Genomic DNA, 230,686 nt, shown 5'->3' on the forward strand with positions numbered 1-230,686 from the left:
GAACCTCATCACCGGCGACTTTGCCCGCAGCAAGGGCGCCACCACCGCCGGCGTGCGGCCGGAGCATCTGCTGCTGTCGAAGGAAAGCGGGCTGTGGCAGGGCAAGGTCACCGTCGCCGAACATCTCGGATCGGATACCTTCCTGCATCTCGAGGTGTCAGGCATCGGCCCGATCACCGCCCGCACGGACGGCGAGTTCGAATGCAGGCATGGCGATACCGTCTTCATCACCCCGGACGAGACCAAGATACACAGGTTTGATGAGAAGGGTATCGCACTATGACGGGAAGACTGGAGGGCAAATCCGCGCTGATAACCGGCTCGGCACGCGGCATCGGCCGCGCCTTCGCTGAAGCCTATCTGCGCGAGGGTGCGACGGTTGCCATCGCCGATATCGATTTCGAGCGGGCGAGCAAGACCGCCCGCGAGATCGGCGAGAACGCCTATGCCGTCGAACTCGATGTGACCAAACAGCATTCCATCGACACCGCCATCCGCACCGTGGAAGGCCAGGCGGGCGGGCTCGATATCCTCATCAACAATGCCGCACTCTTTGACCTCGCACCGATTGTCGAGATCAAACGCGAGAGCTACGAGCGGCTGTTTTCGATTAACGTATCCGGCACGCTGTTCATGATGCAGGCCGCCGCAAAAACAATGATTGCTCGGGGAAAAGGCGGCAAGATCATCAACATGGCAAGCCAGGCGGGCCGGCGCGGTGAGGCCTTGGTGGCGGTTTATTGCGCCACCAAGGCCGCCGTCATCAGCCTCACGCAATCGGCCGGTCTCGACCTCATCAAACACGGCATCAACGTCAATGCCATCGCGCCCGGTGTGGTCGATGGCGAGCACTGGGACGGTGTGGATGCGCTGTTTGCGAAATATGAAAACCGCCCGGCCGGCGAAAAGAAGCGGCTGGTCGGCGAGGCTGTGCCCTTCGGCCGTATGGGCCGTGCCGAGGATCTAACCGGCATGGCGGTCTTCCTTGCCTCCGATGAGGCACAATACATCGTCGCCCAGACCTATAATGTTGATGGCGGCAACTGGATGAGCTGACCACCGGGGTTTCCCGGTGACCGGCACGAACAACGTTTCCCCTTTCGAGGATCGTGACATGACATGCAAACTCTCCCTCGCAACGCTTGACGAAGCCCAAAAAACGGCGGCGATTCCGGCCTATTCCCGTGCTGATCTCTCCGCCGGCATCGTGCATTTCGGCGTTGGTAATTTCCACCGCGCCCATCAGGCGGTCTATCTGGATGATCTGTTCAATACGGGCACGGACCATGACTTCGCCATCATCGGTGCGGGCGTGCTGCCTTCGGATGCGGTGATGCGCGAAAAGCTTGCGGCGCAGGATTTCCTGACCACCGTCGTGGAACAGGACAATAGTCGCACCGGTGCGCGCGTTACCGGGCCGATGATCGACATTCTGCAGGTCGGCGACACAAAGACGATTATCGATACCCTTGCCGATCCGAAGATCCGCATCGTCTCGATGACGATTACCGAGGGCGGTTATTTCATCGATGCCTCCGGTTCCTTTAACCCGCAGCATCCGGCCATTGCCGACGACGGGAAGAACCCGGCTTCGCCGAAAACCGTGTTCGGCTTCATCGTCGCCGGGCTGAAGGCGCGGCGGGACAAGGGGCTGCAACCCTTTACCGTCATGTCCTGCGATAACATTCCGCATAATGGCAAGGTCACGAAAAATGCCGTGGTTGGGCTCGCAGCCTTGTCGGATCCGGCCTTCGCCAACTGGATCGGCGAAAATGTCGCTTTCCCCAATTCCATGGTTGACCGCATCACGCCTGCCACCGGCGAGCGCGAACGCACTATCGCCCGCGACGATTTCGGCATCGACGACAACTGGCCGGTCTTCTGCGAAGAGTTCAAGCAATGGGTGATGGAGGATAATTTCCCTGCAGGTCGCCCGGCGCTGGAGAAGGCCGGCGTGCAGTTCGTTTCTGATGTTGCGCCCTATGAGCACATGAAAATCCGCATCCTCAATGGCGGCCATGCGGCAATCGCCTATCCGGCAGCACTGCTCGATATTCATTTTGTGCATGAGGCGATGGAGCACCCGCTGATCCGGGCGTTTCTGGCAAAGCTTGAAAATGAAGAGATCATACCGGTCATTCCACCGGTTCCCGATACAAATCTTGCCGACTATTTCGCACTCATCGAACGGCGTTTCCTCAATCCGAAAATCGGCGACACCATTCCGCGTCTGGCGCAGGACGGCTCCAATCGCCAGCCGAAATTCATTCTGCCATCCACCGCCGACCGGTTGGCTCGCGGCGAGGATATCGTCGGCCTTTCGCTGGTGTCTGCCCTGTGGTGCCGCTATTTTTACGGCACGTCCGACAGCGGCAAGGAAATCACCTTCAACGATGCGAGCGCCGAGCGTTTGCAGGCGTCCGCCATCAAGGCCAAGGATGACCCTGCGGCTTTCCTCGTCTTCGACGATATTTTCGGGGAGGTTGCCGAATCGGAACTTTTCCGTAAACGCTTTGCCCACGCATTGAAGACGCTGTGGCAAGAAGGCACGGCGAAGACCTTGCAGCTTTATCTGGATGACAAGCTGGCTGAAAAGTGACGTGAAATGGAAGACCGGACCGGGCCTCTGCTGATTTTCGATTGCGACGGCGTTCTCGTCGACAGCGAGCCGGTCTCGGTCTCGGTGCTCCTCGACATGCTCTCCCATCTCGGCGTGACGATGGAAGAGGAAGAGGCCTATGAGCGTTTTCTCGGCCGCAGCGTCGCCAGCATGACGGCGACGCTGTTTGAGGATTACGGCGTCGAAACCGACATTGATTTTCTCGATCATATGCGCGCGACGCTGTTCGAACGCTTTCGCACCGAGCTGCGGCCGATCGACGGCATTGCGCAAACGCTGGACCGGCTTGTGGCCCTCAGACGCTGCGTGGCCTCTTCCAGCCAGCCGGAGCGCATTCGTTATTCGCTGGGGCTGACCGGCCTGATCGACCGCTTCGAGCCACATGTTTTCAGCGCCACGATGGTGAAGAATGGCAAGCCGGCGCCCGATCTTTTCCTGCATGCGGCGCAGGCGATGGGCGCCGAGCCGCGTCACTGCATCGTGATTGAGGACAGCCCGGCCGGTATTGCGGCCGCAAAGGCTGCGGGCATGGGCGTTTTTGCCTTTACCGGCGGCTCGCATGCGCGCTTTCCCGCATTCCGCGAGAAGATCGCCGGGCTTGGTGCGGATGCCGTGTTTGACGCGATGCCGGATTTGGTCCAACTTGTCGGCAACTATGTGGGGAAGGGCGGTTTTGACGGCCAAGTGGAACGTGACGCAGGCTGAAGCGTATTTTGCCTGCCGTCGTCGGGTCGTTGCGCAAGGGATGGAATTACAGTCTTGATGCGTCAAAATCTCGTCGCTGTCGATGTCGGTACAGCCAGCGCGCGGGCTGGCATTTTCGATCCGACCGGCAGGCTTCTCGCCCGCTCCACCCACCCGATCCTGATGCAGCGGCCGCGTGAAAACCACGCCGAGCACGATTCCACCGATATATGGAATGCGGTCTGCATTGCCGTGAAAGCAGCCCTTGCCGATGCCGGCGTTCTGCCGCAAAGCATCGCCGCCATCGGTTTTGACGCCACCTGCTCGCTGGTCATTCGCGATGCGCGGGGAGAGCCGGTTTCAGTTTCGGTGACGGGTGAGGACAGGTTCGATACCATCGTCTGGCTCGACCACCGTGCGATCTCGGAGGCCGACCGGCTGACGGCCTCGGGCCATCGGGTGCTGGATTTTGCCGGCAACAGCGTGTCGCCGGAAATGCAGATGCCGAAGCTGATGTGGTTGAAGACGCATATGCCGGTAAGCTGGGGACGCATGTCCTTCGCCTTCGATCTGGCGGATTTTCTGACATGGAAAGCAACCGGTTCAACTAAGCGCTCAAATTGCACGCAGACGGCGAAGTGGAATTTTCTGGCGCAGGAAAATCCCGGCTGGCAGGCGGATTATCTGGGACTGGCGGGGCTTGCCGATCTGAAAGAGCGCGCCAGCCTTCCGGAAACCACGGTGATGCCAGGGGAGAGCATCGGCCCGCTTTCGCCCGAGGCGGCGGTGGAACTCGGTCTCGACACCGGCTGTCAGGTGGCGGCGGGCATGATCGATGCCTATGCCGGAGCGCTCGGTGCGCTGGGCGGTTGCCTTTCGGACGATGTCGGTCGGCATGTGGCGCTGATCGCCGGCACTTCCAGCTGCCTCGTTGCCATGTCCGAGCGGCAGATGCCCGGCCACAGCCTCTGGGGTCCCTATTGGCAGGCGATCCTTCCCGGTCACTGGCTGGTGGAGGGGGGGCAATCAGCCACCGGCGCGCTGCTTGATCATATCGTGCGCATGCATGCGGCGGGCGGTGAACCGGATACGGCGCTGCATGCCCGCATCGTTGCCCGTGTCACTGAATTGCGCGCGCTTGAGGGGGAGGCCTTTGCCGAGCGGCTGCATGTGCTGCCGGATTTCCACGGCAACCGCTCGCCGCTTGCCGATCCGCATGCGGTTGGCGTCATCAGCGGGCTGACACTGGATACCTCCTTCGACAGTCTTTGCCGCTTATACTGGCGAACCGCCGTGGCCATTGCGCTCGGTGCGCGCCATGTGCTCGATGCCATGGAGCGCTTCGGTTATTCGGTCGAAAGCCTGCACGTTACCGGCGGGCATGTGAAGAACCCGCTCTTGATGGAGCTTTACGCCGATGTGACGGGCAAGCGCATCGTGGTTCCCGCCACCGCCGATGCCGTATTGCTCGGCACGGCGATGACGGCGGCAGCGGCCGGTGGGGTGCATGCGAGTATTGTGGCGGCTGGCGCGGCCATGTATCCGGGCAATGCGGAAATTTCCGGAAATCCGGCGCTCACACCCCGTTATCAACGGGACTACCGCCGTTTTCTCGCCATGTATCGCCATCGTCAGGAACTGGAGAACCTCTGATTTTTGCCGGCAAATGGCGGGGGCAAAATCAGGAGTGGGTGAACACAGCTTGTTTCTTCTCCCCGCCGGGGAGAAGGTGGCCCGAAGGGTCGGATGATGGGCAACGCTGCCGAATATCTCTACCGTCGCCCCCTCATCCCGCTGCCGCGGACTTCTCCCCGGCGGGGAGAAGAAACAAGCGGGAAGCGCTCGCTCGCTCTAGGTCCCTGTTCAGAGCATGCTCCCAATCAGATGCCCAGCGAACGCTTCAGGCCTAAGAGGTTTTTCATCCGCGTTTTGCGCGTTTCATTGGCCTCCGCCATCAGGCTGCAGAGGGTAAATTCCATCAGGGAGACGAGCTGCAGCAGACCCTGGCCGCCATTATGAGCTTGAGGCAGCGCAAGACAGATATCGGCGCTTTCAGGACCCCATTCGTAAAACCGGGTGGTGATCAACAGGGTTCTGTAGCCGCCTTTGCGTGCGGTTGCTGACAGGTGCTGCAGGGGTGAGAGGCTGCCGCCGCAATCCATGATGACGAGAAGCGTCTGTGGCGGTTCGAAATCCCACAGGGCGACATAGGCGGCACTGTCGCTGCCGAGATAATGGACGTGGCCGCGACATTCCAGAAGCCGTCCGTGGAAGTGACGTGTGGCGCCAAGACCTTCCGGTGATGTCGCCAGAAAAACATCGGTTGCCGAGGTGATTTCGGTCATAGCCAGACGCCACATTGGCTGGGCGGTCATGTCGAATGCGGTCTGGATGGCCTGTATCTGCTGCGAGAGGAGTTGAGAAAACGGGTTGGACTGGCGCTCTCCGCTTTCGATCACCGTGGGCTGGTCCGGGCCAGCCGTCTGTTCCGCATGGCGCAGATCGGCGCGGATGTCGCTGAACTGCCGATATCCGAGCGAACGCAAGAAACGGCCGACCGTCATCGGGCTGAGGCCGAGCTTGGCAGCCAGCGTCTGCGCCGTTTCGAAAGGTAGCTCGTCCAGATGCTCGATCAGATATTTGGCGATCTTGCGCTCGGAAGGTGTGCCGGCCTTCATGGCACGGGTAAGATTCAACAGCAGCTTTTCCACCAACGCCTCATTTTTTATCATTATTGAACGATGATGCATCCGCGCGCGCGAAACGGGCGTGCGAACCACGATTTGACGGTGGGGGTAAGCTTTCCCGGCCTTGCCCTCCACCGGACAGGAATGCGAAATATTATAGATGGATTATTATATTTTAGAGATACCTTTTATTCAAGGGAAATTCCATCTCCGGTTTAATTTCAGACGTTTGGCGGCTTTCACCCTGTCTTGCAGAGCGCAGGCCCAGTTCTTATCTGTCGTTTGGTTAGAGAATTTCAACGCGAGAGGCCCCCGGGGAGTTCCGAATGATTCTTGATGCAGCGAGGCTGGCATTCCAAAATCTCTTTGCGACCGAGACCCGGTCGGTGTTCTGGAAGGTTTTGGGGCTCACGCTTCTCGTGCTGGCGGCACTGTGGTTCGCCATCCGCTCCATCTTTATCTATTTCGCCCTGCCATGGGTGGATACGCTTATTCCCGGCATACCCGACTGGGCGGGGTGGCTGACCTTCGTTTTCGCCATTTTTGCCGGCATAGGGCTGGCGCTGGCACTGGCATTGCTGATTTCGCCGGTCACCGCCGTCATTGCCGGCCTGTTTCTCGATGATGTCGCCGAAGTGGTGGAGAAAAAGACCTATCCCGATGATCCGCAGGGCAAGGCAATGCCCATCGGCGAGGCCGTGCTGTCGTCGATCAAGTTCTTCGGTGTCGTTATTGCCGGCAACCTCATTGCGCTTTTGCTGCTCCTGGTGCCGGGCGTCAACCTCATCGCGTTTTTCCTGGTGAACGGTTATCTGCTCGGCCGGGAATTCTTCGAATTTGCGGCAATGCGTTTTCGCTCGCCCGCCGAAGCACGGTTGTTCCGCTCCAAACACCGTACGACGGTTTTCATGGCCGGTCTGGTGATCGCCGCTTTCCTGGCCATCCCGTTCCTCAACCTTTTGACGCCGCTCTTCGCCGCCTCGATGATGGTCCATCTGCACAAGGCCGTCAGCCGGCGTGACCCCTCATTCGCCGCTGGCCGCACCGAACAGCTGCGCGGGTAGCTCCACCAGCGGGGCTGGAATGTCGAAGGTCTTTTCCGGCGACTTGCAGATATCGGCGATCACGCAGCGCTCGCATTCCGGCTTGCGCGCCTTGCAACAATAACGCCCGTGCAGGATCAGCCAGTGATGGGCATGGAACAGATATTGCTCGGGAATGATGCGGACGAGCCGGTCTTCCACTTCGTCCGGGGTTTTCCCCGGCGCAAGACAGAGCCGGTTGGCGATACGGAACACATGCGTGTCCACCGCAAGCGTGGGCACGCCGAAGGCCATCGACATCACCACATTGGCCGTCTTGCGGCCGACGCCGGGTAACATCACCAGCTCCTCGCGGGTCTTTGGCACTTCGCCGCCGAAGTTGTCGATCAGCATCTGCGACAAGGCGATGACGTTTTTCGCCTTGTTGCGGTAAAGGCCGATGGTCTTGATATGGTCAATCAGCTGCTCTTCGCCGAGCGCCAGCATCTTTTCTGGCCCGTCGGCCACCTTGAACAGTGCTCGTGTCGCCCGGTTCACGCCGACATCGGTCGCCTGCGCCGAAAGCGCCACCGCGACCAGGAGGGTGAAGGGATTGGTGTGTTCCAGCTCGCCTTTCGGCTCCGGCCGCTGAATGGAAAAACGCCGAAAGATCTCGGTCAGTTCGTCCTTCGAATAGGCCGTCTTCACCCGCGCTGGCTTACGCGCGGATGCCGGATTTGACTTTTTCAAGGTTTGGGTGCTGGATCGTTTTTTGGCGACTGTCATGGTCTATCTATAGCCAGCCCGCCCGAAGGAAAGCAACGTGGATACGCTTAACGACCAACCGATTTTCGCGGCGGAACTTGTTCCGCACCGTTCGCTTGGAAGAAGGGGATTCCGGCTGCTTCTTGCCCTGTCGGGGCTCGCCTGCCTGATCTATGGCGGCTTTTTCCTCGCCACCGGGGCATGGCCGGTCGGCCTGTTCTTCGGGCTGGATTTTCTGCTGCTCTACTTTGCTTTTCGCGCCAATTATCGCGCCGCAAAAGCACGGGAAGAGGTTCGCATCTCCCGCACCAGCCTGTCGATCCGCAAATTCTCTCCGGCCGGGCGCATGGTGGAACATCGCTTTAATCCCTTCTGGGCGCGCTTCAAGGTGCGGCGGCACGATGAGATCGGCATCGTTTCCATGCATGTGACGGGTGAGGGGCGGGCGACCGATGTCGGCTCGTTTCTCAATCCGGATGATCGGGAAAGTTTCGCCAAGGCATTCGGCGGCGCGCTCGCTACCGTGCGACGACGGACGTGACAGCGCGGCGCCTCTCATTCTCCGTTATGTCCGGGACAAGCACTGGGGTGGCGTTGCATAGGGGGGCGGGCGGGGAATCTACCCGCAAATGAAATCGGTGTTTCGCTCGCTCCGTGGTCGGCTCTTCAGCCTTTGCTGCCCGTAAGTTTCAAGCTGCCGTCGTCGTTGATGCTGACATCCAGTTCACCATAACCGCCAATGGAAAGATGCGCCGTTTCGATGGGATGGGAATGGGTGGCGTTGATGACCACCACTGTCGCGCCCATGCTTTCCCCGGCCTGAATACCAGCGGGCGCGTCTTCAAAGACAACACAGCGTTCCGGCGAGACGCCGAGCTTTTCCGCCGCCTTTTTATATCCTTCCGGGTCCGGCTTGCCGTTCACCACGTCTTCGGCGCAGATCATAATTGCGGGCGGTGTGAGGCCCGCCGCTGCCAGCCTGCGTTCGGCAAGCGCGCGAGCAGCCGAGGTGACGATGGCCCATTTGCCGGCCGGCAATTTTGCGAGAAACGCTGCCGCTTCGGGAATTTGAAGAATGCCGTCGACATCGTCCATTTCCTTCTGCAGCAGCATATCGGCCTCTGCCTGGACATCGAGACCCGGAACGGCCTCGCGGCGCACCACTTCCGAAGCGCGCATGCCGTGAATGCGCTGCAGGAAGGCGTTGGGCTCTATGCCATTATCCACGGCCCATTCGCGCCAGACCCGCTCCACCACAGCAATGGAATTGAGCAAAGTTCCATCCATGTCGAACAGGAAAGCGGCATAGTCTTGCGAAAATGTCTGGTTCTGCGGTGGGACTTTGCTGTGCATTTCATTCTTCCGTTGAAGGTGCCGGGCTTGCCCCCGTGTCTATAGCATCGGACGGCATAACGAAATCGCTTTTTCCCGCTTGAAGCCCATGACAGGCACTTGGCCGACGGCGGATAGTGTCCCGGAATCGGACGGTTCGCGTCTTACCGACTCGGGCAAGATGGGTTAGGGATGCTGGCGACGGATGCGGTCTCACGGAGCGTCAGGTTGCAGCAAGGCTCGACCGCTATCATGAGTTTTCGCAAGCGACGGAAATACGCAAAATCAAAAGCTAATGGATGTTTTTGAATGTTTTGCATGAGATTTTTCCTGACGAAAATTTCTTAACGAGACCGTCGCCTGGAGGGTGTCGTTAACCATTTGTTAACCATATTCGAGGTACCTAATTGTCAACGATTTGTTTACCAAGATGACCAAAGTGCTAACAGACCAGCGTTCGATCCGTATCAAAGGCCGCTCCTTCCTCGCGGTCGTCCTGTCCCCCGAATCTCCGGTCGATCAATGGCTGGAGCGGCTTGATGATCTCGCCGCCCGCTCGGCCGGCTTCTTCCTGTCGCGTCCGGTTGTTCTGGATGTGTCGGAACTGTCACTCGACAAGGCGGGACTGAAGTCGCTTCTCTCGGCGCTGACGGAGCGCAATGTCGGCATCATGGGCATTGAGGGCGTTCGCCCTTCGATGATCGAGCCGGGCATGCCGCCGTCGCTGAAGGGCGGGAAGCCCGCTTCCGATGTCGAGGTGGAGCCGGTTGCGGTTGCTGCCGAATTGCCGGAAGAAAAGCCGCGTGCTGCGGGCGAAATCCGTGCCGTGGTGCAGTCGCTGGTCATCAACGAGCCGGTTCGCTCCGGCCAGTCAATCATGTTTCCCGAAGGGGATGTGACCGTTATCGGTTCGGTCGCCTCGGGTGCGGAAATCATCGCCGGCGGTTCGGTGCATATCTACGGCGCCCTGCGTGGGCGTGCCATGGCCGGTTCGCTCGGCAACGTCTCGGCGCGCATCTTCTGCCGCAAGCTCGAGGCAGAGCTTCTGGCCATCGATGGCGTCTACAAGGTTGCCGAAGACATCGACGAAAAGCTGCGCGGCCAGCCGGTTCAGCTGTGGCTGGAAAACGATACGATCAGGGCCGAAAAACTTGGCTGATAAAACAGAGAAACAACTATTGGAACAGGAGAGCCATATGGGGAAGGTAGTCGTTGTTACTTCCGGCAAGGGCGGGGTTGGCAAGACCACCTCGACTGCAGCGCTTGGCGCCGCGCTGGCGCAGAACAAGCAGAAGGTCGTGGTCGTCGATTTTGATGTCGGCCTGCGTAACCTCGATCTCGTCATGGGTGCTGAACGCCGGGTGGTTTACGATCTCGTCAACGTCATTCAGGGCGATGCCAAGCTGACGCAGGCGCTGATCCGCGACAAGCGCCTCGAGACGCTGTTCCTGCTGCCTGCCTCGCAGACCCGCGACAAGGACAATCTGACGCCGGAAGGTGTCGAATGGGTCATCAACGAGTTGAAGAAACATTTCGACTGGGTGATCTGCGACAGCCCGGCCGGCATCGAACGCGGCGCAACGCTGGCCATGCGCCATGCGGATGTGGCCGTCGTCGTCACCAACCCGGAAGTCTCCTCGGTACGCGACAGCGACCGCATCATCGGCCTCCTGGATTCCAAGACGCTGAAGGCTGAACGCGGCGAGCGCATGGAAAAGCATCTGCTGCTGACGCGTTACGATTCCGCCCGCGCCGAACGCGGCGACATGCTGAAGGTGGATGACGTTCTGGAAATCCTCTCCATTCCGCTGCTCGGCATCATTCCGGAAAGCACGGATGTGCTGCGCGCCTCCAACGTTGGCGCTCCGGTAACGCTGGCGGATGCCCGCTGCGCCCCGGCCATGGCCTATTTCGACGCCGCTCGCCGCCTCTCCGGCGAGGACATTCCGGTCGTCATCCCCGGCGAGAAGCGTGGCATCTTCTCCAAGATCTTTGCAAGGAGGGCTGCATGAGCATCTTCAGTCTCTTCCGTAAACAGAAGTCGGCACCGCTTGCGCGTGAACGGCTGCAGGTGCTGCTGGCCCACGAACGGGCATCCTCGGGAACCGATCTCGTCGCTGTCCTGCGGGAAGAAATTCTTGCCGTGATTGCCAAGCATGTGCAGATCGACAGCGATAGGGTGCATGTGAAGATGGATCGCGACGAGCATGTCTCCATCTTGGAGATCGATGTCGAGATACCGTTGAGTGCGGACCTGCGCGCTGCATAAGATATTTTGCGAAAGACGCCGCCCTTCAACGGGCGGCGTTTTCATTTGTCTGCCGTCGTGTCGACGGGCCTTCGGAATATCTCGGCCAGATCGCCGGGCATTGGGCGTGTCAGGTTGATGCCGTTCGGCGGGATTGGCGCATTGAACCACTTTTCGTAGATTTTTTCGATTTCGCCACTCTTGTAGATTTGCCCCAACGCTTCATTGACAGCATCCCGGAAACCGGTATCCCCGTGGCGGAGCATCAGGCCGTAGGGCTGCGGCGGGGCGAGATATTCGTTCGATATGGAATAGTCGTCCGGCTTGCCTGTCTCGGCGACGAAGGACCGCAGAAGAATATCGTCCATGACAAAGGCGGAGGCACGGTTTTCCGTCACCATCTCGAAACCGCCTGCGGTGCTGTCATTCTGCAGAACGGCGATATTCAGCCCCAGCTTGCGGTTCAGCACATTCAACTGGCTGATGTTGATGGTTCCGGTCGTCACCACCACGGTGCGGCCGGCGAGATCGGCAACCGTGTTCAAGCGGCTGGATTTCAGCGCCACATAGCGCGTGCCGGTGATGAAATGGCTGTAGGAAAACCACACCGCCTTGCGCCTTTCCTCCGTGTTTGTACTCGCCACGCACTCAATGTCGATCGTGCCATCATTGAGAAGCGTAATGCGGTTGCTGGGGGTGCGTTTGACGAAGTCGATCTTCAGGTCCGGCAAGCCCAGTTTCGTCTTGATGGAATCCGCCACCCTCAGGCAAAGCTCGATGCTGTAGCCGATCGGTTCTGCGCCGGTGCCGAGATAGGAAAAGGGAATATTGTGATCGGCATAACCCAGCCTGATGGTGCCGGTCCTCGCAATGGTTTCGAGGGTCGGCGGTTGGCTGTCTTCACTTGCCGCCTGGGTGGATAAAAGGCTTAAAATTCCGAGTGCAAGCCCCAATGTCGATCTCTGCATCGCGCATCTCCAGCTAAAATGATCTGTCAAAACATGTCTTCATAATGCAGGCCGGAGGCAGCGCCCTCAGTCACGATATTCACTCGGATGTTCGTAAGCCTGTTTCAAACTCGCCGCCATCGGCAGGTTCAGGTTCATGCCGTTGGGCGGAATGGGCTTGGTGAACCATTTTTCATAGAGGTCGTGAATGGCAGGACCGTCGAAAATCTGCTTGAGGCTTTCATTGACTGCCGCCTTGAAGGCCGGGTCGTCGCGCCGGAAAACCAGCCCGTAGGGTTCCGGTGCGCTCAGCGTTTCCTGCGATAGCGCATAAAGGTTCGGATTTTCGGATGTCGCAGCCAGGGCTGCCAGCAGGATGCCATCCATGACGAAGGCGGAAGCCTTGCCGGAAACGACGAGCGCGAAGGCTTCCTCATTGGTTTTCGTCGGCATGACCGAGATATTGAGGTTCTTTTCCCGGTTTATGGCATTCAGCTGCTCGATATTGACGGTACCGGAAGCGGAGGTGACGGAACGGCCAGCCAGATCGGCAAGGTTTTTCAGATTGTCCTGTCTGCGCGATAGAAACTGCGTCGCGGTCATGAAGTTCGGATAGGAGAAATCGACGATTTTCCGGCGTTCGCTGTTGTTGGTCGTGGCGGCGCATTCGATATCGATCTGGCCGCTGCGGACGAGAATGAAGCGGGTGGCGGGCGTGGCCTTGACATATTCGAGCTCGAGCCTGTCGAGCTTCAGCTTCTTGCGGATATCCTCACTGATCGTCCGACAGAGATCGGTCGAGAAACCCGTCACCTCTCCATCCGGCAGCTGGTAAGAAAATGGCGGCTCGGCTTCGCGGTAGCCGATGCGGATTTTTGCGGTCCTGGCAATCTGCTGCAGCGTATCGCCTTCGCTGGCGGCCTGCAGCGGGGTGATGGGGGCAAAGCATGTGACGAAAAGGCAAAATACCGCAAGACGCATGTTATTTCCTTTTGGCCGGCGGCCGGTTTCTCAAATCGCTTTTTGTGGCGGGTTATAGGTTTCCTGTAGTGGACGCCCGGTGTCGCGCAGCGACTGGTCGCCTCCGCTGCCAAACCCGTCTTTCCCGGCCGGCGTGATGATGGCGCGATTTTTGAGGATATGCGCAAGTGGCGCCGGTTCGGCGAAATAATAACCCTGCGCCTCGTCGCAGCCGCAAAGTTTCAATGCGGCAACCTGTTCGCTGTTTTCCACGCCCTCGGCGGTCACCTTCAGGCCGATCTGATCAGCCATGTCGATGATGGTGTTGACGATCGCCGAGCACATGGGATTGGCGGGCAGGCCGGAGACGAATTCGCGATCGATCTTGATCTTGTCGAAGGCCACGTGGGTCAGCGTGCTCAAACCGGCATAGCCGGTGCCGAAATCGTCAAGGGCGAGACGGACGCCTCTTTCTTTCAACAGCTTCAGAGCTCTTGCGCTGCTGTCGCGTTCCAGCATTGCCGTTTCCGTCACTTCCAGCTCCAGCCGTTCCGCCAGGAAGCCGGAGGTTTCAAGGGCGCGATCGACAACGGGGACGATGTCGTCATTGCCGAGCTGGACAGCGGAGAGGTTGACGGCCAGCCTGATGTCCTTTGGCCAGGCCATGGCATCCATGCAGGCCTGCGCCAGAACCCATTCGCCGAGCGGCTTGATGAAGTTGTTTTCTTCGGCAATGGCGATGAAGCGGTCCGGCGTGATGAGGCCAAGCTTGCTGTGCCGCCAGCGGGCCAGCGCTTCATAGGCGACGATGCGGCCGCTCTGCAGGTTGACCACGGGCTGGTAATGCAGCTCGAATTCGTGGTTTTCGAGGGCGGATTTCATGTCTATTTCCAGCGCGTGCTTGTGCTGCGCGGCCATGTCCATGCCGGGCTCGTAAAATACGAAAAGGCCGCAGCCCATGGATTTCGCCCGGTAAAGTCCGAGATCGGCCTGCTGCAGAAGCTGGGTAGCGGAGGTGCCGTGGTCCGGTGCGCAGGCGATGCCGATGCTGGTATCGACGCTGATGTCGCTGCCTTCGAGATTAAAGCTGCGTGAGACCGCGTGCACCACCCGTTTTGCCAACAGGGCGGCATCTGTCCGGTAGTCGTTGCTTCCCGCCTGAATTATGGCGAATTCGTCGCCACCGAGCCGGCTCACCATGTCGTTTTCACCGAGCACGGCGGAAATCCGTGAAGCGACGGCCACCAGCAAAGCATCGCCGGCAGCGTGGCCCAGCGTATCGTTGACGGCCTTGAAGCGGTCGAGATCGAGCAGCATGACGTTGAATGGCTGACCGGATACGGCAAGATGTTCGAGACGGTTCTCCAGCGTCTTCATCAGCAATACGCGGTTGGGAAGACCGGTCAGCGCATCGTGATGCGCCATATGTTCCAGCTGCTCGGCCATATCCCGTATCTGCCTGAGGCGCCCGCGTTCCAGAACCGCTTCGCGCAGCGTTTCAATGGCGGTTGCCATGTCGCCGATCTCGTCTCTGCGTTCCTGAAACGGCGTTACAATATCGGTTTCCTCGCGGGCGATCCGTAGCGTCGCCTGCACCAGGGCTGGAACGGGCTTCAGGAAATGCCTCGCGATCACCGTAACAAGTACGCCCGTGACCGTCAGCACCACGATCAGGGCGGCGAGCGAATTGTAGATCAGCTTGCGCTGCGCGCCGTAAAGTGCATCCGAACCGCCGATACTGACAGCGACCGCACCGATCGGTTTTTTTGTTTCCGTGCTGATGATCGGCAGCAGGCCGATGTAATGGCTGGACTCTCCGATGGTGGCAAAGCCGGTGGCGAACCGCGCCGCGACACCATCCTTCGCGAAAATGGGGTCCGTCGCGAGCGGTTTTTCGGCGTCATCGGTGGCGTTGTCGAAGGCTGCCGCGATCTGCCTGAAGCCGGAATCGGTTTCGTCATAGCGGAAAAGCCAGACGGCATTTTTGGTCTGCGCGCCGATGAGGGCAAGAACATCGCTGGGATTAAAGCCGGTAACGAGAATGGATTCGTCGTCGCCGATCGGCTTGTCGGTCAATATGCCGTTGACCTGACCGCCCTCGTCGGCGGTAACGCTGACATAGGTATAGATGCCGCGCAGCGTCGCACTGGCGATCTGAGAATTGACGCGGGCCTGATTGAGCCATTGCTCGCTGGCGGCGGCAACGAACATGTACCAGCCGACGAGCGCACCGATGCTGTAGGAAAAGATCACACCGCCCAGAAATATCAGGGTTATCTTGCTGGCAAGCGAACGGCGGCGCGAAAACCGGGCATTTTCCGGCTGCGTCGTTGAGTCAAGCGTGTGGCCGGGTTCAGTCTGTCTATCTATCCCCCGATAGGCAGTCTCTTCCATTCGCGATATTCCCCCGCGATGTCGCGTTATGATTGTTTTATGGAATTTTATAGGGCATGCATTTCAATGCTGTCTGCTAAATAATTCAACAAAGTTTAGATGCGATTAAGAATTAATCCGTCTTTTTATAGTCGTCGCTTATATAAGGCGCTGCTCGCCTGCACCCTGAGTTGAAAAAACCGGGTGCTGGCGATTATATTCTGGAGCGGCATCACCAAGACTTTATGACACGCTTTACGTGTTCTTCAAGGTGGATTCCCGGCTGCAGGGGGACGAGAATTGACCTTGCCAAGCAGCGGAGAAACGGCATGTTGTCCGCAACATGCCGGTTTCAGGGAAGATATCATGGCTCACAGGGGCAAAAACATCGCGCAACTTTCCGTTCTCATCCAGAGCGGTCATCTCGACCCACGTAGTTTGGTGGAGGAGACGCTCGATGCGATTGGTCAGGACGACGACCAGGCGATTTTTATCCGCCTGACGACCGAGCGCGCCATGGCGGAGGCTGAAGCGGCATCGAAACGCATTCGCGACGGCCGTTCCTGTGGTGTACTTGATGGTATTCCGGTGGCCTGGAAGGACCTTTTCGATCTCGAGGGCATGGCGACCACGGCCGGATCGACAGTGCTTGCGGAGAGCACAACGGCGTCCCGCGATGCGGATGTGGTGACGGCGCTGAAACAGGCGGGCATGATCTCAATCGGCCGCACCAATATGAGCGAGTTTGCCTTTTCCGGTCTCGGCATCAATCCGCATTATGGCACGCCGCGTAACCCCGCCTCGCAGGATGGCCACCGTTTGCCCGGCGGTTCGTCCTCCGGCGCGGGTGCGGCTGTGGCCGCCGGTCTGGTGCCGGTGGCGATCGGTACGGATACCGGCGGATCCGTGCGCATTCCCGCCGCCTTCAACGGCGTGGTGGGCTACAAGGCAAGCCGCGGCCGTTATTCGATGCGCGGCGTCTATCCCCTGGCGAAAAGCCTTGATTCACTCGGGCCGCTCACCCGCACCGTGCAGGATGCCGTCTGGGTGGATGCGGCCATGCGCGGCAAGGCCGCGGCTGATGTGGCGCGCGCACCTCTTTCCGGCCTGTCGCTGGTGGTGCCGGAGACAGTGTTTTTCGATGGTATCGAGGATGGCGTTGCGGCCGCCTTCGAGCAGGCGGTGGAGCGGCTGGTGCGTGCCGGCGCTTCGGTGCGGCGTCAAGCATTCCCGATTTTCTCCGAACTATTCGATCTTATAAGGGAAAAAGGCGCGCTGGTAACGGCGGAAGCCTTTTCCCTGCATAAAGCCCGGCTGGAAGGTGCGGATGCCGCGCGTATGGACCCGCGCGTCGTTGCCCGAACGAAGCTTGGTGCGAATATCTCCATGCCTGACTATATCGCCATTCTCGAGGCGCGCGAACGCATGACGGTGGCGTTTTCCGGCATGGTCGGCCGGCACGAGCTTCTAGTCTCGCCAACATTGCCGCATGTCGCGGCAAAGGTCGCGCCGCTCATCGATGATGACGATGCCTTTTTCGCCATGAATGCGAAAACCCTGCGCAACACCCAGATCGGTAATTTCTTCGATCTCTGTGGTGTTTCGATCCCCTGCGGAACAGGCGAGGCAGAAATGCCGGTCGGCCTGCTGCTTTCCGGCTTGCATGGGACGGATGATCACCTGCTGGGTGTGGCGATGGCTGCGGAAGAGATTGTTCGGGGCTAAAAGAGGGCTGTGGCTCACCCTACCAGTTTGTGAGCCTCTCCTCCGTCATCCTCGGGCCTGTCCCGAGGATCTGCGCCGGTCCATTTTGCGATATGTGATTGGATCCTCGGGACAGGCCCGAGGATGACGCCGAATGGGTGGATGGTGCAGGATGCATTTCGGCGCTTTGTAAGGCCGCTGCCCGAAAACCTTACCGAGCCGCCCAGTTGGCACCGCGGCGGAACATGGTTTTCATCTGCGGCACGGAGAACTCCTTGGCCTGATGGCCGAGCGCCGAATAGAAAACCCGGCCCTTGCCGTATTTGCGTTTCCACACCACCGGCATTACCACTCCGTCGATCCACCAGGCATGGTCGCCGGTGAATTTCGTCGTCGCCAGCACCTCGTTGGAGGGGTCGACATGCATGTAATATTGCTCCGACGTGTAGGGGAAATCGGAAATTCCCTCCATCAGCGGGTCATCGGGGCGGGTGATGTTGACGTGATAGTCGATGATGTTGCCGGGATGGGCGACCCACTGGCCGCCGATCATGAACTGGTATTCGACGCATTCGCGGAAACTGTCGCCCGCGCCGCCATGGAAACCTGCAATGCCGACGCCGTTTTCGACGGCGGCCGTGAGGTTCTTGATCTCTTCCTTCTCGATCTTCGACATGGTGACGATGGGCACAACGAGGCTGAGATCATGTACCGAAGGATCGGCGAAGGCCTCGGTTGAATGCTCCACATAGACCTTGAAACCGTCCTCCTCCAGCATGTCCTTGACGATGGTGGCGCATTCCTGCGGCTCATGGCCGCTCCAGCCGCCCCAGACGATGAGTGCTTCGCGCATTTATTTTCTCCTCCGGATTATTTACCGAGCTGGCCGTCGACCAGCGATGTTTCAAGCGGAGCAGGGCGCTCTGCCTTGGTGGTGATGGAAATGGTCGTGCCGCTGTCCGATGCCGTCTGGAAGGCTTCCATGACCTCCAGTACGTGCAAGGCAAGATCGCCATTGGCGCGGTGCGGGCGGTTCTCGCGGATCGCATGGGCCATGTCGGCGACGCCGATGGAACGGTAATTGCCGTCGGCATAGGGTGACGACAGCGCCTGCGGCTCGAACTGGCCGCCCTTTTTCAGCAATTGCACTTCGCCGCCGAAATGGTTGGGATCGGGCACGATCAACGTGCCCTCGGTGCCGTAGAGTTCCAGCGGCACGTGTTTGTGGCCCGCCACATCGAAGCTCATGCCCACCTGCACCACGGCGCGATTCTGGAAGGCCAGCACGCCGGAAACATGGGTTGCGACATGGACCGGGATTTTTTCACCGTTTTTCGGCTCGCTGGTGATGAGGCGTTCATTACGCGGGGCGATGGCAAAGCCGGCCACTTTGGCCACCGGGCCGAACAGGTTGACGAGATCGGTGATGTAATAGGGGCCCATATCCAGCATCGGCCCGCCGCCGACCTCGTAATAAAAGGCGGGGTTGGGGTGCCAGCGCTCATGACCGGGGCACATGAAGGTGGCCGTGCCGCCAACCGGTTGGCCCAGCACACCCTCATCGATCAGCCGGCGTGCGGTCTGGTGCCCGCCGCCAAGGAATGTATCCGGAGCTGAGCCGATGCGCAGGCCCTTTGCCTTTGCCGCATCCGCAAGGCGTTTGCCCTCGGCGAAATTGATGCCGAGCGGCTTTTCGGAATAGGCGTGCTTGCCGGCGTCCAGCGCGCGCAGCCCCACCTCCACATGCGCCTTGGGGATTGTCAGGTTGACGATGATCTCTACGGAAGGATCGGCGAGAAGCGCGTCGATGCTGGTTGCCTGAAGGCCAAATTCATCGGCGCGGGCTTTCGCCGCCGCCTCGTTCATATCCGCAAGACCGCGAATGTCGAGAATGGGAAACGACGCCATGGCCTTGAGATAGGCGCTGGAGATGTTGCCGCAGCCGATGATGCCGATACCGACCCTGTTCATGTGATTTCCTCCCGTAAATCAGAAATTCTTAAAGCCTGCCGCTCTGCCCTTATGGCTAAAGCGCCGGCCCCGTCGTGTTCCATGGCGATTCGTAAAGCTCGTAGAGTGCTACGGCTGCAGCCCCCTGCGCCCACAACTCATCGCTCGCAACGTCGAAAACCAGCTCCGCGACGCCGGCCAGCGAAGGCGGCACAGCGGCGTTGTAGCTGTCGCGGATGCTGGTAATGAAGGGTTCGCCCAGTTCGAGGCTGGAGCCGGTGATGATGACCCGTGGCGGTGCAAACAGCGTGACGATATTGGCAAGTGTCAGGCCCAGCGCCGCGCCGGCGCGCAGGGCTGCGGCAATGAGATCGTGATCTTCAGCCGCAATCAGCGCATGGGCATGCTGCATGCCGCGACCGAGCCGGATCGCCTCGGCAAATCGCCCATCCACCGGGCGTGAGCCCAAAATGGCATTTTCGCCGGCCTGACTCGCCAGCCGCACTGTGCCTTCATTGGCAAGACCGATGACGAGGTCGCCGAGATTGTGGCTGAGGCCGCCGGCACCGCGAAACAGCTGGTTCTGGTGCAAAACGCCAAGCCCGAGCGTCTGTTCAAGCGAAATCAGCACCATGTCTTCCAGATCGCGCGCATGGCCGAACCAGTGGTGGGCAAGGGTAATGGCGTGAGCGTCGCTTTCGATGATGGTCGGCGAGCTAAGACGCGCCGTCATTTCCTCGGCGAAATTGACGTTCACTTCGCGCAAAATCGGGCTGCTGCGGATTTTCCCGGTGCGATGCTCGATGACGCCGGGAAGACCGAGACAGACCATATCGACATCTTCCAGGGACAGGCCGGCATCGACCACGCAGCGGCGAACCCCGTCCTCCACCAGATCGGCGATGACGCCAATCGGCTGGCGGTCGACACGGATCGGCAGGGCGAGGGTGGAAAGCACATTACCGCAGAAATCGGTGACAACGAAAACCATGCGGCTTGCGGCGATCTTGGCGCCCACCACGCGGGCGGCATCCGGGTTCAGCTCCAGCATCACCCGCGGCCTGCCGCGTGCGCCTTCGGTGCGGATATCACCGAGATGACGGGTCAGTATAAGCCCGTCATCAAGCAGCGAGGCGGTAATCGCCGAAACGGTGGTGGTGGAAAGCTGCGTTCTTTCGCTGATTTCCACCCGCGAGATCGGCCCGTGGCGGCGGATGCTATCCAGCACGCTTAGCCTGTTGATCGCGCGCATCAATTCTGGGTCTGCGGTCTTCATGGTGTCCTGCTGCGATCAATGCCGGTTCGAGAACCGATTTATGTCGGGTTACGGATTAAATAACGGTCTAGGGGAGGGGTGTGTCAAGCGGTTCGCGCAAAAAATCGGCGTGGCGCCTTGACATTGTGCGAGGGCTAATGTGAATTAATCCGCATTGGGGAATAAATGAGGAAATCCCCGAGGGAGGATCACCATCATGACGATTTGGCACGCAGGCGCAAGCCTGAGCGGCAGGCTGACAGGCTTTGCCACAACGACAAGCATTGCTCTCATGCTCGGCACCGCCAGCGCCTCGGCCGCGACAGTGGTTAAATGGATGCATGTGGAACTGGACCCGAAAGCCGTGGCCGTCTGGGAGGAGATTGCCAAGGATTTCGAGACCAAGCACCCTGATGTGGATGTGCAGCTGCAATTCCTGGAAAACGAAGCCTTCAAGGCGAAGTTGCCGACTTTGCTGCAATCCAATGACGTTCCGGATTTTTTCTATAGCTGGGGCGGCGGCGTTCTTGAGGAACAGTCCAAAACCGGCGCGCTGAAGGATCTGACCGAGGTTTTCGACGCCGATGGCGGCAAGCTGCGGCAGGCCTATAATGCTTCGGCGATCGACGGCCTGTCCTTTGATGGCAAGGTCTGGGCCGTGCCTTACAAGGTCAGCCTCGTCAGCTTCTTTTATAACAAGGAGTTGTTTGCCAAAGCCGGCGTGAAGGCGGAAGACATCAAGAGCTGGGATGATCTCGGCGCCACGGTCAAAAAGATCAAGGAAGCCGGCATCGTGCCGATTGCCGGTGGCGGCGGTGAAAAATGGCCGATCCATTTCTACTGGAGCTACCTCGTCATGCGCAATGGCGGGCAGGCCGTGTTCGACGCCGCCCGCAAGGGTGAGGGTGAAGGTTTCATGGATCCGGCCATCATCAAGGCCGGCGAGCAGCTGGCCGAATTTGGCAAGCTGGAACCCTTCCAGCCCGGTTATCTCGGCTCCACCTGGCCGCAGGCGCTGGGCGTCTTCGGTGACGGCAAGGCGGCGATGATCCTCGGTTTCGACAATACCGAAGCCAACCAGCGCAAGAATGCCGGTGATGGCAAAGGACTTGCCGCCGACAATATTGGCCGCTTCGCATTCCCTGCTGTCGAAGGCGGTGCCGGTAAGGCAACCGATACGCTGGGCGGCCTGAACGGCTGGGCAGTCACGAAAAACGCTTCCAAGGAAGCGATCGATTTTGCAACATTCCTGACCAGCAAGGAAAGTGAAGAGAAGATGGCGGCAGCCGGCATGATCCTGCCCGTTGCGACGGGTGCGGATGGTGCGGTCAAGAACCCGCTGTTGGCGGATTCGGCCAAGCAGCTTGCCGGCTCCACCTGGCACCAGAACTTCTTCGACCAGACGCTGGGTGCTGCCGTCGGCCGCGTCGTCAATGATGTCTCCGTCGAGATCGTCTCCGGCCAGATGAGCGCGGAAGAGGGCGCCAAGCAAATTCAGGACGCTTTCGAGCTTCGCTGATTGTCACCTGCATTGCGGCCGCCGCGCTAAAACGCGGCGCCGCGATATCTGCATAAAAGAAAGCGGATAGAGATGACGGATATTTCCATGACTTCTGCGTCCATACCGGCGCGCGGCGCGGCAAAGGCGAAGCGCAAGCAAAGTTCGGTTGCGCATGACCGGGCGCTGACCCTTCTGGTGTTTCTGCCGCCGGCATTGTTGCTCTTTACCCTGTTCGTCATCCTGCCCATGGGTGAGGCGGCGTGGTACAGCCTTTATCGCTGGAACGGCTATGGCACGCCGACGGATTTCGTGGGCTTAAGGAATTTTCAGGTCCTGTTCGGCAATGCCGCCTTCTCGCAGGCTCTGCTCAACAACGGCCTCATCATCCTGATTTCCATTCTGATCCAGATTCCACTGGCCATCTGGCTCGCCACGATGCTGGCGCACCGCATTCCGGGCGTCGTCGCCTTCCGGCTGGTGTTCTTTCTGCCCTATGTGCTGGCGGATGTGGCCGCGGGTCTGATCTGGCGTTTCGTTTATGATGGCGATTATGGCCTCTTCGCCGCCATTTCCAATTTCTTCGGCTTTGCCAACCCTTACGTGCTGGCCGACAAGGATGTGGCGATCTATGCCGTGCTTGGCGTCATCGTCTGGAAATATTTCGGTTTCCACATGATGCTGTTCATCGCCGGCCTTCAGTCCGTCGACAAGAACGTGCTGGAAGCCGCCGAAATCGATGGCGCTTCCGGCTGGCAGAAGTTCCGTTATGTAACCTTGCCGATGCTCGGCTCCACCGTTCGCCTGTCCGTCTTCTTTGCGGTTATCGGCTCACTGCAGCTGTTCGACATGATCATGCCGCTCACCGGCGGCGGTCCATCCAACTCCACGCAGACCATGGTCACGTTCCTCTACACTTACGGCGTCATGCGCATGCAGGTGGGGCTTGGCAGTGCGGTCGGCGTTGTTCTTTTCGTCATCTGCGTGACGCTCGCCTTCGGTTACAAAAGGATTTTCATGCGCCATGACTGACACATCCACCTCCGTGCGCATGCCGCTGCAAACCAAGCTTTATCTTTATATATCGCTGAGCCTGATCGCGGCCATCGTGCTCATCCCGTTGCTCACCACCGCACTTGGCGGCTTCAAGACGCTGGGAGACCTGCGCGTCAACCCGTTCGGCATTCCGGCGGAATGGCAATGGGCCAATTACGGCGATATTCTCTTCGGCAAACGTTACTGGCTGCAGATTTTCAATTCGCTGGTCATCGCGCTGTTGACGGTGTTCCTGACGCTCACCGTTTCGGCCATGGCGGCCTTCACCTTCGCGCATGTGAAGTTCTTCGGCTCGTCATTCCTGCTCAATTATTTCCTGCTGGGGCTGATGTTCCCGGCGGCCACCGCCATCCTGCCGCTGTTCATCCGCATCCGGGATCTCGGCCTGCTCGACACCTATTGGGGTGTGGTGCTGCCGCAGGTGGCCTTCGGGCTTGGCATGAGCATTCTCCTGTTCCGCAACTATTTCCGCAATCTGCCGGAGGAACTGTTTCAGGCTGCTTTCGTGGATGGCTGCGGTTATCTGCGGTTCTTCTGGCACATTTCCCTACCACTTTCGCGACCCATCGTCGCTACCGTCGGCATCGTTTCCTTCGTTGGCAGCTGGAACAGCTATATCCTGCCGCTGATCATGCTGAATTCGGAATCGAAATATCCCTGGCCGCTCGGCATCATGGTTTATCGTGGCGAATTCGGCACCGAATGGCAGCTGGTGCTCGCCTTTATCACGCTGACGATCCTGCCGACCGTCATCGTCTTCTTCCTCGCACAGAAACACATCATCGCGGGCCTGACGGCCGGTGCCGTCAAATCGTGACCTGAAAGGAGCAAAACATGGCTTCCGTCGAACTTAAGGATATCGCCAAGTCCTACGCCTCGCTCGATGTCATCCACGGCATCTCGCTTGATATAGCGGATGGTGAGTTCATCGCGCTGGTCGGCCCTTCCGGTTGCGGCAAGTCCACGCTTCTGCGCATGATCGCCGGGCTGGAGGAAATCACCGGCGGGGATATCCTCATCGGCGACAAGGTGGTCAACGGCATGACGCCGCGTGAGCGCAACATCGCCATGGTGTTCCAGTCCTATGCGCTTTATCCGCACATGACGGTGGCCGAAAATATGGGCTTCAATCTGAAGCTCGCCGGCCAGCCGAAAAACGTCATAGAGGAACGCGTGGCGGAAGCCGCCCGCATGCTCGATCTCGGCAAGCTTCTGGATCGTAAACCCTCGCAGCTTTCCGGTGGCCAGCGCCAGCGCGTCGCCATGGGCCGCGCCGTGGTGCGTAACCCGGCGGTCTTCCTGTTTGATGAGCCGCTCTCCAATCTGGACGCCAAGCTGCGCGTGCAGATGCGCAGCGAAATCAAGGCGCTGCATCAGAAAGTTGGCACGACGTCGATCTATGTCACCCATGACCAGATCGAGGCCATGACGCTGGCGGACCGGGTGGTGGTACTTAATCACGGTCGTATCGAACAGCAGGGCACGCCGCTGGAACTTTACAAGACGCCCGCTAATCTCTTCGTTGCCGCCTTCATCGGCTCACCGGCCATGAACCTCATTGAAGGTGTGGTCGATGGCGAGGGCGATCAGCCCGCCGCCCGGCTGAAGGACGGCACCGCGATCCGCATTGCCGCGACACGCAAGGTCAAGCGCGGCCAGCCGGTGACGATCGGGCTTCGCCCCGAACATATCGGCTCGACCATTGGCGGCGATATCTCGCTTTCCGGCCGCACCGTGCTGGTGGAACCAACCGGTGCACAGACCCATGTGGTCTTTGAACTGGCGGGTGATCAGGTGACGGCCGTGGTGGATGGCGAGCAGCTGGTGAAGGTCAACGCACCCTTTGCCGCCACCGTGCATCATGAACGCGTGCATGTGTTCGACAGGGCCAGCGGGCTGGCGCTTTAAACCTGTTTCGCTTTTTTAGTGAAATAGCGAAATTCTCTCGCCCCTCCGCTTTTGGGGCTTGTCTGAAAATTACGAGCGGTTAGCTTGGCGCTGGGGTCAAAGCGGTTTTACCGCTAAACTGTATCGATACAGGGAGGTTATTTTATGAGAACGATCAAGGGACCGGGTCTTTTTCTCGGCCAGTTTGCCGGTGATGCTGCCCCCTTCAACAGCTGGGATGGCATTACCAAATGGGCAGCGGAAAAGGGTTATGCCGGCGTGCAGGTGCCGACATGGGCCGGGCAGCTGATCGATCTCAAAAAAGCGGCGGAATCGAAGGATTATTGCGATGAGTTCGCCGGCGTGGCGCGCCAGAACGGTGTTGAGGTAACCGAACTTTCCACCCATCTGCAGGGCCAGCTGGTTGCCGTTCATCCCGCTTATGACGAGGCCTTTGATGGCTTTGCAGCGCCTGAAGTGCGCGGCAACCCCAAGGCCCGGCAACAATGGGCCGTCGAGCAGGTGAAGCTTGCGCTGAAAGCCTCGAAAAACCTCGGCATCAAGGCACATGCCACATTCTCCGGTGCGCTTGCCTGGCCGTTCGTTTATCCGTGGCCGCAGCGTCCGGCCGGGCTGGTGGAAGCTGCCTTTGACGAGCTGGCAAAACGCTGGACGCCTATCCTTGATTATGCCGATGAGCAGGGCGTGGATGTCTGCTACGAAATCCATCCGGGCGAAGACCTGCATGATGGCGTGACCTTCGAGATGTTCCTGGAACGCGTAAAGAACCACAGCCGCGCCAACATGCTCTACGACCCGTCGCATTACGTGCTGCAATGCCTCGATTATCTCGACAATATCGACATCTACAAAGACCGTATCAAGATGTTCCACGTCAAGGACGCGGAGTTCAACCCGACCGGCCGGCAGGGCGTTTACGGCGGTTATCAGGGCTGGGTGGAGCGCGCCGGTCGCTTCCGTTCGCTGGGCGACGGGCAGGTGGATTTCGGTGCGGTCTTCTCGAAAATGGCGGCCAATGATTTCGACGGCTGGGCCGTGGTCGAATGGGAATGCGCGCTGAAACACCCCGAAGACGGCGCCCGCGAAGGGGCGGAATTCGTCAAGGCGCATATCATCCGCGTCACGGACAAAGCCTTTGACGATTTCGCATCTGGTGGCACCGACGATGCGGCCAACCGCCGTATGCTTGGGCTTTGAAAACGTTTCAGGGGAGATATTATGGCTATTGAAGGAAAGACAACCGACAAGGCGAACAAGCGGATTCGTCTTGGCATGGTGGGTGGCGGTTCGGGCGCATTTATCGGCGGCGTCCATCGTATGGCGGCAAGGCTCGACAATCGTTTCGATCTTGTGGCGGGGGCCCTGTCCTCCACGCCGGAAAAATCCCTCGCATCCGGCCGCGAACTGGGGCTCGATCCCGAGCGTTGCTATGGCTCCTTCGAGGAAATGGCCGAGAAGGAAGCGCTGCGCGAGGATGGTATCGAGGCGGTGGCGATCGTCACGCCCAATCATGTGCATTATCCGGCTGCGAAAGCCTTTCTCGAGCGCGGTATCCATGTCATCTGCGACAAGCCGCTGACCTCCAATCTGGAAGACGCCAAAAAGCTGAAGGACGTGGCCGACAGGGCTGATGCGCTGTTCATCCTCACCCATAACTATACCGGTTATCCGATGGTGCGGCATGCCCGGGAACTGGTACAGGCCGGTGCACTCGGCACAATCCGTCTGGTGCAGATGGAATATCCCCAGGACTGGCTGACGGAAGCGGTGGAACAGACCGGCGCGAAACAGGCCGTCTGGCGCACCGATCCGGCCCAATCCGGCGTCGGTGGCTCCACCGGCGATATCGGCACCCATGCCTATAATCTCGGTTGCTTCATTTCCGGTCTGGAAGCCGATGAACTGGCAGCGGATGTACATACCTTCGTCGAAGGCCGTCGGCTGGACGACAATGCGCATGTAATGCTTAGGTTCAAGGCCAAGGACGGCAAGCAGGCCGCCAAGGGTTTGCTCTGGTGCAGCCAGGTTGCGGTTGGCCATGAAAATGGTCTGAAAATCCGTGTTTATGGTGATAAGGCGGGCATCGAGTGGACGCAGGCCGATCCGAACTATCTGTGGTTTACGAAGCTGGGCGAGCCGAAACAGCTGATTACCCGCGGTGGTGCTGGCGCCGGGGCAGCCGCCGCCCGTGTCACCCGCATTCCGTCAGGCCATCCGGAAGGATATCTGGAAGCCTTCGCCACCATCTATACCGAGGCAGCCCATGCCATCGAAGCCCGCCGCACCGGCACAGCGCTGGACAAGGCGGTGATCTATCCGACCGTTGATGATGGGGTAAAGGGTGTTGCCTTCGTTACCGCCTGCATCGAATCCGGCAAAAACAATGGCGGCTGGGTGAAGCTGTAAGACTGGACATGACGTTCCCGCGTCATCTTCTCTCCGCCCGGAGCAGAAGATGGCGCGGGGTCGATCAATAAACGGCCGTATCCGTCGCCGATGGTTTACCGTCCCAGATGCTGCTCGCCGCGCTTTTTCGCCAGCTCGATCTGCTGCTGTCGATCGCGGAAACGCTGGCGGTCCTCTTCCGTGCGGTCATCGAAACAGCTCGGGCAGGAAACGCCTTCCTCGAATTTGGGTGAAAGGCGTACTTCCGGCGTTATCGGGTTGCGGCAGGCATGGCAGAGCTGGTGGTTGCCTTCGGCAAGGCCGTGCACCACCGAAACGCGCTCGTCGAAGACGAAACAGGCGCCTTCCCAGAGGCTTTCTTCTTCCGGCACCTCTTCCAGATATTTCAGGATACCGCCCTTGAGGTGATAGACCTCATCGAAGCCCTGTTCCTTCATGAAGGCGGTGGCCTTCTCGCAGCGAATGCCGCCGGTGCAATACATGGCGATCTTCGGCTTGTTGTGCAGGCCGGGATTGTTCTTCACCCAGTCGGGAAACTCGCGAAAGGTCTTGGTCTGCGGATCGACCGCGCCCTTGAAGACGCCGATGGCGGTCTCGTAGTCATTGCGCGTATCGATGAGGATGGTGTCCGGATCGGAAATCAGCGCATTCCAGTCCTGTGGCTCGACATAGGTGCCGACGATGCGGTTCGGATCGATGTCAGGCACGCCCATGGTGACGATCTCTTTCTTGAGCTTCACCTTCAGCCGCACGAAAGGCATGTGCGAAGCGCGGCTTTCCTTGTGCTCCAGCGCGGCAAATTCCGGCTGGGCGCGCAGGAAGGCAAGCACCGTGTGAATGCCCGCATCCGGCCCCGCAATCGTGCCGTTGATACCTTCGGCGGCCAGCAGCAATGTGCCCTTGACGCCGTTTTTCTGGCAGAGCTCGAACAGCTGTTCGCGCAGGCTCTCGAACCGCGGCAGGCGGGCAAAATGGTAAAGTGCGGCCACAAGGAAATCACCAGAGACTTCCGGGCGGGGGAGAATGGTCGTGTCGGTCATGGGCGCTGAAATACAGCGACGGCGGCCGCAAAGCAATATTTATCCGCTGCGGCCAGCATTTTGAAAATCGTCAAATATCCAGGAGAAAGAGGCGAATGGCAGGCGGTTGGTGCCTCACATCCGGCATGGGCGAGAGGACGAGACCTCGCTTCCGTCATGCTTGGGCTTGTCCCAAGGATCTAAGCACGGAGCATAAACCGACAGGTTGCAGATCCTCGGGACAAGCCCGAGGATGACGCCGAATGTGGTGTGACACCCTTTCCCAACATCGCCGTTGTCGGCCTATTTCGCCGCCTGCCGCCACAAAAGGCCGACGATACGGCTTTCGGTGCGGGCGGACTCGGAAAAAACCTCGTCCGCCAGTTCAAGGCCTTCCGCGCGCAGCGCCTGCTGCCTTACGATGATCGCATCGAGAAGAAGTGCCAGACGTTCGCCATTGCCGAAACGGTCCGGTTCCCGGTCGGCAACGGCGGCGAGTACCGAGAGGTCATGCTCATGGCCGAGAATATCGACCAGCCGCTTGGTATCGGCACGCTTGGCGCGCATGGCGGAGGGCCAGAGGCGGCGCATGAGGCCCAGATGCATCCAGTGGGTCTGCCCCGCTTTTCGCAATTCGTGAAAATGCTCGACATCCGCCTGGTCGCGACAATCCGAGAGCGCTTTTCGTGCCTTCGCCCGTTGTTTTGCCCAGCTGCTTCTCACCAGCCTGACTGTCTTTTTCAGGTCATCCGGCAGGGAGAGAGCTTCAAGCCTTTCGTGTCCCGCCTCGCAGCCGGCGATCGCCGCCGCTATGGCGTCGTCAAGATCCACCTCGTGGTTGAGGGCATCGTCGCGACGTTCGCGCAGCATTGCCGTGATCGATCGCAACGCCTCACCCTGCGCGTCGGAGAGCGCAAAAGCCTCGAGATATTCCGCCGTTTCAACGAGTGCCGTCGCATCCCGCGCGAAGGCCAGTGAACGGGCGATATCGCGGAAACGGGCATTCTCCTCGCTGCTGAAATCGGGCGCCGCCTTGCGGATCAGGCGGTAGAGCGCCCGCAGCCGCTTGAAGCGTTTGCGCGCATCGTGAACCGCCTCATGTGATCCCGAGGGCTGGTCGCGCAGGATGGTGATCGCATCCTCGATCAGTTCCAGCCCGGCGCGGCGGATCTCGTCGCCGAAGGGCTTTTTCGGATCAATCCTGAAGGGCATCCGGCAAGTCTCCACTCGAACAGTCCATGGCAAGCGACTGGTTGGAAAAGCGACGGTCACCCGTCACTTCTTTCCCGAGCCAAGCGGGCAGGTCCGGGTTGGCGTTCTCATCGTTCATTTCGACTTCGGCGACGACCAGCCCCTGATACTGGCCTTCGAAAACATCGATTTCCCAGGTGAAACCGCCATGATCAACGGTGTGACGCGTCTTTTCTATCACCACACCCGGTGCGCTTGCCATCAGCTCTTCCGCGTCCTTGAGGGGAATGGAATATTCATATTCGTCCCGGACAAGTGCACTTGCGCCGATCTTGATGGTCAGTGTCGCATCACGCCCATTGACGATCCTGACCCGGACCGAGCGATTTTCCAGCGAAGCGACATATGCCTGCCGGAAAGCCATGCTATGCGTCACCTCATCGCGCCATTCACCGCCTGCAACAAGAAACTTCCGTTCAATTTCCTTGGCCATGCTGTCTCCGCAAACTGGTGCGCCAGATTATCGCAAGATGACGTCGCGAAGAAGCGAATTGATTGAAGTATCTGGATAAAAAATGGCCCTGCCATGCCTCGACATCATAGCCGGGGCAGGCTAATCGGTAAACGGGATTTCAATCGTTTCAATCGCGCAAGGGAGGCTCATCGTGGCCCAGGACTCCGAAAAACTTCTTTCCATCCTCAAACTTCAGCCGGTCGTGCCGGTGCTGATCGTGGATGATGCCGCTTCCGCCGTGCCGCTCGCGCGCGCTTTGGTCGCAGGCGGCCTGAAGGCAATCGAGATCACCATGCGGACACCGGCGGCACTGGATGCCATCCGCGCAGTTGCGGCGGAAGTGGAAGGTGCCAATGTCGGTGCCGGTACCATTCTCAACGCCCGGGATTTTGAAGCCGCTGCCGAAGCAGGCTCCACCTTCATCGTCAGCCCCGGCATCAATAAAAGCGTGCTGGAAGCGGCGCGCGGTTCCAACGTGCCGTTGCTTCCGGGCGCAGCCACCGCCAGCGAAGTCATGGCGCTGCGGGATGAGGGTTACAAGGTCCTGAAATTCTTCCCCGCCGAACAGGCTGGCGGTGCGCCTTACCTCAAGGCGCTGTCGTCGCCGCTCGCCGGCACGGTGTTCTGCCCGACCGGCAGCGTTTCGCTGAAGAATGCCAACGACTATCTGTCTCTGCCGAACGTCGTCTGCGTCGGCGGCTCCTGGGTTGCACCACGCGAACTGGTGGCGACCGGCGACTGGGCTGGCATCACCAAGCTCGCCGCTGAAGCAGCAGCACTGCGCGGCTGATTGACATTGCTTCAAACCCGTTCACGAAGGCGTGAGCGGGTTTGACATTTATATTCGCGCCGCGGCTTCCTATCTCACCTGTAGATTTTGACCTCTACAGGAGATTTTGATGTTCGACGCCAAGAAGCTTCTTGAACAATTCCTCGGCTCGCAGGTGCCGGGCCTTTCGGGAAGCGTCCGTGACAGAGCCGGGCAGGCCGCCGATATCGCCAAGAACAATCCCCTCAAGGCCGGTGCTCTCGCCGCCGCCATTCTGGGCACCAAGACCGGCCGCAAGCTCGCCGGCAATGTTGCCACCATCGGCGGCGTCGCCGCCATCGCCGGCCTCGGTTATCTCGCCTACAAGAATTACAAGTCCGGTCAGGCGCCCGAAGTCGCGCCGAAACCCGAGCCGGAGCTGCTTGCTCCCCCCGCCGATTCCGCCTTCCATCCGCAGTCGCCCGCTCTCTCCAATGATTTTGCCCTGAAACTCATCCAGGCGATGATCGCTGCCGCCAAGGCAGACGGTCATATCGATGAGAAGGAGCGCGCCAATATCATGGACAAGGTACAGGTCTCCGGCCTCGATACCGAGGCAGAGCGGTTCCTGGAAAAGGAACTGGCCGATCCGCTGGACATCGATGCACTGGTGGCTGCCGCTCGCACGGAAGAGCAGAAAGTGGAGCTTTATACCGCCTCGCGGCTTGCCATCGAGGCCGATACGCGTGCGGAGCGGGGTTATCTCGATCTTCTTGCCGGGCGGCTGGGGTTGCCGGATGCGCTCGTGGATCACATTGAGGCGACCGTGGTGGCGGCGAAGGTCTAGGTCGAAGTTGGGGCTCACCCCCTCTGCCCTGCCGGGCATCTCCCCCTCAAGGGGGGAGATCGACCCGAGGCGGCCTTTCGGCTATTTTCAACGTTGCGAGTGGGTGAGCGTTGCCTTCTGGCTGATCTCCCCCCTTGAGGGGGAGATGCCCGGCAGGGCAGAGGGGGGTGAACCACACCCACCAAAGCGGAAACGCGACCACTGCCGACATGTCCCACTTCCCGGTTGTCATCCCATCCCGCTTGCCCTAATCCTTGTCCCAGACAATGGGGAAGAGAATGCGCGATCTGAGTGATTTCAAAGGATGTCCGGCGCCAAAGCCGGTGGTGTTGAAGGGCCGTTACGTGACGGCGGAGCCGTTTGATCGTGGCAGCCATCTGACAAAGCTCTGGGCCGCACTTGGCGGTGAGGGCGTGAATGCACTTCTCAAATATTTTCCGCAAAACGCTTTTCCCGATGCCGACGCCTTTGGCGACTGGCTGATCGGCGCGGGGCAGAAACTCAACTGGGTCACGCTGGTCTTCGTGGAAAATGCCAGCGGTGATGTGGTGGGCATGGCGAGCTACATGCGGCCCGATCCTGCCAATGGCGTGGTCGAGGTCGGTTCCGTCGCTCATGGCGGCAAGATGAAGCGCTCGCCTTTGTCCACCGAGGTGCATTACCTGATGGCGAAACATGTTTTCGAAGATCTGGGTTACCGCCGCTATGAGTGGAAATGCCACAACGAAAACGAGCCCTCCAAGATCACCGCGAAACGTTATGGTTTCACCTTCGAGGGCGTTTTCCGTCAACATATGATCTCGAAAGGTGAGAACCGCGATACCGCGTGGTTTTCCATGATCGACGGCGAATGGCCGCTGATCGGCAAGGCCTTTGAAATCTGGCTTTCGCCGGAGAATTTTGCAGATGACGGAGCGCAGAAGCGCAAGCTCGAAGATATACGTGCGGAGCTTGCCAATGGCTGAGAAGAAGGATTGGTCGCCGGCTATAGCCGCCGCCCTCATCATCATCGGCTTTGGACTGGTGTTCTTCGTCATGCCGAAAATCATGCTGTGGCTGGGTGATTATTCGCCTTGGCTTGCGGCTGCATTCGGCACTGTAGCGGTGCTCTGTTTCTTCCTGCTGTTCTGGCTGCGTGCGCGTTACCAGCGCCGCCGCGACGGTTAGAGCACGCAGGTGCTCTAACTCTTTTGTTGTAAGGCATTTCCAGAACGTAAGCCGCGAAGCATTTTTACCGGAAATGCCCTAGAGTCGAAGCGAAGCGCCGAGCAATAACAGCCCCATGATCAAAACGAACAGCGCACCGGCGATTTCGATCGCGTGGCTGATGCCGGCTGCCTTGCGGCTGCCGGGGCCGGCAAAACGCACCGCAAGCCCTTTGGCCGATACCGCCATGATGGCGAGAGCGGACACCATGATGGCGGTGCCGAGCGACATGGCCAGCACGGACAGCACACCGCCGAGATAAAGCCCGTTCAGAAGCGCGAAGCTCATGACGATGATGGCACCCGAGCAGGGCCGCAGCCCGACCGCAATGATGGCCGACCAGGCCTCATGCAGGCTGAAATTCTTGCTTTTCAAAAGCATGGGATCGGGTGCGTGGGATTTGCCGCAGGCCGAGCAGAGGTCGCTCGTGCCATCATGATCGTGATCGGCAAAGACCGGCTTGCCCTGGAACCGCAGCCCCGTGCCCATGCCGCTCGTTCTGCCCGCCGATGTTTCGCCTGCCGTAGCGAAGACGGCGACGGGTTCACGCTTTATGCGCAGCGACCAGAGTTTGCGCACCAGAAGCCAGGCGCCGAACATCGCCACCATGGCGAAACTGGCGATCTCCATCGCCTGTGTCGCCTTGGTCATGGTGATCGAGGTGCCACGCAGCACGAGCCAGGCCGCGCCGACGAGGCCGATGGCGACTGCGCCCTGAATGAGTGCCGAGACGAAGGAAATCAGGATGCCGCGTCTCAGCTGTGTTTCATTGGCGATCATGTAGGACGAAATGACGGCCTTGCCATGGCCAGGCCCGGCGGCATGGAAAACGCCATAAGCAAAGGAAAGGCCTATCAGCGAGCCAAGCGCCCAGCCATCCTCGCGCATGGCTTTCAACGCGCCGGTCAGCGCCCGGTAGAACATCTGCTGATGTACATTGATCCATTGCATTAAAGGCGCAAATGGCCCGCCGACGGAAAATGACGGTTCGGCCGAACCGATGCCAAGTGGCGATTGCGCATGTGCCACGCCGGCAACGGCAAGCAGGCCGATGGCCGCAATGGCCAGGGGCCCGGCCAGACGGCCGCTGCGGCTCAGCATGTCACCTCCAGCCGGGTGGCGAAGAGCTTCGTCATGTCGGTACCGGTCGGATCATTGAAGAACGCATCGGTAAGCGAACTCTGGTTCTGCGAGATCACCTCGTCGGGATCAGGGCGAACGACATGGTGCTTGCAGGCATTCAGATCCTTGCCCTCGGTGGCAATATCGGCGTCCTTGGCAAAATCGATCGCCGTATACATGGTCGGATCCCAGGCGCCGAAACTCAGCTTGCCTTTCACCGCAAGCGGTTTGGCGGGTTTTACGGAAAAGAACATCAGGATCTGCTGATCCTTGTAATCCACGTGAATGGCGTCCGGTTTGGCAAATTCTACCGGTTTTCCGTTGGCGGTGATGAAGGTGTAATAGGAATATTCGGCAAGCGACTCCAGCACCGTGGTGCCGATTTCAGCCAGCTCGTCCTTGTCCAGCTTCAGATCGCTGTTCTTGTCGTAGTCCATCACCACGCTTGCCGAGAACATCTCGTCAAAACGCCAGATATTGCGCACTTCCTGAACGGTGCCGTTCGGCCCCTCGACAATTTCCATGCGCGCTTCGGCGAAGATATGTGGATGCGCCGATGCCGCGACGGGAATACAGGCAAGGCCAGCCGCGAGAAGCAAAAATCGTCTGTTCATTATCCGGTCTGTCCTGCCTTCGAATCTCGAAGGCCCGAGTCTAGCAGAAATTGGGACCGAATTTCGACCCGGGGCCGACCGACGGGATATTTCAGAAGGTGCCGGTGAAACGTGAGGTGACGCTGGAGCCGCTATAAGAGAAGTCGGTGTCGCGCTCGCCATGCAGAAGGCGGTTGAATTCCACTTCAAGCTTGCTGCTCTTGCCGGTATCGATTGACAATGTGGCCACAAGTCTGCGTTCGCTGGTGTCGTAGTTGTAGTAAATCCAGTCCTTGTGAACGCGCTGCAGTGCAAGGTTGAGCCCCACCTTGTCGGTGAGCTTGCTCTTCATGACCAACTGCCAGCGCCGATGGAATTCGGCAATCGGGTCATCCGGGTCGAAAAGCGCATAGTCCTGCGAAAAACCGGCGCCGAAGGCGATTCGGTCAGTTGCTTTTACCTCGGCCTCCGTTCGTAGATAGGGCCGGGTGCGTTTCACCTTGTCGCTGATCTCGTCACCGGAAATGGTTGTGAGGCCCGCCTCGGCCAGAACCGCGAAACGGTCGGAGAACCTGTAACCATAGCCAAGCGAACCGCGCAGCGTATTGGCCTCGAACCGCTCATATTTTTCCTGTTGGCTTTCCGGCACGACGATGCGGTCATAAGCGAGTGTCAGTCCGGCTTCGCCGCCGGCCAGCGGTCGTTCATGTTCAGCCTTGAGGGATAAAAGTGCCTCATTGGCCTCCAGCCGGGTGGGCAGGAAATAGGCTGGCCTGAAACGCGCCTTGCCTTTCATCAGGCTGGCGAGGCTTGCCGTCAGCGTGTTCTTGCCGCCCAAAGCGAGGATGCCGAGCTGGGAAGAGGCCTCCAGCTTGTGGTCCAGCCGCCGATAACCGATGTCTTCTTCTGGCAGGTGCACGAAGATATCACCGGCATCACTGCGCGTGCCACGCAACTCGATCGCCCATTCCAGCTTTTCGGAAAAACGCTTGGTCAACCCCAGCGAGGCAATGGTGTTGTGTTCATTGGCAAAACTATACCGGGGGAGACGGACCTCTTCATGCTCGAGCGCGTAACGCAGCTCCGCCCCTTCCAGCGCGATCTTGCCGTTGAGCCCGAAGCCGGCGCGCAGCGAAATCGCGCTCAGACGATTGGTATCGGCAAAATAATTTGTGTCATAGGCGACACCCGACTTATAGGTGACAGCGTGCTCATCCGCACTTTCACCCGCCCGTGCGCCGGAGCCACAGGCAAGCCCAAGAACAAGCGCGATACATCCCCCCAGTCGCATTCGCATCTCCGGTCTCTAATTAAGCAATATCTTATATTTAGATGGTTAATAAAGTTTCCGGGGTTTTTTTATTGTCGCAGCGGCAAATGATTACTCGCTGCAATCAGATTCATCTGGATGAGCGCCGCGCAAGATAGATAAAACTTTATTAAATTCACAAGTATTAGTGTTAATTGTTTATTGTAATATTAGCCTTTGCTTGAATTAGAATCCTCTAAATATACAGTTCAGTTACGCCAGATGGCGTGATCAAACATAAGAGGAGAGAGAAATGATTGCTAAATTTGCTTGCGTAGCCGCTATTCTTACTGTCGCTTCCGTTGGTCAGGCCAATGCCGGCGGTCTTCTGGGCGGTATCCTTTCCGGAAACAGCAACAAGGGTGGCGCGCTCGTTGTGGTGTCGCCAAGCATCGATCTGGGGCTCAACGGCATCCTGTCCAACAACGGGATCCTGAACGGCAACAAGACCGGTATCCTGAGCGGTATCCTGAACGGCAACAAGACCTCTGTCGACGTCATCGACAACAAGAATGACGGCGGCAAGAAGCGCCGGCACTAAAAGACTAGACCGAAGATCGACAGGGATTTTCGATGAGAACGATGCGCGCAGGACATAAGCCGGGAACGATCCGAGTTGCGTCTGTATGACGCATGGCGCTTCCGGCAACAACAAACGGCGCATCGCACAACTGAAAGGGGGCCTCGTGGCCCCCTTTTTTTTGTTCAGATTTTCTCGATCATACTTGCACAACATTGCGTTCTGAACGCTACTTATGATGGATTTTGTAGATTGGACCTGGCCGTTATCGCTTCATTATGATCGCCCGGATTTATGTGCTAGTTATCTAATTTATATATTGGCAAATCTCGAAATATTAACGGATTTATATCGTTCATACTTATCTTTTCTTAAATTTTCACACGATGTTAACCTTGTTGAGCTTCAATCATAAGGTGCGTTCACCTTGTTAATTACGTTGTGTTTCGTGGCGGATTTGTTCGCGCCCCGCAGCGTGGTGGGTGAAGTTGTTTTTCAAGGAGCTATCGCATGTTGAAACAATCATTTCTGGCACTCGTCACTCTCGGCGTGTTTTCGGGTGCTGCCGTTGCCGCCGATGCGGTCAATGACATTCCGGCTGCACCATATGTCAATGACGCCGCGCCTTCCTTTTCCTGGGACGGTTTTTACGCCGGTGCTTCGGCTGGTTATGGCTGGAACCGTGTGAAGTCGACCACTTTTGGCGTCACCACGAAGCATGAATTCGATGGCGCGCGTTTTTCCGGTTTTGCCGGTTATAATTTCGAGGTGGCACCATCCGTCGTTCTCGGCGTCGAGGGTGATCTTGGTTATGCCTGGGGCGACAAAACCATTGTTACCAGCAAGGTTTCCGCAGGTCTGAACGGCTCTGCACGTCTGCGTGCCGGTTATGCCATCGATCGTGCCCTGATCTACACCGCCGGCGGCTACACCGCGACCGACAGCGAAGTGGATGCACCGTTCGGCAAGGACAGTAAGGTGCTGCACGGCTGGACGGTTGGCGCCGGTATCGATTACGCTTTCACCAACAATTTGTTCGGCCGTGTCGAATATCGCTACAATGATTTTGGTAAGGCGACCTATAGAACGGGTGCGATCTCGTCTGTAGGCGATGTCAATGAACATGTCGTCAAGGTTGGTCTCGGCGTGAAGTTCTGATCAGGGGCGCTTCCGCTCTTCGGACAGAACGGGGGGGCGCTGATAGCGCCAACGCATGGGCAACCATGGGACCTTTATCGATCCATACCGGCCCGGCGGGAGATGTTCTGCCGGGCCGAGCTATGCTTGGCGAGCGAAAAGAAAATGCCGGCATGGTTCCGTTCGAAACCAAAAACGTGCGCTTCCTGACTTACGAGCTTGAACCGTGGTCGGGTTTGGTGAGATGGTGCGATCCTGTCCCGTCTCCCAGCATCCAGTCGATTCCCCATGCTACAGAAAAGCACTTCGCCGGGCGCTTTTGATCGTCAGGCCTATATGATCGCGCTGCTGGTCTTCGTTGCCGGCGGCACCAATGCGGCTGTTGTGCCGTTTATCGGATTTTACATTATTCAGGTGCTCGGCCACGCGCCTGCGACACTCGGCATCTACAGTGTTACGGCAATGGTCGCCTCGATTATAGCCAGTCGCATGTATGGCGAACGTGTCGATGCCGGTGTGCGGATACGGCCCCTGCTGCTTCTTTCCGTTGCCGGGGCTTTTGTTGCGGCGGCGGCGGCGACGTTCGGTCATCTGGCGCTGCTGGTGGCGGTCACGGCCACCGGCATGGGACTTTCCAACGCCGCCAGTACGCTCGTTTTCAGTTATGGTCGATATCACGGCCGGGTGCAGGTGCTCGATACGACCTCCTACAACGCTTTCCTGCGGATGATGGTATCGCTGGCATGGATGCTGCTTCCGGCCGCCGCCTATCTGATCGTTGATCTCGCCGGTGCAAAAGCCGTGTTCATGAACGCCATGCTGATGGCAGCCATCTGGGGTGGGCTGGCCTTGGCCATAGTGCCGCGTGGCCAGACTTGCCCTATGGAACGGCGACAGGACGGCGAGACCGATGAAGGGCGCAACCTGCCGCTGCTTATGGCGGCGGCGGCCAGTTTCTGCATGTCTTTCGCCCATTCCCTGTGCGCATCGGCCCTGCCGGTGTTTCTTGTGCGCGAGGTTGGGTTGCCGGATTACGCGCCGGGCCTGTCGCTCAGCATCAAATGCGCCATGGAGGTTCTGCTGATCCTGCTTGCGCCGAGGATCATGCGGCGGGTCAGCGCCCGCCTGTTGCTGAGCGGGGCGGCGGTAACGGCGATTATAGCCTTCAACATCATCGCCTCGGTCACGACATTGCCCGCCATGCTATTCGGCGCAGCCATGGAGGGAGCTTATTATGGCCTTTTCGCGGGCACGAGCCTGACCTTCATTCAGGGCTTTGCGCGCGGGCGCACGGCGCGGGCGACTGCGCTTTATATGAATTCCATCTTCCTTGCCGCACTGTTTGCCGTGCCCTTGATGGGGTTCGTGGCGCAATATTCCAGCTTTGGTGTGTCGATCCGGCTTGCCTCCGTGGGCGCCGGTGCTGCCCTGCTGTTATTGTTCCTGACGCGGCGTCAGGTGAGCGAATAGACGGATTTTCGGCTTCATTCCCGTGATAGGCGCAGGGATGAGGAGAATAGGGCCAGTACACTGTCTGGCCCGTCGCCGCCTTAGGCCGAAATATCGATAATGCCGCAGTCGCCGGCCTCTGAAGCGAAGGCGAGCAGTTTGCCGGTGGCGCTCCAGTCCATGCTGGTAATGGCGCCCTTGCCGGGGCGGCGCAGCAGGGCTTCCTTGCCGTCGGCAAGGCGCACGCCGAGGATCATGCCGTCGATGAAGCCGATGGCAAGCACGTCTTCCACCGGGTGGAAGGCGACATTGGTGACCATGATGTTGGCGCGGCTGCCGAGTTCTTCCGGTGCCTTGCCCATCGGGCCGTCCTTGCCGGCAAATGGCCAGACGATGGCGGCCGGCGCGCCGGAAGAGGCAAGCCATTTCCCCTTTGCCGACCAGGAAATGGATTTGACCTTGGCAGGATAGCCCGTCATGCGCATGTGGCGGGCTTCCATGCCGCCCTTGGTTGCTTCCATCTTCCAGCCGTGCAGGGCGTTTTCCTGCATGGTGGTGACGAGGAACTTGCCGTCAGGCGAGAAGGTGACGCCGGTATGCGCGCCCTTCCATTCCAGATCGATCGGATCACCCGCGCTCGCCACCCAATGCAGCGTCACGCCGTTATAACGCGCGGCTGCGATGCGCAGGCCCTTTGGCGCAAAGGCAATCGCCTCCACCGTGCGCTCTTCCTTGAATTCCTTGACCGTGCCGTCTGAAAGCCGCACGAAGCTGGATTTGCCGACACCGTAAGCGACCGCCTTCTGCGGCCCGCCGGCCACGACGCCCACCCATTTGCGCGGTACGTTGGCGATTTCGCTGATGCTGCCGTCATGGCCGATACGCAGCACACGCCCGTCTTCGCCACCAGAAAGCAGCGTGGCGCTGTAGGGATCGCGAATGCAGGTCAGAAGCCCCTCATGCGCCTCGGTTACCTTTTCTCCGCCATCCAGCCGGTGAATGGTGCCGGCGGCGGTGGCAAACAGGGGAATGTCGCCGAGAAAATGGGTCGAGACCACGTGGCCTTCGATATCAAGCGGGGCAACAGTCGGCATGGGGCATCGGTCTTTCGTCTATGTGTCTGATGGCGGGGCGTCATTCCCGCCGGCTGGCATGGTTCTAGAGCATTTTCGGCAAAAGCGGAACCGCTTTACATCCCTTCAACCTCATTCCTGTGCTTGTCACAGGAATCCAGCCGACGCGCGTCTGCGCGGCGAGAAAAGTTCCTTCAGCCCAAGGGCTTGGGCTGGCTGGATCTCTGTGACAAGCACAGAGATGAGGGAAGATAACGATCATACCCCGGCGCAAGGCCGGGGCACGGAGGGATAAGGATCAGGCCGTCGCGAGGCAGGCGTTGAAGCTCTTTTCCAGCTTTTCGCGGTCCAGTTCGCGGCCGATGAAGACGAGGCGGCTTTCGCGCTTTTCATCTTCCTTCCACGGGCGCTGGTGATCACCCTCGATGATCATGTGCACGCCCTGCACCACGTAACGCTCCGCATCGCCCTTGAAAGCGATGATGCCTTTCAAGCGCAGGATGTTCGGGCCGTCCGTCTGGGTAACCTTCTGGATCCACGGGAAGAACCGCTCGGGGTTCATCTCGCCGCCGCGCAGCGAGACCGACTGCACGGTCACATCATGGATCGGCGAAACCGCACCATGGTGGTGGTGATCGTGGCTATGGTCATGCCCATGGTCATGATCGTGGTGATGATGCCCGTGATCATGGTCATGGTCGTGATGATCATGATGATGATGCCCGTGATCGTGATTGTGGTCGCAATCAGGGCCGCAGACATGATCCTCATGGCCGTGTTCGAGGAAATGCGGATCGTTTTCGAGCGCGCGTTCCAGATTGAAGGCGCCCTGATCGAGAACCCGGGCAAGATCGACGCCTGAACGCGTCGTCTTGTAGATGCGCGCGGATGGATTGATAGCGCGTACGATATCCTCGATGCGGGCGACTTCCTCCGGCGAAACGAGATCGGTCTTGTTGACGACGACGACATCGGCAAAGGCGATCTGGTCTTCGGCCTCGCGGCTGTCCTTCAGGCGCAGCGGCAGGTGCTTGGCGTCAACCAGGGCAACGACGGCGTCAAGCTCGGTCTTGGCGCGCACGTCGTCATCCATGAAGAAGGTCTGGGCGACGGGAACCGGATCGGCAAGGCCTGTCGTCTCGACGATGATGCCGTCGAAACGGCCGGGCCGGCGCATCAGGCCTTCCACGACGCGGATCAGGTCGCCGCGCACCGTGCAGCACACGCAGCCATTGTTCATTTCGTAGATTTCTTCATCGGACTCGACGATCAGATCGTTGTCGATGCCGATCTCGCCGAATTCATTGACGATGACAGCGTATTTCTTGCCGTGGTTCTCGGAGAGAATGCGGTTGAGAAGCGTCGTCTTGCCGGCGCCGAGATATCCCGTCAGGACGGTGACTGGAATGGGCTTGGCTGGTGCTGTTTCGGTCATGGAAAACCCCGCGTGGAGACAAGGCCCGTAAAGGCCTCAAGGAAGAAGTGTCGACGTCCATATAGGCGCGACGTCCGGGCAGTTCAAAGAGATTTTGGCCTAAACCGGCCAAGTGGCTCAAATTTTGTTATGAAATAACGTTATGTCAAAAGCGTGGACATCTTCAAGCAGCTCGACAAGGCCTTTAACGGCGTGGGAGATGAGCCTCTCACCCTTTTCGGCCGCGGCCGCTGTGGCGTTTCCCGCAACACCATCGGGGTTGAGATCGCTCATCAGCCAGCCGAAGGCGTGCGGGCCATAGGCGCGCAGATGCCGGAAGCGGCTGGCGAAATCGCTCTGGCGTGAAGGGAAGTCGGCTGCCTTTTCCATTATCACCCGGTCCGGGCAGAGCGCCAGCATGACGGAGGTTTCGATATCGCCGCCATGAATGTCGATCGCCTTGTCTTCCGGCTTCACCACATCGGCGGGCACGCCGAAACGGGTCCAGCTGGTGGCAACCGCCAGCATGCCAAAACGGGCGCGGGCCTCGGTGGCGACGATGGTCATCAGCGGCGAATTGCCGCCATGGGCGTTCAGCATCACGAATCTACGCACGCCTTTTTCATATTCGGCTTCAGCAATGCCGAGCCAGCGCTCAACGGCCTCATCGTAACGCAGTGTCTTCGTGCCCGGCACATCCATGTGTTCGATGGAATATCCGACGGGCTCCACCGGCAGGAAAGAGACCGGCAGATGGGAGGGCAGGGCGGCAGCAAGACGGGCAACGATACCCTCGGCAATCAGCGTATCTGTCTCGAAGGGCAGGTGCGGACCGTGCTGTTCATGGGCGCCCAGCGGCAGCACGGAAATTGCACCTGTTGCGCGAAGATGAGGGTCTGTTACGTTTTCGTCGTGATAATGCGTGTATGAGTTTGGCATCTGGCAGTCCGCGCGTGCATTCGGTAAGGATTTCCAGCAACATATATCGGTTCCGCCACAGGGTAAAAGGCACTCGCATATGAGCAAGGACAAAACTGGGCATAAGGACAAGGGCGCCAAGAAAGAAAAGGGCGGCAAGAAAATAAAGGACGCCAAAAAAAGGGATGAGAATTTCAACCCTGAAGAACTGGCGCAATCCATCACCCAGGCCGCCCGTTCCATGCGCACGGCACTAAGCCACAGCCTTGCCGAAAGCGGGCTTTATGCCGGCCAGGACGGAGTTATTCTGGCGCTGGCGCAGGAAGGCAGCCTCACACCAGGGCAGATCGCCCAGAAGCTCGGCGTCAAGGCGCCGACCATGACGCGCACCATCGGCCGCATGGAAGCCCAGGGTTTCGTGGAGCGCAGCGGTGACGACGAGGATGGCCGCGTGACACTGGTGAAGCTGACAGAAGCGGGCCTGCAAAGCGTCGAGCACATCAACATCTCGATAGCCGATTGTGGCGCAAGGGCCATAGAGGGGCTTTCGGCCAAGGATGTTCGCACCGTGGTTAAACTTCTCAAGGCAATCGATACCAATCTTCAATAATTTATTGAAATTTTTAAAAATAAAACTCTGTTTTGTGGGCGCCTCTTAAACAGGTTGCGGATTTTGTTTAAATTGTTTAATTGCAATTTAAACAGGGACATCCGTCGCTGACATGCGTTTGGGAGGAATGCTGTGGCTCAAAAGGTCAAACTGTCCACGATTGCCGAAAGTCTTGGTCTTTCGACCGCCACCATTTCCCTTGCATTGCGTGACAGTCCGCTGGTTGCTTCCGATACGCGTGACAAGATCAAGGAGCAGGCGCGGGCGCTGGGTTATATCTATAACCGCCGCGCCGCCAGCCTGCGCACCTCGCGCTCCGGCATTGTTGGCGTGGTGTTCCACGATGTAATGAACCCGTTCTACGGCGAAATTCTCAAAGCCATCGAAAGCGAGCTGGATCGCAGCCGCCAGACCTTCATTCTTTCCAACCATTACGATTCGGTGGAAAAACAGCGCACCTTCATCGAAACGCTGCTGCAACTGGGTTCCGACGGCATCATCATGTCGCCGGCCATCGGCACGCCGATCGAGGATATGACGCTGGCCGAAGAAAACGGCATGCCCGCCATCCTCGTGGCCCGTTCCATGGATGGCGTCGACATGCCGACCTATCGTGGCGATGACAGCTACGGCATTTCGCTTGCCACCAATCACCTGATCAGCCTTGGCCACCGCACCATCGCCATGGTTGGTGGCACCGACCAGACCTCGACGGGGCGCGACCGTTATCAGGGTTACGTTAATGCGCTGCGCAAGGCCGGCATCGAGGTCGATCCCAATCTGCGCATTCCCGGCCCGCGCTCCAAGCAGGGCGGCTTCGAGGCCGCCGTGCATTTCCTCTCACTGCCGCAGAAGCCGACTGCCGCCGTCTGCTGGAACGATCTCGTCGCCATCGGTCTCATGAACGGCATTTCCCGTGCTGGCTTGGTGCCGGGTGTCGATATTTCCGTCACCGGCTACGACGATCTGGAGGAAGCGGCGATTGCTACCCCGGCTCTGACCACGGTTTCCAACGGTCAGGCGGAGGTGGGGCGCCTGGCGGCGCGTGCGCTGCTGGACAGGCTGGCGGGCAGCCATGAACCTGATGGCATTCACCTCATCAAGCCGGAAATGCGCATCCGGCAATCGACCGGGCCCGTGCGGCCACGGGTGTGAGTACACCGCCCGGGAGTATGGATGCGGCAGGCTGCATGTTTCTGGTTGTTCGCGATGTTTCCTTCTTCCGTCATTCCGGCCTTGAGCCGGAATCCAGCCATCGCGTGTCTACGCGGTGAAAAGACTGTCTCAGCCCAAGGACTCGGGCTGACTGGATGCCGGATCAAGTCCGGCATGACGGTGAGGGGCGCTTAAAAAAATCGACATGAAACTTCCGTCTGCCCCCATAGCATCCCCTTATTGCCCTTTTCACGGCCGTCTTTGTTTGAAAGGATCGCTGCCCAGAGGAGTGGTATGGCGAGCGGTTCGCCTGAAACCCGCTCCGGCTATTGGAATGTTATCAGGAGGAATATCCGCTCATGTCTGACAAAAAGGCCGTCGTTCTCGTTCCCGGCAAGATAAATCCGCGCGTTCTCGAACGCCTCGAAGGCAAGGTTGAGATCGTGGCCGTGCCTGCCGGTGCCGAGCCGGCCCTGCCTGATGGTGCGGCGGAGCGCGTTAATGCCATCGCCGTTTCCGGCGTTGTCAACGCCAAATGGATCGATGCGCTGCCGAAGCTCGAGATCATCGCCAATTTCGGCGTGGGTTATGACGGCGTTGACGCCAGACATGCCGCCACGCGCGGCATTGTGGTGACGAATACGCCTGATGTGCTAAATGACGAAGTGGCCGATACGACGATTGCGCTTTTGATCAACACCGTGCGCCGGCTTTATCAGGCAGAAACGTGGTTGCGCGATGGCAAATGGGTTGGCGAAGGCCCGTTCGCACTCTCGCCGTTTTCGCTGCGCGGCCGCAAGGTTGGTCTCTTCGGCATGGGCCGCATCGGCCAGGAAATCGCCAAGCGGCTCGAGCCCTTCAAGGTGGAAATCGGATACCACACCCGCAGCAAGCGGGATGGTCTCTCCTACACCTATTACGGCTCGCTGAAGGAGATGGCGGAAGCCGTCGATATACTGATCTGCATCGTGCCCGGCACGCCGGAAACGCACAAGGCGATCGATGCCGAAATCCTGACGGCGCTTGGGGCTCAGGGCGTGTTCATCAATGTCGGCCGCGGTTCCAGCGTCGATGAGGATGCGCTGCTTGAGACGCTCAAGAGCGGCGCCTTGGGTGCTGCCGGTCTCGATGTGTTCTATGCCGAGCCGAAGGTGCCGGAAGCCTTCCTGTCGCTGCCGAACGTCTCCCTGCTGCCGCATGTCGCCTCCGCCTCGGTTCCGACGCGTAACGCCATGGCCGATCTGGTGGCCGACAATATTCTCGGCTGGTTTAAGGACGGCAAGGTGCTGACACCGGTGCCGGAAACGCCGGTCAAGGGGTAGGGTTGGAAGATACTCTGCGGGGCGGCGTGAAGACAGCCTTTCGAGATATCTAAAAAGGCTCTGACCGCTCCTCCGTCATCCTCGGGCTTGACCCGAGGATCCACAAGCAGTTGCAGTCGATGGATCCTCGGGTCAAGCCCGAGGATGACGTCGAGTGCGAAGGCTCGGTTGTCATGCCCGAGAACGGAGAGACGGCTTAGCACCAGTTATGATGCTTTCGCGTTCAACCTTTTATTCCGCAATCTCCGAGCTTCCCACCCAGCGCCCTTCGGCAAATGACCGGGCCATGGCGTGGATGCTGCGCTCGATCTTCAGCCCTTCCTCGAAATCGATGATATGCGCCTTTTTCCCCTCGATCGCCGCGATCAGTTCCCGGCATTCGATGACCTTCAGATCGTTGAAGCCGAGGCCGTGGCCCGGGGCGGGGATGAAGCGGTCATAGGGCTTGTGATGCGGCGCCGTGAGGATGGTTCTGAAACCCTGCTCTTCCGGGCGTCCATCCGTGGTGTAAAGCTGGAACTCGTTCATCCGCTCCTGATCGAACAGGATCGAGCCCGTGGAGCCATAAATCTGGATGGCAATGCGGCCCTTGCGGCCCCAGGCGGAGCGGTTGGCGATGAGCACGGCGGAAATGCCGCCTTCGAGCTTCAGCAGCACGCTGGCAAGATCGTGCGTTTCAACGGCACGGTTGCCACCGCCAGCAAGCGGGCGGGTTTCGTAAGGTTTCACCATGTCGGTGATGGCGCTTTCGGCATGACCGAAAAGGGCATAGAGCAGCGACAGCGGATGCACGGCGAAATCATCCAGCGCGCCGTAACCGGAAGACGCCTCGCTCTTCCAGTAGAAGTGCTGAGTGGCATCGGCCATGAAGTCCTCGTCCATTTCGGCGCGAACGTGATAGACGTTGCCAATCGCGCCTTCGTCGATCAGGCGGCGGATGTGGCGGATGACGGGGTTCTGGATGTAATTGTAGCCCATCGCTGCCGCCTTGCCGGACCGGCGGGCGGCATCGCGCATCTTCACCGCGTCGGCAAAGGCGGGCGCCATCGGCTTTTCACACCAGACATGTTTGCCGGCCTCAAGGGCGGCAATCGCCATTTCCGGATGGAAAGCATTCGGTGTGGTGACCGAGATGACGTCTATCTCGGGATTGGAAAGCAGGTCGCGCCAGTTACCCGTCGAGCGGGCAAAACCGAACTCGGCGGCTTTTTTCGCGGCAAGCTCGGGGTTTACTTCCGCGAGCGTCACGAGGCGGGGGCGTTCCACATCGCCGAAGACGCTCGTGACGTTATTCCACGCCAGCGCGTGGCATTTGCCCATGTAACCGGTGCCGATAAGGCCCACGCCAAGAGCGGCCATGCTATTCTCCTCCCGAAATTATTTGAATCAATTCAATTCGTTAATTGCGTTTGTTGTGTGCCAAGACAGTCTCAAGACGTATCTTCGCGCGCTCCCCCATTCCTGTGCCTGTCACAGGAAACCAGCCGACGCGGCTCTCGCACGACGGAAAGACACCCTTTCAGCCCAAGGACTTGGGCTGGCTGAATCCCTGTGACGAGCACAGGGATGAGGCGGCGGCGTTGTTTGCCTGAACTGCTTACGGATTATCCCGCTTGAAAATCCAGTCATGATCCGGATGGTTCTTGAAGCGCCATTTGCGCATCGGCCCGGCCATCACGTTCAGATAATACATCTCATAACCATAGGGCGCGCCGCAGGGGTGGTGGCCCTTGGGCACCAGCACGACATCGCCGTCCGACACCGCCATGGTCTCATCCAGCGAACCGTCTTCGGTGAAGACGCGCTGGAAGCCGAAACCCTGCGCCGGGTTGAGCCGGTGATAATATGTCTCCTCCAGATAGGTCATGTCTGGGTAGTTATCCTCGTCATGTCGATGCGGCGGATAGGACGACCAGTTGCCCGACGGCGTGAAGACTTCCGTTACCAGCAGGCTGTCGGCCACATCGCGCTCTTCCATGGCGATGGGGAAGATGTAACGCGTATTAGCGCCCTTGCCGCGTTCGGTCAGCTGCACGCCGTTCGGGCCGATCTGCTGCGCCTCGCGGCTGCCTTTTTCGCCGGGTGCGGTGCAGACGCCGACGGTGCAATCGGTCGTGGCGGTCAGCGACCATTCGGAGCCTGCGGGTACGTAGACGCAATGCGGCGGCTTGCGTTCGAACACATTCATGCGGTCGCCGAGTTCACCGAAATCCTTACCCCCCGCGGAAACTGTCGCCTTGCCTTCCACCAGCACGAGGATGACTTCGGTATCGCCAGTGCTTTCCGCCGCCGTTTCGCCCGGCTTCAGGCGGTAGAGGCCGAAACCGACATAACCCCAATCCGCGCTTTGGGGCGTGATATCGTGCACCTTGCCGCTGGTCGCGACCGGCTTGCGCAGAAGTGAGGTCATGGTGGTGTTCCTTTTTGGTCAGTCGTTCAATTTATCGGGCGGCTATTCCCGCGTTTCCCTCATCCCTGTTCCCCGGGACAAGCCCGAGGACGTCACAGGGATCCAGCCAGCCCAAGTCCTTGGGCTGAGAGGAGTCTTGCCGCCGCGTAGACACGCGTCGGCTGGATTCCTGTGACAAGCACAGGAATGAGGGGGAGGAGTTGCACCGGAACATACGATTCTAGGACGTATAGACGAATGCCCCCCGCTCAGCTCAAGCAGCCTGAGCCTTATCCAGCCCCGCCTCACGCGCAAAAGCCTTCAGCGATTTCAGCCCCAGGCTCTGATATTCGAACGGGTTGCGCACGTCAGGGTCCTGTTCGGCCTCGATCACCAGCCAGCCGCTGTAACCATGCTCCGCCGCCACTTTCAGAACCGGCGGGAAATTGACGCCGCCTTCGCTGTCGCCCGGCACGGTGAACACGCCACGGCGAACGCCTTCGAGGAAGGAGAGCCGCTCACCCCGAACCTGATCGGCAATGACGGGGCGCACGTTCTTGGCATGGATATGGCCGACACGGCCCATGTATTTCTGCGCAACGCGCACGGGATCACCGCCGCCGAACAGGCAATGGCCGGTATCGAGCAGCAGATGCGTCTTCGGACCGGTGTGCTTCATCAGGAGATCGATTTCCTCTTCGCTTTCGACCACCGTACCCATATGGTGGTGATAAACGAGGGTGATGCCCTGTTCTGCGGCAAAAGCGGCCAACGCTTCGACACCCGCACCGAATTTCGCCCAGTCCTCGGCAGCAAGGCGCGGACGGTCAACCAGCGCCGTGTCGTCAGCACCATGGATGGCATTGGAGGTTTCGCAGACGATGATGACCTTCGAGCCCATGGCTTTCAGCAGGTCAAGCGCCGGCTGCATCGCCTTCTTTTCGGATTCGATGTCGTCGGTCAGAAGGTTCAGCGAATGCCAGCCGGAGACGAAAGAGAGGCCGCGCGGCGAAAGCACGCCCTTCAGGTCTTCCGGCTCCGTCGGGAACTTGTGGCCTTTTTCGATGCCGTCGAAACCGATCTTGGCGGTTTCATCGAGGCATTGTTCGAGGCTGATATGCGCGCCCAGCGTACGGTCGTCATCGTTGGACCAGGCAATCGGGTTGGTACCGTAACGGATCATTTTACTGTCTTTCCTTGAGATGGTTTTCATAACGAGCGCGCGCGCCGGCAATTTCGCCGCGCTCGGAAATTTCAGGCACCGCGACATCCCACCAGTGACCGCCGGCCTGCGGCGTCGGGTAAGGATCGGTATCGATGACGATGACGGTGGTGCGGCTGGAGGCACGAGCCGCCGCAAGCGCCTCTTCCAGCTCGCTTATGGTGGAAACCTTGCGTGCATCCGCACCCATCGAGCCCGCATGGGCCACGAAATCGATGGCAATCGGGTTGACGTTGGTGTGGGCGTAGAGGTTGTTGAACTCTGCGCCGCCGGTTTCCATCTGCAGGCGGTTGATGCAGCCGTAACCCCTGTTGTCGGTGATGACGAGCGTGATCTTCACGCCCATGGCAACCGATGTCGCAAGCTCCGAATTCATCATCATGTAGGAGCCGTCGCCGACCATGACGATCACGTCCCGGTCCGGTTCCGCCATCTTGATGCCGAGACCCCCGGCAACCTCGTAACCCATGCAGGAGAAGCCGTATTCCATGTGATAGGAGAGCGGCAGCTTGGATTTCCACAGCTGATGCAACTCACCCGGCATGGTGCCTGCGGCGCACATGACAACGGTATTGTCACGCGACTGGCGCTGCACCGCGCCGATGACCTGCATGTCTGTCGGCAGGCTGTTCACGTGCTCTTCGCCCGGTGCCGCCGTATCGGCATCGGCCTTTTCGAACCATGCCGCCTTGAGGCCGGCATCCGGCGCTGCAAAACGGTGGCTACCCAGGGCGGCGGAGAGCTTTTCAAGCCCGATCTTCGCATCCGCCGTCAGGCTGATCGCATCATGCTTGGCGCTGTCATAGGGCTGGACGTTGAGCGCCAGGATCTTGCGGTTCGGGTTCTTGAACAGCGCCCAGGAACCCGTGGTGAAATCCTGAAAACGGGTGCCAACGCCGAAGACGAGATCGGCCTTTTCGCTGACGATATTGGCGCTTTCAGCACCGGTGACACCGACGGGACCGAAATTCAGATCATGATCCCATGCGAGGGCCGATTTGCCGGCCTGCGTTTCGACGACGGGAATGGAGTGGGTTTCGGCAAAGCGCTTCAGTGTCTCGGTCGCGCCGGCAAAATGCACGCCGCCGCCGGCGACGATAACAGGGTTCTTCGCTGCCTTGAGCGCAGCGACCGCCTCTTCGAATTCTACCACGTCCGGCTCAGGACGACGCTGGCGCCAGACCCGCTTTTCGAAGAAACTCTCGGGGTAATCATAGGCTTCCGCCTGCACATCCTGGCAGAAGGCGAGCGTGACCGGGCCGCAATCGGCCGGGTCCGTCATGGTACGCATGGCGCGGGGGAGCGCTGTCAGCAATTGTTCCGGCCGCATGATGCGGTCGAAATAACGGCTGACCGGGCGGAAGCAATCATTCACCGTCATGGTGCCGTCGCCGAAATCTTCCAGCTGCTGCAGCACCGGGTCGGGGCCGCGATTGGCGAAGACATCGCCGGGGATCAGCAGGACCGGCAGGCGGTTGACATGCGCGAGCGCTGCCGCCGTCACCATGTTTGCCGCACCCGGGCCGATGGAGGAGGTGACCGCCATGGCGCGGCGGCGACGCAGCTGCTTCGAATAGGCAATGGCCGCATGGGCCATGGATTGCTCGTTCTGGCCGCGATAGGTCGGCAGTTCGTCGCGGATGCCATAAAGCGCCTCGCCGATGCCGGCGACATTGCCATGGCCGAAAATGGCCCACATGCCGGCGATATAGGTTTCGCCGTGTTCATTCATCTGCGCTGCCAGGTAACGAACCATGGCCTGCGCAGCCGTCATTCTGATTGTCTTCACGCTGCCTCTCCCTTTTTGGCGCGCGCCTCATCCCAAATGCGGCACAGGCTGGTATAACGCTGCGCCATATCCTTTACCGCTTCCTCATCGGTCATCCTGCCACCGAGCCAGTTGCGGGCGGCATCCGCGAAAATCGTGCGGCCAACGGCGAAACCTTTGACCAGATCGAAGCCGGCAGCAAGGCGGAAGCTTTCTTCCAACTCGCTTTGCGGCGCGTCGAGACCGAGAACGACGATGCCGCGCACATAAGGATCGTTGCGATGCACGGCGTCGCAGGCGTTCTTCCATGCGGCGCGGGTCTTCATCGGCTCCAGCTTCCACCAGTCGGGATAAACGCCGATCTCGTAGAAGCGCTCGATGATACGGGCGGCGGTAAGATCATCGGTCGGACCAACCTTGGAGGGAATGACCTCCAGCAACATTTCCAGTCGGTTGCGGCGTGCGGCTTCGAACAGCCGTATCACGGTCTCTTCCTGCGCGGCGCGCATGTCTTCCGTATCATCAGGATGATAGAAACACAGAACCTTGACGACATTCTCAAGCGGCCATTCAGAAAGTCCGCCGAAATCCTTGCCGAGTTCGGGTTCCAGCGTCAACGGGCGCGAGCCGGGCCATTCCACCGGACGGCCGATCCAGAGGCCGGAGCCGCTGGCAGCAAACAACGCATCGCGGCCAAGACGACCATCGCAGAGAATGCCATAACCCGCCTCACCACCGGCCACCTGCTGCGCGGCCTGAAGGCAGAGCTTCTTGAAAGCGCCGATCTGCTCGTGCTTGATGCCAAGCTCGTCGGTGATGGCCTCCAGCTGCATGCGATGGTCAAAGGCGAAGACGCGCATCGTGTCCCAGTCGCCCTTGCGGTTGGTGGACCAATGCACCTGTTCCAGCGCCTCGTCCTTGCGCAGCGCCCTGTTGCGAATGCCGGCCTTGAAGAAATATTGCAGCTCTTCCCAGCTCGGATAGGCCGGTGTGCAGCCATGGCGGGAGACGGCGAAAGCGCCGCAGGCATTGGCGTATTTCAGCGTCGTCGGCCAGTCTTCACCGCGCAGCCAGCCACGGAACAGCCCGGCCATGAAGCCATCGCCGGCACCCAGAACGTTGAAGACCTCGATCGGGAAACCTTCGCCCGTCTCGCCATCATCGAGGCTTGCAGGAATATCACCGGCGAAAACCGAAGCACCCATTGGCCCGCGCTTGCACACCAGCGTCGCGTTCGAAACCTTGCGCACGGCCTTCAACGCGGTCAGCGTATCGGTGGAGCCACCGGCAATGTGGAATTCCTCTTCCGTGCCGACGATCAGATCGAACAGATGCAGGGTGGATTGCAGCTTGGCGGTGACCTTCTGCGATTCGACAAAACGGCTCTCGCCATCGCCATGGCCGGCCACACCCCAGAGGTTGGGCCGGTAATCGATATCGAGCGCCGTCTTCGCGCCATTTTCGCGGGCGAGTTTCAGCGCTTTCAGCACCGCCGCTTCCGTCTTCGGATGCGACAGATGCGTGCCGGTGGCGCAGACGCAGCCGGCTTCGGCAATGAAAGCAGGATCGATGTCATCTTCGCTGAGCGCCATGTCGGCACAGTTTTCGCGATAGAAAATCAGCGGGAACTGGTTCTGGTCACGAATGCCGAGCAGCACCAGGGCGGTCAGTCGCTCCGGATCGGTTTTTACGCCACGCACGTCAACGCCTTCGCGAACCAGCTGCTCGCGGATGAAGCGGCCCATATGTTCATCGCCAACGCGGGTAATGACGGCGCTGTTGAGCCCGAGGCGCGCAGCCCCGGCGGCGATATTGGTGGGAGAGCCGCCGATATATTTGGCAAAGGAGGCCATGTCCTCCAGACGGCCGCCGACCTGCGAACCGTACAGATCGACAGACGAGCGCCCGATCGTGATGAGATCAAGTTTTTTCAAAAGCTTCCTCCTTAGCACCGCACCTCGGTACGGTCTGCCTCACATGTCTGGAGCGGCATTCAGGCGACGATCGCCCGCATCTTTCGCCATCCCGCTCCGATGAGCCTCCTCCGCTCATTTTCATTCGTCACGAGACGGACGATTATGGAATGCCCGTTTCATGGATTTGGATCATAAATTCTATTTTTTCCGTTTTCAATAAAAATATTCAGGCTGTTTTGCGAGTTCCCACAGCCACTGCGAGGGTAATAGCCAGACAGAGCGTGGCGGAAAGCGAGCGAAATGCGCCGAAATCGATCTCTGTGACAGTCAGCAGCGTCGCGCCGGATTTCCGGAGCGGATTGACGGCGGAATCGGAAAGCGCCACGACCGGAATACCGTTGGCGCGGGCGTTTTCCGCCAGCTCCAGCGTCTCAGTGGAATAGGGAGAAAAGGTGATAGCGATCAGCGCATCGTCACGGGAAATGGCGCTGATATTGCCGAGCCCGCCAACCGCGCTGTGCAGAACCGCCGGCACCTTCATCTTCTCGAAGGCGTAAGCGAGATAGCTGGCAATGGGGAAAGACCGCCGCAGACCGATGATATGCACGGTGCGCGCACCGGCCAGAGCCGAAACCGCCTCGTCAAGCTGGCGTGTATCGACCGATTTCAGCAGCATTTCCAGCGAGGACCGGCCGGCCTCCACGAATTCGGCAAGCAGGCCGGATGCGCTTTCATCGCCCTTCTCACGCAGATGGTCGAGCCGCGTGGCATAATCCGGCCAGCCGCCGACATAGGAATCACGGAACAGCCGCTGCATTTCCGAAAAGCCGGAAAAGCCCATGATCTGGCAAAAACGCATGAAGGCAGAAGGCTGTACGCCCGCCCCTTCCGCCATTTCGGCGACGGTGGAAACGGCGATGCGATCCTGATTGGAGGCGACATAATCGGCGCATTGCCGCAATCGTTTCGGCAAACCCTCCGCGACCTGGAGCAGCCGCTCCTCAAAAGCCTTTACGGATTCTGGCGCCTCGATTGCCGTCATTGTCGTTCCCTTATGCAGACTGAAATCGTGTGCACTTTAACTGCAGTGGAATTTTTATTCCATTGGGTTTTTTGAGGAAGGGCAAATGAGACGGCTGGGGCTTTGTGTGATCGGTCACCCTCCGTCATTGCGGCCTTTAGCCGGAATCCTGTAGGCGCGCGTCTGCGCGGCGCGAAGAGTCTTTTCACCCCAAGGACTTGGGGTGGCTGGATACCGGCTCAAGGCCGGTATGACGGAGATTATATATGAACGCGCAACGGCGATGCGTTGGCTCAGTGCAGCCCGCCAACGCCAAGATGCGTATCGATAATATCCGGGTTCTCCGCAAGATCGCTGGACGGCCCCTCCCAGACGATGCGGCCGCGTTCCATGATGATGGCGTGGTCGGCGAAGTCAATGGCCATCTGGATGCGCTGTTCGACGAGGAGAATGGTCATTTCGCCGGATTGGGCGAGTTTGGAGAAGGCCGCCATCAGCTCCTCGCAGATGACGGGGGCGAGGCCTTCGAGCGGCTCATCGAGCAGCAGCACGCGCGGCTGGCCGAGAATGGTGCGGGCGGTGGAAAGCATCTGCTGTTCGCCGCCGGAAAGTTGCGAGCCGAGATTGCGGCGGCGCTCTTTGAGGCGCGGAAACAGCGTGTAAGCCTCCTCGATGGCCGATTTCGGCCGGGTCTTGAGGCCGACGAACAGGTTTTCCTCGACGGTAAGCGTCGGGAACACATCCCGTGTCTGCGGCACGTAACCGAGGCCGGCTTTGGCGCGGGCGGCACTCGGCAAAGCGGCGATGTCCTGCCCGCCGATGCGGATATCGCCGGCAAAGCGTTTCGTCTGGCCGGCGAGCGTGGCGAAGAGGCTGGTCTTGCCGACGCCGTTGCGGCCGAGAACCGCGAAACGCGAACCCGACGGCACGGAAAGCGACAGGCCCTCGATGACGCGGGTGGGGCCATAACCGGCGGTGAGGTTGACGATTTCAAGCGGCGCTGCGGGCATCGGCGTAACTTCCCAGATAGGCTTGGCGGACTTCCGCATTGCTGGTGACGTCTTCAGGCGAACCGTCGAAGATGACCGCGCCTGCGGCGAGCACCACCACACGTTTGGCGAAACGGAAGACCAGATCCATGTCGTGCTCGATCATCAGGATCGCGAGGTCCGCCGGCAGCCGGTCGAGCGCCTGTTCGATGCGCGCGGTTTCCGTGGAAGGCACACCGGCGGCCGGTTCGTCGAGCAGCAGGATTTTCGGGCGAAGCGCCATGGCAAGCGCGATCTCGATCAGCCGCTGCTGGCCATAGGCGATTTCACGTACCCTTGTTTCGGCAAGAGCCAGAAGGCCGAGCGTGCCGAGAATATCGCGTGCTTCGCTCATCACCGATGGCATGGCGCGGTAACGGCCGAAAATCCGGCCGGTCTTTCCTTCCCGCTGGAGAATGGCGAGCGCCACATGTTCTTCGGGCGTCATGTCCTGAAACAGCCGTGTGACCTGAAACGAGCGGACGAGGCCGCGTTTCACCCGCTGGCTGGCGCTGAGGCCTGTCACATCCTCGCCGGCGATGCGCACCGTGCCGGCCGAAGGTTTGATGTTGCCGGTGACGAGATTGACGAAGGTCGTCTTGCCGGCGCCGTTGGGGCCGATCAGCACCGTGCGGTCGCCCGGCGATAGTGACAGCGAGACGTTATTGGTGACGACGAGGCCACCGAAATTCTTCTGCAGGCCGGATACTTCAAAAATGGGGCTCATTTGCGATCTCCCCGCAGGCGCGCAATGATCTGCTCACCCGCGCCGTAAAGCCCGCGTGGTGCAAAGAGCACGACGGCAATCAGCAGCAGGCCGACGATCGTCAGCCAATGAAACGGATTGGCGGCTGAAACGACATCTTCGAACCACATGAAGGTGACGGTGCCGATCAGCGCACCATAAAGCGAACCCGCGCCGCCCAGCACCAGCATGACCAGCGCTTCGGCCGAAAGCGTGAAGCTGAGGCTATCAAGGCCGACGACCTGGGTTGAAATGGCGTTGAGCGCACCGCCAATGCCGGCGACGACGCCTGATATGACGAACATCTTCAAAATCGTGCCGTTGACGGAGCCGCCCATGGCCTGAATGCGGATGCTGTCCTGCTTGACGCCGCGACACAGCATGCCGAAGGGTGAATGGACGATGATCCTGAGGGCGACGAAAACGAGGAGTAGCAGACAGACGCCATAGATATAAGCGGTGCGGCCGAAAAGATCGAATTCGAAGGTGCCGAACAGGGCATCGGGGGAGACACCGGCGAGCCCGTCGCTGCCGCCCGTCCAGTTCGACGCCTTGTTGGCCGCCTCGTGAAACAGATGGATGACGGCGATGGAAAGCACCAGCTGCGGCAGGCCGTGGGCACGCAGCAGAACCGTGCCGGAGAGCAGCCCTGCGACGCCGCCGGCTGCGGCGCCGATGGCGGTCATGAGCAGCGGATCGGTGATCTCGAAATGGGCGGCGGCAATGCCGGCGGCATAGGCGCCGGCACCGAAGAGCGCCGCATGGCCAAGCGTTGCGACGCCGCAATAACCCGTGACGAGATCGATCGACAGCACGAGCAGCGCAATGGCAATGATGCGGGTCAGAAGCGCCAGATTATCCGGAAACAGAAAGTAGCCGATGATGGCGGCGGCGATGATGATGAGCGGCCCGGCGACAGCGCGCAACGGCGAGCGTGTCTTCGGGATCTCTGCTGTTTCAGTTACATCGTTCATAAGCACCGCCATCTCATTTCGCCCTTCCGAGAAGGCCGCGCGGGAACAAGGTGATAATCACGATGACCGCCAGATAAAAGAAGAATTCGCCATATTCGGGAGCGAGATACCGCCCGGTCGTATCGATGGCGCCGAGCAGCAGGCAGGCGATCAGCGCGCCCGGAATGGAGCCCGCGCCACCGACCGAGACCACCACGAGGAAGGTGACCATGTAACGCAGCGCATAATAGGGTTCGACCGGCAGCAGTTCCGCGCCGATGACGCCACCCATGGCGGCAAGGCCGACGGCGATGGCAAAGCTGACGGCGTAGATAACCTCGGTGCGCACGCCGAGCGCCGCGGCCATCGCGGCATTGTCGACCGCCGCCCGCAGCTTGATACCGAAGGCGGTCTTCTCGAAGGTGAACCACAGCGCGCCGGCCACGGCAAGACCGCAGGCGATGGCGAAGATGCGATGGGTGGCGATGGTGCGGAAACCGAGATCGGTGGGGCCGGCCAGCTGTTGCGGCAAGGGAATGGTTTTGAGTGTCGGCCCGAACACAAAATTGGCGATGCCGATGATGCAAAACGTGATGCCGATGGTCATCAGCACCTGTGTCAGTTCAGGTGCGCCATAAATCCGCCGGTAAAGGAAACGTTCGAGCGGTATGGCAATAATGATGGTGCCGACTATGGCAACGAGGATCGCCGCCGCATAACCGAGACCGAGGCCGTGGGCGGCATAGGAAGCGAGGTAGCCGCCGATCATGGCGAAAGCGCCATGCGCCAGATTGACCACGCGCATCAGCCCCATTGTCACCGATAGACCGATGGAAATGATGAACAGGACCATGCCATAGGCAAGCGCATCGATGAGGATGCTGAAGACCGTCTGCATGTTGAAAAAACTCCTCCCGGTGCTGTAACGCCCGTCCGGGCCGGAACCGAACCGCCATAGGGGCGGTTCGACCGTTTCAAGAATGCCGCCATTGTCGCGGCGAGGCCTGTGTTGCCGGTTATTTCGCGGCGGCGAGACCCGGATCGCCCTGTTTTTCGAAAGTCTGGACTTCCTTGTTGTAATAGCTGCCGTCATCGGCCTTGGCGACTTCGCGCAGATAGATGTTCTGCGTGATGTGGCGGCTTTCCGGATCGATGCTGACAGGGCCGCGCGGGCTTGTCCAGGAAAGACCCTTCACCGCCTCGACTGCCTTTTCCGCATCCTGCTTGCCGCCGGTGGCCTCGATCATCTTGCTGATGACATACATGCCGTCAAACGCGCTGACGGCCGGGAAGGACAGTTCCTTCGGATTGCCGATCGCCTTGGTGGCGGCTTCCACGAATGTCTTATTCTCCGGTGAATCATGCGAGACGGCGTAATGGAAGGTCGTCTGCATGCCGAGCGCGGCCTCGCCCAGTGCCGGCAGGTCGGATTCCTGCGTCAGGTCGCCCGGTGCGAAGAGCTTCACGCCTGCGGATTTCAGGCCGTTATCGTTGAAGGCCTTGACGAAGCCGAGCGTGGTCGGGCCTGACGGCAGGAAGGCGAAAACGCCTTGAGCACCGGAGTCCTTCACGCGCTGCATGATCGGGCTGAAATCATTGGTGGAAAGCGGCATGCGGATGGTTTCCACCACCTCGCCGCCGGCGGCGGTAAATGCCGCCTTGAAGGCGTTTTCGGCATCGACGCCCGGGCCGTAATCGCTGACCAGCGAAATGACCTTCTTCACACCGCCATCAAATGCCACCTTGGCGATGGGGGTGGAGGTCTGCCAGGTGGTGAACGAGGTACGCACCACATAGGGGCTTTTCGTCACGATGGCTGAGGTGGCGGCATTCATGATGACCATCGGCACATTGCCCTGCTTCAGAAGCGGCGTGACGGCCATGGCATCAGGGGTGAAATAGAAGCCGGCGAGATATTGCACGCGTTCCTTCACCACCAGCTCCTGCGCCAGCGCCTTGGACTGCGCCGGATCGGCCTGCGGCACATCGCGATAAACGACCTCGATCGTGTCATCGCCGACCTTGTTGCCGTGCAGCGCAAACCAGGCATCGATGCCGGCCTTGAAGTTCTTGCCCTGCAACGCAAATGGGCCGGAGAACGGACCGACCACGCCGACCTTGATCGTCTCGGCATAAGCAGCAGAACTGAAGCAGATGGCCGCGATTGCGGCGGTGATCCGTAATTTCATTGATTTCCTCCCAATTGATCCGTGGCTCCCATCCACCGATCCAGGCTGCCAGATTGATGAGTGTGGTGACCAAAGTAAAATGAAATAAGGGGGGTAATAAATAACCTGACGGTTATCAATCCCGGCTTCATCTGCTTTCGTCTGCAATGGGGTCACACAATAGGCATCGCCGGGCGATTCTCAATATGAGCCCGCCGGCGACCATTCCGAGCGGCCTGTCTGCAAGCCTCCACGTCCGGATGTCCCGTTATCAAACCGGCTATGACCGGGTGACGGGAGAACATGAATTTCATGCGCGTAAAATGATATGCCTTAACCAGTTCTAAGGGGATTGTTCGTAGTCTCGCGAAGCATATTTTGAAATTTATTTGGTGTCTGATGGGCGAATATCAAAATAAGGCTGTTGAGCTGATGCGAAATCGCGTCGGAGAAAGTATACTTAACAACAAGATCGAGCGCCGCGAGGCGTTTCTGCGTAAGGCGCTGGCTCTGTATCACGTCATGGGTGGTACGGCGGAGGGGGTTCAGGCGGCAACGAAGGATGTTGCAACCTTGCCGGTGCCGCCTGTCGATGTGGCGGTCGGCGATGTCATGTACAAGCTCGCCGCAATCGGCCATGTCGCCGATATCGATATCATTCAGGCTGGTTATAACAAGCTCGACGCCGCGAACCTGCATATCCTCAGCAAAGGCAAGAAGCTGTTGCAGAAACAGCGGGAAAACAAGCTTGCCGCCACCACCACGCCGGCAAAATAAGCCGCCCATTCAGGGCGGCCCAGTGGGGGCGGCTATGATATCAGGCCACTTCCCCGACCAGAATCTCCTGCCAGGCATCATAGGCCGATAGAACCGTTTCCATCTGCGCGGTATGGCCGGTGATGAAATCATTGCCGTAGATGGTTTCATCGGGATATTCGGTGATCAGCGTCATCGGTACGGTGTGGCGGTCGTCGATGGACGACAGACAGGGGAAGCCGTTGATGATGCGGAAACCGGTTTCGCCAGCGTGGATTTCATAAAGCGCGATCTGGCGATTATTGTAGTCCAGAAGTCCCGGAATGGCGCCAAGATGGCGGGTCACCCGGTCGAGCAGGGCTTCGGCTTGGTTTTCCCAGTCCGCATGGTGGCGGATGATGAGGAAGAACCCTTTCGGCAGCGTCCACATGGCGAAATTGCGCGGCACATAACCGGATAGAGGCCGGGTCCACTCGTGAGAGGGATAACCGTGCAGGTTCACATGCAGGCTCGCGCCACTCATCTCCTGCGCCTTGAAACGGATTTCCTTCTCGTTGAGATGCGCGCCCGAATTTTCCGGGGTGCGATATTCGAGGTCATCACCAAGAGCGGTGTAGCGCGCGGCATGGTGCATGTGGCGCGGATTGTCGACGCGAAGCCGCTGGTGCAGGGCGTAGCCGTCGGGATTTTCCAGTGGCGAGATGGTGAAATGCGCGCCCTTACGCTCCGCGAGTTTACGGGCGGCGCGGATGGCGCCGACGATGCCTGTGGTCTCGTTGGGGTGCTGGCCGCCACTCACCATCACGGCGGCATCGCTGCCGGCCACGTAGCGGGCGGAGAGGACGCGGCCGGAGCGCGAGCGGGCCTCGAAGGTCTCGCCCCCGATATCCGCCAGCAGTGCCGCCAGCTGGCCTGCCGCAACCGGTTCCCGTGCCTCATCGATCGGCTGATTGTCGCCATCAAGGAAGGTGGTGCTGAGCTTGCGGGTCTCGATGCGCAGCGAGACTTCGCCTGCGCTCTTGACGATTTCCGGCACGATCTGGCCGGGTTTCAGGCCCCGGTCACCCAGCGGCCGGCCGGATTTCTTCTGGAAGAACTCCAGGAGCGAGAAATAGAAATCCTCGTGCAGCGCTTCACGCAGGCTGACGACCTCATCGCCGACGGAGAGGGTCAAATCTTCGGCCGGGTGCGCGACGCGGATGTTCAGTTCTTCGAAATAGGGCTCCTCATCGCCCCAGCCGTGGTTGGCGACGGCATGGATAGCCGCTTCGAAAAGCCGCTCGTAATCCGTCTCCAGCCGCTCGCCCGCAACATCGCCGGCAGGCCGGAACCAGCCGGTTGGCGAGACATTGGTTTCGCCGACCATATCGGTATGAACCCGGTTTGGGGCCAAAACCTTCAGGGTTTCCTGCTTGCCATTGCGACTCAGCGTAACGTCATAATGGAAGGCGTCGTCGTCGCGGGCGATGAAATCGATCTTCGCATCGCCCACCAGAGCCGCCAGCGGATAGGCCTCCAGCCGGAAACGGTTGGCGGGGGCGTTGGCGTGCACGGGGTAACGCACCTCGATGATGTCGACGCCATCCAGATTGATCTCTTCCAGAAAGGTGAAGAGAAGCGGTTTATAGGCGCTGCGAATGCGGGCGCTGACGCCCTTTTTCTTCAGCCTCTCTTCGGCCTCGCGGCGGCTTTTGGCGTCATCAAAGGTCCATGCCTCGAAGGACTGGCCGGGTGTCGCGCGGCTGACGAGGATATCCAGAGTGCGTTCGAAAGTCTGGTCGAAAATCTGGCTCATCTGGGTTACCTCGAGGTTCTGCCTGTTGGGTCGAGGCTGTCGCGCAGCCAGTCGCCGAGAAGGTTGAGGCCAAGCACTGTCAGCAAGATGGCAAGGCCGGGGAAAACGCTGACCCACCATGCGGTCTGCAGATAGGTGCGGCCATCCGCCAGCATGCCGCCCCAGCTCGGTATGGTCGGATCAACGCCGAGGCCGAGGAAGGTGAGGCTGCTTTCCAGCAGGATGTTGTTGGCGACATTCAACGTCATCAGCACGATGACCGGCCCGATGAGGTTCGGCAGCAGGTGCTGGAGAATGATGCGCCAGTCCTTCACGCCGATGGCGCGGGCGGAAAGGATGAATTCCCGCTCCCGAAGCGTCAGCACCGAGCCGCGCACGAGGCGGGCATATTGCACCCATTGCGATATGATCAGCAGGATGATGGTGTTGGTGAGGCTGCCGCCGACAATGGCGATGAAGGTGATGGCCAAGAGAATGAAGGGCATGGCGAGCTGGATATCGGCAAAGCGCATGACCAGCATGTCCCAGAAGCCGCGATAATAACCGGCGACCAGACCGACCGCGACGCCGAAGATGACCGCGCCGATAACAGAGGTGAAACCGACCAGCAGGGAGATCTTGCCGCCGGCGACGACACGGGCGAGCACGTCACGACCCAGCGGATCGGTGCCGAGTGGATGGGCGGCATTGGCGAAGGGCTTGGCAAGGCGGGCCATCAGGTCGATCTTGTCCGCACCGCCCGGAAACAGCACGTCGGAAAAGACGACGGCAAGGCAGATGACTGTCGTGAGGAACGCGCCGAGGACGAATTCGAGATTGGTGAAGCGCGCGAGACGCGAGGTTTTGGCAGCCATCGTCACTTACTCCGTGCGGATGCGCGGATCGACAAGCCCGTAGGCGATATCGACCAGAAGGTTGATGCCGACGATCATCAGCGACAGCACGGTGATGACGGCCTGAAGCACGGGATAATCACGCGCGCCGACCGCGTCGAAAGCCAGCGTGCCGAGGCCCGGCCAGTTGAAGACACGCTCGATAACGACGATGCCGCCGAGCAACCCGCCAAATTGCAGGCCGAAATAGGTGATGAGCGGAATGGCGCAGTTGCGCAGCGCGTGTTTGTAGAGAACCTTGCTTTCGCTGAGGCCCTTGGCGCGCGCCACCATGACATATTGCGAGCGCAGCGTATCGAGCATGGCGGTGCGCACGAGGCGCACATTGGTTGCCGTCAGGATCACACCCATCGTCACTGATGGCATGATGTAGCTGGCAAAACCGCCCATGCCGCTGGGCGGCAGCCAGCCGAGCGTGATGGAGAACAGCAGCACCAGCATCGTCGCCAGCCAGAAATTCGGGAAGGACAGGCCGATGAGCGAGAAGATGCGGATCACCTGATCGGCCGTCTTGCCGCGCGATGTCGCCGCCTTTATGCCGAGCGGGATGGAGAGCGCGATCGACACCGCCATGGAAATGAAGGCGAGCAGCAGCGTGGCGGGCAGGGCATCGGCGATGAGGCGCGAGACCGGCGTGCTGCCGGTGAAGCTGCGGCCGAAATCGAGTGTCACGAGGCCCTTGAGGAAACTGAAATATTGCACGAAGAACGGCCGGTCGGTGCCCAGCGCCGCGCGAATGCGCGCCAGATCGTCTTCCGTCATGCTGCCGCCGCCCTGGAACATGGTGACAGCCGGATCGCCGGTGAGGCGAATGGCGAAGGAAACGAGAAGGGTGATGGCGATGACGACAAAAATCGCCTGCAGCAATCGCTTGATGAGGAAACCGGCCACGTTTTTTACCTTGAAGAGAGACCCGGCCTTGCCCGCATTGCGGCGGGCAAGGTGTGTTGATCAGAAAACCAGCCTGATTATTCGACGGTGACGTCGGTCAGCTTAAGGCGGTTATCCGGCGGTGCAACGAAACCCTTGACCCGCTTGTTGATGCCGTAAATGGCGTTGGTGTTGTACAGCGGGATTTCCAGCGCGCGTTCGGCGGTATAGCTGCCGATTTCCTTGAGGATCTTTTCGCGCTCGGCACGGTCGGTCAGCGGACGCTGGGATTCAAGCAGCTTGTCCAGCTTTTCGTCCTTGTCGTAAGGGTTCCACTTTTCACCCGAGTGATACATGGAATAGGCCGTGTTGTCGTAATCGAAGGTCCAGCCGCCCCATTTCTGCTGGAACATCGCGCCGGTCTTGCCCTGCGGGATGATGTCGTTCAGCAGAACGTTGGTTTCGTAAGGCTTGATGGTGGCGGTGATGCCGACCATGGAGAGGTAGCTGGAAATAACCTGCGCCACCTCGTTCATCGTCGCGTCATTGCCGCGGATATCGATCTGCAGCGCCGCGCCTGCCTTGACACCGGCTTCCGCGAGCAGCTTTTTCGCGCCTTCCGGATCGTAAGGCAGCGGCTTCAGTTCCGGGTCGTAACCGAAGGACAGCGCGCTCTGGAAGCTTGCGATTTCCGATGCCTGACCGGCGAGGATAGACTTGACGATGGTGCCGCGATCGACGGCCATGATGATCGCCTTGCGCACCTTCGGATCGGCGGTAATGCCGTCACGGGTGTTGAAACGCAGCGCATCGACGGTCGGGCCGGGAACGCTGACGATCTCAAGCTTGGAATCGCCTTCGATGACCGGGATCATGCCGATCGGGATGGTGGGCGGAATGACGAGATCGACGCGGCCGGCCTGCAATTCGGCGACGGCGGTCGCCGGCTCGGCGATGAAGCGATATTCAAGCTCGGAAAGTTTTGGCGCGCCGCCCCAGTAATCGGGGTTGGCTTCCAGCTTGATATTGGTCTTCGGCGCGTAGGAAACGAATTTGAATGCACCGGTGCCGACTGGGTTGAGGTTGAAATTGTCCTCGCCCTTTTCCTTGATGTAGGCAGGCGGAACGATCATGCCGCCATAACCGGCAAGCTTGGTGAGCAGGACGGGATCCGGCGCCTTCAGCTTCATGTCGACGGTGTAATCGTCGATGACATCGACGCTTTCGATGGCAACATAGTTGGAGCGCTGCGGGCCCTTGGCACCCTGTTCGCCGAGAAGGCGCTCGAAGGTGAACTTGACGGCGGCGGCGTTGAAGGGTTCGCCATTGTGGAACTTGACGTTCTGGCGCAGCTTGAAGCGGATGCGCTTGCCCTCATCCAGCTCTTCCCAGGATTCGGCAAGGCCGGGCACAACCTTCAGGTCCGGGCCGCGATAGGTGAGGCCATCGAAGATGTTGGTGGCGACGGCAGCCCACTGTACGAGGAAGGTGTCGATCGGATCCCAGCTGCCCGGGTCCTGCGGGCTGGAAATGGTCATCTTGCCGGCGGCAAGAGCCGGTGCGGCGGTGAAGGCCGTGGCGGCCATGGCAAGCGCGACGAACGTTGTCGTCATCCCCTTCTTTATCATTGTCATCTACCTGTTCCTCTTCAGATGGTTGCGGTTCTGGTTGTTATTCAGGCGCTCTTCGCGATGAAGTGGCCCGGATTGATTTCCTCATGGGCGAGAATGGCCGGCTCATCGCCGACACGGCGCACGGGATTGGGTATTTCGCCCTCGATCATGGCGATGCGGCGCTCGATGGTCGGATCGGCAACCGGCACGGCCGACAGCAGGCGGCGGGTATAATCATGCGTCGGCGTTTCGAACACCTGTCGGCGGCTGCCCATTTCCATGATCTGGCCAAGATAAAGCACGGCAACGCGGTGGCTCATCTTTTCCACGACAGCCATGTCATGGCTGATGAAGAGATAAGCGAGGCCACGCTCGGCCTGCAAATCCATGAACAGATTGATGATCTGCGCCTGAATGGAGACATCGAGCGCCGAGAGCGCCTCATCGGCGATGATGAGCTTCGGATCGGAAGCCAACGCGCGGGCAATGCAGACGCGCTGGCGCTGACCGCCGGAAAACTCGTGCGGATAACGCGCGGCATGTTCGGAGCTGAGGCCCACACGCTCCAGCAATTCATCCACCCGCCGACGTACCGCCTTTTGATCATTGATCAAACTGTGGGTGTTGATCGGCTCGGCAATCGAAAAACCGACCGTCTTGCGCGGATCGAGCGAGGCGAAGGGATCCTGGAAGATATATTGCACTTCCTGGCGCATGCGGAAGCGCTCCCCAGCCGACATCTGCGAGTAGCTGCGGCCATTAAAGGCAATTTCACCTGACACGGCTGTCTGGAGCTGCTGGATGGTGCGGCCGATGGTGGATTTGCCCGACCCGGATTCGCCCACCAGCGCCAGCGTTTCGCCGGCGTGAATATCGAAGCTGACCTTCTGTACGGCGCTGCAACGGTGCGTCGCTTTGCCGAACAGGTTCTTGCGAATATCGAAACGCACGAACAGGTCCTTGACCGACAGAAGCGGCTTGGCGTCATATTTTGCGGTGTTTTGCACGCGCTCCTCGCCGATCACGACCGGCTGGCCATCCTGCAGCACGGTAAGCGGCAGGCGCTTCGGAAACTCTTCGCCGGTCATGCTTCCGAGGCGCGGTACGGCGGAAAGCAGGGCGCGCGTGTAAGGGTGCTGCGGGTTGGCGAAGATGTCTTTTACAGGACCTTCCTCGACCTTCTTGCCTTTCCACATGACAACGACGTCATCGGCCATTTCCGCCACCACGCCCATATCATGGGTGATGAAGACCATGCCCATGCCGAGCTTCTTCTGCAGATCGCGCATGATGTTGAGGATCTGCGCCTGAATGGTAACGTCAAGCGCCGTCGTCGGCTCGTCGGCGATCAAAAGCTTCGGCCGGCAGGCGAGCGCCATGGCGATCATCACCCGCTGGCGCATGCCGCCGGAAAGCTGGTGCGGGTAGCGTTTCAGAAGCTCGGCTGCATCGGGCAGTCGCACCATTTCAAGAAGTTCGCGGGCCTGCGCCATGGCAGCCGTCTTGCCCAGCTTTTCATGTAGCATCAGCACTTCGCAGATCTGGTCACCGATGGTGAAGACCGGATTGAGCGAGGTCATCGGCTCCTGGAAGATCATGGCGATCTCCTTGCCGCGGATCGATCGCATCTCTTTCTGCGAGGCCTTCAGCAGGTCCCGACCTTCAAACAGGATTTTGCCGGTGGGGTAGGTCGCGCCCATCATATCTGCAAGGCGCATGGTGGACAGCGAGGTGACCGATTTTCCCGATCCGGACTCGCCGACGATCGCCACGGTCCTGCCGGCTTCCACGGAAAAGGAGATGTCGTCCACGACGCGGCTGTCGCCGAACTCGACGCTCAGGCCTTCGACCGAGAGGAGGGCGTTGCGGTTTGCGGCAGTCATGTCAGCGTCTCCGGCTTGGCGTGCGCGGCAATTCTGGCGCGGCCATCTGAATTATGGAAGGGCAAAAGGGCGTCGGACAGGCGCGAGCATCAAGCGTGGCGCGAAAGAAGGCGAATGTCGCGGAAAAGCGCATGGTGGCTCACGCCGCCTCAAGGGCGCAATGCGCATCGGATGAGGCCGGCAGGCGCGGATATTGCGATCTTGCCCCGGTTCTGAAAGCCACCGCGTCGGTGCCGGCAAAATGCCCGGCATCGGCCCCGGAATCGATGTTGCGCATGAAACTGTATTCCCCACCCTTGTTTTACAAAAAAGCTAACAAAAGCCGACAATCATGTCCAGAGTGTTGAACAATTTTTGTGTAATGCTCTACAAATGCGCAGGTGCATTTATTTTGGGCGCGGGTGTCCCTGAAGGTGCGGGACGTCTACCACAGCTTGTTTTCGGGGAAGACTGTCGCCGGTCGGCGAGTGTCGGAGATCGGTGACAACTCCGATATGTTTGACCTCATCCTCGGGCTTGACCTGACGATCCATAACCCGTTGAAGTCGATGGCTGCTCGGGTCAAGCCCGAGGATGATGGAGGAAGCATAAGCGGGCAAATTTTATCGCGATGCCGCAGTGGTAGACGATTGTATCGTTGCTCGTGTCACAGGCGGATAAACAGTAATGCACAAGGATACCAACATGACGAATAGAACGGGCGCTGTCAGATTATCCGGTTTCCTGCGTTGCGCATCGGTGGAGGATATCCGGGTTGTGGAAATCCATCTTCCCGAACACCTTCGTCTGACCAGAGCGGAACCTGGCTGTATTTCCTTTGACGTCACTCAGACCGACAATCCTCTGGTCTGGCGGGTAGAGGAACTGTTTGCCGATCGCGCCGCTTTTGATTTCCATCAGCAGCGGACGCGGGCATCGGCGTGGTTCACCGCCACCTCCGCCATTCCACGGGATTATGAGATAGCGACACTGGCTTGAATGCGGGTTGGCCGCAGCGACATTCCTGTCGGCTGCGGCCTGATCGTATCGTGACGATGCCTATTCCCTCGGCATGCCGACCGGCGGGGCAAGGCGCCGTTGCGCGGCAATGCGGAAGGGTGCGTTCATGGCGCCATAGCCGGCATAGGCACCACGCCGCTCGATGATCTCGAAGAAGAAACCTTCACCGAAGGTGCGGCTGTAGATCTGGAAATATTCGCCGTTGTCGTCGCGGTCATAAAGAATGCTTGCTTCTCGCAGGGCATCGGAAAATTCCGGCTCCAGACCAAAGCGGGCTTCCAGATCGTCGTAATAATTGCGCGAGATCGGCAGGGCGTGGAAACCGCGCACCTGCATGGCCTTGGCTGTCGCGAAAATATCATCGGTGGCAAATGCGATGTGCTGGATGCTGGTGCCGAAACCCTCGGCCAGAAATTTGCCGGCGAAGGTCTTGCGGTTATCCGCACCGTTCATGGTCAGGCGGAAATGCGGTGCCGGCACGCTTTCGATCGCCTGACTGCGCACCAGCCCGCCGGGATCGACCACATCGACCATCGGTGTGCGGCGGGTGGAAAACAGCGAGGTGTAAAATAGAAGCCAGGTCAGCATTTCATCATAATGCGTTGTTTGCGCAAGGTGATCGATGCGCTTCAGGCCGGCATTGTCGGCTGCTTTCTGTCCCTGCGTCGGCACAAATTCATTGTCCCAGATGGAAGCGAGCGCCGGCGAAGCATCGAGAAAATAGATGACGCCGTTGCCCACGCCCTGAATGGCGGGAACAGCGACTTCACCCGTCTTGCGCGGTTCCGTGAAGGTCGGCGCGCCGAGCGCTTCGGCCCGGGCAAGGGCCGCCTGCGCATCATCCACCTTCAGGCCAAAGGCATAGGCATTGGTGCCGTGGATGGAATAGGACGCGCCAGCGAAACTGTCGCCTTCATCGCTGGTATTGATGACAATGCGGATATCGCCCTGCGTATAAAGATCGACATCGCGATTGCGGTGCCTGCCGGTTCTTTCGAAGCCTAGCGTGGCGAGCAATGCCTCCAGATGGGCCTTTTCCTCCGGTGCCGTGGTGAATTCGACGAATTCCACCCCTTGCGTTTGCGCCCGTTCCGGCATGGCCGGCACGTCGATGCGAATATCAGGCTCTAGACGGCGCACCTGATCCATGAGGTTGATGAGCGAACGATGACCGTCTTCGGCGAGCAGGCGGGCTGAGCCACCGCGAAACTGATCGTTGAAGATTTCCAGCGACAGCGGGCCGCTATAGCCGGTGGCGGCGACGGCGCGCATGAAATCCACGACAGGCAGATCGCCTTCGCCGGGCATGTTGCGGAAATGACGGCTCCAATAGAGCAGGTCCATGTCGATCAGCGGCGCATCGGCCAGCTGCACGAAGAAAATCTTGTCGCCGGGAATGGAGCGGATCGAATTGGGGTCGATCTTGCGCGACAAAGTGTGGAAACTGTCGAGAATGATGCCGACATTGGCGTGGTCGGCACGGCGAACCACCTCCCATGCATCGCGGTGGTCACTGATATGGCGGCCCCAGGCCAGCGCCTCATAACCGACACGCACGCCATGTTTGGCCGCAAGCTCGCCCAGTTGATGGAAATCGGCGGCGGCGCGGTCGATGCCGCCGAGCGACACGGGTGACACGTTGGAGCAGATCAGCATCAGATCGGTGCCGAGTTCGCCCATGATGTCAAATTTCCGCTGCGCGCGTTCAAAGGCGCGGGCGCGGTGCGGCTCCGGCATGCCCTCGAAATCGCGGAATGGCTGGAAAAGCGTGATATCCAGCCCATGATCGGCGGCCAGCGCCTTCACCTCGCGCGGGGAGGCGTCATAGGTCAGGAAATCGTTTTCGAAAATCTCCACGCCGCTGAAGCCCGCCTTGGCGATGGCCGCCAGTTTTTCGGGGAATTCGCCGCTGATCGATACGGTTGCAATGGATGTGCGCATTGGCATGCCGTGTCTGCCTGTGTCATAGCTCGCCATATTGCCTTCCTTTTCAGCCTTATGTACTGATTGGTTAATAATCAGGGCGTGACCGCAGGCCGCTGCCCCACCGATGGAATGGATGATGACCAAAAGCGTAATTTCGAACGGAACCCGAGACAGCCGGCAGGCGAAGCGCGATCCGGAAGGGGTTCGCCGCGACATTCTTTCGGTGGCAATGGAAGAGTTTTCGCAGAACGGTCTCTCCGGCGCCCGCATTGATGAAATTGCGGCCCGCACGCGCACGTCCAAGCGCATGATCTATTATTACTTCAGCGACAAGGAGAGCCTTTATCAGCGTGTGCTGGAAGAGGCCTATGCCAAGGTGCGCGGCGGTGAGAGCGATCTGGAGCTGGACGACCTGGAGCCGGCAGCGGCGCTCGACAAGCTCTGTCGGTTCACCTTTGATCACCACCGGCGCAATCCGGCCTTCATCCGCATGGTGATGATCGAGAACATCCATCACGGCCGCCACATGCAGTCCTCCGAAACGATCCGCCAGTTGAACCGCCCGGCCATCGATGCGCTGGAAAGCGTGCTGCTGCGCGGCCAGAAAGGCGGCATCTTCCGCGATGGCATCGATGCGCTGGAACTGCACTGGCAGATCAGCGCGCTGTCTTTCTTCAACGTTTCGAACGCCGAGACCTTTTCGTTCATCTTCGGCGATAGCCTGTTTACCGAAAAGGGTCAGGAGACATTGTCGCGGCATGTCAGCGACATGGTGCTGCGTTATGTGCTGACGCCCGGCCATATCACGACGATCGGGAAAAACGGTTGATGAGATGGCGTAATGCCACCTCGTAACCTTCGATGCCGAGACCGGCGACTACGCCTTCGGCGCGGGTCGAGACGTAGGAATGGTGGCGGAAAACCTCGCGTTTGTGGATGTTGGAAATATGAACCTCGATGACAGGTGCTTCGAAGGCATTCAGCGCATCGAGGATCGCCACTGACGTGTGGGTGAAGGCCCCAGGATTGATGACGATGCCTGATGACTTGCCCCGCGCTTCGTGAATCCAGTCAATCAGCTCATATTCGCGGTTGCTCTGGGCAAAGAACAGCTCATGGCCGGCAGCATCGGCCACCTTGCGGCAGTTGGCCTCCACATCGGCCATGGTCTCATGGCCGTAAATTTCCGGCTGGCGCTGGCCGAGCAGGTTGAGATTCGGTCCGTTCAAAACAGTAAAAAGGCTCATGCTACGCCTTCCGCCATGCAAAGCTCGGTGAAATGCGCCGTCATGCGCTCAGCATCCGGCTCGCGGCCGCAAAAGAGACGGAACGCGCCGACGGCCTGAAACACGGTCATGCCGCCGCCGGGCAGGGTGCGACAGCCTTTTTTCGCTGCCGTCGCCAGAAGTTCGGTGACGAGCGGCATATAGACGATATCGGCCACCCAGTGCCGCTGTTCGATGAGATCTGCCGCAACCGGCATGCCGGGATGCGCGGGCATGCCCATCGGCGTCGCATGGATGAGACCATCGGCGAAGGGCAGTGAGGAAGCCGGGTCTTTGACGGCAAAGGCGCGGCCCTCGCCGAAACGGGCGTTCAGCTCGTCGGCCAACCTTTCCGCCCGAGGGAAATCGCGGTCGAAAATATCGAGACGGGTGATGTCGAGCTTCAGTGCGGCATGGGCCACCGCCACACCCGCCCCGCCAGCGCCAACCAGCAGCGCCCGGCCACGTTTCGCATCCGGCAGGCCGCGCACGAAACTTTCATAAAAGCCGTACCAGTCGGTATTGTGGCCGATGCGGCGGCCATCCTTGAAGACAACGGTGTTGACCGCGCCAAGCATGCGGGCATCGTCAGAGAGTTCATCCAGATGCGGAATAACCGCCTGTTTGAACGGATGGGTGATGTTGGTACCGGCAAAACCGCGCGTTTCCAGCTCATCGAGCAGATCGGGAAGGGCGCTTGCCGGCAATTGGCGGGCGGTGACATCCACCAGCTCATAGGAGTAATCGAGGCCGTGGGCAGCCCCTTCGCGCATGTGCAGCGCGGGCGACTTGGAAAGCTGGATATCGGCGCCTATCAGGCCGACCTTGAAGGATTTTGTTTCTGTCATGATCGGGTCGTTCGTCGTTTCGGGGCAGGCTCCGCCTGCCTTCAGGTTGCTGGCGAGGTATTGAGACCTCTCCTTCGTCACCTCCCCGGGCTTGACCTGAGGATCCATAGCCCGTGGAAATCAGTGGTTCCTCGGGTCAAGCCCGAGGATGACGTTGCGTATGCCGGGAGGTCGCCACAAGTCTGAGGGCAGATGGACGAACCTCAGTGGTGGGCGAGAATTTCGCCGAGGAATGTGCGGGTGCGCTGGTGCTTGGGGTCGCGGAAGAACTCGTCCGGCGGGCCTTCCTCGATGATCTCGCCTTCCGACATGAAGATCACGCGGTCTGCCACCTGCCGGGCGAAACCCATTTCATGGGTGACGCAGATCATTGTCATGCCATCACGGGCAAGGCCGATCATGGTGTCGAGCACCTCTTTCACCATTTCCGGGTCGAGCGCCGAGGTCGGCTCGTCGAACAACATGGCTTTCGGCTCCATGCACAACGCCCGGGCAATCGCTGCGCGCTGCTGCTGGCCGCCGGAAAGCTGGGCCGGGTATTTATCGGCCTGATTGAGAATGCGCACGCGCTCCAGATATTTGCGCGCCGTCGCTTCCGCATCGGCTTTCGACAGGCCCTTCACCCGCATGGGGGCCAGCGTGCAGTTTTCCATGATGGTCTTGTGCGGGAAGAGATTGAAGCTCTGGAACACCATGCCCACCTCGCGGCGAACGGCATCGATGGCGCGGCTGGAATCCGAAAGCGTGGTTCCCTCGACCGTGATCTTGCCCTCCTGGATTTCCTCCAGATGGTTGATGCAGCGGATGAGGGTGGATTTTCCCGAACCGGACGGACCGCAAAGGACGATTTTTTCGCCCTTGCGAACCGTCATGTCGATATTCTTAAGCGCATGGAAGGCTCCATACCACTTTCCAACCCCTTGAAGGGCGATAAGCGGAACCTCGGCAGTGGCGGATTGCGGCATGGAAACCTCCTGCTTACTTCACGGTGAACGGGATGTCGGGCAGGCTGTCCGGGAAGGCCGGAACTTCGCGCTTCATCCACTTGTCGTAGATCTTGGCCAGCTGGCCATCGGACTTGATCTTGTCGAGGAAGGCGTTGACTGTTTCGTTCCAGTCCTTTTCACCCGGGCGGGTGCCGGCGCCGTTATAAAGCGTCGTCAGATCGAACTTCGGCTCGTATTTGCCTTCGGCCGCCTTGTTCAGCCGGTCACCATAAAACTGGTTGCCGCCGACAACCTCGACCTGGCCGGAGATCAGCGCCTGAATATTGGCGGCGTCATCGTCGAAACGCAGGATATTGGCCTTCGAGCCAGCGCCTGCCGTGATCGAAGTGTCCATCGCGCTCGACTTCGGCACACCGACGGAAACGCCGGTCAGGTCGTCATAACCGGCGATCTTCTTGTCTTTCGGGCCATAGACGGACAGCACGTTGCCGGCATAGGGCTTGGAATATTGAATGGTCTTGGCGCGTTCGGCGGTCATGCCCATGGTCGCGAACAACAGGTCGACCTTACCGGTCAGAAGTGCCGGAATACGGTTGGCCACGGCGAGCGGCACGAATTCGACCTTGACGCCGAGATAATCGGCAAAGGCCTTGCCGATATCGGCATCGAGGCCGTCCTGCACGCCGCTGGAATTGACGAAGCCCCATGGCGAATTGTCGCCCTGAATGCCGATGACGACCTTGCCCTTGGCTTTTGCCTCTTCCACCGTGCCGGCGAAAGCATCGACCGGTGCGACAAAGGGCAGGGCAACCGTTGCCGCGGCAAGCGCGAGCAGGGCGCGACGAGAGAATTTCATGCTGGTGGTTTTCATCTTTTGCTCCTCCTTACAAAGCTGATGAGATGGTTCTGGTTGTTAACGGGAATTGGCCTGCATCCGTCTCTCCACACCCGCACCCCATAGGGAAAGCGGCCAGCAGATCAGGAAATAGATGATGCCGACGATGGCAAACACGGTGAGCGGGCGGAACGTCTGGTTGGAGACAATCTGGCCGGCGCGCGACAGCTCGACGAAACCGACGATGGCGGCAAGCGAGGTGCCCTTGATGAGCTGCACGAGGAAACCGATGGTGGCCGGCAGCGAAATCTTGAAGGCCTGCGGCAGAACCACGTCCTTCATGCGGGAGATATAATGCAGGCCAAGCGCATTGGCGGCCTCCGTCTGGCCTTTTGGCACCGCCTGAATGCCGCCACGCCAGATTTCGCCGAGGAAGGCGCTGGCATGCAGGGTGAAGGCGATGGCGACAGCAATCCAGGCATCGACATTGAGGCCGGCAAGCGCCACGCCGTAATAAACCACGAAAAGCTGCATCAGGAGCGGCGTGCCCTGGAAGACGGCGATATAACCGGTGCTGGCGCGCTGGATCGCCGGGCTTTCGGCAACACGGGCAAGCGCCACGCAAAGGCCGAATATGCCACCGCCGATAAAGCCGATCACCGTCAGCGCCAGCGTCCATTTCAGGCCTTGCATCAGGAAGAAGAGTTCGTTGGGACCGATGGATTCCATTGTCTTTTCCTCACTTGACCGGATAGCTGAAGGATGCGCGGGAGATGAGCGAGAAGATGCCCATCATCAGCGAGGAAATGACCAGATAGAGCAGCGTGATCGAGAAATAGACCTCGAACGACCGGAAGGTGTCCGCCTCGATCTTCTGGGCTACGGATGTCAGTTCGTAAGCGGCGATCGAGGTGCAGACCGAGGTGGTCAGCGTCAGCATGATGAACTGGCTGGTGAGCGAGGGATAGACCGCGCGCAGCGCCGGCTTCAGAATGATGTGGCGGAATATCTGTGACCGGTGCAGGCCGAGCGCCAGCCCCGCCTCCACCTGTCCCTTGGGAATGGAATCCACGCCGCCGCGAATGATTTCAATGGCATAGGCACCGCCGTTGAGAGCCAGCGCAATGATGGCGGTAACGGTGGGGTTAAGCTTGATGCCAACCTGCGGCAGAGCGAAGAAAATGAAGAATATCTGCACCAGAAACGGCGTGTTGCGGATGGCTTCGACGAAGCCAATGACCAGACCGCGCAGCAGTTTGAACCGCGAACGACGGGCGACCACGCCGAGAACCCCGATGACGGTGGCAAGCGACATGCCGGCAATGGCAAGGCCGATCGTCGCCAGACAGGCCAAAAGCAGCTCGGGCAGGCGGTCCGCGACCACCGAAAAATCGAGACTGTAAGACATTCTTCCTCCCAACCCCTTCGGGCCCGGACAGGCTTTTCGCCTTGTCCTTATCGCTTTGGGAACCTTACGGCGCCAAAGCCCTCCATTCGTCTGGCCATGTCGAGAAGGGTCTTTTCCTCACCTGCGGCATAGCTTCAACAAGATTGTTTGTACCAGTTAGTTCATTTTTGTGTCAAGCGCTTCACCCGGTTAAAAAGCAGCGGAAAGCCGTTTTTTCTACATTCGATATTTTTAAGAAAATCGTGTGTTATCAATGTCTAATGCGCAAAGGCGCAAGCGTTTTCAACGCACGAAAACCCTGCCGCCGATGAGGTGGCGGGAGGGGCAGGAGAAGCTGATTTTAATCAAAAACCCGTGGGTCTTGCAGCTAGCTTTCTTCCGCGCCCAGTCTGTCTATCTGTCCTGCGAGGCGTTCGGCGATCAGCAGGGACGCCCCCGTTGCCGTCACCATTTGCGGCAGTGTCATCCATTCCAGCATCCAGCCCGCGCCTGACCTTTCCTGTTCATGGACAAGCGACTGGTGCAACGCGGAAATCTGCACGGCATTGAAGCGTGCCAGCGTCACCAGCGTTTCGGCATTGACCGGGTTCTGCTTGTGCGGCATGGCCGAGGAGCCGCCGCCGCCGGAGAAGCGGATTTCCGCACCGAGTTCAGCCATCAGCGCGATATCCTGGCCGAACTTGCCGAGCGCGCCGGTGATGAGGGACAGCAGATTGGCGAATTCGGCAATGCCGTCGCGCTGGCTCTGCCATTGCGGCCTGTCGGCAAGGCCAAGGCGTTTTGCAAGATCGGCGCGGACCGCGCCGGCATTGTCGCCAAGTTTTTCCAGCGTGCCGGCTGCGCCGCCGAACTGAAGGGCAAAGCCGTTCCGGGAAAAGGTTTCAAGCCGCAGCAGGTGGCGCTCCAGCGGCGCTATCCAGCTTGCCGCCCGGTCGGCGACGGTGATGCCGATGGCGGCCTGCATGCGGGTATAACCCGTCAGAGGGTTATGGCCGTCGCGCGAGGAGATGTCGCCAAGCGTATCGATGAGGTGGCCGAGGCGGGTCGTGATGATTTCCACCGCCATCTTCAGCCGCAGCATCAGGCTGGTATCGATGACATCCTGACTGGTCGCGCCGAAATGCACCTTGTCCGCCGCCTTGCCGGCGACTGCCGACCGCATCTGCCGCACCAGTTCCGGCACCACCACGCCATCCTTTGCGACGCCATGGCGAAGCGCCGTCATATCGGCCGCAAAGCTCGAAAGTCCCGAAACGATGGCTTCCGCCACCTCGTCCGTAATGATTCCGGCCTCCGCTTCCGCCTCAGCCAGCGCCATTTCGAAGCGGATCATTGCGTCGATATCCGCCTTTGCCGAAAACAGTTCGACGATCTCGCTGTCACCAAAAAGGCCTGACAGAAACGGATGTTCGAAGGGGGAAAGGCTCATTTCGCTCGTCCGTCTGGCTCAGATATCGAAAAACACGGTTTCGCCTTCGCCCTGAAGGCGGATATCGAAACGATAGATATTTCCCTCTTCCTTTTTGGCGACAAGCGTGGCGATGCGGCTTTTCTGTTCGACGCGGGCCAGAACCGGGTCGGCCGCATTGGCCTCCTGTTCTTCGGGGAAATACATGCGGGTCTGCAGGCCGATATTGATGCCGCGCGCCACGATCCAGAAGGTGATGTGCGGCGCCATCGGCCGACCGTCGCGGAACGGCACCGTGCCCGGCTTGATGGTTTCGAAGATAAACTCGCCGGTATCCATGTCGCCCGGCGAACGGCCCCAGCCGATGAAATTCGGATCGGCCTTGCCGCGTGTTTCGCTCGGGCTGTTGTAATAACCGTCCGTATCCGCCTGCCAGATTTCGATCAGGGCGTCCTTCAGCGGCATTCCTGCGCCGTCATAGACCGTGCCGCGCACGCTGATGCGCTCACCGCGCGCCTTGTCGTTATAAAGCAGACCGGAACCCAGGTCTTTTTCGAACACGCCTTCGATGCCGACGAAATTGGGCGTGCAGCCGATATGTACATAGGGTCCCGCCGTCTGCGAGGCGGTTTCCTTGAAATAATTGAGCGGCTGAACCATGGTCAGTTGCCCTCCATGCGGTTTTCGAAAAGGGTCGAGCGGCGACCGCGCAGCACTATGTCGAACTTATAGGCCAGCATGTCCATCGGCAGCGTCGCATTCATGTCCAGCGGCGCGATCAGCCGCCTGATGGCATCCTCATCCGGAATGGTCTTGACGATGGGACATTTCCAGATCAGCGGATCGCCCTCGAAATACATCTGGGTGATCAGCCGCTGGGCAAAGCCATGACCGAAGACCGAGAAATGGATATGGGCCGGCCGCCAGTCATTGACCCCGTTCGGCCAGGGGTAAGCACCCGGCTGGATGGTCTTGAACCAGTAATACCCGTTCTCATCGGTGATCGTGCGGCCAACGCCGCCGAAATTCGGATCGATGGCGGCGAGATAGCTTTCCTTCTTGTGGCGATAGCGTCCGCCGGCATTGGCCTGCCAGAATTCCACCAGCGCGCCATCCACACCGCGGCCGCGTTCGTCCAGCACCCGGCCGTGCACCAGAATGCGCGGGCCAACCGGCATTTCGCCGGGGCGGGCATAGTTGAGGATGAGGTCGTTATCCAGCGGGTTCAGCATGCCATGGCCGAAGACGGGGCCGGTGATCTCACTTTTCGTGCCTTCCAGCGAAATCAGCGCGCGTTGCGGCGAGCGCAGGATCGAGGTCTTGTAGCCGGGCGCATAGGCGAGCGGATGAATGTCGCGGTTGCGCGCAAAGAACGGCCCGGTTTCGGGTGGCTGGTTGCTCATTTCGTCTCCTCCCCATCGCCAGAATTATCAGTGTCAGAATTATCAGGGGAACTATCGGCCTTCATGCTGGCCAGGGCAAGCTTGGCGATCTTGAAAGCATGGTTGGCGGCGGGCACGCCGGCATAGATCGCCACATGCAGCAGCGCCTCGCGGATATCGGCTTCGGTGGCGCCGGTATTGGCGGTGGCGCGCACATGCATGGCCAGCTCTTCGTCCTGCCCCAGCGCGGCAAGCAGGGCAATAGTCACCATCGAGCGCTCGCGCTTCGTCCAGTGATTGCCGGACCACACCGTGCCCCAGGCGGCTTCGGTGATGAGCTGCTGGAAGGGCTGGTCGAAGCCGGACGTCATGGTCTGCGCCCGGTCGACATGGGCGTCGCCCAGTACCGAGCGGCGGGTCTTCATGCCCTGTTCGAAACGTTCATTCTTGTCGATATGGTCCGCCATCGGTCAATGCTCCGGCAAGGTATTGAGAAAAATGCACGCCGCCTGCGCATAGGTGAGCGGCTGTTCAAGGCAGGGAATATGGCCGCAGCCGGCAATGGTGACAAAGCGGCTTGCGGGAATGATGCCGGCCAGCGACTGCACCAGTTCCGGCGGTGTCGAGCCGTCCTGATCACCCGCGACGCAGAGTGTGGGCACGGCGATGCGGCCCGCTTCATCGGTAAAATCGGCATCGCGAATGGCGGCGCAGGTGCCGCTGTAACCGGCTTCCGGCTGCTGCGAAAGCATGTTGCGCGCACCGGCATAGGCAGCATTGTCAGGCTGGCGAAACGCTGGCGTGAACCAGCGCTCCATGACGGGATCGACCAGCGATACGAGGCCATCAGCGGCGATCTTGTCGATGCGGGCGTTCCACATCTCGGCCGTGCCGATCCTGTGGGCGGTGTTGCTGAGCACGAGTGCGCGCACCAGATCGGGACGGCGGGCATAAAGCCCCTGTGCAATCAGTCCACCGACCGACAGGCCCCAGATGATGGCGCTTTTGACGCCGAGATGATCAAGAAGTTCGATCAGGTCACCGGCATGATCGTCTATCGAATAGGGCGCGCGTCCGACATCGGAAAGCCCGTGGCCGCGCTTGTCGTGCAGCACATAGGCATAATCATCGCCAAGCGCTTCGGTGACCGCATCCCAGATGCGGAAATCGGTGCCAAGCGAATTGATGAAGGCGATGACCGGCTTGCCGCTGTCCAATCCCTTGACGCGATAATGGATCACGGTCTCGCCGCAGCGCAGAAAATGCATGATGTGCTCCTCCTGCCGGGGATATTGCAAGCCGGTTCCGGTTAAGTAAAATGACATTATCGATGAAAATCATAACCTATGGATTATACGAGCGATGGTCGACCAGCGTATCAAGTTCCGCCACCTGCAGACTTTCGTGGAGGTGGCGCGGCAGAAAAGCGTCATCCGCGCCGCCGAAATCCTGCATGTCAGCCAGCCGGCGGTGACGAAGACCATCCGTGAACTGGAAGAGATTCTTGGCGTGTCATTGTTCGACCGGGAGGGGCGCGGCATCCGCATCAGCCGATATGGCGAGGTGTTTCTGCGCCACGCCGGTGCGACGATGACGGCGCTGCGACAGGCGGTCGATTCGGTCTCGCAGGAGGCGGCGCGGGCCGGTCCGCCGGTGCGGGTCGGCGCTCTGCCCACGGTTTCGGTGCGGATCATGCCGCAGGCAATGGCCGGTTTTCTGGCGGAAAAGACCGGCAGCCCCGTGAAGATCGTGACGGGCGAAAACGCCGTGCTTCTGGAGCAGCTGCGTGTCGGCGATCTCGATCTTGTCGTTGGGCGTCTCGCCGCGCCGCAGAAAATGGCGGGCTTTTCCTTCGAACATCTCTATTCGGAGAAAGTACGTTTCGTGGTGCGCGCCGGCCACCCGCTGCTGTCACCCGGCCTTTCGGTGTTCGATCACCTGCATGAATATCCGGTACTGATGCCGACACGGCAATCGGTGATTGGCCCTGTCGTCGAGCAGTTCCTGATCGCCAACGGCGTGCCGGCCCTGCCGATCCGCATCGAAACCGTGTCCGACGCCTTCGGCCGCGCCTTCCTGCGCACCAGCGATGCGATCTGGATCATCTCTGAAGGTGTGGTGGCGGCGGATGTGACGGACGGCATTCTGGCGATCCTGCCGGTCGAAACCGGCGATACCAGCGGGCCGGTGGGGCTGACGGTCCGGGCCGATACGCAGCCCTCGCTGCCGTTGTCGCTGTTGATGCAGGCTATTCGCGAGGCGGCGGGTGAGTTGCTGGATGGGAGGGCGGAGGCGGGTTCTTGAGATGAGGATCGGGGTGCGTCGGAGCATTTCTCCTCCCGTCATTCCGGCCTTGAGCCGGAATCCAGCCACGGCGCGTCTGCGCCGCGAGAAGAGTCTTTTGCGATCAAAGACTTGATCGCGCTGGACCCCGGATCGGGTCCGCGGTGACGGACGTGAAACTGGTGCGGATGAACAGGCAGCTGGTGCCCCTAATATGGAAGCCCGACGTAATTCTCCGCAAGCGCTGTCGAGGCGGCCCGCGATTGCACGAGGTAATCCAGTTCCGCTTCCTGAATGCGCTGGCCGAAATCTCCCGTATCGGGAAAACGATGCATCATCGTCGTCATCCACCACGAGAAGCGGACGGCCTTCCAGACGCGGGAAAGCGCCTTCTGCGAATAGGCATCGATGCCGGCTTCAGATTTTTCGCGATAAAATTCGATCAGCGCCTCGCTCAGATAATGCACGTCGCTGGCGGCGAGGTTCAGGCCCTTGGCGCCGGTCGGCGGCACGATATGGGCGGCGTCGCCGGCCAGAAACAGCCGTCCGAACCGCATGGGTTCACTAACGAAGGACCGGAGCGGCGCGATGGATTTTTCGAAGGACGGGCCGGTCACCATTTCATCCGCATGGTTTTCCGGCAGGCGGCGGCGGATTTCATCCCAGAAGCGTTCGTCGCTCCAGTCCTCCGGCCGGTCCTCCAGCGAACATTGGATGTAATACCGGCTGCGCGTGTTTGAGCGCATGGAACAGAGGGCAAAACCGCGCGGGTGGTTGGCATAGATGAGTTCGTGGTTGACCGGCGGCACATCGGCGAGAATGCCGAGCCAGCCGAAGGGGTAGACCTTCTCGAATTCCTTGATCGCGCCTTGCGGCACGGATTTGCGGCTCACTCCGTGGAAACCGTCGCAGCCGGCGATGAAATCGCAATCGATCCGGTGGGTTACGCCGTCTTTCTGATAGGTGACATAGGGGCTTGCGCCATCGAAATCATGCGGCTCGACATTTCCGGCGTCGTAGATGGTGACGAGGTTTGCCGCTTCGCGCACATCCATCAGATCATGCGTCACTTCGGTCTGGCCATAGACCATGACGCGTTTGCCGCCCGTCAGATCGAACAGATCCATGCGGTGGTCTCGGCCGTCAAAGGTCAGCGAAAAACCGTCATGCGGCAGGCCCTCGCGGCGCAGGCGCTCATCCGCGCCGACCTTTTCCATCAGCTGCACGGTGCCTTCTTCCAGCACGCCGGCGCGAACACGGCCGAGGATGTAATCCTTGCTCACCCGATCGAGAATGACGGTCTCGACGCCGGCTCCCGCCAGAAGCTGGCCAAGCAGCAGCCCCGATGGGCCGGAGCCGATGATGACGACCTGTGTACGCATTGTTTCCTCCCGAACTTGTCTCCGGTCAAGAAATTGACCAAGGCGGGTCACAAGCTCAATGGACTTTCCGGTCTGTAAATTGCACAATCCGACCATCAGGCGCAGGAGTGGGGTGAGATGCGGGCGACTGCCAACGAAGGCCTTTATGGCGAAGAGGCCTTGCAAGGCACCGATTTTCGCTTCCATTGCGAGACGCTTTTTTCACGAAGCAGCCTGCACCGCTTTGAAATCGGCCTGCACCGTCATGCCGCCTTTCTGCAAATCTTGTACATTTTTGGCGGTGAAGGTGATGCGTTGCTGGATGGCCGCATCGAGCCTATCCGCCCGCCGGTCGCCATCATCGTGCCGCCGGGCTTCGAACATGGCTTCCGCTTCTCACGCGATATTGGCGGGGTGATTGTCACCATGCTGCCGGGGTCGCTGCCGGCATCGGTGCAGGCGTTGTTGTTGCGAAATTTCCAGCAGCCGGTGCTTTTGCCCTTGCGGGATTTTGCCGAGAAAGACTATCTGCGCAGCGGTTTTGAACGGATTTCCGCGGAATATGAGGCGCGCGAGATCGGTCGCAATGCGATGATCGAAGGCCAGCTCGCCACCGTGGTTGCGTTTCTTTCACGGGCGGCGCGACCGCTTCTGGAAAAAAGCGGCGAGGGCCTTGCCGAGCAGCGTTTCGAACGGTTGCTGTCGCTGATTGCCCGCCATATCCGCGAGCCGCAGAAAGCAGAGTTCTATGCCAAGAAGCTCGGTCTGTCCGAGACGCATCTTAACCGTCTGGTGCGCTCGGTTTCCGGCCTCAGTCTGCAGCGGCTGATCGCTCGGCGGCAGATCGAGATCGCACAGCAGGAACTGATCTTCACGGTTTCCAGCGTGCAGATGATCGCCGAAGGGCTTGGTTTTGCCGATCCCGCTTATTTCAACCGCTTCTTCAGGCGGGAGACCGGCATGACGCCGCGCGCCTGGCGGCTGGAGGAGCAGCGCAAAATGGGTGATATGGGCGCGCGGCTGACACCGCCTCAGTCTCAGACCAGCATTCGCGCCAGTTCCCGCTGAACGGAAAGAAGCGCCGGCAGATAACGCTCCACCAGATCCTCCATTGACGCAACCGAGGCGGCGAGCCCGACATTGAGCGCGGCAACCGTCTGGCCGCGTACGCTTTTCAGCGGCACGGCGATGGAGCGAAGACCAATCTCCACTTCCTGATCGATCAGCGCATAACCGCGATGGCCGGTCACCTCTATTTCGGTGAGCAGGGCCTGAATATCGATGATCGTCTTTTCCGTGCGGGCAACCAGCCGGGAAGCTCCGAGAATGTCGCGTTGTCGCTCGGGTGTTTGTGCGGAAAGCAGAACGCGACCCATTGACGTGCAATAGGCGGGCAGGCGCGAGCCCGGCATCAGCGCAATCGACATGACCCGCTGTTGCGCGGCGCGGGCGACATAAACGATTTCGGTCTCGTCCAGAATGGAAACCGAGGTGCTCTGGCCGATCTCCTCTGAGAGACGGTCGATGAGCGGCTGGACGATCTTCGGCAGCGGCATGGTGGCCAGACAGCCGGTGCCAAGCCGCAGCACTTTCGGCGTGACGGTGAAGAACTTGCCGTCATAGGCGGCATAACCAAGCTCCGAAAGGGTCAGCAGACAGCGGCGCGTGGTTGCCCGGTCCAGCCCGGCGATCTCGGCGGCGTCGGAGATGGACAGGCGCGGGCTCTCGGCGCTGAAAGCCTCGATGACCCGCAATCCCTTGGCGAGACCACCCATCATGTCTCTTTCGCTGACGGCCATGCCCAAGCTCCATTTGTGCGATATACGAACAAAAATCATATAACGCACAAAATCCTTGCCGTCGAGGCGATTTCGGCCTTACCTCATGGCCACGCAGCCTTGCCGGTTCCATCCGCTCGGCTGGATGGAGGTTTTAATGGACAAGACAATCAAGAGCGCCAGAGATGCGCTTTCCGGCATCGGCGACGGTGCGACGATCATGATCGGCGGTTTCGGCGGCTCCGGCGCGCCGATCGAGCTGATCCACGCGCTGATCGACAGGGGGCCGAAGAACCTGACCGTCATCAACAACAATGCCGGCAACGGCCGCATCGGCATCGCCGCGATGATCGATGCCGGCATGGTCAGGAAGATGATCTGCTCCTTCCCGCGCTCTTCCGATCCGCGCGCCTTTACAGACCGCTATCTGGCCGGTGAAATCGAGCTGGAACTGGTGCCGCAGGGCACGCTCGCCGAGCGCATCCGCGCTGGCGGCGCCGGCATTCCCGCCTTCTACACGCCGACTGGCTTCGGAACGGAACTGGCTGAAGGCAAGGTGATCGCGGAATTCGACGGCCGCTCTTACGTTCAGGAACGCTGGCTGAAGGCGGATTTCGCCATCGTGAAAGCCGAGCTTGGCGATACCTATGGCAACCTCACCTACAACAAGGCGGGCCGCAATTTTAACCCGCTGATGTGCATGGCCGCGAAGACCACCATCGCGCAGGTCTCGAAGATCGTCGCCGCCGGTGAAATCGACCCGGAGCATGTTGTGACGCCAGGCATTTTCGTGAACGGCGTCGTGGAAATCCCCGATCCGCAACAGGAAGAAGTCCTCATTCGCGCCGGAGTAGCCTACGCATGACCCAGACCATCGACACCCGCGAAGACATCAAGCTTTCCAACGCCCAGATCGCATGGCGCGCGGCGCAGGACATCGAAGACGGTGCTTACGTTAATCTCGGCATCGGCTTTCCCGAAATGGTGGCGCGTTACCAGCCGCCCGGTCGACAGGCGATTTTCCATACCGAAAACGGTATTCTCAATTTTGGTGAGGCGCCGCCGGAAGGTGAAGAGGACTGGAACCTCATCAATGCCGGCAAGAAGGCCGTGACGCTGAAACCCGGTGCGGCCTTTTTCCACCATGCCGACAGCTTCGCCATGGTGCGCGGCGGGCATCTGGATGTGGCGATCCTCGGGGCCTATCAGGTGGCGCAGAATGGCGATCTCGCCAATTGGCGCGTTGGCTCCAAGGGCGTGCCGGCCGTCGGCGGCGCCATGGATCTGGTGCATGGCGCCAAGCAGGTCTTCGTCATCACCGAACATGTGACCAAGAACGGCGAACCGAAGCTCGTTGAGAAATGCGCTTTCCCACTGACCGGCGTTGGCTGCATCACCCGCATCTATACCAGCCATGCTGTCATCGACGTGGTGGATGGCCGTTTCGTGCTGCGCGAGAAACTGCCGGCGATGACGTTCGATGAATTGCAGGCCATGACCGGTGCGCCTTTGATGGTCGATGGCGAGGTCACCGATCTCGTCGCCCCGGAACTTTAAGGAAAAAGCGATGACCGACGCATTCATCTGCGATTATATCCGCACCCCCATCGGCCGCTTCGGCGGCGCGCTCTCCTCGGTTCGCGCCGACGATCTCGGCGCGGTGCCACTGAAGGCGCTGATGGAACGCAATGCCTCCGTTGACTGGGAAGCCGTCGAGGATGTGATCTTCGGCTGCGCCAATCAGGCGGGTGAGGACAACCGCAATGTGGCGCGCATGTCGCTGCTGCTTGCCGGTCTGCCGGTTTCCGTAACCGGAACGACGATCAACCGGCTGTGCGGCTCCGGCATGGATGCCGTCATTGCAGCCGCCCGCGCCGTTAAATCGGGCGAGGCGGAACTGATGATCGCCGGCGGCGTGGAAAGCATGAGCCGCGCGCCCTTCGTTTTGCCGAAAGCCGAAAGCGCCTTTTCGCGCAATGCCGAAATCTATGACACCACTATCGGCTGGCGTTTCGTCAACCCGCTGATGAAGGCGCAATATGGTGTCGATTCCATGCCGGAAACGGGTGACAATGTCGCGGTCGATTATCAGGTCTCGCGGGAGGATCAGGATGCTTTCGCCGTGCGCAGCCAGCAGAAGGCGGCGGATGCGCAGGCCAATGGCCGTCTCGACAAGGAAATCGTCTCGGTGACGATCCCGCAGCGCAAGGGCGATCCGCTTGTTGTCTCCAGAGATGAACATCCGCGTGCGACCAGTCTTGAGGCGCTGGCGAAGCTGAAGCCGGTCAACAGGCGCGATGGCGCGACGGTGACGGCGGGCAATGCGTCTGGTGTCAACGATGGTGCCGCCGCGCTCATCATCGCTTCAGCGGAAGCGGCGAAGAAATACGGTCTGACGCCGATTGCCCGCATTCTCGGCGGTGCCGCCGCCGGCGTTCCGCCACGCGTCATGGGCGTCGGCCCGGCCCCGGCCTCGGCCAAGCTCTTGGCGCGGCTCGGGTTGAAGCAGGAGCAACTCGATGTGATCGAGCTGAACGAGGCCTTTGCCAGCCAGGGCCTTGCAACGATGCGCCAGCTCGGCATTGCCGATGACGATGCGCGGGTGAATGCCAATGGCGGCGCGATTGCGCTTGGTCATCCGCTCGGCATGTCGGGTGCGCGCATTGCCGGCACAGCGGCGCTTGAACTTTCGCTGACTGGCAAGCGGCTTGCGCTCGCCACCATGTGCATCGGCGTCGGGCAGGGTATTGCCGTGGCGCTGGAGCGGGTCTGAAGGGACAAGCGGCTTCCGTATCGGGATACAGGCGAGTGCTGTCGTGATAAGACGCAGCCTCAGCATTTTTCCCGTGACGCTCGCCGCCATATCCCTTCACCATGTTGGATTCCATCATCATCCGTGACATGTTTTGCGAGATATGACGGGAATCTTTCCGCCTGCGGGAGCCAACATGAAGCGTCCAATCATCACCGATGTCGCAAAAGCCGCCGGCGTCAGCGTCGCCACCGTCGACCGGGTGCTGAACGGCCGCCTGCCGGTGCGGGAGGAGACCGCGCGGCGGGTGTTTGAGGCGGCGGAGAAGATCGGTTTCCACGCCACCAACATCATTCGCCAGCGCATGCTGGCTGATATGCCGTCCTATAGTCTCGGCATCATACTGCGCAAGGAACGGCATGCCTTTTACCAGACCTTTGCCGACGAACTGGAGCTTGCGGCGCGCAACATCCGCGATCGCCACCTCAACCTGCGCATCGAATTCGCCCAGTCCGGCGAACCGGGAGAGCTTGCGGCGCTGCTGACCGGCATGAAGGGCCGCGTGCAGGCGGTTGCCGCCACGGGGCCGGACCATCACGATGTCACGGCCGCTGTCGAGGGGTTGAAAGCCAAAGGCATTCCCACTTTTTCGCTGTTGTCTGATTTTGCTCAAGGCGTGCGGGAGGCCTATCTCGGCGCCAACAACATGAAGGTGGGGCGCACGGCGGCCTGGATGATCTCGCAGCTGGCGCGCAGCAAGGGCAAGGTACTTCTGCTGCTGGGCGGGCACCGTTTCCACGGCCATTCGTTGCGCGAAACCGGCTTTCGCAGCTACATGCGGGAATATGCGCCGGAATTTGAGGTGATGGATGCCCTCATCACGCTGGAAACGCGTCGCCTGACCTATGAGCTTGTGATGGACACCATCGCCAAGCACCGCGATCTCGTCGGCATCTATTGCATCGGCGGTGGCATGGAAGGGGTGATCGAGGCGCTGCAGCAGGAAAGCCGGCAGGAAAACATCGTCTGCCTCGTGAATGAACTGACGCCCGAATCCCGTCAGGCGCTGTTGGAAAGGCGCATCAGCGGCGTTTTCCAGACACCATTACGCGAGCTGTGCGCCGACCTTCTGGCCACCATGGTTCACACCATTGAACACGGCATGGCGGAAACGCCGGGACAGCGTTTTGTGCCTGCGCATCTGTGGGTTCCTGAGAGCCTTTGATGGTTTGATGGATTCCATCATAAATCCGATGCTCGTTTCTATCAGGCTTGATGGTTTCAGCGGTCTCTGATGCGTTGACGCCGGGACCGGACTAGGAAATCTTGGCCGCCGGTGGAACGGGCAGGAGGCCGGACCTACACGACATTAGATTATTTCAAGGCTGTTTGACGCTGCGGGTTTTTCTTCGCGGCGAAGGCCAGCTTTTGCCGGAAGGCGGTGGCGGCGCGATGCGCTCAGGCCGGCTCGACCGGTTCTTTTCAAAGGGGTTTGGAGGAGAACGACATGAAAAGACATTTCGCAATTGCAGCTTTCGCCACGATGCTGGCAACGGGCGCTTCGGCGCAGACCGTCGGGGTTTCGATGGCCCTGTTCGACGATAATTTCCTGACCGTGCTGCGCAACGGCATGATTGATTATTCCAAGGGCATGAGCGGCGTTTCGCTGCAGGTCGAGGATGCGCAGAACGATGTCGGCAAGCAGCTGAGCCAGGTGCAGAACTTCGTCGCTGCCGGCGTCGATGCCATCATCGTCAATCCTGTCGATACGGACGCGACCGTAGCACTTTCGCAGGCCGCTGCCGCCGCCGGCATTCCGCTCGTTTACGTCAACCGCCAGCCGGTCAATCTCGACAGCCTGCCGGACAAACAGGCCTTTGTCGCCTCCGATGAAAAACAATCGGGCACCCTGCAGACGCAGGAAGTCTGCCGGCTTTTGAAGGAAGCGGGCAAGACGGAAGCCAAGGCGGTGGTGATGATGGGCGAGCTTTCCAACCAGGCCGCCCGCATGCGCACGCAGGATATCAAGGATGTCGTCGCCACGCCCGAATGCAGCTTCATCAAGCTTGTCGAGGAACAATCCGCCAACTGGTCGCGCACGCAGGGCTCGGACCTGATGACCAACTGGCTTTCAGCCGGCGTTGAATTCGATGCCGTCATTTCCAACAATGACGAGATGGCCATTGGCGCTATTCAGTCGCTGAAGGCGGCAGGCCGGTCGATGGACAGCGTCATCATCGCCGGCATCGACGCCACGCAGGACGCGCTTGCCGCCATGGAGGCGGGCGATCTGGATGTGAGCGTTTTCCAGAATGCAGCAGGGCAGGGCAAGGGTGCGCTGGATGCGGCGTTGAAACTCGCCAAGGGCGATGCGGTGGACAAGAAGGTCTTCGTACCCTTCGAACTCGTCACGCCTGACAACCTAAAGAACTATCAGGCCAAGAACTGAGTCATCCAAGAAATGAGCCATGGCCTTGCCCAGGCGGCTTCTCCGCTCCCGGGGAGTGCCGCCGGGTAGGCCGAACGCGCCGGAGCCGGCAGGATGGCCGGCTCCGGTGACACGACATGAAGCAACCAGCAGCGATTTCCGTGGGAGGAAACCTTGAAGAAACTATTGATGGCGACGGCACTCTGCATTTTCGCGACACCGGCCCTTGCCGAGAACCGTATCGCGGTGTCCATGACGTCTTTCGACAATCCGTTTCTGACGATCCTGCTCAACGGCATCAGGGCCGAGGCCGGGCGCGATAAAAACATCGAGCTTCTGGTTGAGGATGCCCAGCTTGATCCGTCGAAACAGCTTAATCAGGTGCAGAATTTCATCGCCAATGGTGTCGACGCTATCATCGTCAATGCCGTGGATGGCGACGCCACTGCCGCAATCACCAAGGCCGCATCAGCCGCCAAAATTCCGCTTGTCTATGTCAACCATCCGCCGGCCGAGTTGGAGACCGGCCTGCCTGACGGCACGGCCTTTGTCGGTTCCAACGAACTCGATTCCGGCACCATGGAAGCTGAAGCCGCCTGCAAGCTGATGGGCGGCAAGGGCAAGGCCGTCATCCTGATGGGACCATTGGAAAACCACGCGGCGCTGGTGCGCACCAAGGATGTCGAAACGGTGTTTTCCAAACCGGAATGCAAGATCGAAATCCTCGAAAAGCAGACAGCGAACTGGAGCCGCACGCAGGCGCAGGACCTTGTCTCCTCCTGGCTGACGGCGGGCATACAGTTCGATGCCGTGATTGCCAATAATGATGAAATGGCGATCGGCGCCGCGCAGGCGCTCAAGGCAGCGGGCGTTTCCATGAAGGATGTCGTCATTGCCGGCATCGACGCCACGCCGGACGGTCTTGCCGCCATGCAGGCCGGCGATCTCGATATCACCGTTTACCAGAATGCGACGAAGCAGGGCGAGGTCTCCGTCCAGACGGCGGTGAAGGCCGCTGCCGGGCAAGGTACCGAGAAGACGCTCTGGGTGCCGTTTGAACTCGTCACCCCGGAAAACATGTCCGCCTACGCGAAATAGACGGGGCTTCGGCCCCGGTCCATCTATCACTCCACTGGAAACAGCCATGAAACATACGCTCGATCCCCACATGTTCCGGCTTTTCTCCCTGGCCGAAACCTGCCGCAAGGTCGCAGACCTCGGTTATGATTACGTCGAACTTTCGCCGCGTCCGGATTTTCTCTCGTGGTGGACACGGCCCAAGGTCTATCCCGAACGGGTCGCCGAATTCAAAAAGGCGCTGAAGGACCATGGTGTCGGCCTCGCCACGCTGCAGCCCATGTATCGCTGGGCAAGCCCCTATCCGGACGAATGGGAGGTGGCGATCGACAACTGGAAACGCGCCATCGAGATTGCCGTCGAGATGGAATGCCCGATGTTCGTTTCGGAATTCGGCCGTGGCGGCTCGCCGGAGCGCAGCCTTAACGACCGTTCCGGCCTGCACCGCCCGGAAACCTGCGAGGCGCAGTTCTTCCGCGCCATGGATATTCTGGTGCCGATCCTCGAACGGGAAGGGCTGGTGCTGTCGCTGGAGGCGCATCCCGAAGACTGGCTCGAGGAGATCGCCCCGGCCATCGACATCATCAAGACCATCAATTCCAAGGCGGTAAAGGCATCCTTCATCGCGCCGCATACGTTCTTTTACGGGCCGGACATGGTGGCGAACCTGCGCGCGACCGAGGGCCATCTGGTGCATGTGCGCCTTGCCGATACCTATGACCACAACAAGTCGTCGCAGCTGCGTTACATCGTCAATCCGCCCGGCTCGAAGGTCAGGGTGCATCAGCATACCGATTTCGGCCAGGGCGAGATCGACTGGGAAACCTTCTTTGCGACGCTTGCCGACATGAAATTCGATGGCGTGCTGTCGAACTGCGTCTTTGCCTGGGAAGACCGCGTCGATGAAAGCGCGCGGTTCATGCTCAGCGAAACCCGGCGATACGTCGCCAAATACTGGAAATGAGGTTTTTCAGATGACTGTGAGAATTGGTGTCGTCGGCACCGGCGCAATCGGGCGTGATCACGCCCGCCGTATCAATCAAGTTCTGGGCGGCGCGAAGATCGTTGCGCTGAGCGACGTCAACCGCGCCTCGGCCGAGGCGGTTAAAAACGACATCGCCCCGGATGCCGTCGTGTTCGCCACCGGCGAAGAGCTGATCGCATCGCCGGACGTGGATGCCGTGCTCGTCACTTCATGGGGCGCAACCCATGAGCAATATGTGCTGGCGGCCATTGCCGCCGGCAAGCCGTGCTTCTGCGAAAAGCCGCTGGCGACAACGGCCGAAGGCGCAAGACGCATCGTCGACGCCGAAGTGGCGCATGGCAAACGGCTGGTTCAGGTGGGCTTCATGCGCCGTTATGATGCCGGTTACGTGGCGCTGAAACAGGCCGTGGATAACAGGATCGGCGCGCCGATCATGGTGCATGCCGCCCACCGCAACCCAACGGTTCCGGAGCAATATGTTACGCCCATGGCGATCCATGACACGATGATCCATGAGATCGACGTGCTGCGCTGGCTGCTTGACGATGACTATGTTTCGGCCCGCGTTCTCTTTCCCCGCTCCGCCGCCCGCAGCCATGCCAAGCTGAAGGACCCGCAGATCGTTATTCTGGAAACCGCCAAGGGCACGATCATCGACGTCGAAATCTTCGTCAATTGCCACTATGGCTACGATATCCAGTGCCAGGTGGTGGGCGAAGACGGCATTGCCAGCCTGCCGGAGCCGATGTCGGTGCAGACCCGCCTCGGCGCCAAGCTGCAGAACGATATCCTCACCGACTGGAAGGATCGCTTCATCGCCAGCTATGATGTCGAATTACAGGATTTCATCCACGCGGCGGCAAAGGGCACGGCCTCGGGACCGAACTCCTGGGACGGCTACGTGGCCGCCATCACCTCCGACGCCTGCGTGGCCGCGCAGGAGAAGGATGGGGCGGCCGTCGCAATCGAGCTTCCCACCCGTCCAGCCCTTTATCAGTGAGGTCTTTCATGCGTTTTGCCATCAACCACATCACCGCGCCGAAGCTTTCCCTTGAGGCGTTCTTCGCAACCGCCCGTGAACTCGGCCTCACCGAAGTCGAAATCCGCAACGACCTGCCAGACATCGTCGGCACGGTGGATCCGGCCGAGGTAAAAGCGGCGGCCGAAAAGGCGGGCGTGACGATCATCTCGATCAACGCGCTTTATCCCTTCAACGTCTGGTCGGGCGACCTGCCTGCGCGGGCCGTCGCGATGGCTGATTATGCCGCGGCGAGCGGTGCGAAGGCGCTGGTGATGTGCCCGCTCAATGACGGCACGGCGGTGTCTTTTGATAATCTCGTCACGGCACTGAAGGCTACGAAGCCGATCCTTGAGGAACGCGGCCTGATCGGTTTCGTAGAGCCGCTCGGCTTCCCGGTCTCCTCGCTGCGCACCAAGGCCGAAGCCATCAAGGCCATCGATGCGGCCGGTGGCGGCGATGTTTACAGGCTGGTGCACGACACCTTCCACCACCATCTCGCAGGCGAGACCGAGTTCTTCCCGGAGCGAACGGGACTGGTCCACATCTCCGGGGTGATCGATCCCGCCGTCTCCGTCGCCGACATGCTCGACGCCCACCGCGTTCTGGTGGATGGCGGCGACCGGCTGGAGAATATCGCCCAGATCAGGACACTTGACGCGGCCGGTTACAGGGGGCCTTACAGCTTCGAACCCTTCGCGACGGAAGTGCACGACCTTAAAGACCCTGTCGCTGCCGTAAAGGGCAGCATCGACCATATCTCCCAGGCGCTCTGACCGCCTTGCCGCCCGTGGTTCGCCGCGGGTGGTTTTTTCTTTATGTCAGTTTGAATTTGGCTCCAATAGCGACTGCTCGGAACGAAGAAGCTTTTCACTTTCGAACCTTGCACAAAAGATGACTAATTTCATGATTGTTTTGCTGTGATATTCGCTGCATGGAAGGCGACGTAGCCGATAATTCTGAGTATGTCTTCGGGTTTTTAGTTTTGTGGATTAAAAATTACAAATTAGAATATTGTATTATAAAATTTAATAATTCTAACTATTTAATATTTAATTTTTTTATTTATAGTTGACATTTGTGTGGAATTAATGTGTATTTTCTCCGGTAGGAAATTTATTATTATTTAAAATATGGTAGATTTACAGTATGTTTTTTATTTGTGATTAAAGATAGTAATGGCTATGATATATTATTATGTTACGGCGCCGCCAGCTTGGGTGGATTGGTCAGTTGCAGAAAAAGCGCATTTCGGGTGGTCATCTTCTGTCGGGTGCGTTTGTTGATGGCAAAGGAATGTCGCGGGTAGTGCTTCAAAGCGCGAGCGACTGAGACCGTGGCAGTGCGCTGGCGTGTTGACGCCCACCGCCAGTTACATCAAAGGTTCAGAGGCTAACATCTACATGGCGCTTCGGTGATTTCGTTGGGTCAAGCCAAATCAGACGAAGCCGATATTTTGCAAGATTTAATTTTGGAGTTGACAATGGACGACGCTACCCCGCCCTGTGTACCCCGCCGCACGCAGAGTGAGAGGAAATTCTACGTTTTCGGCCCGGATATCCGGGGAGGTGGTTCAGGCCATGGTCTCATTTTCGTCAACGAAGAAAAACTGTTGACTCCGCCTCGCATGATAGTGCGTCCCGAAGGGGGCGGCTTCCCAGAGCTGAAAGAAAAACCACATATTGCCTATGACAAAAAGCAGGGGAAGCCTCCTCGTGATCTTGAGGGGACATTGAGTGGATACTGGTTCGTGTCTGAGCGACTGAAACAGATTTTTGAAGTTGTTGATCCAGATGCGTTTGTCTTCGCAGAGTGCGATTACACATTGAATGATGGATCAAAGGGTCCGAAACACTTCCTGTGTGATGTTATTAGGTCAATTGATGCGCTGGACGAAGAAGCGTCAGATGTTCGCGTAAAATATTATCCGGATCATCAGACCGGCGAAGATATGAAACTTTACAGCGTGGCGGGCGGCGCAAGCCTACACTTCCATGAAGAAATTGTTGGTACTGCCCACGTTTTTGTGCAGCCGAGGCTTGCAGCAGATCCTATCTGTGACGATGTTCTTTATGTGGCCTGCAAATCTACAAAAGATATTAAAGGCCTCTGGTTTTTAGACGCATTAACTCTTTGAATATCTAAAATTTTTTTCAAATTTATTTCAGGCGGAGCTATTTCAGTGGCTGATATTCCTGCTTTTCAAGACCATCATATCATAGAGCAGCGAGCAGCCGGCAAAAGCGCTTTGTTGCAGAATCTGAGTAAACTGGGATTGTTTGGCGTAGACAATTCGGTGAATCGGCTAAACATGCCAGCCAAGCGCGAATTAGCATTCAAAATGGGGTTGTCTCCCCACCCCGGGGGGCCGCTTGCGGAGTATTCAAAGAGTCTTACGCTGCATCTAGCGGAATTGGAGAAATCTCCTGATGGCCAGCTCACGCTTCGGGGCGACAAAGCTGCGGCTGGGCGCGTGGCAGAGCAAGTCAACGCGTTGTGCAATACAATGCGGGCGGGATTGGTTAATGGCGATTTGTTCACCAACAAGCCAATCAACATGACCGAAGCCGAAACAAATGCCAAAATCAATAGCTTCTTCCGCAATCTGAAATCCTATGCGAAAAACCACGGTGAACAGATTGGTACTTTTGCTAAGGGACAAATCAACAGTTGGGATGCCGTCACGGTGTCTGAGACGAGGATTCAAACGACCCTTGACGCGATTGAGCAGGTTGGAAAGAAGGCTGCAAAGAACTCTGCTGAAGTTGCTAAACTGGGTCTCGGGCTTGCGATCGCGGAGGCGCGACAAACCGGTCGTCTTGTGGTTTCGGCAGCTTTAGCACAGAAGCTCGATACCGTCTGGGACACGAAGCTGCTAAACGATGTCCTGAGCGGAAAAGCCACTGCCTCAAGCTATTACATGCCAAAGCTTTTGACGGGGCTGAAAATCCTAGGCATCGCCGGTCTGGTCTACGACATTGGCACAGGTACTGCGGAAGCCGCGGATTCAGTCAGCAAGGGGGATCGTGCTGCGGCAGCTGACATCATGGCTCGCCTTGCTGCCAGGCTGTATCTTGGCATGGAAGGAGCTGCGGCTGGCGCGGCAATCGGCGGTGCAATAGGTGCCCCGGGCGGTCCTGTTTCCCTCGCAAGCTCCGTTGTCGGTGCTCTTGTCGGGGGAGCCACGGGCACATTATTGGGTGATACCGCTGTCGACGCGCTTTGGAAAGCTGCCGATGATGTTATTTCGCTTCTGCAGGCAGGCACCCCCGAAGCGGGTGTTGAGACGCCGTTGCTGCAACCGTCGGGCAAATATTATCGTGGGTTGATCGCCAGTGGCATGCCGAAGGAACTGGCGGACAAACTCATGCGTGAATTGAACGCAGAATATAAAGAACGCCGCCTCGAGCAGCCGGACGCGTCCGTGGAATCTTTGATAGAAGGCGTCATCAAAGATGTTCGGGCAAATCAGGCAATAGAACCGGCAGAAGAAGCTGGCGCCAACATTACCGTCATTCGCGGCGGACAATATTCCAACGTGATTGTTACGAGCGAAGAAGGCAGAGCCGAAACAATAAGCGACATCAAAACCGGCAAGCCTGTCTCTTCCACCTTCTTCGACAGTCAGGGTAAAAAAACGGGCGATATCCTCTTCAATTCAGACGGATCGAGCACGGAAAAGACCTACGACCCATCCACGGGCCGAGTTGCTGCAACTACAGTACTTCGGGTCGACGACAGCAGTTCGAAAGAATTTTTCAATGCTGATGGTAGCCGTACCGAAAAAACTTTCAATTCAAAGGGCGAGGCGGTGCGAGAGCAACGTTATGACGTCTCTGGAAAGTTGATATTCGATTCCGAAACAGAGCGGCGCGCATTAAAAGCCGCGGCGTTGCGGCAGCAATGGGCCAGTGCCGAAACGACTATAAAGACTGCGAAAGCCGAATATGCGAAAAACGAGGCCGTGAAGGTCGAGGCAGCAAAACAAGAAGCTGCCAAGGCTCAGGCGACAGCGAAAGCCGAGGCAGAAAAACAGGCCGCCGCCAAGGCACAGGCTCCTGCGAAGGCCGAGGCAGAAAAACAGGCTGCCGCCAAGGCACAGGCTGCTGCGAAGGCCGAGGCAGAAAAACAGGCCGCCGCCAAGGCGCAGGCCGCAGCGAAAGCCGAAGCAGAAAAACAGGCCGCCGCCAAGGCACAGGTTGCTGCAAAGGCCGAGGCAGAAAAGCAGGCCGCCGCCAAGGCGCAGGCTGCTGCGAAGACCGAGGCAGAAAAACAGGCTGCTGCAAAGGCCGAAGCTGAACGGCAAGCGGCTGCCAAGGCTGAAGCTGAACGGCAGGCTGCTGCAAAGGCCGAAGCTGAGCGGCAAGCGACTGCCAAGGCTGAGGCTGAACGTCAGGCAGTTGCGAGGGCTGAAGCCGAGCGGCAAGCTGCTGCAAAAGCTGAGGCAGATCGACGGGCGGCGGCGGAGAAAGCTGAGCGTGACAGGATCGCTATGGAGCAGATGCGGCGGGACCAGGAGTTACAGCTTCAACGCCATAATGAGCGCTTAAGACAAGAAGAACAAAGCCGGCGGGAGAGAGACGAGAGGCAGCGCCAGTGGAATTTGCAACAGCAGCTTGAAGCGGAGCGGCGTCGGCAGCAAGCGGCAGCAGATCAGGCAAGGAGAGATGCGGAGAGGGAAAGATTGCAGCGTGAGAGCGAAAAGGCTGCCTTCGAGAATATGAGAAAGCAGGGCACATTCTCAAACTTGCCGTCTAGTCCAACGATCTTCAAGCCACCGAGTAATGGCCTCATTTATGTCACCCGTGGTGGAGCAATGGCACATAACTCCAATGGTGTAAGAATTTGGCCTATCATTCTTGATCTTAACGATGACGGTGAGTTGGATATTCGGCAGCTTTCTCCCGCAGAAACGCATAGGCCAAAACTTGTTACGTCGGGTGTTGAACAAGACAACGTAGAAGAATCGCGTCGGTTCGACGCTAACGGAGACGGCATTCGAGACGAGGTTGCATGGATCGGCCCGAATGACGGCCTGCTCGTTATTGATCTTGGCAAAAACGAAGAAACCGGACCTGACGGTCAAATCAATCGGCCGGAAGAGGTCGCTTTCTCGCTCTGGAAATCGGAAGAGCAGCGCGTAGCTGAACTCAGGGAAAAGGGCATTGACGACAGCGGTCGTCCGGTGACTGATCTTGAGGGCCTTCGTTTCGCGTTCGACACCAATCAGGACAACATTCTCGATAGTCAGGATGCGCGATGGAGCGAGTTCCGTATCTGGCAGGACTTCAACCAGAATGGTGCCACGGATGAAGGCGAGCTTAGTACGATGGAGGCTGAGGGTATTACCTTCATTGATCTTCTTCCGTCTGAACAGGGCGTCAAATCATTTCCGGATGGTTCGATGATCACCGGGACAAGTTCTGCGAAAAGGATAGACGGGACATCCATTCTCGTCGGAGACGTTGCGCTCGCTTACAGGTCCTCTCAACCAGGACTTTAGGCGCTGGGAAATCGCGACTGGCTTATCACGCTTTGGAAGCGCGCGTCAGTCGCGGTCCTGACATGTTTTTCCCTGCGGCTTCGCGTCATTCTTTGGCGCTGCCATTCAAGCAAGTCCGATGAGACAAAATACAGCAAAGCCAGGCACCGACGATCTCCGAGACGCATTTATACCCGATCAGGGGCCTGTTTCCGAGACCAGCTATGATAGAGGCCTCGTTGCCCTGTGTGCTATCGCATCTCATTATCGCATAGCCGCAGATCCGAAAAAGCTGACGCATGAACTCGCTATTGGAGGGAGCGCGCAGTCCCGGGATATCCTGAGAGCGGCTAAAATTGTCGGTCTGAAAGCAAGATTGATACAGACAAAATCCGCAAAGCGCATTTCTTCTTTGCCTACTCCGGCGATCATCTGCTCTACCGAGGGCAATTACGGTTTATATCTCGGGGCGGCAAGCGATGGCATATATAGTGTCGCTGATCCAGTGAGCCTTTTGGTCCGCCATGTGGATATTTCAACCTTGTTGGAGACGAGTGAGGGCCGGTTCATTCTGGTTCAGCGACGGTTCACGGGGCCAGGTGTATCCAGGGAAGCCTTCGGTTTCCGTTGGTTCCTTCCTTCCTTGTTTCGGTATCGCAAAGCTTTCGGTCATGTATTGGTCGCGTCGCTTTTTGTCCAGATTTTTGCACTCATAACGCCTTTGTTCTTTCAGGTCGTGGTCGATAAGGTTCTTGCCCACAGGAGCTATTCGACTCTTATCGTTCTGGTTATAGGTCTCGTCGCGCTCGGCCTCTTTGATGTCATTTTGCAATATCTCAGAAGCTACACCTTATCGCATACCACCAATCGTATCGACGTTGAATTGGGTCAAAGACTGTTCCGTCATATGATGAACCTTCCTTTGAGTTATTTTGAAACACGGGCAGCCGGTCAGACTGTTGCGAGGATTCGCGAACTCGAAACGATCCGTGACTTTTTGACCGGGCAGGGCCTCTTCTCAGGTCTCGATCTCATCTTCACGGCAGTGTTCATATTTGTACTTTTTTGTTATTCGACGACCCTGGCCTGGATAGTCGTTGCTTCGATACCTTTTTATATAGTGATAGGTGTTCTTATCCGGCCTTTCCTGAAAGAACGGATTGACGAAAAATTTGACCGAGGCGCCTATAGCCAGCAATTGCTGGTGGAGACCGTTGTCGGCATTCAAACGCTGAAGGCATCAGCCGTGGAGCCGGTCGTTTCCGCTCAATGGGAAGAAAGGCTTGCTGCATATGTACGCTCGTCGTTCACCGCAACAATGCTCGCCGCCAAGGGGCAAAATGCAATCCAGTATATCAGCAAGGTCACAAGTGCCGCATTGCTGATGTTTGGGGCGCAATCTGTTATCAATGGCGAACTGACTGTTGGCGCTCTCGTTGCTTTCAACATGATTGCCAGCCAGGTTTCGCAACCGATCCTGCGTCTTTCGCAATTGTGGCAGGACTTTCAGCAAGTTCAGATATCGGTTTCTAGACTGGCGGATATTTTGAACGCTCCTACGGAACCGAGACCAAAAACTGCCGTCAATCTGCCGCCTCCGAAGGGCGCGTTGGAGTTCCGACGCGTTAATTTTCGTTATCGATCGGACACGCCGAATGTTCTGAACGATATCAACGTCTCTATCCGGCCCGGTGAGGTTGTGGGAATTGTTGGAGCCTCTGGCTCGGGCAAGTCTACCCTCACAAAACTTGTTCAACGGTTCTATATGCCGGATAGCGGTCAGGTGTTTCTGGATGGGCAGGATATTTCTCAAACCGACCCTATTTGGCTAAGAAGTCATATCGGCGTCGTGTTGCAGGAAAACATGCTGTTTAATCGGACGGTGCATGACAACATTGCTTTCAGCAATCCTGCAATGCCTCGCGACATCGTTGTGCGAATGGCGCGAATGTCAGGCGCAGACGAATTTATTACCAAACTTCCCCGCGGTTACGATACGATGATTGAGGAGCGCGGGGCAAATCTTTCGGGTGGTCAGCGGCAAAGAATTGCACTGGCTCGCGCGCTGGCAACCAATCCTCCCCTCCTTATTCTGGATGAGGCGACGAGTGCGTTGGACTATGAGAGCGAACGCATTATTCTGCAGAACATGCGTGATATCGTTCGCGGTCGGACCGTGATCATCATCGCACATAGACTGGCGACTGTTCGCTACTGCAATCGCATCATTGGTATGAAAGACGGTGCAATAACCGAGCAAGGGACACACGAAGAGTTGCTCGCCCGTCCCGATGGGACCTATGCACATCTCTGGAAACTGCAGAGTGGAAGTGTTTTCGCGTGAGCAACAAAGCGCGTCTCGCCCATCAGCAGAAGTCAGACAAAAAGAGAAATGAAGCGATTTATCGCAGCGATATGGAATTTCTTCCTGCGGCTCTCGAAATACTGGAGACGCCGGAATCGCCTGTCCGAATTGCGATTTTATGGTTTATCTGCATTCTCGCAACGTCACTTCTGGTTTGGGGATGGTTTGGTAAATTCGACATTGTCGCCACCGCGCAGGGCAAAATTCAACCGGTCGGTCGCGTAAAGATCATTGAATCTCTTGAACATGGGAAGACCCGCTCTGTCGCCGTAAGTAATGGTGATGTCGTGAAGGCCGGAGATGTCGTTGCCGAACTTGATGATACCGAAACAAGGGCTGATGAAGCGGCTAAATTGAGTAGCCTTAACACCCTTCAGGCGGAAGTTCTGCGGCGTGCAGTTTTGCGCGAGGTTCTGGCGGCATTAAAAACAAATCTGTGGCAACAGGACAGGCCTAGATATCCACTCGTGGCCTTTCCTGGAAATATTCCAGAACCGATCCGTGTTCGTGAGCAAACGGTATTTGAGGCTGATCTTCGAGGGTTACGGGCCAATATTCATAGTCTGGATGCGCAGCGACGGCAGAAAGAGGATCAAATCGTTGGGCTTACAGATGCGATCGCAGCCCAGCGCAAGCTTGTCCAAACACTGGAGCAGCGGGTTATGATGCGGTCGCAGTTATTGCAGTCCAAAGCGGGCTCGCAGGTCGAAGTCATTGACGCGACACAGGAATATCAGGAGGCACAGTCAGCACTAGCCGATAAGCTGGTACAATTAATGGGTGCAAAAGCGGAAGTGACTGTTGTTCTCGCAGAGGCCGAAAAGATTGTCGAAACTGCCTCTAGCGACAATTCAAACCGGTGGCTTGAGGCACAGCGCGCGGTGGACGAACTGAAACAAGAAGTCATAAAAGTACAGAGCCGAAGGCAGCGCCTTCAAATTCGATCACCTATCGACGGGGTCGTACAACTTTCATCCATTTCAGCCGTTGGTCAGGTTGTCGCGGCGAATACGGAAATAATGCGCATCGTTCCACGCGACGCTGACCTAGAAATAGAAGCATATCTTCCGAATAAGGACATAGGTTTCGTAGAGCCGCGACAGTCCGTCGTCATTAAGGTCGAAGCCTATCCTTATACCCGATTTGGGGTGTTGAAAGGGGAGGTAAAACGTATCTCCACGGATGCAATTCCTGAGCCGGATGCCCAAAGTCTAGAGTCAACGATAACGCAATCTGCTCAATCCATAGTCCCGACAGGAAATGCACAAAGAGTGCAAAATCTCGTGTTTCCGATCACTGTTGCACTTCAAGACGGTGCCATGCAAATCAACGGCGAACCCGTACCGATTACGCCCGGTATGAGTGTGAGTGTTGAAATTAAAACAGGGCAGCGTCGCATTTTGGAGTATTTGTTCTCTCCATTGGCGGATGTGGCCTCTGAAGCCATGAAAGAAAGATGAGTTCCAATTCGTCCGCCTATCAACCGAGCCTGGCGAAAACCCAAAGAAATCAATTCCGCATTTACGGATGATGCTGTAGTCTTCCGCAGATTAGAGAGCAGCAAACGGGCACGGGTATTCTTCAGATCGACTGCGTGAGGCAGGCTTTCTGCCCGCACCGTCCGAAGAAGAGTGGTTGAATTTCCCCTTTATGAAAATAGACAGGAAAACGACGCTTAAGGACGTGGCGCGCGAGGCGAATGTTTCGCTGAGTACTGCTTCGCATGCCCTCAATGGCACCGCACCCTTGACCGCACAGGTTCGCGAGCGGGTGCTGGAGGCGGCCCGCACGCTCGGTTACCTTGAAAACCGCCGGCAGAAGGCGACGATTGCCACCCTGCGTGTCGTGTTGCTCGCCATGACAAATGACGCCGCGCCGCAGAGCGACCTCAACATGGTCAGCTGGACGATGCTGAACGGCTTCCGGCGCGAATGCGAGAAGCGTGGCATTCGCATCGTTCCCTTTGTCAGCACAACGAGCCGGCTCGATCCTGTTGCTGTCGCGGAGGCTGCCGATGCCGACAATGTCGATGGCATTGTGGTTCTCAATGATGACAGGGCGCAACTGGTAGAGGCGCTGTCCGCGCTTGGCAGGCCGGTGGTGCTGATCAATGGCGAAGACCCGGCCATGATCGTTGATACGGTGACGGCCGAAAACCGTTTTGGCGCACGGCTTGGTATCGAGCATCTGCTGTCGCTCGGGCACCGCAATATCCTGCATGTCACCTGGAAGGGGCGCACGACGATCCGCCGCCGTTATGATGGTTATAGCGACGCTTTTCTGGCGGCTGGCCTGACAGTTCCGGCCGATATGGTCGTGGAGGTGGAAAGCTACGAGCCGGAATGGGGCGAGGCCGCAATCCGCCGCCTGCTGGCCGAGACGCGCCCACTTAGGAACGCAACGGCGATCTTCTGTGCCGCTGATAATCTGGCGCTCGGCTGCCTGAAGGCGCTGACGGAAGCCGGTATCCGGGTTCCTGATGACGTCTCGGTGCTGGGTTTTGACGATATCATGCCGGCTGCCTTCAGCGCGCCGCCGCTCAGCACCATTCAATTACCGGCCGACAGGCTGGGCGGTGCCGCCCTTTCGCTGCTGGAGCAGCGGCTTGTGGCGGCCGATCCGACCAGGCCGGCGCATCGGCTGGAACTTGGTTGTCGCCTCGTGCTGAGGGGCAGCATCGCGCCGCCACCCAAGTAGGGCGGTGGCGGCTCTTGCTGGTGGCCATATGCTTTGAGGCGGTCATCCGTCATTCCGGCCTTGAGCCGGAATCCAGCCAGCCCAAGTCCTTGGGCTGAAAAGACTCCTTTCGCCGCGCAGACGCGCGTCGGCTGGATACCGGCTCAAGGCCGGTATGACGGAGGGGATGGGCCTGCGTCATCCGAATTGCCAACGGGGCTGCGGTTTCACCGCAAGCCGTATTGCTCCCTTTACTTCATCCCCGTGCCGGCAATTCCCGTCGTGATGTAACGCTGCAGGAACAGGAACACGACGGTAACAGGTGCCAGGCTGAGGAAGGTCATGGCGAGAATATAGTGCCATTGCACCGAGAACTCGCCCTGGAAGGCGTTCAGACCCACCTGCAGCGTGAAGTTCTCACGGCTGCTGAGAACGATCAGCGGCCAGAGGAAGTCGTTCCAGCGCCACAGAACCGAGAAGATGGCGAGAACCGCGAGCGCCGGGGCCGTCAGCGGCAGGATGATGCGCCAGAAGATACGAAATTCGCTGGCGGCATCGACGCGGGCCGCCTCGATCAGCTCGTCGGGAATGGTCAGCATATATTGCCGCAGCAGGAACACGCCCGTCGGCGTCGCCACGGTGGGGATGATGACGCCCCAGAGATTATCGACGAGACCGACGCCGACGATGACGAGATAGGCCGGCACCATGACGACGGTGAGCGGGATCATCAGGGTGGAGATGATGAGCACGAAAATCGCCTTCTCGCCGCGGAAGCGGTATTTGGAGAGCGCAAAGGCTGCCATGGCATTGACGATCAGCGTCAGGATGGTCGCGACAAAGGTGACGAAGACCGAGTTCTTGAGGAAGGTCAGGAAGCTGAAGCGGGTCAGCGGATCGGTGAAGTTTTCCGTCGCGACGGTCAGCTTCTGGACGGGCGTTATTTCCCGTGTGTCAACGCTGACCGGCGGGCCGGGATTGGCGGGATCGACCATCTGGGCTTTGAGGCCGACGCGGCGGACCATGGCCATTTCCCGCGCCACGCCATCGATGGTGGCTTTCCACAGGCTGAGCTGTTTGTCGTAACCTGGCACCTCCACCTGTACGGCGGCGCGCGGCAGAAGGCTTGGCGGAAACCGGGTGATTTCTGCTTCCGGCTTCAGCGATGACATGGCGGCCCAGACGACCGGGATGAGGACGGCGAGCGTGCCGCCAATGAGCCATACCCAGGACAGGATATCGGTAAGGCCGATCCGGCCGGGGCGGCGGGTGCGCGTGAGGAACGCGACGGCGTTGGACATGGTCAGGACTCCATCTTTTTGCCGAGGCGCAGCTGCACGAGGGTGAGTGCGAGAAGCACAAGACCCATCAGAACCGATGCGGCAGACGCAAGGCCGAACAGCCGCAGATCGCTGCCGAAAGCCATCTGGTAGATATATTGCACCACGAATGTATTGGCCGTGCCCGGCCCGCCGCCATTGGTCAAAACCCACGCTTCATCAAAGATTTGCACCGAGCGGATCATCAACAGGATCAGCACGACGAGGAGGTTGGGAGCAAGAAGCGGCAAGGTGATGCGCAACAGCGTGCGCCGGGGCGAGGCGGCGTCGATGGCGGCGGCTTCATAAAGGTCTTTCGGGATTGCCTGCAGGCCGGCCAGCAGGATGAGCGTATAAAAGCCCATATGGAACCAGACCGAGACCACCACCACGAAGAAGCGTGACCAGCCGACATCCAGCAGGAAGATTTCCGGCGGCACACCGAGCATCTGCAGGAAGGCGTTCAGCAGGCCGTTGCGGTCCAGGAACCATTTCCAGATAAGGCCGATGACGACCGGCGACAGCAGGACCGGATAAAAGAACATGGCGCGGAAGAAGCCGCGTGCCGCAATCGCCCGGTTGAGGATCAGCGCGGTGACCAGCGCGACGAACAGCGTCGCGGTGACATTAAAACCGACGAACCACAGCGTGTTCCAGATCGCCGTCCAGAACAGCGATTCCCGGCAGCTTCCGGGGTCCATATAGCTCTGGCAATCCAGCAGCTTGCCGAAATTTTCGAGCCCCACGAAGGGGCGGTCGCTGATCAGGAGTTCGGTGCCGCCGGTGAAGGCGTAACCGACGGCAATCGCAATCGGCAGGAAGGTGAAGATGCCGAACAGGACGAGGTTCGGCATCAGGAAAATATACGGCATGCGCCTTTTGCCGATCAGCCGCTCGATGAAATTGAGCGGCACTTCAGCGATCGCCATCACGGCGTCGAGCGCACGGTCGGACAGTCTGGCAAGCTTCGGATTGGCCATGCTATCCTCTCCCCTGGCTGTTCAGACGCGGCAGTGCCAGTTCCGTTACGGGATCAAAGACATGCACCCTTTCACGCGCCGGCATGATCTTCAGCACCGAGCCGGAAGTCGGTGCGAAATGGCCCGCCTGATGCACGATGATCTGCTCTTTCTGGCCCTGAAGATTGCCGTAGAGATAGGTCTCGGTGCCGAGGCTTTCGTGGTACTGCACCTCGAAGGGCAGGCCGGCATTGTCGGTGATGGTGAAATGCGAAGGGCGGATGCCTGCCAGAACCGCCTGTCCGGGAGATACCTCTCCCGGTTCGACGAGGCAGGGCAGGGAGACGCCGTATCCGGGGTCGATGGCGATGTTGCCGTCGCTGTCCCTGGTAATTGTGCCCTTGAGAATGTTCATACGCGGCGAACCGAGGAAACCGGCAACGAAGAGGTTGCGCGGATTGTCGAACAGCTGAAGCGGGCTGCCCACCTGCTCGATGCGCCCGGCGCGCAGCACCACGATCTTGTCGGCCATGGTCATGGCTTCCACCTGATCATGGGTGACATAGATCATCGTCGTCTTGATATCGCGATGCAGGCGGGTGATTTCGGCGCGCGTCTGCACGCGCAGGGCCGCATCGAGGTTCGACAGCGGCTCGTCGAACAGGAAGATGTCGGGCTCACGCACGATGGCGCGGCCGATGGCGACGCGCTGACGCTGGCCGCCGGAAAGCTGTTTCGGCTTGCGGTCGAGATAGGGCTCGATGGCCAGCATGCGCGCCGCCTCGTTGATGCGGCTTTCGATTTCCGCCCGCTTGAAACGCAGGTTTTCCAGGCCGAAGGCAAGGTTCTTGCGCACACTCATATGCGGATAAAGCGCATAGGACTGGAACACCATGGCGATCTTACGCTCGGCCGGCGACAGGGCGCTGACATCGCGCCCGCCAATGCCGATGGTGCCTGACGTGACATCCTCAAGGCCGGCGATGATGCGCAGCAGCGTCGATTTTCCGCAGCCCGAGGGGCCGACGAAAACGACGAATTCGCCGTTTTCGATCTGAAGATCGATGTCATGCAGCACATGAACGGCACCGAAGGCCTTGTTGAGGTTTTCCAGTTTCAGACTTCCCATTACCTGCTCCCTTCGGACAAGTTCGTCGTCGCGACGATCTCTTGGCTGTTCCAGCCCTCGGGCAAGGGCATCGTTCTTTTAATGGCGACATCGCGTGCCGCAAATCCTTCCACGCCGGCAAGATAGACCGCCGGCATTCCACCGGGATAATCTTCCAGACCGACGATCCTGCCTTCGGCATCCCGCGTCCAGGCATTGGCGCGGCCTGCCGCATCGGGGCTTGGGGCGATATCCGCATTGGTGGGGCGCAGATCATATTGCAGACCGGTGCCCAGCTTGCCGGGCTGCTGCGACAGCGTGATGCGCTCCAGCCTGACATTGTGGATGCCGGCTTTCGACGTGGCGACGAGATTGATTGCGCCTTCCATGGAGCCGCTCAGATCTTCCACGACCAGATTGTCGACGCTGCCGGCCTGACGCTCGGGGCGGCGGTCGACGACGGTGACGGTCACAGCCTCGCCGGAGCCCCAGAAGCCGCCCGGCGTTTCGTGGCACTCGGCCTCGATCCGTGAAAAGCGGATATTGCGCATGGCACCGCCATCGCGGGAGAAAAGGCCGATGCCGCGATTGGACTCGACGATTTTGCAATCCTCGAACACCACATTGGTGAAATCGCCGAAGGATTCCGTGCCAAGCTTCAGGGCGCAGCTGACGCTGGAAACGATGCAGCGGCGAACCGTGATGTCATTGCAGGCACCGACCGCTTTGCCGTCCGGCCCGGCGCTGGTCTTCAGGCAGATGCCGTCATCGGCAGTCGAGATAAAGCAATCCTCGATCAGCGCGCGCCGGCAAGCATCCAGCACGATGCCATCCGTATTGGGCAGGCGGCGGTCGTTTTCGATGCGGAGATTGCGGAAATTGAGATAGTCGCAATCGACCATATGCAGCGTCCACATCGGCGAGCCGCTGACGAAGAGGTTTTCAAGGCGCACGTTGCGGCAGGCTTCCAGCACCATCACGCGCGGACGCCGTGCCGCCGGGATAAAGGTTCCCATCGCCTCGTCATCGCCGGTGATGAAGTGCTCGCCGCCGGCCTCGATGCGGCCGGGGCCGGTAACGGCGATGTCGCTTGCGCCCCAGGCAATGATCATGCCGCGATTGGATGCCTCGGCGATCACCGAAACCGTTGTATGGGCATAGGCCTCGTAATCGGAAACAGGGGCGAGCACCGCGTCTTCGGCAAGGTGCAGTTCCACGCCACTCTTGAGCTGCAGGCCGCCGCTGACATGGCGACCGGCCGAAAGCGACACGCGACCGCCGCCCGCTGCCGAGACCGTATCGATCGCCCGCTGGATGTCGGCCGTGGCATCACGGCCATCGGCCGTGATGGTGATGTCTGATTGCGCGCTCATGATACCTGCGGCCTTTTCAGGAACACGTCGATCAGCAGCAGCATCGTCAGCGCCTGCCCGTAGGGCGTCGGCAGATTGGGAATGCGGCGGTAGAAATCGAGATCATGGCCCATTGGCGTGCCGTCGGAGACGCCGTGAACAACGCCTTCGTCATCGATATTGCCGAGCACCGCCTTCAACGCCCGTTCCGCATGCGGCCGGTTCTCTTCTCCGAGAATGCCGGCTTCGATGCCACGCAGAATGCCATAGGCGATGCCGGCTGTCGCCGATGTCTCGACCGGCGAGGTCGGGTCGTCGAGCAGCGTGTGGAACATGCCGTCTTTGCGCTGATATTGACGCAGCGACCGCACCTGGCTTGCCAGCACATTGGCGAGGAAACGCCTGTCCTTTTCGTCAAGTGTCGGCGCCAGTTCGAAGAGTTCGGGAATGGCAACCGTTATCCAGGAATTGCCGCGCGCCCAGAAGGCATGAGCGAAATTGTGACGGCCGTTGAAGGTCCAGCCGTGATACCAGAGCCCGGTGACGGGGTCCGACAGATAACGCGTATGGACCATGAACTGGTAGACCGCCTCGTCGATCCAGTCCTGACGTTTGCAGACGACGCCGGCGCGGGCGAGGAACAGACATGCCATGAACAGCGTGTCGTCCCACAATTCGCCCTCGTTCAGCCGCTCCTTGACGACGTGCTGGAAGCCGCCATCTTCGGTTTTCGGCAATTTATGCACCAGCCATTCGGCCCAGTCTTCCACCAGCGCCCGGAAATCCGGCCGGTCGACATGTTCCGTCAGGATGACAAGCGGCAGCATCGGCGCGGAGCTGTTGATCTGGCGCGGCGGCAGGCCGCGCTCGATCTGCCAGCTATACCATGTCACGAGATCATCAAGCGCTTTGCGATCGTTGGCGGCGAGCGCCCGGCGCAGGAAACCGTAAAGGCCGACACCCACTTCCCAGTCCCATTCATCGAACTGGATCTTGCCCTCGGAACTGCTGCTCGCCAGACCTTCCTGAATGCCCTTGAGGCGGCTGAAGGCGGCGGCGACATTGTCGATCGTCGTCCTGAGAGTGTCTTTTTCCATGCTTGGCTGGTTCATCTGTCAATTCCGCTAGGAGCATTTCCAGTAAAAGCGGGGATCGCTTTTACGTCCGGACAATGCGTTAAAACAAAGAGCTAGAGCGTTTTCGCGTTTCGCAGAAAAGCGGAAAGGCTCTAGGAGTAGAATGGTTGCGCCGCGCCACCCGATGCGGGGTCGGCACTGTCGAAGGTGATTTCGGGTTGGGGCTGGTCATGATCGAAGGCCATTGCCTGCCCGCCGATGGTGAATGCGCCGTCCCAGGTGAGGGTGACATCGGGTCCGCCTGACGGCGCGACTGAGAGCAGCCGGCTTTCGGCATCGAAGGTGACCCGCGTGGCGAGGATTTTTTCCCGAAAACGGGCAAACTCCGCGACATCCCCGCAGCCGATGATGCCGACCCAGCCAGCGCGGCGGCCGGGTGATCTGATCTCGCGGTCGGCGGTGGCGCCTGCGGTGATGGGTTGAAGCCCGTTCGTTGCATGAAGCGCGGCAAAGCCGCGGCCCGAGCGGGTGATGAGCCAGTTGCCTTCCGTCAGCACCTCGTCCAGTCCGTCGCGGCCAAGATAGGCATGGGTCCAGTCATTGCGGTGATCGTGCGTATCAAAGATCAGCATCGCCAGATCGCGATGCTGCGCCACGCGCGGCAGGATGCCGCTTCCCGCCCAGTAGGAGGGACGCTGGGTGCCCCACGGATCGTCTTCGCCGGGGTGGTTGACCCAGAGCCGCGCCATTGGATGGCCGGCGAGTTTGATATCCATGACGTGTTGCTGATGGCCCTTGCGGCCGGTCTTGTGGTCGACCACGGTGGAAAGCTGCGCGGCCTCGTTCTTGAACAGCACGAGCTTGCCGGGCTCCAGCCCCTGCGCGTAACGCGCCTCTACCATGCGGCCGCCCTCAAGCTGGGAAAGGGCGGCAAGATGTGCCGGTGGCAGGTAATCGCCGCAGCAGAACATCGGCAGAGAGGCGACGCCGTTGTTGAGCCAGCCTTGGCCGAAGGCGACCTCGGCGAAGGGTGCCAGTTCCGTCAGCGGCCCGGCGCGCAGCTCCTTGTCATAGGCTCTGCCTTGCGAACCGGAGGGGACGCCGCCGAGCGTGTGCAGCGCGATCATTTCGAAGATGAGATCGAGCTGGTAGCGCGCGCGTGCTGCAAGCTCCGGTCCGGCCCAATGCTCGATGGCGAGAAGGCCGATGAAATCCACGGGATAATAGGCGGCCGAATTCCATTCGGCGAGGCCGTGCGCCTCGACGCTGTCGAACCAGCGCTCCAGTCGGTCGGCGGCCAGCGCCGCCTGCTCTTTGCCGGTGCGGCCGGAGGCGGTGAAGATGGCGTCGGGCAGATAGTGTCCGGCGAGCAGCTGGCTGGTGTGGAAGCAGAGAACATGGTTCTCGCTCCAGAACCACATGACGTCGTTACCCGGCTCGTCCACCCAGTAGCGATATCCAAGGATCGAAGCGTCGATCCGCGCCCGCATTTCAGTTGGCAGGCGGTCACTATGGGCGCGCACCAGCCAGAGCAGCGGGATCATGATGAAATCGGAGCAGTCCTCGCGCCGGTCGATGGAGCGCAGCGTCGCATCGACGATGCCGCCGATGGCCTTGAAGTCATCGCTGCCGGTGGCGACCATCGCCAGCGCCCGGCCGATGCGCCATGCGCCGAAACGCGCGCTGAAGGAGAGGGCCGCTTTCTTTCGCTCCCTAATATCGGCATTGGGCGCTTCCGGCGCGATATCATGCATGAAGGCTGCGTCGATGACGCGGGTGACCGTTCCCGCACCCGAGCCCATGGTGATCCTGACGCCGTGATATCCGTCCGAAATGCCTGTCGTCCCGGGGATTGCCAGCGTGGATTGCCCGGCCTTCAGCACGGTATCCACTTCCGCCAGTGCCGCGCGCTCGTGCCCATGGCTTTTCACCGCGATGTGTACGGGCAGGTCGCTTGCAGGGGCTGCTCCGAAAACCAGTTCGAGAGCGGTGCCGCAAAATACGTCGCGTGCCGGGCGAACATCCCGCACCAGCGCCGCAAGGCGCTTCGTTTCCTCGTGGTCGAGCGGCACGGGCAACACGACTGTCAGCGGCGTCGGATCGATAACCTCAAGCTCGAAGAACCAGATGATGTCGCGTTCCGCCAGATCCTCGCAGAGCAGCAGGATCTCGTTGTCGCCGGCCGCAAGGTCGAGCGTCACGTCGCTGTTGGTTTCGACATTGCGGATAAAAGGTTCGAAACGCACCTGTTCAGCGCCGTTCACCCAGATGCGGACGCCGCCGCAGGTGCGCAACCGGAAATGCGCCTTTCTGGCGGCATCGCTGCGGAACGTGCCCTTCAGCCAGCGCTGCACATGGGTGGGAACATGCCAGAAGCCGGTGAATTCCACGCGGCGGTTGGAACCCGGCAGGTTGAGGTGAGACACCGCAAAGCCACTCTCGGGCGCGATGTCGCGGCCGATCATCGTCTGCTGGAAAGCCTTGCGGCAGGGAAGGTCGCCGACATCGACGAAACCATTGATGAAACGGTAATTGACCCGGTCTTCCGCCGGTGCGGGTGCGCCCGGAAACGATGTCTCCACCGGATCCGAGACGATCCAGGCGGTCACCGTCTCGCCGTCGGCGACGGTATATGTGGGCTGCGACGCATCCGTCGCCAAAGGTCCATCCGTCATAATGGATCGCCTCCCTTCGATCTTTATGAAATTATTTTCACAATTCGATTTTCGCTTTTTCGCGTCGATTTGTGCGATTTATGTAAAACAAACAACTTGACGTTTATTCTGTCAAGCCGCAAAACAGGATAAATCGAATTAAGCAGAGGAGCTTTCATTCGATTTGTGAAAATATTTTCATTGGGAGGATGAGCATGATGAAATTGTTTTCGGGCGTCAGCGCCCTTGTAATTGCCTCCGTCGCCGGTCTTGCAGCCGCGCAGGCCGAGACCCGCACGATCACTTTCCTTTTTACGGATGACGACCAGGGTTACGTGCAGCGCATGGCCGACCTCAGCAAGGAGTTCGAAACGGCCAATCCGGGCGTGAAGATCAACTTCGTGTCTTCGGGTTACGACGCCGTTTCCAAGCAGCTGCCGGTGCAGCTGGCAGTCGGCGAAGGCCCTGACATTGCCAAGATCACCGACTGGCAACTCGCCCCCTATTATCTCGATATGCGGCCTTACATGAAAGATGCGGAGGCCTTCGCGAAGCTGCATGGTTCGAGCCTCAACCAGCTTCGCCTGCCCAACGTCAACGATCCGCAGTCGATCAACGGTTACATGGCGTCGCAGACGCTGAACCTGCCCTTCGTCAACAAGACGCTGTTCGAGCAGGCGGGTGAGCCCTTGCCCGGCCCGACCGCGAAATTCAGCGAGATCGTCGAGGCTTCCGCCCGTGTTGCCAAGGCGACCGGCGTGCAGATCCCCTTCACCATGGACCGTTCCGGCCACCGCTTCTCCGGCGGCGCTTTCGCTTACGGTTCGAGCTATGTGAAGGACGGCAAGTTCAGCTTCCCGGATGATGCGGCGAAAAAATACATCGCCGATATCTATTCATGGACGCAAAATGGCAGCTTCCCCAAGGAAATGTGGGGTGCCGCCGGCGGTTCGCAGTACAAGAACATGGGTGACGAATTCGTCAACGGTAACGTCGTGACCTATCTGGCCGGCAACTGGATGGTAAACCCGTTCCAGAACAAGATCGGCGACGCCTTCGAATGGACGGCGATCAATGCGCCCTGCGGCGATGCCGGATGCTACGCCATGCCCGGCGGCACCGCCATTGTCGGCTTCAAGCGTACCAAATATCCTGAAGATGTCGCTCACTTCGTCGAATTCCTCGGCTCCGAGAAGGTGCAGCGGGAAATCGCCGAGAACTATGTCGTCCTGACCGGCGCTGAAATCGTCGATCCGCAATACAAGCTGAAGAGTGAAGACGCCAAGGCGGCGATGAAGGTCTTCCTCGACAACAAGAAGAACGTGCCGCAGGCGGCCCGCGATTTCGAGCGCGCCAAGGGCGGCAGCGCCATGTATCAGCAGATCGTGCAGCGCATGAGCCAGCTGATTGTCGGCGAGTTGACGCTTGACCAGACCTACAAGGTGCTGGCTGACGACGTCGCCAAGATCAACGAGGCCGTTGCGGTCAAAAAGTAATTGGCCCAGCATTCGGCTTTGCCGGAGTAACGAAGCCACTGAACCCTATGCCCGAAGCCGGTCTTCGGGCATATCTCTCCGCTTTTTCCGGGCGGATATTGCCACATATGCTGTCTCGATCAGCACCATCGAAAAACTGAAATACGCTCCATTTAAACCTGATGACGAGGCGCGCGGGAGACCGTGCCGCCTGTTTTCGTCACGCGTCACTCGCTGCAAATCATAGGATTCGTCATGGCCAAACTGAAGATGTCGTCTTTTCCGTCCGCACGCTCGCCCCTGCTTGCCTCCGTCGCATTGCTGGTTCTCGTGCCGAGCGCGCAGGGGTTCGAGGGCAGCGGGCCGGCAGGTCAGGGTTATGCCATCACGGTGCCAGAACCTGCCGCGACCTATCCGCTGCCGCTTGCCGACAATTATCGCAACCAGACCGGCAAGAATGAGAAGGGCGAGGATGTCCGCGCCTATGACGACCGGGACAACCCGATCATCGAAATCCTCTCGGGTTTCAACCGCATCTGGACGCTCGGCGATGAAAAATGGGCGGATGGCGGCGCCAATGGCGACGGCCCATCGGATTTCAGCCATGTGAAGATTGTAGATCCCGCCGTCTGGCAGGAAAACATGCGTTACGTATTGTCCGTGACCGGGGAAAACCGCACCCGCGCTGCGGCTTTCGAAGCCTATATGAATGATCGCCGTTCACAGGGTTACAGCGTTATCGACGGCATGGGCCCGCTTGCCGACTGGTATCGCGAAGGTGCGGGCGCGACGACGACGATCAATCATACGCTTTCGGATTTCGATCCGAACGAGGTGATCACCCGCAAGGAGGACGACAAGGGCACCGAGGCGGGTGCAGCCGATAGCAAGTTGAAGGATTTCGTCGCTTTCATGAAGGTGATCCGTGGCCCGGAAGGCACGACATCGCCGGCGAAATATTTCTATTCCACACCGCGGCCCTGGCGCATGAATGACAGGGGCGAGGTGATCGAAACCGGTAAAGAAACGATCGGTGACCGTTCATTCGAAAGCTATGACAGCGACGCTGGCGTCATCGTGCCGGCCCTGAAATATGCGCGGGAAAATCGCGGCCGCTCCAAGGATGGCGGTTTTCCGAGCGGGCATACCAACGCTGCCTATCTGGCCGCCATCGCTTATGCCTATGCCGTGCCGGAGCGTTTTACCGAATTGCTGACGGCTGCCTCCGAACTTGGTGAAAGCCGCATCGTCGCCGGCATGCATTCGCCGCTCGACGTGATCGGCGGCCGCATCACCGCAACCGCCATGGCCGCCGCCATGTTGCAGGACCCGAAAAATGCCGAGGTGAAGAAGGCCGCGCATGAGACCTTGCAGGCCTATTTCGCCAAACGTCTGCCGCAGGGGCAGTCGCTTATCGATTTCGCCCATGGCGCAAAGCCGGATGTTGACCGGTTTGCGGATGCGACGGCGAACGCGGCGGATTATCGCAGGCGCATGACTTTTTCCTTCAGCCGCGACAAAGCTGTGGGTGACGCGCCGATGATGGTGCCGAAAGGGGCCGAGGTTCTGCTGGAAACGCGCCTGCCTTATCTTGATGCCGCAGAGCGGCGTGCCGTTCTGTTCTCTACCGGTATTGAGGCGGGTTATCCGCTGCTTGATGACAGCAATGGCTGGGGCCGCATCAATCTGGTGGCCGCCGCCGGTGGTTACGGTGCGTTTGATGGCGATGTCGAAGTCACGATGGATGCCGCCGCCGGCGGTTTCAACGCGGCAGACCGCTGGACGAACGACATTGCCGGGGCAGGGCGTCTCGTCAAATCCGGTAGCGGAGCGCTGATGCTCAGCGGTAATAACAGCTATGGTGGCGGCACAATTCTAAGGGATGGTGCGCTGATAGTCTCGTCTGTCGATGCGCTTGGAACCGGTGGCGTGCTGGTCAGCGGCGGCACGCTTTCGCTAACGGCAGGCAAGGATGTCGCCATCGGCGGTGATTATGCGCAGTCTGGCGGCATATTGGCGCTGGATCCGCAAAAGGCTGCTCTGCGCGTTAAAGGGAATGTGGTGCTGGACGGCGCGACGCTGAAGCTCGCTTTCGATGGTGGCGCACCGGCTGCCGGCACGCGCCTCGATGTGATCGCCGCCAATGGTTTGACCGGGACATTCGCCACGATCGATGCGGGCAATGTGAAGGTACGACCGGTCTATACCGGGTCGGCACTGTCCGTGGTGGTCGAATAGGCCATGATGCAATGATAGAGGCTGCCGCAACCCTCCGGTTACGGCGGCCCCAAAAAATCTGCGGGGAACCGCAGGATAATCACCCTACAGGAAGTACCGGACCCTCAGTGGCAATAGTGCGGCGCCGATGGCGGACGGATCGCCGACCGTTTCGCTGAGAACCAGCTTCGCCTCCTTTGGGCCGACACCATAACGGTGTTCGCGCTGGGAGGGCATGTGCGTGCGTTCGATCATCATCTGGCCAAGTGCGCGTGGCAATTGTCCGCCAAAGACGATGGCCTGCGGATCAAGTACCGCGATCAGGCTTGCCACCAGCCGGTCCACCTGCGGCATGGTTTCGGTCAGCCATTCCTCGACTCCTGGCCACGCCGGATCAAACTGTCGATAGAGTGTTTCAATCGAATGGATATCGACGCCGTTTTTCTGCAGGGTGGCGATCAGATATTGCAGCGCCGGCCGCTTGGGCGATTCATCGGGGCTGTATATGCCGCTGAATTCGCCGGCATTGCCGTGAAAGCCGTGAAACGGTTGGCCGCCGAGGATCAGTCCGCCGCCGAAACCGTAGTTGAAGGACAGATAGGCAAAAGTCTCGCACCATGATCCGACACCGCGAAGGCTCTCGCCGATCGCCCCCGTGGTGGCATTGTTTTCCAGCCAGACCGGCAGGTGGAATTTTTCCTCAAGGATAGGCTTCAAGTCCATCAGCGACCAGTCGCGCAATGGCTCCGGCGCGTTGAAGGCACGGTCTTCCGACACGAAGAAACCCGACATGGAAAAACCGAGGCCCAGCAGGCGCTCGCGCGGGATGCCGTGTTCTGCCAGCAGCCTTTCGAGGGCCAGCGACAAGGCCGCAAGCGTCTCTTGCCGGTCCTCCGGAAGCATCTTCAGCTTTTCTTCGACAATCACGTCGCAGCGGAAATCGGCGATGCAGATGATGACGGAGTCGGTGTTGATGGAAATGCCGAGTGAATAGGCTGCCTCCGGCACCAGCTCGATGGTGGGGCTCGGCTGGCCGCGCGTGCCCTTGAGCGGCGCGCCGGTCTGCAGCAGTCCGCGCTCCAGCAGGCCTTCGATCAGCCGGTGCACGGATTGCTGGGTCAGGTTGGTGTGGCCCGTGATCGATGCGCGGGCGATGGGGCCATGGCGGCGCACGATATCCAGAATGAGACGCTCATTCTCGCTGGCAAGCGGCTGGCGATCGAAGGTCTGCTGCGGCGTCTGATCTGTTGTCATGGCCTTGGATAACGGCTGCGCGAAGCGGCGGCAACATGGGGCATTGGTTTGCGACAGCATTTTTCACTGGACTGTCACAAATATTACACTTAGAGTGTATTAATAAGGGGCCGGTCAACAACGGGTCCTCAGGAGGAACCATTCAATGCGCATGAAATTTCTTGCGATCGCCGCGCTTGCGCTGGCGACGACGGCAGCGCCGTGCCTTTCGGCAGACAGCAATATGAAAAACCTCGACTTCGATCTGTCGAAGGTCACGCGCGACAATTTTTACGAGATCGTCGTTCCCGCCGCCAAAGCCGAGGGCTCGGTGACGATGTATAATTTCGCCGGCAGTTTCGCCGATACGTGGAAGGAGCTGATCAGCCGTTTCGAAGCCAAATATGGCATCAAGGTCGCCTATAGCGACGTGAAGGGCGATCAGGCGAACCAGCAGCTCATCGCGGTTCAGGCGGCAGGGCAGGATTCACCGGTTGATGCCTATTTCGCCGGTGGCGGCAGCTATCCGCTTCTCTCCTCCAAGGGGGTTGTCGGCAATATTGCGCTGACGAAAATCCTGCCGAACATGGCGAATTACAATCCGGAAATGGCCGAGACCGTTTTCGGCAAGCCGCATGGCGGCAGCTTCCCGCTGGTGCATCTCAACCAGACCGCAATCGGTTACGATTCTGCCTTCGTGAAAGCCGGGGATGTGCCGAAGAGCTTCGAGGACCTGCTGGTCTGGGCCGAAAAGAACCCCAAGCGGCTTGGCGTCACCCTGCCGGCCAAGGGCGGTTCCGGTGGCGGTTTCATCTATTCGGTGGCGCTCAACTATCTCACCGGCGACTGCCGCAAGCAGCTGACCGATTATAACCAGACGCTGCAGCAGGCCGAAGACTGGGCCATGGAGTCCGAGTGCCTCACGCCCGTCTGGGACTATTACCGCCGTCTTCTGGCCGTGGCTGAACTGACCAATGGCAATGCCGATACGCTCAACCTCATCAACAACCAGCAGCTTTACATGGGCACGGTCTGGGAAGATCAGGTCATGAGCTTCCTCGGCACCAAACAATTGCCTGACAGTTTCCGCGTCACGCTTCTGGAAAAAGGGCAGGTCGGCTCTGGGGACGCCATGTTCGTGCCGGCCAACGCCAAGAAAGTCGCTTCGGCGCTACTGCTGATCGATATGGCCATGAGCAAGGAATTCCAGCTCTGGAAGCTGGAAAACAAGGCTTCCCGCTCGCCGCGCACGGATGTCACCAATGATCTGATGCCGAAGGCGGTGCAGGAGCATGTGCTGCCGCAGAGTGTCTATCCGCGCCTGTCGCTGCCGGCTTTCTGGGACATGTCGACAGCGCTTGCCGAAGCGCTCGATGAAAAAGTCCTCAACCAGTAACGCCGTTGGGATTGCCGGATCGTGTGCCGCAACTGGCTGCGCGATCCGGATAGCCTTGGTCAAAAATATGAGGGAGGCTCGTCATGAGTGAACTCGAGATCAGCAATATCAGCAAGGATTACGGCGCCAGCCGGGCGCTTCATCCCGTGTCGATCACCGTGGAGCGGGGCGAATTCGTCACCATTCTTGGGCCCTCCGGCTGCGGCAAGTCGACGCTTTTACGCATCCTCACCGGCATCAGCCAGCCTTCGGGCGGCGAGATCCGGCTGGGTGGCAAACGCATCGATCAGGCGCCGCCGGAAGCGCGCGATATCGCCATGGTGTTCCAGTCATATGCGCTTTTCCCGCATATGTCGGTCGCCAAGAATCTCGGCTTCGGGCTGAAAATGAAGAAGGTCGCGAAGGACGAGCGGGTGCGGCGTATCGCCCATGCGCTTGATATCTGCAATCTCACCGGGCTGGTGGATCGCATGCCCCGGCAACTGTCCGGCGGCCAGCAGCAGCGTGTGGCGCTGGCGCGCGCCATTGTCATGCAGCCGAGCCTGCTTCTGTTCGACGAGCCGCTTTCCAATCTCGATGCCAAACTTCGCGATACGCTGCGCCATGAGCTGACCGAGCTTCACCGCCGCATCGGCGCGACAAGCCTTTATGTGACACATGATCAAGCCGAAGCCATGGCGATGTCGGACCGGATCGTCGTCATGAATGCCGGCCGGGTGGTCGAGATCGGCACGCCGCTCGAGCTTTACCGCGCGCCGAAACACGCCTTTACCGCCGGCTTCCTAGGCCAAACCAATCTGCTGCCCGTATTCGCTGAGGGCCAGCAGGCGCAATTGCCCTGGGGACAGTCCGTGACGCTTGACCGGGTTGCCGCCGGCAATGTCCAGATTTCCGTTCGTCCGGAAAACATCCACATCCGCGCCGATCAGGCCGGCGAGGGCACGGTTTCCGCCGTTTCTTTCATGGGCGCCAATGCACTCTATGCGGTCGAGATCGGCGGCCGTCAGATCCGGATCAGCCAGTCCGGTGCTGAAACTCTGATCGATGCCGGGCAGAAGGTCGCCCTGCAGTTTCCCGGCTCGGTCCATCTTCTCGATGACAGGATGGCGGGGGAGGCGGCATGATGGCCGGGCTCCTTCGAAACGGGCGCGCCCAGCTTCTATTCCTGCTTTTGCCGGGTGTTGGGTATCTTCTGGTCTTCTTTGGCGGGCCGCTGCTGTCGGCGCTGATCGGCAGTTTCAGGCAGGAGGATGGCAGCTTCACGCTGATGTTCTACCAGCGGATTTTCACCCGCGCGTCGATGATCCGGGGGCTCACGACCTCCATCTATTACGGTGTCATGCCTGTCATCGTCTCGCTTGCGGCCTCGGTGCCGCTGGCGCTTCTGATCCGCAAGAGCTTTCTCGGTCGAAAACTGTTCAGCGGCCTTTACAAGCTGCCGATGGCGGTGCCGGGCATCATCGTCGGCCTGATGGTGATCGTCGTTTTCGAAAGGGGTGGGTTCCTCGACCGGCTGGTCGCGCCGCTCGGGATCGAACTGCCCAAGCTCGTGCGCGACGACTGGGGCATCGGCGTCATTCTCGCCAGCGTCTGGAAACAGATACCCTTCATGACGCTGATCATCACCAGCGCCTTTGCGGCCATTCCCGAGGATATACGTTATGCCTCCCGCACGCTTGGCGCGTCGCGGCTGAAGACATTTTTCTTCGTGGAAGTGCCGCTCGCCATGCCCGGCATCACCGCCGCCATTCTTCTGACCTTCATCGGCTCCATGGGCTCCTATGCCATTCCCGATATCGTCGGCCCGCCCACGGCCCGGCCGCTTTCGGTGCTGATGATCCAGGAGTTCAATCAGGGCCGCTTTAATCAGGTCTATGCCATGGGCATGGTGCTGAGCCTTTTCGCGGTCTCCGTCCTCATTCTCTATTATTCGCTGACATCCCGCATCGGCCCCGGCCAAACCCGCGGAGACGCCTGATGAGTGCTATCACCATTGAACCTACCGTCACTCCCCGTCGCCGTGCCTTTACGCCGGAGGACAGGATTTTCGTCTCCATCGGGCTTTATGGCGCGTTGACGCTCGCCATCGCCGTGCCGCTGGCTCTCATGTTCCTCTGGAGCATTGCCGACGGCTGGTCGCCGCCGCTTGTCGTGCCGGAGCATTACACCACGGCGCGCTGGGCGGGCATTCTCGGCGATGCAAGCCTCATCCGCGCCGCGATCAACAGTATCCTCATCGCCGTCGTCGTCACCTTCCTGACGGCAGCCATCGCGTTACCCACGGCCTGGGCCATGGCGCGTTTTCCCTTCCGGCTGAAACGGCTGGTGGAGATTTTTATTCTGGCGCCTATCATCATTCCGGGGCTGGTCGTCGCCGTCGGCATCGGGCAGGTGTTTCTTCTCTTCGGCCTTGCCTATTCGGTAACCGGGGTCATTCTCGTGCAGATCGTCGGCACCCTGCCGCTGATGATCCGGCTGATGACGGCGGCGCTGGAGACCATTCCAGACGATCTCATTCATGCCGCCCGCTCGCTTGGCGCGGGCACTGTCGGCATCGTTCTGCACATCATATTGCCGCTTGCGGTGCCCGGCCTTCTCGCCGGCGGGCTGATGTCTTTCATCGGCAGCTTCGAGGAATTCGACAAGTCCTTCATCGTCGGCGCGCCTGTTGTCGAGACCCTGCCGATCAAGCTTTACATGTATCTCGATCCCTATTCGATGCAGCTGCCGCTCGCCGCCATCGTCTCCTTCATCCTGCTTCTTCCCGCACTCGTCGTCTTCATCATCGCCGGCCGCATCCTGCGCGACGACCTGATGGCGGCGGGCATGGGGAAAATCTGATCCGGGCGCTCAAACCCGGTAATTGCAACGTCCGAAAGTGAAAACCATGCATCAAACCCTTGCAGCCTCCCGTAAGACCTCCAATCCCTGCAATGTCCTCGCGCTCTGCTCGCGCGACAATCCGGCCATCCTGACCATCGCCCATCGCGGCTTCTGGACCGCCACCGCCGAAAACTCGCTCGCCTCCGTCCGCGCCGCGGTTGCGGCCGGCGTGGAGATGATCGAGATAGACACGCAGGCGACGGCCGATGGCCGGCTGGTCGTCATTCATGACGAAACGCTCGACCGCACCACGACGGGCAAGGGCACCGTGAGCGCGCTGCCTTTCGAGGTGGTCCGCGCAGCGAAGCTGAAGGCCGGCGCGGGCGGCGATGCGGCTGGCGTGACCGATGAATGCGTGCCGACGCTGGAAGAACTGCTGGAAGAGGCGCGTGGCAAGATCACCGTCAATATCGACACCAAATTCACCCGCGATCTGCCACAGGTCATGGAAACCGTGCTGCGGCTCGGCGTCGAGGATCAGGTGCTGGTGAAAACCGATATCGATCCCGAGGCCGATCGTTTCGAGGTGCTGGAGACTGACTGGTTCGGCAAAATCCCGCATATGCCGATGTTCCCGGTGAGAAAGGGCAAGTTTGCCGAGGACCTGCGCCGGATCGAAGCCTTGAAGGCGCCGATGATCGAAGTGAAATTTACCGATATTGCCGATCTGGCCGAAGGCCGTGACGAGATGGAGCGCCAGAACATCCGCCTGTGGATCAACTCGCTCGACGTTTCCCATTGCCTTGATTTCAACGATACGCGTGCGCTTTCAAATCCGGAAGCCGTCTGGGGTGCACTTGCCGGGGCTGGCGTCGGCGCGATCCAGACCGATGAAGTCGAAGCCTTCACCAACTGGCTGAAGGCGGGCGCCGGTGAGACGGGCAGGGCGTGGACACGATGAACGAGCGTCTCGAACGCGCCGTCGCCATCATCGAGGAAGCGATGGGCCTTGCCCTTCGCTTTTTCGAGGCCCGCGACGCCATCGCCGCCCGGACGAAGGGTTTTCAGGATTTCGTCTCGGAAGCCGATACCACGGTCGAAAGGTTGATCCGCGACCGTCTGGCGGCGGCTTTTCCCGGCGAAACCGTGCTGGGGGAAGAAATGGGCGGTGTTGCCGATGACGCCTATTGGATTATCGATCCCATCGATGGCACCGCCAATTTCCTGCGCGGTTCGCCGCTCTGGGGTATCTCCCTCGGCTTCGTGCGCAACGACCGGCCGGAACTCGGCGTCGTCGCCATGCCCGTCTTCAAGGACATTTATGCGGCGGCGGATGGAGCCGGGCTGATGCTGAATGGCAAGCCGCTTTCCCGCCATGTGCCCTTTGAGGATGTGCAGGTCATGTCGCTTGGCGACAGCGCCGCTGCCGATGCGGAAGAGGTGGCGGCTCTTACCGTCGGGCTCAGGCATGCGGGCTGGGTGGTGGAATCCATCCGCTCGACATCGATCGGCCTTGCCTTTGCCGCGCGCGGCATCTTCGACGGCCATCTGCAGAAGCTGACGACCATGTGGGATATCGCCGGCGGCGTCGTTCTCGCAAGGGAAGCGGGTCTCGATGTCCGTATCGGGACGCGCCCCGGCAGCGACATCCCCTGGGTCGCCGCCGCAACGCCGGCGCTGATGGCGGTGACGGAAGGGCTGTGGCCGGAGATCAGGGGAAAAGTGCCGGCGGAGCCCGCGTGAATCTTCTGAAAAGCAGAAGCCGGGTGCTCTTCAGACACTCGGCATCCTGCTGCTTTCTGAAGGTCAGTGTTTGCGGGCGAGAGCGACGGCATCCGCGCCGGCTGGAAAGTGGAGCTGTCCGGAGTTGTCATGCACCGCGCTCCAAACCGCTTCGCCGACATCACTTTCATGGGTGGTCAAAGCCGGTTGGGCAAAAGTCTCAAGAATTGGCCCCGCGAAGGCTGCGTAATCTTCGGGAAGCAGCTGCTCAAGCGGCAGAATGGCGTTGTGCGTGAAGCTGGTTGTCGGGGCATAACCCGGCTCTACCAGCTTCACGCCAATGTTGAAATGCGCCAGTTCATGCGTGAGCGAACCGGTAAATCCCTCAATAGCCTGCTTGCTGGCGGTATAGGCGGCGGCAAGCGGGAAAGAAGCAAGCGTAACACTGGACGTGACGTTGATGATCATGCCGGATTGGCGTTTTCTCATCTGCGGGATGACCGCCTGTGTCATGGCCATCACACCGAAGCTGTTGGTGTCGAAGATCGTGCGCACCGCCGACATCGGTGTAGCCTCAAAGGCGCCGACCATACCGATGCCGGCATTATTCACCAAGACGTCGATCGGGCCGGCCGCATCGATCGCTGCTGCAATGCTATGCTCGTCTGTCACATCCAGTGACAGCACGCGCAACCGGCCGGTATCGTCAACAAAGCGGGCAGCGCTTGGACGCCGCATGGTGGCGATGACGTTCCAGCCGCGTGCGAGGAACAGTTCGGCAATCGCTTTGCCATAACCCGACGACGTGCCGGTAATCAGGATGGTGTTGGTCATGGTAAATCTCCGTTGTTGATGTGCGGGAGATAGACGGGCTGAGGTGGATGATATATGCTCAATGAGCTATTATTTGTTATCGATCGTCCAAAATGGATCCTCTCAGCGATATCGTCGACCTTTTGCGACCCAGTGCCGCCGTCTCGAAGCCGATTTCCGGCAAGGGCAGATGGGGAGTGCGCTATCGTCCGCATGATGCGCCGGGTTTCGCGCTCGTCCTTGCAGGTGCGGCATGGGTGATGATGGAAGGCCGGGCTCCTCTCAGGTTGACATGCGGAGATTTCCTGCTTCTGCCCACAACGCCGGCTTTTTCGCTTTGTAGCGAGACCGATGTCGAATGTGTTCCCGTCGAACCGCAGGATCGGGCTGTCCGTCATGGCGAACAGGAGGGGGCGCCCGATTTTGTCGCGCTAGGCGGAAGCTTCAGGTTCGAACGCATCAATGCTTCACTTCTGCTGTCACTGATGCCCGAAATGATCTACGTGCCGGCAGAGGAGAAAGGCGCATCGCGGCTGGCGCGGCTGATCGAGCTACTGTCAGAGGAGTGCGCCGGCGAAGATCCGGGCAAGGAGCTGATCATCCGGCGCATGCTGGAAGTCCTTCTGGTGGAAGCGCTGCGCCGGCCGGGAGCGGGCAATGCGGCAATTCCCGCGGGATTGGTAAAGGCAATGCGTTTACCCGGCCTTGCCCGCGCATTATCGGCCATGCATGAAGATGTTCGTGTGGGCTGGACGGTTGCGGAACTGGCGGGAATCGCCGGCATGTCGCGTTCGGCCTTTTCCGCGCGCTTCGTTGAAATGGTGGGCTGCGCGCCGATTGAATATCTCGCCCGTTGGCGGATGGCGCTTGCGAGAGATGCGCTCATGAGCGGGGTAAAATCGCTCGACCGCATTGCCGATGAGATCGGCTATGAATCCGCCAGCGCATTCAGCACCGCGTTCCGCCGGAGAATGGGCGTTGCTCCAGGAAGCTTTGCCCGGGCAAACAATGACGATCGTCCCCATTCCACGGCTTTTCTCTAGCTATTGCCCTCATGGCAGGGCCTGAAACCCTTTAGGAGTTGGCTCCGCGTTCCTCCTTGACGGTATAGTCGCGCTCGCTCCAGAGCAGGGCCCTGCGTAGCGGGTCAGACGTCGCTTCAATAATGGCCCCGACAAACAGGATATGGTCGGCGGCATCGATGGAGCCGACGAGTTCGCAATCCAGGGATAGCAGCGCGCCGTCAAGCTTCGGGTTTCCAGAAGGCCAGAGACCCCAGTCGCCGACGGAAAATCGGTCCGGCAGGTTGCCTTTTCCGGCAAATATGTCGGCAATTTCTTCCTGTCCTCTTGCAAGTGCTGCGACGGAGAAGCGTCGGCTTGCGGCGATCAGATCAACCATGCGGCTGCTGGCATCGATGGAGATCATCAGATACGGGGGCTCGGCGCTGAGCGGCATGAAGGAGGTGATCGTTCGTCCGACCCTTTCTCCGGCATGGGAGGCCGTGGCCAAAGCCACGGTAAAGGCAAGGGCGGCCATCGCGTCTTTGAATTCGCGGGGGGAAATCGTCGGTGAAACGGTGCCTTTGAGCGGAATATGCGTATGGCTTATCACGCTGCCATCGATCAACCTGAGATTATGAGACATGCAGTGCCGGGCTAACCGCCCGCTCCCGGGTTCTTGGAAAAAATGGAAAACTTGGCTGCGGCGCCATTCATGACGTCGGCATTATCAGGCGACTGCCTTTTCTGGTGTACACGCGGCCAGATGCCCGAATAGTGGCGATTGAGGTCGAGCCAGACATGCAGCCCGGCTTCGGTATCCGGCCGGATTGCTGCCGCAGGACATTCGCGCTCGCAGATGCCGCAATCGATACATTGGTCGGGATGAATAACGAGCATGTTCTCGCCTTCGTAGAAACATTCGACCGGGCAGACTTCCACGCAGTCCATGTATTTGCAGGCGATGCAGTTTTCGGTGACGACATAGGGCATTGAAACGCTCGAATGAAGTTGCAGCCGGACGGCGGCTGTCCGGCTGCGCCTGACCCGGCCAGCCGCACGAGGGCAGCGGCAGAGGCCGGATCGGTGGGGCTCAGATCAGAGGCGGGCGGCCACGGCCTGCCAGTTCACCAGATTGTCGAGGAAGTTCTCGATATAGGCCGGGCGCTTGTTGCGGAAATCGATATAATAGCTGTGCTCCCACACATCGCAGCCGAGAAGCGCCTTCTGGCCGAAGCACAGCGGATTGACGCCGTTTTCGGTGCGGGTAATCTTTAGCGTGCCATCGGTATCCACCACCAGCCATGCCCAGCCCGAGCCGAATTGCGAGGCGCCGGCGAGGGCGAAATTCTGCTTGAACAAGGATACCGAGCCGAAGGATTGCGTCAGCGCATCCTCAAGCGTCTTAGGGATGGCGTGATTTCCCGGTCCCATGATCTCCCAGAAGAGATTGTGGTTCCAGTGCTGGGAGGCATTGTTGAAGATGCCGGACTGGGCGATTGCGCCCTTCTCATAGGTGCCCCGGACGATGTCCTCGAGGTTGCTTTTCTCCCATGCGGTGCCTGATATCGCCTTGTTGAGATTATCGACATAGGCCTTGTGGTGAAGATCGTGATGAAACTTCAGCGTCTCTTCGGACATGCCCGAGGCAGCGAGCGCATCATGGGCATAGGGGAGGTCGGGAAGCTGGAAAGCCATGGGGTATCCTTTGTCAACTGTTCGCTCAAGAGCATGAAATGAGCCTTGCGGAAACAAGGTGACAATACTTCTAGGAGCTCAACCATGGTTGAGGTCAAGAGGTTTTTTCATCGGGAGGGGAGGGCGTGTTCACTCACGTCTGGCACGTCAAACTCAAACCTCGGTATCATCCTTCCCGGGATCGACCCTGAGGGAACCACGCCCGTCTCTTTGGCACCCATGCGCTTATAGAACGAGGCAGCACCGGGATCGGATTCAATGAGAAGGGTCCGCCTGGCATGATCCCGGCAGATCGAAATCGCCCACTGGAAGAGAGCTCGCCCTGTGCCCAGCCCCTGCAACCTCGGTTCGACGAAAAGAGCTTCGAGCTCGGCGGCGCTGCTTTCTTTAAGGGATAGCTGGGCGACGCCCGCGAGCTCCCCTTCGGCAATTGCGACCTGAAAAAATGACTCGCGCATTTTCCAGGGCGTGATCGTAAGTTCTGAGCGACAGGCACGCAGGAATTCCTCATCATAACCCCACACGGCCTTCGATCGCAGGCAAAGTTCTGTCAGCGCGTCTGCTTCCGCAAACGATGCCGCTCTAAGCGTCAGCATCTCATCTCTCCAGGGTGGATATGGCGACCTCTGTCGTAAGCGATCGATATCATCGCCGCCTGCCGCTCTCCAGCCGTTACAACTTCGGGCTGGTGTTGACGTTGGCTCTGCTTGATATTTTTGGCGGTGGTGCACATCATCGCCTCCATTCTTGCGAAGCGGGAGAAACTCATGGCGAGAGCCGTTGGAATTGGTGGCGTTTTTTTCAGGGCCGGGGATCCCGCAGGCCTCGCCGAATGGTATCAGAAACATCTCGGCATAGACAATCTGCACATATCCGTATGGCAGCAGGAGGCCGGAATGACCATCTTCGGGCCTTTCGCTAGGGATAGCGATTATTTCGGCCGTGATGAACAACAGTGGATGATCAATTTCCGGGTCGATGATCTCGATGGTCTTATCGCGAAGCTCACCGCAGAGGGTGTCAAGGTAGAGACCCGGGCGGAGTGGGATTCCGAAGTCGGCCGTTTTGCCCGGATACACGATCCGGAAGGCAACCCAGTGGAATTATGGGAGCCTGCGGCGACCTGATGGCGATTCATCTGTCGCTGCCCGGGGTTTGGAGCAATTGTGGAGGCGAGAAAACAATCATCTCGTTGAAAATGTTGTGGCGCGCTGAAATACGTGCCTTCGGCGCAGAGCCCGCAAAAATCCAGAACAGCGCGATTTCTGATTAGCGCTCTGCCCGCTTCACCATCTCAACCCATTCCTCCAGTGCTTTGTGGATGGCCGAGCCCGCATCTTCACCACGGGTGAACGCCCACCAGGTGTGGGCTCCTTGCCAGACCGCCGCCATTTGCCAGCCGAGCCTTTCGGCGTTTCTGTCGTCGGCCGTGATCCGGCGTCCGAGCGCACGGGCAAGTGTTTTGCCCCAAAGTGCTCCTCGCGCTCGCAAGGATGGATTGCGAATATCTTCTCTCAGCAGCAGCAATCCATCACTTGCATTCTGTTCAGCGGCATAGCTGGGCATGAGCCGCAAGAGCAGGGAGATGGCACCTTCAGGCGTCAGGGGTTCCTCGGCGTCGGCCGCGGCCGTTTCGGCCTGCAACCTGTCCCAGGCGCGCAGAAGTACGGCTTCCACAAGGTCTTCGCGTTTGCCGTATCGCTGCACCAGCGTTGCAGCGGACAGGCCGCAGGCTTTTGCGGCTGCGGCAAAGGTCATACCATCTGGCCCGGTTTGCAACATGAGGGGCAGCAGCGCATCCAGCGCCTTCTCATCGGAAATCAGCTTGTGTCTAGGCATGGTCTATATATAAACGTATATTCATTTATAAATCAAGGAGAGCAATATGGCTGTTATCCGTGGATACATCGCGGCGAGTTTGGATGGCTTGATCGTCTCGGGAGACGGCTCCCTCGACTGGCTCTTCAAATATGACGACATGGACCTCGGCGAGCATGATTACCGATTGTTCCTGAAGGGCATCAGGACCGTCGTCATGGGACGGGCGACTTATGACTTTATCGCCAGCGAGGATTCACCCTGGGCCTATGGAGACCAGCGTGTCATCGTTGTCACGTCGCACCCGATTGAACGACCGAAAGGACCGCTGGAAATCTATGCCGATGTGGATGCGCTGATCGCGGAATTACGTGCGCTCGAGGACGGCGATGTCTGGATGCTGGGCGGCGGCCGGCTGCAGATGGCCTTTATGGAGCGTGGTGCGCTGGATGAGATCGAGATTTACGTTATCCCCGAGATACTTGGCTCGGGCCAGCCTCTTTTTCCTCTCACCGGTTATCGAGCGAGTCCTCGCCTGCTCAGCGCCAAGCCGATTGAGAAAGGCTGTGTGCGATTGCATTACCGCTTTTGATCGGACCTCACGGCCGCACGGCTGACGACATTCCCTCGTTTTCCGGCGGCTGGAGCTACGCACAGCGCCCCAGGCCGCCAGCCTTTAAAAGTCTAACCGCTGACCGTCGGCGGATTGAGCCGGGCAAAGCCCTCCTGCCGCTGATACGGGAAATGCGGATAGGGTGCTGTTGTCTCGCTGGCCTCGTCCAGCCGCGCCACCTGTGCTGATGTCAGCTCCCATCCCACGGCGTCGAGGTTCTGGCGAAGCTGTTCCTCATTGCGTGCGCCAATGATCACTGTGGAAACCGTGGGTTTCCTGAGCAGCCAGTTGAGAGCGATCTGCGGTACCGTCCTGCCGGTTTCTGCTGCGACAGCGTCGAGCGCATCGATTATGCGGTAGAGATGTTCATCATCCACCGGCGGACCGAAGTTTGCTGTCTCATGCAGGCGGCTACCTTCTGGCAGCGGTGTGCCGCGGCGGATTTTTCCGGTCAATCGGCCCCAGCCAAGCGGGCTCCAGACCATGGCGCCAAGGCCCTGATCCGCGCCGAGCGGCATCAGGTCCCATTCATAGTCCCGGCCAACAAGGGAATAATAGACCTGATTGACCACGTAACGCGGCCAGCCATATCGATCGGCGACCGCCAGCGATTTCATGATCTGCCAGCCCGAAAAATTCGAGACGCCCGTATATCTGATCTTTCCGGACCGGACGAGCGTATCGAGCGTCGACAGCACCTCCTCCACCGGTGTGAAAGCATCGAAGGCGTGGAGCTGGAGAATATCGATATGGTCGGTCTGGAGCCGCCGCAGCGCGTCTTCCACTGCGCGTATCAGCCGGAAGCGGGAGGAACCGGCGTCATTCGGCCCGTCGCCCATCGGCAGGCTGGTCTTGGTTGAAATCAGAACGCTGTCGCGCCTTGCCTTAATCGCTTCGCCCAGCACCTCCTCCGATGCGCCGTTGGAATAGACATCGGCCGTGTCGAACAGATTGACGCCGGCCTCCAGGCAAATGTCGACCATGCGGCGAGCTTCTCGAGCGTCCTGATTGCCCCAGTTGCTGAAGAGTGGCCCGGAACCGCCAAAGGTTCCTGTACCGAAACTCAAGACCGGCACTTTCAGGCCGGATTTGCCGAGATAGCGATATTCCATGGGGTGTTCCTTTGTTGCTGCGACATGGTTGCGGGCGAGGCGCCTGGTGGCCCCATGCTCTGCCCATCCCGCCGTGATCTGGCAGACGAGGATTGCGGTGTGTTTCAATCGCTGTCTGAAGATAGACGCTCACCCTTCAATGAAATAGAATGCCGAAAATAATATCACTTGTGAGATGAAGTCATCATGGCGCGACTTGAGATCAACCGGGCAGAGGAGATGGAGATCTTCGTGCGGGTCGTCGAGCTCGGAGGTTTTTCCCGAGCGGCCGCGGCGGCAAACATGACGCCTTCGGCGGTGAGCAAGCTTATCGCCCGGCTGGAAACGCGGCTCGGGGCGCGCCTGCTAAACCGTTCCACCCGGCAGCTGCAGATAACGCCGGAGGGTTGTGCTTTTTATGAGCGTGCCACGCGCATCCTTGCCGATCTCGAAGAGGCAGAACGCGCCGCGGGGGAGGGCGAACAGCCTATCGGCCGCGTTCGGATCAACACCAGTGCTTCTTATGCCACGCATATTCTTGCACCCATCCTGCCACGGTTTCTGGCACTTCATCCGGGCGTCACACTCGACATTGTCCAGACGGATCTGGTGGTTGATCTTCTTGCCGAGCGCATGGACATCGCCATTCGCGCCGGGCCACTGAAAAGCTCAAGCCTCGTTGCTAGAAAACTCGGTGAGACAAGGATGGTCATCGCTGCCGCCCCGGATTATCTGGAGCGCTGCGGCGTGCCGCAAACCATCGCCGATCTCGAGGACCACAATCGTCTCGGATTTGGCTATGCCCGGTCAGTCGATGGGTGGCCGTTGCGAGCCGACGGCAAGACCGTCGTCATCCCTGCAACGGGGCGCGTACAGGTCAGCGATGGCGAGGGCCTTCGCCGCCTTGCTCTTGCCGGTGTCGGCCTGGTTCGTCTTGCGGTTTTCACCGTTCGGGAGGACATCGCCGCCGGGCGGCTGATATCGGTCCTCGATGATTTTGATACGGGTGAGATGGAGATGTTTCATGCGGTTTATGTCGGCCAGCGCGGACCACTTCCCTCACGCATTCGGGCGCTGCTCGATTTTCTGGGCGAATATGGGCGGGTGAAGTGATCATCCGGCGATATCGGAAAGCGCGACCGAGATGAAGACCGCAGGCGGCCACGGAAAACCGGACATCCGGATGGTGGTGCGCCTATGGTTTCGGACCGGACAAGGTGAAAGCACCGACCGATTTCAGCGTTATGTGTATCTCTTGGGCAAGTGTGTTTGGTATCACACCGCAGAGACTGCCCGTTGTTATGACATTGCCTGCTTTGAGCATGTCGCCTTTGTTGAATGCCGCGTTCGCAAAGGCGACCAGCGGCGCAAGCGGATCACCATTCGGGTGTTTTACCGTGGCATCGAACAGCTGTACCGAACCTTCCGTCACAGTTAGTTGCGGTAGGCCTGTTTCGTTTCCGGCAAAGACTTCCAGCACGCCGGTATCTATTTCCGGACCGATGACGAAGCCGTGGTTGGCAAGGCGGTCAGCCAGAAACAACGGAAAGGGCACCTGATTTTTCTCAGCCAGCCGGTAGCGAAGAAGTTCAACGCCCAGATGGACCTTGCCGATGTGCCGCATGAGCTCGCCTCTGGTGAACGGCACCGTGCGGCGGGCTGGTATATCGGAGGAAAGAGTGAAGCAGATCTCAACCTCGATGCCTTCAGTTCCCGCTTCCGGAAAAGAGGCGATATTGTTGTTTTCGACCCGGAAACAATCCAGTATCGGCGCGCCGACCGCCTCGCCATCCGGCCGGATCGCCAGTTTCCAACCTTTTACCGGCTTTTCCGAAATCTCAGCAAATGCACGCTGTGCGGCCATTGCAGTTTCGAAATCATTGGGAACAAGACCATCCGTCTCCATCTGCGCCAGAGGAATTTTCCCGCCGGTGAGATCTGCCTGCGCAAATCTTCTGGCCAGTTCTTCGATAGCCGCCATTTCGTCATCATCCATTCCTGCAGTCACTTATCGAATGCTGTCACGATTTGGCGATGTTTGCCAAGGCTATCGATGCCGAGTTCGACAATATCCTTTCATGAAAGCTGGCGGCTTCATTACAAGGCGGACACTGCTGTGCACGTTCGTTATCGCGTTACCCGGCATGAATAAGGCGGATAGTGAAATGAAGACCGTAGCCGGAGGATGGGAACTGTCTGCACCACCAGCGTTGTGACGTCGTTCACCTGATCGACTGATGAAAATCCCACCGCTTCGCCAGAAGGACGCGCGATATGAACATCGCATGCCAATAGACGTCAATCGGTACGGAAATAATTAAGTATAATTCGGGCGGCAAGGCCGCCCGATCTGTTTTGGGTTAAGCTACATCTGCATCGAACTGGATGCTGTGCAGGCGCTTGTAGAGACCATCCGTTGCGAGCAATTCGCGACGGCTGCCCTGCTCAACAACCTGTCCGTTATCCATGACGACGATCTTGTCAGCCCGGTTAATCGTTGAAAGCCGGTGAGCAATGACAATCGACGTTTTATTTAGCGTCAGTCTCTCCAGCGCATCTCTGACGAGTGCTTCGGATTCCGAGTCGAGCGCACTCGTCGCCTCGTCGAGGATCAATATGTCTGCGTCTCTGAGCATAGCGCGAGCAATGGCAACACGCTGTCTCTGGCCACCGGACAGGCCGGACCCGTTTTCACCAAGCTTGCTGTCATAACCGTCAGGCATTTTCATGATGAAATCATGCGCATTGGCAGCCTTCGCGGCAGCGATGATTTCCTCATCCGTGGCGTTGTCGCGACCCACGGAAATATTGTGCTTTACCGTCCCCGAGAAGAGGAAGGTTTCCTGGCCGACGTAAGAAACATGCTCGCGCAGGCTGGCAAAGGATACGTCACGCAGATCCGTGCCGTTGATCTCAACCGAGCCGTTCTGTGGGTCGTAAAGACGCATCATGAGGTTGATGATGGTCGATTTACCACTGCCGGAGGGGCCGACCAGCGCCGTCATCTTACCGCCTTCGAAAAGGACACTGACGTCCCTAAGAACGGGCTGGCCAGAAACATATTCGAAGCTGACGTTCTTAAGTTCAACATCGCCGCTTGCCTTCGGGAGCGGTACGGCATCCTTTTTCTCGGCGAGAGTCAATGGGGCGTCCAGTACTTCAAACATCATGCGAACGCCAATCATTCCGCCCTCGATCTGTACTCTCATACGGGCAAGACGTTTTGCAGGTTCGTAGGCAAGGAGCAATGCCGTGATGAATGCCATCAGATCCCCTGGGGAGCCGCCTTTTTCAAGAACAGTGTAACCGGAGATGGCTATGACAGCCGCAATCGCAAGGCCAGACAATGTTTCCATGATAGGGCTTGTCGCTGCTTCGAGCTTAGCAATACCGTTGGCACGCTGTTCGACGTCAGACACCGCCTTGTTCATGCGTTGACGCATCAGCTTCTCTAGGGAGAACGCCTTGATGACACGAACGCCGATGCTGGTTTCCTGCACGACATTGACGATTTCGCCTAGTGAGGCGAGTTCTGCCTCCATGATCTTGCGAACACGGCGTAGAACTAGGCGCACGCTGAAAATCGCAAGCGGGCCAATAATCATGGAAATAGCACTCAAAAGGAAATTTTGAGCGAACATCACGATAATCAACCCGAGAAGCGAGAAAAGGTCACGGACGAACGACGTCACAATCGTATCTATGACGCTGCGAGCGGATTGAGCATTATAGGTAACACGGACGAGCAATTCAGAGGATGGCAAATTCTGAAAGAAGGAGACCCCCTGTTTCAAAAGCCTGTCATAAATCTTGCGTTGCTGTTCAGCCACAATGCTGTTGCCAGCTTTACTCAGGTAATAACTCTGTACAAAAGTCGCGAGTCCTTTGACTATAAAGATTACGGCGACAGCAACTGCAATTTCGAGAACGACATTGAAACCCTGTTTCAAATAAACGCTGTTGACGATATCACGCATGATCCATGCACTGAGAGACGTCATACCTGCGACTACAAGCATAGCCACGATTGCTGCAGAGTACCAACCAACGTGCTTTTTGAAGTTTTCTTTAAAAAGCCGCGTCAGCAACTTCTTGTCGTTTGGCGACAAAAACGATCCGATCACAGAAACATCCTTATTTGACGTCGACGCTCACACAGATTTTCAATCGCACATTCAGCAGCATGTTTTCATGCAGGATGGCTTTAAAGGTTCCAACTGCCGTGCCAAGCTCGATGATATTTACCACGCAATTCTGGTGAAACGCGCGAAAAAGGTTCTACCGAACCGGAAAACCTCTTCAACTGATTTTAGACGACGCCAATAAGCCTAGGGCTTCAAAGTGTCAACATTGCGTAGTGATGGAACCACCGCATGAACATGACTCTGGCGGGGGGGAGCTCTAAAAATGTCCTGGTTGGTGCAGTTCGGTGACGCCAACTCCGGTTTTTATAATTGGAACGGCGAAGCGGTTGATAATTGCAGGTCAGCACTACATTTGCATTTCTTCCCGTATCGAAATTTCCCTCTTCCTATTCTTCTCACAGAAGAGATCAAAAAATGACCCGTAAATTCTACCACAAGGAGTATGGTGGAGCTTTCTTTGAAAACCACTTCTTTTCTGCGGGCAACATGGCGAATAAGCTGCGCCTCTTGCGTATTTTAGAAAATCTGTGGGGTTGTGGATCGTAAAAAGCCACGTTGCTGGCGTTCAAACCTCCCGGGCATTGGTTCCAATCGAGGTGTTAGGGCGGATGTTTGCGCTGTTGCCTGATTGACAAGCCCGCAGACTGAAATCTATATCGGCCAAGTGTTGCGAAGGTTCTGGCTTGGAACGTTCTCGTTTATCGGTGAGCAATGGACCGACCATTCACTGATCGCAGGCGAATTTTTTGGTTGCATCCCCCGATGGTGTTCGTCGGGCCAGTTCAAGGCAGGCAGGTCAGTGAATGCCCGATGTTTTTTTTGATTTATCTGAGCTGTATTTGAACTCCGGCGTGAAATTCAAATATTATGGCATCGCGCGTACGGTGATGGAAGTTGCCTATGAGCTGACGGAAATTGATGCAACCGTTCGGTATGTGATATACTCGCCATTGCATCGAAGGTTCTTTGAGGTTTTTCCCCGGACAGGTGATGCTTCACCTACAGGGGTCCTAGACCCTAATATTCCATCTTCCGCAACGCCGTTGCGGCTTCGCCAAAATCTGTATGATAAAAACGTGTTTAAGAACGCGCTCTACCGTGTTTTGCAGAGTATCGTTCAATATCGCAATAAGAAGCGCTGGGCGACGGTTCCTGCGGGCGCGGTTAAAGAAGTTGATCTCAATGGGAATGTGCTCATAGCGCTTGGGCGCCCGAAGATAATGTCTGATTATCTGATGGCTCTTGCAGAAAACGGTACGAAGCCGATTTTCATTCCGCTTCTCCATGACATGATACCGTTGCACGATTTCAGTCATCGAAATCAGTTTTCATTTCCCAGAAACTTTATTTACGACAATCAGGTCGTGATCGAGGCTTCGTCCATGGTCTTGACCAATTCCGAGTTTACGGCGGCTGAAGTCAAGCACTTCTCCGAAGTTGGGACATTGCCGCCTGTACCGGATGTTGTCGCTGTTCCGCTCTGCCACGAATTACGACCGACGAATGAAGCAGTTAATAAGCGTGGTCCAGAGAAGCCATATCTTCTCTGCGTTGGCATCTATAACGGGCGAAAGAATCTGGAGTGCGTCGTGGAAGCAATGCTTTCCCTGCATCAGCGGGGCGTTTCCGTTCCGGAGCTCGTGTTGGCAGGTGCGCGTCGCAAGAGAGTAGAGAAATTTCTGAAGAAAGACAAATTCGCACCTTTGTTCGGAAAGTTTCACTTTGTTTTCAATCCGAATCAGGCGGAGCTACGGTCGCTTTACGAAAAGGCCTATGCCCTTCTTTTGCCCAGCCGAATGGAAGGCTGGGGGCTTCCCGTTAGCGAGGCATTATGGTGTGGAACTCCGGCCTTGGCCGCAGATGTTCCTGCTTTAAGGGAAGCGGGGGGGGGGCTGGCGCGCTATTTCGACCCAGAAAATCCGGAGGAGCTGGCGATCCAGTTAGAGACCTTTATTGAGAATCCCGCGGAATATGCAGCGGTGAAAAGAAATATCGAACTCTCCAGGCCGCAAATGCGTACTTGGAAAGATGTCGCGAATGGCGTGCTTCAGGCGGTCAAAAAAATGAACGATCTAAATAAGTAAAAAATCGGATTAATTTAGATGTATACTTCTATATTATTTCGATTAAGGGCTATGTGCGAGATATTGCATCTGGTTTTTGGTTGATGTATTGGGGGTATATGGGGTTTCCGGTGGTCTCTGTATTGAATTTGTGGAAGCAGGAACTCAACTGATATTCAGCGGCTATAGGTTGGCCGGAATATTCTCATGAGCTGAACACGTTGTCGGACGTTTGGCACAATTTGGATGAATTAGAATGGTAACTCGATTCGGTTGAATCGTTTTTTGGGGGGCGGGGGCTCTGTAGATTCAGAGTAATTTTTTGGCATTGCCGTTCGTGTGTTCTGTAGGTCACATAAGGGCAGGGACAGGAAGAGTAGCTGGTGATGTTGGACTATTTGAGGTTTTCTGAAGTTAAAGTTCTCTGCATCGGCGACGTAATGCTGGATTGCTTTATTTCTGGTGATGTTGGTCGCATTTCGCCGGAAGGCCCGGTTCCCGTTATGTGCGCGCGATCGGAAGAATATTTTGCCGGCGGCGCTGCAAATGTCGCGCGCAATATTTCGTCTCTTGGTGCGAGCTGTACCCTCTTAGGAGCGATCGGAAAAGACAGCAACGGCACCAAGCTCTTCGAACTGTTGAATGCTGTTCATGATGTCTCGGCAAAGTTTGTTATTTTGGATAAGCGTCCGACCACGATCAAGACACGCTTTTTGGGTCACGGCCAACAAATGTTACGTGTCGATTTTGAGGACGCTTCGCCGATTTCGTCGGAAGAGGAAGATCGGGTTATCTCAACCGCGGTATCCTTGATCGGCTCGCACAGCGTTGTCATTCTTTCCGACTATGCCAAAGGGCTCTTAAGTGAAAGAGTTGTAAAAGCGATTATTGCGGCCTGTCGGTCCGAGGGGAAGCCCGTTATCATCGACCCCAAAACTTCCGATTTTTCCCGCTATGCCGGGGCAGCGATTGTGACGCCCAATCAAAAGGAAACACAGGCGGTGACGGGTCTGTGGCCCGATACTGATCAGGAAGCCGAATTGGCCGGCGAGTTGATCCTGTCTCGCTTTGGTATTGAGGCAGTCCTTATTACCCGTGCTGAGAAAGGCATGACGCTTGTTGAGCGAGGTCACCAGCCATTCCATATTCGCGCGGATGCGAAAGAGGTCTTCGATGTTGTCGGCGCAGGGGATACGGTGATCGCGGCACTTGCGGTGGGCCTAGGCTCGCATATTTCGCGCGCGGATGCTGCGCGCATTGCGAATGCTGCTGCCGGTATCGTGGTCGGGAAAAAGGGGACCGCAACTGTTTCCGTTGCGGAGCTTAGAGATGCGTTGTCTCACGACACGTCATCCGGGGAAATAAGCCCTTCTGACAAGCTTGTTGCTTGGCAGGATATCCAAGCTCTTACACAAGATTGGCGAAGCGATGATCTGAAAGTGGGCTTTACCAACGGCTGCTTTGACATCTTGCATGTCGGTCATATCAGGCTTTTGCAATATGCAAGAGATAATTGCGATCGTCTTATTGTGGGTGTAAATGCCGATAGCTCGGTAAAACGGCTTAAAGGCCCGGCAAGGCCCATAAATACAGAATTTGATCGGGCAGAATTGTTGGGCGCGCTTGCTTTTGTAGACGCGGTGGTGGTGTTTGAAGAGGACACGCCACTTGAACTCATCCAGATGATACGCCCGGACGTTTTGGTAAAAGGCGCGGATTACACGGTCGATAAAATTGTCGGTGCTGACGTCGTCTTGGGGGACGGCGGCAAGGTCGTGACGTTTGAAATAGTACCAGGAAAGAGCACGACGGCGACAATAGCGCGCAGTCAGGAAAGGGCAGTCTAATGTACATTGTTACCGGAGCTGCCGGATTTATCGGGTCAAACATTGTCGCTGATTTGGAAGCTGCGGGTCTAGGGCCCGTTGCTGTGGTTGACTGGTTCGGCCGCGGTGACAAGTGGCGCAACCTCGCGAAGCGGAATATTGCCGCTTACGTCGCCCCTGAGGGACTTTTGGACTATCTTCGTGGCCTCAAGGTGGACGTGAAGGCGGTTATTCACATGGGTGCGATTTCGGCCACCACGGAGGCTGACGTCGACCGGTTGATCGACTTAAACATTAATTATTCGGTTATGTTGTGGGATTGGTGCGCAGAGCATGGCGTCCCGTTCATCTATGCGTCTTCCGCTGCGACTTACGGTGGAATCGAAGATGGCTTTGATGACGACGAGACGTCTGCAGGGCGAGCAGCTCTCGCCCCGCTAAACGCCTATGGCTGGAGCAAGAAGACGACCGATGATATTTTTGTTGAACGTGTAGCGCGAGGCGAGAAGGCGCCCCCCCAATGGGTTGGCCTCAAATTCTTCAATGTTTATGGGCCTAACGAATATCACAAGGACGACATGCGCAGCGTAGCCTGCAAGCTCTTTGATGTCGTGCAGACAACAAATGAGGTCTCTCTGTTCAAGTCCTATCGGCCTGATATTGCCCATGGAGAACAGCGTCGTGACTTTGTTTACGTTAAAGACTGCACGTCGTTCATTCTTTGGCTTTTGCACAATGGAAACCGGAGTGGAATATTCAACTGCGGGTCCGGTAAAGCAAGGTCATTCGCCGATATCGCCCACGTCATGGGCGATATTCTCGGCAAGAAACTGAATATAAACTTCATTGAAATGCCTGAGGCTATCCGGGGTAAATATCAGTATTTTACGGAAGCAAATATGTCGAAGGTGGCGTCGATCGGCTATAATGGTCCGCAATCATCCTTGGAAGAAGGGCTTGATGACTATATTAACTCTTATCTACGGCATGAAGACAGGTATCGCTAAAGTAAATGTCTGATCCAAGAGGTGTCCGTGCCTCAAGGAAACTGAGACGAGACTTTTGTAAGAGTTCGTACCGCCTGAGATTGTTAGGTGGTGCAGCTGTCGATTCGACAATTGTTTTAGCCCAATAGTATAGTTAGGAAGACCCTTATGGTCCAGCCGGGTTTCAAAACCGCTCAGAATGAATATCTGGAGCTTAAGAAATGGCTTTTCGAAGCGGCGCTTCCTTTATGGTCTTCGGTTGGCCGTGACGACGTTAATGGCGGTTTTTTTGAAAAGATTGACAGAAGCGGTGTAGCTATTGAGGCTCCGCGCAGAACGAGAGTGGTCTGTCGCCAAATCTACAGCTTTTCCGCTGCGAAAAATATGGGATGGTCGGGCGATGCTCAAGGTCTGGTCATGCACGGGTGGGATTTTCTTCGCCGCCACTGTTTTAACGCAGATGGGACTTTGATCACTACTGTAGATGCCGTCAACGGGTCAAGGAAGACCTCGTTCGATCTTTATGATCATGCTTTTGCTTTATTCGGTTTAAGCTGTGTTGCCGACTCTCTGGAGACTGGAGAGATTGCCGCAGATGAGGCCCTGCGCTGTCTTGAGGCGATGATATCTGGTTGGAAACATCCGGTTGCGGGTTTCGAAGAGGCGGTTCCTTCCCTTGTCCCGCTTCGGTCAAACCCTCATATGCATCTATTCGAGGCGTTTCTTGCATGGCTCGAAAATCCGCGGGTCAAGAATCCCGAACGCTGGTTGTCTTGTCTCAACGAAATCGGTGGTTTATGCCTATCGACATTTGTATCCGATGAAAACGGGTCGCTTCGTGAATATTACAATCACGACTGGTCTGTGATGCGCGACTATGCTCCTACGCCGGTCGAGCCGGGGCACCAATTCGAGTGGGCGTGGCTACTGACAAGGTGGGGCAAAATGGTCGGGCGCAAGGACGCCTTGATCGTAGCGCGGAGACTGGTGGAGATCGGTGAGGGAGGGGTCGATGAGGCGCTTTCGTTGGCGCAGAATGGCCTTGATTTCAGCCTGAACCCCGCAGATAGGGCTTTTCGCCTATGGCCGCAAACGGAGCGGATTAAGGCTTGGCTTATGATGGCCGAAACGGCGGTAACACCAGAGGATAGAGAAAATGCTTATGCGAAGGTGGCGGATGCAGCCTCTGGTCTGAAGCGTTTTCTCAGTGATGTTTCACCTGGTCTTTGGGTGGACCGGTTTGATGAGACGGGACGTCCGGTGGAAGAGCCTTCGCCAGCGTCCTCTCTCTATCATATTGTCTGCGCCATCGAGGAAATGCATAAGTTGCTGGAACCTCAAGCACAAAGCCTGCCTGCACTTTTCCTGGATCGCGATGGGGTGATTATAGAAGACACCGGATACCCCAGTAAAGTTGAGGACGTTCGGCTGATTCCGGGGGCGGCGGAAGTTATAAGCTCTTTTAGAGATCGGGGATACCGTGTCTTCGTTGTAACAAACCAGTCCGGCATAGGGCGCGGTTATTATGATGATCTCGACTACATAATTTTGCGAGCACATATCGGGAAGTTGCTTCGTGAAGAAGGGGCTTTTATTGATGATGAGCGCCTTTGCCCTTTTCACGAAAACGCCACCGTTGAAAAGTACCGGGGCAATCACTATTGGAGGAAGCCGTCTCCAGGAATGATAGAAGATATTGTTGTCCGTTGGAACATAGACCGAAAGCGAAGCGTTCTTATAGGTGACAAACTATCGGATATAGAGGCGGCAATCGCGGCGAACATCGACGGTCGTCTTTTTAGTGGTCAGAATTTGATGCGTTTCGCGGAAGATGAAAACATTCTATGACGGGAAATGTTTTGAAATCTGCTCATGGGAAGAGCGAGGCATGAAAGAAGGCGTCTCTTACGAGGCTTTCGAGGCCTATCTGTCGCAGCAGCGTCATCCGGAATATAGCGGCCCAGCCACATATCGCGCGCTTTTCTATACACTCGCTCTCGAGTTGGTGGAGCCACGTGTCGCCTGGTTGTTCGGCTCATGGGAGGAGAGCGAAGTCGATTGGATAGAGGCTCAAGGCTGGACAGCGATTTTGGGCGAGAGTACCGAGATTTTAGCAGACCACCGGAATGATGACAAAAGTCGGACTGCCAATCTCGTGATTTGTCGCCTTACGAATCCCCACGTTGATTCAAAAGCCGCTTACCAGATTGTCTCTGACGCAAACAGTCGCCTTTCTTCTGGAGGCGTCCTTATCTTGGAAATAAAAAGGCCGATCGACGATGTTGGCGTGTCATTCAGACAACACGATCGTTCGACCGAAGTTTCTCCCGAGTTTATCCTTGCTGGCGCTGAGCGGTATTTAGGATTTTCTTCGGTCGAAACGCGTTACTTTCCAGCAGGTCCAGTTGGAGAGGCCAACACCCAATTCGTGATTGCGGTTATTTCGCAGAAGTCATACGCCGATGTGGAACTTCGTGTCTCGGCTGTTGGCCGGGCAATCAGCTTAATTGCTGGATATGGGGATCTAGAAGCTGGTGTCAATTCTGAAGGAACCTTAACTCACCCTTCCGAAGTAATATCTGCAATGCGGGACTGGCGCAGTCAGTCGAAGATGAGTGCTGATGTGATTGCTGAACTTTCAAGCGCTGCGTTGGAAGCAGGAAGTGTCTCTCATCGCCTCTCGAAAGCGGAGCGTCGTATACGTCGATTGACTTGGCAAGCTGCTATATTCTTGCCGATAACTTATCCGCTGTCGGTGATTATTGCGGGAGCCGCCGGATTGCTGGCGCGTATCAAGGAAAAAAAACGTAAGGGTCGCTTTAACACAAAAAAAAAACTCACGTCTGAACAGCGTGAAACCTCTGATCGGCAGATAGTAACGACATCTCCGCATGCTGGGCATTTTTCCGGTAATGTGGAACTTAGAATACTTATTGTAAAACTCGATCATATTGGCGATTTTATTTTGTCCCTCCCTGCCATTCGGCTCCTTAAGGACGCATGGCCCCATGGGCATTTCACGATTGTCTGTTCTCCCACCAATTCGAGTTTGGCCAAGGCATGCGGCTACTTCGACGAGGTGAAAGAATATAATTTTTTTGCGCAGCTTTCGCAGGATGTTAAGAAGGCTGACATGTCTAAATTTTCCAATATCAGCGATGTGGTTGGTGAGGCCTATGATATCGCAATTGATCTTAGGCATGACCAAGATACGAGACCAATATTAGCTTTTGTCGATGCAAAGATAAAGGCCGGGTACCAGACCCATGGGAAGCAGTTCGTTCCGCTCGATGTCTCGCTTCCCCCAATTCCCGAACGCTCTGGCCTTCACAAAAGCCCTCACAATATCCGCAGGTTAATGCTACTTTGCAGCCACGTAATAAACTCCGTTAAGCCTTTGGTATTCGATGCGGGTGCTGCTCTGATTTCTGCCGGGAACGAAGAGTTCCTTTGGGCTGGAGCAGAATACGCAATCTTAGCACCCGGTGGTGGGACGCTTGCCAAGAAATGGCCAGCTGAGAGATTTGCCGAATTGGCAGTTCGGATAGCCAAACACCACAATCTAAAAATTGTTGTACTGGGTGGTGCGCAGGAAAAAGAATATGGTGAGGCTGTTGCCGGAGCTCTTCCCGAGGGACAGGTATTTGATCTGACAGGAGGGCTGCCGCTTGTCGATATGGCGAAGGTTTCAGCGGGTGCCAGAATATTCGTGGGTACCGATACTGGTGCCACTCAGCTTGCAGCTCTTTTAGGTACCCCGACGGTAGCGGTGTTCAGCGGGGTTGCAGATGTGAACCTATGGCAGCCAGTGGGTGCAAAAGTAGAGATCGTGAGGCGACCAATTCCATGTTCTCCGTGTTACATCGCAAAAATCGAGAATTGCGTACAAGGTCATGCTTGTATGAATGATATTCAGGTGGATCACGTCTACACGTCTGTAAAAAGCTTGATATCTGCAACGAGTTAACGCTATCTGTGGTTGAAATACTATGTATCGGGACAAAGTAGAGAGTGTGTGGTGGCAGTTTTCAAAGCGCTCGAAAAGAAAATCAGACATGCATATAAAAGACGCAAACTTGCGTCGTCAGGTATTGTTGAAAATGATGATGGAGCGATACTTGTAACAGGCGGACTGGGTGATTTAATAGTGATAGCCCGGTTTATGCGCGATCTTTTACAGCATTTAGGCGGTGGTGAGTTTTCCATTTTTTATAGCTCGCCAACGGTGGCGGAAATGGTTTTCAAAAGTGTCCCCGGATTTAAAGGTGCTTATCCGTCACATTTTTATAAATATGCCAAAGATGTCTGTCTTTATGGGCTCAAGATAAACCAGTTTATATATGTTGAGAAATGGCCAGGCCATCGTGCATTAGCGAAGGCCGATAAGAAAATATATGAACTTGTACGAATACTGGAGGCCTACGAGAAAAAAATTGAGCCGCTTGATGTCGTACGCTCTCATCACCCTTTTCTCGATGGAACTTTAGGTCGGTACGCGGCTATCAAAGGCCGATCCCGAAATGATTTTCTGCACTATGTAACGGGCGTTGGATATGGAGGGGATAAATTAGCTCTCAGTTGCGATGAGACGGTTTTAACCCAACATGATCTAATCGCTGGCAAGTACATAACGATTCACAACGGTTATGATGAGGCAATGCAGGGCCTCCCAGGACGGAGGGCTACAAAGGCATATCCGGGATGGAGCGATGTGATTTCCTATCTTATGGAAAAGTTTGGCGGAGATTTTAAGTTTGTCCAAATCGGTACCACGAAGACGAGCGAGCCTATCTCTGGTGTAGATGTTAACCTGATTGGTAAGACGTCTTTGGCGGAGGCTCTGGGGCTTCTGGCGAATACTGCATTTCATTTGGATAATGAGGGGGGGTTCGTACATGCTGCGGCAGCTTTCGGGAAAAAAAGCTGCGTCGTCTTCGGGCCTACGTCGGTTGATTATTTTGGTTATTCCTCAAATTTGAATTTCGCTCCATTGCAATGTGGGGATTGTTGGTGGAGTGAAAAGACTTGGATGATGGCGTGTCCAAAAGGAGATTTGGCTCCAATCTGCATGTCAGCTTATGATGCAGAGGTTTTGGCGCGAAATATCCATAACTGGTGGGAAAACCAGATTATTTCGCCTAGTGTTTAAGTTTGGCAATTGAGGGGAGTTTTGATGGTGAGAGATGAACGTCGAGAAATAGTGAAAGATTTATCGGATTTTCGAGTTCGAAATTGTATCTCTCTCAAGGCATTCTCTGCTTTGACGCGTATTATCCGCTACTCGGGATACAGTAATGATTTTCCAGCAACTCAGGAGTCTTTTTGGATTCTTCATAGAGATGTGCAGGAGGCGCTACGCAATAACAAGCCGGAGTGGATATATAATGACGAACTCTATGTTGAAATCGACGGAGTGCAAAAATCCGTAACGGTCGATATGCGTAATACCCAGTTTATTGGAGCCGATCTAGAAGTTGCCCATTTCCGTAACGGGTATGAACCAGATATTCTATTTTGTATCGACCGGTTTGTTCCTCATGACGGGGTTTACGTCGATATTGGTGCAAATTGGGGTTATTTTCCAGTGTATCTGTCCACGCGTCCAGGGTTTTCTGGCCAATGTGTAGCGATAGAACCTGCTCCACGCGCGAGTCGCGATCTTCAGCAGATTGTATCGTCGTTGGATATCGATGATAGAGTTTCCACTCATTCGGTGGCGGTATCTGATAGCTCGGGTAAAGTGCGGATATCTGATGAATTATGGACGGGAAATAATAGTATATCTGGGGTTGTGGAAGATGCGTCGCCTGCTTCCGCTGAGGTAGATTGCACGACGCTTGATATTTTACTTCAAGATGGTGAGATTTCTAGAATAGATTTGATAAAAATCGATGTTGAGGGCGTGGAAGACGCAGTTTTGCGCGGAGCGAAGGATACGATTAAGAAATTTGAACCAGTGATTATTTTTGAGAACTGGATCAGCCAATCGGAAGAAAAAACGCTCGCCCCATTCCTTCAGTTAAGCCGAATGTCTCTTGGCTATGAGTTTTTTATCATCGAGATGCGGGAGAAAAGTCAATTTACGTTTTCGCCCGCCTTCATAAAAATCGATACCAATCGCAGAAACTCTTATGAAGATAGACTAAATGTAATAGCGTTGCCGTCCAAGAAATTTGGTTTGCTGTTGGAGAATTTGTGATACTGCCATTTCTGCGCCCCGGTCTAAGATATTTCACAGCCCGGGGCGCGATTATTAAAGGTGAATTTTAAAAAAAAGGTCTTATTTAAGGGCTGGGATTCCTATTTAGTTCGAAACTTTGACAGCAAAGTTACTTTTCGCTTTTTTTTTCTATCTCGCTGATGTTATCTTCTAGATATTTGATACGCTGCCGTGCATCAATCAGTTGAAAATGAATTCTCTGATACACTTTCGCGGCGTCTGTGCCTGCGGCCTCTGGCGGTTTTTCCGCAATAAGATCGCCGACCACTGCCAGAAAATCTGACAAAGGGCTGGCAATCAGTTTTTCATAGATTTTTTGAGGCTCTACGACCGGCTCTCTCTTTTTGGTTGCCTTGATGTTTAGGGAGATACCGACATGCTGACCTTCGTACCTCGGGCACCAGCCGTTGGACGCGTCACTAATATTAGAATTCCACCAATCGAAATCGCTGAAACCTAGCACCTCGAGTATGTCGATTATCATCCCGATCGTGAAGCCGTACCTGTGTTGTTCGAATTTATTTATTCTTCCTCCCACTCCATATATCAATCCTACGACGTGAAAAGCACTATCCCCACTCAACAGCATTCGAAGCAATGCACCCATGTCAGGGATTGCAATTTTCAACTCACCACCAGGTCGTAGGATTCTGGAAAATTCTGAGAACGCCAAAAAGCTGTCGGGCCAATCGATATGTTCTAGTACGTGGCCAGCAACCACCTCAGAACAGGAATTGTTTTCTACCGAAGACATTTTTGTTATGTCCGCGACTATGTCAGGCCTCATCGACGGATCGATATCAACGGTTAAGTAGCCCTCAGGTTTGTAATTCCGGCTGCCAACATACAGTTTCATAATGCGCCCCTCGCATGCAGTATTTAAGATACCTAAAAAATGATATCATAATGACGTTAACCCCCAAGCGAGGTTGCCTCAACGACGGGCGCTTTTTTTTTTCGTATTCTCCCCAACTTCGGTGCATTAGGTAAGCGCTGTGACATATTCAGCTCGATTGCTTTCCATAAAGGTGCCAGCTATGCCCCGGCACATAGTTGCTGCTCTATTTCCACATCGCCCGCATCCGCGCGCCCACATCAATCCGGATCTGCTGCGCGCTGCGCTCCGAAGCTGCGGCCGAAACAACCGGCCATGTCGTCGTTTCGAAGAACTGCAGCAATGTGGCCGGTATGAAGCGGGTTCTTGAAGCGTAGACATGCCGGTCGCCCTGCTGGCTTTGGCCGCCGGTGAAGAAGCGTTGTGGCGTGATCAGCGACAGGCCATCCTTGGCGCGCGTCATCGCGACATAGAGCAGCCTTCGCTCTTCCTCCAGTTCCTGGGTGGTGCCGACGCCAAGGTCGGATGGGATGCAGCCATCGATGACGTTCAGGATGAAGACGGAACGCCACTCCTGGCCTTTTGCCGAATGGATGGTCGACAGGGTCAGGTAATCCTCGTCAAGCAGCGGCACGCCCGCCTGATCACTGGTGGCGTCAGGCGGATCGAGCGTCAGCTCGGTCAAAAATCGTTCGCGGGAGGGATAACCGCTGGCGATCTGCTCGAGCTGCAGCAGATCCGCCTTGCGGGTATCGGCATCCTCATGGATGCGTTCGAGATGGGGCTCGTACCATAGCCTTGCCTGGCCGATTTCGCCCGGCCAGCCGTTTTGGTCCCGTCGCAGACCCACCAGCATTTGCGTGAAGGCTGTCCAGTCCTCGCCGGTCTTCGGCGGCGGCGGAATTTCTGCCAGGGCAAGCAGCGGTTCGGCGTCTGCAGCGATCGTATCGAGAATGTTGCCGGCTTTCTTCGGTCCGATGCCGGGCAGCATCTGCAGCAGCCGGAAGCCGGCGACACGGTCACGCGGGTTCTGGGCGAAGCGGAGGACCGCCAGCATGTCCTTCACATGGGCGCTGTCGAGGAATTTCAGGCCACCGAATTTGACGAAGGGGATGTTGCGGCGGGTCAGTTCCACTTCAAGCGGGCCGCTGTGGCTGGACGTGCGAAACAGCACGGCCTGCTGTTTTAGCGTCATGCCGGTTTCGCGATTGGCAAGGACCTGATCGATGATGAAGTTCGCCTGTTCGGTTTCGTCCTTCACCGTCACCAGCTTCGGGCGTTCGAGCGACTGCCGCTCCGTCCAGAGGTTTTTGGTGAACCGCTCACGCGCCAGATCGATGACGCCATTGGCGGCGGCAAGAATTGGCTGCGTTGAGCGATAGTTGCGATCAAGCGTGATGATATCCGCCGCCGGGCTGAAGGATGCCGGAAAATCGAGGATGTTTCGCACCGTCGCAGCCCGGAACGAATAGATCGACTGCGCATCGTCGCCCACCACCGTCAACCCACGGCCACCGGGTTTGAGGGCCATCAGAACCGAAGCCTGCAGCCGGTTGGTATCCTGATATTCGTCGACCATCACATGGTCGAAACGGTTGCCGATATCGTCCGCCAAAGTGGGGTCGCTCACCATCTGCGCCCAATAGAGCAGGAGATCGTCGTAATCGAGCACGTTCTGGACCTGCTTGGCCTCGACATAGGCCGCGAACAGTTGCTTAAGTTCGCTCTCCCAGCTGGCAACCCAAGGATAATGCTGTCGCAGGATTTCCTTCAGCGGGGTCTGGGAATTCACCGCACGCGAGTAGATCGCAAGGCATGTTCCCTTGGTCGGAAAGCGGCTTTCGGTCTTGGAAAAGCCCAGCTCGTGCCGGGCAAGGTTCATCAGGTCGGCGCTGTCTCCGCGGTCGTGGATGGTGAAATCGATATTGAGGCCGATCTGTTCGGCATAGATGCGCAACAGGCGTGCGCCGATGCCATGAAAGGTGCCGGACCATGCAAGCGCATCGGTCAGGGCACCTGAATTGCCGCCAAGGACATGTTTACAGATACGCTCGACACGCCGCGACATTTCCGAGGCCGCGCGTCTGGAAAAAGTCATCAGCAGGATGCGACGGGGGTCGGCGCCGTTGACGATCAGATGCGCGACACGATGGGCAAGCGTATTGGTCTTGCCGGAACCGGCGCCGGCAATGATCAAGAGCGGTCCGGCCGTCTGTCCCTCTGCCAGCCCGACGCCGTGTTCCACTGCCTTGCGTTGTTGTTCGTTCAACTTGTCCAGATAGGCAACCGCCATGCCTGCAATCCTTGATATGTGGTTGTCCGTCCGTGGATAGCGGTGGAAATGGTCAGCCGTCGAGGCATCGGCTGGCCATTTCCACCGTTCCTGCAATGATTAGCAAAGACTCAAACACCAATCCAGAACAAATAATGAACGCTTCGACGTGATAATCCAAGCCGATGTACCGGCCCCGGCGTCACTGTTTGACAAGGACCTGATTTTCCCATCGCGATAAGAATAGTAATAAGGAAAATCTCGTACTTAATTGAAATATATAATCATTTATTCTCGTCGCTCTCGCGTTTCCTGTTTCGCCTCGGAAAGGCCTGAACCAGGCCGGAGGCTTGCGCGTTCAATCATCGGCCTTGGGGAAAAGGCCTGTCTGTTGGGAGGACAAAATGAAAAATCTGAAATTCTGCCTGATCGCCGTAGCTGCCCTTGCCACCTCGACATTTGCCTCGGCCGAGCAGAAAGCCGTGAAATCCGATGTCACCATCGCCTCTGACATCAATTACCTGCTTTACACCCCGAAGGATTATGCTGGTTCGGACAAGACCTATCCTCTCGTTGTCTGGCTGCATGGCGGTGACCAGGGTGGCAGCGATGTCGAGAAGCTGCGCACAAGTGGTCTGCCGAAAATGATTGAAGAGGGGCGTGATTTTCCTTTCCTGGTGTTCTCGCCGCAAAACCCAAGTGAGGAACTGCTTTACCCGATCGAGCGTGTTGCAGCCACTCTGCAGTCGGTGGTGGCCGATCATCGGGTGGACCGCAGCCGCATCTACCTGATCGGTTATAGCCGAGGTGGATTTGGCGCATGGTCAATGGCCGAACAGTTTCCGGAGACCTTTGCGGCTGTCGTGCCGATCGCCGGCGGCGGTATCCGGCATTATCTCAACCGCACCAATGAAAAGACCGCCTTCTGGGCTTTCCACGGTGCAAATGACGAGGTGATACCGTTGTCCGACACCGTGGTTCTCGTTCAACGCCTTCAGGAGTTGAAACGCAATGTTCGGCTCACCGTGTTCGAGGAGACAAATCATCAGGCGGTGGAGGGAAAAGTGCTGAAGGACGAGGCGATGTGGACGTGGCTTCTCGAACAGAAGCTTGCTGAGGTCAAAGCACCGTCTTCTCCCTGAGTTTCCGGATTACTGATTGAGGCAATCACAGACAAAGCCGCCCGGCGCTTCCGCCGGACGGTTGTCTTTAGAGGCTCGATGTCGATCTAAAGGAAGCTGCTTTCGAACAGCTCGCCTGAATAGGCCGCGTGGGTGACGCCCGCTTCAAGGTCGGCCCTGGTCAACTCATCGACAAAAACACCGTTCTGCATGACGAGAACGCGGTCGCACATATGGGCGATGACCGCGAGATCGTGGCTGACGAGAACGAAAGTAAGGTCGCGTTCCTCGCGCTGGTCGGCCAGCAGATTGAGGATTTCCGCCTGAATGGACACGTCGAGCGCGGATGTCGGCTCATCGAGCAGCAGGATCGGCGGCTCGAGGATCAGCGCGCGGGCGATCGCCACACGCTGGCGCTGGCCGCCTGACAGTTCATGCGGGAACCGCTCGGCAAAATGTGCGGGCAGGCCGACCTGTTGCAGGGCGGCCGGCACTTTCGACCAGCCATCGCCAAGCCCCATGGAGCGGATCGGTTCGGCCAGAGCCCGGCCGATGCGATGGCGTGGGTGTAACGAACCGTACGGGTCCTGAAACACCATCTGCGCCAGTTTCAGTTCCTCGCGGCTGCGCACCTTGCCGACCGGCTTGTCATCGAAACTGATCGATCCGGTCCACACCGATTCCAGCCCCGCCAGCGACCGCAGCAATGTCGATTTGCCGCAACCGCTTTCGCCGACGATGCCGAGCGTTTCACCCCTGTTGACCTTGAGGCTGACGCCGCGAACGACGTGATTGCGGTTTTCCTTCGTGCCATAGACGACATCAAGCTTGTCTACCGTGATCATCGCATCACCTCCGCATCAATTGCCTGTCGGTCGAGTACCTTGAGACGCCTGACCGGATTGCGGGGGTCGGGCATCGCCGCGATCAGGCCGCGCGTATAGGGATGTTGCGCATCCTCCAGCTTCGTCAGCGTTTCCACCACGCGTCCGCCATACATGACCAGCACGCGTTCGCAGAAGGCCGAGACCATGCGGATGTCATGGCTGATGAGAATGAGGCCCGAATTGTTTTCACGCACCATCTCGTCCAGAAGCAGAAGCACATCCTTGCGAACGCTGACATCGAGAGCCGAGGTCGGCTCGTCGGCGATAACCAGCTTCGGTTTGGCGAGCAGCATCATGGCGATCATCACGCGCTGCCCCATGCCGCCGGAAATCTGATGCGGATAAAGCCCCATCACGCGGTCGGGATCGTTGATGCGCACGCGCAGCAACATGTCGCGCGCGGCGTTTCTCGCTGCCTTGCCGGTGAGAGCGAGATGCAGTTCGGCCGCCTCCGCCACCTGTTTTCCGATCGGCAGGACCGGATTGAGCGAATAACGCGGGTCCTGCATGATCAGCGCCATCTCGCTGCCGCGGATTGCGCCCATCTGGCGTTCGGTTCTTGTAAGCAGCGGTTCGGAGAGGAAGTCCATGCGCTCCGCCGTAACGGTGGCGCTTTTCGGCAGAAGCCGCATGGCGGCGCGGCCGGTCGTGGACTTGCCGGAGCCGGATTCGCCGACGATGCCGACACGCTCGCGCCCGACGTCGAAGTTGACATTGGAAACGGCGGGAATGGAGTTGCGGCCGAAGCGAACGTTGAGATCGCGGACCGAAAGAATGGGGGAGCTATCAGGAACGGGCATGGCGCGGATCCAGCAGGTCTCGCAGCGTATCGCCGGCGATGTTGAAGGCAAGGCTCGTCAGCAGGATGGCGATGCCGGGCATGACGGCGACCCACCAGTAATCGAGCATGAATTTACGGCCGCTGGAGATCATCGCTCCCCATTCCGGCAGCGGCGGCTGAGCGCCCAGACCGAGGAAGCCGAGCGACGCGGCAGTGAGGATGATGCCGGCCATGTTCAGCGTCAGGCGGACGATGACCGAAGGAATACACATCGGCGCAATGTATAAGAACAGGATGCGCAGCGGTGACGCGCCATAAAGGCGGGCGGCGGCGACATAATCCGTATTGCGCACGACGAGAGCTTCGGCGCGGGCGAGACGCGCAATTGGCGGCCAGGCAGTCAGCGAGATCGCGATGATCGCCGTGCCGAGACCCGCACCCATGGCGGCCGCAAAGGCAAGCGCCAGCACGAGCGATGGGAAGGACAGAACGATATCGGTGGCGCGCATCAGGATCGCGTCGGTTCTGCCGCCGAAGAAACCGGCCATCACGCCAATCGCAAGGCCGATGGGGCCGACGATAACCGAGACCGACAAGACGGTCTGGATGGTGATGCGGGTGCCATAGACAAGCCGGCTGAAAATATCCCGGCCGAATTCGTCGGTTCCGGCCAGATGCAGCCAACTGGGTGGCTGAAGCGCGTTATCGAGGGCCTGGCGCGCCGGATCGAATGGCGCAATGAGCGGCGCAAAGATCGCGACGAGAACCAGGATGGCAAGGATGGCAAAACCGAACATTCCAAGCGGCTCGTCACCGAGCTTTCTTAATGTCCGGAATGTCGTGGTCGACAGGCGTGACAGGGCGCTGCGGCCGTGAACGCCATTATTCTGGGTGATATCGGTCATCGAGCGACCTCCCGTGTGCGCGGGTCCAGCGTGGTATAGGCCACGTCTGCCAGGAAGTTGAGCATCATGAAGATGAATCCGATGACGATGGTGGCCGCGAGAATGGCATTCATGTCACCGATGAGCAGGGCGTTGGTCATGTATTGACCGATCCCGGGCCAGGAAAAGACGATTTCCGTCACCACGGCACCTTCGAGAAGATTGCCATAGGAGATGGCGAGAACGGTGATGAGCTGGACGGCGATGTTGGGCAGCACGTGCCGGGTGACCGTGCGTGCCGGGCTGACGCCCTTGGCGCGCGCCGCGATCACATAATCCTGGCTGAGTTGCTCCAGCGTGAAAGCGCGTGTCATGCGGGTGATATAGGCCATCGCCATATAGGCAAGGATGATCGCCGGCAGGAGGATGTGCGAAAGCGCGTTCCAGAAAATCTCGGTTTCGCCGGCGAGCAGGGTATCGACCAGCATCAGTCCCGTTTTCGGTTCCACGAGGCCTTCGTAAAAAACGTCGACACGGCCGGGGCCAGCAACAAGATTGAGATTGGCGTAGAAAATCACCAGCCCGACGATGCCGAACCAGAAGACCGGGATCGAATGTCCCACCAGTGCGAAGACACGCGCGAATTTGTCGATGAACGTATCGCGAAACAGCGCGGCGGAAAGACCAAGCGGCACACCGATGACGGTGGAGATGATGATCGCCAGCGTCGCCAGTTCCAGCGTTGCCGGAAAGGCCTGCGCCAGATCCTTCGTCACCGGATTGCCGGTCAGGATCGCTATGCCGAAATCGCCATGCAGCAGGCCGCGCAGATAAAGGAAGAACTGCTGGTAGAGCGGCAGATCAAGTCCGAGCCGCGCCCGCATGGCCTCATAGGCCTTGGGGTCCGCAAGCTCGCCGACGATTGCGCCAACCGGATCGGTTGGCATGACGCGGCCAATGATGAACGTGATGCAAAGCAGAATGAAGAGGCTGATGACAAGTTGCAGGAAGCGATGTCCAAGCCCGCGCAGTGAGATTTCCGTCATTGCAGGCCGCACTTCCGCAAGAGGGAACCGTCAGCGAATGGCGTACCGCGAACCGCTCGCCGATGACGCGCAATTCTCCATTGCAAAAACTCTTGATGGTACTTCATCCCAACTCCTCCCTGAGCTAACATGAAAACATATGACGTAACACAAAGTCATCATATGAGTAACGAAGGGATTCGTATTTCGCAAGAGGGAAGAGTGGCATGAGGGACGATATGGCAAAACCGCGGGAGCGACGGGCGCAACAGATCATCGACAATCTCAGCGCGGAAATTCGCAGCGGTAAACTGAGAAATGGTGACCAGCTTCCCACGGAACCGCAGCTTGAGCGCACCTATGGCGTGAGCCGAACGGTGGTGCGCGAGGCGATCGCGGATCTGCGCTCTGCCGGTTATGTCGTTCCCATCCAGGGCAAGGGGGTTTTTGTCAGCAATACCAGTGAATGGGCCGGGGTAAAGCTGACCCAGTCAGAAGCTGGCACCATTGCGGAAACGCTGGAAATGCTGGAGTTCCGGCTGGCAACGGAAGGGGAGGCGGCGGCGATTGCCGCATACCGCCGGACGGCCCAGCAGGAAGCCGCAATCTCTGCCGCGCACCGGAAAATGGCCCGCGCCATAGATGCCGGCGAAACCACCGTTGACGCCGATTACGAGTTCCACACAGCCATCGCGATCGCCACGAATAACCGCTTTTATCTGGAGGCTCTGCGCCAGTTCGGTTCGCGCTCTATACCGCGCGGTCAGTTTCCGACGCTGCCTGAGACGGGGGATGCGAATTATCTTCGCAAAGTGCAGGCGGAACACGATGCAATCCTGCGCGCCATCGTCGAGCAGGACCCGGATGCGGCGCGAAAAGCCATGCGCGAACATATGCTTGCGAGCCAGCGTCGATATCGCCTGCTTTCGGAGGCGCAATAGCATCTCGACACTCATCTTATTTCGTGCGATGTCATATGATGACTTGCATGGAGAGAGGAGAGAATCGATGTATGTCGGCACCCAGGTTGCTGCACGCGATGATGAGGATTTCAAGGTTTGGGCGCAGCTCGGCGTCAAAAACATAAGCGCTGACCCGCCCGGAAAACCCGCGAGCTGGGTTCTCGATGACTTCGAGCGTCTGCGCGACAAGGTCGAAAGTTTTGGTCTGGTGCTGGACATGGTGCAACTGCCCCTGCCTTCCCGGCCGATCGAACAGGCATCGTATCCCGATATCCTGCTTGCCGGTCCGGAGCGTGACCGGCAGATCGATGCCGTCTGCACGATGATCGAGAACATTGCCAAAGCCGGCATTCCGGCAGCGAAATACAATCTCAACCTCATCGGCATTCCGCGCACTGAAATGGAACGTGGCCGCGGCGGTTCGCTGAATGAAGCGTGGCGCTGGGAAAAGGCCGACCACAATGCCGATCCGGGTGTCGCCGGGGTGCTTTCGGAAGACGAGAACTGGGAGCGCATCGATTATTTCCTCGAGCGCGTGGTGCCGGTCGCGGCAAGCAACCGGGTCCGCTTGGCATGCCATCCGCACGATCCCTATACGCCGCCGGGCTATAAGGGCGTCACCCGCGTGCTTGGCACCGTAGAGGGCCTGAAGAAATTCGTACAGATGCGCGAAAATCCCTATCACGGCCTGAATTTCTGCCAGGGGTCGATTGGCGAGATGCTCGATAATCCGCGTGAGGAGATCGACGACATCATCCGCTGGTTCGGCAGCCGCGATAAGATTTTCAACGTCCATTTCCGCAATATCAGCGGCGGCAAGCTGTCGTTCATGGAGACGTTCCCCGATGAGGGCGACATGGACATGGTGCGTTCGCTGAAGCTCTACCATGAGCTGGGCTATCGCTACATGATCATGCCCGATCATGTGCCGACGATTGCCGGCCGTGACGCTGTCGGTGTCGCCTTCGCCTTCTGCTACGGCTATATCGCAGCACTTCTGGAAGCACTCAACAACAAGCATCTTTGACCGTTTCAGGCCGGTCGGCGCAGGTTCGCGCCGCCGGCTTCATCCATAACTACCGATCTGTAGGAGGAGCAGGTATGAGAAAATCATTGATCCGTCTCGCATTCACCACCGTTCTGGGGGCAATGCTTGTGCCGGCGGCGCCAAGTCTGGCAAAAACCCCCAACGACCAGCTTATCATTGCAACGTCGCTGGCTCAGGTTCTGTCGCTTGATCCGCATCAGGCCACCGAAGCCAAGGCCAACGAAATCATGGCCAATCTTTATGATCGCCTGATTTCGGTGGATGGTTCGGGCAAGGTTTCGCCGCAGCTGGCGGAGCGTTGGGAGACAGACGACAAGGGCATCACGTTCCATCTTCGCGAGGCAAAATTCGCGTCCGGCAATCCCGTCACCTCTGCGGATGTGGTTTATTCGTTCAGCCGCCTGTTGAAGATGAACCAGGCGGCTGCCGCCAATCTTAAGCGTGTCGGTTATAATGCTGACAATGTCGACAAGCTGGTGAGCGCGCCGGATGAAAAAACGGTCCGCATCGAACTTTCCGGTGAAACCACGTCCGAACTGCTGCTCTATCGCCTTGCCATGGTCATCGCCAGCGTTGTCGACAGCAAGGAACTCAAGTCCCATGAAGTCAATGATGATTGGGGCAATGCCTGGCTGAGAACGAATTCCGCCGGTTCCGGCCCGTTCACGCTCAATCGCTGGTCGCCCAATGAGATCATCATTCTCGAGGCCAACAAGGATTATGTGGCCGGCAGCCCGAAAATGCGCCGCGTCATCGTGCGACACGTGCCGGAAAGCCAGGTCGAGCGTCTTATGCTGGAGCGCGGCGATATCGACATTGCCAGCGCGCTGACGGCGGCCGACCTTGCGATCTTCAACAACAAGGAAGGTTTTCAGATCCAGCGCGTGCCGACCGGCGGTTTCTACGTTCTGTCCATGAATGCCGGCAAGGAGCCTTTGTCCAACCCCAAGGTCCGCGAAGCGATTGCCTATGGCATCGATTACAAGGGCATGGAAAAGACCATCATGGGGCCTTATGGCCGGGCACGCACGGTGCCGGTGCCGGAGAATTTCGAATATGCCATTCCAAGCCCGGACTGGAAACTCGATGTTCCCAAAGCCAAGGAACTGCTTAAGGAAGCCGGATATGAGAACGGCTTTACGCTTAATCTGAAGACGATTGCGCAGACACCGCGTATCGACCTTGCCACCGCAATCCAGGCGTCTCTGAGCCAGATCGGCATCAAGGTCAACATTCAGCAGGGCAACGGTTCGGACGTCATTGCCGCCCACCGCGCCCGCGATTTCGATCTGCTCATTCCGCAGACCGGCGCCTATATGCCGAATGTGCTGGGTTCGATGGAGCAGTTTTCCAGCAACCCTGACAATTCGCTTGCCGCCAATAATGCCGGTAATTTCGTCTGGCGCTCGGCCTGGGACATTCCGGAACTGACTGCGTTGACGGCAAAGGCTTCGCTTGAGCCTGACGCCAAGAAGCGTGGTGCAATCTACACCGAGATGCAGGAAAAGTTCGTAGCGCAGAATCCGGCCGTGCTGCCGATGTTCGAGCGGTTCGAACCGATCGTGCTGAATGCGCGCGTGAAGGACTATGTCGGCCATCCAAGCCAGACGACGCGGCTGGAAAAAGTGACGAAGGACTAAGGGTAAAACCACATACCATCTGAAAACCTGTGACGGGCGGTCTTACCGCCCGTTTTTTATGGGCAGTTGCAGCGTGATGTTTTAGGGCAAACCGTTGGTTTCAGGCGATTATCGTCATCATCCCGAAATTTCGGGGGTTTTCTCAGGGACTTCATCGGATTAGACCCTGTGATGATCATTCCTTCCGCTGGGCGAGAGTCGCAAACTCCGCTCATCAACCTCCCGCAAAATACGTTGACGATCATGAACCTTGCACAGATAAAACTTCCGTCGCGGCCGCTGAGCCTCAAGCGTGGCGTCATTTCGGTGCCGGCAGCCTATTATTTCTCCATTCCGGTGCTTCTGGTAATCCTGGCGGTGATGCTTGTAGCCGAGGGCCCGGGCATATTGCGCGACTACCAGATCAGCAAAGATCCGCTGGAGATTGAAAGCGGCGATATCAACGGCAGCTGCAAGACACGCAAGGCGATCTTTACGACCTGCGAGGCGGACCTTTCTTATGAGCACGCCGGCGTGAGCTACACGAAGGAAGTCGAGGTTATGTTCGTCGATTTCCATTCCGGCGACTATGAGACCGGGCTGGTCATTTCCTCGAAAAACCCGGAGCTCGCAACGATCTCCCTCGGCCTCGATATGCTCTGGAACCGCATCATCACGCTCGGCGTATTTGTCGCCCTGCTTGGTTTCGGCAGTCTGGCAATGCTGTTTACGCTTATCCGCGTTCTGCGAGCCCGCCTGCAGCTGCGGCATCCGGCCCCTTTGACCGTCATCCCCGTGGCGCTGACGGCAGTCGCCGAAAAACGCAGCCGCCTTTTCGTGACCTATGCCGATACGGTGAGAGACGCCAGGACCAAGCGGCAGTCCTTCACCCATCTGGAGAGGGGACGCATCCCTGTCGTCGTTGGTCACACCGGAAAACACGATGTGGCGCTGGCAGTCTGGCACGGCAATACCGCGCTTCCGGTTCTGCTCGACGACCAGCTGGAGCGGATCGACCTGTCGGACGAGGAGAGGGCGCAGGCTCTTGCATCAATTGCACCGATGGTTGCGAGCCAGGCGCAGGAAGGCTCCTCCACTGCCGGTGCGGCGATAAAGAAACAACCGGGCCTTCTGCGGCGGCTGGGCACTTTCGTCGCAATCGTGGCCGTCATCATTATCGCGGTCTTCGGTTACTGGTTGTGGTACGTCACAGCCGCGCCGTCGCAATTCAATTCGCCGGGCATGGACCTCAACAACATGATGCCTGCAGCCCTCAATGAATGGGGTTGCACCCGTCTGCAGGAGCGCTTTGCAGACGGCCCGGCACCCTTTGGATGCACTGCGGCCGACTATCGAAGCTGGAAATAACGGCTTTTCTCTCTAATCCCGCCGGACCGCGCGCAGTGTTTTGCGCCGGTCCGGTGCATTTCCTGTTCGGCACAGAACGGATGGCGCCATTTATCAATAGTTGCATTAGAGATTTATAAATAAACCAAATTCATAGTGCGAGCATGGGCGGTTCTTCAGAGGCTGGGAGAGTGCATCATGTTCACGGTTCTGGAATGCGTTGCCGTACAACACGACAGGGCTGTCGTGCTTCTTGCGGCATTGATCTGCCTGCTTGGCATGCTCGCCTTTTTTCACCTGTTGTTACGTGCGGAGGAAAGTCCGGCTGGCCGCAAGCCCTATTGGGTGCTGACGGCCGCCTTTGCCGGAGGGCTCAGCGTCTGGGCCACACATTTCGTCGCCATGCTTGCCTATAAGGGTTCGGTCCCTATCGGGTTTGATTTTTTCTTCACGGCTCTTTCCGCAGGACTTCCGGTTCTGGGTTTCTGGCTGGCGCTCAGGGTGCCCTCGCAGGCAGGTTACAGCCCGGCAATCGTTGGAACGCTGGTGACCGTTTCGGTCGCCGTCATGCATTTCGTCGGCATGGCGGGAATGGATGTCGCCGCCACCGTCAGCTATCGCTGGGGGTCGGTTATTGGCGGTTTTGCCGTTGCCTGGGTGTTTTTTCTTCTGGCTTTTTTCCTGTTTCGCCGTTCCGGCTCCTGGGAACAACGTATCTTCCTTCCGGCCGGCTCTTCGATCCTGGCAATCTGCGCGCTGCACTTCACCACCGTTTCGGCAACGGTTCTGTCGCCGGATCCTTCCATTTCCGGTCCTGACCCCGATAGTCTCGCAAGGCTGATGGTGATCGGCGCCGTGTCCGGCGTAACGTTCCTGATCCTTTGTGCGACCGCTACCGCGGCTCTGGTGGATCGCTACCTTGTCGATCTCAAGGGCCTTGTCGATGCGACATTGGATGGCCTTGCCGTTGTGCGTGATGGTCGTATCGTTGAGCTTAACACCCGTTTTGCCGGTCTTCTCGGCAATGATGAGGTATCCCTGATCGGGAAAAATCCCGATGATCTGTTCCAGGCCATCGACGGGCAACCCGCCTATCTGCCGCGCCATGCGCCGGTTGAGGCGATCCGCGAGCGGGCCGACCGGCAACAGGTGTTCGAGCTTGCCGTGCGTACCATCGAATATCGTGGTCGCCCCTGCGAGGTGATGGCCATTCGCGACCTGACGGAGAAGCGCGAGGCGCAGCGGGAAATCGAATATCTCGCACGCCATGATGTGCTGACGGGCCTTGCCAACCGTACGATGTTCCAGACGCGGCTGCGCCAGCAAATCGAGAATTGCGACGAAGAGGACGAATTTGCGCTGCTGGCGCTCGATCTCGACCGGTTCAAGGCGGTCAATGACATATTCGGCCATGCCGAGGGCGACCGGGTGCTGAAAAGGGTTGCTGCCATTCTCCACGAATGCGCAAGGGCAGGGGATGTGGTCGCGCGCCTCGGCGGCGATGAGTTCGTCATCCTGACGGCCCGGCACACCAAGGCGGATGAGGCGCGCCTGCTCGCCGAGACCATCCTTGGCATGTTCGCGCTGAAAATGAATGTTGCCAACGACCCGACCGCGGTCGGCGTCAGCATCGGCATCGCCGTTTTCCCGCGCGACGGTCGGGATGATGAAAGCATCATGCACGCGGCAGATCTGGCGCTTTACCGCGCCAAGGTCGGCGGGCGCGGCATATTGGCTTTTTACGATCCTCTGATGGATCAGGAGGCGCGTGAGCGCCGGCAGCTCGAAACCGATTTGCGGCTTGCCGTCAATCGCAACGAGTTGCTGCTGAACTACCAGCCGGTCCTGTCGGTGGAATGCGGTCAGGTCGTCGGTTACGAGGCGCTGGTGCGCTGGCAACATCCGACAAGGGGTGTCGTGTCGCCGGATGTTTTCATTCCGATAGCGGAAGAAAGCGGTATCATCATCTCGCTCGGCGAATGGGTGCTGCGTGAGGCCTGCCGCCAGGCGAGCACCTGGGCACCGCATCTAAAAATCGCGGTCAATGTCTCGCCATTGCAATTCTCTCTGGCAAATCTCGGCCATGTCGTCTGCACGGTGCTGATGCAGACCGGTCTTTCGCCGAACCGGCTGGAACTAGAAATCACCGAGGCGGCACTTCTGAAAGACCGCAAGGCGACGCTGATCATTCTCAACCAGTTGAAGGCGCTGGGCGTTGCCATCGTCATGGACGATTTCGGCACGGGTTATTCTTCGCTCAGCAATCTCCAGAGCTTCCCATTCGACAAGATCAAGATCGATCGCAGCTTCATTGCCGCCATGAGCGATGATGACAATGCCCGCGCCATCGTGCGCGCGGTAATCGGCCTTGGCCGCAGCCTCGATCTGCCGGTGACGGCGGAAGGCATCGAAACCGATGCCCAATATCGCATGGTCGTGGATGAAGGATGCGCGCAGGCACAAGGTTATCTCTTCGGCAAACCCGATGTGGCGCCTGCCGGGGCTGCAGGTGCGACCACGCGGAAGAAATATTCCGTTTGAAATAAAGCGCGACGGCATGATGCCGTTGCCTGCCTTCCCCAAAATGATGGAACGAGAGTGGACGCAGATCGTTAGGGTCACGTGTGATGCGTCCACATCGTCGGCGAGATCCGGCACCGGACGGCCGGCGTTATCGAGCGATACAAATGCGCTTGTCACGGGACGCACCACGGATGGATATCTATCTATGGAGAGACCGCGATGACAGACCGCCTCGAGCCGCAGGACCCACGCAGCCAGTATCCGCGTCCGCCATTTTTGACACCCGAACAGGAAATGCCGGGTCTGGTGACGAATATGACGCCTTTTCCGGACCACGGCGAAAAGAGCTACAAGGGCTCGGGCAAGCTTGCCGGGCGCAAGGCGCTGATAACCGGCGGCGATTCCGGCATTGGCCGTGCTGTTGCCATCGCCTTTGCGCGGGAGGGGGCTGATGTGGCGATTTCCTATCTGCCCGAAGAGGAATCCGATGCCGAAGAGGTCGTGGCTCTCATCGAGGCGGAAGGTCGCGTGGCCGTGGCGTTGCCGGGCGATATCACAGATGAGGGCTGGTGCCGGGAACTGGTTGAAAAGGCGGCCGGTGATCTCGACGGCCTGGATATTCTTGTCATCAATGCCGCAAGACAGCAGTATCGCGAAGGCATAGACGAGCTGTCGACCGACGATTTCGACCGCACCATGAAGACCAATCTCTATGCGCTGCACTGGATTGCCCAGGCTGCCGTTCCACACCTGAAGCCGGGCTCGTCGGTGATCACGACAGCATCGATACAGGCCTATGAGCCGTCGCCGATCCTGCTCGACTACGCAACCACCAAGGCCGGCATTGTCGCCTACACCAAAGCGCTTGCCAAACAGCTGATCGAAAAAGGCGTTCGTGCGAATGCGGTGGCGCCCGGACCTTTCTGGACTGTGCTGCAGCCGAGCGGCGGCCAGCCCGACGAAAAGGTGCGCAATTTCGGCAAGGACAGCGATTTTGGCCGGCCGGGACAGCCTGTGGAACTCGCGCCCGTCTATGTGCTGCTGGCCTCTCAGGACGGGAGCTTCATCAATGGCGAGGTCTATGGCGTGACCGGTGGCAGGGGCATTGCCTGAGGGCGGTGTGTCAGTCTTGAGGATATGACATGAAACAGCAGGCAGAACGTTCAGATACGCAGGTAAACGCCCTCGACGTCCGCGACCGGCTGATACTGGCGCTTTATGCCCAGCTGAAGGCGGAGCGGCAGACACGTGAGGCGATGGAATGGGTCATCCGTAACGGTGGCCTCACGCCCGAGGTGCTGGAGGCAATGGCATCCGACCCCGTGCCGGTGCTGGCTGAGGCGGATATTCCCGCCATCGAGCGTATTCTCCGCGCTGATCGATCTCCACATGACGCTAATAGCGGACGACCATCATGAACCGGAGAGCCAGCTGGAAGGGCCATCTTGCCTTTGCCGATTTCAACTGCGAAATCGGCCTCTATTCCGCGCTGACCTCCACGGAGAAAATCTCGTTCAACATCGTCAACCGCAAGACCGGCCACCGGGTTGAGCGGCAATATGTCGATAGCGATACCGGCGAGGCTGTCGGGCGCGACGATCAGGTCAAGGGTTACGAGCGCGACAATGGTGACTACATCGTCATCGAAGGCGATGAAATCGCGAAACTGATGCCGGAGAGTGACAAGATCATTCGCATCCGGCATTTTCTTGAATGTGACGACATCGACAAGCTGTTTTTCGACAAATCCTATTACCTCGCCCCAACGCAGGAAGGCGGGGAGGAGGCGCTGACACTGCTGGCAAAGGCCATGCAGGACGAAAACGTCGTTGCGCTTGGCGAGGCGGTGCTTTTCCGCCGCAACCGCATGCTGCTGATCCGCCCAAGCGGCAAGGCGCTCGTCGCCACCACGCTGAATTTCGGTTACGAGGTGCGCGCTGAGAGCAGCGTGTTCAAGTCTATTCCAGATATCCAGTTCGATGCCGAGATGCTGGAGCTTGCCGGCCATATCATCGAAACACGCGCCGGCACCTTTGATCCCTCCGAATATAGCGACCGGTACAATGATGCCCTCGCGGAACTGGTGAAGGCCAAGATCGAGGGCCGGGAAATCCCCAGGCGGGCCGCGCCGAAAGAAGACAATGTCATCGATCTGAAAGAGGCCCTGCGCCGCAGCGCGAAGGCCGAGGGCGGGAAGAAGAACACGACGGGCCGCAGGACTTCCCGGAAAGCGAGCTGATGCATGGGATTGCAGACCTATAACGCCAAGCGCAGTTTCGACAAGACGCCGGAGCCGAAGGGCACCCGGGCCGAAGCTCAGGGGTCGAGTTTCGTGATCCAGAAACACGATGCCCGCCGGCTGCATTATGATTTCCGGCTGGAAATGGACGGGGTGCTGAAAAGCTGGGCGGTGACGCGTGGCCCGAGCCTCGACCCCGAGGACAAACGCCTTGCGGTGCATGTGGAAGACCACCCGCTGAGCTATGGTGATTTCGAAGGCGTCATTCCCAAGGGCCAATATGGCGGTGGAACGGTCATCGTCTGGGATCGTGGCGTCTGGAGGCCGATTGGTGATGCGAGGAAAGGATATCGCAAGGGCCATCTCGAATTTGAACTTGATGGCGAAAAGCTGAAAGGGCGCTGGCACCTGGTGCGTATGCACGGAAAACCCGGTGAGAGCAGGGAAAACTGGCTGCTGATCAAGGGGGATGATGAGGAGGCCCGGCATAAGGGTGGTGCGGATATTCTGGAGGAGCGACCGGAATCGGTAAAGACCGGACGGAGCGTCGAGGATGTCGCGGCCAAACCGAAAGACACGTGGAATTCCAAGCCGGTATCCAAAAAGGCTGCTGCCTCTTCTTCCGGCCAAAAGCAGGCGCACGCCTTGCCAAAGGGAGCACGCAAACAGGCGCTTCCGTCCTTCGTGCCGCCGGCGCTGGCAACGCTGAAGCCGAAACCGCCGACCGGTTCCCGCTGGCTGCATGAGATCAAATTCGATGGTTACCGTCTGCAGGTGCGGCTCGATCACGGCAAACTCCAGCTTCTGACCCGCAGCGGGTTGGACTGGACGGAGAAGTTTGGCGATGCGGTGGCACGCGCGCTAAAGGCCCTGCCGGCCGAAACACTGCTCATGGACGGGGAAATCGTCGTGGAACGCGACAGCGGCGCCTCCGACTTCTCGGCATTGCAGCATGATCTGAGCGAGGGGCGAAGCGACCGTTTCGTTTTTTACGCTTTCGATCTGCTTTATCTTGATGGCACCGATCTGCGCGGTGCGGCGCTTACTGACCGCAAGGCGCTGCTGGAAAAGCTGTTGCCGGCGGGTGATCCCAAGCTGCGATACAGCGAACATTTCGAGGAGAGTGGCGAGCTTGTGCTGGACCATGCCTGCCGCCTCAGCCTTGAAGGCGTTATTTCCAAGGTCAAGAACAGCCAATATGTTTCCGGCCGCAAAGGCGAATGGGTCAAATCCAAATGCTCCATGCGGCAGGAATTCGTCATTGGCGGCTACACGCTCTCTTCGACATCGGACCACGCCATCGGCTCGCTGGTGCTTGGCGTTTATGAAAAGGGCAAGCTGCGCCATGTCGGCCGTGTCGGCACCGGCTACACGGGTGAGGTGGCCGAAATGCTGCTTGGCCGCCTGAAACCGCTGGACCGCAAGGAGAGCCCGTTCGGCGACAAGCTCACCGCGCTTGCACGCCGCGACCTTCACTTCGTCACGCCGCAACTGGTGGCGGAAGTCGAGTTTCGGGCCTGGTCTGGCGATGGCAATCTGCGTCACGCTTCCTTCCGCGGCCTGCGCGAAGACAAGCCGGTGGAAGAAATCGAACGCGAGGAGAAGGCCGTGAGCGATACAGGCGCGCCGCAATCCACCATCAAATTCACCCATCCGGACCGGCTTTATTGGCCTGATGACGGAGTGACCAAGGAGGGGCTCGCCGATTATTACGCGCAGGTGTGGCGGCATATGGCGCCCTTCGTCGTCGACCGACCGCTGGCGTTGCTGCGCTGTCCCGAGGGTATAGAGGGGCAGCGTTTTTTCCAGAAACACGCCTGGCGCGGCATCAACAAGGCCGTGGAACAGATCAAGGATCCCAAGGACAAGGGCGGCGAACCGCTGATCCGCATCACCGATTTCGACGGCCTTATGGCTCTGGTCCAGTCCGCCACGCTTGAAATTCACCCATGGGGCGCAACGACTGCCAACTGGGAGAAGCCGGACATGATCACCATGGATATCGACCCCGGGGAAGACGTGGCCTGGGAAGAGGTGATCGAGGCGGCGTTGGAACTGAAACGGCGTTTCGAAGACGCCGGGCTTGCGGCCTTCGTCAAGACGTCCGGCGGTAAGGGCCTGCATGTCGTGGCGCCGCTCAAACCGCAGGCGGGCTGGGCCGCCGTCAAGGCTTTCTCAAAAGCGATGGCCGCCGATATGTCGAAGGCTGAACCCGATAAGTATCTTTCCGTGGCCACGAAAGCAAAACGCAAAGGTCGCCTTTTCATCGATTATCTGCGCAATGGCAGGGGCAATACGGCGGTTGCACCCTATTCGACCCGTGCACGACCGGGGGCGGCGATTTCCGCGCCGCTGGAATGGTCGGAACTCACGGCTGAGATCGGCCCGGCGCATTTTACCGTCAATAATATCGGCGCGCGCCTTTCAGCCCTGAAAAAAGACCCATGGGACGGTTTTTTCGCCGCAGCGGAACCGCTGCCGAAAAAAGCCCGCTGACGGCAGCTGATCATCAGCTTCGTTTTTCGGCAGCAAGGCTTTTTTTCAGTGCGTCCATGATGTTGATGACATTGCCGCCGGTGCGGGCTTTCGTGCCGGTTTTCTTGTTGGACGACGGCGTTTCGTCGCCTTTGGTCTTCAAAAGCGCCTTGATCTTCTTCTGGATCGGGTCCTGCACCAGAGTTGGCTTCCAGCCGGTCATCTGTTTGCCGATGCGCTTTTCCATGGCCTGCAGCAGCGTTTTTTCAATTTTCATTTTCGGGTCGAGCGCGTCGATGCTCTCACGCACCTCTTCGCCATAATGCAGCGTCCACAGGATGATGCCCTTGCCGGAGGGTTCCAGCAGAACTGCCCGTTCGCGGCGGTAAAGCACCAGTCGCGCAATGCCGAACACACCGTTGGCCGTCATGGCTTCGCGAATGACGCTAAAGGCCTCGGTGCCGATCTTGTCTTCCGGACGCAGAAAGTGCGGTCGGTCATACCAGATCCAGTCGATGGACCCCTTCGGTACAAAAGTCTTGATATCGATCGTGCGGGTACTTTCCAGCGCCACGGCATCGATCTCGTCGTCCTCCAGCAGCACATAATCGTCCTCGGCGCGGGGAAACCCCTTTACCTGATTTTTTGCTGCCACGGGCCGGTGAGTGATATTGTCGACATACCGGCTTTCGACGCGATTGCCGGTGTTGCGATTGAGAATGTGGAAACGGTATTTGTTGCCTTCGGTGGTGGCGGGCGTCAGCGAGACGGAGGCTGTTACCAGCGACAGCTTCAGATAACCCTTCCAGAAAACCTGCCGTGCCATTGTTCGCGGTCCGTTTCGCCGTTGATCTCCCGGATCAAACTTCCGCGGGGCGGTATTTGTTCCGGGAGAGTGGCAATCGGGCAGCGGGGCAGTCAGCCGAGCAGAGAAGTCAGCCCGTAGACGGCGGCGGAGATCAGTGCGGCGGCCGGCATGGTCACGATCCATGCGATGACGATGTTACCGGCAAGCCCCCAGCGCACCGCGGAAACCCGGCGTGCCGCCCCCACGCCGACGATGGCGCCGGTAATCGTGTGGGTGGTGGAGACCGGAATTCCGAGCCATGTCGCGCCGAACAATGTCAGCGCGCCGCCGGTTTCGGCGCAGAAACCCTGCATCGGGTTCAGCCGGGTGATCTTCGAGCCCATGGTGTGCACGATGCGCCAGCCGCCGAACAGCGTGCCGAGCGCCATGGCCGACTGGCAGGAAATGACCACCCAGAACGGCACGTAAAAGCTTTCGCCCAGATGCCCCTGGCTGAACAGCAGCACGGCGATGATGCCCATGGTCTTCTGCGCGTCGTTGCCGCCATGGCCGAGCGAATAAAGCGAGGCGGAGATGAACTGCATGACGCGGAAGGTGCGGTCCACCGCAAAAGGTGTCTGCCGAACGAACAGCCAGGAAACGGCGAGCACCAGAAGCAGCGCCAGAAAGAAGCCGATGGCCGGCGACATGAAGATCGCCCCGACGGTTTTCAAGAGGCCCGACCAGACGATCGAGTTAAAACCGACTTTCGCAAATCCGGCACCGACGAGGCCGCCGATCAGCGCATGTGACGAACTGGAAGGAATGCCAAAAACCCAGGTGACGATGTTCCAGACAATCGCGCCGATGAGGGCAGCAAAGATAACCTGCGGCGAAACGATGGCCGGATCGATGATGCCGGTGCCGAGTGTTTCCGCTACATGCAGGCCGAAAAACAGGAAGGCGATGAAATTGAAGAAAGCCGCCCAGGCAACCGCATATTGCGGGCGCAATACGCGGGTGGAAACGATGGTGGCGATGGAATTTGCAGCGTCATGGAGACCATTCAGGAAATCGAAGAACAGCGCGATGGCGATAAGGCCGACAAGCAGCGGCAGGGCAAGTGCGACATCCATCAGACGTTCTCGATAACGATGCCGCTGATCTCGTTGGCCACATCCTCGAAGCGGTCGACGACCTTTTCGAGTTCGCCGTAGATCTCGCTGCTGATCATATAGGCCATGGCGTTACCGGCCGCACCGTGGCGACGGAAAAGGTCTTTCAGGCCCTGATCATGAAGCTCGTCGGAGCGGCCTTCGACGCGGGTGACTTCTTCGGCAATCGCCGAGAGGCGCTGCGCATTGGTGCCGACCTTTTCCAGAAGCGGAATGGCTTCGGCGATCAGGCTTGCCGCACGCACGATCTCATGGCCCATCTCTTTCATCAGCGGATCGAATTCGCCCTGTTCGAACAGGCGGATGGTCTTCACCGTCTTGTGCATCATGTCGATGGCGTCATCCATGGACTGGATGAGGTCCTTGATGTCGCCGCGATCAAAGGGGGTGATGAAGCTGCGCCGCACCGCAAGCAGCACATCGCGGGTAATCTCATCAGCCTGATCTTCGAGGGCGACGATAAGGTCGCAATTCTTCTCGACATCGATGCCGCTTAACAGTTGATTGAGAGCACCAGCCGCCTTGACGACGGTTTCGGAATGTTTGCTGAACAGGTCGAAGAAACGATCCTCGCGCGGCATCAGCTTGCGGAAAATGCTCATCATGCGAATTGGCCCTCAATGGCGCTATTTATGTTGTAGGGGGTAATTGTCATAAAACTGTCATAAATGCAGGCAGGGCATTGATGCAACCCGGAAAATCGGCACTATCAACGCAAATGAAATCTTCCAAGAAAAGCCGGAAAACCCGTCCGGCGCGCCCCCTGACACTGCTTCAGCAGCTCGCTGCCGTTCCCGAAAAGCTCTTCACCGGCGCTTTCCGGCAGCAATATGCCGCCTTGTGTTTTCGCTACGGCGGCAACGGAGACGATGTTGAAATCCTCCTCGTCACGTCGCGCACCACCCAGCGCTGGATTATTCCGCGCGGCTGGCCGATGAAACGCAAGAAGCCGCATGAGGCGGCGGCGATTGAGGCGTGGGAAGAGGCGGGCGTGCGCGGCCGGGTGAGAAAGGCTGCCATTGGCCGTTACACCTATCTGAAGATGCTCGACAATGGCGACGTCGTCCCGTGCATGGTCGATGTATTCCAGATCGAGGTGACGGGTACGGAAACAAGTTTCAAGGAACGGGGCGAACGCCTGGTTGAATGGGTCCGCCCGGATGAGGCCGCGAGGCGCGTTCGGGAAATCGAACTGAAATCACTGCTGGTTGATTTCAGGCCCAAGGGCAAAAGAAAAGACAGGGCGGGTGAGAGCCCCTGAGGGGCCGCCATGTTCTGTGTGCGCAGAGCCCAGATATTACGCTGTCCGAAGCTTTTGCCGTAATGTCATTGCAATATGACGCGCCCAGTTTTGCCGGATGAATTTCATCAGGTGCATTATGCGTTTACGTCGTGCCGCCATGCGGCTTCCCGGCCGTTACCTCCATGCCATCATCGTTCTTTCCGTACTTCTGGCAGGGGCCGGCCACCATGCTTCTGCTCCGATAAGAACCGTTGCCCCATTGACGGAAAAAGCATTGCTGCCTCTCCCGCCAATGGCCGTCCTGCATGCAAACAAGGGGCTTTCAGCCGGGCTGCGCCTCGCGAGGCTGGACCGGGTTATCCGTCGTGTCCGGTTTCCCTGCCTCATCCGGTGCTTTCGGCAAAAGGTTGGCGAAACGCCTGGTGATGCTGTCGATATAGGACAGGATGGTCGGCACGACGATTAGGGTGAGAAGGGTGGAGCTGATGAGGCCGCCGACCACCGCATGCGCCATCGGCGCGCGCTGTGCACCGCCACCGCCGATGGCGAGCCCAAGCGGGATCATTCCGAAGATCATCGCAAGCGTCGTCATGATGATCGGCCGGAAGCGGATTACACCGGCATTCGCCAGCGCTTCGTTGAGCGAAAGTCCGCGTTTCCGCTCCCTGTTGGCGAAATCCACCAGCAGGATACCGTTCTTGGTGACGAGGCCCATCAGCATGATGAAGCCGATCAGCGAGAACATGTTGATCGTGCTGCCGGCCACCATCAAACCCAGAAGGACGCCGGCCAGCGAGAGCGGCAGTGAAGCCATGATGGCGAGCGGTTGCAGGAAGCTGCCGAATTGCGAGGCAAGCACGATGTAAATGAAAATAACCGCCATCGTGAGGGCCTTGACCATGTGGCCAATCGTTTCCTGCATGGTCTCGGCCTCGCCGCCGAAGCGGATGCGGTAACCATCCGGCAGATCGCGGGCGGCGGTCAGGTTTTGCACGGTCTCCATCACGTCGCCAAGCGTGCGGCCGGAGATGTTGGCTGAAACCAGCACCTCACGGCGATTGTCTATGCGACGGATTTCGGCCGGTGCCGGCGAGGTGCCGATCTCGGCGACCTGATCGAGACGCACCATCACCGGTGTGCCGTTCGATGCCGTGCGACCGGTCGCGATCATCAATTCGCCGAGGGTTGCGGCATCGGAGCGCCGATCGCCGGGCAGGCGCACGACGATGTCATAACTGTTGCCGCCACTATCCGTCCATTTCGAAACGTCCTCACCACCGATGAGCGAGGAGAGGGCCGTGGCCAGATCGGAACGGGAAATGCCGAGATCGCTCGCCGCCTCGCGTTTCAGACGCACGGAAAGAACCGAGGTCACGTTGCGGGCGCTGGAATTCACATCCACCAGGCCGGGGATTTTTCTCATATCCTCGACCAGACCAGCGGCTATTTTTTCAAGGACGGCACGGTCGTCGCCAAGGATGCTGAGCTTTACCGGGCTTTCGCCGCCGCCAAGACCGTCCTGAAGGATTGCGACCTCTATGCCGGGTATGGCTGACAGGCGCTTGCGGATCGGTTCGGCCAGCGTCGCGGGTGTTTGTGCGCGCGCTGTCAGCGGCACCAGCCCCACCAGCACCATGGCGCGCTGCTTGCCCGCCGCGCCACCGGTATTGATGGTGCAATAGAGCGTTTCAACCTCGGGAAACGCCCTCAGTGCCTTTTCGACCTGCCGCACTTTAGCCGTCGTGTAATCCAGTGACGAACCGGCCGGGGCCGTCACGGTAATCTGGAAGCGGCCCTCATCGGTAGCAGGTACGAATTCCATGCCGACCAGCGGCACCATGAACAGGCTACCGATGAAGATTCCCGATGTGGTGAGCAGGGTGATGAGCCGGTGGCGCAATGTCCAGCTGATCACATGCCGATATTGTTCGGCCAGCCATTCGAAACCACGATCAAAACGCGTAATCAGCCGGCCAATTGGCCCGCGCCTGGCATCCGGTTGCGCATCCGGGTCGTACCAGACGCTCGAAAGCATCGGATCAAGCGTGAAGGCGACGAAGAGCGAGATCAGCACGGCAGCCGACACGGTGACGCCGAATTCATAGAAGAACCGGCCGATAATGCCGTCCATGAAGGCGACCGGCAGGAAGACCGCCACGATGGTCGCGGTCGTTGCGATCACCGCAAGGCCGATTTCGTTGGTGCCGTCGAGCGCCGCGCGGATATGGGATTTGCCCATGTGCAGATGCCGGGTGATGTTCTCGCGCACGACGATCGCGTCATCCACCAGGATGCCGATGGAGAGTGTGAGCGCCAGAAGGCTGAGTGTATTAAGGGTGAAACCAAGAAAATCGATGACGGCAAGCGTACCGATGATGGCGATTGGCAGTGTCAGGCCGGTGATGACCGTGCTGCGCCAGGAATTCAAAAACAGGAAAACGATGGCGATGGCGAGCGCTGCCCCTTCGATCAGCGTCGTCTGCACCTGATCGACGGATTCCCGGATGGGCGTGGAGGTGTCGGTGACGATGCGCAATTGCACATTCTGCGTGGCCAGCTCGGTATTGAGCTGCTGGATGCGTTTCTTCACATCCGTCACGACCTGAACCGTGTTGGCGTCCTGGACCTTGACGATATCGATTGCCAGCGCCGTCTGGCCATTATAGAGGGCGCGACTTTCGGCATCGACCGCCCCTTCGGAAACCGTGGCGACATCGCGCAGCAGGATCGCCGCGCCACCACGCCTCGCCACCACCATGTCCAGCAGCGCCTGCGGCTCGTCGACGCGACCCTGAACCTGGATCGTGCGTTCGGAGACGGGATCGACGATGCTGCCGGCCGGGCTGTTGCCGTTGCCGGTGCGCAGCGCGTTCACCACCTCGTTGACGCCGACCCCGAGCGCCCGCATGCGTGTTTCGTCCATGGCAACGTCGATCTGTCGTTTGCGGCCGCCCACCAGCGTCGCCTGTCCGACACCTTCAACGGTCGTCAGCTGGCGCACCACTTTCTGGTCGGCAAGGGTGGTGAGTGCTGGCACATCGAGCGACGTCGAACTGATTGCCAGCGAGAGGATAGGTTCGGCGGCGGGATCGAAACGCGAGACGACCGGCTTCTTGGCGTCTTCGGGCAAATTCGCTTCAATGGCGGCGACCTTGTCGCGCACATCCTGTGCCGCGGCGGCCCCCCTTACCTCGAGCTTGAATTTCACGACGACCACGGAGCGCCCCTCATATGAGGTCGAGGTGATCTCATCCAGGCCGCCAATGGCGTTCAGCGCATCCTCGACCGGGCGCGTTATTTCGGTTTCCACGGTCTCCGGCGTCGCACCGGGATAGGTGGTGACCACGACGACGACGGGCACGTCGACATTGGGATATTGATCCAGCCCCAACCGCTGCAGCGAAAAGAGGCCCATGACCAGCAATGTCACCATCATCATGGTGGCGAAGACGGGATGGGAGACGGATATACGCGTCAAGAACATTTCAGCCTGCCTTATCGATGGTCACGGCCATGTCCGGCTGCAATTCCGGAAGCGGTGCAGTCAGGATCATTTCGCCATCCTTCAGGCCCGTGGCGATCTCGATCAGGCTGCCGCCGTTCCAGCGCGATCCGAGCGCCACCGTCTGGCGGCGCAGATGACCGTCCGTCACCTTGAGCACGTGGTAGCCCGTCTCATCCTTGCGAAGCGCGATGGCGGGAACGACGAGCGCGTCGTTTTTTTCGCGGACGAGGATTGATCCGCTGGCAAACATGCCACCCCACAACCGACCGTCGCGATTGGCAAGCCGCAGATAGACGGCGACGAAACGTGTGCCATCCTCGGCAACCGGGCTGATACGCTCGACAGTGCTCTTGACGGTCTGGCCAACGAGGCCGTCAATCTCCAGTTCCGCTGTCTGGCCAGGGGTTACACGGGGAATATCGCGGGTGGCGACCAGAACCTTCGCTTCCAGCACGCTGGTATCGACCAGTGTGAGAAGTTCGCCATCGGCACTGACGCGCGCGCCTGCCTCTGCCAGCCGGCGGGTGACCGTGCCACTGAAAGGCGCGCGGATTTCGGCATTGCTCAATGCAAGGCGGGCAATATCCGTCTGCGCCGAAAGGCTTTGAACCCTTGCGGTTTTCACCACGACATCGCTTTTCGCCTTGTCCAGCTGTTCCGCCGATGTGATGTTTTTGGTGGCAAGCTGTTCGGTTCTCGTCAGTGCCAGCATCGCCAGCGTCAGTTCGGCCTCGGCCGCGTCCCGGTCGCTTTGCCGTTGCAGCAACGCCGCTTGCAGGTCGTCGGTTTCAAAGCGCACCAGCACATCACCGGCCCGCACCGCCTGTCCGTCCCGTACGTTCATCTCCAGAATTTTCCCGGCCTCACGGGTGCGGATCACGATACGGCTGACCGGCTGGAGTTCGCCGCTGACGTTGAGCTTTTCCACCATCTGGCGTGTGCCGATCTTCGCCGTTTCCGCAGCCGTCAGTTCGAAGGGGATGCCGGCCGGGCTCAGGGAGGTGGCCTCGACAATTCCCCTGGCGCGTTCATTCGCATCGACGCTGCCGCGCGCCGGGTCGAGGGCAGTAACGACGAGAACGCAGCCCGCAAGTGCGATCCCGGCCTTGATGCTTCTCTTCACCCACATAATACAATCCTTCCAGGCAAAGTTCCTTGGGTAGCGGCTCACCGAGCCGTCACGTCGCCGGTTATTCAGGCGGATGGTATCTGGATAAGTGACCATAATTGCAGCAGCATTACCCTGCCGCATCGTCTTCGCCGCAATACTGCCGCAACCTTTCTGGCAGACAAAGGCTGGCGAAGGGACGGTGATGCATGAGACTTCTGTTGATCGAAGATGAAAGGGAAATGGCCGATGCGCTGTCGGCAACGCTCGGCAAGCAGGGCATCGTCATCGACCATACGATGCGGCTTGGTGACGCGATGGAACTGACGCGCCAGCATGTTTACGACGCCATCCTGCTCGACCGCCGGCTACCGGATGGGGAGGGTCTTGCGCTCATCCCGAAACTGCGCCGTGCCGGTGTCGATACGCCGATCATCCTGCTCACCGCCATGAATGAGCCGGAGGACCGCATTGCGGGACTGGATGGCGGCGCGGATGATTATCTGGGCAAGCCGTTTCTCGTCGGCGAGCTTCTGGCGCGGGTGCGCGCGGTTCTGAGACGACCGGTAAACCTTGCACCAGCCCAGATCACCGTGGGCCGGATCGTGATCGACCCACTGCATCTCAGCGTCACCATCAATTCCCTTCCCTTCGATCTTCCCAGACGCGAACTTCTGGTTCTCGTCGCGCTCGCCAAGCGCAAGGGTAAATCTATGCTGCGTTCCACCCTCGAGGCGGCCGTTTATAATTACGAGGAAGAAATCCAGTCCAATGCGCTCGACGCGCATATATCGCGGCTGCGCAAACGCCTGCTCGACGCCTCGGCCGGTGTGAGCGTGCACAATATTCGTGGCATCGGTTATCTGTTGAAGGAAGAGGCATGAAAGCGCAGGGCAAATCCAACCCGTCCCTGTGGTGGCAACTGAGCTGGCAACTCAGCATCGTCGTCTCCGCCATGATCGCCGTCGTCATCATCGGGCTTTGTGTTTACGGGGTGATGCGGGTCTCTCCCAATATCGGGCTTTGGGAGGATCTGTCTTCGACACTCGGCGAGTCGCTTTCGCTCGATCCGCAGAAGGGGCTCGTCCTCACCGAGGGGCCGGCGCTGAAGGCCCTCAAGGCGGAGAATAAAGAACTCTGGTTCGTTGCCTCGACGCTGGATGGTCAGTCCGTGACCTATGGCGCTGTGCCAGCGGTCTATGCCGAGCTGTCGCGTTACGCCCATCTGATGATGGATGCCGATATTCGCGGCGGTGCCGGCATATCCGAGGTTGCGCTGTCTGAAAGTCTCGATACGGCATCTGGGCCGCTGAGGGTCATGTTCGGCGGAACCTCCCATATCAGCGCGTCGTTTCTGACGCTTCTTCTCGGCACTTATCCGATCTATGTTCCGCTGCTGGCGGTTATCCTGCCTGCGGTGTTCTTTTCCGTGCCGCGCATCGTGCGCCAGGCGCTCGCCGGTCTCAGTTCCGTCGTCCGGAAAGCCCCGGAGATCGACCCGCGCCGGGCGGGCTCGAAGCTTCCAGTCGAGGATGTGCCGCGGGAAGTCGTGCCGTTGATTGTGTCTTTCAACAGCATCCTTGAACGGCTTGAGCAGCAGTTTCGGGCGCGGCAACGGTTTCTCATCGATGCGGCGCATGAACTCAGAACACCGATCGCCATCATGCAGACCCGGATAGAGGGTCTGCCGGAAGGGTCGGAACGGCAGCGCCTGATGGAGGATGTCGCGCGGCTTGGCGAGACCGCGGAGCAGCTTCTGGCCGTGGAGCGGAACGATCAGGTGCACGACCGATGGGAGACGGTCGATCTCGTCGAGATCGCCCGTACAGTCGTCGCCGATCTTGCGCCGCTGGCGCTGTCTGCGGGTTACGATATTTCCTTCGACACGCAGATAGCGTGCTACGAGATGCAGGGCAATCCCTTCGCCCTGCCGCGCGCCGTCAATAATATCGTGCGCAACGCCATCGACCATGGCGGAAACAGAGGAATGATCCAGGTCTCGGTTCTCGCAAACGGGGAAATTGCGGTTTCCGATGAAGGGCAGGGCATAGCCGAAGACCATCAGGAGCGGATATTCGAGCCATTTTATCGTGTGACACCGCGAAGCACGGGAGCAGGCCTGGGTCTCAGCCTTGTCAAGCAGATCGTCGCTGACCACAATGGACGTGTCCGTCTGGAGAGTTCCGCCTTCGGAAGCACATTCCGGCTCTGCTTCTGATCGCCATTTTTGCAGCGCCTGCGGACCGCGATTGTAATGCTGCCGCAATTTTAGCTGTCGTAGCGTGCGGGGCACAGGAAATCTTTCCAACCGGAGCACATGCAATGAAACACCAGCGGAATCCGTTCGTCACGGCCAGCGGCAGCAAAGTCGCGCGCAGCCGCAGCGCCACCTTCGCCACCTTGCCTTTTGCCCTCATCATGTCCGGCTGTGCCTCCGTTCCGCTGCAGGAGGGCGGCACGCTGACATCCTATGCGCAGCTCAGTCCCGCCAAGGGCAAGTTCACCAAGACCAGAACCTTCGTGGATGCCAAGGGATTGGCCGCGGTTAAAACCGTCGCCATCGTGCCCACCACCTTTTCCTTCACCGCCTCGTCGCGGGTCACCTCGGAAAAGGACCGTACGCTTGTCTCGAACGCGCTCGATCGCGCCATCTGCGTGGCGCTCAGTGACAGATACCGGATCGCCGCTCTTGGCCAGCCGGCGGACATGACGGTGCGCACCGTCATCACCGATCTGGTGCCGACCGACAAGACCATGGCCGGTGTTTCGACGGCGGTGTCGCTCGGCAGCAATTTTGTCCTGCCGGTCGGCGTGCCGCGATTGCCGGTTGGCCTCGGCGGCCTGGCGGTCGAGTCGGAGGCGGTGGACAGTACCGGCGTCCAGCGCGCAGCCGCCGTCTGGTCTAAGGGTGCCAATTCCTTCACCGACAATGCCCGTGTTTCGGAAATCGGCGATGCCTACGGGCTGGCATCGGATTTCGCCAATTATTTTGCGCGCATCCTCGTCACCGGCAAGACCTCCGAAGGTCTGGATATCTCGATCCCATCCGGCCATCGCATGCGCTCGGCCCTCGGCGGCAAGCCGAAATATGCCGAGTGCGACGCCTATGGACGGTCGCGTGGATTGCAGGGCATGGTGGCCGATCAATTCGGCGCACCGCCTGACTGGACGGACAAGCAGGCAAAAGCCGCTTCGCGATAGGATCAACAGGTCTCATCCGCACCCGCCGTTGCCGTGTTGGCGGGACGGGCGGCCTGCGCCCATAATGCCTGCGCCATCGTCTTCAGCCGCAGCGATTCCGCCCATCTGTCGGTGGAATCGTTGCCGTCCCGGTCGGTAATCGCATAGGGCGGAGGGCCGAGTTCACAGGTGAAGACCAGCTCGGCATTATCGGGCGCACGGGATCGCCAGTGCCGGAACCCATAGTCCCACCAGTCCAGAAATAGATCGACCCATGGCCGGTGATGGGCAAAGGAAATCTCGATCTGGATCTGCTCGCACGAGCCGATGCGTCCGTGAAAGGCCTGCGCATTATGAAGGATGCGGTGGATTTGCCTGTGGCTCTCGTCTTCCACCGGAAAGGCGAATTCGCGGGCAACGAGATAATGGGAGAGATCGGCGAGAAGCGGCAGATCGGGTCGCTGCTCAAGCAGGTCCAGCGTAAATAGGAGATCGCTGGTGATGCGGTTGCGGTGAGTCTCGATGTAGACGGGAACGCCAGCCTTCTCGGCAAGCCGCATCCAGCCGTCCAGCAGCGGCATGCAGTCCTTCACCCGGCGCGGGCGGATATCCGCCTGCAGATCGATATGGCTGACCGGAAATTCCTGCGCCAGTTCCAGCGTGTGGCGCAGGTCGTTGACATTGCGTGGAAAGCACACGCCTTCGACCCTGAGGCCCGTGCCACGGATCGCTTCATGGAGACGCCGCACATCCGCACGGTTGGTGTAATGCGCGCTGATCCCGTCAAACCCGGCTTCGGCGATCCGGGCAATGTTTTCCTCAAGGCGGGGTTCAGGGCCATTGCCGTTTAGCCGTTCCATGGCCCAGAGCGATTGAAAGATGAGCAGCTTCTGCATCACGCCGCCCGCGCGCTTTTCAGCAACGTCTTGAGGTTGAGGCCGGGATCGGCAAGCGCCGCCGGATCGGGGCTGATACCGGCGGCAATCAGCATCTCGGCCAGTTTTATGTCTTTCGCAACGCTGTTGCCGATACCCAGCCCGGCTGCTGCGACAAGCTGGCCGTCCTCAAGGAAGAATTCCAGCTCGCCATTGCCGAGCGGACGAATGACGCTTTGATGTCTCGGCTGCGGCAGGCCCGCGACCTGAAGGCCGAGATCATATTGATCCGACCAGAACCACGGGAGGGCGGTAAAAGCCTCGTTTGCGCCGAGACTGTTGCGCGCGGCGATTTCTGCCTGACTGCGGGCATTGCGCCAGCTTTCGAACCGGATATGCCCGCCGGCGGCTTGCGAGACGGCCGCGCAATCGCCCGCCGCGAAGATGTGGGGATCGCTGGTGCGCAGGAAGGCATCGGTCAGAATGCCGTTGCCGGTCGCAAGCGCCGCCGCTTCGGCCAGAGCGATATTGGGCACGACACCGATGGCGGAGACGACGATATCGGCGGGCACGCGCCCGCCATCGGTTAGCAGGACAGCTTCCGGCGTAATCTCCGAAACGCCCTGACCCAGATGGAAATGCACCCCTTCATCGCGATGGCGCGCATGTATCTTTTCGGCAAAACGCGGCGGAACCGCCCGGCCGAGCGGCCGCGCTGCCGCTTCGATAACGCTGACCGTAAGCCCCTTGCCGCGCAGCACCGCGGCAAGCTCCATTCCGATCAGTCCGCCGCCGATGATCGCAATCCGTGCGCCGCTATCGGCGCGGGAGAAAATCACTTCCGCATCCGCATGGGTGCGGAAATTGAGCGCCTGTGCGGCACCGGGGCAGGCGAGTGTTCGCGGCTGCGCCCCGGTTGCGAGGAGCAGCCTGTCATAACCAAGTGTCCGCCCGTCATCGAGCATCACCAGACGGTCTTTCGCATTGATACGGGTCGCTGACACGCCTTGCAGATAAGTGATCCGGGCGGCCGCCAGCGTTCCGTCCGCGCAGATGGGTTTCATCCGCACCGCAGCTTCCAGCGGCTTGGAAAGCGGCGGCCGTTCATAGGGCGGATGCGGCTCGGCGCCGACCAGCGTGATATCGCCGTCGAAGCCGGTTTCGCGCAAAGTAAAGGCGGCGCGGGTTCCCGCCTCGCCGGCGCCGATGATGACGATTGCGTCCATGATATCTCCGTGAGAAGGGGCCGGCGCGCTTTTCAGGGCGCACCGGCTGGGGGAGGGTCAGTTGCGGCTGGCGTAATCGGTCATGTTTTTCCGCGTCACCAGTTCGAAGGGCACCATGACCTGCTTGTCGACCGGCGTGCCGCGCATCAGGGCGACGGCGGCATCGAGCGCACTTGTCGATTGCCCCCTGGCGTTCTGGAACACCGTGGCATCCAGGTCGCCGGCGGCCATGGAGGCAAGCCCGTCCGGGGTGGCGTCGATGCCGATGACGATGACATCATCCATCGAAACGCTTGCCGCCTTCAGCGCCTGCACCGCGCCGATGGCCATTTCGTCATTATTGGCGAAGACGACGTCGATGGGACGTCCGGCGGTGATCCAGTTCGTCGTCATGTCCATGGCGTTTGTCCGTGTCCAGGCCGCCGACTGTTCGTCGGCGATGGTGACGGCCTTGCAGTCACCGGATGCGAGCGCCTGTTTAAAGGACGAGGTACGGTCACGCGATGCCTGATGGGCAAGGTCGCCCATCAATATATAAGCCTGCGCATCCGCCGCCTTTCCTTTTTCCTTGAGCAGCGAACAGGCCGCTTCGCCGGCCAGCCGCCCGGCATCGGTTTCCCTTGAGCCGACATAGGCCTGTTTTTCCGGAAGCCTGGCGACATTGTCCGGCTCGAGATTGAGATAGACGAGCGGAATGCCTGCCTTGGCGGCGGCATCGCTGATGCCGGGTGCGGCCGAGGTGTCCGCCAGCGTGACGATGATCGCATCGACGCCGGCGGCGATGAAATTATTGACCTGGTTGAGCTGCTTGGAAATATCGGCCTGCGCGTCCTCGACCTGGATCTTGACGCCGTCGACTTCCGATGCCCGGGCGCCGAGCCCTTCGCGCAGCAAGGTCTGGAAATTATTGTCGAAGCTCTGCATCGAAACGCCGATGGTCTCGGCTGACGCAGTGCCGGCGAAAAGGACCGCCAGAGCGGCCATGGTACAGATGGATTTCATGTTTGTCCTCCCTTGGGGCGCCGGGCCGCCCGGGTGCATTCCGGAGGCCCTTTCGGGCCTGCTCGAAAGCTCTGCCTAGCCGATGGTGACGCGTACTTCGCCGTCCACCACCTGCGCCGGATAGGTCTTCAGATTCTCGCAGGCGGGAAGCCGCAGGGCTTCGCCGGTGCGGTAATCGAAGGCGCCGGAATGCTTGGGACATTCCACCTCGAAATCCATCACCAGCCCTTCGGCAAGATGGATCGCCTCATGGGTGCACAGGCCGGCAGTGCAATACACGCTGTCATCCGGCCCGCGATAGATCGCGTAGGTGCGTCCGGCGTGGTCGAAGCGGATCGCGCCTTCCTGCTCAATGTCGTCCAGTTTGCAGGCTGAAACCCAGCTCATTCGGCTGCCTCCCCGATGGTATTGCGTGCCTTGCGGGCCGCGAGTTTTTCTTTGCGTTTGCGATAGCGTTCCTGCATGCGGGCCTCTCCTTCCGCCGAGCCGTCGTGCCAGGTGCCGAACCACCGATCGAGCGGAATGAGGGCATCGCCGTAATTCACCTCGAAATATTTGTGGTGGAGGTAATGCGCATAGGCATGGCTATCGACCAGCTTGTCCTCGCCGACCTCGACCTTGTCGAAGCCGACATGGCCGGGGATCGCGCCGAAACCCGCATAATGCAGCTGGTAGAGCATGAGGACCGGATTGGACGGCAGGATCAGGTGATAAAAGGCCGTGCCAAAATAGAGCAGATGCTCGACCGGATGCATGGAGAGCGACGACCAGGGCGACGGGTTCACCGAATTGTGGTGGACGGAATGCACCCATTTATAAAGCAGCGGCACATGGATGAGCCGGTGAATGCAGAAGAAGTGAAATTCGTGGATGATCGGCACCACAAGCGCCACGATCGCAAGCGTCCACGGATTTTCGGCAAAGCTGAGCCAGGGCGCATAACCATTGGCATAGGCCCACAGCATTGCCACTTCGATGGCGGTCCAGATCGTCACGCCGGAAAGGAAGGTACGCAGGATGTTGTCGAGGTTCTGGCTCTCGAACCAGAAGGCCTTGCTCTTCTGTTCGGCGGGGAACTTGCCGTTATATTTGAAGCGGTTTTCCTGCCGCTTGAGAATATAGAGATGGAGTTCGAAACCGCCGTAGAAGAGGAAAACGCAGACCGCATTGACAGCATAAAGCCAGGCAATCCAGCCGATGCCGAGCGTGGCCATGGTTTCGACCGGCGGAATGACAAAGGCCCAGTAGGCAACAGCCGATAGTGCGAAGATCGCATTCCATGGGAAAAAATAATGCGGCAGCCACTTCAGCACCGCCATCAGGCGCGGCGGGAAAGCGAAGAGCGGGGCCGTTTCCACCGGCTGGTTGGGCGCCCAGTCGCCGCGCTTGTTGCGCGTTCCATATTTCAGATCGTCCATAGCGCTCTCCTTCGGGCGCCCGCTTTCGACGCGCCCGTGCAAGTTTTCACGATGAAGGAGGGCGTTCGCACGCCTTGGCCGCCCGTCGCTCCCTGCGATCTGCGGCTTTCCTCCCTGACGCAAAATTAGCAGGGAGGTTTGTGAATGCCGAAGCCTTCCTTGATCAAATCAGATCAAAGGCTCTCTGCGGTGATGGTAACGAAGCGAATGGGGGCGCAGTCGGGTTCGATATCGGTAAGACCGATCCGGCGAAGGACGAGGTCCAGCGCCCGGCGGGCCTGCGCCTCCGGGGCCTGATCCAGGACAATATCCATGATGCCGTCGTTCAGCGCCTTGCGCGTATAATCGGTCAATTCATGGCCGACGAAGAATATCTCGCCGCCGCGTGGGTGCCTGCGAAGAACGTCGATCAGCGCGGAATTGGCACCGCCGACATTATAAAGGCCGGCCATGTCGGGATAGAGATCGAGCGCCATGCGCAGGGTTTCGGCGCTGTAATATTCGTCATCGCGGGTAAAACCCAGCCACTCGAAGCCATGTTCGCCGGGATGATCGCGGAAATAGTCGGAAAAGCCGCTGATACGGTCACGGTGAACCTGATAGATCGGATGGCAGAGTGCGATGACCGGGCCGGTCTGGCGCGCCATGCGGGTGATGAAATGCGCCGCCGTGCGCCCTGCGGCGCCATTGTCTATGCCGATGAATTCACCTTTTTCGGCCGAGGCACGTGTGACCACATGGACGACAGGTACGCCGCGCGCCACCACCGCCTCGACCGCAGCGCTGACCGCCGGGCTGCTCGGAATGGCGAGGATCAGGCCGGCGCGGGCTTCGCCGGCGGCGATGATGCGGCTTGCCAGCTCCTCCGGCTTCATTTCCTCGGCGAAGCTGCGGTGAACGACGACAAGAGGATCGAGTGTTGCGGCTATTCTTTCGAAGGCCCTGGAGAGCCGCCGGTAAAAGGTGGTTTCGGGGCGTACCATCAGCACTTCTATGCGCAGCAGCCCGCGATGGGTTTCCGGCAGGGTGCGGGGATAGTCCAGTTCCCGCGCGGCGATGACGACCTTTTCCACGAGTTCGGCGCGAACACCGCCGCGCCCGTTCAGCACCCGCTCGACCGTTGCTGTCCCGACACCCGCGAGGCGGGCGATATCGCGATAATTCGGCCTGCTCAAATTCGGGTTCCCTGCTGGTGGCGCGGCTGTTGGATTCTACTGGGCGATGCCAAGTTTCTGGAGACCGCATTCGCGAACAATCTCGGCAATATGGCTGAACTGCGCAGACAGCGGATTGCTCTTGCGCCACACCATGCCGATGGTGCGCGACGGGCGCGGTTCCGCCAGCCGGAAGACCGAGACCGTGGACTGGCGTGTTTCCATATCGACCGCCATCTGCGGAATGAGCGTGACGCCGATGCCGGCGCCGACCATCTGCACGAGGGTGGAGAGCGAGCTGCCCTCCATCAGGACTCGTGGCGGCGCATTCGTCGTGCTGCAGAAGGAAAGCGCCTGATTGCGGAAACAATGGCCTTCTTCAAGCAAGAGCAGGCGCATTTCGCCCAGCTTGTCGGCACTCGGCACTGGCATGCCCGCATCCTCTATCGGCCGCACCAGAATGAATTCCTCCGAAAACAGCGGAACCTCCTCAAGCGCCGGTTCTGATACGGGCAGGGCGACGATCGCCATGTCCAGCTTCGCCTCCAGAAGATCTTCGATGAGTTTCTGCGTCACCGCCTCGCGTGGGCGCGCCTCCAGTTCCGGATAATGCCGCGTGAGCGTCTTGATGACCTGTGGTAGAAGATAAGGCGCGACGGTGGGGATCACGCCGATGCGCAGGCGGCCGCTGAGCGGGCCCTTCCCGGCGCGCGCCAGATCCTGCAGCTCATCCACCGACCGCAGGATCGAGCGGGTGCGCTCGGCAAACTCCTCGCCAAGCGTCGTCAGTCGAATCTGGCGGCTGCCGCGTTCGACGAGCGGCGCGCCGATCAGTTCTTCCAGTTCGCGGATCTGCAGCGAAAGCGCCGGCTGGGAAATCGCGCATGCCTCTGCCGCCCGTCCGAAATGGCCGATCTTGGCGAGCGCGTCGAAATAACGAAGATGTTTCATGGAGAGCGCAATCATAAGCTCAGCATATCGCAGCCTTTAGAATATACAATTGGAAATTATGGAACCCGGCTGTTAGTCATCTTCATGACAGAAAGAAGCTGTAGCTGTGAGAGATCACCAGCGCCACCGCACGGTTTTCCCATGACCTGCCGCGGGCTCTGGCTCGGAATGCTGCGCATGTCGAATTGATTATTTCGTTTAATTGTAAAACCCATCGGAGGGCGAAATGGACGCAACTTCAAAACCGGCCGGCAAGTGTCCCGTCATGCACGGAGGCAATACGGCCTCCGGTAAATCGGTAACCGAATGGTGGCCGAATGCGCTGAACCTCGACATTCTGCACCAGCACGATACCAAGACCAACCCGCTCGGCACCTCCTTCAACTATCGTGAAGCCCTGAAGACGCTCGACGTTGAGGCCCTGAAGGCCGATCTGCGCGCCCTGATGACCGACAGCCAGGAATGGTGGCCGGCCGACTGGGGCAGCTATGTCGGCATGATGGCCCGCGTCACCTGGCATGCGGCCGGTTCCTACCGCGTGACGGACGGACGTGGCGGCGCCAATACCGGCAACCAGCGTTTTGCGCCGCTCAATTCCTGGCCGGATAACGTCAACACCGACAAGGGCCGCCGCCTGCTGTGGCCGATCAAGAAGAAATACGGCAACAAGCTTTCCTGGGCCGACCTCATCGCGCTTGCCGGCACCATTGCCTATGACGTTGCCGGTCTGAAGACCTATGGCTTTGCTTTCGGCCGTGAAGATATCTGGGCGCCGGAAAAGGACACCTATTGGGGTGACGAAAAGGAATGGCTGGCGCCGAGCGATGGCCGTTACGGCGACGTGAGCAAGCCCGAGACGCTGGAAAACCCGCTTGCCGCCGTGCAGATGGGCCTCATCTACGTCAATCCGGAGGGTGTGAACGGCAAGTCCGATCCGCTGGCGACGGCGGCGCAGATGCGCGAAACCTTTGCCCGCATGGGCATGGATGACGAAGAAACCGTGGCTCTGACGGCCGGTGGTCACACCATCGGCAAGTCGCACGGCAATGGCAGTGCTGCCAACCTCAGCCCCGATCCGGAAGCCGCAGGCCCGGAATATCAGGGTCTTGGCTGGATCAACACCAAGGGCCGCGGCATTGGCCGTGACACCGTGGTATCGGGCATCGAAGGCGCCTGGACGAGCGAACCGACCAAGTGGGACAACGGCTTCTTCGACATGCTGTTCAAGCATGAATGGACTTTGACGCACAGCCCCGCCGGTGCTTCGCAATGGGCGCCGATCACCATCGCCGAGGAAGACAAGCCTGTCGACGTCGAGGATGCTTCGATCCGCACCATCCCGATGATGACCGATGCCGATATGGCCCTGAAGGTTGATCCGATCTACCGCGAGATTTCGCTGCGGTTCAAGGACGATCAGGACCATTTCTCTGACGTCTTCGCCCGCGCCTGGTTCAAGCTGACGCATCGCGACATGGGGCCGAAGTCCCGTTACATCGGCCCGGATGTTCCGGCTGAAGACCTGATCTGGCAGGACCCGATCCCTGCCGGTTCCACGAGCTACGATGTCGCTGCCGTCAAGGCGAAGATCGCCGCTTCCGGCCTGCCGGTCGCCGATCTGGTTGCGACCGCATGGGACAGCGCCCGCACCTTCCGTGGTTCGGACAAGCGCGGCGGCGCCAATGGCGCCCGCATCCGCCTCGCACCGCAGAAGGACTGGGAAGGCAACGAGCCCGCCCGTCTTTCCCGTGTGCTTTCGGTTCTCGAGACGATTGCCCGTGAAACCGGCGCGAGCATCGCCGATGTGACCGTTCTGGCCGGCAATTACGGTGTGGAACAGGCGGCGAAAGCGGCCGGCTTCGACATCGCCGTGCCTTTCGCGGCCGGCCGTGGTGATGCTTCCGCCGAGCAGACGGATGCCGACAGCTTTGCACCGCTTGAGCCGCTGGCGGATGGTTTCCGCAACTGGATCAAGAAGGACTATGTCGTCAGCCCCGAAGAACTGCTGCTCGACCGGGCGCAGCTTCTTGGTCTCACGGCGCCGGAACTGACCGTCCTCATCGGTGGCCTGCGCGTCATCGGCACCAATTATGGCGGCGCGGCACATGGCGTTTTCACGGACAAGCCCGGCGCGCTGACGACGGACTTCTTTGCGACGCTGACGGATATGGCCTATTCCTGGGTTCCGACCGGCAACAATCTCTACGAGATTCGTGACCGCAGGACCGGTGCGGCCAGATATACGGCGACCCGTGTCGACCTCGTAATCGGCTCAAACTCCATCCTGCGCGCCTACGCGGAAGTTTATGCGCAGGACGATAACAGGGAAAAATTCGTCCGCGACTTCATTGCCGCCTGGACAAAGGTGATGAACGCCGACCGTTTCGACCTCGTCTGAACGGAAAAGCGACCACCCGATAAAGCAACACCTCCCCGAGCGATCGGGGAGGTTTTTTTGACCTTGTCAAAGCATCCAAAAATCACATCAGCGGCGGTCGGAAGATGGAACCTGCCGCTCAGGGGAGGATTTTTCGCTTCTGCCCGCAGGCGTCTTGCCACTCTTTTCATTTTCATGCGCATCGGGCCCGGCGACAATGACGCCACGGCCCTGTTCCTCGCGCTTCTTGTCTGCGAAGTCGCCCGGTTCCTTCTTGCTATCCATGACAGTCTCCCGTGTTAAATTCATCTCATGGACTTAACGGGTCCCCCGGGTCGAAGGTTCCGCGTGAGCGAATGTTTCATTTTATAACGATCTTTGCTATTAACATGAATTGATAAGTCATGTTATTGGCGTAGGGGCGCGATGTCTGTTGCGGCGTTTGCCGCTTCCCGCGTTCCCAACCTCGGCTCGACAACCGGACGGTAACCGCATTGAGTTTCTGGCATTCCATGACCTGGCACACGGAAGGGATCAGCGTCACTGCACCGGTCAAATGGCGCCAGTTTGACGGGCTGGTCAGCGCGTTCTGGGAGGCCGAAAGCCAGATGGGGGCGAAGGGTTATTATCTGGCCGCCGATCCCCGCATCATGATTTTCTTCAACGATGTCTCGTCACGGATCCGGATTTCCAACCGCGATGGCGAGCTTTCGCAGCATTCGCGGCCGATGACGCGGGCGGTCTATGTGCCGGCCGGCGTGCCGATGTGGACGAGCAGCAATGCCACGCATCGTTTTTCCCATCTCAACCTGCATATCCACAAAGACCGGCTTTTGCGCTTCCTGTCGCCGGCGGTCGGTGGTTCTGCGGCCATGACGGCGCTGCGTCGTCCGGTCGAGATACAGGATATCGGTGCGGTGGAAACGCTGGCAGGCCTGCTTGTCGATGAACTGGCCGAGCCTGCCAAACATCCGCTTTATGCCGAAAGCCTGGTCGGCGGGATCGTTGCGGGGCTGCTGGATATTCCCGGTTCGACGCCCGAACAGGCCAATGGCAGGCTGACGCAGGCGCAGATGAACAGGTTGCTCGCCCGGGTCGAAAAGCGCGGTGACGACCGCATGACGGTTGCCGAAATGGCCGATATTGTCGGGCTTTCCGAAAGCTGGTTCTCCACCGTGTTTCGCCAGACCACGGGCAAGACACCGCTGCAATGGCAGCTGGAGCGGCGCATCAATGCCGCCCAGAAACTTCTGCTGGAAGGTGATCTGACCGTCGCCGATATCGCCGCGCAGCTCGGTTTTTCCGATCAGGCTCACCTGACCAAGGCCTTTCGCCACTCCGTGGGCGATACGCCAGCCGCCTGGCGGCGCATGCACAGGCTGCTTTGAACGGGTGGGTCGGCTCTCTGCCGCTCATGTTCAGCGGTTTGGCGCATTCCTCGAGCGTCTCTCTACGTCATCCTCGGGCTTGTCCCGAGGATCTGCCAACTTCAGACTAGATGAGACGTGGTTAGATCCTCGGGACAAGCCCGAGGATGAGGTGGCGTGGTAGGAAAACCATACAATATATTGAAAAATATTGCTAATATATCCGATCACCACGTCTTGCGCAGGGTGACGGAAAACGCCCGGCCGGGATTATAGAAGTCAGCGCCGAAACCACCATAAGCAACGTGTTTTTCGTTGAAGAGGTTGGAAACGTTGACATCCAGTGATGCGGTCTCCTGGATCTTGTAGCTAAATGCCGCATCCACGGTGACACTGCTGCCGGTCGAGACCTTGTTGGCATTGTCGAAATAATAAGCGCCTGTGTAGCGACCGCCCAGACCAAAGGTCATGTCGCCGAAGTGGTCGTTGCCCGCAAGCGTGTAGTTGACCCACAGCGAGGCCTGATGTTCCGGCACGAATTGCGGCCGGTTGCCGACATTGCCAGCCGTGCCGTTTTCGGTGATTTCCGCATTGAGATAGGAATAGGCCGCCGTGAGGCTGAGATTGTCGGTGACTTCCGCCTTGGCTTCCAGATCGAGACCGCGCACACGCACTTCGCCGATCGTGGTCGGCAGGCTGGTGATCGGGCTGGTGACGGTGATGTTGTTTTTCTTCAGGTCGTAGATCGAGGCCGTGAACAGGGCGGGAAAAGCCTCCGGCCGGTATTTGATGCCAAGCTCGATCTGCTCGCCGCGCTCCGGTTCAACGGTAAGGCCCGATGCCGGCACCACCGATTCGGCATAGCTGATATAGGGCGCGATCTCATTGGTGACCTTGTAGGACACGCCGATGCGCTTGGTCAGCTCGCTGATGTCGCCGCTCGCCGTCGTGCCGTTCAGGCGGTTGGTCTGGTCGGTGTCGATCCAGTCGTTGCGCAGGCCGGCGCTGACGATCAGCCTGTCGAAGAAGGTCAGGTCCTGCTGCAGGTAGATCGCCTTGGTTTTCTGGTCCGTCAGCGAGCTGGCATAGAGCGGCACCGAGGCGGGTGCGCCGGTATAGACCGGGTTCATCCAGTTGATGCTTGGGGCCGATCCGAAGTAGTTTTTGCTGCCGGATGTGTAGTCATTATAGAAGACGCCAACGAGGCTGCGGCTTTCGACATTTTCGAAGGTCGTGTCATATTGCAGCCGTGTGTCGATCAGGAAGTTTTCGGTTTCGGTGTCGTTGCCGAAAAAGGCGCGGTTGGCGATGGTCGAACCGTTGGTCGGCGTGGATGCGATATAGGCGTAACCGAAATCGGTATTGGTCTTGCTGTAGCGCGCATTGGAACTCAGCGTGAGGCCCGAGCCGAAATCGTGGTCAAACATCACGCTGACCGAATTGCGGTTGGTGCCGCGATAATTGTAGTCCGGTTCGCCGAAGAAACGGCTCCTGTCGAAATGCGAACCGACCGGATGGCCGCCGCCGCCGGGAACGCCATCCTTGTTGAGGTGGTCGTAAACCACGGTCAGGCTGGTGACATCGGTCGGACGCCAGGTCAGGCCGCCCATGAAGAATTTCTCGTCATCGCGGGAATAGTCATATTCCGCGTCGGCATTTCTGAGCTTGCCGGTCAGGCGATAGGACAGCGTATCGTCGCTGGTGATCTTGTCGCCGAAATCAAAACCGGTCTCGGCGCGGCTGTAGGAGCCGCCGGTGACATAGGCTTCGCCGAAACGGGCGCGTTTCGGCACCTTGGTGGAATAGTTCACCGAGCCGCCGGGATCCGAGACGCCAAAGGTGGTGGAGTTGCCGCCCTTCAGCACTTCCACGCGCTCATAGGCATAGGTTTCTTCGCGCAGCGCACCGAAGGGCCGGCCGAGCGTCAGGCCGTCGCGATAGGTATAGGCGTCGAAACCGCGAATCTTGAAATAGTCGAAACGATCGTCGGAGCCGTAGAAATCCGTGGTCACGCCGGCGGTATATTGCAGCGCCTCTTCCACGGTCTGCACACCGCGCTGCTGCATTTCCTTGGCGGTGATGACGGAAACGGAAGCGGGCGTATCGAGAATATCGGTCGCCATCTTGCTGCCGCTCGTGGTGCGGGTGGCGACAATGGACTTCTGGTCATTGTCGCCGCTGTCGATGGTGATCCGTTCCAGAACCGTGCTGCCGCTTGTATTGGCAGCCTCCTGCGCCAGCAAGGGGCCGGGCAGGGTGGCGACAAGCGCCGTGCAGGCAAGCAGGGCCGCTCTCCCATGCAAATGTGGCGCGGTTTTACGGTTTTTGCCGGCGATTTCGATTTTCATTGCCATATTCCAGAAGTTGATGCCCCGATCGCCGCTTGCACGGCCCACTCTCGAAGCGCCCAATAACTTGAGAAAGTTAGTCCGGTATTGTAACTTTTTGCGGTTTTGTACAAAACCCCGGAAATTTCACCGCTGTTCGGGCGGCATCTCTTCCTTAGGCTTGACGGGGGCATGTGAAGCTGAGAGTTCAAGTCCACTTTTGAACCTTTGAGAGCTTCGTCATGCTTCGTCCGTTCCGCTGCCTCGTGCCGGCCTTTGTGCTGTTTCTGTCGATAATCGCGCCAAATATGGCCTTGGCGGATGATGCGACGACCTATCCCATCGTCATCAAGCACGCCTTCGGTACGACGACGATTGCAAAGAAGCCGCAGCGCGTCGCCACTGTCGCCTGGGCAAACCATGAGGTGCCGCTGGCGCTCGGCGTCGTGCCTGTCGGTTTCGCCGCCGCCAATTTCGGTGATGATGACGGCGATGGCCTGCTGCCCTGGGTGGCAAAGCGGCTCGCGGAACTCAAGGCGGACAAACCGGTTCTGTTTGACGAGGGTGATGGCATCGATTTCGAGGCCGTGGCGGCAACGCAGCCGGATGTCATTCTCGCGGCCTATTCCGGTCTCAGCCAGTCTGACTATGATACGCTGAGCCAGATCGCGCCTGTGGTCGCCTATCCCGTTTCCCCGTGGGCGACGGACTGGCGCGAGATGATCCGGCTGAATAGCGCGGGCCTTGGCATGGCTGCGGAAGGTGAAGCGCTGATCAAACGCATCGAGACGGAGATTGCCGAGGTGGTCGCCGGCCATCCGCAGCTGAAGGGCAAGTCGGCGATGTTCGTTACCCATCTCGACGCTACCAATCTCAGCGTCGTCAATTTTTACACCGCCAATGACAGCCGGGTGAAGTTCTTCGCCGATCTCGGGCTTGCCTCGCCGAAAAGCGTCGTGGAAGCAACGAAGCCGGGACAATTCGCCGCGGGCGTCAGCGCCGAGCGTGTCGATGCCTTCGATGATGTCGATATTGTCGTGACCTATGGCAGCAAGCCGCTGTTCGATGCCATGCGTGCCGATCCGCTTTTGGCCCGCATGCCGGCCGTTTCCCATGATGCCATCGTCATGCTGGGGCGCGATCCGCTCGGAACAGCGTCCAATCCCACGCCGCTGTCGATTTCCTGGGTGCTGAAGGACTATGCCGATCTTCTGGCGAAAGCGGCGGACAAAGCCTCCGGGAAGTCCCAATGACAATGCCGGGATCCGGTAAAGGTCCGGTCGTGCTGCTTGCCGGCCGCTCCAACTGCAAACGAACGGTGTGGCTCAGCGCCGCGCTGGCGCTTCTGGCCGCGCTTTGCGCGCTTTCGGTCGCCATCGGCACGCGTGATGTATCGCTGGCGGATATTACCGCAGCGCTTGCTGGCCGCGTTGAGACCGTTGCGGAAGCGGCGGTATCGGTCCGCCTGCCGCGCACGGTGCTTGCGCTTCTGGCCGGGGCCGCGCTCGGTCTGGCGGGAGCCATCATGCAGGGCGTTACCCGCAATCCGCTGGCCGATCCCGGCATTCTCGGCGTTAATATGGGTGCGTCGCTCGCCGTCGTCATTGCCATCGTCTGGTTCGGCATTGCGTCTTCGCAGGCCTTCATCATTGCTGCCATCATCGGTGCTGGTCTCTCGGCCGTCTTTGTTTATGTCGTCGGTTCGCTGGGGCGGGGCGGGGCCACGCCACTGAAACTGGCGCTTGCCGGTGCCGCCACATCCGTGGCCTTCTCCTCACTGGTCATCGCCGTGGTGCTGCCACGCAGCGATATTGCCGGTGGCATTCGCGCCTGGCAGATCGGCGGTGTCGGCGGCGCGACCTTTGAGCGCATCGAGACCGTTCTACCGTTTCTGGCTGCCGGTTTTGCCATCAGTCTGCTTTCGGCGCGCAGGCTGAATTCGCTGGCGCTGGGTGACGAGCTCGCCGCCGGCCTTGGTGAAAATGTCGCTGTCGCCAGGGCCGTGGCCTCTTTCGGTGCCATTCTGCTCTGCGGTGCGGCCACTGCCATCTGCGGGCCGATCGGTTTTGTCGGGCTGGTGGTGCCACATCTGTGCCGCCTGCTTGTCGGTGTCGACAATCGCTGGCTGCTACCGTTTTCCGCGCTTGGCGGCGCCTGCCTGCTGCTTGCTGCCGATATTGTCGGCCGCATCGTCGCACGGCCGTCCGAACTGGATGTCGGCATCGTCACCGCGCTGGTCGGTGCACCATTCTTCATCTGGATCGTCAGACGCCAGCGGGTGCGTGAACTATGACCATGCATGCTGCCGTCATCGACACACTGGTTTTCAACCGCCGCACCCGACAGCGCCGGCGTCGCCTTGTCATTGCCGTCCTGTCGCTCCTGCTGATCGCCGCATTCGCACTGACGCTGATGCTGGGGCAATCCTTTACGCCGCCCGGTGAGGTGATCCGCGTCTTGGCTGGCGAGGATATTGCCGGTGTCAGCTTCACTGTCGGGCAATTGCGCCTGCCGCGTGCGCTGCTTTCGGTGCTGGCCGGGCTGAGCTTCGGGCTGGGCGGTGTTGCCTTTCAGATCATGCTGCGCAACCCGCTTGCCAGTCCCGATATTATCGGCATCAGTTCCGGCGCGAGCGCTGCCGCCGTCTTCGCCATCGTCGTGCTGCAGCTGAACGGGCCGCTCGTCTCGGTCTTTGCTGTCATCGCCGGTCTTGGCATTGCGCTGCTGGTCTATCTCCTGTCCTTCCGCAACGGCGTGGCGGGAACACGGCTTATCCTTGTCGGCATCGGCGTTTCTGCCATGCTCGAAAGTTTCATCGCCTATATTCTCTCCGTCGCGCCCGCCTGGACGCTTCAGGAGGCGATGCGCTGGCTGACGGGCAGTGTCAACGGTGCCAAACTTGCCCAGACGTCGCCGCTCCTCATCGCGCTCATCCTGTTCGGCGGGCTGCTTATCAGTCGTGCGCGTGATCTCGAGGCGTTGCGGCTCGGCGATGATGCCGCGGCCGCACTCGGCGTGCGAGTTGGGAAAACGCGCATCATCGTCATCATCGCCGCCGTGGGCATGATCGCTTTTGCAACGGCTGTCTCGGGACCTATCGCCTTTGTCGCTTTCCTGTCGGGGCCGATTGCCGCGCGTATCGTCGGCAGCAACGGCTCACTGCTCGTTCCCGCCGCACTTGTAGGCGCGGTGCTGGTGCTGGTGGGAGATTATTGCGGCCAGTTCCTGCTGCCGGGTCGATACCCGGTCGGCGTCGTTACCGGCGCGCTGGGCGCGCCCTATCTGATTTACCTTATCGTGCGGGTCAACCGCAGCGGAGGCTCGTTATGACCGGCCACTCCCTTTCCGTGAACGGCCTATCGGCTGGCTACGGCGAAACCCTTATCATCGAAGGGCTCGATCTCGTTGTTCCGCGCGGCAGGATCACGGTTATCGTCGGCGCCAATGCCTGCGGCAAGTCCACACTTCTCCGCAGCATGTCGCGACTGATCACGCCCCGCGCCGGGCAAGTCGTGCTCGATGGGAAATCGATCCACCGGCTTCCTTCGAAGGAACTGGCGCAGCGCATGGGCCTTTTGCCGCAATCGCCGATCGCGCCGGAGGGCATTGTTGTTGCTGATCTGGTCAGCCGTGGCCGACATCCGCATCACGGCCTTTTCGCCCGCTGGTCGCGGCAGGATGACGAGGCGGTCGCCGCAGCCCTCGTCGCCACCGATACGGTTGACCTTGCCGAGCGGCCGGTGGATGAGCTTTCTGGCGGCCAGCGGCAACGCGTCTGGATCGCCATGGCGCTTGCCCAGCAGACCGACATATTGCTGCTGGATGAGCCGACCACCTTCCTCGATATCAGCCACCAGGTCGAAGTGCTGGATCTTCTTACTGACCTCAACCACACCCGGGAGACTACCATCGTCATGGTGCTGCACGATCTCAATCTCGCAGCCCGTTATGCCGATCATCTCGTGGCCATGAGGGACGGAAAGCTGCATGTCTGCGGCACGCCGGAAGAGGTGCTGACGGAAGAGAATGTGCGCCACGTCTTCGGCATCGAAAGCCGGGTCATCGAAGATCCGACCTCCGGCAAGCCGATGATGTTGCCGATCGGGCGGCACCGGGTGGTGGGGGATGACGTCTGGGGCTGATCATGCCGCCTTTTGTTTGCTGGTGAGCTGAAAACCCAGGGAGTTGAGGACGGCGATCGTCGTTTCAAGCGTCGGATTTCCCGCTTCGCTGAGCGACTTGTAAAGATGCTCTCTGGCAAGTCCGGTTTCACGCGCGACCTGCGTCATGCCTTTTGCGCGCGCGATGACACCAAGCGCATTTGCAATGTATGCCGCATCATTGGTTGCGAACGCATCCTCCAGAAACACCTCAATGGCTTCATTGCTCCTGAGGTGTTCGGCGGGATCAAAGTTCGTGAATTTCTCACTCATCGTCATCACTCCATTGCGCCGCAATCTGCCTTGCGGCTTTGATGTCCTTCTCCTGGGTGCTTTTGTCCCCGCCACAAAGGAGAACGATAATGACATCGCCTGACCTTACGAAGTAAACCCGATAGCCTGGCCCATAATGGATGCGCAATTCGCTGATGCCATTGCCAACGGGAGCGACGTCGCCTGCATGACCAAAGGAAAGCCTGTTCAGGCGGGACGTAATCAGAGCCTTGCCCCGTTCATCCTTCAGTTTGTCAAACCATTTTTGAAATGTTGCAGATTGCTTTAGCTGCATTGTAATCGAGACTGTAATTTATAAGTTACAAAATGGGAAGATGGAATATTGAAAACTGAAATCGGGTAGGTGAAAGATGTTGCCGGTCTGGCAGCACAGGAGGGTTGCAGCACTGCAATGGACAGCAATAAGCCGCTGACGTTACAGCCTTATGCCAAGCCGTCACGGCCAGGCCGCATAGGATGGCGGCGGCACGTTCTGCATCCGCATTGCGGCCCGGCGGAAACGTCCGGGAGATGTGCCTTCGTTGCGGGTGAAGAAGCGATTGAAATAGCCGGGGTCCTGAAAGCCCAATCGAAACGCGATTTCAGCAACTTGCAGTGATGAGTTGAGAAGAAGGTCGCGCGCTTCGGAGAGCAACTCCCGGTGAATATAGGCTTGCGGCGAAAGCCCCGTGGCCTTGCGCACCGCAAATCCCAGGCGTTCACGGTTCACGCTCAGATATCTAGCATAATCGTCCACGCCCCATTGGTCGCGCTTGTGCTGACTCACCAGCAGGACGAACCGTTCGGTAAGGCTGCCGGGGGTGGAGATGGCGGCGGCAATATCGGCGATGGCGTGCTGGCAGATGCGGATGAGGGTAACACAGAGCAGGCTGGCGATGATCGTGTCCGAACCGGTTGTTGCGCGGACATTCTCGCTGGCGATGGTCTCGAGATAACCCGCCAGCTCCTGCCGGTCCTTTTCCGCTGGCACCTGCGTCAGAACACGCTGCAATATGTTGCGCACGGCGCTGGCGCTCGTGCCGGTGGGCATCGCATGGGCAAGCCCGATTTCGCTCGTCCTCAGCAGCGATCCACGGCTTCCAGCATTCAGGCGCAGGCGGCCGGCGGGGCCGCTGGGCAGCCAGACGAGCCCCGGTGCTACGACCGGCAGCGTCTTTTCACCTTGGAGAATTTCCGCTTCACCGGCGGAAAGGAGAAGCAGATGGGCGCTGTCCGACTCCAGCCGCAACTCCGATACGCGCAATGACGAGGAGAGGTTGCGTGCGGTTATCTCAGCGCGATTGCCGGCAATCTGGCTTTGCAGCGGCATTATGCCTCCAAAAGTACAATAATGCGCTACACTAGTGCATTTTATATGCGGCTGTCATTGCTAAACTTTGCTCAGCGCAGGGGAAAACCTTGAGGAGAACGGCAACCCCGATAAGGCGCTTTGGGAGGAACATCATGAATAGTCTGAAGCGCAGAACGCTGTTCTGCCTGCTCTCCGGTGCTGCCCTGTCGGCGGTATCTTTCGGTGTTGCCAATGCGCAGGACCGCACATCGGTGAAGATCGGTTATGCCGTTTCAAAAAGCGGCGCCAATGCCACGGGTGCTGGCATTACCACCATTCCAAACTACAAATTATGGGTGAAGGAGGTCAACGATGCCGGTGGTCTCACTTTGCCGGATGGCAAGCGCCTGCCGGTGGAAGTGGTCGAATATGACGACCGTTCCTCGGCGGAGGATGCGGTGCGGTTCACCGAACGTCTGGCCAGCCAGGACAAGGTCGATTTCATTCTGCCGCCATGGGGCACGGGCTTCAATCTGGCCGTCGCACCGCTTTATGAGCGCTTCGGTTATCCGCAGCTAGCGGTCACAGGCGTGACCGACAAGGCGCCCGAATTTGCCGCGCGCTGGAAGAAGAGCTTCTGGATGCTGGGCGGCGGCCATGATTATGCCAATGCGCTGGCCGACGTTTTGAAAGCCGCGCGCGAGGCCGGCCAGATCAACGACAAGGTCGCGGTGATTTCCGTGGCTGACGGTTTCGGCATCGATCTCATCAAGGCTGCGCGACCGGCGCTGAAGGAAGCGGGTTTCACACTCGCCTATGACAAGACCTATCCGGTCGGCACTTCGGATTTCGCAGCACTGGTGAACGAGGCGGCGTCGAGCGGTGCCGACAGCTTCATCGCCTTTTCCTATCCGCCCGACAGTTTTGCGGTGACGAAACAGGCGCAGACGGCCCGGTTTAACCCGAAGGTTCTTTATGTCGGCGTCGGCGGTGCTTTCCCGATCTTCCCGAAGGTCTCCGATGGCAAGCAGGAAGGCGTGATCAGCATCGGCGGCGTTGATGGCAGCAGCGACAGGATCGAGGATTATTTCAAGCGCCACGAGGCCTTTATCGGCGCCAAGCCGGACAGCTGGGCAAGCGCCATCACCTATGCGAGCCTCGAAATGCTGGCCCAGTCCGTTCAACGCGTCGGCCTCGACAAGGCGGCGGTGGCAAATGAGCTTTCGACGGGAAGCTTCGACACCGTTATCGGCCCGGTCAAGCTTGAAGACAACCAGCTTCGCCAGCTCTGGTGGGCGGGGCAATGGCAGGGTGACCGCTTTGTGGCGATTGCGCCGGCAGACCGTTCAGGCGCGGCAAAGCCGGTCATTCCGAAGCCGCAATGGTGAGCCTTTGCCGGCCGGGGCCGTGAACCCCGGCCGGCAGGCTTCCGCCATGTTCCAGACTGGAGACACTTCCTTGTTTTTATCCACCCTCATCTTCGGCTTGATGCTGGGAGGGACCTATGCGCTGATCGCGCTTGGACTTTCGCTGCAATATGGCATCGCCCGCATCATGAACCTTGCTTATGGCGAAGTGCTGATTGCGGCTGCCTTCATCGCCTTCGTGCTGTTTTCCAGCTATGGCCTTTCACCGCTCTGGTCGCTGTTCATCATCGTGCCGCTCGGTTACGGCCTGTCTTTCGTGATCTATCGGGTCATGATGCGGCCGCTGGTGCGCCGCTCGGGCGGCTCCGGCCGTCTGGAAGTCGATTCCATTCTGGCGACCTTCGGGCTGCTCTTCGTTATCCAGGGCATCATGCTCGTGGTGTTTGGCGGCAACTACCATTCCTATTCCTATCTCGCCGAAGGCATCGACATCTTCGGCACGACCGTGGCGCTGAACCGGCTGCTGTCTTTCGGCCTGTCGGTGGCGATTGGCGGCGGGCTTTATCTGGCGCTCACCCACAGCCGCTGGGGCCTCAACCTGCGGGCGGTGGCGCTTGCGCCCAAATCCGCGCCGCTGGTCGGTATCGATGTGAACCGTGTGGCTTCGATCGGCTTTGCCCTTGGCGGCGCACTCGCCGTGGCAGGTGGGGTGATGATTTCGATGTACCAGACCTTTTCCGCCTCCTATGGCGTGGTCTTCACCATGAAGGCGCTTGTTGTCGTCATCATGGGCGGTGTCGGCAATCTGCTTGGCGCGCTGGTGGCCGGCCTGCTGCTCGGCCTCGTGGAGACCTTCGTGCTCGTTTATGTCGATCCCGGCCTCACGCTTGCCGCCACCTATCTGCTCTTTCTTGTGGTGCTGCTCTGGCGTCCGGAAGGCATTTTCGCAAGGAGGAGCAAATGATCCCGCTTCTCATCGGTCTTGCCGCAGCTGCGCTGCTGGCGCTTTCTCCCTTCTTTTTCGATGCCTATGGCGTCGGCGTCATCATCGGCCTTCTCGGTTATGCGACGCTCGCCTCCGCCTGGGCGATGTTTTCCGGTCCGACCCGCTATATTTCGCTCGCCACCGTCGCTTTCTTCGGTGTTGGGGCCTATACGGTCGCAGTGCTGAGCGAGGTTCTGCCATGGCCGCTCGTGCTCCTGTGCGCGGCCCTTGTCGGCGCGGCGCTGGCGCTTGTCGTCGGGCTTTCCACACTGCGCGTCGCCGGCATTTATTTCGTGATCTTTTCCTTCGGCCTTGCCGAACTCATCCGCCAGCTCATCACCTGGTATGAGGTGAATGTGACCGGCACGCTCGGGCGCTATATCTTCCTGCCGCTGGAGCCGCAGCATGTGCTCTGGCAATTGCTGGCGCTGGCTGTCATCACCCTTCTGCTGGCGATCCTGATTGACCGCAGCAAGCTCGGACTGGCATTGAAGGCAATCGGTGACGACGAGGTCGTGGCCGCCCATGCGGGCATCAATCTCGCCCGCACCAAGCTGACGCTCTTCGTGCTTTCCGCCACGATCATCACGCTTGTCGGCGCCATTCAAGCCCCGCGCTGGGTCTATATCGAGCCGGCCATCGTCTTTAATCCGCAGGTATCGTTCCTCACCGTCATCATGGCGTTGCTTGGCGGAGCCACACGCCGCTGGGGACCCATTCTCGGTGCGGTGCCGCTGTTCCTGCTGTTCGAGTGGCTGGGCGCCAACTTCCCCAACCATTTTTCCATCATTCTCGGCGCTCTCTTCATCCTCGTCGTTTTTGTTCTGCCGGATGGCGTGCTGGCGTCACTGGAGAAGTTGCGCAAAAAGGAGAAAGCCGCATGAGCGCCGTTCTCGAAATCACTGATATCCGCAAGACCTTCGGCGGGTTGAAGGCGGTGGATGGCCTTGGCCTCACAATCGAGGCCGGCGAGGTCGTCGGGCTGCTCGGGCCAAACGGTTCCGGCAAGACGACGCTGATGAACCTGATTTCCGGGGCGCTGAAGCCCACCGAAGGGTCGATAAGGCTCAAAGAGCAGGAGATTGCCGGCAAGCGGCCGGATGTGATTGCGCGCGCCGGCGTGGCGCGCACCTTCCAGCTGGTGCGGCTTTTGCCGTCACTTTCCCTGCTTGAAAACGTTGCCGTATCGGCCATGTTCGGGCCGAAGCGGCTTTCGCGTCCCGAGGCGGAGAAGGTCGCGCGCGCCTGCCTCGAAAGAATAGGCCTTGCCGGGCGCGAAACCATGCCGGCCGGCGATCTCACCTATATCGACCAGAAACGCCTTGAACTGGCGCGTGCGCTGGCGGGCGAACCGAAGCTTCTGCTTCTCGACGAATGGCTTGCAGGCCTCAACCCCACGGAGCTGCAAGAAGGAATAGCGTTGATCCGGCGGCTGGCATCGCAGGGTACGACGATCCTGCTGGTCGAACATATCATGGCCGCCGTGCGCGCACTCTGCCCGCGATCCGTGGTCATGGCGGCTGGTCGCAAGATCGCCGATGGGCCGACGGCCGTGGTGCTTGATGATCCGCAGGTCATTTCCGCCTATCTGGGAGCGGCACATGCTTGAAATAGACGCACTGACAATCCGTTACGGCAAACATCTCGCGGTTGACGGCATATCGCTCAATGTCGCCAAGGGCGAAACGGTGGTGCTGCTTGGCGCCAATGGCGCCGGCAAGTCATCACTGCTGAAAGCGGTCGGCGGCATGGTGGCTCCGGCCTCCGGAGACGTGCGCGTCAACGGTTCGTCGCTTGCCGCTGTCCCCGCCCATCAGATCGTGGAGCGGGGCGTGGCGCTGGTGCCGGAGGGGCGCGGAATTTTCGCGGCGCTGACGGTGGAGGACAATCTCCGTCTCGGGGCCAATCCCTGCCATGCCCGTTCAGCGGAAAAGGCGACACGAGAGCATATTTTCACACTGTTTCCCCGCCTTGCGGAGCGGCGGCAGCAGCTTGCCGGCACCATGTCCGGCGGCGAACAGCAGATGGTCGCCATCGGGCGGGCTTTGATGTCGGCGCCGGATTATCTGCTGCTGGACGAGCCGAGCCTTGGCCTTGCGCCCATCGTTACGCAGGAACTTTTTGCCGCCCTGGCGGAGATCAAAAAGAGCGGCCTTTCCATTCTGCTTGTGGAGCAGAATGTGCGCGAAAGCCTTGCGCTTGCCGATCGAGGTTATTTGCTGGAAGCAGGACGGATCGTCGGGGCAGGCACGGCGCAAGCCCTGTCCGCCGATCCAGCCGTGCAACGGGCGTTTCTCGGCGGCACCACCGCCGCCATTGTCTGAACTCAGGAGAAAGACCATGCAGACTGTCAATCTTTTCATCGGCGGCGATCATTGCCCGGCCGCGAGCGGCAAGCGTTTCGAACGCAGCAACCCCATTACCGGCGATGTGGCGACCAGTGCGGCGGCAGCAACGGTGGAGGACGCCACCCGTGCGGCCGATGCCGCGGCGGCCGCTTTCCCGGTCTGGTCGGCAACCCCGCCCGGTGAACGCCGCCGCCTGCTTCTGGCCGCTGCGCAGGCGCTCCTCGCCGCCGGGCCTGATATCACCCAGGCGATGAAGGAAGAAATTGGCGCAACCGATGCCTGGGCCGGGTTCAACGTCAAACTGGCAAGCGACATGCTGGTCGAGGCGGCAAGCCTGACCACCCAGATCAAGGGCGAGATCATCCCCTCCAACCGTCCGGGAACCATGGCAATGGCATTGCGTCAGCCGGCAGGTGTTGTCCTGTCCATGGCGCCGTGGAATGCGCCTGTTATTCTCGGCGTGCGCTCCATCGCCACGCCGCTTGCCTGCGGCAATACGGTTGTCATGAAGACCTCGGAATTGTGCCCGCGCACCCATGCGCTGATCATCGAAGCCGTCGCTTCCGCCGGTCTGCCCAAGGGCGTGCTCAACGCCGTCTCCAATGCACCGGAAGATGCCGCAAAGATCGTCGATACGCTGATCGCGCACCCCGCCGTCAGACGCGTGAATTTCACCGGCTCGACCCGCGTCGGCCGGGTGATTGCCGAAACGGCCGGCCGTTACCTGAAACCCGCTTTGCTGGAGCTTGGCGGCAAGGCGCCGTTTATCGTGCTTGATGATGCCGACATCGACGCGGCTGTCGCGGCCGCAGCCTTCGGCGCTTATATGAACCAGGGCCAGATCTGCATGTCGACGGAGCGCATCATCGTGCTCGACAGCGTTGCCGATACATTTGTCGAGGCCTTTGCCAAGAAAGCTTCGAGCCTCAAGGCCGGCGATCCGCGTGAGGGCAAAACACCGCTCGGCTCGCTGGTCAGCGCCGAAGCGACATCGCGCATCCGGGCGCTGGTGGATGATGCCGTTTCCAAGGGCGCGCGGCTGGTCGCGGGCGGCAGCGGCAATGGCACGATGGTGGATGCGATTGCCGTCGATGGCGTCACGCCCGCCATGCGGCTGTATGCAGAGGAAAGCTTCGGCCCCGTCGTCTCCATCATCCGGGCCGGCAGCATCGATGAGGCGGTGAGCATCGCCAACGAAACCGAGTTCGGTCTTTCCGCGGCGATTTTCGGCAGGGATCAGGCACGGGCGCTTGCCATTGCCGCCCGCATCGAAAGCGGCATATGCCACATCAACGGCCCGACCGTTCACGATGAGGCGCAGATGCCTTTCGGCGGCGTCAAGGCCTCCGGCTACGGCCGTTTTGGCGGCACGGCGGGCATTGCGGAATTCACCGAGCTGCGCTGGGTCACGCTGCAGGACGGGCCGCTGCATTATCCCATCTGAATCGCAAACGGTACAGGCTGGCGGGCGGCGTCATCGTCGCTCGTCGATCAGCCAGCCGGTGAGTTTTCTTACCGCGCTGTCACTGCTTTTCGGTCGCATCAGCCAGTAGCCGCGTCCCGGTGCATCGAGGCTCGGGCCTGCCGTCACCAGCACGCCGGCCTCCAGCAACGGATCGACCAGTCCGGCCCAGCCGAGCGCGAAACCCTGTTCGCCAATGGTTGCCTGCACCACCATGGTGTAATTGTTGAAGCTGATATCGCCGCCATCATGCTCGGCACCGCGATGCACGCCGAAATGCTTGAAATAGGCAGCCCAGTCGAACCAGTGCGCCTGCGAGGTGTTTTCGAGGTGGATGAGTTTATGGCGTGAAAAATCAGCGACACCTGCCGGTGCCGGCGTTTCCGCCAGGAGCGCCGGCGAGCAGACCGGTGTGACCTTTTCCGAAAGCAGCAATACCGCTCCTTCGCCCGCCTCCTGCCGCGTGCCGAAAATCACCATCACGTCGCTGTCGTGTTTGCCCTGGCCAAGCGGATCCTGCGTGGCGACGATCTGGATGTTGATGTCCGGGTTGAGCGCGCGAAAACCATGCATGCGGGGAATGAGCCAGAGAGACGAAAAAGCATAGTCCGTGTGCAGGCGGATGGTCTGGCGTTCCTCGGTCCGGCGAAGCTGCTGCGCCAGAAGATCGATGGCGTCGACATTGCGCGAGACGATCTCGAACAGCCTCTGGCCCTCCGTCGTCAGTTCTATGCCGCGATGTCTGCGCTGCACGAGCGCTACACCCAGTTCCTCCTCCAGCCGGCGTATTTGATAGCTTACGGCCGGCTGCGTCAGCCGCAGGGATGCCGCAGCCGCCGTCAGGCTGCCGCGGCGGGCAACCTCGGTGAAAATGCGCATCCATCCCAGATCAAGCGGCCGGTCTGACATTAAAATTCCTTATATCAACTATCGAAAAATACCCGCTTCACAGGCAAAAGCAACGTGGTGTTCAATAAACTGGATTGATAAAAGGGGAGCCGCAATGAAAACCATTTCTCATCTGCATCGCATCGCTGCCGGTCTTTTTCTGTCCGTGGCGGCCTTCTCCACCCCGCTTCAGGCGGCCGATGACGCGGCCTGCAAGACCATCCGCCTCAGCGATCCGGGCTGGACCGACATCACCGCCACCAATGGCGTTGCCTCCGTGCTGCTCGATGCCCTGGGTTATGAAGCCGACGTCAAGACGTTGTCGGTGCCCATCGGTTATCAGGCGATGAAGAACGGCGAGATCGACGTTTTCCTTGGCAACTGGATGCCGGCGCAAAAATCCTTCGTGGACGATCTGAATGCCGCCAAGGCGGCCGAGGTGATGACGAAGAACCTCGAGGGTGCAAAGTTCACATTGGCAGTACCGGCCTATATGGCGGAAAAGGGCGTCAAGGATTTTGCCGATCTCGCCAAACATGCTGACGAATTCGAAAGCAAGATTTACGGCATCGAGCCGGGCGCACCGGCCAACCAGAATATCCAGAAGATCATCGACGCCGATGATTTCGGCCTCAAGGGCTGGCAACTCGTCGAATCCGGCGAGCAGGCCATGCTGGCGCAGGTGGAAAGGGCGGGCAGGGACAAGAAGGCGGTGGTCTTCCTCGCCTGGGCGCCGCATCCGATGAACGAGAAGATCGATATCGCTTATCTCTCCGGCGGTGACGCCTATTTCGGTCCGAATTTCGGCGGCGCGGAAGTTTATACGCTCGCCCGCACCGGCTGGCCGCAGCAATGCCCGAATGCGGCGACGCTGTTCAAGAACCTGAAATTCGATATCGGCATGGAAAATACCCTGATGGGCTCCATTCTCGGTGGCGAGGATTCGAAAGCGGCGGCAGCGGCCTGGCTGAAGGCCAATCCGCAGGCGCTGGATGGCTGGCTGCAGGGCGTTACCACGCTGGATGGCAAGCCGGGTGTGGACGCCGTCAAAGGCAAGCTTGGTCTCTAAGCCGGAAAGTGGAAATGCCGCGTCCCAATATCCTGATCCTGATGGCCGACCAGTTCAACGGGACGTTTTTTCCCGACGGCCCGGCCGATTTCCTCCACGCACCCCATCTCAAAACACTGGCGAAGCGGTCCGTCCGCTTCGCCAACACCTATACGGCAAGCCCGCTCTGCGCGCCGGCCCGCGCCTCCTTCATGTCCGGGCAATTGCCGAGCCGCACGCGGGTTTACGATAATGCCGCCGAATTTGCTTCCGATATTCCGACCTATGCCCATCATCTCCGGGCGGCGGGTTATTACACCGGCCTTTCAGGAAAGATGCATTTCGTCGGCCCGGACCAGCTGCATGGCTTCGAGGAGCGCCTGACGACGGATATCTATCCCGCCGATTTCGGCTGGACACCCGACTATACCAAGCCGGGTGAGCGGATCGACTGGTGGTATCACAATCTCGGCTCGGTGACTGGCGCAGGTGTCGCCGAAATCACCAACCAGATGGAGTATGACGACGAGGTGGCCTATAACGCCACCCGCAAGCTTTACGACCTGTCGCGCCGCCTTGACGACCGGCCGTGGTGCCTGACGGTCAGCTTCACCCACCCGCACGACCCCTATGTGGCGCGGCGCAAATTCTGGGACCTCTATGAAGACTGCCCGGCGCTCGACCCAGAGACGGAAGCGCTTTCCTTCGATGAACACGACCCGCATTCGAAACGGCTGCTGGAAGCCTGCGACCACCGGGCTTTCGATATTTCGCCCGAAGAGATACGCCGGGCACGGCGCGGTTATTTCGCCAATATCTCCTATATCGACGAAAAGGTCGGCGAAATCCTCGACGTCCTGAAGGCGACGCGGATGGAGGAGGACACGATCATCCTCTTCCTGTCCGACCATGGCGATATGCTGGGTGAGCGTGGCCTGTGGTTCAAGATGTGTTTCTTTGAGGGGTCCGCCCGAGTGCCGCTGATGGTGGCCGCACCCGGTTGGCGGCCGGCTTTGATCGGTGCCCCTGTCTCGACACTTGATGTCACGCCGACGCTGTGTGGACTTGCCGGGCTTGATATTACGTCACTCAAACGCTGGACGGATGGCGAAGATCTGGCGGCGCTGGCTCACGGGACCGGCGGGCGTGGCCCGGTGCCGATGGAATATGCCGCCGAAGGCTCCATCGCACCGCTCGTCGCCATCAGGGATGGCCGCTACAAGCTGTCGGTCTGCGAGGCCGACCCGCCGCTGCTTTATGATCTCGAGGCCGATCCGGAAGAACGCACCAACCTTGCCGGCGATCCCGCTTTCAGCGACGTTCTCTCATCGCTTTCCGCCGAGATTGGCCGGCGCTGGCAATTGCCGGTGTTCGACGCCGCCGTTCGCGAAAGCCAGGCGCGGCGCTGGGTGGTCTACAAGGCGCTACGCAACGGCGCCTATTATCCGTGGGATTACCAGCCCTTGCAGAAAGCCTCGGAGCGCTATATGCGCAACCACATGGACCTCAACGTGTTGGAGGAAAATCAGCGTTTTCCGCGCGGAGAGTGAAACAGGCTGGATGCCTCAAGCGGCGGCGGTCACCCTCGGGGCACCACCTGCCGCCTGCACGGCAAGGCTGCCCGCAGTGACCCCGGCTTTGAGGCATCGCTGTTCGTCCTGCCCCTGAAGCCACGCATCAAGAAAACCGGCATTAAAGGCATCGCCGGCGCCGGTCGTATCGATAACCGGGACTTTCTGGGCCGCCACATGCTGCAGCTCCATCCGAGAGGAAACCCACGCGCCCTGCGCGCCGCCTTTCAAGGCCACGACGGGAAACGTCTCTGCCAGGGCGCGGATCGCGGTTTCCGGGTCAGAATGACCAGTAATTGCTTCGGCCTCTTCGAGATTGGGCAAAAATACGTCGACGCCGGCGCAGGCCTTGAGCAGGCCCTTGTCGTAGATCAGCGAAGCATCCCAGCTTGGATCGAGCGATACTGACAACCCGCTCGCCTTGGCGCGTGAGACCAGATCGGGAATCTCGTGCAGAGTCGCGAATTCGGCGATGTGCAGATGCTGCGCCTTGTTCCACGCAAAGGCAGCATCCAGCGTTGACGGGCGGGCGGCACCGGCGCGGCGCGTCAAAAATGCCCGGTCCTGACCAACCACTGTCGCCACCGTAACTTGCGGTCCGGCATCTGCCGTATGTTCCAGAAACTGCAGGTCGATGCCGCTCTGCGCCATTTTCTCACCGATATCGCGCGAAAACGTATCGGTGCCGAGCCTTGCCAGCAGTGCAACCTGGCGGCCTATATGGGCAAAATGTGCGGCGGCAATGAAGGCGCCGCCGCCGGCAGCAATTTCCATATCGCGGGCAAACAGTTCCCGGCCGAGCACAGGCAATTCATCGAGCCCGGTGAAAATGAGGTCGCAATAGATCCGGCCGATGCTGATGACGGCTGTTTTTTCTGTTGTCATCATGCGCGGCCCAGAAGCTTTTCCGTTTTCGCATCGAAAAGATAAAGCGCGCCTGTTGTCGCCTGGCATTGCAACCGGCTGCCGACGGCGGGAATGGATTTACCCCTGGCCGTGGCGATCACCGAGGTGGTGTCGGTATCCAGATGAACGAGCGTCTCCGGCCCCAGCGGCTCGACCGCCGTTACCGTTCCCTCAAGTGTAAACGTTCCCTGTGCGGCACCGTTCTCGCCGACCAGCAGATCATGTGGCCGTACGCCGATCAGAAGCTCACCCGTGGCGGAGGGCGCAACGTTGCTGGTTGTTTTGGTCCCTCGCAGCAGGTTCATCGAGGGGCTGCCGATGAAGCGGGCGGTGAAGATATCGACGGGTGTTTCGTAAAGTTCCGTCGGCGTGCCGACCTGCAATATATGACCGTCCTTCATCACCACGATACGGTCCGCCATGGTCATGGCTTCCACCTGATCATGGGTGACGTAGACGGTGGTCGTCTTAAGACGTTGGTGCAAGCGCTTGATTTCAATGCGCATCTGCGATCTCAACTGCGCATCGAGATTGGATAGCGGCTCATCGAACAGGAAGGCTGCGGGATCGCGCACCATGGCGCGGCCGATGGCGACGCGCTGCCGCTGGCCGCCCGACAGGGCCGCGGGACGGCGGTCGAGCAGGGCTTCAAGCCCCAGCACCCGGCCGGCCTCTTCGATGCGCCGGTTCTTTTCCGTCTTGTCGAGCTTTGATGTGTAAAGCCCGAAACCGATATTCTGGCGAACCGTCATATGCGGATAGATCGCATAGTTCTGGAAGACCATGGCGATGTTGCGCTGTTTCGGTTCTTTCTCGTTGACGACGTTACCGGCGATCTTCAGCGTACCATCGGAAATCTCCTCCAGCCCGGCGATCATGCGCAGCGTGGTGGATTTGCCGCAGCCGGAAGGGCCGACAAAAACGACGAACTCGCCGTCTTCAATGGCCAGGTCTATGCCTTTGACCGCTTCGACCTTGCCGTAGCGCTTCACGAGTTGATTGAGTTCGATTGTCGCCATTATCGCGCTCCCGTCAGGGCGGTGAATTTCTCTGCCAGTTCGGCGGCTTTCGCCGCTTCATGATCGGTGAACCACTGTGCTTCCGCATCAAAAGCGCCGAGCCTGTCGCGATATGCCGCAATCGCTTCCCGCATGGGTTCAGGCGCCGGGCCGCCAAAGCGGGCACGCACCGCGACAAAGTGCTCCGGCGAGACGATCTGCCTGAACTTTTCCTCGTCGATGCCGGTCTCGCGTCCTGTCAGTTCACTGAATGCCGTGAGGAACGGCTGGTATCCGTCATTCGGCAGATCCCCCTTCAAGGCGACGACGCTTTTGGCGACGGTCGCGGCAATCTCATGCGCCTGGCGGAACGACAGGTCTTCGATGCGGACAAGCGAATCCGCCAGTTCCGTGATGGTGATGCAGGATCGGCGGATGTTCTGGTCGACCCTTTCAGGATCGATGCTGATCTGGCCAACGAGGCTGGCGAGCAGATCGAGAACCCGGCCGGCAGAAGTGAAGGCCTCGTAACCCATGCCCTGCGTCTCGCCCTCACTGTCATTCATGTCGGTGAAGGGGGTGTTGTGCATCACATCCAGCACGGTCCGCGCCCGGCCGAATGTCTGGCTGGCGAGGTGGCGCAGATGTTCGATCGGCACCGGGTTGCGTTTCTGCGGCATGATCGAGGAAATCTGCACCAGCGAATTCGGCACGTAGATCTGGCCGACCTCAAAACTCGTCCAGAACTGGAAGTCCTGAATGAGCCGGCCGAGATGCAGGAACATCAGTTCGATCGCGCCATAGGTTGCCGTCGTATAATCCACGGCGGCGATGCAGGAATAGGAATTGCGTAAGGGTGCGGCAAAGCCCAGCAATTCGGCAACCCGCGCCCGATCGATGGGAAAGCCCGAGGTGGTGATGGCGGCAGCGCCCATCGGCGAAAGATCAACGATGCGGCGTGCCTCCGCGAAACGGTCGATATCCCTGATCAACACTTCGATGGCAGCGGAAAGGTAGTGACCGAAGGTGGTGGGCTGGGCCGGCTGCCCATGCGTATAGGCCACGATCAGCGTGGATTGGTTACGCTCGGCGGCATCGATCAGCGCTTTCAGCAGAACACGCGCCTTGGCGGTGAGCGTGTCGATCTTGTCCTTCAGGCCGATCTTGAACAGCGTGTGATCGATATCGTTACGCGAACGGGCCGTGTGCAGGCGGCCGGCGACATCGACGCCGATGCGGGCTTTCAGCTCCTTCTCGATCAGGAAGAAGAAATCCTCGACTTCGCCGGTATAGACGAGCTCGGAGGGTTCAATGGTCCTGTCGATATCCTCAAGCGCGCCGGCGATCTTGGTTGCTGTTTCGGCATCGAGAATGCCGGTCTCGCGCAGCATGACCAGATGAGCGCGGTCTATGCGGCGGAAGCCGTCGACATGGTGGTTCTTGGCGCCGTCGAAAAGCGGGCGCAGCACGGTTTCCTTGTAGACAGGATCGGGAAACTTGCTGCTATCCGACTGGCGCGGGTTGATATCGGCCATGATATTATCCTTTCAGGCCCGCCAGCATCACACCGCGCACGATGTAGCGTTGCAGGACGATGAAGACGATGAGGGTAGGGATGGTCGCAATGGCTGCGCCCGTCATGATCATTTCCCACTGGACCTGCTGTTCCACGGCAAAGCTCGAAAGACCGACCGGCAGGGTGTAGAGTTCCTTGCTTGTCGTGACGATCAGCGGCCAGAAAAAGGCTGTCCAGTTGCCGAGGAAGGTGAAGATCGCGAGTGCGGAGAGCGCCGGCGTCACCAGCGGCAGGGCGACTTTCCACCAGATCTGGAATTCGTTGAGCCCATCAACGCGCGCGGCCTCGATGAAGTCGTTGGGAACCGTCTCGAAGAACTGCTTCATCAGGAAGGTGCCGAAGGCCGTCATCATGCCGGGGAACATGATGCCCCAGTAGCTGTCGAGCCAGCCCAGCTGGCTGGACATCAGATACCAGGGAATGACCAGCATTTCTGTCGGTATCATCAGCGTCGAGAGGATGGCGAGGAAGATGAAATAACGGCCGCGGAACTCGAATTTCGCCAGCGTGTACCCGACGAGGCTGTCGAAGAAGCAGTTGGACACGGTGACGATGACCGCAACCAGCATCGAGTTGAAGAACCAGCGCAGGAAACGGCCGTCGGCCATGACGGTGATGTAGTTCGCAAGCGTCGGCGCGGCCGGAATGAGACGTAGATCGTAAACCTGATCCGCCGTCTTGAACGAGGTCGCGAACATGAAGAGCAGCGGCGAAACCATGATCAGGCCGCCGATGAACAGCAGCGTCCAAGCGAGAATGCGGCCGGGGCGGATACGGGCGTGGGAGAGTGGCGAGGCTTCGCTCATTTCTTTTCCCTCAGGACCCAGAGCTGGATCAGCGATACGACGAGAAGAATGGTGAACAGGACAACCGTCTGCGCGGCGGCATAGCCCATCGCATAGGAGTTGAACGCGGTCTGGTAGATCATCAGCACCAGCGGTTTGGTGGAGCCGAGCGGGCCGCCCGGATCATTGGTGGTCATGTTATAGACCTGGTCGAAAATGCGCAGGAAGCCGATCGAGGAAAACACCACGAGGAACACGGTGGTGGGTTTCAGAAGCGGCAAGGTTATCTTGCGCAGGATCGCCCATTCACCCAACCCGTCGATGCGGGCGGCTTCGTAAAATGTCGTCGGAATGGCGCGCAGGCCGGCCATGAAGATGATGATCTGGAAACCGAGGCCAGCCCAGATGGCGGTTACCATGACCGAATAAAGCGCCTGATCGGTGGAGCGAATAAAGGGCTGCTGGGGAATGCCGATCATGCCGAGGACGTCGTTGATGATGCCGATGGGTGGCGGCTGATAGAACCAGCGCCAGACCCAGGCCATGGCGGCAGCCGTGGTCAGGTAGGGCAGGAAATAAAGCGCGCGGATGAAACCGTGCAGAATGCGCACCCGGTCCAGATAAAACGCGATGACGAAAGCCAGAACGAGGCTGATCGGCGTGCCGACGATAAGATAGGCAAAGGTGTTCTTGAACACCTTCCAGAATTGCGGGTCCTTGAACAGCTTGACGTAATTGGCGATGCCGATGAACTTTGCCGGCCTGAGCAGGTCCCAGTTGGTGAAGGACAGGTAGAAGGCCTGCAGCGTTGGGTAAAAGCGGATGACGCTGTAAAACAGGATCGGGATCGCCAGAAAGCTCCAGATCCACAAAAGCCGTTTGGTGCGCATGGAAAGGCGATCTCCAAAGGAGCCGCCGGGGCGGCCGGATGCCGCCCCCTGTTGATCTATCGCTGTCATTGTTGGACCTGCGGTTTTCAGGGTTTCGCCGCGTCGATGATTTCCTGCTCGGCCTCGGCGGCCTGCTTGATGGAATCTTCGACCGACTGACCTTCGAGAAGCACCCGGTTGGTCATGTCGATGGCGTTCTGCCGCTGGGCGGCTTCATCCATGAACAGTGTCGTATGGGCATATTCCAGACCCTTGAGGAACGGCGCGTAGATCGGGTCCTTCAGGTTTTCTTCGGTCAGCGCTGCGGAGCGCCGTGCCGGCAGTTCACCCACCGTCTTCAGCCAGATCGCCATGGCTTCCGGGGAAGAGATATAGGCGAGGAACTTCTTGGAAGCCTCAAGCTCTTCACCTGATGTCTTGGCGCTGATGCCGTTGGCGAAGTAGCTCGCATAGTTGGAGCGGATGTTCTTGTCATTGGTGGGAAGTTCGGTCACGCCCCACTCGAAATCCTTGATGGTTCGGAACGAACCCAGCCGGAAGGTGCCGTCGATGGTCATGCCGGCCTTGCCAGCGCGGAAGGCGGCCTGGCCTTCATCCATGAAGCCAGCCTGACCGATCTTCTTTTCAAGCTGCAGGCTGGTGTAGAATTTCAGCGCCTGAACGCCCGCCTCGCTGTTATAGGCGACCTTCTGGTCGTTGTCGGTATAGGGTTCGCCACCATATTGGCGAATGAGAATCTCACGCCACCACTGGTGATCCTGGCCGCCCATGTCGAGCGTGGAGCCGGCGACCGTCAGGTTTCCGGCGGCGTCGTGCTTGGCGATCTTTTCCGCGGCTGCCACGAATTCGTCGAGCGTCTTCGGCGGGTTGGCGGCGTCGAGACCTGCTTCGGTGAACAGCTTCTTGTTGTAGAAGAGCGCCAGCGAACGAACCGCCGTCGGCAGGCCGTAATAATCGTCGCCGCGCTTCATGGCGCTGACGATCGGGAAGAATTCGCTTTCGATCTTGTCATGCGGGAAGGCGTCGGTCGGCAGTGGCTGCAGGATGCCGCCGGCCGCGAACTTGTCCAGCCAGCCATAGAAGAGCTGCATCACATCAGGGCCCTTGCCGGAAAGATTGGCGGCGATGACGCGCGTCTGGTAATCGGCGTAAGGGAAGGTCACCTGCTTGACGGTGATGTCAGGATTGGCCTTCTGGAATTCCGCGATCAGCTCGTCCATGGCTTTTACGCGTGTGTCGAAGACATATTGCCAATATTCGATTTCAACCGCCTGGGCGGCGTTGAATGCAAATGTGCTGAAACCGGCGACCAAGCCGGCGAACAGAGTTGCCCTGCGCATGTAACCCTCCATTTCCTCCGTCCGGTCTTCCGGATGCGGAGTGATCGTTCCCTTTATCCGCGCTTTCGCGCGCGCTCATCGACTCGGCCGGCAACGGGATTTTTCGTGTCCCATTCCCCATGCGAGCCTGACCCCCGGTCGTTCTCTACGGTTCTCCGAACACGGGCGTTTGTCAATAAGATAATTTACTTGAATTATTATATTGCGCTTATCGTCATTTGGACGTTATGAATTTTCTAAGGGACGGGGAAATTGAAGAGATGACGGTGCACACGGTGGATGCCTATCCCGTAGCAATCGGAAAAAATCCTGAGCGGAGCCGCGAGCATAACAGGCGAGTCGTCCTAGACCTCGTCCGGCGGCACGGTTCGCTCGGCCGCGCCCAGATCGCCAAGATCACCCACCTGACAGCCCAGGCAGTCGCCAACATAGTCGATGAGCTGGTGGGCGAGGAGTTGCTGAAGGAACTCGGGCGACGGCGCACCGGCAGGGGCCAGCCGCCGATCCAGTTCGCCGTCAATCCGGATGGCGGCGCGACAATCGGCGTGGAAATCGCCGCCGACCATATGGTCACCGTCGGCCTTGATCTGGCCGGCATGCTGCGCACCCATCGCGTCACGCCGCTTACGGACACCACGCCGGAGGCCATATTCAAGACCTTCGCCGCCGAGCATGCGGCTGTTGCGAAAAATCTCGGCTGCAGGCTGCTCGGCACCGGCGTCGTCATGCCCGGTCCCTTCGAGATCGATGGCATGACCTCGGTCGGGCCAACGACCCTTTCCGGCTGGGGCGGCATCGATGCCCGCCAAATGCTGAGCGATGCCTGCGGCCAGCCGGTAGTGGTGGAAAATGACGCGACGGCCGCGGCCGTCGGGGAGCGCCTGTTCGGTGCGGGGCTGGCGATCCCCAATTTCTGCATGATCTATTTCGGCGTCGGTATCGGTCTTGGCATCATTCAGGATGGCTCGCCCTATCGCGGCGCTTTCGGAAACGCCGGCGAAATCGGCCACGTCACCGTATCGCCGCGGGGCAGGGCCTGCCCTTCCTGCGGGCAGAAAGGTTGCCTCGAAGCCTATGCTTCCGTTTACGTGCTGAAGGAAAAGCTTGGCCATGCCGGTATCGCCGATACGGAACTTGGCGATCTTGAAGCCCTGTTCAAAGCCGGCGATCCGGTCGTGACAGAATGGATCGACGATGCCGCGGCCCATCTCGCGCCGATGATCGCCATGCTGGAGAACATTCTCGATCCGCAGACTGTCATCCTCGGCGGCGCGCTGCCGGAGGTCATCATCAGCGACATCATTCAGCGCATGGGGGATTTGCCGACCTCGGTCGCAAGCCGGCGGCAGCGGGAACTGCCGCGCGTCATGCATGGCAAATCCGGGCAGTTGACCGCCGCCCTTGGCGCTGCGGCACTGCCGTTGTTCGACATCGTCACACCAAAACTGGAGACATCCCCGGGAGCCGCAGCACAGGCGCCGGGCTGAATATTGGAGGAGACCGCCCATGCTTACCCCCCGCGAACGCATCGAACGGCAGATGGCCGATCCATGGCTCGTTCGCCTGCACCGCAAGCTGAGCGCGCTGAAATCCACCGCAACCGTCATGCATACCGGCGCGCATCCGGATGATGAGCAGAACGGCCTCCTTGCCTATTTTCGCATGGAACTGGGCATGCGGATCATCATCGCCTGTTCGACACGCGGCGAGGGCGGGCAGAATGCGCTGGGGCCGGAAAGGCTGGGGGCGCTCGGCGTCATTCGCTCACGGGAACTCGAAGAGGCCGCCCGTGTCATCGATGCCGACATAAGCTGGCTCGGCCACGGACCGGCGGATATGATCCACGATTTCGGCTTCTCCAAGGATGGCGACCAGACCTTCGGCCGCTGGGGGCAGCAGCGCATCGTCGAACGGCTGGTGCGGGCCTATCGCAAGGAACGGCCCGATATCGTCATTCCGACATTTCTCGATGTGCCGGGGCAGCACGGGCATCACCGCGCCATGACGCGGGCTGCAAGAAGCGCGATTGCGCTGGCGGCCGATCCTTCCGCTTACCCTGAACATTTCTCCGAGGGGCTGAAGCCCTGGAAGGTGGCGAAGTTCTACCTTCCAGCATGGTCGGGCGGTGGCGATACCTATGATGACGAAGTACCGCCGCCGGAAACGACGCTGACGATCAATGCGGCCGGCAGGGAGCAGGCGACCGGTGCCGAATATGACCGTATCGGCGAATGGTCACGTTATTACCATGCCTCGCAGGGAATGGGGCACTGGCCGAAGCGGGCGCAGGAAGTCTGGCCGCTTCATCTCGAACTCTCTGCCACAGCCAATCGAGAAGAAGGATCGATCCTCGACAACCTGCCATCGACGCTTGCCGCCCTTGCCGGCGTTGCGGGGCTGGATGCCGAATCCCAGAAAGCGCTGGTCGAGGCCGAACAGGCCATCACCAGGGCGATTGCGGCCTTTCCCGACACGCGGGAAATCACCAGATCGCTGCTGGATGCGGCAGCCCTTCTGCAAAAGGTGGATGAAGCCGCGGCAAGCGAATTCACGGACTTGCACGGCCACAGGATCACGCGCAAGCGGGCCGAGGTTGATGCTGCCATTCTGACGGCGCTTAATCTTTTCGAGCGGGCCTATGCCGAGCCGGCGGAGATCGTTCCGGGTGGGGAAACGTCGCTTTATGTGGAGCTTTCCGACCGGGCAGCCGAATTCGATGTCAAGGTCACACCGGTCCTTCCGAACGGAGTGTCGTCGTCCATCAGCTCGCTGGGACAGACGGTTGTCTTTTCTCTCACGGCCGATCAAAGCGCGGCTGTTTCAGGTCTCTATCAGCCGGACTGGAAAGCGGCAGGCGGCAACGGCCATGGTTTCGTACGTGTGGCTGCAACGCTTGAAGGGCGGGAGGTTTCCGCCCTCTTCGATCTCGAAGAACCGTTTTTCGTTACGCCGGCGCAGTCGCTCACGCTTTCGCCGGATGCTTTTCTCGTTCCGCTGGGACAAGGCCGGGACACACATGTGTTTCAGGCCCTCGTGAAAGGCGCGGATACACCGCTGTCATTCAGGAGCGCCGGCGGCTGGAATGTGCAAAAATCGGGAGACGACTGGATTGCCGAACGCACGGGCGAGGGCGCGGCGGGGCTTGCACAGCTTGAGGCGATTTCCGGTTCGCAGCCGGCCTTCCAGATCACCCCCATCGCCTATCCGCATATTGGCCGGGCGCGGTTTCTTGCGCCATCCGTCATGAAAATCCTGTCGCTGGACCTGAAGCTGCCCAAGGGCGCGCGGATCGGTTATGTCGGCGGCGGTGCGGACCGGGTCGGTTCATGGCTGTCGCGCATGGGGCTCGATGTCACCGAACTCGACGCGCAGGCGCTCGGCGGCGATCTCTCGTCTTTCACGACAATTGTCGTCGGCATATTCGCCTTCGGCATCCGCAGGGATCTCTCTGCTGCGACGGAGAAGCTCCATCGCTTTGTCGAAAACGGCGGCCATCTGGTCACGCTCTATCACCGACCGACCGACGGATGGAACCCGGAGACAACGCCGGTCCGGCGTCTTGAAATCGGCAAACCGTCGCTGCGCTGGCGGGTAACGGACCCGAAGGCGGAGGTGACGGTGCTGTTGCCCGACCATCCGCTGCTTGCCGGGCCCAATGTCATCGATGCCGCCGACTGGGCGGGCTGGGACAAGGAGCGCGGGCTTTATTTCGCTTCGCGCTGGGATGATGTCTATGAGCCATTGCTCGCCATGCATGATGTTGACGAGCAGCCGCTGAAGGGGGCGCTGGTCTCGGGCATCATTGGCAAGGGCCGGCATACCCATACCAGCCTCGTGCTGCATCACCAGATGGACAAGCTTGTACCGGGGGCGTTCCGCCTCATGGCAAACCTTGTGCAACCGGCGTGAATGGCGACGGACAAAGTGAGAAACAGGAAAACCCGCGCGAAACCGATACGCGCGCGGGTATCGGCTGGCTGTTGCTGGACATGACGCTTGTTGCGGGAGGAATGACTGCGCTCGTCAAGGCGCAGGGCGTTACCTATCCCGCCTTCCAGCTCGTCTTCATCAGGGCGATGATCGGCCTCATCTTCATCCTGCCTTTGATCTGGCGGCACAGGATGGAGATGCTGCGCGTCAAATATCCCTGGCGCAACCTCTTCCGAATCTGCTGCAACGCCATCGCGCTCACGAGCAATTTCATCGCCATCACCCTGCTGCCGCTTGCCACCGTTAACGCCATCGGCTTCTCCCGACCGCTGGTGACGATGGCGATGGCGGTTGCCTTTCTCGGCGAAAGGGTGAGCCGATATCGCTGGGCCGGAGCCTGTCTTGCCTTTGCCGGCGTGCTCGTGGTTATCGGGCCGGGTGGGGCGGAGTTTAACGCAGGCGTGCTCGTGGTCCTTGTGTCGGTGGTGTTCGGCGCACTCGCGGTGATCCAGACCCGGGCGCTGCGGCAGGAAAACACCACGGTCATGATGGTGTTTTATACCGTCGGCCTTGCCGTCATCACTGCCGTTCCGGCGATCTGGACGTGGAAGCCGGTTGCGCCGCTCGACTGGGGTCCGCTGCTGGCCATCGGGCTTCTGGCGCAGATGGGGCAATATTGCTTCCTGCGGGCCTACCGTATCGCCGATGCCAGCGTTCTCGCACCCGTCAGCTATCTCTCGATCCTGTTCGTCACGGCTGTCGGATATTTCCTGTTTGATGAGGTGCCGGAAACCCGCGTCGTGCTCGGCATCGCCATCATCCTCGTTTCGTTGCAGTCCACCGCAATTGTGGAATATGTCTTGAAGACGCTGCGGCGCCGAAAATAGCGGAAACGCCCTTACCGCTGGAATTCCATGACCCTCAGCCGAATCCAGTTCAAGGTCGCGAGTTTGGCGCGATCGTAAAAGGAACGGGCGAAGCGCACATAACGCATGATCCAGGCGAGCCAGGCATAGGTGAGGAGCTTTTCCCTGCCCGCGTGATAGATGCGTTCGACGATCAGGAAGGTTGCCAGATGGGCAACGATCGTCAGACCGATCCCGGTCTTCATTGCGCCGTGGGCAATCAGGAGAAGGCCGACGATCTTCATGGGTTCGGCAATCGCGAAGGGCACGGCAAGACAGAGCAGGATGGCGAGACGCGGCAAGCCGGCAATCCGGTTTTCCAGTCGCCTGATGAATGTCAGGCCGGATATGGTTCTGATAATGGGCCGGTAAAGCGGCCGGAAAATGCCGTCGAGGATCAGGGCAAATATGATGATTGCCCTGATTGGAAAGACGAGGATCGTGCGGATTTTGCTGTTCACCTCAGCCGTGTCTCCAAAGAGGTTGTTCCCCTCATTCTTAATCGCCTGAAACGTGGCAAAAGGAAGTTGGTTTTTCAGCTTCCGTCCTGCCGAACACTCGCATACATGCCGGTGGTGCGAAATTCGCTGGGGTTGGTGCCATAGAGCCTGCGGAAGACCTTGGAAAAATAGTTCGGGTCCTCGAAACCGCACAGCACGGACACTTCCTTGACGGGAATATTCCCGGCCGTGGTCAGCAGTTTTGCCGCCCGCCGCAATCGCCGCTGCAGCACGAATTCAGCCGGCGGCAACCCTTCGCTCGCCGTGAAGATGCGGGAAAAATGCGCGCGGCTGAGGCCGGCCACCGCCGCAAGGTCGCTGACCGAAAGCCGCTCACCGAGATGGCTGTCTATATAGCTCAGCACCTGCTGCAGGGTGCGATATTCACCGCCGAAAGACGGGTGCGAGCCGAAGACATCGTCGTAAAGCGTCATCGCTGCCTCATAGGCCACGGCGGAGGCGGCGCCTGGCGTCTCCGCGCCATTAACGAGGCGTGAGCAGCATTCGGCAAGGTGATCGACGGTTTCGGATTGGAGCTTGAGGATCGGGCCGGTGACGGCGAGGATATTGCGGTGAATGCGCAGCGCCTCTTCGCCATTCATGGAAATCCAGAAGAATTCCCATTCCTTGCCTTCCTCCAGCCAGTAGCGGTGATTGTGCGGGATCAGCAGCAGCAGGGTTTCGCCCGGCCTCACCACATAGTGGCGGTTCTCGTAGCGCAGATTGCCCTGTCCGCCGATGCAATATTGCAGCACGGTGAAGGGCGTCTGGCCGCGCTTGCGCCCATCCCAGTCATAATTACCGCCGCGGCGGATTTCATAACCGCTGCTGGTTGGCATGGTGTGCAGCGTCTGGCGGCCGCGCGGCAGCGAGACGGTGCGCATGCCGGGTCCCTGATCGATCAAATCGCGCAGCACAAAATTACCCATGAAAGCATAATCCTTCTCTGGTCCTATCCGTCTTTATACGCATAATCCCGATCCGAGGAGACAGCCAGCGGGATATTGCTGCTGAAAAATTAGGAGGAAGGCCGGTTTTCCGGGATTCTCAAGGGTATTTTTCTGCAGCGCCATTTCACGATCCTTCGGCCCGTTTCACCCGTTCGATTTGCAACAGAGGTGGCGTTATGAGTTTCAAAATCGCTATTATTGGCGCAGGCAGCGTCGGTTTCACGAAAAAACTGTTCACCGATCTCCTGTGCGTGCCGGAGTTTCGCGACATTGAAGTCGCGCTGACGGATATCAGCCAGCACAATCTCGATATGATCAAGGCGATCCTTGAAAAGATCGTCGAGGCCAATGGTTTCCCGGTGAAGGTGACAGCCGATACCAATCGCCGCCGTGCGCTCGAGGGTGCGAAATACATCATCAGCTGCGTGCGGGTCGGCGGTCTGGAGGCCTATGCCGATGATATCCGCATTCCGCTGAAATATGGCATCGACCAATGCGTGGGCGATACGATCTGCGCCGGCGGCATCCTCTATGGCCAGCGCAACATTCCCGTCATTCTGGATTTCTGCAAGGATATTCGCGAAGTCGCGGCACCGGGTGCAAAATTCCTGAACTATGCCAACCCGATGGCCATGAACACCTGGGCGGCCATCGAATATGGCAAGGTGGATACGGTCGGTCTCTGCCACGGCGTGCAGCACGGTGCGGAACAGATCGCCGAAATTCTTGGCGCCAAAAGCGTGTCGGAGCTGGATTACATCTGCTCCGGCATCAACCACCAGACATGGTTCATCGATCTAAGGCTCAACGGCCGCAAGATCGGCAAGGAAGAGTTGGTCGCCGCCTTCGAGGCGCATCCGGTCTTCTCGCAGCAGGAGAAGTTGCGCATCGACGTGCTGAAGCGTTTCGGTGTTTATTCGACCGAAAGCAACGGCCATCTCTCGGAATATCTGCCGTGGTATCGCAAGCGGCCGGAGGAAATCGCCCGCTGGATCGACATGTCCGACTGGATTCACGGCGAAACCGGCGGCTATCTCCGCCACTCGACCGAAACGCGCAACTGGTTCGAAACCGAATTTCCGCAGTTTCTCGCCTCGGCTGCCAAGCCGATCGATCCGGCGAAGCGTTCCAACGAACATGCCAGCCATATTCTCGAGGCGCTGGAGACGGGACGTGTCTATCGCGGCCATTTCAACGTCAAGAACAACGGCGTCATCAGCAATCTGCCCGCTGATGCCATTATCGAGTCGCCCGGCTTCGTCGACCGTTTCGGCATCAACATGGTGTCCGGCATCACGCTGCCGGAAGCCTGCGCTGCCACCTGCATGGCCTCCATAAATGTCCAGCGCATGTCTGTGCATGCGGCGGTGAGCGGCGATATCGATCTCTTGAAGCTTGCCGTGCTGCATGACCCGCTGGTCGGTGCCGTCGCGACGCCGGAAGAGGTCTGGCAGATGGTGGACGAGATGGTCGTCGCGCAGGCGCGCTGGCTGCCGCAATATGCCGATGCCGTGCCGGCGGCGAAGGAGCGTCTTGCCAAATCCAGCGTCAAGACCCGTGACTGGGCGGGGGCTGCGCGCCGCAACGTGCGTTCCATCGAGGAATTGCGGGCCGAAAAATCGGCGCTGAAAAAGGCTGTTTGAGGAAAAGCATGGGAACAGGCCAGCGGCGAAAGGGAGTTCGCCGCCCGGTCATAACGATCACAGAGGGTGGGCGGTCGAAGAGCTGCCATTTGGGAGGAATGACGATGTTACTTCAACGCAGGATCGGTATCATCTCGGCACTGGGACTTGGTGTTTCGATGATCGCACTCAATGCGAATGCCTTCGAGACCACCACGCCGCCGGAGCCGCCGCAATTTCCGGCGGAAGGCAAGATCAATTATGTCGCGCGCGACTCTATCCTCGAATTCAAGGCGCTGCCTGATTACAGCGAACCCGACTGGGTGAGCGAGAAGTTTGAAAAGACCGGCAAGCTGCCGCCGTTGAAAGAGCGCCTGCCGGAAGAGCCGCTGGTGTACAAGACGGGCAATATGGCGGATGGCACCGGCGTTTATGGTGACACCATGCGCCATGTGGTCGGCGGCAGGCCGGAGGGCTGGAACTACATTGCCGGCCAGAGCCAGGGCTGGGGCGGCATCGATATCGCGCTTTCCGAATGCCTCACACGCACCGCGCCGCTTTTCCAGGTGGATGCCAAGGACACCGAACCGCTGCCCAATCTGGCCAAAAGCTGGGAATGGTCCGAGGACGGCCACAAGCTGACCATGCATCTGGTTAAAGGTGCCAAGTGGTCGGACGGCGAAGCCTTCAACGCCGATGACGTGATGTTCTATTGGGAAGATGCCGTCGTCGATCCCAATGTCTCGCCGCTCGGCGGCGGTGCGTCGCCCGAGGCTTTCGGTGAGGGAACGACGCTCAAAAAGATCGATGACTACACCGTCGAATGGACCTTCAAGGCGGCTTTTCCCAAGCAGTATCTCTATACCATGGCCTATCCGAGCTTCTGCCCCGGACCGTCGCATATTCTCAAACCCCAGCATCCGAAATATTCCAAGAACACCTATAACCAGTTCAAGAACGCTTTCCCGCCGGAATATATGAACATGCCGGTGATGGGCGCATGGGTGCCGGTCGCCTATCGGCCAGATGATATCATCGTGCTCAGGCGCAATCCCTATTACTGGAAGGTTGATGAAAAGGGCCAGCAGCTGCCCTACCTCAACGAGGTCCATTACAAGCTTTCCACCTGGGCGGACCGCGATGTGCAGGCAGTCGCCGGATCGGGCGATTTCTCCAATCTCGAACAGCCGGAAAACTTCGTCGCCTCGCTGAAACGCGCCGCAGACCCCAATGCGCCGGCCCGCCTTGCCTTTGGGCCGCGGCTTATCGGCTATAATCTGCAGATGAATTTTTCCGCCAATGGCTGGGGCAATCCGGATGAGCGCGGGCAGGCGATCCGCGAGCTGAACCGCAACGAGGTGTTCCGTCAGGCCGTGACATCAGCCCTCGACCGCAAGGCGATCGGCGACTCGCTGGTGAAGGGGCCGTTCACGGCGATCTATCCGGGCGGTATTTCCTCGGGCACCAGCTTTTATGATCGCGCCTCCACGGTCTATTACCCCTTCAACCTCGAGGCCGCCAAGGCAGCACTTGCCTCGATCGGCCTGAAGGACACCGATGGCGATGGCTTCCTGAATTTCCCCAAGGAAACGCTTGGGGGCCGCAACGTCGAAATTACCCTTCTCGTCAATAACGGCTATGCGACGGACAAGAGCCTTGCGGAAGGTCTCGTCGGCCAGATGGCGAAACTCGGCCTGCGCGTTGTCATCAACAGCCTCGATTCCAACCAGCGCGATGCGGCCCATTATGGCGGACAGTTCGATTGGCTGGTGCGGCGCAACTCCACCGAGCTTTCATCCGTGGTGCAGAATACCGAGCAGCTTGCCCCTGTCGGCCCGCGCACCAGCTGGAACCACCGCTCGCCCGAAGGCAAGGAGCTGGATCTGATGCCGTTCGAGAAGGAGATGGCCGATCTGGTGCGGAAATTCATTTCCTCGCAGGACAACGCCGAACGGGCCGAGCTGATGAAGCAATATCAGAAGGTCTACACGCAGAACCTCTATACGATTGGTCTCACCGAATATCCCGGTGCACTCATCGTCAACAAGCGTTTCTCGAATGTGCCGCAGGGCACGCCGATCTTCATGTTCAACTGGGCTGAAGACGCCATCATCCGCGAACGCCTGTGGGTCGCGGCCGACAAGCAGGGCAAATACGAACTCTTCCCTGAGCAGCTTCCCGGCAAGCCGGGTGAGGGCGGCCCGATCAACTAAAGCATTTCCAGTAAAAGTGCGTAGCGGTTTTACGTCCGGAAAATGCGAAACTTGAAGAACTCCTCCCGGAGAACACCCGGTACCGGTCGCGCGTGAAGCGCGGCCGGAGACACACGGCCCATCCAAACCGAGGAAGACCGTTCGATGCTGAGATTTCTGACGATACGCGTAGCATCCGCCATTCCGGTGCTGTTGATCCTGAGCGTGGTGACCTTCGCCATCATTCAGGCGCCGCCCGGCGATTATGCCGACTATATCCGCTCGCAGCTGATGAACCAGGGCGGCGCGTCCTTCGAACAGGCGGAAGCGCAGGCGCAGGCCTATCGTGTCGAACACGGCCTCGATCAGCCGCTTGTCGTGCAATATTTCAACTGGATCGGCGGCATCGTCACCCGCGGCGATTTCGGTTACAGCTTCTATTACAACAAGCCGGTTGCCGATGTGGTTGGCGAACGCCTGCCGCGCACAATTGCGCTGGCGCTGGTCTGCCACATCTTCGCATCCATTCTCGGCATCGCTTTCGGCATCTGGGCGGCCACACGGCAATATTCCTGGGTCGACAACCTGCTCTCCACCGTCGCCTTCCTCGGCATGACGATCCCGCGCTTCCTGATGGCGCTGATCCTCGTCTATCTCATGGTGTTTCATTTCGACGTGTCGGAGATCGGCAGCTTCTTCTCGCCGCAATATGGCGGTGCGCCGTGGTCATGGGGCAAATTCGTCGATCTCGTCAGCCATGTCTGGCCGGTGGTCGCCATCGCCGTCTTCGGTGGGCTCGCCTATAATATGCGGGTGATGCGCGGCAATCTGCTGGATACGCTGAATGCGCAATATGTCGAGACGGCCCGCGCCAAGGGGCTTTCGGAAGGTGCGGTCATCATGCGCCATGCCGTGCCGAATGCCGTGCACCCGCTGGTCATGTATCAGGGCGTCGTGCTGCCCTATATGCTGAGCGGCGAAATCGAGACCGCCATCATCTTCGCGCTGCCGACAGTCGGTCCGGCCATCGTCGGCTCCATGGCGGTGGGCGATGTCTATGTCACCGCGACCTTCATGATGGTGCTGGCCGCGACGCTGATCGTCGGCAACATCATCGCCGACATGCTGCTTGCCATGCTTGACCCACGCGTTCGCGAATTCGGGAGGGCCTGAGATGATGGCGTTTGACGAAGTGAAAAACGAAACCGCCATCACCCCCAAGCCTGAACGCGGCACGCAGGGTAATGAGTCCTATCTCGCGCTGGTATGGCGGCGTCTCAGGCGCTCATTCACGGGCATGGTCGGGCTGGTGCTGGTGGTGCTGCTGATCCTGATTGCCGTCTTTGCGGATTTCTTCGCGCCGATGAACCCGCTTGAAACCAATGCCAGCTTCTCGCCGCCGCAGGTGGTGCGATTTTCTGACAAGGACGGCAATTTCAGTCCGTTCCCCCGCGTTTACGCGACTGCCGAAACGGAAGAGCTCGATCCAGTCACCTTCCAGCCCATCGTCGGGCCGGATTACGACAATCCCGTTTATCTCGGTTTCTTCGTCAAAGGTGCGGAATACAGGCTTTTGGGTCTCATTCCGATGAGCCGGCATTTCTTCGGCTCGACGGACGGCAAGCCGGTGCATTTTCTCGGAACCGATAAATTCGGACGCGACGTGCTGTCGCGCGCCATCTACGGTTCGCGTATCTCGCTTGCCATCGCGCTCAGCGTTGTGGCCATCGTCACCGTCATCGGCACCAGTGTCGGGCTGATATCAGGCTATTTCGGCGGCCCGCTGGATGCCTGGGTGCAGCGTTTCGTGGAAGTGGTTCTCGCTTTCCCGCAATTGCCGCTTTATCTCGCGCTGACGTCTCTCATCCCGGTCACCGCGCCAACCACCGTGTTCCTCGTCTTCGTGGTCGGTGTCATGTCCGCGCTCGGTTGGGCGCAGATGTCGCGGGAGGTGCGTGGCAAAACGCTGGCGCTGGCGCGTATCGATTATGTGCGGGCGGCCATTGCCGTCGGTGCCACCGACCGGCGCATCATTTTCCAGCATATCCTGCCGAATGTGATGAGCCATGTGATCGTCGCCGTGACGCTGCATATTCCGAGCGTCGTGCTGCTCGAATCCTTCCTCGGTTTCCTCGGCTTTGCGGTGAAGCCGCCACTCATCTCCTGGGGGCTGATGCTGCAGGATACCGCGACCTATTCCGTCATCGGTTCCTATCCCTGGATTCTCGCACCGGTCGGTTTTGTACTGGTCACAGTCTTTGCCTTCAACGCGCTCGGCGATGGCCTGCGCGATGCCGTCGATCCCTATTGAGAGGAGCGTAAAATGGTAGCTAGCCAGAACAACACATACGCCCCCGCGATCCGCTTCGATGCTGATAATCGCAACGACGACGCCATCATCGACGCCCGCAATATCGCCGTGAGCTTCAAGGTGGAGCACGGCACGGTCGAAGCGGTGAAGGACATCTCCTTCCAGCTCTATCGCGGCGAGACGATCGCCATCGTCGGCGAATCCGGTTCGGGGAAATCGGTAACGGCGCGCACTGTCATGGGCCTTCTGACAAAGCGGGCTTCCGTTTCGAAATCCGCCACCGTGCGGTTCAACGGCGACGACATATTGAAGTTTTCGAGCCGCCAGCGCCGGGCACTGCGTGGCAACCGCATCTCGATGATCTTTCAGGAGCCGATGAGTTCGCTGAACCCGATCTATACGATCGGTAGCCAGATCGTCGAGGCGATCCGCGTCCACTCGAAACTGAGCAAGAAGCAGGCCGAGGCGAGGGCGCTCGATCTTCTGCGGCAGGTGCAGATACCGGAGCCTGAAGCGCGGCTTAAGCAATATCCGCACCAGCTTTCCGGCGGCCAGCGGCAGCGTGTGATGATCGCCATGGCGCTCTCCAACGATCCGGACGTGCTGATTGCCGATGAGCCGACCACTGCGCTCGATGTGACGGTGCAGGCGCAGATCCTCAACCTCATCCGCGACCTGCAGAAAAAGCGCGGCATGGCCGTGGTCCTCATCACCCATGACCTGACCATCGTGAAGCAGTTCTCCGATTACGTCTACGTCATGCAGCACGGCGAGATGCGTGAGCACAACACCACGGAAAAGCTCTTTGAAGCGCCGCAGCACCCCTACACAAAGAAGCTGCTCGGCTCCGAACCGCATGGCACGGCGAAACCGCTGCCGGAAAATTCCGGCGTGCTGCTGACGGCAAGCGGTGTACGCGTTTCCTTCATGATGCGTTACGGCGGGTTGTTCAAACCGGAACTGAAAGAACTGATCGCCGTCGACAGTCTCGGCCTGACCCTCAGGCGGCACGAGACGCTGGGGCTCGTTGGTGAATCCGGTTCCGGCAAGACCACTTTCGGACAATCGCTGCTGCGGCTGAACGAGCCGGTGGGCGGCGAGGTGGTCTTCGATGGCGAGAGGGTCGATGGCCGCTCCCGCGCTCAAATGCGGCCCCTGCGTTCGCGTATGCAGATCGTCTTTCAGGACCCTTTCGCCTCGCTCAATCCGCGCATGACCATTGGCCAGATCATCGAGGAAGGCCTCATCATCAACGGTCTTGGCAAAACCAAGGCCGAAAGACTGGAGCGGGTGCGCGATGCGCTGGAGGCGGCGGGCATGCCCGGCAACATCCTCTCACGTTTCCCGCACGAATTCTCCGGCGGCCAACGCCAGCGCATCGCCATTGCCCGTGCGGTGGCGCTGGAGCCGGAATTCATCTTGCTCGACGAGCCAACCTCGGCGCTCGATCTTTCCGTGCAGGCGCAGATCATCGATCTGCTGCGCAAGCTGCAGGATGAGCGAGGCCTGAGCTACCTGTTCATCTCGCATGACCTGAAGGTGGTGCGCGCACTCTGTCACCGCGTCATCGTCATGCAAAGCGGGCGCATCGTCGAGGAAGGCCCTGTCGAGGACGTTCTTACTCACCCAAAAACCGAATATACTCAGCGGCTTGTACGAGCCGCCTTCGAAATCGCTTGAATGCCAAATGCCGGAGGTAGAAATGGCAAGAGATCCCAAGATCACATTTATCGGCGCAGGTTCCACTGTTTTCATGAAGAACATCATCGGTGATGTGCTGCAGCGTCCGGCGCTTTCCGGCGCCACCATTGCGCTGATGGATATCAATCGTGAAAGGCTGGAAGAAAGCGCCATCGTCGTCAACAAGCTGATTTCGACGCTCGGGGCAAAGGCGAAGGCCGAGACCCATACCGACCAGAAAAAGGCGCTTGCCGGCGCTGATTTCGTCGTCGTCGCTTTCCAGATCGGCGGTTATGAGCCCTGCACGGTTACCGACTTCGAGGTGCCGCGCAAATATGGCCTGCGCCAGACCATTGCCGATACGCTGGGTGTCGGCGGCATCATGCGCGGCCTTCGCACCGTACCGCATCTGTGGAAGATCTGCGAGGACATGCTGGCCGTCTGCCCCAACGCCATCATGCTGCAATATGTGAACCCGATGGCGATCAACACCTGGGCGATTGCCGAGAAATACCCGACGATCCGGCAGGTGGGTCTTTGCCATTCCGTGCAGGGCACCGCCATGGAACTCGCCCATGATCTCGACATTCCCTATGAGGAAATCCGCTACCGTTCTGCCGGCATCAACCACATGGCGTTTTTCCTGGAATTCGAGCACCGCCAGCCCGATGGCAGCTACAGAAACCTTTATCCCGATCTCGTGCGCGGCTACCGCGAAGGCCGTGCACCAAAACCCGGCTGGAACCCGCGCTGCCCCAACAAGGTGCGTTACGAGATGCTGACAAGGCTCGGTTATTTCGTCACGGAAAGCTCCGAGCATTTCGCCGAATATACGCCCTATTTCATCAAGGAAGGCCGCGAAGACCTGATCGAGAAATTTGGCATCCCGCTTGATGAATATCCGAAGCGCTGCATCGAGCAGATCGAGCGCTGGAAGGGCCAGGCGGCCGCTTATCGTTCTGCCGACAAGATCGAGGTGAAGCCATCAAAGGAATATGCCTCTTCCATCATCAATTCCGTCTGGACCGGCGAACCCTCCGTCATCTACGGCAACCAGCGCAACAATGGCTGCATCACCTCGCTGCCGGCCAATTGCGCGGCGGAAGTGCCTTGCCTCGTCGACCATAACGGCGTGCAGCCGACGTTCATCGGCGAATTGCCGCCGCAGCTCACCGCGTTGATGCGCACCAACATCAACGTGCAGGAGCTGACGGTGCGGGCGCTGATGAGCGAAAACCGCGAGCACATCTTCCATGCGGCGATGATGGACCCGCATACGGCGGCGGAACTGGATCTCGACCAGATATGGTCGCTGGTGGACGATCTTCTTGTCGCCCATCGCGACTGGCTGCCGGAGTGGACGCAGGTGGAGGTGAAGCGGGCGCGGGCGGTGTAAACTGCCCACCGTCAACGGCGGACCGGAGGCTGCTGTGGAAGCGCGTGGCCTTCGGACCTCTGGCAAAGGTTTTGTAACCTCTCTTCCGTCATCCTCGGGCTTGTCCCGAGGATTCACAACCCGGCACGACGATGGATCCTCGGGTCAAGCCCGAGGATGACGCCGAGTGTTGTGACGGCAGCCTTTGGCGGTCGTTATGACAAGCCACAAAACAACCGGCGCGCGGAATTTGCCCTGTTCCGGCTACCTTTCCATAACATCCTTGGGGGGGACTTGACTTGTATCAAGGCCGCTAAGCTCCACGATACCTAAACACCCCGTGACCCGGCCTACTCCCCGAACAGGAGAAATGTCGGGTACGAATTCTGAACGCAAAGGTGGCTGGCTTCTTCGGTTTCATCGTATTACGGTTGAAACCTGAAGGGTTCATGGGGAAGACGGATGTCTAAAAAAGGCTTGCTCATTGGTCTGGTGGTTCTGGTTATTGCCGGTGTCGCCTATTTCTCCTGGTCAAAGCTAAAGGGAGAGGGACTTCCCGCCGGTTTTGTGGCCAGTAACGGCCGGATCGAGGCAGTCGAGATCGACATTTCCACAAAAACCGCCGGCCGCCTTCAGGACATCATGGTGCGCGAAGGCGATTTTGTGAAAGCCGGTCAAGTGCTTGCGCAGATGGACACGGCCCAGCTGGAAGCCAGGAAACGTCAGGCGGAAGCGCAGCTTCGCCGTGCGAAAATTGCCATCGATACCGCCAACAGCCTCGTTGCCCAGCGGGAAGCGGAAAAAACCTCCGCTCAGGCGGTGGTCGAACAGCGCAAGGCGCAACTCGATTCCGCGTCGAAGACCAATACACGCTCCAAACAGCTGCTGACGGGCAACGCCGTGTCGCAGCAGATCGTTGACGACAGCGAAGCGGCCGAGCAATCCGCCCGTGCCACGCTTGCTTCGGCGCAGGCTTCGCTTGCCGCATCCGATGCGGCAATCAATGCCGCCAAGGCGCAGATCGTTGATGCCGAAGCGGCTGTGGATGCGGCGCAGGCCGATATCGAAAGCATTGAGACGGATATAGACGATGCGACGCTGAAATCGCCCCGCGACGGTCGTGTGCAATATCGTATCGCCCAGCCGGGAGAAGTGCTCTCCGCCGGTGGGCGGGTTCTCAACCTCGTCGATCTCGGCGATGTCTATATGACGTTTTTCCTGCCGACGGCCGAGGCCGGCCGCACGTCCATGGGCTCCGATGTCCGCCTGATCCTCGACGCCGCGCCGCAATATACCATTCCGGCCAAGGTTTCCTTCGTCGCCGATGTCGCGCAATTCACACCCAAAACGGTGGAGACCGAAGAGGAGCGCCAGAAGCTGACGTTCCGGGTGCGGGCGCAAATTCCGCAGGAGCTGCTGCAGAAATATATTCAATATGTCAAAACCGGTCTGCCCGGCATGGCCTATGTCCGGCTTGATCCGCAGGCCGCCTGGCCGGAAAACCTCGAACGCAATCTCGTCAAGTGACGGTGGCCGCCATGGTCGCGCCCTCCACGAATACGGAAAACGATCCGAATGCGCCCGTCGCGCGGCTGGCGGATGTGCGGCTGACCTTTGGCAGCACTGTAGCGCTGGCCGACATATCGGTCGAGATTCCCGCTGGCCGCATGATCGGGCTGATCGGGCCGGATGGTGTCGGCAAATCCAGTCTGCTGTCGCTTGTCTCCGGCGCACGCGCCATACAAAAGGGAAAAGTGGAGGTTCTGGGCGGCGATATGTCCGATCCGCGCCACCGTGAGGACACCTGCCCGCGCATTGCCTATATGCCGCAGGGTCTCGGCAAGAACCTCTATCCGACCCTGTCCGTCTTCGAGAATATCGATTTCTTCGGCAGGCTGTTCGGGCAAGGGAGCAGGGAGCGGCAGGCGCGTATCGCCGAATTGCTCAAAAGTACCGGTCTGGAGCCATTTACGGACCGCCCGGCCATGAAACTTTCCGGCGGCATGAAGCAGAAGCTCGGGCTCTGCTGCGCGCTGATCCACGATCCCGATCTGCTCATTCTTGATGAGCCGACCACCGGCGTCGACCCGCTGTCGCGCCGGCAGTTCTGGGAGCTGATCGATACGATCCGTGCCGGGCGTCCGGGTATGAGTGTGATCGTCGCCACGGCCTATATGGAAGAGGCAGCCGGTTTCGACTGGCTGGTCGCCATGGATGGCGGCAAAATCCTCGCCACCGGCTCGCCCGACGAACTTCTCGAACGCACTTCGACCGCCAATCTCGATGCCGCCTTCATCGCTCTCCTGCCGGAAGAGAAGCGCAAGGATTATCACGAGGTGCATATCGCGCCACGCACGGTGACGGATGATGGCGACTATGCCATTGAGGCGTCGCATCTCAGCATGCGCTTCGGTGATTTCACCGCCGTCGACAATGTCAGCTTCAAAATTCCGCGCGGCGAGATTTTCGGCTTTCTCGGCTCGAATGGTTGCGGAAAATCCACCACCATGAAGATGCTGACCGGGCTTCTGGCCGCCAGCGAAGGCGAAGCGAAGCTGTTCGGGCACAAGGTGGATGCCAGCGACATGGCGATCCGCCACCGCGTCGGTTACATGAGCCAGGCGTTCTCGCTCTATTCCGAACTGACCGTGCGCCAGAACCTTGATCTGCACGCGCGGCTGTTCAAGCTGCCGGAAGAAACCATTCAGCCGCGTATCGCCGAGATGGCGGAACGTTTCGATTTGGGTGCGGTCATGGAAACCATGCCCGACGACCTGCCGCTTGGCATCCGCCAAAGGCTGTCGCTGGCCGTGGCAATGATCCATTCGCCTGACATTCTCATCCTCGATGAGCCGACCTCGGGTGTTGACCCGGTGGCGCGGGACGGCTTCTGGCAAATCCTCGCGGATCTGTCGCGTAACGACAATGTCACCATCTTCATCTCTACCCATTTCATGAATGAAGCGGAGCGCTGCGACCGGATTTCGCTGATGCATGCCGGCAAGGTGCTGATCAGCGATACGCCTGACGCGATTACAAAAAGCCGCGATGCCGCGACGCTGGAAGAGGCTTTTGTCGCCTATCTCGAGGATGCCTCCGGTGTCAAAAAGGCGAAGCCCGCGACAGCGTCCGCCGCGGTAACAGACGTACCCGTGACGCAACATGCAACACCTGCTCGCAAACGTTTCTTCGATGTCAGACGCATGTTCAGCTATACGCGCCGCGAGGCGCTGGAACTGCAGCGCGACCCCATTCGCGGCACGCTGGCGGTGCTTGGCAGCGTCATCCTGATGTTCGTGATCGGATACGGTATCAATCTCGATGTCGAGGATCTGACCTTCGCGGCGCTGGACCGCGACGATTCCACCATCAGCCGTGACTACGTGCTGGACATCGCCGGCTCGCGCTATTTCATCGAAAAAGAACCGATCCGCGACTATGCCGATATGGACAGGCGCATGCGCGACGGGGAACTCAGCCTTGCCATCGAAATCCCGCCCGGTTTCGGCCGTGATGTCCTGCGCGGCAAGACGGTGGAGGTTGGCGCATGGATCGATGGCGCCATGCCGCAGCGCGCGGAGACCGTGCGCGGTTACGTGCAGGGCATGCATCAGACATGGCTGGCGCGCAAGGCGAGTGAAATCTACGGCAGCGCGGCGACGCAAGGCAGTTTCAGCATCGAAACGCGCTATCGTTACAATCCCGATGTCAAAAGCCTCGTCGCCATGGTGCCGGCGGTCATTCCGCTGCTGCTGATGCTCATACCGGCCATGCTTTCCGCACTCAGCGTCGTCCGGGAAAAGGAGCTCGGCTCCATCGTCAATCTTTACGTGACGCCGACGACGCGGCTGGAATTCCTGATCGGCAAGCAGCTTCCCTACGTTGCGCTTGGCATGCTCAACTTCCTGCTTTTGACGGCATTTGCGATCTTCATCTTCCGGGTGCCGTTTACCGGCAGTTATCTTGCTTACGCGACGGGCGCCTTGCTTTTTGTCATCATCGCTACATCCATCGGTCTCGTCATGTCGTCCTTCATGAAAAGCCAGATCGCGGCGATCTTCGGCACCGCCTTGCTGACGCTCATTCCGGCGACGCAATATTCGGGCATGATCGATCCGGTTTCGTCGCTGCAGGGGGCGGGGGCCTTTATCGGCAACATCTATCCCGCCACCTATTTCATGACCATTTCGCGTGGCACCTTCTCAAAGGGGCTGGATTTCGCCGGCCTTTCCGGCTCGTTCCTGCCGCTTATCATCGCCATTCCGCTGCTGCTCATCGCCGGCGCCGCCCTCTTGAGGAAACAGGCGTCATGAGGTTGTTTTCGTCCAACATCTTCCAGCTCGGCATCAAGGAACTGCGCGGTCTGGCGCGTGACGGCATGTTGCTGCTCCTGATTGTCTATGCCTTCACACTGCAGATCTACACCGGCTCCAGCGCGCTGCCGGAGACGCTGAACAATGCCGCCATCGCCATTGTCGACGAGGATCAGTCGCCGCTTTCCGGCCGCATCAGCACGGCGTTTTATCCGCCCTATTTCGCGCCGCCGAAGCAGATTTCGATTGCGGAAATGGACAAGCGCATGGATGCCGGGCTCGATACCTTCGCGCTCAACATCCCGCCGGATTTCCAGCGCCGGCTGATGGCAGGGCAGCAACCCGCGATCCAGCTCAATATCGACGCCACCCGCATGAGCCAGGCTTTCAGCGGCGGCGGTTATGTGCAGACCATCGTGACGAGCGAAGTTCAGGAATATATGAACCGCTATCGCGGTGTGACTTCGGTGCCGGTGGATCTGACGCTGCGCTCCCGCTTCAACCCGGAACTGGACAAATCCTGGTTCGGCTCGATCAACAACATCATCACCGCCATTACCATGCTGTCGATCGTGCTGACGGGGGCGGCGCTCATTCGCGAGCGTGAGCATGGCACGGTCGAGCATCTGCTGGTCATGCCGGTCACGCCGTTGGAAATCATGCTCAGCAAGGTCTGGTCCATGGGCCTTGTTGTGCTGGTGGCCTCGGCATTTTCGCTGTTCGTCGTTGTCGGGGGGCTGCTTGCCATTCCCATCGAAGGCTCGCTCTTGCTCTTTCTGCTTGGAACCGCCCTGCAGCTCTTCGCCATGACGTCGATGGGCATATTCCTCGCAACGGTTGCCGGGTCCATGCCGCAATTCGGCATGTTGCTGATCCTCTTCCTGCTGCCGCTGCAGGTGCTTTCGGGCGCCATGACGCCGCGGGAGAGCATGCCAGATATCATCCAGTATCTCATGCTTCTCGCACCCAACACCCATTTCGTCATCCTGGCGCAATCGGTGCTTTTCAGGGGCGCGGGGCTGGATGTGGTGTGGCCGCAACTGCTGGCGCTGCTCGCCATCGGTTCGGCGCTCTTTATCTTTGCGCTTCGCCGCTTCCGGCGTTTTCTGCGTTGAAGTGAGGGGAACCCGCCATTTTTACGCCATTTCCGGACAAGTTGAATTAATTGTGTTCGGTAACGGTATGTTCGCCTTCCGGGAATATGCCTATGAGGACGGCTGGGTAAAAGCGGGCTTTGTTCAGGAGTAGCATAATGAATATTGCAGCACGTCTGTCTTTGACGGCCATGATCGCACTGGCCGCGACATCATCTTTCGCCTCTGAAGATATGACTTCGGAGACGAGCGAGGCGATATTTGGTTTCGCTGGCGCCATGACGAAAGAAGACATGCTGAAAAGTGCGGCGCTTATTCCCGTGGAATATGAAAGAAACGCCACTATCGGCGGCGGCTACCAGTTTTATCCCTACCGCATCGGCAATGTAAAACTGGGCGGCGAGATCGGCATTGCCGCCAGATTTGGCAAAGGCTTCACCGGCGAAGTCTGGGCAGGCCCGGTCGCCCGGTATGAGCAGATCAGGCTTGGGGAGCGGTTGTTCATCACGCCAAGCTTTACCGCCGGTCTCAGCCTTGTCACGGATGCGCAGCCGGGTCGCGAGCGTGAGCAGGAAATCAAGGACGACGGCAATGCCAATGTCCTGTTTTATCTCGGGCCGGAAATCAACGTCTCCTTCAGCGAGGATTCCTCGACGGAATTCTTCTGGCGTCTTCACCACCGTTCCGGCGGTGGCAAAACTTTGGGCAATATGAAAGGCGCCACAAACGCCAATGTATTCGGTGTCCGCTACAAGTTTTGAGACGAAAGCGCCGGGCAAAGCCTCGCCAACCGGCTGAAT

General features: G+C 59.0%; 205 protein-coding genes. 108 read left to right on the top strand and 97 right to left on the bottom strand.

Features of this window, described 5'->3' with window-relative positions; translation table 11 throughout:
* The 5 genes from EXN68_RS15740 to EXN68_RS15760 form a co-directional block, all read left to right on the top strand.
* Positions 1–283 (top strand): TOBE domain-containing protein (locus EXN68_RS15740; protein WP_142841784.1); only part of this gene is annotated, 283 nt, incomplete at its 5' end.
* Entirely contained in the window at positions 280–1,056 is a 777-nt protein-coding gene (locus EXN68_RS15745; protein ID WP_142841785.1) for an L-iditol 2-dehydrogenase, read from the top strand. The genes EXN68_RS15740 and EXN68_RS15745, both read left to right, overlap by 4 nt.
* 58 nt (positions 1,057–1,114) lie before the next feature.
* Entirely contained in the window at positions 1,115–2,599 is a 1,485-nt protein-coding gene (locus EXN68_RS15750) for a mannitol dehydrogenase family protein (protein ID WP_142841786.1), read from the top strand.
* A 6-nt stretch (positions 2,600–2,605) separates the two neighbouring features.
* Positions 2,606–3,325 (top strand): HAD family hydrolase, encoded by a 720-nt coding sequence (locus tag EXN68_RS15755; protein ID WP_142841787.1) that lies wholly within the window; start codon positions 2,606–2,608, stop codon positions 3,323–3,325.
* A gap of 57 nt (positions 3,326–3,382) precedes the next feature.
* The gene (locus tag EXN68_RS15760) at positions 3,383–4,957 is read left to right on the top strand and encodes an FGGY-family carbohydrate kinase (RefSeq protein WP_161991372.1); all 1,575 of its coding nucleotides are present in this window, start codon (positions 3,383–3,385) and stop codon (positions 4,955–4,957) included.
* 227 nt (positions 4,958–5,184) lie between these two features.
* On the opposite strand, the gene EXN68_RS15765 is transcribed toward EXN68_RS15760, so the two are convergent.
* Entirely contained in the window at positions 5,185–6,018 is an 834-nt protein-coding gene (locus EXN68_RS15765) for a MurR/RpiR family transcriptional regulator (RefSeq protein WP_142842073.1), read from the bottom strand.
* Positions 6,019–6,317: 299 nt separating this feature from the next.
* On the opposite strand from EXN68_RS15765, the gene EXN68_RS15770 reads away from it, so the two are divergent.
* The gene (locus EXN68_RS15770) at positions 6,318–7,055 is read left to right on the top strand and encodes a sulfate transporter family protein (protein WP_142841789.1); all 738 of its coding nucleotides are present in this window, start codon (positions 6,318–6,320) and stop codon (positions 7,053–7,055) included.
* Here the strand turns inward: EXN68_RS15770 and nth are convergent.
* A complete protein-coding gene (nth, locus tag EXN68_RS15775) occupies positions 7,017–7,799 on the bottom strand; it encodes an endonuclease III (RefSeq protein WP_142841790.1) in 783 nt (260 codons plus the stop codon). The genes EXN68_RS15770 and nth overlap by 39 nt on opposite strands.
* Before the next feature lie 37 nt (positions 7,800–7,836).
* Here nth and EXN68_RS15780 point away from each other — a divergent pair, with 37 nt between their 5' ends.
* Positions 7,837–8,319, top strand: coding sequence for a DUF2244 domain-containing protein (locus EXN68_RS15780; RefSeq protein ID WP_142841791.1), 483 nt, complete (start codon positions 7,837–7,839; stop codon positions 8,317–8,319).
* Between the two features lie 125 nt (positions 8,320–8,444).
* Here the strand turns inward: EXN68_RS15780 and EXN68_RS15785 are convergent, their stop codons facing one another.
* Positions 8,445–9,131 carry an HAD family hydrolase gene (locus EXN68_RS15785; protein ID WP_142841792.1) on the bottom strand — a complete coding sequence of 229 codons (687 nt, stop codon included), beginning with the start codon at positions 9,129–9,131 and terminating at the stop codon, positions 8,445–8,447.
* A gap of 409 nt (positions 9,132–9,540) precedes the next feature.
* On the opposite strand from EXN68_RS15785, the gene minC reads away from it, so the two are divergent.
* From minC to minE, 3 genes are read left to right on the top strand one after another with little or no spacing between them, the layout of a single operon-like run.
* Positions 9,541–10,269: a septum site-determining protein MinC gene (minC, locus tag EXN68_RS15790; RefSeq protein ID WP_161991362.1), complete on the top strand. Its 729-nt coding sequence runs from the start codon at positions 9,541–9,543 to the stop codon at positions 10,267–10,269.
* 37 nt (positions 10,270–10,306) lie between these two features.
* Complete coding sequence (gene minD, locus EXN68_RS15795) at positions 10,307–11,122, top strand: septum site-determining protein MinD (protein WP_046802075.1); 816 nt, start codon at positions 10,307–10,309, stop codon at positions 11,120–11,122.
* Positions 11,119–11,379 (top strand): cell division topological specificity factor MinE, encoded by a 261-nt coding sequence (minE, locus tag EXN68_RS15800; RefSeq protein ID WP_046802074.1) that lies wholly within the window; start codon positions 11,119–11,121, stop codon positions 11,377–11,379. The genes minD and minE overlap by 4 nt, the downstream gene beginning before the upstream one ends.
* A gap of 41 nt (positions 11,380–11,420) precedes the next feature.
* On the opposite strand, the gene EXN68_RS15805 is transcribed toward minE, so the two are convergent.
* From EXN68_RS15805 to EXN68_RS15815, 3 genes are all read right to left on the bottom strand, one after another.
* A complete protein-coding gene (locus tag EXN68_RS15805) occupies positions 11,421–12,326 on the bottom strand; it encodes an amino acid ABC transporter substrate-binding protein (protein WP_142841793.1) in 906 nt (301 codons plus the stop codon).
* Between the two features lie 66 nt (positions 12,327–12,392).
* Complete coding sequence (locus tag EXN68_RS15810) at positions 12,393–13,286, bottom strand: amino acid ABC transporter substrate-binding protein (protein WP_142841794.1); 894 nt, start codon at positions 13,284–13,286, stop codon at positions 12,393–12,395.
* Between the two features lie 30 nt (positions 13,287–13,316).
* Positions 13,317–15,659, bottom strand: coding sequence for an EAL domain-containing protein (locus EXN68_RS15815; protein ID WP_142841795.1), 2,343 nt, complete (start codon positions 15,657–15,659; stop codon positions 13,317–13,319).
* A 345-nt stretch (positions 15,660–16,004) separates the two neighbouring features.
* Between EXN68_RS15815 and EXN68_RS15820 the strand changes: the two genes are divergently transcribed.
* The gene (locus tag EXN68_RS15820; protein ID WP_142841796.1) at positions 16,005–17,363 is read left to right on the top strand and encodes an amidase; all 1,359 of its coding nucleotides are present in this window, start codon (positions 16,005–16,007) and stop codon (positions 17,361–17,363) included.
* Between the two features lie 190 nt (positions 17,364–17,553).
* Here EXN68_RS15820 and EXN68_RS15825 read toward each other — a convergent pair whose 3' ends face one another.
* From EXN68_RS15825 to EXN68_RS15835, 3 genes are read right to left on the bottom strand one after another with little or no spacing between them, the layout of a single operon-like run.
* Complete coding sequence (locus EXN68_RS15825) at positions 17,554–18,195, bottom strand: ThuA domain-containing protein (protein ID WP_003523774.1); 642 nt, start codon at positions 18,193–18,195, stop codon at positions 17,554–17,556.
* Positions 18,196–18,212: 17 nt separating this feature from the next.
* Complete coding sequence (locus EXN68_RS15830) at positions 18,213–19,313, bottom strand: Gfo/Idh/MocA family protein (protein ID WP_142841797.1); 1,101 nt, start codon at positions 19,311–19,313, stop codon at positions 18,213–18,215.
* Positions 19,314–19,368: 55 nt separating this feature from the next.
* A complete protein-coding gene (locus EXN68_RS15835; RefSeq protein WP_142841798.1) occupies positions 19,369–20,568 on the bottom strand; it encodes an ROK family transcriptional regulator in 1,200 nt (399 codons plus the stop codon).
* Between the two features lie 196 nt (positions 20,569–20,764).
* Here EXN68_RS15835 and EXN68_RS15840 point away from each other — a divergent pair, with 196 nt between their 5' ends.
* From EXN68_RS15840 to EXN68_RS15865, 6 genes are all read left to right on the top strand, one after another.
* Positions 20,765–22,066 carry an ABC transporter substrate-binding protein gene (locus EXN68_RS15840; RefSeq protein WP_142841799.1) on the top strand — a complete coding sequence of 434 codons (1,302 nt, stop codon included), beginning with the start codon at positions 20,765–20,767 and terminating at the stop codon, positions 22,064–22,066.
* A 72-nt stretch (positions 22,067–22,138) separates the two neighbouring features.
* Positions 22,139–23,077: a carbohydrate ABC transporter permease gene (locus EXN68_RS15845; RefSeq protein WP_065117675.1), complete on the top strand. Its 939-nt coding sequence runs from the start codon at positions 22,139–22,141 to the stop codon at positions 23,075–23,077.
* Positions 23,070–23,918 carry a carbohydrate ABC transporter permease gene (locus EXN68_RS15850; protein WP_035220775.1) on the top strand — a complete coding sequence of 283 codons (849 nt, stop codon included), beginning with the start codon at positions 23,070–23,072 and terminating at the stop codon, positions 23,916–23,918. Before EXN68_RS15845 ends, EXN68_RS15850 begins: the two co-directional genes overlap by 8 nt.
* Before the next feature lie 17 nt (positions 23,919–23,935).
* Positions 23,936–25,009, top strand: a complete 1,074-nt coding sequence (locus EXN68_RS15855) for an ABC transporter ATP-binding protein (protein WP_142841800.1) — start codon at positions 23,936–23,938, stop codon at positions 25,007–25,009.
* A 144-nt stretch (positions 25,010–25,153) separates the two neighbouring features.
* The gene (locus tag EXN68_RS15860) at positions 25,154–26,206 is read left to right on the top strand and encodes a sugar phosphate isomerase/epimerase family protein (protein ID WP_142841801.1); all 1,053 of its coding nucleotides are present in this window, start codon (positions 25,154–25,156) and stop codon (positions 26,204–26,206) included.
* A 21-nt stretch (positions 26,207–26,227) separates the two neighbouring features.
* On the top strand, positions 26,228–27,415 hold the full coding sequence (locus EXN68_RS15865; RefSeq protein WP_142841802.1) for a Gfo/Idh/MocA family protein: 1,188 nt from the start codon (positions 26,228–26,230) through the stop codon (positions 27,413–27,415).
* Between the two features lie 95 nt (positions 27,416–27,510).
* On the opposite strand, the gene trhO is transcribed toward EXN68_RS15865, so the two are convergent.
* From trhO to EXN68_RS15880, 3 genes are all read right to left on the bottom strand, one after another.
* Positions 27,511–28,455, bottom strand: a complete 945-nt coding sequence (gene trhO / locus EXN68_RS15870; RefSeq protein WP_142841803.1) for an oxygen-dependent tRNA uridine(34) hydroxylase TrhO — start codon at positions 28,453–28,455, stop codon at positions 27,511–27,513.
* Between the two features lie 282 nt (positions 28,456–28,737).
* Positions 28,738–29,646 (bottom strand): CHAD domain-containing protein, encoded by a 909-nt coding sequence (locus tag EXN68_RS15875; protein ID WP_142841804.1) that lies wholly within the window; start codon positions 29,644–29,646, stop codon positions 28,738–28,740.
* Complete coding sequence (locus tag EXN68_RS15880; protein WP_142841805.1) at positions 29,630–30,118, bottom strand: CYTH domain-containing protein; 489 nt, start codon at positions 30,116–30,118, stop codon at positions 29,630–29,632. The genes EXN68_RS15875 and EXN68_RS15880 overlap by 17 nt, the downstream gene beginning before the upstream one ends.
* A gap of 172 nt (positions 30,119–30,290) precedes the next feature.
* Here EXN68_RS15880 and EXN68_RS15885 point away from each other — a divergent pair, with 172 nt between their 5' ends.
* The 4 genes from EXN68_RS15885 (at position 30,291) to EXN68_RS15905 (ending at position 32,901) form a co-directional block, all read left to right on the top strand.
* Positions 30,291–30,929, top strand: coding sequence for a 2-dehydro-3-deoxy-phosphogluconate aldolase (locus EXN68_RS15885; protein ID WP_052820675.1), 639 nt, complete (start codon positions 30,291–30,293; stop codon positions 30,927–30,929).
* A gap of 109 nt (positions 30,930–31,038) precedes the next feature.
* Complete coding sequence (locus EXN68_RS15890) at positions 31,039–31,734, top strand: tellurite resistance TerB family protein (RefSeq protein ID WP_046802057.1); 696 nt, start codon at positions 31,039–31,041, stop codon at positions 31,732–31,734.
* 278 nt (positions 31,735–32,012) lie between these two features.
* On the top strand, positions 32,013–32,699 hold the full coding sequence (locus EXN68_RS15900; protein WP_142841806.1) for a GNAT family N-acetyltransferase: 687 nt from the start codon (positions 32,013–32,015) through the stop codon (positions 32,697–32,699).
* Positions 32,692–32,901 (top strand): hypothetical protein, encoded by a 210-nt coding sequence (locus EXN68_RS15905; RefSeq protein WP_142841807.1) that lies wholly within the window; start codon positions 32,692–32,694, stop codon positions 32,899–32,901. Before EXN68_RS15900 ends, EXN68_RS15905 begins: the two co-directional genes overlap by 8 nt.
* Before the next feature lie 78 nt (positions 32,902–32,979).
* On the opposite strand, the gene EXN68_RS15910 is transcribed toward EXN68_RS15905, so the two are convergent.
* The 3 genes from EXN68_RS15910 to EXN68_RS15920 all read right to left on the bottom strand — a co-directional run bounded on the left by EXN68_RS15910 (position 32,980) and on the right by EXN68_RS15920 (position 35,946).
* Positions 32,980–34,041 (bottom strand): nickel/cobalt transporter, encoded by a 1,062-nt coding sequence (locus EXN68_RS15910; RefSeq protein ID WP_142841808.1) that lies wholly within the window; start codon positions 34,039–34,041, stop codon positions 32,980–32,982.
* The gene (locus EXN68_RS15915; protein ID WP_046802053.1) at positions 34,035–34,676 is read right to left on the bottom strand and encodes a DUF1007 family protein; all 642 of its coding nucleotides are present in this window, start codon (positions 34,674–34,676) and stop codon (positions 34,035–34,037) included. The genes EXN68_RS15910 and EXN68_RS15915 overlap by 7 nt, the downstream gene beginning before the upstream one ends.
* A gap of 91 nt (positions 34,677–34,767) precedes the next feature.
* Positions 34,768–35,946, bottom strand: a complete 1,179-nt coding sequence (locus tag EXN68_RS15920) for a hypothetical protein (RefSeq protein WP_142841809.1) — start codon at positions 35,944–35,946, stop codon at positions 34,768–34,770.
* A 271-nt stretch (positions 35,947–36,217) separates the two neighbouring features.
* Between EXN68_RS15920 and EXN68_RS15925 the strand changes: the two genes are divergently transcribed.
* From EXN68_RS15925 to EXN68_RS15935, 3 genes are all read left to right on the top strand, one after another.
* Positions 36,218–36,505 carry a hypothetical protein gene (locus tag EXN68_RS15925; RefSeq protein WP_142841810.1) on the top strand — a complete coding sequence of 96 codons (288 nt, stop codon included), beginning with the start codon at positions 36,218–36,220 and terminating at the stop codon, positions 36,503–36,505.
* A 489-nt stretch (positions 36,506–36,994) separates the two neighbouring features.
* A complete protein-coding gene (locus EXN68_RS15930; protein ID WP_142841811.1) occupies positions 36,995–37,642 on the top strand; it encodes an outer membrane protein in 648 nt (215 codons plus the stop codon).
* A gap of 267 nt (positions 37,643–37,909) precedes the next feature.
* Complete coding sequence (locus tag EXN68_RS15935; protein WP_142841812.1) at positions 37,910–39,091, top strand: MFS transporter; 1,182 nt, start codon at positions 37,910–37,912, stop codon at positions 39,089–39,091.
* Positions 39,092–39,171: 80 nt separating this feature from the next.
* Here EXN68_RS15935 and EXN68_RS15940 read toward each other — a convergent pair whose 3' ends face one another.
* The 3 genes from EXN68_RS15940 to EXN68_RS15950 form a co-directional block, all read right to left on the bottom strand.
* Positions 39,172–40,164 (bottom strand): WD40 repeat domain-containing protein, encoded by a 993-nt coding sequence (locus EXN68_RS15940; RefSeq protein ID WP_142841813.1) that lies wholly within the window; start codon positions 40,162–40,164, stop codon positions 39,172–39,174.
* A 277-nt stretch (positions 40,165–40,441) separates the two neighbouring features.
* Positions 40,442–41,578 carry a CobW family GTP-binding protein gene (locus tag EXN68_RS15945; protein ID WP_142841814.1) on the bottom strand — a complete coding sequence of 379 codons (1,137 nt, stop codon included), beginning with the start codon at positions 41,576–41,578 and terminating at the stop codon, positions 40,442–40,444.
* A 117-nt stretch (positions 41,579–41,695) separates the two neighbouring features.
* Complete coding sequence (locus tag EXN68_RS15950) at positions 41,696–42,496, bottom strand: creatininase family protein (RefSeq protein ID WP_142841815.1); 801 nt, start codon at positions 42,494–42,496, stop codon at positions 41,696–41,698.
* Between the two features lie 79 nt (positions 42,497–42,575).
* Between EXN68_RS15950 and EXN68_RS15955 the strand changes: the two genes are divergently transcribed.
* The 3 genes from EXN68_RS15955 to EXN68_RS15965 all read left to right on the top strand — a co-directional run bounded on the left by EXN68_RS15955 (position 42,576) and on the right by EXN68_RS15965 (position 45,562).
* Positions 42,576–43,085: a MarR family winged helix-turn-helix transcriptional regulator gene (locus EXN68_RS15955; protein ID WP_142841816.1), complete on the top strand. Its 510-nt coding sequence runs from the start codon at positions 42,576–42,578 to the stop codon at positions 43,083–43,085.
* Positions 43,086–43,217: 132 nt separating this feature from the next.
* Positions 43,218–44,240: a LacI family DNA-binding transcriptional regulator gene (locus tag EXN68_RS15960; protein WP_004433466.1), complete on the top strand. Its 1,023-nt coding sequence runs from the start codon at positions 43,218–43,220 to the stop codon at positions 44,238–44,240.
* 359 nt (positions 44,241–44,599) lie between these two features.
* Positions 44,600–45,562, top strand: coding sequence for a 2-hydroxyacid dehydrogenase (locus tag EXN68_RS15965; protein ID WP_142841817.1), 963 nt, complete (start codon positions 44,600–44,602; stop codon positions 45,560–45,562).
* A gap of 231 nt (positions 45,563–45,793) precedes the next feature.
* On the opposite strand, the gene EXN68_RS15970 is transcribed toward EXN68_RS15965, so the two are convergent.
* The 11 genes from EXN68_RS15970 to EXN68_RS16025 all read right to left on the bottom strand — a co-directional run bounded on the left by EXN68_RS15970 (position 45,794) and on the right by EXN68_RS16025 (position 58,793).
* Positions 45,794–46,921 (bottom strand): Gfo/Idh/MocA family protein, encoded by a 1,128-nt coding sequence (locus EXN68_RS15970; protein WP_142841818.1) that lies wholly within the window; start codon positions 46,919–46,921, stop codon positions 45,794–45,796.
* A gap of 238 nt (positions 46,922–47,159) precedes the next feature.
* On the bottom strand, positions 47,160–47,972 hold the full coding sequence (gene iolB, locus EXN68_RS15980) for a 5-deoxy-glucuronate isomerase (protein ID WP_142841819.1): 813 nt from the start codon (positions 47,970–47,972) through the stop codon (positions 47,160–47,162).
* A 253-nt stretch (positions 47,973–48,225) separates the two neighbouring features.
* Positions 48,226–49,134, bottom strand: coding sequence for a myo-inosose-2 dehydratase (gene iolE / locus EXN68_RS15985; protein ID WP_142841820.1), 909 nt, complete (start codon positions 49,132–49,134; stop codon positions 48,226–48,228).
* A gap of 1 nt (position 49,135) precedes the next feature.
* Positions 49,136–50,962, bottom strand: coding sequence for a 3D-(3,5/4)-trihydroxycyclohexane-1,2-dione acylhydrolase (decyclizing) (iolD, locus tag EXN68_RS15990; RefSeq protein WP_142841821.1), 1,827 nt, complete (start codon positions 50,960–50,962; stop codon positions 49,136–49,138).
* The gene (locus tag EXN68_RS15995) at positions 50,959–52,875 is read right to left on the bottom strand and encodes a bifunctional 5-dehydro-2-deoxygluconokinase/5-dehydro-2-deoxyphosphogluconate aldolase (RefSeq protein ID WP_142841822.1); all 1,917 of its coding nucleotides are present in this window, start codon (positions 52,873–52,875) and stop codon (positions 50,959–50,961) included. Before EXN68_RS15995 ends, iolD begins: the two co-directional genes overlap by 4 nt.
* 208 nt (positions 52,876–53,083) lie before the next feature.
* Positions 53,084–53,899 carry a MurR/RpiR family transcriptional regulator gene (locus EXN68_RS16000; RefSeq protein ID WP_142841823.1) on the bottom strand — a complete coding sequence of 272 codons (816 nt, stop codon included), beginning with the start codon at positions 53,897–53,899 and terminating at the stop codon, positions 53,084–53,086.
* A 272-nt stretch (positions 53,900–54,171) separates the two neighbouring features.
* The gene (locus tag EXN68_RS16005; protein ID WP_020809642.1) at positions 54,172–54,888 is read right to left on the bottom strand and encodes an ABC transporter ATP-binding protein; all 717 of its coding nucleotides are present in this window, start codon (positions 54,886–54,888) and stop codon (positions 54,172–54,174) included.
* A complete protein-coding gene (locus tag EXN68_RS16010) occupies positions 54,869–55,633 on the bottom strand; it encodes an ABC transporter ATP-binding protein (RefSeq protein ID WP_142841824.1) in 765 nt (254 codons plus the stop codon). The genes EXN68_RS16005 and EXN68_RS16010 overlap by 20 nt, the downstream gene beginning before the upstream one ends.
* Positions 55,630–56,637: a branched-chain amino acid ABC transporter permease gene (locus EXN68_RS16015; RefSeq protein ID WP_142841825.1), complete on the bottom strand. Its 1,008-nt coding sequence runs from the start codon at positions 56,635–56,637 to the stop codon at positions 55,630–55,632. Before EXN68_RS16015 ends, EXN68_RS16010 begins: the two co-directional genes overlap by 4 nt.
* A gap of 1 nt (position 56,638) precedes the next feature.
* Positions 56,639–57,502: a branched-chain amino acid ABC transporter permease gene (locus tag EXN68_RS16020; RefSeq protein WP_142841826.1), complete on the bottom strand. Its 864-nt coding sequence runs from the start codon at positions 57,500–57,502 to the stop codon at positions 56,639–56,641.
* 118 nt (positions 57,503–57,620) lie between these two features.
* Complete coding sequence (locus EXN68_RS16025) at positions 57,621–58,793, bottom strand: ABC transporter substrate-binding protein (RefSeq protein WP_142841827.1); 1,173 nt, start codon at positions 58,791–58,793, stop codon at positions 57,621–57,623.
* Positions 58,794–59,171: 378 nt separating this feature from the next.
* On the opposite strand from EXN68_RS16025, the gene EXN68_RS16030 reads away from it, so the two are divergent.
* Positions 59,172–59,549, top strand: a complete 378-nt coding sequence (locus EXN68_RS16030) for a hypothetical protein (protein ID WP_142842077.1) — start codon at positions 59,172–59,174, stop codon at positions 59,547–59,549.
* A gap of 40 nt (positions 59,550–59,589) precedes the next feature.
* On the opposite strand, the gene EXN68_RS16035 is transcribed toward EXN68_RS16030, so the two are convergent.
* The 6 genes from EXN68_RS16035 to EXN68_RS27445 all read right to left on the bottom strand — a co-directional run bounded on the left by EXN68_RS16035 (position 59,590) and on the right by EXN68_RS27445 (position 66,859).
* Positions 59,590–61,323: a M14 family metallopeptidase gene (locus tag EXN68_RS16035; protein WP_142841828.1), complete on the bottom strand. Its 1,734-nt coding sequence runs from the start codon at positions 61,321–61,323 to the stop codon at positions 59,590–59,592.
* Positions 61,324–61,328: 5 nt separating this feature from the next.
* Complete coding sequence (locus EXN68_RS16040; protein WP_127758263.1) at positions 61,329–62,177, bottom strand: ABC transporter permease; 849 nt, start codon at positions 62,175–62,177, stop codon at positions 61,329–61,331.
* Positions 62,178–62,183: 6 nt separating this feature from the next.
* The gene (locus EXN68_RS16045) at positions 62,184–63,107 is read right to left on the bottom strand and encodes an ABC transporter permease (protein WP_006316568.1); all 924 of its coding nucleotides are present in this window, start codon (positions 63,105–63,107) and stop codon (positions 62,184–62,186) included.
* A gap of 77 nt (positions 63,108–63,184) precedes the next feature.
* Positions 63,185–64,720, bottom strand: coding sequence for an ABC transporter substrate-binding protein (locus EXN68_RS16050; RefSeq protein WP_142841829.1), 1,536 nt, complete (start codon positions 64,718–64,720; stop codon positions 63,185–63,187).
* Between the two features lie 41 nt (positions 64,721–64,761).
* On the bottom strand, positions 64,762–66,582 hold the full coding sequence (locus EXN68_RS16055; protein ID WP_142841830.1) for an ABC transporter ATP-binding protein: 1,821 nt from the start codon (positions 66,580–66,582) through the stop codon (positions 64,762–64,764).
* Between the two features lie 139 nt (positions 66,583–66,721).
* Positions 66,722–66,859 carry a hypothetical protein gene (locus EXN68_RS27445; RefSeq protein WP_161991363.1) on the bottom strand — a complete coding sequence of 46 codons (138 nt, stop codon included), beginning with the start codon at positions 66,857–66,859 and terminating at the stop codon, positions 66,722–66,724.
* 407 nt (positions 66,860–67,266) lie between these two features.
* Between EXN68_RS27445 and EXN68_RS16060 the strand changes: the two genes are divergently transcribed.
* A complete protein-coding gene (locus EXN68_RS16060) occupies positions 67,267–67,560 on the top strand; it encodes a putative quinol monooxygenase (RefSeq protein WP_161991364.1) in 294 nt (97 codons plus the stop codon).
* Between the two features lie 60 nt (positions 67,561–67,620).
* On the opposite strand, the gene EXN68_RS16065 is transcribed toward EXN68_RS16060, so the two are convergent.
* Positions 67,621–69,522: a bifunctional sugar phosphate isomerase/epimerase/4-hydroxyphenylpyruvate dioxygenase family protein gene (locus tag EXN68_RS16065; protein WP_142842078.1), complete on the bottom strand. Its 1,902-nt coding sequence runs from the start codon at positions 69,520–69,522 to the stop codon at positions 67,621–67,623.
* 121 nt (positions 69,523–69,643) lie between these two features.
* Between EXN68_RS16065 and EXN68_RS16070 the strand changes: the two genes are divergently transcribed.
* Positions 69,644–70,336 carry a TetR/AcrR family transcriptional regulator gene (locus EXN68_RS16070; RefSeq protein WP_142841832.1) on the top strand — a complete coding sequence of 231 codons (693 nt, stop codon included), beginning with the start codon at positions 69,644–69,646 and terminating at the stop codon, positions 70,334–70,336.
* Here the strand turns inward: EXN68_RS16070 and aroQ are convergent.
* The 11 genes from aroQ to pcaD form a co-directional block, all read right to left on the bottom strand.
* Positions 70,311–70,754, bottom strand: a complete 444-nt coding sequence (aroQ, locus tag EXN68_RS16075) for a type II 3-dehydroquinate dehydratase (RefSeq protein WP_142841833.1) — start codon at positions 70,752–70,754, stop codon at positions 70,311–70,313. The genes EXN68_RS16070 and aroQ overlap by 26 nt on opposite strands.
* Complete coding sequence (locus EXN68_RS16080) at positions 70,751–71,620, bottom strand: shikimate dehydrogenase (RefSeq protein ID WP_142841834.1); 870 nt, start codon at positions 71,618–71,620, stop codon at positions 70,751–70,753. The genes aroQ and EXN68_RS16080 overlap by 4 nt, the downstream gene beginning before the upstream one ends.
* A 203-nt stretch (positions 71,621–71,823) precedes the next feature.
* Entirely contained in the window at positions 71,824–72,585 is a 762-nt protein-coding gene (locus EXN68_RS16085; protein WP_142841835.1) for an amino acid ABC transporter ATP-binding protein, read from the bottom strand.
* Between the two features lie 13 nt (positions 72,586–72,598).
* Complete coding sequence (locus EXN68_RS16090) at positions 72,599–73,438, bottom strand: transporter substrate-binding domain-containing protein (RefSeq protein ID WP_142841836.1); 840 nt, start codon at positions 73,436–73,438, stop codon at positions 72,599–72,601.
* Positions 73,439–73,480: 42 nt separating this feature from the next.
* Positions 73,481–74,131: an amino acid ABC transporter permease gene (locus EXN68_RS16095; RefSeq protein WP_142841837.1), complete on the bottom strand. Its 651-nt coding sequence runs from the start codon at positions 74,129–74,131 to the stop codon at positions 73,481–73,483.
* A 10-nt stretch (positions 74,132–74,141) separates the two neighbouring features.
* Positions 74,142–74,810 carry an amino acid ABC transporter permease gene (locus EXN68_RS16100; protein ID WP_142841838.1) on the bottom strand — a complete coding sequence of 223 codons (669 nt, stop codon included), beginning with the start codon at positions 74,808–74,810 and terminating at the stop codon, positions 74,142–74,144.
* 367 nt (positions 74,811–75,177) lie between these two features.
* Positions 75,178–76,239: a 3-carboxy-cis,cis-muconate cycloisomerase gene (locus EXN68_RS16105; RefSeq protein WP_142841839.1), complete on the bottom strand. Its 1,062-nt coding sequence runs from the start codon at positions 76,237–76,239 to the stop codon at positions 75,178–75,180.
* Between the two features lie 18 nt (positions 76,240–76,257).
* Complete coding sequence (gene pcaG, locus EXN68_RS16110) at positions 76,258–76,878, bottom strand: protocatechuate 3,4-dioxygenase subunit alpha (RefSeq protein ID WP_142841840.1); 621 nt, start codon at positions 76,876–76,878, stop codon at positions 76,258–76,260.
* A 2-nt stretch (positions 76,879–76,880) separates the two neighbouring features.
* Positions 76,881–77,621 carry a protocatechuate 3,4-dioxygenase subunit beta gene (gene pcaH, locus EXN68_RS16115; protein ID WP_003505508.1) on the bottom strand — a complete coding sequence of 247 codons (741 nt, stop codon included), beginning with the start codon at positions 77,619–77,621 and terminating at the stop codon, positions 76,881–76,883.
* Positions 77,618–78,067: a 4-carboxymuconolactone decarboxylase gene (gene pcaC, locus EXN68_RS16120; RefSeq protein ID WP_142841841.1), complete on the bottom strand. Its 450-nt coding sequence runs from the start codon at positions 78,065–78,067 to the stop codon at positions 77,618–77,620. The genes pcaH and pcaC overlap by 4 nt, the downstream gene beginning before the upstream one ends.
* A gap of 3 nt (positions 78,068–78,070) precedes the next feature.
* Positions 78,071–78,868, bottom strand: a complete 798-nt coding sequence (pcaD, locus tag EXN68_RS16125) for a 3-oxoadipate enol-lactonase (protein WP_142841842.1) — start codon at positions 78,866–78,868, stop codon at positions 78,071–78,073.
* A gap of 94 nt (positions 78,869–78,962) precedes the next feature.
* Here pcaD and pcaQ point away from each other — a divergent pair, with 94 nt between their 5' ends.
* Positions 78,963–79,904, top strand: coding sequence for a pca operon transcription factor PcaQ (gene pcaQ / locus EXN68_RS16130; RefSeq protein ID WP_065116973.1), 942 nt, complete (start codon positions 78,963–78,965; stop codon positions 79,902–79,904).
* A gap of 188 nt (positions 79,905–80,092) precedes the next feature.
* On the opposite strand, the gene pobA is transcribed toward pcaQ, so the two are convergent.
* Entirely contained in the window at positions 80,093–81,265 is a 1,173-nt protein-coding gene (gene pobA, locus EXN68_RS16135; RefSeq protein WP_142841843.1) for a 4-hydroxybenzoate 3-monooxygenase, read from the bottom strand.
* Between the two features lie 117 nt (positions 81,266–81,382).
* Here pobA and EXN68_RS16140 point away from each other — a divergent pair, with 117 nt between their 5' ends.
* Positions 81,383–82,312 carry a helix-turn-helix domain-containing protein gene (locus EXN68_RS16140; protein ID WP_142841844.1) on the top strand — a complete coding sequence of 310 codons (930 nt, stop codon included), beginning with the start codon at positions 81,383–81,385 and terminating at the stop codon, positions 82,310–82,312.
* On the opposite strand, the gene EXN68_RS16145 is transcribed toward EXN68_RS16140, so the two are convergent.
* Entirely contained in the window at positions 82,282–83,043 is a 762-nt protein-coding gene (locus EXN68_RS16145; RefSeq protein WP_142841845.1) for an IclR family transcriptional regulator, read from the bottom strand. The genes EXN68_RS16140 and EXN68_RS16145 overlap by 31 nt on opposite strands.
* Positions 83,044–83,179: 136 nt before the next feature.
* On the opposite strand from EXN68_RS16145, the gene EXN68_RS16150 reads away from it, so the two are divergent.
* The 14 genes from EXN68_RS16150 (at position 83,180) to EXN68_RS16215 (ending at position 101,826) form a co-directional block, all read left to right on the top strand.
* Positions 83,180–83,887, top strand: a complete 708-nt coding sequence (locus EXN68_RS16150; protein ID WP_142841846.1) for a 3-oxoacid CoA-transferase subunit A — start codon at positions 83,180–83,182, stop codon at positions 83,885–83,887.
* A complete protein-coding gene (locus EXN68_RS16155) occupies positions 83,884–84,579 on the top strand; it encodes a CoA transferase subunit B (RefSeq protein WP_142841847.1) in 696 nt (231 codons plus the stop codon). Before EXN68_RS16150 ends, EXN68_RS16155 begins: the two co-directional genes overlap by 4 nt.
* Positions 84,580–84,589: 10 nt before the next feature.
* On the top strand, positions 84,590–85,795 hold the full coding sequence (gene pcaF / locus EXN68_RS16160) for a 3-oxoadipyl-CoA thiolase (protein WP_142841848.1): 1,206 nt from the start codon (positions 84,590–84,592) through the stop codon (positions 85,793–85,795).
* Between the two features lie 175 nt (positions 85,796–85,970).
* A complete protein-coding gene (locus EXN68_RS16165) occupies positions 85,971–86,999 on the top strand; it encodes a LacI family DNA-binding transcriptional regulator (RefSeq protein WP_142841849.1) in 1,029 nt (342 codons plus the stop codon).
* 282 nt (positions 87,000–87,281) lie between these two features.
* Complete coding sequence (locus tag EXN68_RS16170; RefSeq protein ID WP_142841850.1) at positions 87,282–88,223, top strand: sugar ABC transporter substrate-binding protein; 942 nt, start codon at positions 87,282–87,284, stop codon at positions 88,221–88,223.
* Between the two features lie 168 nt (positions 88,224–88,391).
* Entirely contained in the window at positions 88,392–89,300 is a 909-nt protein-coding gene (locus EXN68_RS16175; RefSeq protein WP_161991373.1) for a substrate-binding domain-containing protein, read from the top strand.
* A gap of 46 nt (positions 89,301–89,346) precedes the next feature.
* Positions 89,347–90,243, top strand: coding sequence for a sugar phosphate isomerase/epimerase family protein (locus tag EXN68_RS16180; protein WP_142841852.1), 897 nt, complete (start codon positions 89,347–89,349; stop codon positions 90,241–90,243).
* Between the two features lie 10 nt (positions 90,244–90,253).
* Positions 90,254–91,264, top strand: coding sequence for a Gfo/Idh/MocA family protein (locus EXN68_RS16185; RefSeq protein ID WP_142841853.1), 1,011 nt, complete (start codon positions 90,254–90,256; stop codon positions 91,262–91,264).
* Positions 91,265–91,272: 8 nt separating this feature from the next.
* The gene (locus tag EXN68_RS16190) at positions 91,273–92,058 is read left to right on the top strand and encodes a TIM barrel protein (protein WP_142841854.1); all 786 of its coding nucleotides are present in this window, start codon (positions 91,273–91,275) and stop codon (positions 92,056–92,058) included.
* A 707-nt stretch (positions 92,059–92,765) separates the two neighbouring features.
* Entirely contained in the window at positions 92,766–93,419 is a 654-nt protein-coding gene (locus tag EXN68_RS16195) for a DUF1629 domain-containing protein (RefSeq protein ID WP_142841855.1), read from the top strand.
* Between the two features lie 45 nt (positions 93,420–93,464).
* Positions 93,465–96,785: a hypothetical protein gene (locus EXN68_RS16200; RefSeq protein ID WP_142841856.1), complete on the top strand. Its 3,321-nt coding sequence runs from the start codon at positions 93,465–93,467 to the stop codon at positions 96,783–96,785.
* Between the two features lie 118 nt (positions 96,786–96,903).
* Positions 96,904–99,108: a type I secretion system permease/ATPase gene (locus EXN68_RS16205; RefSeq protein ID WP_142841857.1), complete on the top strand. Its 2,205-nt coding sequence runs from the start codon at positions 96,904–96,906 to the stop codon at positions 99,106–99,108.
* A complete protein-coding gene (locus EXN68_RS16210; protein ID WP_142841858.1) occupies positions 99,105–100,589 on the top strand; it encodes an HlyD family type I secretion periplasmic adaptor subunit in 1,485 nt (494 codons plus the stop codon). The genes EXN68_RS16205 and EXN68_RS16210 overlap by 4 nt, the downstream gene beginning before the upstream one ends.
* A 190-nt stretch (positions 100,590–100,779) precedes the next feature.
* The gene (locus EXN68_RS16215) at positions 100,780–101,826 is read left to right on the top strand and encodes a LacI family DNA-binding transcriptional regulator (protein WP_193559530.1); all 1,047 of its coding nucleotides are present in this window, start codon (positions 100,780–100,782) and stop codon (positions 101,824–101,826) included.
* Positions 101,827–102,056: 230 nt separating this feature from the next.
* Here EXN68_RS16215 and EXN68_RS16220 read toward each other — a convergent pair whose 3' ends face one another.
* The 6 genes from EXN68_RS16220 to EXN68_RS16245 all read right to left on the bottom strand — a co-directional run bounded on the left by EXN68_RS16220 (position 102,057) and on the right by EXN68_RS16245 (position 110,294).
* On the bottom strand, positions 102,057–103,106 hold the full coding sequence (locus EXN68_RS16220) for a carbohydrate ABC transporter permease (protein WP_142841860.1): 1,050 nt from the start codon (positions 103,104–103,106) through the stop codon (positions 102,057–102,059).
* 2 nt (positions 103,107–103,108) lie between these two features.
* Positions 103,109–104,104 (bottom strand): carbohydrate ABC transporter permease, encoded by a 996-nt coding sequence (locus EXN68_RS16225; protein WP_142841861.1) that lies wholly within the window; start codon positions 104,102–104,104, stop codon positions 103,109–103,111.
* Position 104,105: 1 nt separating this feature from the next.
* Positions 104,106–105,212, bottom strand: a complete 1,107-nt coding sequence (locus EXN68_RS16230; RefSeq protein ID WP_142841862.1) for an ABC transporter ATP-binding protein — start codon at positions 105,210–105,212, stop codon at positions 104,106–104,108.
* Entirely contained in the window at positions 105,212–106,564 is a 1,353-nt protein-coding gene (gene pglB, locus EXN68_RS16235; protein WP_142841863.1) for a polygalacturonase PglB, read from the bottom strand. The genes EXN68_RS16230 and pglB overlap by 1 nt, the downstream gene beginning before the upstream one ends.
* Positions 106,561–107,655 carry a beta-galactosidase BglB gene (gene bglB / locus EXN68_RS16240; RefSeq protein ID WP_142841864.1) on the bottom strand — a complete coding sequence of 365 codons (1,095 nt, stop codon included), beginning with the start codon at positions 107,653–107,655 and terminating at the stop codon, positions 106,561–106,563. Before bglB ends, pglB begins: the two co-directional genes overlap by 4 nt.
* A gap of 116 nt (positions 107,656–107,771) precedes the next feature.
* Entirely contained in the window at positions 107,772–110,294 is a 2,523-nt protein-coding gene (locus EXN68_RS16245; RefSeq protein ID WP_142841865.1) for a hypothetical protein, read from the bottom strand.
* Between the two features lie 194 nt (positions 110,295–110,488).
* On the opposite strand from EXN68_RS16245, the gene EXN68_RS16250 reads away from it, so the two are divergent.
* Together EXN68_RS16250 and EXN68_RS16255 are read left to right on the top strand one after the other, a co-directional pair.
* A complete protein-coding gene (locus tag EXN68_RS16250; protein ID WP_142841866.1) occupies positions 110,489–111,769 on the top strand; it encodes an ABC transporter substrate-binding protein in 1,281 nt (426 codons plus the stop codon).
* Positions 111,770–112,003: 234 nt separating this feature from the next.
* Positions 112,004–113,986: a phosphatase PAP2 family protein gene (locus EXN68_RS16255; RefSeq protein WP_142841867.1), complete on the top strand. Its 1,983-nt coding sequence runs from the start codon at positions 112,004–112,006 to the stop codon at positions 113,984–113,986.
* A gap of 84 nt (positions 113,987–114,070) precedes the next feature.
* On the opposite strand, the gene EXN68_RS16260 is transcribed toward EXN68_RS16255, so the two are convergent.
* The gene (locus EXN68_RS16260; protein ID WP_142841868.1) at positions 114,071–115,219 is read right to left on the bottom strand and encodes an ROK family transcriptional regulator; all 1,149 of its coding nucleotides are present in this window, start codon (positions 115,217–115,219) and stop codon (positions 114,071–114,073) included.
* Positions 115,220–115,364: 145 nt separating this feature from the next.
* On the opposite strand from EXN68_RS16260, the gene EXN68_RS16265 reads away from it, so the two are divergent.
* The 6 genes from EXN68_RS16265 (at position 115,365) to EXN68_RS16290 (ending at position 121,160) form a co-directional block, all read left to right on the top strand.
* A complete protein-coding gene (locus tag EXN68_RS16265) occupies positions 115,365–116,594 on the top strand; it encodes an ABC transporter substrate-binding protein (RefSeq protein WP_142841869.1) in 1,230 nt (409 codons plus the stop codon).
* Between the two features lie 83 nt (positions 116,595–116,677).
* Positions 116,678–117,718 carry an ABC transporter ATP-binding protein gene (locus tag EXN68_RS16270; protein ID WP_142841870.1) on the top strand — a complete coding sequence of 347 codons (1,041 nt, stop codon included), beginning with the start codon at positions 116,678–116,680 and terminating at the stop codon, positions 117,716–117,718.
* Positions 117,718–118,572 carry an ABC transporter permease gene (locus EXN68_RS16275; protein WP_142842079.1) on the top strand — a complete coding sequence of 285 codons (855 nt, stop codon included), beginning with the start codon at positions 117,718–117,720 and terminating at the stop codon, positions 118,570–118,572. Before EXN68_RS16270 ends, EXN68_RS16275 begins: the two co-directional genes overlap by 1 nt.
* Positions 118,572–119,435 carry an ABC transporter permease gene (locus tag EXN68_RS16280; RefSeq protein WP_142841871.1) on the top strand — a complete coding sequence of 288 codons (864 nt, stop codon included), beginning with the start codon at positions 118,572–118,574 and terminating at the stop codon, positions 119,433–119,435. Before EXN68_RS16275 ends, EXN68_RS16280 begins: the two co-directional genes overlap by 1 nt.
* Before the next feature lie 46 nt (positions 119,436–119,481).
* Entirely contained in the window at positions 119,482–120,378 is an 897-nt protein-coding gene (locus EXN68_RS16285) for a glycerophosphodiester phosphodiesterase family protein (protein ID WP_142841872.1), read from the top strand.
* Positions 120,375–121,160, top strand: a complete 786-nt coding sequence (locus EXN68_RS16290) for an inositol monophosphatase family protein (RefSeq protein ID WP_142841873.1) — start codon at positions 120,375–120,377, stop codon at positions 121,158–121,160. The genes EXN68_RS16285 and EXN68_RS16290 overlap by 4 nt, the downstream gene beginning before the upstream one ends.
* 63 nt (positions 121,161–121,223) lie before the next feature.
* On the opposite strand, the gene EXN68_RS16295 is transcribed toward EXN68_RS16290, so the two are convergent.
* Positions 121,224–121,973 carry an SDR family oxidoreductase gene (locus EXN68_RS16295; RefSeq protein ID WP_142841874.1) on the bottom strand — a complete coding sequence of 250 codons (750 nt, stop codon included), beginning with the start codon at positions 121,971–121,973 and terminating at the stop codon, positions 121,224–121,226.
* Positions 121,974–122,065: 92 nt separating this feature from the next.
* On the opposite strand from EXN68_RS16295, the gene EXN68_RS16300 reads away from it, so the two are divergent.
* Positions 122,066–122,995 (top strand): AraC family transcriptional regulator, encoded by a 930-nt coding sequence (locus tag EXN68_RS16300; protein WP_142841875.1) that lies wholly within the window; start codon positions 122,066–122,068, stop codon positions 122,993–122,995.
* A gap of 31 nt (positions 122,996–123,026) precedes the next feature.
* On the opposite strand, the gene EXN68_RS16305 is transcribed toward EXN68_RS16300, so the two are convergent.
* The 4 genes from EXN68_RS16305 to EXN68_RS16320 all read right to left on the bottom strand — a co-directional run bounded on the left by EXN68_RS16305 (position 123,027) and on the right by EXN68_RS16320 (position 125,247).
* Positions 123,027–123,599 (bottom strand): flavin reductase family protein, encoded by a 573-nt coding sequence (locus tag EXN68_RS16305; protein ID WP_161991366.1) that lies wholly within the window; start codon positions 123,597–123,599, stop codon positions 123,027–123,029.
* 11 nt (positions 123,600–123,610) lie between these two features.
* Entirely contained in the window at positions 123,611–123,946 is a 336-nt protein-coding gene (fdxA, locus tag EXN68_RS16310) for a ferredoxin FdxA (RefSeq protein WP_142841876.1), read from the bottom strand.
* Positions 123,947–124,051: 105 nt separating this feature from the next.
* On the bottom strand, positions 124,052–124,651 hold the full coding sequence (locus EXN68_RS16315) for a superoxide dismutase (RefSeq protein ID WP_142841877.1): 600 nt from the start codon (positions 124,649–124,651) through the stop codon (positions 124,052–124,054).
* Between the two features lie 107 nt (positions 124,652–124,758).
* Entirely contained in the window at positions 124,759–125,247 is a 489-nt protein-coding gene (locus EXN68_RS16320) for a GNAT family N-acetyltransferase (RefSeq protein WP_142841878.1), read from the bottom strand.
* 171 nt (positions 125,248–125,418) lie between these two features.
* Here EXN68_RS16320 and EXN68_RS16325 point away from each other — a divergent pair, with 171 nt between their 5' ends.
* Positions 125,419–125,778: a VOC family protein gene (locus EXN68_RS16325; RefSeq protein WP_142842081.1), complete on the top strand. Its 360-nt coding sequence runs from the start codon at positions 125,419–125,421 to the stop codon at positions 125,776–125,778.
* A gap of 142 nt (positions 125,779–125,920) precedes the next feature.
* Here the strand turns inward: EXN68_RS16325 and EXN68_RS16330 are convergent, their stop codons facing one another.
* Complete coding sequence (locus tag EXN68_RS16330; RefSeq protein WP_142841879.1) at positions 125,921–126,490, bottom strand: TetR/AcrR family transcriptional regulator; 570 nt, start codon at positions 126,488–126,490, stop codon at positions 125,921–125,923.
* A 46-nt stretch (positions 126,491–126,536) separates the two neighbouring features.
* On the opposite strand from EXN68_RS16330, the gene EXN68_RS16335 reads away from it, so the two are divergent.
* Positions 126,537–127,061, top strand: coding sequence for a dihydrofolate reductase family protein (locus EXN68_RS16335; protein WP_142841880.1), 525 nt, complete (start codon positions 126,537–126,539; stop codon positions 127,059–127,061).
* Positions 127,062–127,153: 92 nt separating this feature from the next.
* On the opposite strand, the gene EXN68_RS16340 is transcribed toward EXN68_RS16335, so the two are convergent.
* Positions 127,154–128,194 (bottom strand): aldo/keto reductase, encoded by a 1,041-nt coding sequence (locus tag EXN68_RS16340; RefSeq protein ID WP_142841881.1) that lies wholly within the window; start codon positions 128,192–128,194, stop codon positions 127,154–127,156.
* A 186-nt stretch (positions 128,195–128,380) separates the two neighbouring features.
* Here EXN68_RS16340 and EXN68_RS16345 point away from each other — a divergent pair, with 186 nt between their 5' ends.
* A complete protein-coding gene (locus EXN68_RS16345) occupies positions 128,381–129,286 on the top strand; it encodes a LysR family transcriptional regulator (protein WP_142841882.1) in 906 nt (301 codons plus the stop codon).
* 82 nt (positions 129,287–129,368) lie between these two features.
* On the opposite strand, the gene EXN68_RS16350 is transcribed toward EXN68_RS16345, so the two are convergent.
* The gene (locus EXN68_RS16350; protein ID WP_142842082.1) at positions 129,369–130,154 is read right to left on the bottom strand and encodes a 2-keto-4-pentenoate hydratase; all 786 of its coding nucleotides are present in this window, start codon (positions 130,152–130,154) and stop codon (positions 129,369–129,371) included.
* 379 nt (positions 130,155–130,533) lie between these two features.
* Positions 130,534–132,150 (bottom strand): ABC transporter ATP-binding protein, encoded by a 1,617-nt coding sequence (locus EXN68_RS16360; protein ID WP_237681421.1) that lies wholly within the window; start codon positions 132,148–132,150, stop codon positions 130,534–130,536.
* On the opposite strand from EXN68_RS16360, the gene EXN68_RS27915 reads away from it, so the two are divergent.
* The 9 genes from EXN68_RS27915 (at position 132,149) to EXN68_RS16395 (ending at position 143,392) form a co-directional block, all read left to right on the top strand.
* Positions 132,149–132,499, top strand: a complete 351-nt coding sequence (locus EXN68_RS27915; protein ID WP_237681422.1) for a hypothetical protein — start codon at positions 132,149–132,151, stop codon at positions 132,497–132,499. The two genes, EXN68_RS16360 and EXN68_RS27915, sit on opposite strands and share 2 nt — an antisense overlap.
* A 233-nt stretch (positions 132,500–132,732) precedes the next feature.
* Positions 132,733–132,864 (top strand): hypothetical protein, encoded by a 132-nt coding sequence (locus EXN68_RS28075; RefSeq protein WP_269699906.1) that lies wholly within the window; start codon positions 132,733–132,735, stop codon positions 132,862–132,864.
* 257 nt (positions 132,865–133,121) lie between these two features.
* Positions 133,122–134,402, top strand: a complete 1,281-nt coding sequence (locus tag EXN68_RS16365) for a glycosyltransferase (protein WP_142841884.1) — start codon at positions 133,122–133,124, stop codon at positions 134,400–134,402.
* A gap of 365 nt (positions 134,403–134,767) precedes the next feature.
* On the top strand, positions 134,768–136,228 hold the full coding sequence (gene rfaE1 / locus EXN68_RS16370; RefSeq protein ID WP_142841885.1) for a D-glycero-beta-D-manno-heptose-7-phosphate kinase: 1,461 nt from the start codon (positions 134,768–134,770) through the stop codon (positions 136,226–136,228).
* The gene (gene rfaD / locus EXN68_RS16375; protein ID WP_142841886.1) at positions 136,228–137,214 is read left to right on the top strand and encodes an ADP-glyceromanno-heptose 6-epimerase; all 987 of its coding nucleotides are present in this window, start codon (positions 136,228–136,230) and stop codon (positions 137,212–137,214) included. The genes rfaE1 and rfaD overlap by 1 nt, the downstream gene beginning before the upstream one ends.
* 147 nt (positions 137,215–137,361) lie before the next feature.
* Positions 137,362–139,041 (top strand): HAD-IIIA family hydrolase, encoded by a 1,680-nt coding sequence (locus tag EXN68_RS16380; protein WP_142841887.1) that lies wholly within the window; start codon positions 137,362–137,364, stop codon positions 139,039–139,041.
* Complete coding sequence (locus EXN68_RS16385; protein WP_142841888.1) at positions 139,025–141,160, top strand: glycosyltransferase family 9 protein; 2,136 nt, start codon at positions 139,025–139,027, stop codon at positions 141,158–141,160. Before EXN68_RS16380 ends, EXN68_RS16385 begins: the two co-directional genes overlap by 17 nt.
* A gap of 51 nt (positions 141,161–141,211) precedes the next feature.
* Complete coding sequence (locus EXN68_RS16390) at positions 141,212–142,342, top strand: glycosyltransferase family 9 protein (RefSeq protein WP_142841889.1); 1,131 nt, start codon at positions 141,212–141,214, stop codon at positions 142,340–142,342.
* Between the two features lie 24 nt (positions 142,343–142,366).
* Positions 142,367–143,392 carry an FkbM family methyltransferase gene (locus EXN68_RS16395; RefSeq protein WP_142841890.1) on the top strand — a complete coding sequence of 342 codons (1,026 nt, stop codon included), beginning with the start codon at positions 142,367–142,369 and terminating at the stop codon, positions 143,390–143,392.
* Between the two features lie 130 nt (positions 143,393–143,522).
* Here EXN68_RS16395 and EXN68_RS16400 read toward each other — a convergent pair whose 3' ends face one another.
* Together EXN68_RS16400 and EXN68_RS16405 are read right to left on the bottom strand one after the other, a co-directional pair.
* Positions 143,523–144,269 carry a class I SAM-dependent methyltransferase gene (locus EXN68_RS16400; protein ID WP_142841891.1) on the bottom strand — a complete coding sequence of 249 codons (747 nt, stop codon included), beginning with the start codon at positions 144,267–144,269 and terminating at the stop codon, positions 143,523–143,525.
* 205 nt (positions 144,270–144,474) lie between these two features.
* Positions 144,475–146,541 carry an ATP-dependent helicase gene (locus EXN68_RS16405; protein ID WP_142841892.1) on the bottom strand — a complete coding sequence of 689 codons (2,067 nt, stop codon included), beginning with the start codon at positions 146,539–146,541 and terminating at the stop codon, positions 144,475–144,477.
* 383 nt (positions 146,542–146,924) lie between these two features.
* Here EXN68_RS16405 and EXN68_RS16410 point away from each other — a divergent pair, with 383 nt between their 5' ends.
* On the top strand, positions 146,925–147,662 hold the full coding sequence (locus tag EXN68_RS16410; RefSeq protein ID WP_142841893.1) for a carboxylesterase family protein: 738 nt from the start codon (positions 146,925–146,927) through the stop codon (positions 147,660–147,662).
* An 86-nt stretch (positions 147,663–147,748) separates the two neighbouring features.
* On the opposite strand, the gene EXN68_RS16415 is transcribed toward EXN68_RS16410, so the two are convergent.
* Genes EXN68_RS16415 through EXN68_RS16430 form a run of 4 tightly spaced genes read right to left on the bottom strand, consistent with a single transcriptional unit; the run spans position 147,749 to position 151,239 of the window.
* Positions 147,749–148,486: an ABC transporter ATP-binding protein gene (locus EXN68_RS16415; RefSeq protein WP_142841894.1), complete on the bottom strand. Its 738-nt coding sequence runs from the start codon at positions 148,484–148,486 to the stop codon at positions 147,749–147,751.
* Positions 148,483–149,328: an ABC transporter ATP-binding protein gene (locus tag EXN68_RS16420; protein ID WP_142841895.1), complete on the bottom strand. Its 846-nt coding sequence runs from the start codon at positions 149,326–149,328 to the stop codon at positions 148,483–148,485. Before EXN68_RS16420 ends, EXN68_RS16415 begins: the two co-directional genes overlap by 4 nt.
* Positions 149,315–150,214, bottom strand: a complete 900-nt coding sequence (locus tag EXN68_RS16425) for an ABC transporter permease (protein ID WP_052820396.1) — start codon at positions 150,212–150,214, stop codon at positions 149,315–149,317. The genes EXN68_RS16420 and EXN68_RS16425 overlap by 14 nt, the downstream gene beginning before the upstream one ends.
* Entirely contained in the window at positions 150,211–151,239 is a 1,029-nt protein-coding gene (locus tag EXN68_RS16430) for an ABC transporter permease (RefSeq protein WP_142841896.1), read from the bottom strand. Before EXN68_RS16430 ends, EXN68_RS16425 begins: the two co-directional genes overlap by 4 nt.
* Before the next feature lie 206 nt (positions 151,240–151,445).
* Between EXN68_RS16430 and EXN68_RS16435 the strand changes: the two genes are divergently transcribed.
* The 9 genes from EXN68_RS16435 to ligD all read left to right on the top strand — a co-directional run bounded on the left by EXN68_RS16435 (position 151,446) and on the right by ligD (position 163,452).
* Positions 151,446–152,159 carry a FadR/GntR family transcriptional regulator gene (locus tag EXN68_RS16435; RefSeq protein ID WP_046801148.1) on the top strand — a complete coding sequence of 238 codons (714 nt, stop codon included), beginning with the start codon at positions 151,446–151,448 and terminating at the stop codon, positions 152,157–152,159.
* A 67-nt stretch (positions 152,160–152,226) separates the two neighbouring features.
* Complete coding sequence (locus tag EXN68_RS16440; protein WP_142841897.1) at positions 152,227–153,207, top strand: mannonate dehydratase; 981 nt, start codon at positions 152,227–152,229, stop codon at positions 153,205–153,207.
* Between the two features lie 122 nt (positions 153,208–153,329).
* Positions 153,330–154,868: an ABC transporter substrate-binding protein gene (locus EXN68_RS16445; protein ID WP_371338332.1), complete on the top strand. Its 1,539-nt coding sequence runs from the start codon at positions 153,330–153,332 to the stop codon at positions 154,866–154,868.
* A 243-nt stretch (positions 154,869–155,111) separates the two neighbouring features.
* Positions 155,112–156,215 (top strand): hypothetical protein, encoded by a 1,104-nt coding sequence (locus tag EXN68_RS16450; RefSeq protein ID WP_142842083.1) that lies wholly within the window; start codon positions 155,112–155,114, stop codon positions 156,213–156,215.
* Between the two features lie 177 nt (positions 156,216–156,392).
* A complete protein-coding gene (locus EXN68_RS16455; RefSeq protein WP_142841899.1) occupies positions 156,393–158,735 on the top strand; it encodes a bifunctional diguanylate cyclase/phosphodiesterase in 2,343 nt (780 codons plus the stop codon).
* 201 nt (positions 158,736–158,936) lie between these two features.
* Positions 158,937–159,830 (top strand): SDR family oxidoreductase, encoded by an 894-nt coding sequence (locus EXN68_RS16460; protein WP_142841900.1) that lies wholly within the window; start codon positions 158,937–158,939, stop codon positions 159,828–159,830.
* A gap of 29 nt (positions 159,831–159,859) precedes the next feature.
* A complete protein-coding gene (locus EXN68_RS16465; RefSeq protein WP_142841901.1) occupies positions 159,860–160,135 on the top strand; it encodes a hypothetical protein in 276 nt (91 codons plus the stop codon).
* On the top strand, positions 160,132–160,956 hold the full coding sequence (gene ku, locus EXN68_RS16470; RefSeq protein ID WP_142841902.1) for a non-homologous end joining protein Ku: 825 nt from the start codon (positions 160,132–160,134) through the stop codon (positions 160,954–160,956). Before EXN68_RS16465 ends, ku (EXN68_RS16470) begins: the two co-directional genes overlap by 4 nt.
* Positions 160,957–160,959: 3 nt before the next feature.
* Positions 160,960–163,452 (top strand): DNA ligase D, encoded by a 2,493-nt coding sequence (gene ligD / locus EXN68_RS16475; RefSeq protein WP_142841903.1) that lies wholly within the window; start codon positions 160,960–160,962, stop codon positions 163,450–163,452.
* Positions 163,453–163,465: 13 nt separating this feature from the next.
* Here ligD and ku (EXN68_RS16480) read toward each other — a convergent pair whose 3' ends face one another.
* The 3 genes from ku (EXN68_RS16480) to EXN68_RS16490 all read right to left on the bottom strand — a co-directional run bounded on the left by ku (EXN68_RS16480) (position 163,466) and on the right by EXN68_RS16490 (position 165,998).
* Complete coding sequence (gene ku, locus EXN68_RS16480; RefSeq protein ID WP_142841904.1) at positions 163,466–164,257, bottom strand: non-homologous end joining protein Ku; 792 nt, start codon at positions 164,255–164,257, stop codon at positions 163,466–163,468.
* A 92-nt stretch (positions 164,258–164,349) separates the two neighbouring features.
* Positions 164,350–165,354, bottom strand: a complete 1,005-nt coding sequence (locus EXN68_RS16485; protein WP_052820405.1) for an inorganic phosphate transporter — start codon at positions 165,352–165,354, stop codon at positions 164,350–164,352.
* Positions 165,354–165,998 (bottom strand): DUF47 domain-containing protein, encoded by a 645-nt coding sequence (locus tag EXN68_RS16490; RefSeq protein ID WP_142841905.1) that lies wholly within the window; start codon positions 165,996–165,998, stop codon positions 165,354–165,356. The genes EXN68_RS16485 and EXN68_RS16490 overlap by 1 nt, the downstream gene beginning before the upstream one ends.
* A 113-nt stretch (positions 165,999–166,111) precedes the next feature.
* Here EXN68_RS16490 and EXN68_RS16495 point away from each other — a divergent pair, with 113 nt between their 5' ends.
* Positions 166,112–166,654: an NUDIX hydrolase gene (locus EXN68_RS16495; protein WP_142841906.1), complete on the top strand. Its 543-nt coding sequence runs from the start codon at positions 166,112–166,114 to the stop codon at positions 166,652–166,654.
* A gap of 304 nt (positions 166,655–166,958) precedes the next feature.
* Here EXN68_RS16495 and EXN68_RS16500 read toward each other — a convergent pair whose 3' ends face one another.
* Both EXN68_RS16500 and EXN68_RS16505 read right to left on the bottom strand, forming a co-directional pair.
* On the bottom strand, positions 166,959–170,120 hold the full coding sequence (locus EXN68_RS16500) for an efflux RND transporter permease subunit (protein WP_142841907.1): 3,162 nt from the start codon (positions 170,118–170,120) through the stop codon (positions 166,959–166,961).
* 1 nt (position 170,121) lies between these two features.
* On the bottom strand, positions 170,122–171,270 hold the full coding sequence (locus EXN68_RS16505) for an efflux RND transporter periplasmic adaptor subunit (RefSeq protein WP_142841908.1): 1,149 nt from the start codon (positions 171,268–171,270) through the stop codon (positions 170,122–170,124).
* A 188-nt stretch (positions 171,271–171,458) separates the two neighbouring features.
* On the opposite strand from EXN68_RS16505, the gene EXN68_RS16510 reads away from it, so the two are divergent.
* The 3 genes from EXN68_RS16510 to EXN68_RS16520 all read left to right on the top strand — a co-directional run bounded on the left by EXN68_RS16510 (position 171,459) and on the right by EXN68_RS16520 (position 174,450).
* Positions 171,459–172,133 carry a response regulator transcription factor gene (locus EXN68_RS16510; protein ID WP_142841909.1) on the top strand — a complete coding sequence of 225 codons (675 nt, stop codon included), beginning with the start codon at positions 171,459–171,461 and terminating at the stop codon, positions 172,131–172,133.
* The gene (locus EXN68_RS16515) at positions 172,130–173,467 is read left to right on the top strand and encodes a sensor histidine kinase (protein WP_142841910.1); all 1,338 of its coding nucleotides are present in this window, start codon (positions 172,130–172,132) and stop codon (positions 173,465–173,467) included. The genes EXN68_RS16510 and EXN68_RS16515 overlap by 4 nt, the downstream gene beginning before the upstream one ends.
* A 104-nt stretch (positions 173,468–173,571) precedes the next feature.
* Positions 173,572–174,450 carry a DUF3313 domain-containing protein gene (locus EXN68_RS16520; protein WP_142841911.1) on the top strand — a complete coding sequence of 293 codons (879 nt, stop codon included), beginning with the start codon at positions 173,572–173,574 and terminating at the stop codon, positions 174,448–174,450.
* A 2-nt stretch (positions 174,451–174,452) separates the two neighbouring features.
* On the opposite strand, the gene EXN68_RS16525 is transcribed toward EXN68_RS16520, so the two are convergent.
* The 7 genes from EXN68_RS16525 to EXN68_RS16555 all read right to left on the bottom strand — a co-directional run bounded on the left by EXN68_RS16525 (position 174,453) and on the right by EXN68_RS16555 (position 181,070).
* Complete coding sequence (locus tag EXN68_RS16525) at positions 174,453–175,328, bottom strand: sugar phosphate isomerase/epimerase family protein (RefSeq protein ID WP_142841912.1); 876 nt, start codon at positions 175,326–175,328, stop codon at positions 174,453–174,455.
* A complete protein-coding gene (locus EXN68_RS16530) occupies positions 175,325–176,530 on the bottom strand; it encodes an NAD(P)/FAD-dependent oxidoreductase (RefSeq protein ID WP_142841913.1) in 1,206 nt (401 codons plus the stop codon). The genes EXN68_RS16525 and EXN68_RS16530 overlap by 4 nt, the downstream gene beginning before the upstream one ends.
* A 57-nt stretch (positions 176,531–176,587) precedes the next feature.
* Positions 176,588–177,532, bottom strand: coding sequence for a substrate-binding domain-containing protein (locus tag EXN68_RS16535; protein ID WP_142841914.1), 945 nt, complete (start codon positions 177,530–177,532; stop codon positions 176,588–176,590).
* 75 nt (positions 177,533–177,607) lie between these two features.
* Positions 177,608–177,919, bottom strand: a complete 312-nt coding sequence (locus EXN68_RS16540) for a MocE family 2Fe-2S type ferredoxin (RefSeq protein WP_065116896.1) — start codon at positions 177,917–177,919, stop codon at positions 177,608–177,610.
* On the bottom strand, positions 177,916–178,950 hold the full coding sequence (locus tag EXN68_RS16545; protein WP_142841915.1) for a sterol desaturase family protein: 1,035 nt from the start codon (positions 178,948–178,950) through the stop codon (positions 177,916–177,918). Before EXN68_RS16545 ends, EXN68_RS16540 begins: the two co-directional genes overlap by 4 nt.
* Before the next feature lie 173 nt (positions 178,951–179,123).
* Complete coding sequence (locus EXN68_RS16550; protein ID WP_142841916.1) at positions 179,124–180,125, bottom strand: LacI family DNA-binding transcriptional regulator; 1,002 nt, start codon at positions 180,123–180,125, stop codon at positions 179,124–179,126.
* A 36-nt stretch (positions 180,126–180,161) separates the two neighbouring features.
* Complete coding sequence (locus EXN68_RS16555) at positions 180,162–181,070, bottom strand: hydrogen peroxide-inducible genes activator (RefSeq protein WP_142841917.1); 909 nt, start codon at positions 181,068–181,070, stop codon at positions 180,162–180,164.
* Positions 181,071–181,281: 211 nt separating this feature from the next.
* Between EXN68_RS16555 and katG the strand changes: the two genes are divergently transcribed.
* Complete coding sequence (gene katG, locus EXN68_RS16560) at positions 181,282–183,453, top strand: catalase/peroxidase HPI (protein WP_142841918.1); 2,172 nt, start codon at positions 181,282–181,284, stop codon at positions 183,451–183,453.
* An 87-nt stretch (positions 183,454–183,540) separates the two neighbouring features.
* On the opposite strand, the gene EXN68_RS27680 is transcribed toward katG, so the two are convergent.
* Positions 183,541–183,717, bottom strand: a complete 177-nt coding sequence (locus EXN68_RS27680; protein ID WP_142841919.1) for a hypothetical protein — start codon at positions 183,715–183,717, stop codon at positions 183,541–183,543.
* A gap of 209 nt (positions 183,718–183,926) precedes the next feature.
* Between EXN68_RS27680 and EXN68_RS16570 the strand changes: the two genes are divergently transcribed.
* Positions 183,927–184,820 (top strand): helix-turn-helix domain-containing protein, encoded by an 894-nt coding sequence (locus EXN68_RS16570; RefSeq protein ID WP_205125324.1) that lies wholly within the window; start codon positions 183,927–183,929, stop codon positions 184,818–184,820.
* A gap of 206 nt (positions 184,821–185,026) precedes the next feature.
* Here the strand turns inward: EXN68_RS16570 and EXN68_RS16575 are convergent, their stop codons facing one another.
* Positions 185,027–187,147 (bottom strand): TonB-dependent siderophore receptor, encoded by a 2,121-nt coding sequence (locus EXN68_RS16575; protein ID WP_142841921.1) that lies wholly within the window; start codon positions 187,145–187,147, stop codon positions 185,027–185,029.
* A 221-nt stretch (positions 187,148–187,368) separates the two neighbouring features.
* On the opposite strand from EXN68_RS16575, the gene EXN68_RS16580 reads away from it, so the two are divergent.
* Genes EXN68_RS16580 through EXN68_RS16595 form a run of 4 tightly spaced genes read left to right on the top strand, consistent with a single transcriptional unit; the run spans position 187,369 to position 191,268 of the window.
* Positions 187,369–188,379, top strand: coding sequence for an iron-siderophore ABC transporter substrate-binding protein (locus tag EXN68_RS16580; RefSeq protein WP_142841922.1), 1,011 nt, complete (start codon positions 187,369–187,371; stop codon positions 188,377–188,379).
* Complete coding sequence (locus tag EXN68_RS16585) at positions 188,376–189,419, top strand: FecCD family ABC transporter permease (protein WP_142841923.1); 1,044 nt, start codon at positions 188,376–188,378, stop codon at positions 189,417–189,419. Before EXN68_RS16580 ends, EXN68_RS16585 begins: the two co-directional genes overlap by 4 nt.
* On the top strand, positions 189,416–190,456 hold the full coding sequence (locus tag EXN68_RS16590) for a FecCD family ABC transporter permease (RefSeq protein ID WP_142841924.1): 1,041 nt from the start codon (positions 189,416–189,418) through the stop codon (positions 190,454–190,456). The genes EXN68_RS16585 and EXN68_RS16590 overlap by 4 nt, the downstream gene beginning before the upstream one ends.
* Complete coding sequence (locus EXN68_RS16595) at positions 190,453–191,268, top strand: ABC transporter ATP-binding protein (protein ID WP_142841925.1); 816 nt, start codon at positions 190,453–190,455, stop codon at positions 191,266–191,268. The genes EXN68_RS16590 and EXN68_RS16595 overlap by 4 nt, the downstream gene beginning before the upstream one ends.
* On the opposite strand, the gene EXN68_RS16600 is transcribed toward EXN68_RS16595, so the two are convergent.
* The 3 genes from EXN68_RS16600 to EXN68_RS16610 all read right to left on the bottom strand — a co-directional run bounded on the left by EXN68_RS16600 (position 191,269) and on the right by EXN68_RS16610 (position 192,889).
* Positions 191,269–191,559, bottom strand: a complete 291-nt coding sequence (locus tag EXN68_RS16600; RefSeq protein ID WP_142841926.1) for an addiction module antidote protein — start codon at positions 191,557–191,559, stop codon at positions 191,269–191,271.
* Positions 191,552–191,854 (bottom strand): type II toxin-antitoxin system RelE/ParE family toxin, encoded by a 303-nt coding sequence (locus tag EXN68_RS16605; protein WP_142841927.1) that lies wholly within the window; start codon positions 191,852–191,854, stop codon positions 191,552–191,554. The genes EXN68_RS16600 and EXN68_RS16605 overlap by 8 nt, the downstream gene beginning before the upstream one ends.
* 162 nt (positions 191,855–192,016) lie before the next feature.
* Positions 192,017–192,889, bottom strand: a complete 873-nt coding sequence (locus tag EXN68_RS16610; protein WP_142841928.1) for a helix-turn-helix transcriptional regulator — start codon at positions 192,887–192,889, stop codon at positions 192,017–192,019.
* A gap of 134 nt (positions 192,890–193,023) precedes the next feature.
* Here EXN68_RS16610 and EXN68_RS16615 point away from each other — a divergent pair, with 134 nt between their 5' ends.
* The 6 genes from EXN68_RS16615 (at position 193,024) to EXN68_RS16640 (ending at position 198,994) form a co-directional block, all read left to right on the top strand.
* On the top strand, positions 193,024–194,238 hold the full coding sequence (locus tag EXN68_RS16615; RefSeq protein WP_142841929.1) for an amino acid ABC transporter substrate-binding protein: 1,215 nt from the start codon (positions 193,024–193,026) through the stop codon (positions 194,236–194,238).
* A gap of 70 nt (positions 194,239–194,308) precedes the next feature.
* A complete protein-coding gene (locus tag EXN68_RS16620; RefSeq protein WP_142841930.1) occupies positions 194,309–195,181 on the top strand; it encodes a branched-chain amino acid ABC transporter permease in 873 nt (290 codons plus the stop codon).
* Complete coding sequence (locus EXN68_RS16625) at positions 195,178–196,086, top strand: branched-chain amino acid ABC transporter permease (protein WP_142841931.1); 909 nt, start codon at positions 195,178–195,180, stop codon at positions 196,084–196,086. Before EXN68_RS16620 ends, EXN68_RS16625 begins: the two co-directional genes overlap by 4 nt.
* Positions 196,083–196,811, top strand: coding sequence for an ABC transporter ATP-binding protein (locus EXN68_RS16630; RefSeq protein WP_142841932.1), 729 nt, complete (start codon positions 196,083–196,085; stop codon positions 196,809–196,811). Before EXN68_RS16625 ends, EXN68_RS16630 begins: the two co-directional genes overlap by 4 nt.
* Positions 196,804–197,526 (top strand): ABC transporter ATP-binding protein, encoded by a 723-nt coding sequence (locus tag EXN68_RS16635; protein WP_142841933.1) that lies wholly within the window; start codon positions 196,804–196,806, stop codon positions 197,524–197,526. The genes EXN68_RS16630 and EXN68_RS16635 overlap by 8 nt, the downstream gene beginning before the upstream one ends.
* A 16-nt stretch (positions 197,527–197,542) precedes the next feature.
* Positions 197,543–198,994, top strand: a complete 1,452-nt coding sequence (locus EXN68_RS16640) for an aldehyde dehydrogenase (protein WP_142841934.1) — start codon at positions 197,543–197,545, stop codon at positions 198,992–198,994.
* 30 nt (positions 198,995–199,024) lie between these two features.
* On the opposite strand, the gene EXN68_RS16645 is transcribed toward EXN68_RS16640, so the two are convergent.
* Positions 199,025–199,921 (bottom strand): choline sulfate utilization transcriptional regulator, encoded by an 897-nt coding sequence (locus EXN68_RS16645; protein WP_135397603.1) that lies wholly within the window; start codon positions 199,919–199,921, stop codon positions 199,025–199,027.
* Between the two features lie 94 nt (positions 199,922–200,015).
* Here EXN68_RS16645 and choX point away from each other — a divergent pair, with 94 nt between their 5' ends.
* Positions 200,016–200,969, top strand: a complete 954-nt coding sequence (gene choX / locus EXN68_RS16650; protein ID WP_142841935.1) for a choline ABC transporter substrate-binding protein — start codon at positions 200,016–200,018, stop codon at positions 200,967–200,969.
* A 14-nt stretch (positions 200,970–200,983) separates the two neighbouring features.
* Positions 200,984–202,498, top strand: a complete 1,515-nt coding sequence (betC, locus tag EXN68_RS16655) for a choline-sulfatase (protein ID WP_142841936.1) — start codon at positions 200,984–200,986, stop codon at positions 202,496–202,498.
* Between the two features lie 15 nt (positions 202,499–202,513).
* Here betC and EXN68_RS16660 read toward each other — a convergent pair whose 3' ends face one another.
* Genes EXN68_RS16660 through EXN68_RS16685 form a run of 6 tightly spaced genes read right to left on the bottom strand, consistent with a single transcriptional unit; the run spans position 202,514 to position 209,026 of the window.
* Positions 202,514–203,407, bottom strand: coding sequence for a carbohydrate kinase family protein (locus EXN68_RS16660; RefSeq protein WP_142841937.1), 894 nt, complete (start codon positions 203,405–203,407; stop codon positions 202,514–202,516).
* Positions 203,404–204,444 (bottom strand): ABC transporter ATP-binding protein, encoded by a 1,041-nt coding sequence (locus EXN68_RS16665; RefSeq protein WP_142841938.1) that lies wholly within the window; start codon positions 204,442–204,444, stop codon positions 203,404–203,406. The genes EXN68_RS16660 and EXN68_RS16665 overlap by 4 nt, the downstream gene beginning before the upstream one ends.
* Positions 204,444–205,958 (bottom strand): argininosuccinate lyase, encoded by a 1,515-nt coding sequence (gene argH / locus EXN68_RS16670; RefSeq protein WP_142841939.1) that lies wholly within the window; start codon positions 205,956–205,958, stop codon positions 204,444–204,446. Before argH ends, EXN68_RS16665 begins: the two co-directional genes overlap by 1 nt.
* Before the next feature lie 4 nt (positions 205,959–205,962).
* Positions 205,963–206,805 (bottom strand): carbohydrate ABC transporter permease, encoded by an 843-nt coding sequence (locus EXN68_RS16675; protein ID WP_142841940.1) that lies wholly within the window; start codon positions 206,803–206,805, stop codon positions 205,963–205,965.
* A complete protein-coding gene (locus EXN68_RS16680) occupies positions 206,802–207,743 on the bottom strand; it encodes a carbohydrate ABC transporter permease (protein WP_065116872.1) in 942 nt (313 codons plus the stop codon). The genes EXN68_RS16675 and EXN68_RS16680 overlap by 4 nt, the downstream gene beginning before the upstream one ends.
* Positions 207,744–207,760: 17 nt before the next feature.
* Positions 207,761–209,026, bottom strand: a complete 1,266-nt coding sequence (locus EXN68_RS16685) for an extracellular solute-binding protein (protein ID WP_142841941.1) — start codon at positions 209,024–209,026, stop codon at positions 207,761–207,763.
* 248 nt (positions 209,027–209,274) lie between these two features.
* Here EXN68_RS16685 and EXN68_RS16690 point away from each other — a divergent pair, with 248 nt between their 5' ends.
* Genes EXN68_RS16690 through EXN68_RS16700 form a run of 3 tightly spaced genes read left to right on the top strand, consistent with a single transcriptional unit; the run spans position 209,275 to position 213,831 of the window.
* Positions 209,275–210,501, top strand: coding sequence for an ROK family transcriptional regulator (locus EXN68_RS16690; protein WP_142841942.1), 1,227 nt, complete (start codon positions 209,275–209,277; stop codon positions 210,499–210,501).
* Between the two features lie 19 nt (positions 210,502–210,520).
* Positions 210,521–212,923 (top strand): PIG-L family deacetylase, encoded by a 2,403-nt coding sequence (locus EXN68_RS16695; protein WP_142841943.1) that lies wholly within the window; start codon positions 210,521–210,523, stop codon positions 212,921–212,923.
* Complete coding sequence (locus EXN68_RS16700) at positions 212,920–213,831, top strand: DMT family transporter (RefSeq protein WP_142841944.1); 912 nt, start codon at positions 212,920–212,922, stop codon at positions 213,829–213,831. The genes EXN68_RS16695 and EXN68_RS16700 overlap by 4 nt, the downstream gene beginning before the upstream one ends.
* A gap of 11 nt (positions 213,832–213,842) precedes the next feature.
* On the opposite strand, the gene EXN68_RS16705 is transcribed toward EXN68_RS16700, so the two are convergent.
* Together EXN68_RS16705 and EXN68_RS16710 are read right to left on the bottom strand one after the other, a co-directional pair.
* Positions 213,843–214,310 (bottom strand): hypothetical protein, encoded by a 468-nt coding sequence (locus EXN68_RS16705; RefSeq protein WP_161991367.1) that lies wholly within the window; start codon positions 214,308–214,310, stop codon positions 213,843–213,845.
* 74 nt (positions 214,311–214,384) lie between these two features.
* Positions 214,385–215,278 carry an AraC family transcriptional regulator gene (locus EXN68_RS16710; protein ID WP_142841945.1) on the bottom strand — a complete coding sequence of 298 codons (894 nt, stop codon included), beginning with the start codon at positions 215,276–215,278 and terminating at the stop codon, positions 214,385–214,387.
* 197 nt (positions 215,279–215,475) lie between these two features.
* Between EXN68_RS16710 and melA (EXN68_RS16715) the strand changes: the two genes are divergently transcribed.
* The 10 genes from melA (EXN68_RS16715) (at position 215,476) to EXN68_RS16760 (ending at position 230,647) form a co-directional block, all read left to right on the top strand.
* Positions 215,476–216,942, top strand: a complete 1,467-nt coding sequence (melA, locus tag EXN68_RS16715) for an alpha-glucosidase/alpha-galactosidase (protein ID WP_142841946.1) — start codon at positions 215,476–215,478, stop codon at positions 216,940–216,942.
* Positions 216,943–217,046: 104 nt separating this feature from the next.
* On the top strand, positions 217,047–219,134 hold the full coding sequence (locus tag EXN68_RS16720; protein WP_142841947.1) for an ABC transporter substrate-binding protein: 2,088 nt from the start codon (positions 217,047–217,049) through the stop codon (positions 219,132–219,134).
* A gap of 144 nt (positions 219,135–219,278) precedes the next feature.
* Positions 219,279–220,286, top strand: a complete 1,008-nt coding sequence (locus tag EXN68_RS16725) for an ABC transporter permease (protein WP_065116863.1) — start codon at positions 219,279–219,281, stop codon at positions 220,284–220,286.
* A 1-nt stretch (position 220,287) separates the two neighbouring features.
* Entirely contained in the window at positions 220,288–221,424 is a 1,137-nt protein-coding gene (locus tag EXN68_RS16730) for an ABC transporter permease (protein WP_142841948.1), read from the top strand.
* Between the two features lie 12 nt (positions 221,425–221,436).
* A complete protein-coding gene (locus EXN68_RS16735; RefSeq protein WP_142841949.1) occupies positions 221,437–223,104 on the top strand; it encodes an ABC transporter ATP-binding protein in 1,668 nt (555 codons plus the stop codon).
* Between the two features lie 22 nt (positions 223,105–223,126).
* Complete coding sequence (gene melA / locus EXN68_RS16740) at positions 223,127–224,500, top strand: alpha-glucosidase/alpha-galactosidase (protein WP_142841950.1); 1,374 nt, start codon at positions 223,127–223,129, stop codon at positions 224,498–224,500.
* Positions 224,501–224,941: 441 nt separating this feature from the next.
* The gene (locus EXN68_RS16745; protein WP_142841951.1) at positions 224,942–226,006 is read left to right on the top strand and encodes an HlyD family secretion protein; all 1,065 of its coding nucleotides are present in this window, start codon (positions 224,942–224,944) and stop codon (positions 226,004–226,006) included.
* Between the two features lie 11 nt (positions 226,007–226,017).
* Positions 226,018–228,792, top strand: a complete 2,775-nt coding sequence (rbbA, locus tag EXN68_RS16750; protein WP_142841952.1) for a ribosome-associated ATPase/putative transporter RbbA — start codon at positions 226,018–226,020, stop codon at positions 228,790–228,792.
* Positions 228,789–229,907: an ABC transporter permease gene (locus EXN68_RS16755; protein ID WP_142841953.1), complete on the top strand. Its 1,119-nt coding sequence runs from the start codon at positions 228,789–228,791 to the stop codon at positions 229,905–229,907. Before rbbA ends, EXN68_RS16755 begins: the two co-directional genes overlap by 4 nt.
* A 137-nt stretch (positions 229,908–230,044) precedes the next feature.
* Positions 230,045–230,647 carry a hypothetical protein gene (locus EXN68_RS16760; protein WP_052820447.1) on the top strand — a complete coding sequence of 201 codons (603 nt, stop codon included), beginning with the start codon at positions 230,045–230,047 and terminating at the stop codon, positions 230,645–230,647.
* Positions 230,648–230,686: the final 39 nt, after the last annotated feature.

Origin of the sequence: Martinezella rhizogenes, from assembly GCF_007002745.1 — a bacterium.
Classification (GTDB): domain Bacteria; phylum Pseudomonadota; class Alphaproteobacteria; order Rhizobiales; family Rhizobiaceae; genus Agrobacterium; species Agrobacterium cucumeris.

Bases quoted from the DNA above. Each gene is read 5' to 3' on its own strand.
- EXN68_RS16095 (WP_142841837.1), bottom strand. From the start codon at position 74,131: ATGGAATCCATCGGTCCCAACGAACTCTTCTTCCTGATGCAAGGCCTG.
- EXN68_RS16180 (WP_142841852.1), top strand. From the start codon at position 89,347: ATGAAACATACGCTCGATCCCCACATGTTCCGGCTTTTCTCCCTGGCC.
- EXN68_RS27445 (WP_161991363.1), bottom strand. From the start codon at position 66,859: ATGCGCAACATCGATTCCGGGGCCGATGCCGGGCATTTTGCCGGCACC.
- pglB (WP_142841863.1), bottom strand. From the start codon at position 106,564: ATGAGCGCGCAATCAGACATCACCATCACGGCCGATGGCCGTGATGCC.
- EXN68_RS15905 (WP_142841807.1), top strand. From the start codon at position 32,692: ATGGCTGAGAAGAAGGATTGGTCGCCGGCTATAGCCGCCGCCCTCATC.
- EXN68_RS16425 (WP_052820396.1), bottom strand. From the start codon at position 150,214: ATGACCGATATCACCCAGAATAATGGCGTTCACGGCCGCAGCGCCCTG.
- EXN68_RS16540 (WP_065116896.1), bottom strand. From the start codon at position 177,919: ATGAGCTGGGTTTCAGCCTGCAAACTGGACGACATTGAGCAGGAAGGC.
- melA (WP_142841946.1), top strand. From the start codon at position 215,476: ATGAGTTTCAAAATCGCTATTATTGGCGCAGGCAGCGTCGGTTTCACG.
- EXN68_RS15840 (WP_142841799.1), top strand. From the start codon at position 20,765: ATGACGATTTGGCACGCAGGCGCAAGCCTGAGCGGCAGGCTGACAGGC.
- EXN68_RS16340 (WP_142841881.1), bottom strand. From the start codon at position 128,194: ATGGAATATCGCTATCTCGGCAAATCCGGCCTGAAAGTGCCGGTCTTG.
- EXN68_RS16710 (WP_142841945.1), bottom strand. From the start codon at position 215,278: ATGGGTAATTTTGTGCTGCGCGATTTGATCGATCAGGGACCCGGCATG.
- EXN68_RS15835 (WP_142841798.1), bottom strand. From the start codon at position 20,568: ATGAAGACCGCAGACCCAGAATTGATGCGCGCGATCAACAGGCTAAGC.
- pcaH (WP_003505508.1), bottom strand. From the start codon at position 77,621: ATGAGCAACCAGCCACCCGAAACCGGGCCGTTCTTTGCGCGCAACCGC.
- EXN68_RS16330 (WP_142841879.1), bottom strand. From the start codon at position 126,490: ATGCCTAGACACAAGCTGATTTCCGATGAGAAGGCGCTGGATGCGCTG.
- EXN68_RS16675 (WP_142841940.1), bottom strand. From the start codon at position 206,805: ATGAGCGAAGCCTCGCCACTCTCCCACGCCCGTATCCGCCCCGGCCGC.
- EXN68_RS16360 (WP_237681421.1), bottom strand. From the start codon at position 132,150: ATGCGTGATATCGTCAACAGCGTTTATTTGAAACAGGGTTTCAATGTC.
- EXN68_RS16190 (WP_142841854.1), top strand. From the start codon at position 91,273: ATGCGTTTTGCCATCAACCACATCACCGCGCCGAAGCTTTCCCTTGAG.
- EXN68_RS27680 (WP_142841919.1), bottom strand. From the start codon at position 183,717: ATGGATAGCAAGAAGGAACCGGGCGACTTCGCAGACAAGAAGCGCGAG.
- EXN68_RS27915 (WP_237681422.1), top strand. From the start codon at position 132,149: ATGATCCATGCACTGAGAGACGTCATACCTGCGACTACAAGCATAGCC.
- nth (WP_142841790.1), bottom strand. From the start codon at position 7,799: ATGACAGTCGCCAAAAAACGATCCAGCACCCAAACCTTGAAAAAGTCA.
- EXN68_RS15815 (WP_142841795.1), bottom strand. From the start codon at position 15,659: ATGGAAGAGACTGCCTATCGGGGGATAGATAGACAGACTGAACCCGGC.
- minC (WP_161991362.1), top strand. From the start codon at position 9,541: ATGACCAAAGTGCTAACAGACCAGCGTTCGATCCGTATCAAAGGCCGC.
- EXN68_RS16145 (WP_142841845.1), bottom strand. From the start codon at position 83,043: ATGGCCGTCAGCGAAAGAGACATGATGGGTGGTCTCGCCAAGGGATTG.
- EXN68_RS15925 (WP_142841810.1), top strand. From the start codon at position 36,218: ATGATTGCTAAATTTGCTTGCGTAGCCGCTATTCTTACTGTCGCTTCC.
- EXN68_RS16465 (WP_142841901.1), top strand. From the start codon at position 159,860: ATGAAACAGCAGGCAGAACGTTCAGATACGCAGGTAAACGCCCTCGAC.
- EXN68_RS15965 (WP_142841817.1), top strand. From the start codon at position 44,600: ATGTCTGACAAAAAGGCCGTCGTTCTCGTTCCCGGCAAGATAAATCCG.
- EXN68_RS16185 (WP_142841853.1), top strand. From the start codon at position 90,254: ATGACTGTGAGAATTGGTGTCGTCGGCACCGGCGCAATCGGGCGTGAT.
- EXN68_RS15825 (WP_003523774.1), bottom strand. From the start codon at position 18,195: ATGCGCGAAGCACTCATCGTCTGGGGCGGCTGGAGCGGCCATGAGCCG.
- EXN68_RS15845 (WP_065117675.1), top strand. From the start codon at position 22,139: ATGACGGATATTTCCATGACTTCTGCGTCCATACCGGCGCGCGGCGCG.
- EXN68_RS16150 (WP_142841846.1), top strand. From the start codon at position 83,180: ATGGACAAGACAATCAAGAGCGCCAGAGATGCGCTTTCCGGCATCGGC.
- EXN68_RS16730 (WP_142841948.1), top strand. From the start codon at position 220,288: ATGATGGCGTTTGACGAAGTGAAAAACGAAACCGCCATCACCCCCAAG.
- EXN68_RS15880 (WP_142841805.1), bottom strand. From the start codon at position 30,118: ATGGCCAAGGAAATTGAACGGAAGTTTCTTGTTGCAGGCGGTGAATGG.
- EXN68_RS16685 (WP_142841941.1), bottom strand. From the start codon at position 209,026: ATGGAGGGTTACATGCGCAGGGCAACTCTGTTCGCCGGCTTGGTCGCC.
- ku (WP_142841902.1), top strand. From the start codon at position 160,132: ATGAACCGGAGAGCCAGCTGGAAGGGCCATCTTGCCTTTGCCGATTTC.
- EXN68_RS15820 (WP_142841796.1), top strand. From the start codon at position 16,005: ATGGCTCACAGGGGCAAAAACATCGCGCAACTTTCCGTTCTCATCCAG.
- EXN68_RS16660 (WP_142841937.1), bottom strand. From the start codon at position 203,407: ATGATGACAACAGAAAAAACAGCCGTCATCAGCATCGGCCGGATCTAT.
- EXN68_RS15915 (WP_046802053.1), bottom strand. From the start codon at position 34,676: ATGAACAGACGATTTTTGCTTCTCGCGGCTGGCCTTGCCTGTATTCCC.
- EXN68_RS16010 (WP_142841824.1), bottom strand. From the start codon at position 55,633: ATGAGCCCCATTTTTGAAGTATCCGGCCTGCAGAAGAATTTCGGTGGC.
- argH (WP_142841939.1), bottom strand. From the start codon at position 205,958: ATGGCCGATATCAACCCGCGCCAGTCGGATAGCAGCAAGTTTCCCGAT.
- EXN68_RS16350 (WP_142842082.1), bottom strand. From the start codon at position 130,154: ATGGCGGCTATCGAAGAACTGGCCAGAAGATTTGCGCAGGCAGATCTC.
- EXN68_RS16590 (WP_142841924.1), top strand. From the start codon at position 189,416: ATGACCATGCATGCTGCCGTCATCGACACACTGGTTTTCAACCGCCGC.
- rfaE1 (WP_142841885.1), top strand. From the start codon at position 134,768: ATGTTGGACTATTTGAGGTTTTCTGAAGTTAAAGTTCTCTGCATCGGC.
- EXN68_RS15875 (WP_142841804.1), bottom strand. From the start codon at position 29,646: ATGCCCTTCAGGATTGATCCGAAAAAGCCCTTCGGCGACGAGATCCGC.
- EXN68_RS16405 (WP_142841892.1), bottom strand. From the start codon at position 146,541: ATGGCGGTTGCCTATCTGGACAAGTTGAACGAACAACAACGCAAGGCA.
- EXN68_RS16270 (WP_142841870.1), top strand. From the start codon at position 116,678: ATGAGTGAACTCGAGATCAGCAATATCAGCAAGGATTACGGCGCCAGC.
- ligD (WP_142841903.1), top strand. From the start codon at position 160,960: ATGGGATTGCAGACCTATAACGCCAAGCGCAGTTTCGACAAGACGCCG.
- EXN68_RS15850 (WP_035220775.1), top strand. From the start codon at position 23,070: ATGACTGACACATCCACCTCCGTGCGCATGCCGCTGCAAACCAAGCTT.
- EXN68_RS16220 (WP_142841860.1), bottom strand. From the start codon at position 103,106: ATGTCCAACGCCGTCGCGTTCCTCACGCGCACCCGCCGCCCCGGCCGG.
- EXN68_RS16440 (WP_142841897.1), top strand. From the start codon at position 152,227: ATGTATGTCGGCACCCAGGTTGCTGCACGCGATGATGAGGATTTCAAG.
- EXN68_RS16005 (WP_020809642.1), bottom strand. From the start codon at position 54,888: ATGCCCGCAGCGCCGCTTGAAATCGTCAACCTCACCGCCGGTTATGGC.
- bglB (WP_142841864.1), bottom strand. From the start codon at position 107,655: ATGAACCAGCCAAGCATGGAAAAAGACACTCTCAGGACGACGATCGAC.
- EXN68_RS16055 (WP_142841830.1), bottom strand. From the start codon at position 66,582: ATGACTGCCGCAAACCGCAACGCCCTCCTCTCGGTCGAAGGCCTGAGC.
- EXN68_RS15940 (WP_142841813.1), bottom strand. From the start codon at position 40,164: ATGCCGACTGTTGCCCCGCTTGATATCGAAGGCCACGTGGTCTCGACC.
- EXN68_RS16410 (WP_142841893.1), top strand. From the start codon at position 146,925: ATGAAAAATCTGAAATTCTGCCTGATCGCCGTAGCTGCCCTTGCCACC.
- EXN68_RS16495 (WP_142841906.1), top strand. From the start codon at position 166,112: ATGAAATCTTCCAAGAAAAGCCGGAAAACCCGTCCGGCGCGCCCCCTG.
- EXN68_RS16215 (WP_193559530.1), top strand. From the start codon at position 100,780: ATGAAAATAGACAGGAAAACGACGCTTAAGGACGTGGCGCGCGAGGCG.
- EXN68_RS15810 (WP_142841794.1), bottom strand. From the start codon at position 13,286: ATGCGTCTTGCGGTATTTTGCCTTTTCGTCACATGCTTTGCCCCCATC.
- EXN68_RS16505 (WP_142841908.1), bottom strand. From the start codon at position 171,270: ATGTGGGTGAAGAGAAGCATCAAGGCCGGGATCGCACTTGCGGGCTGC.
- EXN68_RS16365 (WP_142841884.1), top strand. From the start codon at position 133,122: ATGCCCGATGTTTTTTTTGATTTATCTGAGCTGTATTTGAACTCCGGC.
- EXN68_RS16420 (WP_142841895.1), bottom strand. From the start codon at position 149,328: ATGCCCGTTCCTGATAGCTCCCCCATTCTTTCGGTCCGCGATCTCAAC.
- EXN68_RS15865 (WP_142841802.1), top strand. From the start codon at position 26,228: ATGGCTATTGAAGGAAAGACAACCGACAAGGCGAACAAGCGGATTCGT.
- EXN68_RS16260 (WP_142841868.1), bottom strand. From the start codon at position 115,219: ATGACAACAGATCAGACGCCGCAGCAGACCTTCGATCGCCAGCCGCTT.
- EXN68_RS16600 (WP_142841926.1), bottom strand. From the start codon at position 191,559: ATGAGTGAGAAATTCACGAACTTTGATCCCGCCGAACACCTCAGGAGC.
- EXN68_RS15770 (WP_142841789.1), top strand. From the start codon at position 6,318: ATGATTCTTGATGCAGCGAGGCTGGCATTCCAAAATCTCTTTGCGACC.
- pobA (WP_142841843.1), bottom strand. From the start codon at position 81,265: ATGCGTACACAGGTCGTCATCATCGGCTCCGGCCCATCGGGGCTGCTG.
- EXN68_RS15970 (WP_142841818.1), bottom strand. From the start codon at position 46,921: ATGGCCGCTCTTGGCGTGGGCCTTATCGGCACCGGTTACATGGGCAAA.
- EXN68_RS16585 (WP_142841923.1), top strand. From the start codon at position 188,376: ATGACAATGCCGGGATCCGGTAAAGGTCCGGTCGTGCTGCTTGCCGGC.
- EXN68_RS16490 (WP_142841905.1), bottom strand. From the start codon at position 165,998: ATGATGAGCATTTTCCGCAAGCTGATGCCGCGCGAGGATCGTTTCTTC.
- EXN68_RS16345 (WP_142841882.1), top strand. From the start codon at position 128,381: ATGGCGCGACTTGAGATCAACCGGGCAGAGGAGATGGAGATCTTCGTG.
- rfaD (WP_142841886.1), top strand. From the start codon at position 136,228: ATGTACATTGTTACCGGAGCTGCCGGATTTATCGGGTCAAACATTGTC.
- EXN68_RS15920 (WP_142841809.1), bottom strand. From the start codon at position 35,946: ATGCGACTGGGGGGATGTATCGCGCTTGTTCTTGGGCTTGCCTGTGGC.
- EXN68_RS16300 (WP_142841875.1), top strand. From the start codon at position 122,066: ATGGATCCTCTCAGCGATATCGTCGACCTTTTGCGACCCAGTGCCGCC.
- EXN68_RS16435 (WP_046801148.1), top strand. From the start codon at position 151,446: ATGAGGGACGATATGGCAAAACCGCGGGAGCGACGGGCGCAACAGATC.
- EXN68_RS16725 (WP_065116863.1), top strand. From the start codon at position 219,279: ATGCTGAGATTTCTGACGATACGCGTAGCATCCGCCATTCCGGTGCTG.
- EXN68_RS16745 (WP_142841951.1), top strand. From the start codon at position 224,942: ATGTCTAAAAAAGGCTTGCTCATTGGTCTGGTGGTTCTGGTTATTGCC.
- EXN68_RS15945 (WP_142841814.1), bottom strand. From the start codon at position 41,578: ATGACCGAAACAGCACCAGCCAAGCCCATTCCAGTCACCGTCCTGACG.
- minE (WP_046802074.1), top strand. From the start codon at position 11,119: ATGAGCATCTTCAGTCTCTTCCGTAAACAGAAGTCGGCACCGCTTGCG.
- EXN68_RS16385 (WP_142841888.1), top strand. From the start codon at position 139,025: ATGAAAACATTCTATGACGGGAAATGTTTTGAAATCTGCTCATGGGAA.
- EXN68_RS16105 (WP_142841839.1), bottom strand. From the start codon at position 76,239: ATGAGCCTTTCCCCCTTCGAACATCCGTTTCTGTCAGGCCTTTTTGGT.
- EXN68_RS16760 (WP_052820447.1), top strand. From the start codon at position 230,045: ATGAATATTGCAGCACGTCTGTCTTTGACGGCCATGATCGCACTGGCC.
- EXN68_RS16070 (WP_142841832.1), top strand. From the start codon at position 69,644: ATGACCAAAAGCGTAATTTCGAACGGAACCCGAGACAGCCGGCAGGCG.
- EXN68_RS16090 (WP_142841836.1), bottom strand. From the start codon at position 73,438: ATGAAAACCACCAGCATGAAATTCTCTCGTCGCGCCCTGCTCGCGCTT.
- EXN68_RS16430 (WP_142841896.1), bottom strand. From the start codon at position 151,239: ATGACGGAAATCTCACTGCGCGGGCTTGGACATCGCTTCCTGCAACTT.
- aroQ (WP_142841833.1), bottom strand. From the start codon at position 70,754: ATGAGCCTTTTTACTGTTTTGAACGGACCGAATCTCAACCTGCTCGGC.
- EXN68_RS15890 (WP_046802057.1), top strand. From the start codon at position 31,039: ATGTTCGACGCCAAGAAGCTTCTTGAACAATTCCTCGGCTCGCAGGTG.
- EXN68_RS16230 (WP_142841862.1), bottom strand. From the start codon at position 105,212: ATGGGAAGTCTGAAACTGGAAAACCTCAACAAGGCCTTCGGTGCCGTT.
- EXN68_RS16605 (WP_142841927.1), bottom strand. From the start codon at position 191,854: ATGCAGCTAAAGCAATCTGCAACATTTCAAAAATGGTTTGACAAACTG.
- EXN68_RS16445 (WP_371338332.1), top strand. From the start codon at position 153,330: ATGCTTGTGCCGGCGGCGCCAAGTCTGGCAAAAACCCCCAACGACCAG.
- minD (WP_046802075.1), top strand. From the start codon at position 10,307: ATGGGGAAGGTAGTCGTTGTTACTTCCGGCAAGGGCGGGGTTGGCAAG.
- choX (WP_142841935.1), top strand. From the start codon at position 200,016: ATGAAAACCATTTCTCATCTGCATCGCATCGCTGCCGGTCTTTTTCTG.
- EXN68_RS15935 (WP_142841812.1), top strand. From the start codon at position 37,910: ATGCTACAGAAAAGCACTTCGCCGGGCGCTTTTGATCGTCAGGCCTAT.
- EXN68_RS16635 (WP_142841933.1), top strand. From the start codon at position 196,804: ATGCTTGAAATAGACGCACTGACAATCCGTTACGGCAAACATCTCGCG.
- EXN68_RS16250 (WP_142841866.1), top strand. From the start codon at position 110,489: ATGATGAAATTGTTTTCGGGCGTCAGCGCCCTTGTAATTGCCTCCGTC.
- EXN68_RS16015 (WP_142841825.1), bottom strand. From the start codon at position 56,637: ATGGCGGTGCTTATGAACGATGTAACTGAAACAGCAGAGATCCCGAAG.
- EXN68_RS15830 (WP_142841797.1), bottom strand. From the start codon at position 19,313: ATGAACAGGGTCGGTATCGGCATCATCGGCTGCGGCAACATCTCCAGC.
- EXN68_RS16415 (WP_142841894.1), bottom strand. From the start codon at position 148,486: ATGATCACGGTAGACAAGCTTGATGTCGTCTATGGCACGAAGGAAAAC.
- EXN68_RS16325 (WP_142842081.1), top strand. From the start codon at position 125,419: ATGGCGAGAGCCGTTGGAATTGGTGGCGTTTTTTTCAGGGCCGGGGAT.
- EXN68_RS16485 (WP_052820405.1), bottom strand. From the start codon at position 165,354: ATGGATGTCGCACTTGCCCTGCCGCTGCTTGTCGGCCTTATCGCCATC.
- EXN68_RS16640 (WP_142841934.1), top strand. From the start codon at position 197,543: ATGCAGACTGTCAATCTTTTCATCGGCGGCGATCATTGCCCGGCCGCG.
- EXN68_RS16500 (WP_142841907.1), bottom strand. From the start codon at position 170,120: ATGTTCTTGACGCGTATATCCGTCTCCCATCCCGTCTTCGCCACCATG.
- EXN68_RS16060 (WP_161991364.1), top strand. From the start codon at position 67,267: ATGACGAATAGAACGGGCGCTGTCAGATTATCCGGTTTCCTGCGTTGC.
- EXN68_RS15855 (WP_142841800.1), top strand. From the start codon at position 23,936: ATGGCTTCCGTCGAACTTAAGGATATCGCCAAGTCCTACGCCTCGCTC.
- EXN68_RS16455 (WP_142841899.1), top strand. From the start codon at position 156,393: ATGTTCACGGTTCTGGAATGCGTTGCCGTACAACACGACAGGGCTGTC.
- pcaC (WP_142841841.1), bottom strand. From the start codon at position 78,067: ATGGCGGACCATATCGACAAGAATGAACGTTTCGAACAGGGCATGAAG.
- EXN68_RS16645 (WP_135397603.1), bottom strand. From the start codon at position 199,921: ATGTCAGACCGGCCGCTTGATCTGGGATGGATGCGCATTTTCACCGAG.
- EXN68_RS16535 (WP_142841914.1), bottom strand. From the start codon at position 177,532: ATGAAATCCATCTGTACCATGGCCGCTCTGGCGGTCCTTTTCGCCGGC.
- EXN68_RS16035 (WP_142841828.1), bottom strand. From the start codon at position 61,323: ATGAGCCAGATTTTCGACCAGACTTTCGAACGCACTCTGGATATCCTC.
- EXN68_RS15805 (WP_142841793.1), bottom strand. From the start codon at position 12,326: ATGCAGAGATCGACATTGGGGCTTGCACTCGGAATTTTAAGCCTTTTA.
- EXN68_RS16320 (WP_142841878.1), bottom strand. From the start codon at position 125,247: ATGCTGACGCTTAGAGCGGCATCGTTTGCGGAAGCAGACGCGCTGACA.
- EXN68_RS16155 (WP_142841847.1), top strand. From the start codon at position 83,884: ATGACCCAGACCATCGACACCCGCGAAGACATCAAGCTTTCCAACGCC.
- EXN68_RS16205 (WP_142841857.1), top strand. From the start codon at position 96,904: ATGAGACAAAATACAGCAAAGCCAGGCACCGACGATCTCCGAGACGCA.
- EXN68_RS16085 (WP_142841835.1), bottom strand. From the start codon at position 72,585: ATGCCGCAATCCGCCACTGCCGAGGTTCCGCTTATCGCCCTTCAAGGG.
- EXN68_RS16285 (WP_142841872.1), top strand. From the start codon at position 119,482: ATGCATCAAACCCTTGCAGCCTCCCGTAAGACCTCCAATCCCTGCAAT.
- EXN68_RS15910 (WP_142841808.1), bottom strand. From the start codon at position 34,041: ATGCTGAGCCGCAGCGGCCGTCTGGCCGGGCCCCTGGCCATTGCGGCC.
- pcaG (WP_142841840.1), bottom strand. From the start codon at position 76,878: ATGGTTCAGCCGCTCAATTATTTCAAGGAAACCGCCTCGCAGACGGCG.
- EXN68_RS16610 (WP_142841928.1), bottom strand. From the start codon at position 192,889: ATGCCGCTGCAAAGCCAGATTGCCGGCAATCGCGCTGAGATAACCGCA.
- EXN68_RS16030 (WP_142842077.1), top strand. From the start codon at position 59,172: ATGGGCGAATATCAAAATAAGGCTGTTGAGCTGATGCGAAATCGCGTC.
- rbbA (WP_142841952.1), top strand. From the start codon at position 226,018: ATGGTCGCGCCCTCCACGAATACGGAAAACGATCCGAATGCGCCCGTC.
- EXN68_RS16100 (WP_142841838.1), bottom strand. From the start codon at position 74,810: ATGTCTTACAGTCTCGATTTTTCGGTGGTCGCGGACCGCCTGCCCGAG.
- EXN68_RS16580 (WP_142841922.1), top strand. From the start codon at position 187,369: ATGCTTCGTCCGTTCCGCTGCCTCGTGCCGGCCTTTGTGCTGTTTCTG.
- iolE (WP_142841820.1), bottom strand. From the start codon at position 49,134: ATGATCCGTTACGGTACCAACCCGATTGCCTGGTCCAACGATGACGAC.
- EXN68_RS16065 (WP_142842078.1), bottom strand. From the start codon at position 69,522: ATGCGCACATCCATTGCAACCGTATCGATCAGCGGCGAATTCCCCGAA.
- EXN68_RS16225 (WP_142841861.1), bottom strand. From the start codon at position 104,104: ATGGCCAATCCGAAGCTTGCCAGACTGTCCGACCGTGCGCTCGACGCC.
- EXN68_RS16380 (WP_142841887.1), top strand. From the start codon at position 137,362: ATGGTCCAGCCGGGTTTCAAAACCGCTCAGAATGAATATCTGGAGCTT.
- EXN68_RS16450 (WP_142842083.1), top strand. From the start codon at position 155,112: ATGAACCTTGCACAGATAAAACTTCCGTCGCGGCCGCTGAGCCTCAAG.
- EXN68_RS16275 (WP_142842079.1), top strand. From the start codon at position 117,718: ATGGCCGGGCTCCTTCGAAACGGGCGCGCCCAGCTTCTATTCCTGCTT.
- EXN68_RS16595 (WP_142841925.1), top strand. From the start codon at position 190,453: ATGACCGGCCACTCCCTTTCCGTGAACGGCCTATCGGCTGGCTACGGC.
- EXN68_RS16615 (WP_142841929.1), top strand. From the start codon at position 193,024: ATGAATAGTCTGAAGCGCAGAACGCTGTTCTGCCTGCTCTCCGGTGCT.
- EXN68_RS15745 (WP_142841785.1), top strand. From the start codon at position 280: ATGACGGGAAGACTGGAGGGCAAATCCGCGCTGATAACCGGCTCGGCA.
- ku (WP_142841904.1), bottom strand. From the start codon at position 164,257: ATGGCACGGCAGGTTTTCTGGAAGGGTTATCTGAAGCTGTCGCTGGTA.
- EXN68_RS16050 (WP_142841829.1), bottom strand. From the start codon at position 64,720: ATGACAATGATAAAGAAGGGGATGACGACAACGTTCGTCGCGCTTGCC.
- EXN68_RS16545 (WP_142841915.1), bottom strand. From the start codon at position 178,950: ATGGACGATCTGAAATATGGAACGCGCAACAAGCGCGGCGACTGGGCG.
- katG (WP_142841918.1), top strand. From the start codon at position 181,282: ATGGACGCAACTTCAAAACCGGCCGGCAAGTGTCCCGTCATGCACGGA.
- EXN68_RS16280 (WP_142841871.1), top strand. From the start codon at position 118,572: ATGAGTGCTATCACCATTGAACCTACCGTCACTCCCCGTCGCCGTGCC.
- EXN68_RS16575 (WP_142841921.1), bottom strand. From the start codon at position 187,147: ATGAAAATCGAAATCGCCGGCAAAAACCGTAAAACCGCGCCACATTTG.
- EXN68_RS16530 (WP_142841913.1), bottom strand. From the start codon at position 176,530: ATGGACGCAATCGTCATCATCGGCGCCGGCGAGGCGGGAACCCGCGCC.
- EXN68_RS16755 (WP_142841953.1), top strand. From the start codon at position 228,789: ATGAGGTTGTTTTCGTCCAACATCTTCCAGCTCGGCATCAAGGAACTG.
- EXN68_RS16165 (WP_142841849.1), top strand. From the start codon at position 85,971: ATGAAGCGTCCAATCATCACCGATGTCGCAAAAGCCGCCGGCGTCAGC.
- EXN68_RS15930 (WP_142841811.1), top strand. From the start codon at position 36,995: ATGTTGAAACAATCATTTCTGGCACTCGTCACTCTCGGCGTGTTTTCG.
- pcaQ (WP_065116973.1), top strand. From the start codon at position 78,963: ATGGTCGACCAGCGTATCAAGTTCCGCCACCTGCAGACTTTCGTGGAG.
- fdxA (WP_142841876.1), bottom strand. From the start codon at position 123,946: ATGCCCTATGTCGTCACCGAAAACTGCATCGCCTGCAAATACATGGAC.
- EXN68_RS16170 (WP_142841850.1), top strand. From the start codon at position 87,282: ATGAAAAGACATTTCGCAATTGCAGCTTTCGCCACGATGCTGGCAACG.
- EXN68_RS16255 (WP_142841867.1), top strand. From the start codon at position 112,004: ATGGCCAAACTGAAGATGTCGTCTTTTCCGTCCGCACGCTCGCCCCTG.
- EXN68_RS16665 (WP_142841938.1), bottom strand. From the start codon at position 204,444: ATGGCGACAATCGAACTCAATCAACTCGTGAAGCGCTACGGCAAGGTC.
- EXN68_RS16510 (WP_142841909.1), top strand. From the start codon at position 171,459: ATGAGACTTCTGTTGATCGAAGATGAAAGGGAAATGGCCGATGCGCTG.
- EXN68_RS16735 (WP_142841949.1), top strand. From the start codon at position 221,437: ATGGTAGCTAGCCAGAACAACACATACGCCCCCGCGATCCGCTTCGAT.
- iolB (WP_142841819.1), bottom strand. From the start codon at position 47,972: ATGACCTCACTTCTGCGCAAGCCGGTCGCGACCAGCGGCAAGGTGCAC.
- EXN68_RS15785 (WP_142841792.1), bottom strand. From the start codon at position 9,131: ATGCACAGCAAAGTCCCACCGCAGAACCAGACATTTTCGCAAGACTAT.
- EXN68_RS16520 (WP_142841911.1), top strand. From the start codon at position 173,572: ATGAAACACCAGCGGAATCCGTTCGTCACGGCCAGCGGCAGCAAAGTC.
- EXN68_RS16720 (WP_142841947.1), top strand. From the start codon at position 217,047: ATGTTACTTCAACGCAGGATCGGTATCATCTCGGCACTGGGACTTGGT.
- EXN68_RS16175 (WP_161991373.1), top strand. From the start codon at position 88,392: ATGGCGACGGCACTCTGCATTTTCGCGACACCGGCCCTTGCCGAGAAC.
- EXN68_RS15900 (WP_142841806.1), top strand. From the start codon at position 32,013: ATGCGCGATCTGAGTGATTTCAAAGGATGTCCGGCGCCAAAGCCGGTG.
- EXN68_RS16245 (WP_142841865.1), bottom strand. From the start codon at position 110,294: ATGACGGATGGACCTTTGGCGACGGATGCGTCGCAGCCCACATATACC.
- EXN68_RS16395 (WP_142841890.1), top strand. From the start codon at position 142,367: ATGGTGAGAGATGAACGTCGAGAAATAGTGAAAGATTTATCGGATTTT.
- EXN68_RS15860 (WP_142841801.1), top strand. From the start codon at position 25,154: ATGAGAACGATCAAGGGACCGGGTCTTTTTCTCGGCCAGTTTGCCGGT.
- EXN68_RS16020 (WP_142841826.1), bottom strand. From the start codon at position 57,502: ATGCAGACGGTCTTCAGCATCCTCATCGATGCGCTTGCCTATGGCATG.
- EXN68_RS16400 (WP_142841891.1), bottom strand. From the start codon at position 144,269: ATGAAACTGTATGTTGGCAGCCGGAATTACAAACCTGAGGGCTACTTA.
- EXN68_RS16695 (WP_142841943.1), top strand. From the start codon at position 210,521: ATGCTTACCCCCCGCGAACGCATCGAACGGCAGATGGCCGATCCATGG.
- EXN68_RS16315 (WP_142841877.1), bottom strand. From the start codon at position 124,651: ATGGCTTTCCAGCTTCCCGACCTCCCCTATGCCCATGATGCGCTCGCT.
- pcaF (WP_142841848.1), top strand. From the start codon at position 84,590: ATGACCGACGCATTCATCTGCGATTATATCCGCACCCCCATCGGCCGC.
- pcaD (WP_142841842.1), bottom strand. From the start codon at position 78,868: ATGCATTTTCTGCGCTGCGGCGAGACCGTGATCCATTATCGCGTCAAG.
- EXN68_RS16000 (WP_142841823.1), bottom strand. From the start codon at position 53,899: ATGACGGCAATCGAGGCGCCAGAATCCGTAAAGGCTTTTGAGGAGCGG.
- EXN68_RS16295 (WP_142841874.1), bottom strand. From the start codon at position 121,973: ATGACCAACACCATCCTGATTACCGGCACGTCGTCGGGTTATGGCAAA.
- melA (WP_142841950.1), top strand. From the start codon at position 223,127: ATGGCAAGAGATCCCAAGATCACATTTATCGGCGCAGGTTCCACTGTT.
- betC (WP_142841936.1), top strand. From the start codon at position 200,984: ATGCCGCGTCCCAATATCCTGATCCTGATGGCCGACCAGTTCAACGGG.
- EXN68_RS16290 (WP_142841873.1), top strand. From the start codon at position 120,375: ATGAACGAGCGTCTCGAACGCGCCGTCGCCATCATCGAGGAAGCGATG.
- EXN68_RS16690 (WP_142841942.1), top strand. From the start codon at position 209,275: ATGACGGTGCACACGGTGGATGCCTATCCCGTAGCAATCGGAAAAAAT.
- EXN68_RS16630 (WP_142841932.1), top strand. From the start codon at position 196,083: ATGAGCGCCGTTCTCGAAATCACTGATATCCGCAAGACCTTCGGCGGG.
- EXN68_RS16515 (WP_142841910.1), top strand. From the start codon at position 172,130: ATGAAAGCGCAGGGCAAATCCAACCCGTCCCTGTGGTGGCAACTGAGC.
- EXN68_RS28075 (WP_269699906.1), top strand. From the start codon at position 132,733: ATGACCCGTAAATTCTACCACAAGGAGTATGGTGGAGCTTTCTTTGAA.
- EXN68_RS16460 (WP_142841900.1), top strand. From the start codon at position 158,937: ATGACAGACCGCCTCGAGCCGCAGGACCCACGCAGCCAGTATCCGCGT.
- EXN68_RS15760 (WP_161991372.1), top strand. From the start codon at position 3,383: ATGCGTCAAAATCTCGTCGCTGTCGATGTCGGTACAGCCAGCGCGCGG.
- EXN68_RS16305 (WP_161991366.1), bottom strand. From the start codon at position 123,599: ATGTCTCATAATCTCAGGTTGATCGATGGCAGCGTGATAAGCCATACG.
- EXN68_RS16335 (WP_142841880.1), top strand. From the start codon at position 126,537: ATGGCTGTTATCCGTGGATACATCGCGGCGAGTTTGGATGGCTTGATC.
- EXN68_RS16080 (WP_142841834.1), bottom strand. From the start codon at position 71,620: ATGACAGAAACAAAATCCTTCAAGGTCGGCCTGATAGGCGCCGATATC.
- EXN68_RS16555 (WP_142841917.1), bottom strand. From the start codon at position 181,070: ATGATTGCGCTCTCCATGAAACATCTTCGTTATTTCGACGCGCTCGCC.
- EXN68_RS16265 (WP_142841869.1), top strand. From the start codon at position 115,365: ATGCGCATGAAATTTCTTGCGATCGCCGCGCTTGCGCTGGCGACGACG.
- EXN68_RS16140 (WP_142841844.1), top strand. From the start codon at position 81,383: ATGCGGGCGACTGCCAACGAAGGCCTTTATGGCGAAGAGGCCTTGCAA.
- EXN68_RS16195 (WP_142841855.1), top strand. From the start codon at position 92,766: ATGGACGACGCTACCCCGCCCTGTGTACCCCGCCGCACGCAGAGTGAG.
- EXN68_RS15950 (WP_142841815.1), bottom strand. From the start codon at position 42,496: ATGCCAAACTCATACACGCATTATCACGACGAAAACGTAACAGACCCT.
- EXN68_RS16680 (WP_065116872.1), bottom strand. From the start codon at position 207,743: ATGACAGCGATAGATCAACAGGGGGCGGCATCCGGCCGCCCCGGCGGC.
- EXN68_RS15755 (WP_142841787.1), top strand. From the start codon at position 2,606: ATGGAAGACCGGACCGGGCCTCTGCTGATTTTCGATTGCGACGGCGTT.
- EXN68_RS15750 (WP_142841786.1), top strand. From the start codon at position 1,115: ATGACATGCAAACTCTCCCTCGCAACGCTTGACGAAGCCCAAAAAACG.
- trhO (WP_142841803.1), bottom strand. From the start codon at position 28,455: ATGACCGACACGACCATTCTCCCCCGCCCGGAAGTCTCTGGTGATTTC.
- EXN68_RS15955 (WP_142841816.1), top strand. From the start codon at position 42,576: ATGAGCAAGGACAAAACTGGGCATAAGGACAAGGGCGCCAAGAAAGAA.
- EXN68_RS16025 (WP_142841827.1), bottom strand. From the start codon at position 58,793: ATGAAATTACGGATCACCGCCGCAATCGCGGCCATCTGCTTCAGTTCT.
- EXN68_RS16040 (WP_127758263.1), bottom strand. From the start codon at position 62,177: ATGGCTGCCAAAACCTCGCGTCTCGCGCGCTTCACCAATCTCGAATTC.
- EXN68_RS16625 (WP_142841931.1), top strand. From the start codon at position 195,178: ATGATCCCGCTTCTCATCGGTCTTGCCGCAGCTGCGCTGCTGGCGCTT.